This window comes from Nostoc sp. XA010 (assembly GCF_020829625.1).
GTDB lineage: Bacteria > Cyanobacteriota > Cyanobacteriia > Cyanobacteriales > Nostocaceae > Nostoc.
Genome location: NZ_JAIVFX010000005.1, coordinates 1 through 230,686, shown reverse-complemented (window position 1 = coordinate 230,686; position 230,686 = coordinate 1). Strand labels below are relative to the sequence as shown.

General features: G+C 41.8%; 207 protein-coding genes, 1 tRNA gene, 1 other RNA gene, 5 pseudogenes, 1 CRISPR repeat array and 2 riboswitches (1 of these 217 cut by a window edge). Of the genes and pseudogenes, 91 read left to right on the top strand and 123 right to left on the bottom strand.

The genetic code is table 11. The features are described from left to right. A protein-coding gene (locus LC608_RS10260; RefSeq protein WP_229553433.1) for an aldose epimerase crosses the window boundary here: on the bottom strand, positions 1-282 show its 5' portion. 588 nt of this gene lie to the left of the window's left edge; 282 of the gene's 870 nt are visible here — the first part of the coding sequence; it begins with the start codon at positions 280-282; the stop codon falls past the left edge of the window. Positions 283-391: 109 nt separating this feature from the next. Beyond that, on the bottom strand, positions 392-1,426 hold the full coding sequence (gene pdhA, locus LC608_RS10255) for a pyruvate dehydrogenase (acetyl-transferring) E1 component subunit alpha (protein ID WP_229553432.1): 1,035 nt from the start codon (positions 1,424-1,426) through the stop codon (positions 392-394). Between the two features lie 770 nt (positions 1,427-2,196). On the opposite strand from pdhA, the gene LC608_RS10250 reads away from it, so the two are divergent. Then, complete coding sequence (locus LC608_RS10250) at positions 2,197-4,503, top strand: IMS domain-containing protein (RefSeq protein ID WP_229553431.1); 2,307 nt, start codon at positions 2,197-2,199, stop codon at positions 4,501-4,503. A 186-nt stretch (positions 4,504-4,689) separates the two neighbouring features. Here the strand turns inward: LC608_RS10250 and dhaL are convergent, their stop codons facing one another. From dhaL to LC608_RS10235, 3 genes are all read right to left on the bottom strand, one after another. After that, positions 4,690-5,322, bottom strand: a complete 633-nt coding sequence (dhaL, locus tag LC608_RS10245) for a dihydroxyacetone kinase subunit DhaL (RefSeq protein WP_229553430.1) — start codon at positions 5,320-5,322, stop codon at positions 4,690-4,692. Between the two features lie 16 nt (positions 5,323-5,338). Then, a complete protein-coding gene (gene dhaK, locus LC608_RS10240; protein ID WP_229553429.1) occupies positions 5,339-6,412 on the bottom strand; it encodes a dihydroxyacetone kinase subunit DhaK in 1,074 nt (357 codons plus the stop codon). A gap of 635 nt (positions 6,413-7,047) precedes the next feature. After that, a complete protein-coding gene (locus LC608_RS10235) occupies positions 7,048-7,923 on the bottom strand; it encodes an MBL fold metallo-hydrolase (RefSeq protein ID WP_229553428.1) in 876 nt (291 codons plus the stop codon). A gap of 190 nt (positions 7,924-8,113) precedes the next feature. Between LC608_RS10235 and LC608_RS10230 the strand changes: the two genes are divergently transcribed. The 4 genes from LC608_RS10230 to LC608_RS10215 all read left to right on the top strand — a co-directional run bounded on the left by LC608_RS10230 (position 8,114) and on the right by LC608_RS10215 (position 10,566). Beyond that, on the top strand, positions 8,114-9,817 hold the full coding sequence (locus LC608_RS10230) for a serine/threonine-protein kinase (RefSeq protein WP_229553427.1): 1,704 nt from the start codon (positions 8,114-8,116) through the stop codon (positions 9,815-9,817). 27 nt (positions 9,818-9,844) lie between these two features. After that, the gene (locus LC608_RS10225) at positions 9,845-10,027 is read left to right on the top strand and encodes a 2-oxoisovalerate dehydrogenase E1 subunit beta (RefSeq protein WP_229553426.1); all 183 of its coding nucleotides are present in this window, start codon (positions 9,845-9,847) and stop codon (positions 10,025-10,027) included. 114 nt (positions 10,028-10,141) lie between these two features. Then, positions 10,142-10,345, top strand: coding sequence for a type II toxin-antitoxin system HicB family antitoxin (locus LC608_RS10220; protein ID WP_229485462.1), 204 nt, complete (start codon positions 10,142-10,144; stop codon positions 10,343-10,345). Then, complete coding sequence (locus LC608_RS10215; protein WP_229553425.1) at positions 10,342-10,566, top strand: type II toxin-antitoxin system HicA family toxin; 225 nt, start codon at positions 10,342-10,344, stop codon at positions 10,564-10,566. The genes LC608_RS10220 and LC608_RS10215 overlap by 4 nt, the downstream gene beginning before the upstream one ends. A gap of 49 nt (positions 10,567-10,615) precedes the next feature. Here LC608_RS10215 and LC608_RS10210 read toward each other — a convergent pair whose 3' ends face one another. Further along, positions 10,616-11,569: a heme o synthase gene (locus tag LC608_RS10210; protein ID WP_229553424.1), complete on the bottom strand. Its 954-nt coding sequence runs from the start codon at positions 11,567-11,569 to the stop codon at positions 10,616-10,618. A gap of 248 nt (positions 11,570-11,817) precedes the next feature. Further along, the gene (locus LC608_RS10205) at positions 11,818-12,738 is read right to left on the bottom strand and encodes a heme A synthase (RefSeq protein ID WP_229553423.1); all 921 of its coding nucleotides are present in this window, start codon (positions 12,736-12,738) and stop codon (positions 11,818-11,820) included. Positions 12,739-13,317: 579 nt separating this feature from the next. Between LC608_RS10205 and LC608_RS10200 the strand changes: the two genes are divergently transcribed. From LC608_RS10200 to LC608_RS10180, 5 genes are all read left to right on the top strand, one after another. After that, positions 13,318-14,403, top strand: coding sequence for a cytochrome c oxidase subunit II (locus tag LC608_RS10200; protein WP_229553422.1), 1,086 nt, complete (start codon positions 13,318-13,320; stop codon positions 14,401-14,403). Between the two features lie 67 nt (positions 14,404-14,470). Further along, positions 14,471-16,207 carry a cytochrome c oxidase subunit I gene (gene ctaD / locus LC608_RS10195; protein ID WP_229553421.1) on the top strand — a complete coding sequence of 579 codons (1,737 nt, stop codon included), beginning with the start codon at positions 14,471-14,473 and terminating at the stop codon, positions 16,205-16,207. A gap of 130 nt (positions 16,208-16,337) precedes the next feature. After that, the gene (locus LC608_RS10190; protein ID WP_229553420.1) at positions 16,338-16,964 is read left to right on the top strand and encodes a heme-copper oxidase subunit III; all 627 of its coding nucleotides are present in this window, start codon (positions 16,338-16,340) and stop codon (positions 16,962-16,964) included. A gap of 915 nt (positions 16,965-17,879) precedes the next feature. Next, positions 17,880-19,049, top strand: coding sequence for a serine/threonine-protein kinase (locus LC608_RS10185; RefSeq protein ID WP_229553419.1), 1,170 nt, complete (start codon positions 17,880-17,882; stop codon positions 19,047-19,049). Between the two features lie 228 nt (positions 19,050-19,277). Continuing rightward, positions 19,278-20,351, top strand: a complete 1,074-nt coding sequence (locus tag LC608_RS10180) for a PstS family phosphate ABC transporter substrate-binding protein (RefSeq protein WP_229553418.1) — start codon at positions 19,278-19,280, stop codon at positions 20,349-20,351. A 162-nt stretch (positions 20,352-20,513) separates the two neighbouring features. Here the strand turns inward: LC608_RS10180 and LC608_RS10175 are convergent, their stop codons facing one another. From LC608_RS10175 to ndhC, 10 genes are all read right to left on the bottom strand, one after another. Beyond that, positions 20,514-20,849 carry a XisI protein gene (locus LC608_RS10175; RefSeq protein ID WP_229553417.1) on the bottom strand — a complete coding sequence of 112 codons (336 nt, stop codon included), beginning with the start codon at positions 20,847-20,849 and terminating at the stop codon, positions 20,514-20,516. Beyond that, positions 20,837-21,253, bottom strand: coding sequence for a XisH family protein (locus tag LC608_RS10170; RefSeq protein ID WP_229553416.1), 417 nt, complete (start codon positions 21,251-21,253; stop codon positions 20,837-20,839). Before LC608_RS10170 ends, LC608_RS10175 begins: the two co-directional genes overlap by 13 nt. Before the next feature lie 50 nt (positions 21,254-21,303). Further along, complete coding sequence (locus tag LC608_RS10165) at positions 21,304-23,133, bottom strand: tetratricopeptide repeat protein (RefSeq protein ID WP_229553415.1); 1,830 nt, start codon at positions 23,131-23,133, stop codon at positions 21,304-21,306. After that, on the bottom strand, positions 23,123-24,415 hold the full coding sequence (locus LC608_RS10160) for an ATP-binding protein (RefSeq protein ID WP_229553414.1): 1,293 nt from the start codon (positions 24,413-24,415) through the stop codon (positions 23,123-23,125). Before LC608_RS10160 ends, LC608_RS10165 begins: the two co-directional genes overlap by 11 nt. A gap of 871 nt (positions 24,416-25,286) precedes the next feature. Continuing rightward, entirely contained in the window at positions 25,287-25,457 is a 171-nt protein-coding gene (locus LC608_RS10155; protein ID WP_229553413.1) for a hypothetical protein, read from the bottom strand. 72 nt (positions 25,458-25,529) lie between these two features. Beyond that, positions 25,530-25,664 (bottom strand): caspase family protein, encoded by a 135-nt coding sequence (locus tag LC608_RS10150; protein ID WP_308189854.1) that lies wholly within the window; start codon positions 25,662-25,664, stop codon positions 25,530-25,532. Position 25,665: 1 nt separating this feature from the next. Further along, complete coding sequence (locus LC608_RS10145) at positions 25,666-26,061, bottom strand: hypothetical protein (protein ID WP_229553412.1); 396 nt, start codon at positions 26,059-26,061, stop codon at positions 25,666-25,668. 599 nt (positions 26,062-26,660) lie between these two features. After that, complete coding sequence (locus LC608_RS10140; protein WP_308189853.1) at positions 26,661-27,191, bottom strand: NAD(P)H-quinone oxidoreductase subunit J; 531 nt, start codon at positions 27,189-27,191, stop codon at positions 26,661-26,663. After that, positions 27,184-27,921: a photosynthetic/respiratory NAD(P)H-quinone oxidoreductase subunit K gene (gene ndhK, locus LC608_RS10135; protein WP_190940287.1), complete on the bottom strand. Its 738-nt coding sequence runs from the start codon at positions 27,919-27,921 to the stop codon at positions 27,184-27,186. Before ndhK ends, LC608_RS10140 begins: the two co-directional genes overlap by 8 nt. Then, positions 27,912-28,274: a photosynthetic/respiratory NAD(P)H-quinone oxidoreductase subunit C gene (gene ndhC / locus LC608_RS10130; protein WP_100899269.1), complete on the bottom strand. Its 363-nt coding sequence runs from the start codon at positions 28,272-28,274 to the stop codon at positions 27,912-27,914. The genes ndhK and ndhC overlap by 10 nt, the downstream gene beginning before the upstream one ends. Before the next feature lie 336 nt (positions 28,275-28,610). Here ndhC and LC608_RS10125 point away from each other — a divergent pair, with 336 nt between their 5' ends. The 6 genes from LC608_RS10125 to LC608_RS10100 all read left to right on the top strand — a co-directional run bounded on the left by LC608_RS10125 (position 28,611) and on the right by LC608_RS10100 (position 31,313). Further along, positions 28,611-28,946, top strand: a complete 336-nt coding sequence (locus tag LC608_RS10125) for a rubredoxin (protein WP_229553411.1) — start codon at positions 28,611-28,613, stop codon at positions 28,944-28,946. A gap of 465 nt (positions 28,947-29,411) precedes the next feature. Continuing rightward, positions 29,412-30,431: a photosynthesis system II assembly factor Ycf48 gene (locus LC608_RS10120; protein WP_229553410.1), complete on the top strand. Its 1,020-nt coding sequence runs from the start codon at positions 29,412-29,414 to the stop codon at positions 30,429-30,431. A gap of 165 nt (positions 30,432-30,596) precedes the next feature. After that, positions 30,597-30,845 carry a cytochrome b559 subunit alpha gene (gene psbE / locus LC608_RS10115; RefSeq protein ID WP_229553409.1) on the top strand — a complete coding sequence of 83 codons (249 nt, stop codon included), beginning with the start codon at positions 30,597-30,599 and terminating at the stop codon, positions 30,843-30,845. A 9-nt stretch (positions 30,846-30,854) separates the two neighbouring features. After that, positions 30,855-30,992, top strand: coding sequence for a cytochrome b559 subunit beta (psbF, locus tag LC608_RS10110; protein ID WP_012411801.1), 138 nt, complete (start codon positions 30,855-30,857; stop codon positions 30,990-30,992). 8 nt (positions 30,993-31,000) lie between these two features. Beyond that, positions 31,001-31,123 (top strand): photosystem II reaction center protein L, encoded by a 123-nt coding sequence (locus tag LC608_RS10105; RefSeq protein ID WP_012411802.1) that lies wholly within the window; start codon positions 31,001-31,003, stop codon positions 31,121-31,123. A 70-nt stretch (positions 31,124-31,193) separates the two neighbouring features. Then, positions 31,194-31,313, top strand: a complete 120-nt coding sequence (locus tag LC608_RS10100; RefSeq protein WP_152589562.1) for a photosystem II reaction center protein J — start codon at positions 31,194-31,196, stop codon at positions 31,311-31,313. 378 nt (positions 31,314-31,691) lie between these two features. Here the strand turns inward: LC608_RS10100 and psaI are convergent, their stop codons facing one another. Next, positions 31,692-31,802: a photosystem I reaction center subunit VIII gene (gene psaI / locus LC608_RS10095; RefSeq protein WP_229553408.1), complete on the bottom strand. Its 111-nt coding sequence runs from the start codon at positions 31,800-31,802 to the stop codon at positions 31,692-31,694. Positions 31,803-31,982: 180 nt separating this feature from the next. Then, on the bottom strand, positions 31,983-34,967 hold the full coding sequence (locus LC608_RS10090; RefSeq protein ID WP_229553407.1) for a hypothetical protein: 2,985 nt from the start codon (positions 34,965-34,967) through the stop codon (positions 31,983-31,985). 603 nt (positions 34,968-35,570) lie between these two features. On the opposite strand from LC608_RS10090, the gene LC608_RS10085 reads away from it, so the two are divergent. Continuing rightward, complete coding sequence (locus LC608_RS10085; protein ID WP_109010096.1) at positions 35,571-35,768, top strand: hypothetical protein; 198 nt, start codon at positions 35,571-35,573, stop codon at positions 35,766-35,768. An 81-nt stretch (positions 35,769-35,849) separates the two neighbouring features. Further along, positions 35,850-36,326: a Tic20 family protein gene (locus tag LC608_RS10080; RefSeq protein WP_229553406.1), complete on the top strand. Its 477-nt coding sequence runs from the start codon at positions 35,850-35,852 to the stop codon at positions 36,324-36,326. Positions 36,327-36,329: 3 nt separating this feature from the next. Here the strand turns inward: LC608_RS10080 and LC608_RS10075 are convergent, their stop codons facing one another. Continuing rightward, entirely contained in the window at positions 36,330-37,103 is a 774-nt protein-coding gene (locus LC608_RS10075) for a fumarylacetoacetate hydrolase family protein (RefSeq protein ID WP_229553405.1), read from the bottom strand. Between the two features lie 379 nt (positions 37,104-37,482). Between LC608_RS10075 and rpsF the strand changes: the two genes are divergently transcribed. Together rpsF and LC608_RS10065 are read left to right on the top strand one after the other, a co-directional pair. Next, positions 37,483-37,833 (top strand): 30S ribosomal protein S6, encoded by a 351-nt coding sequence (gene rpsF / locus LC608_RS10070; protein ID WP_229553404.1) that lies wholly within the window; start codon positions 37,483-37,485, stop codon positions 37,831-37,833. Positions 37,834-38,147: 314 nt separating this feature from the next. Next, the gene (locus LC608_RS10065) at positions 38,148-38,708 is read left to right on the top strand and encodes an Npun_F5560 family protein (protein ID WP_229553403.1); all 561 of its coding nucleotides are present in this window, start codon (positions 38,148-38,150) and stop codon (positions 38,706-38,708) included. An 860-nt stretch (positions 38,709-39,568) separates the two neighbouring features. Here the strand turns inward: LC608_RS10065 and LC608_RS10060 are convergent. After that, positions 39,569-39,922 carry an STAS domain-containing protein gene (locus tag LC608_RS10060; RefSeq protein ID WP_229553402.1) on the bottom strand — a complete coding sequence of 118 codons (354 nt, stop codon included), beginning with the start codon at positions 39,920-39,922 and terminating at the stop codon, positions 39,569-39,571. A 482-nt stretch (positions 39,923-40,404) separates the two neighbouring features. Between LC608_RS10060 and LC608_RS10055 the strand changes: the two genes are divergently transcribed. Next, positions 40,405-41,037 (top strand): DedA family protein, encoded by a 633-nt coding sequence (locus tag LC608_RS10055; RefSeq protein ID WP_229553401.1) that lies wholly within the window; start codon positions 40,405-40,407, stop codon positions 41,035-41,037. An 81-nt stretch (positions 41,038-41,118) separates the two neighbouring features. Here LC608_RS10055 and LC608_RS10050 read toward each other — a convergent pair whose 3' ends face one another. From LC608_RS10050 to LC608_RS10030, 5 genes are all read right to left on the bottom strand, one after another. After that, positions 41,119-42,321: an argininosuccinate synthase gene (locus tag LC608_RS10050; protein WP_229553400.1), complete on the bottom strand. Its 1,203-nt coding sequence runs from the start codon at positions 42,319-42,321 to the stop codon at positions 41,119-41,121. 285 nt (positions 42,322-42,606) lie between these two features. Next, positions 42,607-43,113, bottom strand: a complete 507-nt coding sequence (locus tag LC608_RS10045; RefSeq protein WP_229553399.1) for a PEP-CTERM sorting domain-containing protein — start codon at positions 43,111-43,113, stop codon at positions 42,607-42,609. 127 nt (positions 43,114-43,240) lie between these two features. After that, a complete protein-coding gene (locus tag LC608_RS10040; RefSeq protein ID WP_229553398.1) occupies positions 43,241-45,247 on the bottom strand; it encodes an alkaline phosphatase in 2,007 nt (668 codons plus the stop codon). 39 nt (positions 45,248-45,286) lie between these two features. Then, positions 45,287-45,499, bottom strand: coding sequence for a hypothetical protein (locus LC608_RS10035; protein WP_229553397.1), 213 nt, complete (start codon positions 45,497-45,499; stop codon positions 45,287-45,289). 210 nt (positions 45,500-45,709) lie between these two features. Next, complete coding sequence (locus LC608_RS10030) at positions 45,710-46,702, bottom strand: cation diffusion facilitator family transporter (RefSeq protein WP_229553396.1); 993 nt, start codon at positions 46,700-46,702, stop codon at positions 45,710-45,712. Positions 46,703-47,551: 849 nt separating this feature from the next. On the opposite strand from LC608_RS10030, the gene LC608_RS10025 reads away from it, so the two are divergent. Next, positions 47,552-48,100 (top strand): PEP-CTERM sorting domain-containing protein, encoded by a 549-nt coding sequence (locus LC608_RS10025; RefSeq protein ID WP_229553395.1) that lies wholly within the window; start codon positions 47,552-47,554, stop codon positions 48,098-48,100. 124 nt (positions 48,101-48,224) lie between these two features. Here LC608_RS10025 and LC608_RS10020 read toward each other — a convergent pair whose 3' ends face one another. Next, a complete protein-coding gene (locus LC608_RS10020) occupies positions 48,225-50,387 on the bottom strand; it encodes a PhoX family phosphatase (protein ID WP_229553394.1) in 2,163 nt (720 codons plus the stop codon). 478 nt (positions 50,388-50,865) lie between these two features. On the opposite strand from LC608_RS10020, the gene LC608_RS10015 reads away from it, so the two are divergent. The 4 genes from LC608_RS10015 (at position 50,866) to LC608_RS10000 (ending at position 56,649) form a co-directional block, all read left to right on the top strand. After that, positions 50,866-51,819, top strand: coding sequence for a glycosyltransferase family 2 protein (locus LC608_RS10015; RefSeq protein WP_229553393.1), 954 nt, complete (start codon positions 50,866-50,868; stop codon positions 51,817-51,819). Positions 51,820-52,193: 374 nt separating this feature from the next. Continuing rightward, positions 52,194-52,688 carry a hypothetical protein gene (locus LC608_RS10010; RefSeq protein WP_229553392.1) on the top strand — a complete coding sequence of 165 codons (495 nt, stop codon included), beginning with the start codon at positions 52,194-52,196 and terminating at the stop codon, positions 52,686-52,688. Positions 52,689-52,716: 28 nt separating this feature from the next. Then, on the top strand, positions 52,717-52,992 hold the full coding sequence (locus LC608_RS10005; protein WP_229553391.1) for a hypothetical protein: 276 nt from the start codon (positions 52,717-52,719) through the stop codon (positions 52,990-52,992). A gap of 252 nt (positions 52,993-53,244) precedes the next feature. Further along, a complete protein-coding gene (locus tag LC608_RS10000) occupies positions 53,245-56,649 on the top strand; it encodes a leucine-rich repeat domain-containing protein (RefSeq protein WP_229553390.1) in 3,405 nt (1,134 codons plus the stop codon). Positions 56,650-56,763: 114 nt separating this feature from the next. Here the strand turns inward: LC608_RS10000 and recG are convergent, their stop codons facing one another. From recG to LC608_RS09975, 5 genes are all read right to left on the bottom strand, one after another. Then, complete coding sequence (gene recG, locus LC608_RS09995; protein ID WP_229553389.1) at positions 56,764-59,274, bottom strand: ATP-dependent DNA helicase RecG; 2,511 nt, start codon at positions 59,272-59,274, stop codon at positions 56,764-56,766. 116 nt (positions 59,275-59,390) lie between these two features. After that, complete coding sequence (locus LC608_RS09990) at positions 59,391-60,248, bottom strand: hypothetical protein (RefSeq protein ID WP_229553388.1); 858 nt, start codon at positions 60,246-60,248, stop codon at positions 59,391-59,393. Positions 60,249-60,481: 233 nt separating this feature from the next. Next, complete coding sequence (gene tsf, locus LC608_RS09985; RefSeq protein WP_229553387.1) at positions 60,482-61,426, bottom strand: translation elongation factor Ts; 945 nt, start codon at positions 61,424-61,426, stop codon at positions 60,482-60,484. Between the two features lie 213 nt (positions 61,427-61,639). Continuing rightward, complete coding sequence (gene rpsB, locus LC608_RS09980) at positions 61,640-62,437, bottom strand: 30S ribosomal protein S2 (RefSeq protein WP_229553386.1); 798 nt, start codon at positions 62,435-62,437, stop codon at positions 61,640-61,642. 218 nt (positions 62,438-62,655) lie between these two features. Further along, positions 62,656-63,570, bottom strand: a complete 915-nt coding sequence (locus tag LC608_RS09975) for a helix-turn-helix domain-containing protein (protein WP_229553385.1) — start codon at positions 63,568-63,570, stop codon at positions 62,656-62,658. Positions 63,571-63,664: 94 nt separating this feature from the next. Here LC608_RS09975 and LC608_RS09970 point away from each other — a divergent pair, with 94 nt between their 5' ends. The 3 genes from LC608_RS09970 to LC608_RS09960 are packed head-to-tail and all read left to right on the top strand — an operon-like array spanning position 63,665 to position 65,303. Next, a complete protein-coding gene (locus LC608_RS09970; protein ID WP_229553384.1) occupies positions 63,665-64,171 on the top strand; it encodes an MAPEG family protein in 507 nt (168 codons plus the stop codon). 30 nt (positions 64,172-64,201) lie between these two features. Continuing rightward, positions 64,202-64,648 carry a DUF4336 domain-containing protein gene (locus LC608_RS09965; protein ID WP_229553383.1) on the top strand — a complete coding sequence of 149 codons (447 nt, stop codon included), beginning with the start codon at positions 64,202-64,204 and terminating at the stop codon, positions 64,646-64,648. A 55-nt stretch (positions 64,649-64,703) separates the two neighbouring features. Continuing rightward, a complete protein-coding gene (locus LC608_RS09960; RefSeq protein WP_229553382.1) occupies positions 64,704-65,303 on the top strand; it encodes a DUF4336 domain-containing protein in 600 nt (199 codons plus the stop codon). Positions 65,304-65,375: 72 nt separating this feature from the next. Here the strand turns inward: LC608_RS09960 and LC608_RS09955 are convergent, their stop codons facing one another. After that, entirely contained in the window at positions 65,376-66,167 is a 792-nt protein-coding gene (locus tag LC608_RS09955; protein ID WP_229553381.1) for an HAD family hydrolase, read from the bottom strand. Between the two features lie 104 nt (positions 66,168-66,271). Here LC608_RS09955 and LC608_RS09950 point away from each other — a divergent pair, with 104 nt between their 5' ends. After that, entirely contained in the window at positions 66,272-67,090 is an 819-nt protein-coding gene (locus LC608_RS09950; protein ID WP_229553380.1) for a hypothetical protein, read from the top strand. Between the two features lie 75 nt (positions 67,091-67,165). On the opposite strand, the gene LC608_RS09945 is transcribed toward LC608_RS09950, so the two are convergent. From LC608_RS09945 to LC608_RS09930, 4 genes are all read right to left on the bottom strand, one after another. Further along, the gene (locus LC608_RS09945) at positions 67,166-67,876 is read right to left on the bottom strand and encodes a DevA family ABC transporter ATP-binding protein (protein ID WP_229553379.1); all 711 of its coding nucleotides are present in this window, start codon (positions 67,874-67,876) and stop codon (positions 67,166-67,168) included. Between the two features lie 126 nt (positions 67,877-68,002). Beyond that, positions 68,003-69,157 (bottom strand): ABC transporter permease DevC, encoded by a 1,155-nt coding sequence (gene devC, locus LC608_RS09940; RefSeq protein WP_229553378.1) that lies wholly within the window; start codon positions 69,155-69,157, stop codon positions 68,003-68,005. Positions 69,158-69,328: 171 nt separating this feature from the next. Continuing rightward, entirely contained in the window at positions 69,329-70,753 is a 1,425-nt protein-coding gene (locus LC608_RS09935) for an HlyD family efflux transporter periplasmic adaptor subunit (protein ID WP_229553377.1), read from the bottom strand. An 846-nt stretch (positions 70,754-71,599) separates the two neighbouring features. Beyond that, a complete protein-coding gene (locus LC608_RS09930; protein ID WP_229553376.1) occupies positions 71,600-72,337 on the bottom strand; it encodes a phycocyanobilin:ferredoxin oxidoreductase in 738 nt (245 codons plus the stop codon). Positions 72,338-72,538: 201 nt separating this feature from the next. Here LC608_RS09930 and LC608_RS09925 point away from each other — a divergent pair, with 201 nt between their 5' ends. After that, positions 72,539-72,766 (top strand): hypothetical protein, encoded by a 228-nt coding sequence (locus LC608_RS09925; RefSeq protein ID WP_229553375.1) that lies wholly within the window; start codon positions 72,539-72,541, stop codon positions 72,764-72,766. Between the two features lie 28 nt (positions 72,767-72,794). Here LC608_RS09925 and LC608_RS09920 read toward each other — a convergent pair whose 3' ends face one another. Continuing rightward, complete coding sequence (locus tag LC608_RS09920; protein ID WP_229553374.1) at positions 72,795-73,388, bottom strand: nucleoside triphosphate pyrophosphatase; 594 nt, start codon at positions 73,386-73,388, stop codon at positions 72,795-72,797. Positions 73,389-73,528: 140 nt separating this feature from the next. Then, a complete protein-coding gene (gene psbP / locus LC608_RS09915; protein ID WP_229553373.1) occupies positions 73,529-74,074 on the bottom strand; it encodes a photosystem II reaction center PsbP in 546 nt (181 codons plus the stop codon). Positions 74,075-74,803: 729 nt separating this feature from the next. On the opposite strand from psbP, the gene dapB reads away from it, so the two are divergent. Together dapB and LC608_RS09905 are read left to right on the top strand one after the other, a co-directional pair. Then, positions 74,804-75,640, top strand: coding sequence for a 4-hydroxy-tetrahydrodipicolinate reductase (dapB, locus tag LC608_RS09910; protein WP_229553372.1), 837 nt, complete (start codon positions 74,804-74,806; stop codon positions 75,638-75,640). A gap of 32 nt (positions 75,641-75,672) precedes the next feature. Then, the gene (locus LC608_RS09905; protein ID WP_229553371.1) at positions 75,673-76,359 is read left to right on the top strand and encodes a phosphate ABC transporter permease; all 687 of its coding nucleotides are present in this window, start codon (positions 75,673-75,675) and stop codon (positions 76,357-76,359) included. A 254-nt stretch (positions 76,360-76,613) separates the two neighbouring features. On the opposite strand, the gene LC608_RS09900 is transcribed toward LC608_RS09905, so the two are convergent. Both LC608_RS09900 and LC608_RS09895 read right to left on the bottom strand, forming a co-directional pair. Further along, on the bottom strand, positions 76,614-77,243 hold the full coding sequence (locus LC608_RS09900; protein ID WP_229553370.1) for a precorrin-8X methylmutase: 630 nt from the start codon (positions 77,241-77,243) through the stop codon (positions 76,614-76,616). Positions 77,244-77,340: 97 nt separating this feature from the next. Next, the gene (locus LC608_RS09895) at positions 77,341-78,150 is read right to left on the bottom strand and encodes a TPM domain-containing protein (RefSeq protein WP_229553369.1); all 810 of its coding nucleotides are present in this window, start codon (positions 78,148-78,150) and stop codon (positions 77,341-77,343) included. 374 nt (positions 78,151-78,524) lie between these two features. Here LC608_RS09895 and LC608_RS09890 point away from each other — a divergent pair, with 374 nt between their 5' ends. Both LC608_RS09890 and LC608_RS09885 read left to right on the top strand, forming a co-directional pair. Beyond that, positions 78,525-78,863, top strand: a complete 339-nt coding sequence (locus LC608_RS09890; RefSeq protein ID WP_229553368.1) for a hypothetical protein — start codon at positions 78,525-78,527, stop codon at positions 78,861-78,863. After that, positions 78,860-79,219 carry a type II toxin-antitoxin system VapC family toxin gene (locus LC608_RS09885; RefSeq protein ID WP_229553367.1) on the top strand — a complete coding sequence of 120 codons (360 nt, stop codon included), beginning with the start codon at positions 78,860-78,862 and terminating at the stop codon, positions 79,217-79,219. The genes LC608_RS09890 and LC608_RS09885 overlap by 4 nt, the downstream gene beginning before the upstream one ends. A gap of 120 nt (positions 79,220-79,339) precedes the next feature. Here the strand turns inward: LC608_RS09885 and LC608_RS09880 are convergent, their stop codons facing one another. The 3 genes from LC608_RS09880 to LC608_RS09870 all read right to left on the bottom strand — a co-directional run bounded on the left by LC608_RS09880 (position 79,340) and on the right by LC608_RS09870 (position 80,814). After that, positions 79,340-79,876, bottom strand: coding sequence for a DUF948 domain-containing protein (locus tag LC608_RS09880; RefSeq protein ID WP_229553366.1), 537 nt, complete (start codon positions 79,874-79,876; stop codon positions 79,340-79,342). A gap of 11 nt (positions 79,877-79,887) precedes the next feature. After that, complete coding sequence (locus LC608_RS09875; RefSeq protein WP_229553365.1) at positions 79,888-80,238, bottom strand: YtxH domain-containing protein; 351 nt, start codon at positions 80,236-80,238, stop codon at positions 79,888-79,890. A gap of 240 nt (positions 80,239-80,478) precedes the next feature. Further along, the gene (locus LC608_RS09870; RefSeq protein WP_229553364.1) at positions 80,479-80,814 is read right to left on the bottom strand and encodes a hypothetical protein; all 336 of its coding nucleotides are present in this window, start codon (positions 80,812-80,814) and stop codon (positions 80,479-80,481) included. A 903-nt stretch (positions 80,815-81,717) separates the two neighbouring features. Between LC608_RS09870 and LC608_RS09865 the strand changes: the two genes are divergently transcribed. Continuing rightward, on the top strand, positions 81,718-82,710 hold the full coding sequence (locus tag LC608_RS09865; protein ID WP_229553363.1) for a metal ABC transporter solute-binding protein, Zn/Mn family: 993 nt from the start codon (positions 81,718-81,720) through the stop codon (positions 82,708-82,710). A gap of 96 nt (positions 82,711-82,806) precedes the next feature. Here LC608_RS09865 and LC608_RS09860 read toward each other — a convergent pair whose 3' ends face one another. Next, entirely contained in the window at positions 82,807-83,340 is a 534-nt protein-coding gene (locus LC608_RS09860; RefSeq protein ID WP_229553362.1) for a DUF4330 domain-containing protein, read from the bottom strand. Positions 83,341-83,733: 393 nt separating this feature from the next. Here LC608_RS09860 and LC608_RS09855 point away from each other — a divergent pair, with 393 nt between their 5' ends. Next, a complete protein-coding gene (locus LC608_RS09855; protein WP_229553361.1) occupies positions 83,734-84,597 on the top strand; it encodes a M48 family metallopeptidase in 864 nt (287 codons plus the stop codon). Between the two features lie 66 nt (positions 84,598-84,663). On the opposite strand, the gene LC608_RS09850 is transcribed toward LC608_RS09855, so the two are convergent. Beyond that, positions 84,664-85,419: a metallophosphoesterase family protein gene (locus LC608_RS09850; protein ID WP_229553360.1), complete on the bottom strand. Its 756-nt coding sequence runs from the start codon at positions 85,417-85,419 to the stop codon at positions 84,664-84,666. A 253-nt stretch (positions 85,420-85,672) separates the two neighbouring features. On the opposite strand from LC608_RS09850, the gene LC608_RS09845 reads away from it, so the two are divergent. Further along, complete coding sequence (locus tag LC608_RS09845) at positions 85,673-85,957, top strand: DUF2470 domain-containing protein (protein WP_229553565.1); 285 nt, start codon at positions 85,673-85,675, stop codon at positions 85,955-85,957. Between the two features lie 62 nt (positions 85,958-86,019). On the opposite strand, the gene LC608_RS09840 is transcribed toward LC608_RS09845, so the two are convergent. The 17 genes from LC608_RS09840 to LC608_RS09760 all read right to left on the bottom strand — a co-directional run bounded on the left by LC608_RS09840 (position 86,020) and on the right by LC608_RS09760 (position 102,767). After that, the gene (locus LC608_RS09840; RefSeq protein ID WP_229553564.1) at positions 86,020-89,166 is read right to left on the bottom strand and encodes a plasmid replication protein, CyRepA1 family; all 3,147 of its coding nucleotides are present in this window, start codon (positions 89,164-89,166) and stop codon (positions 86,020-86,022) included. A gap of 520 nt (positions 89,167-89,686) precedes the next feature. Further along, a complete protein-coding gene (locus tag LC608_RS09835; RefSeq protein WP_229553359.1) occupies positions 89,687-90,157 on the bottom strand; it encodes a hypothetical protein in 471 nt (156 codons plus the stop codon). Positions 90,158-90,173: 16 nt separating this feature from the next. Then, positions 90,174-90,335, bottom strand: a complete 162-nt coding sequence (locus LC608_RS09830; protein ID WP_229553358.1) for a hypothetical protein — start codon at positions 90,333-90,335, stop codon at positions 90,174-90,176. A gap of 51 nt (positions 90,336-90,386) precedes the next feature. Then, a complete protein-coding gene (locus LC608_RS09825) occupies positions 90,387-90,560 on the bottom strand; it encodes a hypothetical protein (protein WP_229553357.1) in 174 nt (57 codons plus the stop codon). Positions 90,561-90,719: 159 nt separating this feature from the next. Further along, a complete protein-coding gene (gene bchB / locus LC608_RS09820) occupies positions 90,720-92,246 on the bottom strand; it encodes a ferredoxin:protochlorophyllide reductase (ATP-dependent) subunit B (protein ID WP_229553356.1) in 1,527 nt (508 codons plus the stop codon). Positions 92,247-92,721: 475 nt separating this feature from the next. Continuing rightward, complete coding sequence (locus LC608_RS09815; protein ID WP_229553355.1) at positions 92,722-93,291, bottom strand: peptidylprolyl isomerase; 570 nt, start codon at positions 93,289-93,291, stop codon at positions 92,722-92,724. 120 nt (positions 93,292-93,411) lie between these two features. Continuing rightward, a complete protein-coding gene (locus tag LC608_RS09810) occupies positions 93,412-95,418 on the bottom strand; it encodes a primary-amine oxidase (protein WP_229553354.1) in 2,007 nt (668 codons plus the stop codon). Between the two features lie 139 nt (positions 95,419-95,557). Continuing rightward, positions 95,558-96,082 (bottom strand): tetratricopeptide repeat protein, encoded by a 525-nt coding sequence (locus tag LC608_RS09805; protein ID WP_229553353.1) that lies wholly within the window; start codon positions 96,080-96,082, stop codon positions 95,558-95,560. Between the two features lie 133 nt (positions 96,083-96,215). Continuing rightward, complete coding sequence (locus LC608_RS09800; protein ID WP_229553352.1) at positions 96,216-97,031, bottom strand: transporter substrate-binding domain-containing protein; 816 nt, start codon at positions 97,029-97,031, stop codon at positions 96,216-96,218. Between the two features lie 12 nt (positions 97,032-97,043). Beyond that, positions 97,044-97,400 (bottom strand): 50S ribosomal protein L20, encoded by a 357-nt coding sequence (gene rplT / locus LC608_RS09795; protein ID WP_069069781.1) that lies wholly within the window; start codon positions 97,398-97,400, stop codon positions 97,044-97,046. A gap of 19 nt (positions 97,401-97,419) precedes the next feature. Continuing rightward, positions 97,420-97,617: a 50S ribosomal protein L35 gene (rpmI, locus tag LC608_RS09790; RefSeq protein WP_190729144.1), complete on the bottom strand. Its 198-nt coding sequence runs from the start codon at positions 97,615-97,617 to the stop codon at positions 97,420-97,422. A 532-nt stretch (positions 97,618-98,149) separates the two neighbouring features. Next, entirely contained in the window at positions 98,150-98,974 is an 825-nt protein-coding gene (locus LC608_RS09785) for a pentapeptide repeat-containing protein (protein ID WP_229553351.1), read from the bottom strand. 177 nt (positions 98,975-99,151) lie between these two features. After that, complete coding sequence (locus LC608_RS09780) at positions 99,152-99,457, bottom strand: type II toxin-antitoxin system ParD family antitoxin (RefSeq protein ID WP_229553350.1); 306 nt, start codon at positions 99,455-99,457, stop codon at positions 99,152-99,154. Between the two features lie 123 nt (positions 99,458-99,580). Continuing rightward, positions 99,581-101,641, bottom strand: a complete 2,061-nt coding sequence (locus LC608_RS09775) for a ribonuclease catalytic domain-containing protein (RefSeq protein WP_229553349.1) — start codon at positions 101,639-101,641, stop codon at positions 99,581-99,583. Positions 101,642-101,753: 112 nt separating this feature from the next. Beyond that, the gene (rpsR, locus tag LC608_RS09770; protein ID WP_012411240.1) at positions 101,754-101,969 is read right to left on the bottom strand and encodes a 30S ribosomal protein S18; all 216 of its coding nucleotides are present in this window, start codon (positions 101,967-101,969) and stop codon (positions 101,754-101,756) included. A gap of 2 nt (positions 101,970-101,971) precedes the next feature. Further along, positions 101,972-102,166: a 50S ribosomal protein L33 gene (gene rpmG, locus LC608_RS09765; protein WP_012411241.1), complete on the bottom strand. Its 195-nt coding sequence runs from the start codon at positions 102,164-102,166 to the stop codon at positions 101,972-101,974. A gap of 43 nt (positions 102,167-102,209) precedes the next feature. Further along, positions 102,210-102,767, bottom strand: coding sequence for an RDD family protein (locus LC608_RS09760; RefSeq protein WP_229553348.1), 558 nt, complete (start codon positions 102,765-102,767; stop codon positions 102,210-102,212). An 840-nt stretch (positions 102,768-103,607) separates the two neighbouring features. Here LC608_RS09760 and LC608_RS09755 point away from each other — a divergent pair. Next, a complete protein-coding gene (locus LC608_RS09755) occupies positions 103,608-105,275 on the top strand; it encodes an MBL fold metallo-hydrolase (RefSeq protein ID WP_229553347.1) in 1,668 nt (555 codons plus the stop codon). A 195-nt stretch (positions 105,276-105,470) separates the two neighbouring features. On the opposite strand, the gene LC608_RS09750 is transcribed toward LC608_RS09755, so the two are convergent. The 7 genes from LC608_RS09750 to LC608_RS09720 form a co-directional block, all read right to left on the bottom strand. Beyond that, positions 105,471-105,782, bottom strand: coding sequence for a DUF6679 family protein (locus LC608_RS09750; RefSeq protein ID WP_012408115.1), 312 nt, complete (start codon positions 105,780-105,782; stop codon positions 105,471-105,473). Between the two features lie 769 nt (positions 105,783-106,551). After that, positions 106,552-106,770: a hypothetical protein gene (locus tag LC608_RS09745; protein WP_229553346.1), complete on the bottom strand. Its 219-nt coding sequence runs from the start codon at positions 106,768-106,770 to the stop codon at positions 106,552-106,554. A 291-nt stretch (positions 106,771-107,061) separates the two neighbouring features. Next, a complete protein-coding gene (locus LC608_RS09740) occupies positions 107,062-107,850 on the bottom strand; it encodes a Nif3-like dinuclear metal center hexameric protein (protein ID WP_229553345.1) in 789 nt (262 codons plus the stop codon). A gap of 45 nt (positions 107,851-107,895) precedes the next feature. Then, entirely contained in the window at positions 107,896-108,645 is a 750-nt protein-coding gene (locus LC608_RS09735; RefSeq protein WP_229553344.1) for a hypothetical protein, read from the bottom strand. 277 nt (positions 108,646-108,922) lie between these two features. After that, entirely contained in the window at positions 108,923-109,336 is a 414-nt protein-coding gene (locus tag LC608_RS09730; RefSeq protein WP_229553343.1) for a secondary thiamine-phosphate synthase enzyme YjbQ, read from the bottom strand. A gap of 74 nt (positions 109,337-109,410) precedes the next feature. After that, a complete protein-coding gene (locus LC608_RS09725) occupies positions 109,411-110,517 on the bottom strand; it encodes a glycosyl transferase (RefSeq protein ID WP_229553342.1) in 1,107 nt (368 codons plus the stop codon). A gap of 93 nt (positions 110,518-110,610) precedes the next feature. Continuing rightward, the gene (locus tag LC608_RS09720) at positions 110,611-111,804 is read right to left on the bottom strand and encodes an aminotransferase class V-fold PLP-dependent enzyme (RefSeq protein ID WP_229553341.1); all 1,194 of its coding nucleotides are present in this window, start codon (positions 111,802-111,804) and stop codon (positions 110,611-110,613) included. Between the two features lie 273 nt (positions 111,805-112,077). On the opposite strand from LC608_RS09720, the gene LC608_RS09715 reads away from it, so the two are divergent. The 10 genes from LC608_RS09715 to LC608_RS09670 all read left to right on the top strand — a co-directional run bounded on the left by LC608_RS09715 (position 112,078) and on the right by LC608_RS09670 (position 124,587). Then, positions 112,078-113,538 carry a TM0106 family RecB-like putative nuclease gene (locus tag LC608_RS09715; protein ID WP_229553340.1) on the top strand — a complete coding sequence of 487 codons (1,461 nt, stop codon included), beginning with the start codon at positions 112,078-112,080 and terminating at the stop codon, positions 113,536-113,538. A 129-nt stretch (positions 113,539-113,667) separates the two neighbouring features. Continuing rightward, positions 113,668-114,852: an esterase-like activity of phytase family protein gene (locus LC608_RS09710; protein ID WP_229553339.1), complete on the top strand. Its 1,185-nt coding sequence runs from the start codon at positions 113,668-113,670 to the stop codon at positions 114,850-114,852. Between the two features lie 286 nt (positions 114,853-115,138). Further along, positions 115,139-116,791, top strand: a complete 1,653-nt coding sequence (locus LC608_RS09705; protein ID WP_229553338.1) for a serine/threonine-protein kinase — start codon at positions 115,139-115,141, stop codon at positions 116,789-116,791. A gap of 183 nt (positions 116,792-116,974) precedes the next feature. Continuing rightward, a complete protein-coding gene (locus tag LC608_RS09700; RefSeq protein WP_229553337.1) occupies positions 116,975-118,504 on the top strand; it encodes a serine/threonine-protein kinase in 1,530 nt (509 codons plus the stop codon). Between the two features lie 110 nt (positions 118,505-118,614). Further along, a tRNA-Asp gene (locus tag LC608_RS09695) sits at positions 118,615-118,688 on the top strand. A 137-nt stretch (positions 118,689-118,825) separates the two neighbouring features. Further along, positions 118,826-120,271, top strand: a complete 1,446-nt coding sequence (gene gltX, locus LC608_RS09690) for a glutamate--tRNA ligase (RefSeq protein ID WP_229553336.1) — start codon at positions 118,826-118,828, stop codon at positions 120,269-120,271. Between the two features lie 192 nt (positions 120,272-120,463). Continuing rightward, positions 120,464-120,958, top strand: a complete 495-nt coding sequence (locus LC608_RS09685) for a hypothetical protein (protein WP_229553335.1) — start codon at positions 120,464-120,466, stop codon at positions 120,956-120,958. Between the two features lie 581 nt (positions 120,959-121,539). Further along, positions 121,540-123,426: an ATP-dependent zinc metalloprotease FtsH2 gene (gene ftsH2, locus LC608_RS09680; protein WP_229553334.1), complete on the top strand. Its 1,887-nt coding sequence runs from the start codon at positions 121,540-121,542 to the stop codon at positions 123,424-123,426. Between the two features lie 44 nt (positions 123,427-123,470). Then, on the top strand, positions 123,471-123,896 hold the full coding sequence (locus LC608_RS09675; protein WP_229553333.1) for an ADP-ribosylglycohydrolase family protein: 426 nt from the start codon (positions 123,471-123,473) through the stop codon (positions 123,894-123,896). Positions 123,897-124,047: 151 nt separating this feature from the next. Further along, entirely contained in the window at positions 124,048-124,587 is a 540-nt protein-coding gene (locus LC608_RS09670; protein ID WP_229553332.1) for a hypothetical protein, read from the top strand. 24 nt (positions 124,588-124,611) lie between these two features. Here LC608_RS09670 and LC608_RS36830 read toward each other — a convergent pair whose 3' ends face one another. The 5 genes and pseudogenes from LC608_RS36830 to LC608_RS09655 all read right to left on the bottom strand — a co-directional run. Then, complete coding sequence (locus LC608_RS36830) at positions 124,612-124,740, bottom strand: hypothetical protein (RefSeq protein ID WP_267871033.1); 129 nt, start codon at positions 124,738-124,740, stop codon at positions 124,612-124,614. Positions 124,741-124,744: 4 nt separating this feature from the next. Further along, on the bottom strand, positions 124,745-124,990 hold the full coding sequence (locus LC608_RS09665) for a hypothetical protein (protein ID WP_229553331.1): 246 nt from the start codon (positions 124,988-124,990) through the stop codon (positions 124,745-124,747). 301 nt (positions 124,991-125,291) lie between these two features. Further along, on the bottom strand, positions 125,292-125,834 hold the full coding sequence (locus tag LC608_RS09660; RefSeq protein ID WP_229553330.1) for a universal stress protein: 543 nt from the start codon (positions 125,832-125,834) through the stop codon (positions 125,292-125,294). A gap of 58 nt (positions 125,835-125,892) precedes the next feature. Beyond that, positions 125,893-126,027, bottom strand: a complete 135-nt coding sequence (locus LC608_RS36825; RefSeq protein ID WP_267871032.1) for a hypothetical protein — start codon at positions 126,025-126,027, stop codon at positions 125,893-125,895. A gap of 138 nt (positions 126,028-126,165) precedes the next feature. Continuing rightward, a pseudogene (locus LC608_RS09655) lies at positions 126,166-126,508 on the bottom strand (transposase); the annotation flags it as partial. Between the two features lie 192 nt (positions 126,509-126,700). Between LC608_RS09655 and LC608_RS09650 the strand changes: the two are divergent. Continuing rightward, positions 126,701-128,146, top strand: coding sequence for an MFS transporter (locus LC608_RS09650; protein WP_229553329.1), 1,446 nt, complete (start codon positions 126,701-126,703; stop codon positions 128,144-128,146). A 124-nt stretch (positions 128,147-128,270) separates the two neighbouring features. Here LC608_RS09650 and LC608_RS09645 read toward each other — a convergent pair whose 3' ends face one another. Beyond that, entirely contained in the window at positions 128,271-129,581 is a 1,311-nt protein-coding gene (locus LC608_RS09645; protein WP_229553328.1) for an aminopeptidase P N-terminal domain-containing protein, read from the bottom strand. A 567-nt stretch (positions 129,582-130,148) separates the two neighbouring features. Between LC608_RS09645 and LC608_RS09640 the strand changes: the two genes are divergently transcribed. Continuing rightward, on the top strand, positions 130,149-131,390 hold the full coding sequence (locus tag LC608_RS09640; RefSeq protein ID WP_229553327.1) for a VCBS repeat-containing protein: 1,242 nt from the start codon (positions 130,149-130,151) through the stop codon (positions 131,388-131,390). A 127-nt stretch (positions 131,391-131,517) separates the two neighbouring features. Here LC608_RS09640 and LC608_RS09635 read toward each other — a convergent pair whose 3' ends face one another. From LC608_RS09635 to LC608_RS09580, 12 genes are all read right to left on the bottom strand, one after another. After that, a complete protein-coding gene (locus tag LC608_RS09635; protein ID WP_229553326.1) occupies positions 131,518-132,285 on the bottom strand; it encodes an MBL fold metallo-hydrolase in 768 nt (255 codons plus the stop codon). A gap of 3 nt (positions 132,286-132,288) precedes the next feature. Continuing rightward, on the bottom strand, positions 132,289-132,888 hold the full coding sequence (locus LC608_RS09630; RefSeq protein WP_229553325.1) for an aminodeoxychorismate/anthranilate synthase component II: 600 nt from the start codon (positions 132,886-132,888) through the stop codon (positions 132,289-132,291). 276 nt (positions 132,889-133,164) lie between these two features. Beyond that, entirely contained in the window at positions 133,165-133,626 is a 462-nt protein-coding gene (locus LC608_RS09625; protein ID WP_229553324.1) for a diacylglycerol kinase family protein, read from the bottom strand. Between the two features lie 153 nt (positions 133,627-133,779). Further along, a complete protein-coding gene (gene ybeY / locus LC608_RS09620) occupies positions 133,780-134,307 on the bottom strand; it encodes an rRNA maturation RNase YbeY (protein ID WP_229553563.1) in 528 nt (175 codons plus the stop codon). A 39-nt stretch (positions 134,308-134,346) separates the two neighbouring features. Further along, positions 134,347-134,502, bottom strand: a complete 156-nt coding sequence (locus LC608_RS09615) for a DUF3285 domain-containing protein (RefSeq protein WP_100899181.1) — start codon at positions 134,500-134,502, stop codon at positions 134,347-134,349. Positions 134,503-134,704: 202 nt separating this feature from the next. Next, positions 134,705-135,827, bottom strand: a protein-coding gene (prfB, locus tag LC608_RS09610; protein ID WP_229553323.1) for a peptide chain release factor 2 whose coding sequence is annotated in 2 segments (ribosomal slippage) — positions 134,705-135,754 and positions 135,756-135,827 — 1,122 coding nt in all. Because the reading frame shifts where the segments join, the coding sequence is not laid out codon by codon here. Positions 135,828-135,952: 125 nt separating this feature from the next. Then, positions 135,953-137,105, bottom strand: a protein-coding gene (locus LC608_RS09605) for a PCRF domain-containing protein (protein WP_229553322.1) whose coding sequence is annotated in 2 segments (ribosomal slippage) — positions 135,953-137,029 and positions 137,031-137,105 — 1,152 coding nt in all. Because the reading frame shifts where the segments join, the coding sequence is not laid out codon by codon here. 131 nt (positions 137,106-137,236) lie between these two features. Continuing rightward, on the bottom strand, positions 137,237-137,965 hold the full coding sequence (locus LC608_RS09600) for a Bax inhibitor-1 family protein (protein ID WP_229553321.1): 729 nt from the start codon (positions 137,963-137,965) through the stop codon (positions 137,237-137,239). Between the two features lie 113 nt (positions 137,966-138,078). Further along, a complete protein-coding gene (locus LC608_RS09595) occupies positions 138,079-140,838 on the bottom strand; it encodes a pPIWI_RE module domain-containing protein (protein ID WP_229553320.1) in 2,760 nt (919 codons plus the stop codon). Beyond that, complete coding sequence (locus LC608_RS09590) at positions 140,831-143,446, bottom strand: hypothetical protein (protein ID WP_229553319.1); 2,616 nt, start codon at positions 143,444-143,446, stop codon at positions 140,831-140,833. Before LC608_RS09590 ends, LC608_RS09595 begins: the two co-directional genes overlap by 8 nt. Then, positions 143,434-144,309, bottom strand: a complete 876-nt coding sequence (locus LC608_RS09585) for a hypothetical protein (protein WP_229553318.1) — start codon at positions 144,307-144,309, stop codon at positions 143,434-143,436. Before LC608_RS09585 ends, LC608_RS09590 begins: the two co-directional genes overlap by 13 nt. Further along, entirely contained in the window at positions 144,309-145,616 is a 1,308-nt protein-coding gene (locus LC608_RS09580; RefSeq protein WP_229553317.1) for a Fis family transcriptional regulator, read from the bottom strand. Before LC608_RS09580 ends, LC608_RS09585 begins: the two co-directional genes overlap by 1 nt. A 604-nt stretch (positions 145,617-146,220) precedes the next feature. Here LC608_RS09580 and LC608_RS09575 point away from each other — a divergent pair. Further along, a complete protein-coding gene (locus LC608_RS09575; RefSeq protein ID WP_229553316.1) occupies positions 146,221-147,006 on the top strand; it encodes an RNA polymerase sigma factor SigF in 786 nt (261 codons plus the stop codon). Between the two features lie 50 nt (positions 147,007-147,056). On the opposite strand, the gene bchD is transcribed toward LC608_RS09575, so the two are convergent. Continuing rightward, the gene (gene bchD, locus LC608_RS09570; RefSeq protein ID WP_229553315.1) at positions 147,057-149,090 is read right to left on the bottom strand and encodes a magnesium chelatase ATPase subunit D; all 2,034 of its coding nucleotides are present in this window, start codon (positions 149,088-149,090) and stop codon (positions 147,057-147,059) included. 98 nt (positions 149,091-149,188) lie between these two features. On the opposite strand from bchD, the gene LC608_RS09565 reads away from it, so the two are divergent. From LC608_RS09565 to rnc (LC608_RS09550), 4 genes are all read left to right on the top strand, one after another. Further along, the gene (locus LC608_RS09565; RefSeq protein WP_229553314.1) at positions 149,189-149,776 is read left to right on the top strand and encodes a Uma2 family endonuclease; all 588 of its coding nucleotides are present in this window, start codon (positions 149,189-149,191) and stop codon (positions 149,774-149,776) included. 43 nt (positions 149,777-149,819) lie between these two features. Next, complete coding sequence (locus tag LC608_RS09560; protein ID WP_229553313.1) at positions 149,820-150,428, top strand: hypothetical protein; 609 nt, start codon at positions 149,820-149,822, stop codon at positions 150,426-150,428. 523 nt (positions 150,429-150,951) lie between these two features. After that, on the top strand, positions 150,952-151,467 hold the full coding sequence (locus LC608_RS09555) for an NYN domain-containing protein (RefSeq protein ID WP_229553312.1): 516 nt from the start codon (positions 150,952-150,954) through the stop codon (positions 151,465-151,467). A gap of 152 nt (positions 151,468-151,619) precedes the next feature. Beyond that, positions 151,620-152,306, top strand: coding sequence for a ribonuclease III (gene rnc, locus LC608_RS09550; RefSeq protein ID WP_229553311.1), 687 nt, complete (start codon positions 151,620-151,622; stop codon positions 152,304-152,306). Positions 152,307-152,364: 58 nt separating this feature from the next. On the opposite strand, the gene LC608_RS09545 is transcribed toward rnc (LC608_RS09550), so the two are convergent. Beyond that, positions 152,365-153,555 carry a HAMP domain-containing sensor histidine kinase gene (locus LC608_RS09545; protein WP_229553310.1) on the bottom strand — a complete coding sequence of 397 codons (1,191 nt, stop codon included), beginning with the start codon at positions 153,553-153,555 and terminating at the stop codon, positions 152,365-152,367. A 413-nt stretch (positions 153,556-153,968) separates the two neighbouring features. Next, positions 153,969-154,191, top strand: a riboswitch (cyclic di-AMP (ydaO/yuaA leader). A gap of 97 nt (positions 154,192-154,288) precedes the next feature. On the opposite strand from LC608_RS09545, the gene ntrB reads away from it, so the two are divergent. The 4 genes from ntrB to LC608_RS09525 all read left to right on the top strand — a co-directional run bounded on the left by ntrB (position 154,289) and on the right by LC608_RS09525 (position 158,611). Then, positions 154,289-155,140, top strand: coding sequence for a nitrate ABC transporter permease (gene ntrB / locus LC608_RS09540; protein ID WP_229553309.1), 852 nt, complete (start codon positions 154,289-154,291; stop codon positions 155,138-155,140). 87 nt (positions 155,141-155,227) lie between these two features. Continuing rightward, positions 155,228-156,670: an ABC transporter substrate-binding protein gene (locus tag LC608_RS09535; protein WP_229553562.1), complete on the top strand. Its 1,443-nt coding sequence runs from the start codon at positions 155,228-155,230 to the stop codon at positions 156,668-156,670. Positions 156,671-156,825: 155 nt separating this feature from the next. Further along, positions 156,826-157,662 (top strand): ABC transporter ATP-binding protein, encoded by an 837-nt coding sequence (locus LC608_RS09530; protein ID WP_229553561.1) that lies wholly within the window; start codon positions 156,826-156,828, stop codon positions 157,660-157,662. Positions 157,663-157,700: 38 nt separating this feature from the next. Beyond that, positions 157,701-157,812, top strand: a riboswitch (cyclic di-AMP (ydaO/yuaA leader). 178 nt (positions 157,813-157,990) lie between these two features. Then, positions 157,991-158,611: a universal stress protein gene (locus LC608_RS09525; RefSeq protein ID WP_229553560.1), complete on the top strand. Its 621-nt coding sequence runs from the start codon at positions 157,991-157,993 to the stop codon at positions 158,609-158,611. Between the two features lie 335 nt (positions 158,612-158,946). Here the strand turns inward: LC608_RS09525 and LC608_RS09520 are convergent, their stop codons facing one another. From LC608_RS09520 to LC608_RS09500, 5 genes are all read right to left on the bottom strand, one after another. Continuing rightward, on the bottom strand, positions 158,947-159,156 hold the full coding sequence (locus LC608_RS09520; protein WP_229553308.1) for a high light inducible protein: 210 nt from the start codon (positions 159,154-159,156) through the stop codon (positions 158,947-158,949). Between the two features lie 142 nt (positions 159,157-159,298). After that, positions 159,299-159,511 carry a high light inducible protein gene (locus LC608_RS09515; protein ID WP_229553307.1) on the bottom strand — a complete coding sequence of 71 codons (213 nt, stop codon included), beginning with the start codon at positions 159,509-159,511 and terminating at the stop codon, positions 159,299-159,301. Between the two features lie 42 nt (positions 159,512-159,553). Beyond that, positions 159,554-159,766, bottom strand: a complete 213-nt coding sequence (locus LC608_RS09510; RefSeq protein ID WP_229553306.1) for a high light inducible protein — start codon at positions 159,764-159,766, stop codon at positions 159,554-159,556. A gap of 42 nt (positions 159,767-159,808) precedes the next feature. Further along, the gene (locus LC608_RS09505) at positions 159,809-160,021 is read right to left on the bottom strand and encodes a high light inducible protein (RefSeq protein ID WP_229553305.1); all 213 of its coding nucleotides are present in this window, start codon (positions 160,019-160,021) and stop codon (positions 159,809-159,811) included. Positions 160,022-160,064: 43 nt separating this feature from the next. After that, a complete protein-coding gene (locus tag LC608_RS09500) occupies positions 160,065-160,277 on the bottom strand; it encodes a high light inducible protein (protein WP_229553304.1) in 213 nt (70 codons plus the stop codon). Positions 160,278-161,015: 738 nt separating this feature from the next. Between LC608_RS09500 and LC608_RS09490 the strand changes: the two genes are divergently transcribed. Next, positions 161,016-164,159, top strand: coding sequence for an MFS transporter (locus LC608_RS09490; RefSeq protein ID WP_229553303.1), 3,144 nt, complete (start codon positions 161,016-161,018; stop codon positions 164,157-164,159). 207 nt (positions 164,160-164,366) lie between these two features. Here the strand turns inward: LC608_RS09490 and LC608_RS09485 are convergent, their stop codons facing one another. From LC608_RS09485 to LC608_RS09475, 3 genes and pseudogenes are all read right to left on the bottom strand, one after another. Next, the gene (locus tag LC608_RS09485) at positions 164,367-165,197 is read right to left on the bottom strand and encodes a dienelactone hydrolase family protein (protein WP_229553559.1); all 831 of its coding nucleotides are present in this window, start codon (positions 165,195-165,197) and stop codon (positions 164,367-164,369) included. A gap of 488 nt (positions 165,198-165,685) precedes the next feature. Further along, a CRISPR array of direct repeats spans positions 165,686-167,090; the repeat unit is 37 nt; unit sequence ATTGCAATTCATCAAAATCCCTATTAGGGATTGAAAG. 39 nt (positions 167,091-167,129) lie between these two features. Continuing rightward, positions 167,130-167,651, bottom strand: a pseudogene (locus LC608_RS09480) (DUF29 family protein). A 95-nt stretch (positions 167,652-167,746) separates the two neighbouring features. Then, positions 167,747-168,370, bottom strand: a complete 624-nt coding sequence (locus LC608_RS09475) for a class I SAM-dependent methyltransferase (protein WP_229553302.1) — start codon at positions 168,368-168,370, stop codon at positions 167,747-167,749. 94 nt (positions 168,371-168,464) lie between these two features. On the opposite strand from LC608_RS09475, the gene hemH reads away from it, so the two are divergent. Then, positions 168,465-169,631: a ferrochelatase gene (gene hemH / locus LC608_RS09470; RefSeq protein ID WP_229553301.1), complete on the top strand. Its 1,167-nt coding sequence runs from the start codon at positions 168,465-168,467 to the stop codon at positions 169,629-169,631. 134 nt (positions 169,632-169,765) lie between these two features. Here the strand turns inward: hemH and LC608_RS09465 are convergent, their stop codons facing one another. From LC608_RS09465 to LC608_RS09425, 9 genes are all read right to left on the bottom strand, one after another. Continuing rightward, on the bottom strand, positions 169,766-170,305 hold the full coding sequence (locus LC608_RS09465; protein WP_229553300.1) for a DUF4126 domain-containing protein: 540 nt from the start codon (positions 170,303-170,305) through the stop codon (positions 169,766-169,768). Between the two features lie 211 nt (positions 170,306-170,516). Further along, complete coding sequence (gene purB / locus LC608_RS09460; protein WP_229553299.1) at positions 170,517-171,812, bottom strand: adenylosuccinate lyase; 1,296 nt, start codon at positions 171,810-171,812, stop codon at positions 170,517-170,519. Positions 171,813-171,852: 40 nt separating this feature from the next. Then, positions 171,853-172,404, bottom strand: a complete 552-nt coding sequence (locus LC608_RS09455; RefSeq protein WP_229553298.1) for a DUF421 domain-containing protein — start codon at positions 172,402-172,404, stop codon at positions 171,853-171,855. 156 nt (positions 172,405-172,560) lie between these two features. Then, entirely contained in the window at positions 172,561-173,577 is a 1,017-nt protein-coding gene (locus LC608_RS09450) for a YihY/virulence factor BrkB family protein (RefSeq protein WP_229553297.1), read from the bottom strand. A 286-nt stretch (positions 173,578-173,863) separates the two neighbouring features. Next, the gene (locus LC608_RS09445) at positions 173,864-174,565 is read right to left on the bottom strand and encodes a bacteriorhodopsin (RefSeq protein ID WP_229452218.1); all 702 of its coding nucleotides are present in this window, start codon (positions 174,563-174,565) and stop codon (positions 173,864-173,866) included. 597 nt (positions 174,566-175,162) lie between these two features. Next, a complete protein-coding gene (locus LC608_RS09440) occupies positions 175,163-176,692 on the bottom strand; it encodes a YifB family Mg chelatase-like AAA ATPase (RefSeq protein ID WP_229553296.1) in 1,530 nt (509 codons plus the stop codon). 150 nt (positions 176,693-176,842) lie between these two features. Then, entirely contained in the window at positions 176,843-177,547 is a 705-nt protein-coding gene (locus LC608_RS09435; RefSeq protein ID WP_229553295.1) for a DevA family ABC transporter ATP-binding protein, read from the bottom strand. A 60-nt stretch (positions 177,548-177,607) separates the two neighbouring features. Continuing rightward, positions 177,608-178,783, bottom strand: a complete 1,176-nt coding sequence (devC, locus tag LC608_RS09430) for an ABC transporter permease DevC (RefSeq protein WP_229553294.1) — start codon at positions 178,781-178,783, stop codon at positions 177,608-177,610. Continuing rightward, on the bottom strand, positions 178,780-180,090 hold the full coding sequence (locus tag LC608_RS09425; RefSeq protein ID WP_229553293.1) for an HlyD family efflux transporter periplasmic adaptor subunit: 1,311 nt from the start codon (positions 180,088-180,090) through the stop codon (positions 178,780-178,782). The genes devC (LC608_RS09430) and LC608_RS09425 overlap by 4 nt, the downstream gene beginning before the upstream one ends. A gap of 250 nt (positions 180,091-180,340) precedes the next feature. On the opposite strand from LC608_RS09425, the gene LC608_RS09420 reads away from it, so the two are divergent. After that, positions 180,341-180,955 carry a TetR/AcrR family transcriptional regulator gene (locus tag LC608_RS09420; protein WP_229553292.1) on the top strand — a complete coding sequence of 205 codons (615 nt, stop codon included), beginning with the start codon at positions 180,341-180,343 and terminating at the stop codon, positions 180,953-180,955. 774 nt (positions 180,956-181,729) lie between these two features. Here LC608_RS09420 and infC read toward each other — a convergent pair. After that, positions 181,730-182,197 carry a translation initiation factor IF-3 gene (gene infC, locus LC608_RS09415; RefSeq protein WP_225892454.1) on the bottom strand — a complete coding sequence of 156 codons (468 nt, stop codon included), beginning with the start codon at positions 182,195-182,197 and terminating at the stop codon, positions 181,730-181,732. 257 nt (positions 182,198-182,454) lie between these two features. Here infC and LC608_RS09410 point away from each other — a divergent pair, with 257 nt between their 5' ends. Further along, complete coding sequence (locus LC608_RS09410; RefSeq protein WP_229553291.1) at positions 182,455-183,798, top strand: DEAD/DEAH box helicase; 1,344 nt, start codon at positions 182,455-182,457, stop codon at positions 183,796-183,798. Between the two features lie 139 nt (positions 183,799-183,937). On the opposite strand, the gene dnaG is transcribed toward LC608_RS09410, so the two are convergent. Further along, positions 183,938-185,893 carry a DNA primase gene (gene dnaG, locus LC608_RS09405; protein WP_229553290.1) on the bottom strand — a complete coding sequence of 652 codons (1,956 nt, stop codon included), beginning with the start codon at positions 185,891-185,893 and terminating at the stop codon, positions 183,938-183,940. Between the two features lie 141 nt (positions 185,894-186,034). Between dnaG and LC608_RS09400 the strand changes: the two genes are divergently transcribed. The 3 genes and pseudogenes from LC608_RS09400 to LC608_RS09390 all read left to right on the top strand — a co-directional run bounded on the left by LC608_RS09400 (position 186,035) and on the right by LC608_RS09390 (position 188,856). Beyond that, positions 186,035-187,387, top strand: coding sequence for an N-acetylmuramoyl-L-alanine amidase (locus LC608_RS09400; protein ID WP_229553289.1), 1,353 nt, complete (start codon positions 186,035-186,037; stop codon positions 187,385-187,387). A 266-nt stretch (positions 187,388-187,653) separates the two neighbouring features. Next, a pseudogene (locus LC608_RS09395) lies at positions 187,654-188,112 on the top strand (BsuBI/PstI family type II restriction endonuclease). A 297-nt stretch (positions 188,113-188,409) separates the two neighbouring features. After that, positions 188,410-188,856, top strand: coding sequence for a hypothetical protein (locus tag LC608_RS09390; RefSeq protein ID WP_229553288.1), 447 nt, complete (start codon positions 188,410-188,412; stop codon positions 188,854-188,856). Positions 188,857-189,075: 219 nt separating this feature from the next. Here LC608_RS09390 and LC608_RS09385 read toward each other — a convergent pair whose 3' ends face one another. Then, positions 189,076-190,920, bottom strand: a complete 1,845-nt coding sequence (locus LC608_RS09385; protein WP_229553287.1) for a tetratricopeptide repeat protein — start codon at positions 190,918-190,920, stop codon at positions 189,076-189,078. Between the two features lie 333 nt (positions 190,921-191,253). On the opposite strand from LC608_RS09385, the gene LC608_RS09380 reads away from it, so the two are divergent. From LC608_RS09380 to LC608_RS09365, 4 genes are all read left to right on the top strand, one after another. Then, a complete protein-coding gene (locus LC608_RS09380; protein ID WP_229553286.1) occupies positions 191,254-191,994 on the top strand; it encodes an RNA methyltransferase in 741 nt (246 codons plus the stop codon). A gap of 177 nt (positions 191,995-192,171) precedes the next feature. After that, positions 192,172-193,737 carry a serine hydrolase gene (locus LC608_RS09375; RefSeq protein ID WP_229553285.1) on the top strand — a complete coding sequence of 522 codons (1,566 nt, stop codon included), beginning with the start codon at positions 192,172-192,174 and terminating at the stop codon, positions 193,735-193,737. Between the two features lie 85 nt (positions 193,738-193,822). Next, positions 193,823-194,332, top strand: a complete 510-nt coding sequence (locus tag LC608_RS09370) for a MarR family winged helix-turn-helix transcriptional regulator (protein WP_229553284.1) — start codon at positions 193,823-193,825, stop codon at positions 194,330-194,332. 113 nt (positions 194,333-194,445) lie between these two features. Then, a complete protein-coding gene (locus tag LC608_RS09365) occupies positions 194,446-194,979 on the top strand; it encodes a hypothetical protein (protein WP_229553283.1) in 534 nt (177 codons plus the stop codon). A gap of 71 nt (positions 194,980-195,050) precedes the next feature. Here the strand turns inward: LC608_RS09365 and dprA are convergent, their stop codons facing one another. Next, positions 195,051-196,166: a DNA-processing protein DprA gene (gene dprA, locus LC608_RS09360; RefSeq protein WP_229553282.1), complete on the bottom strand. Its 1,116-nt coding sequence runs from the start codon at positions 196,164-196,166 to the stop codon at positions 195,051-195,053. 144 nt (positions 196,167-196,310) lie between these two features. On the opposite strand from dprA, the gene LC608_RS09355 reads away from it, so the two are divergent. Next, positions 196,311-197,471, top strand: coding sequence for an alpha/beta hydrolase (locus LC608_RS09355; protein ID WP_229553281.1), 1,161 nt, complete (start codon positions 196,311-196,313; stop codon positions 197,469-197,471). A 217-nt stretch (positions 197,472-197,688) separates the two neighbouring features. On the opposite strand, the gene LC608_RS09350 is transcribed toward LC608_RS09355, so the two are convergent. From LC608_RS09350 to LC608_RS09340, 3 genes and pseudogenes are all read right to left on the bottom strand, one after another. Next, the gene (locus LC608_RS09350) at positions 197,689-198,219 is read right to left on the bottom strand and encodes an ElyC/SanA/YdcF family protein (protein ID WP_229553280.1); all 531 of its coding nucleotides are present in this window, start codon (positions 198,217-198,219) and stop codon (positions 197,689-197,691) included. A 158-nt stretch (positions 198,220-198,377) separates the two neighbouring features. Beyond that, a complete protein-coding gene (locus LC608_RS09345) occupies positions 198,378-199,034 on the bottom strand; it encodes a DUF2301 domain-containing membrane protein (RefSeq protein WP_229553279.1) in 657 nt (218 codons plus the stop codon). 852 nt (positions 199,035-199,886) lie between these two features. Beyond that, a pseudogene (locus tag LC608_RS09340) lies at positions 199,887-200,186 on the bottom strand (NB-ARC domain-containing protein); the annotation flags it as partial. A 101-nt stretch (positions 200,187-200,287) separates the two neighbouring features. Here LC608_RS09340 and LC608_RS09335 point away from each other — a divergent pair. From LC608_RS09335 to LC608_RS09320, 3 genes and pseudogenes are all read left to right on the top strand, one after another. Further along, positions 200,288-201,290 (top strand): annotated as a pseudogene (locus LC608_RS09335) (ferritin-like domain-containing protein). 23 nt (positions 201,291-201,313) lie between these two features. Further along, the gene (locus tag LC608_RS09325; RefSeq protein WP_229553276.1) at positions 201,314-202,072 is read left to right on the top strand and encodes an isoprenyl transferase; all 759 of its coding nucleotides are present in this window, start codon (positions 201,314-201,316) and stop codon (positions 202,070-202,072) included. 822 nt (positions 202,073-202,894) lie between these two features. After that, complete coding sequence (locus LC608_RS09320; RefSeq protein ID WP_229553558.1) at positions 202,895-204,820, top strand: iron uptake porin; 1,926 nt, start codon at positions 202,895-202,897, stop codon at positions 204,818-204,820. 96 nt (positions 204,821-204,916) lie between these two features. Here the strand turns inward: LC608_RS09320 and LC608_RS37505 are convergent, their stop codons facing one another. From LC608_RS37505 to trxA, 3 genes are all read right to left on the bottom strand, one after another. After that, positions 204,917-205,261, bottom strand: coding sequence for a GUN4 domain-containing protein (locus LC608_RS37505; protein WP_374108390.1), 345 nt, complete (start codon positions 205,259-205,261; stop codon positions 204,917-204,919). A gap of 195 nt (positions 205,262-205,456) precedes the next feature. Next, complete coding sequence (locus tag LC608_RS09315; RefSeq protein WP_229553275.1) at positions 205,457-205,621, bottom strand: hypothetical protein; 165 nt, start codon at positions 205,619-205,621, stop codon at positions 205,457-205,459. A gap of 214 nt (positions 205,622-205,835) precedes the next feature. Then, positions 205,836-206,153 carry a thioredoxin gene (gene trxA, locus LC608_RS09310; protein WP_229553274.1) on the bottom strand — a complete coding sequence of 106 codons (318 nt, stop codon included), beginning with the start codon at positions 206,151-206,153 and terminating at the stop codon, positions 205,836-205,838. Positions 206,154-206,736: 583 nt separating this feature from the next. Here trxA and fabG point away from each other — a divergent pair. Beyond that, positions 206,737-207,483 (top strand): 3-oxoacyl-[acyl-carrier-protein] reductase, encoded by a 747-nt coding sequence (gene fabG, locus LC608_RS09305; protein ID WP_229553273.1) that lies wholly within the window; start codon positions 206,737-206,739, stop codon positions 207,481-207,483. Between the two features lie 256 nt (positions 207,484-207,739). Here the strand turns inward: fabG and LC608_RS09300 are convergent, their stop codons facing one another. Then, the gene (locus tag LC608_RS09300; protein ID WP_229553272.1) at positions 207,740-208,102 is read right to left on the bottom strand and encodes a hypothetical protein; all 363 of its coding nucleotides are present in this window, start codon (positions 208,100-208,102) and stop codon (positions 207,740-207,742) included. A gap of 692 nt (positions 208,103-208,794) precedes the next feature. After that, positions 208,795-209,877: an MraY family glycosyltransferase gene (locus LC608_RS09295; protein ID WP_229553271.1), complete on the bottom strand. Its 1,083-nt coding sequence runs from the start codon at positions 209,875-209,877 to the stop codon at positions 208,795-208,797. A gap of 158 nt (positions 209,878-210,035) precedes the next feature. Here LC608_RS09295 and groL point away from each other — a divergent pair, with 158 nt between their 5' ends. The 7 genes from groL to LC608_RS09260 all read left to right on the top strand — a co-directional run bounded on the left by groL (position 210,036) and on the right by LC608_RS09260 (position 218,122). Further along, positions 210,036-211,736, top strand: coding sequence for a chaperonin GroEL (gene groL / locus LC608_RS09290; RefSeq protein WP_229553270.1), 1,701 nt, complete (start codon positions 210,036-210,038; stop codon positions 211,734-211,736). A gap of 602 nt (positions 211,737-212,338) precedes the next feature. Then, positions 212,339-213,481 (top strand): magnesium/cobalt transporter CorA, encoded by a 1,143-nt coding sequence (gene corA / locus LC608_RS09285; protein ID WP_229553269.1) that lies wholly within the window; start codon positions 212,339-212,341, stop codon positions 213,479-213,481. Positions 213,482-213,545: 64 nt separating this feature from the next. Continuing rightward, complete coding sequence (locus LC608_RS09280; protein WP_229553268.1) at positions 213,546-214,232, top strand: hypothetical protein; 687 nt, start codon at positions 213,546-213,548, stop codon at positions 214,230-214,232. 50 nt (positions 214,233-214,282) lie between these two features. Next, an RNA gene (gene rnpB / locus LC608_RS09275) (RNase P RNA component class A) lies at positions 214,283-214,707 on the top strand. Positions 214,708-214,778: 71 nt separating this feature from the next. Then, positions 214,779-216,137 (top strand): tyrosine-type recombinase/integrase, encoded by a 1,359-nt coding sequence (locus LC608_RS09270; protein ID WP_229553267.1) that lies wholly within the window; start codon positions 214,779-214,781, stop codon positions 216,135-216,137. A 53-nt stretch (positions 216,138-216,190) separates the two neighbouring features. Further along, entirely contained in the window at positions 216,191-216,910 is a 720-nt protein-coding gene (gene rnc / locus LC608_RS09265) for a ribonuclease III (RefSeq protein WP_229553266.1), read from the top strand. A gap of 117 nt (positions 216,911-217,027) precedes the next feature. Next, positions 217,028-218,122 (top strand): Gfo/Idh/MocA family protein, encoded by a 1,095-nt coding sequence (locus tag LC608_RS09260; protein WP_229553265.1) that lies wholly within the window; start codon positions 217,028-217,030, stop codon positions 218,120-218,122. A 108-nt stretch (positions 218,123-218,230) separates the two neighbouring features. On the opposite strand, the gene LC608_RS09255 is transcribed toward LC608_RS09260, so the two are convergent. Further along, a complete protein-coding gene (locus LC608_RS09255) occupies positions 218,231-220,360 on the bottom strand; it encodes an ATP-binding protein (RefSeq protein WP_229553264.1) in 2,130 nt (709 codons plus the stop codon). 295 nt (positions 220,361-220,655) lie between these two features. Here LC608_RS09255 and LC608_RS09250 point away from each other — a divergent pair, with 295 nt between their 5' ends. The 3 genes from LC608_RS09250 (at position 220,656) to LC608_RS09240 (ending at position 223,176) form a co-directional block, all read left to right on the top strand. Further along, positions 220,656-221,396, top strand: coding sequence for a RibD family protein (locus LC608_RS09250; RefSeq protein ID WP_229553263.1), 741 nt, complete (start codon positions 220,656-220,658; stop codon positions 221,394-221,396). A gap of 125 nt (positions 221,397-221,521) precedes the next feature. Beyond that, positions 221,522-222,703, top strand: coding sequence for a GNAT family N-acetyltransferase (locus LC608_RS09245; protein WP_229553262.1), 1,182 nt, complete (start codon positions 221,522-221,524; stop codon positions 222,701-222,703). 89 nt (positions 222,704-222,792) lie between these two features. Continuing rightward, positions 222,793-223,176, top strand: coding sequence for a DUF4346 domain-containing protein (locus LC608_RS09240; RefSeq protein ID WP_229553261.1), 384 nt, complete (start codon positions 222,793-222,795; stop codon positions 223,174-223,176). A 66-nt stretch (positions 223,177-223,242) separates the two neighbouring features. On the opposite strand, the gene psb32 is transcribed toward LC608_RS09240, so the two are convergent. Further along, positions 223,243-223,980 carry a photosystem II repair protein Psb32 gene (psb32, locus tag LC608_RS09235; protein WP_229553260.1) on the bottom strand — a complete coding sequence of 246 codons (738 nt, stop codon included), beginning with the start codon at positions 223,978-223,980 and terminating at the stop codon, positions 223,243-223,245. Positions 223,981-224,362: 382 nt separating this feature from the next. Between psb32 and surE the strand changes: the two genes are divergently transcribed. The 4 genes from surE (at position 224,363) to LC608_RS09215 (ending at position 227,337) form a co-directional block, all read left to right on the top strand. After that, a complete protein-coding gene (gene surE, locus LC608_RS09230; RefSeq protein WP_229553259.1) occupies positions 224,363-225,043 on the top strand; it encodes a 5'/3'-nucleotidase SurE in 681 nt (226 codons plus the stop codon). A gap of 128 nt (positions 225,044-225,171) precedes the next feature. Beyond that, positions 225,172-225,795, top strand: coding sequence for a hypothetical protein (locus LC608_RS09225; RefSeq protein WP_229553258.1), 624 nt, complete (start codon positions 225,172-225,174; stop codon positions 225,793-225,795). Positions 225,796-225,882: 87 nt separating this feature from the next. Further along, positions 225,883-226,530 carry a PAP/fibrillin family protein gene (locus LC608_RS09220; RefSeq protein ID WP_229553257.1) on the top strand — a complete coding sequence of 216 codons (648 nt, stop codon included), beginning with the start codon at positions 225,883-225,885 and terminating at the stop codon, positions 226,528-226,530. A gap of 30 nt (positions 226,531-226,560) precedes the next feature. Continuing rightward, positions 226,561-227,337 (top strand): MGMT family protein, encoded by a 777-nt coding sequence (locus LC608_RS09215; protein ID WP_229553256.1) that lies wholly within the window; start codon positions 226,561-226,563, stop codon positions 227,335-227,337. A 56-nt stretch (positions 227,338-227,393) separates the two neighbouring features. Here the strand turns inward: LC608_RS09215 and LC608_RS09210 are convergent, their stop codons facing one another. Together LC608_RS09210 and LC608_RS09205 are read right to left on the bottom strand one after the other, a co-directional pair. Then, the gene (locus LC608_RS09210) at positions 227,394-228,122 is read right to left on the bottom strand and encodes a hypothetical protein (protein ID WP_229553255.1); all 729 of its coding nucleotides are present in this window, start codon (positions 228,120-228,122) and stop codon (positions 227,394-227,396) included. Between the two features lie 541 nt (positions 228,123-228,663). Beyond that, positions 228,664-229,059 carry a hypothetical protein gene (locus LC608_RS09205; protein ID WP_229553254.1) on the bottom strand — a complete coding sequence of 132 codons (396 nt, stop codon included), beginning with the start codon at positions 229,057-229,059 and terminating at the stop codon, positions 228,664-228,666. Between the two features lie 585 nt (positions 229,060-229,644). Here LC608_RS09205 and LC608_RS09200 point away from each other — a divergent pair. Then, positions 229,645-230,097 carry an Hsp20/alpha crystallin family protein gene (locus LC608_RS09200; protein ID WP_229553253.1) on the top strand — a complete coding sequence of 151 codons (453 nt, stop codon included), beginning with the start codon at positions 229,645-229,647 and terminating at the stop codon, positions 230,095-230,097. Positions 230,098-230,686: the final 589 nt, after the last annotated feature.

Below are 230,686 nucleotides of genomic sequence, written 5' to 3'. Positions count from 1 at the left end.
GGCAAAACCGTGTTGTTTGAGAGTATATTGTTGCCCGTTGTGAGTGTAAGTATTATCTGGTAGATTGCCACAAATAGGAAACAAAATTGGATTCCCACCTCTGACACTCAACTCAGGATGAGTAAAGCGTTCAGTGTCCAGGTAGAAAATTTCTTGCCCTTGAATGCGCCAACGAGTGATGATCCCACCGCGTTCTGGTACCACTTCCAACTGAGAACCAGCAGTCTCATCTGAAAGAATATAAGTCTTGTACTGTTGCTGTTGAACTGCAATACTAAACACAAATTTTAGTCCTGGGTATAAGGATAGTTAGGAGTTAGGAGTTGTGAGTTATGAGTTAAAAATTCCTAACTCCTAACTCCTAACTCCTAACTTTTAACTCCTAACTTTGTTACTCGTCTTCTGCAAACACGAAACGATATAACTCGCTGGGGTCTGGTTCGGGGCTGCTTTCGGCGAACTTAACGGCTTCGTCGATTACATCCTGAATTTTAAGGTCAACGGCTTTGATTTCTCCCGCATCTGCGAGATTTTGCTCCAGCAAATAAGCTGCCAACTTCTTAATTGGGTCACGGGCAAACCAAAATTCTTTCTCCGCCTTGCTTCGCATTTCATCAGGGTCAGCCAAGGAGTGACCCCGGAAGCGGTAGGTAAGCGCCTCAATTAATGTTGGCCCCTCACCTGCGCGGGCACGGGCTACAGCTTCTTGAGCCACGGCTCTGACTGCTAGTACATCCATGCCATCTACTTCCACGCCCACCATGTTAAACGCACTGGCTTTTTTATAAATCTCTGGCTGAGAAGTGGCTCGTTCGTGAGACATCCCAATGGCCCACTTATTATTTTCGACTACAAAAAGAATTGGCAGTTTCCATAAAGCTGCCATATTTAGCGTCTCAAAAAACTGACCGTTGTTAGCTGCACCGTCGCCAAAAAAGCAAGCTGTCACTTGGTCAGCATTTTTATCTCCCAGCACTTCGCGGCGGTATTTGCTTTGAAAAGCCGCTCCAGCTGCTACAGGAATTCCCTCAGCCACAAAAGCGTAGCCACCCAACAAGCGATGTTCGGCAGAAAACATGTGCATGGAACCACCGCGCCCTTTGCTGCAACCTGTGGCTTTGCCAAATAATTCTGCCATTACCTCTCTTGCTGGTACTCCCGCACTGAGAGCATGAACGTGGTCGCGGTAAGTACTACAAACGTAATCTTCACCCGGTCGCATTGACTGCACAACACCACTGCAAACGGCTTCTTGACCGTTGTACAAATGGACAAAACCAAACATTTTGCCCCTGTAGTACATTTCAGCGCATTTGTCTTCAAACAAGCGCCCTAACACCATATCCTCATACAACCGTAACCCTTCTTCTTTAGTAATGTGCGTAGTAGCAGGATTAAAAGTGGGTAAAGTACGCTCTTGAACCATTATTTTTGAGTATCCCTGTTGTACAACTTAAACTTACGGTCTTAAATAAGTTGGTCTGATAACACCTCAGCTTTTAACAGGCTAGCGTTTGCATGACTCAACAATCAAACTTTATTTATGCACCAAAAAAGGGTCTTAGGGAATAGCTGAATTTTTAATTTTTTGATTTTTAACTTTTCAGCCCATGTCCTATGAGGATTTAACTCTAAGGGCAACATCTGCCGCTTTGGGTTTTTATCTCTCACTATTCCCCTTCATAGACTAGCAATCAAGATAGACTGCTTTCTGCATATCCATTAACAATTTAAAAAAAAGGGGGCAAAAATCTATATACCCAAATAGGTAATTGTAATTAAAGGTAAATTATGATATTATTTGCTTCTCTAGTTATCAGGGTCAGACCTCCAATAGTGGTATTTTTGTTACCTCGTAGTGGGGAAAGTCCCAAAAAAAATCAATCATCAATAGATTCTTGCAACCACAACAATTATGCCGTGATTAAAAGCGGTAGTTGTGGTTTGTGCTATCGAAGGCTGATAATAGTTGTGTTAAACAAAAATACTAAGAATTAAGACAAACGATTGAGGCTTTCTAGGCGAAAGCAAAAAATTAGTACTACAATGTGACTCAAAATTTCGGGGAGGTACAAAACAAGTTGTTGCAATATACACTTGTAGAGTAAATTCTATACGGCATTGTTATGGCACGGTTTTACAGGCCTGGAAAGCTCTAGGTGAATTATGTTGATCACGGTGCAGGGGAAGTAGGCTGTGCGAATTCCGCTAGATTACTACCGAATTTTAGGACTACCGTTGGCGGCAAGTGATGAACAATTGCGGCAGGCATACAGCGATCGCATTGTACAATTGCCTCGACGTGAGTATTCTCAGGCAGCAATTTCTTCTCGTAAACAACTCATAGAAGAAGCTTACGTGGTTTTATCAGATCCAAAACAACGCAGTACCTACGATCATCTCTATCTTGCCCACGCCTATGACCCTGATAACCTTGCTGCTGCCGCAGTAGCAAAGGAAAATCGTCCAGAAAGCACCAAAAGGGGTAGCGATACCCAGAGTCTGGGTATCGAAATTAGCCAAGACGAATTAGTTGGCGCTTTGCTAATTTTGCAAGAGTTGGGCGAATACGAGCTTGTATTGAAACTAGGTCGTCCTTACCTGGTAAATAAAAATGGTGCTAAAAGTTTAATAAAAAGTAATAATTTAGCAGACGAAGAAATATACGAAAGCGCTGAACATCCAGATGTTGTTCTCACTGTTGCCCTTGCTTGTCTTGAATTAGGTCGTGAACAGTGGCAGCAAGGTCATTACGAAAATGCCGCCATATCCCTAGAAACTGGTCAAGAACTCCTAGTACGTGAAGGGTTGTTCACTAGTGTACAGGCAGAAATTCAGGCGGATCTTTACAAATTGCGACCATATCGAATTTTGGAGTTGTTGGCACTACCTCAAGAAAAAACTGCCGAACGACGCCAAGGCTTGGAATTATTGCAAAACCTTTTAGAAGATCGTGGTGGCATTGATGGCACGAACAGCGATGAATCGGGTTTAAATATAGATGACTTTCTGCGATTTATCCAGCAGTTACGCAACCACTTAACAGTTGCAGAACAGCACAAGTTATTTGAAGCCCAAAGCAAACGTCCTTCTGCTGTTGCCACTTACTTAGCTGTTTATGCCTTGATAGCACGGGGATTTGCTCAACGGCAACCTGCTTTAATTCGTCAAGCCAGGCAAATGCTCATGCGTCTGGGCAAACGCCAAGATGTACATTTAGAACAGTCGCTATGTGCATTACTTTTGGGACAAACTGAAGAAGCAACTCGTGTTTTAGAACTTAGTCAGGAGTACGAAGCTTTAGCTTTTATTCGGGAAAAATCTCAAGACTCTCCAGATTTATTACCGGGGCTGTGTCTATATGCAGAACAGTGGTTGCAACACGAAGTATTTCCCCATTTTAGAGATTTAGCAAACCAGCAAGCTTTCCTAAAAGATTACTTTGCTAACCAACAGGTACAAGCTTATTTAGAAGCACTGCCAACTGATGCAGAAACAACTAATGAATGGGCTGTAATTAATCCTCAATATTTTCCTCAGCCCAAGACAAATAATTCTCCTTTCCACAACAATTCAACTAGGACTTCAGGGCAATTTAATCACAGCAGAATACCTGACCCAGATTTGCCAAAAACACCAATAAAAGAAACATCCGAACATCTAAACTTCTCACCACCTATGTGGAATTCATCTGAAAGTGTAAAATCAGAGATTCCTGCTGCTGAACGGATGAGCAGAGGCACTAATCAGCATTTAAACGGTTCAGCTAAAAGTGCTGCACCCGTTCATAATCAAAAGCGTAGGCGGAGAAAACCTACTCAATCTACTATCCGAGAGCGTATACCAGATAATCGTCCTCATTCTCGTCGTCCCCGGCGGCGGCGAACTTTTGCTAACACCATAGAAGGGAAAACACGGCTGGTATGGAGAGTGTTTATTTCTTTGGTGAGCTTATTAGTTCTCTGGGTGGTAGCGACAACAACTTTTGGATGGTTAAAAAATCTGTTTTTCCCTACACCACCTATACGTGGTTCAGAGTTGTTTGTCGAGATAAATCAACCACCAATATCTATTCCTGATCCAATTAGTAAACCAGAATTAGCAGAAGGCCCTCTAACAAATGCAACAGCAGAGGAAGTGATTCGGGCTTGGTTATTAACCAAAGCTGAAGCTTTCGGGCCGAATCATGAAATTAATAATTTAGAGCAGATTTTAACTGGTTCAGTTTTGTCTCAATCGCGGCAGACTGCTCAAAAGTATAAATTAGAAAACCAATACTACAAGTACGACCATAGTCTGAAGATAGACTCTGTAGAGGAAAGTGATTTACTTGCAGATCGTGCCGTAGTGAAAGCTACGGTTAAGGAAGCAAAGCAGTTATATGAAAATGGTCAGTTTCAAAATTCTTCTAACGAGGATTTGCGAGTTCAATATGATTTAATTCGAGAACGAGGTAAATGGCGCATCCAGAGTATATCTGCTGTCAATCAGATAATTAGATAAGTTTGAATAAAGTTTACTATACTCTTCCTCGAAATCAATTGCAGCTTTTAGATGACCTTTTCCATAGTCTGGAAAATGGTTCTGCTTTGATGACTAACCTTAAACAAGGAGATTTAACTATTGAAACTTCAGTAGCTTTGAGTTGGAATAATTTCAAGCTTCAAAATCTGCTTCAACTTCTGAATCTCAAATAGTTTCCAATACACCTAACAAACTCTTCAACATCAAATAAGCAGAAGTCCCTCCTGGATCTGGATGTCCGATACTCCGTTCCCCCAGGTAGCTAGCCCGTCCCTTTTTCGCCTGCATTGGTATAGTTTCCTGCAACCCCGTTTGGGCTGCTGCTACAGCCTGTTGCATAGCTTCCAACGTCCCTTTACTTTCTCCTACAGCTTGCCCAAAAGCGGCTACAGCCGGAGATAGCACATCAACCATTGTTTTATCTCCTAGTTGCGCTTTGCCACGTTGCAGCACGCCATCTAAGCCTGCTTGGAGTAGCCCTAACACATCTTGTTCTGTTAATTCTTGCTTACCAACTACTGCTGTACTGGCTCGTAAAAACCAGGTGCCATAAAGAGGGCCACTCGCACCGCCAATAGAAGAAATCAAGGTCATACTGACGGTTTTGAGAATATTGCTGATGTCTTTGTCTGTAAGAGTTGGTAACTGAGCGCTTACCTTTTTGAAGCCGCGATCCATATTGACCCCATGATCTGCATCTCCGATCGCAGCGTCTAATTCTGTTAAATATGTTTTATTCTGCTCTATATCAGTTGCATAAGCCTGCAACCATTGTAATATCTGCGCTTGAGTCACCATATTAATTCGTAATTAGTTAAATTCCCCAGCGCCAACTTGGTGTTTTGACTGGTGCATCCCATAGGCGGATCATCTCGTCATCTAATTTCAGCAAGGTAATGGAGCAACCTTGCATTTCTAGAGATGTGATGTAAGGGCCTATCAAGTTTCGCACAATTTGCAATCCTTGCTGTTCGCAGATTTGGGCGAGTTTGCGGTAAACAATATACAGTTCGGAAATCGGAGTTCCACCCATACTATTGACAAAAGCTAACAGGCGATCGCCTTTGGCAAATGGGAGATTTGTTAGTTCTACATCTACCCATTCTCCTTTGTCTTCATCCCACTCGCGCAGTGTGCGGCTGTATGCTGCATCTTCAAGGAGCGATCGCGTCAAAATTTCGGTAATCTCGTCTACTGATTTGATAGCTGTACGTTCTGTTCCTGGCTCACCGTGAATACCGATGCCTAATTCAATTTCGCGATCGCTCAATTCAAATGTCGGCGTTCCATTAGCGGGCACTGTACAAGATGTTAGAGCAATTCCCATACTCCGCCCATTCAGATTTACCCGACGACATAAATTTTCTATTTGTAGCAAATCATACCCAGCTTCAGCCGCCGCGCCACAAATTTTCTCCGCTAGTATTGTTGTTCCCACACCCCGGCGTCCTTGGGTATAGAGACTATCTTTCACTGCTACATCGTCATCAATCAAAATATTTAGCGATCGAATGCCCTCACTACGGGCTAACTCCGTTGCCATTTCAAAGTTCATCACATCGCCACTGTAATTTTTGACGATATAAAGGATACCTGATCCTCCATCTACTTGTTTGGCTGCTTCTAGCATTTGGTCTGGAGTAGGTGAAGTGAAAACCTCACCAGGACAAGCTGCATCGAGCATTCCTCTGCCCACGAAGCCAGCGTGCATTGGTTCATGTCCACTGCCACCACCAGAAATAATTGCTACTTTACCCTGTATAGGTGCATCGGCTCGATAGACAAAAGCAGGATCATAATTCAGTTTAATTAAATCGGAATGAGCCGCCGCCATACCTTCTAGACTTTCCCGCACAAAGTCTTCCGGCTTGTTGATCAGCTTTTTCATAATCCGTGTTTGGTTAAAAGGGTGCTAAAACCCAGGTTATAGCGCTTCTGGTTTGTATGCAATAAAATCTGACCTCTCTCTAAATCTCTCTCCTTAAAAGCTACCGTGTACACACAAGTCTTTTAAAGTGGAGTGGCTGCACAGACTTTTAATCTCCCCAACCCCTCTTGAAAAGCAAAGCTGTTTCATTCCCTCAAAGGCTCAAAAAAGACTTGTGTTCTGAACGAAAGTCCTTATGTTCTGAACGAAAGCCCTCGTGTTCTGAACAAAAGCCCTCGTGTTCTGAACAAAAGCCCTCGTGTTCTGAACGAAAGCCCTCGTATTCTGAACGAAAGCCCTCGTGTTCTGAACGAAAGCCCTCATGTTCTGAACGAAAGCCCTCATGTTCTGAACGAAAGCCCTCATGTTCTGAACGAAAGCCCTCATGTTCTGAACGAAAGCCCTTGTGTTCTGAATGAAAGCCCTCGTGTTCTGAACGAAAGCCCTTGTGTTCTGAACGAAAGCACTTGTGTGTACACCGTAGCCTTAAAGGAGAGAGACTTTAAATTTTTCCCCTTCCGGCATTGGGAAAGGGATTAGGGGGTTAGGTTTTTCTTAAGTTTTGCCATATAACCGAATAATTATGAATTATTTGGTCAATTCAAAGATTCCATCAATTCAATACACTTGTGCATCTGCTGGCGTATGGTTTCCTTATCAGCATGAAACCTTCGCCCATGACCTGGTAGCACCCACTCAAAAGAGTAATTAGCCAAGTTACGCATTGATTTAGTCTGTTCTGACCAAGAATACCAGCAGGCATTGTGGAATGCAGCCAGTTGATGTAAGCTTTCTGACCAAGCGAGATGGTCGCCAGTAAACAGAAACTTATTTTTGTAGAGTAAAACAGTTTGTCCTTTGGTGTGACCGGGAACTGGGATGATTAATAAATATGGAGTCAAGGCAAATGGTTCGGAACCAGTTAGCTGTATTTCTACATTGCGAGTATCCGCAGTAATATCATCAACGTGGAGGATGCGATCGCACTGAAAATGCTCGGCAAACTTTTGATGATCTGCCACATCATCTTTATGAGTTAGGTACATATAACGAATTGACCCCACTTCTTCTAAACGCTTGACTAAAGGCGGCGTAAACCGGGGAGAATCCACCAAAAGATTACCTTCTGGAAGCTGAATTAAATAGCTAGCAGCACCGTAAGATTTTTCAGAATGATAGCCGCAGTGGTAAATATTTTCTGTTACTAATAGTGGAAAACTTTGTTGAACAGCTTTGATATCTTTTGGCTTTTCAACTGTGCCAATGGAACTGGTAGGACAAGCTAAAAGTGCTTGCAGTGCGGCTAATCTTTCCGCCTCATTCGATGGTTGATGATAAACAGCCGATTGATCATCTACATCATAAAATACTTCAGGAGCCATCCAGCGACAGGTATCACAATCAATACAGGTAGTATCTACATAAAAATCGCCGTTGACATTTTGGGGACGACGCTGATTTAAATGAGCCATATTAATCCTTTTGCTTCCAGGCGCTTACTGGGGAGCGATAAACCTTATATCCCTACGCTAGCAAAAGTAACTTGAGACTGTAGCCGTCACTAGAAAAAAATCTGCTCAAAAATATTAAGACTCGTGAAACTCAGTAAGCAGAAATTGGGAAAACTGAACATAGACACTATCTGTTGATATATTCCCAAATATGCTTTACTGTTCTAATTCCAGTTGTTCAAATCCCTTTAACCCTGATGACAATAAGTTTTGCATTAAGTGTGGACAAACACTCACACCATTATTCAGAAATCGTTTCCGGGTAATACGACTTTTGGGTGAGGGTGGATTTAGCAGAACTTATGAAGCCAGGGATGTAGATAAGAGAGACGAACCTTGCGTAATTAAGCAATTTGTTCCTCAATTTGAAGGAACGGCTGCACTTGAGAAAGCAACAGAGTTATTTAAGCAAGAGGCGAAGCGTCTGTATGATTTGGGAGAACATCCACAAATTCCCCGTTTGATTGCTTATTTTGAACAGGATAAGCGGCTTTATTTGGTCCAAGAGTTGATTCAGGGGCAGAATTTATTACAAGAATTACAGCAGCAGGGAGCCTTTAGCGAAGAAAAGATAAAACAGCTTTTAACTGATTTATTACCTATCCTGAAGTTTATCCATGAACGCGGTGTAATTCATCGAGACATTAAGCCAGAAAATATCATGCGTCGTCTGGATGGCAAGCTAATATTAATTGATTTTGGTGTTTCTAAACAAATTACAAAAACTTTTGTAGGTGTTGGCACAACAGTAGGAACGCCTGGATATACACCATTAGAACAAATGCGTGGTCAAGTTTTCCCTGCAAGCGACCTTTATAGTTTGGGTGTCACTTGTATTCGGCTATTAACCCAATGTTTACCACAAATAGATACTTGTGATGAACTTTATGATGCACTCAAAGGTTCCTGGGTTTGGAGAGAACGCTTGCCCCAAGGTCAAAGTGTTACTCCTCAATTGGGACAAGTTTTAGATAAGTTGATTCAGAATTATGTGAAAGAACGCTATCAATCTATAGATGAGATATTAAAAGATTATTGTAATGATTTGCCACCCGAATCGAATATAGAATTAAAACTTTTACCTTTTTCAATAGTTGGTACTTGGTCTGGCAAATCCAGAAGTCGAAACCATATATTTGTTACTCTCTGTATTGCTAAACAGGATGGGAACTCATTTGATGGAAATTTAAATGTTAGAGATGTAGGTTTAGGCTGGACTTATCGCATTAAAATCAAGGGAACAATTAATCCTAAAACAAGTGAGGTCATTATTCAAGAAGATGACGTTTACTCAGAGCATTGGTGGTGGAAATGGGAAAAGGGAATAAGTGAAGCAAAAATTTCTGCCGATGGTAACGGAATTTTTGGCAAACGGAAGACTTCAGCACAGTCAGATGATTTTTTTCTTCTACGAATAGATCACGAACAGATGTTAATTAGTTTGCTAGAAGCAGGTAAGTGGAAAGATGCTGATCGAGTAACTGGCACACTGATGTTGAAAATATCTTGTCAAGAACAAGATGGCTGGCTTAACTCAGAGAGTATCAAAAGATTCCCCTGCCAAGATATTATTAAGATTAATGAACTTTGGCTAAAGTATAGCAACGGGCGTTTTGGCTTTAGTGTTCAAAGAGAAATTTGGTTAAAATTAGATTGTGATTGGATTAAAGTAGGCGATCGCTTAGGTTGGCGTGTCAATAATTGCTGGAAAGAATATTCTGAACTTACTTTTAGTATTGATGCACCAGAAGGAGCATTTCCTACTTTTTGGGGTGGAGAGGGAAGAAAGTTGATATTTGGTTATTCAGGCGCTTGGGAAGATTTTTTGGCTCTTATCAGGAGTTGTAAATTGTAAAATTTAGTAGTTAAGGAAAGATTCACTATGACTGAAATTGTATTTATCGTTGAAGATGATCCTAATGGTGGTTATACAGCAGTAGCTCTAACCGAGTCAATTTTTACTCAGGCTGACGATATAGAAACACTACGCGAAATGATTCGTGATGCGGTTCACTGTCATTTTCCTAATGAAGAAAATCGTCCCCGAAGAATCTTACTTAAATAATAAGATATTAAAAATTTTCAGTTTTGGATTTTAAGTTTTAGAGATATGTAGGCGTAGCCCGTCGTAGACATCGCTGTTCTCAATTTACAATAATTACATCCCAGAGGATTAGCTATGAAATGGCGCGTGATTCTTGAATCAGACCTAGAAACAGGCGATTGGGCTGTATGGTGTCCAGAGTTACCTGGCTGTACTTCAGCAGGAGAAACTGAAGAAGAAGCTTTAGAAAATATTAAAGAAGCAATTCAATTGTATTTACAACCAGAATCAATTGAGTTAGCCCCTGGTGCGATCGCACGAGAGATTATTGTCTCATGAGCGACCGTATTCGGCGCATGACATCTAGAGAAGTTGAAACTATCCTGAGACAATATGGATTTCAATTAATTTCTCAAAAAGGTAGCCACCGCAAATGGAGAAGTGAAGACCTGGGACTACAAGTAATTGTCCCTGAACATCGAGGGCGCACTTTACCTATCGGTACATTACGGAGTATCTTTCAAGGGGCGAAAATTCCTGAATCTGACTGGAAATGTTGATATGCGATCGCGCCCCTTTACCAAACGCGATCGCTAAATTTTGCATCCCCTATCCAATAAAATGCAGATGATTACTCACCGCACTAATTAAATTATGGGTAACGGGAAGACTATCAACTACCATCCCCAGACACAACAGCATCATGTAAGAGATGGAAAAGAGAAACAACTCTTTAGCTACAGCGCGATCCTCTGGATTGTGCAACAACCGCCAAGATTTGTGGATAAATAATCCTCCCAGAATTAGGGCGATCGCAGCATAAAGAATTCCACTCGCGCCCAAGGGATAAACCAATAACACGGTTGCAAATACTGTTACCAGCGTATAGTACCAAATCTGCTTTACAGTTGCCGTAGTACCTTCAATCACAGGTAACATTGGTATCCCAACTTTTGCGTAGTCATCTTTAATCATCAGAGCTAGCGCCCAGAAATGGGGTGGTGTCCACAAAAAGACGATGGCAAAAATTAACCATGCTGACCAGCTTAATGTCCCCGTGACAGCAGCCCAACCCACTAAAGCCGGAATTGCCCCAGCCGCACCACCAACAACGATATTCTGAGGGGTGTGGCGTTTTAGCCAGTGGGTATAAACCAAAATATAAAAGACGATGCCAGAGAAGGCTAGCAGGGCAGCTAGCAAGTTGGCAAATACTGCTAGGAGTGTAAAAGAAATCGTTGCTAGTGCGATCGCAAAAATTAGAGCATCGCGCGGTTGAACCTTACCGGATGGCATCGGACGATGGCGCGTCCGCTCCATGTCATAATCAATATCCCGGTCATAGACACAGTTAATCGTCTGGGCGCTTGCAGCAGCCAAAGTGCCACCAGTGAGAGTTACTAGCAACAGCAATGGATCTACTTCACCCTTAGCAGCAATCCACATACTCCCAGCCGTAGTAATCAAAAGCAACGGAATAATCCGAGGCTTGGTTAGCTGGTAGTAACTTTGAATTACCTGTAAAAATGTTCCGTGGTGGCGAGAGACATTAGTCTCGATCATTTTGGCTCTGGTTCCTTATTTTTCAACAACTTATATGCAGCCCCCGCTCAAGCTGGCTCTTTTAGGCAAACGAAAACACAGATTTTCTGCACCTGCATGGGTCGCAATACTCGCCGTTGCGGCTTTCGTCGTTTAGTGGAGAGTGGGGAGCAGGGGGAGATTAAGGAGAAGAACCAATGCTCAATGCCCAATGCCCAATGCCCCATTCCCTACCCAGCACTTAACACGGGCTAAACGCCCCGCTACCGCTAACGTGAATCAGCACTTACTGAGTCACGCAGTGCAAGAACTGTGAAAACCACCAAAGTACCCAGCAAAGTAGCTCCTATAGCTTGGTGAGAGACGGTGAGAGGCTCAACTTGGAGATGTAATTTGAAAGTGGCGAATCCCAACAAGATTTGTAAGGTTAACAACCCACCAGCTATATTTGCCAGTCGCCGTAAGGCTGGATGTAGTGCTGGTGTCCGCCAACAGATAAATACCATTGCCAAGGTTGCCACTGTTGGCGGCACCAAACCAGCAATATGGCTGTACATTACAGTACAAAGTTGAGAACCGCCGAGGCATTGGTGTAGCGCCCAGCGAGAGCCTACCAAAGCACCTAGCAGACTTTGCAGGTAAACCAGAATAGCGGCAGTTAAACCGACCCAAGGCAACTTACCAACGGTTCCATTTCCCTGATAGGGCGTGAGCGCCGTGCCGATAATCAGCAGGGTGCAAAAAAATAACAGCGCCGTTCCTAAATGAGCGGTAACGATATCAAACCGCAACAGTTCGGTAACGGTGAGTCCCCCCAAGATGCCTTGGAAGACGATTAAAAACAGGGCGAATGTTGATGCCCAAGGTAGCCATTTGGGTAAGAAACGACGATGCCACCAGGACAAACCAAAGAGTGCGATCGCGCTTACACCAATTAAAGCTGCATCCAATCTGTGAAACCACTCCAAAAACACTTGGAGATTCATTTGCTTGGCTGGCACTAGTTCGCCATAGCATAAAGGCCAGTCTGGGCAAGCAAGTCCAGCATTCATTACGCGGGTGGCGCTGCCTATTGCCATCAAAATTAAGGTGGCTATGCATATTTTCCACACCAAGCGACGAATCATTTCCTTGGGTTTTTGCTGCTGAAGCGCCGCTTCATTTTGTTGTTGTAGGACAAATTCGCTCATGAAGGATACCTTCTGCCCGCTCTTGGTGGATCTCTTAAAATTTTCAATTTTCTTTTAGTGTCCCATCTCCACCCTAGCGTATAGGCTAAGGGTTTATAGATTAGCACTCACTTATACTTTGAATCACTCCAGAAAAGTTTTGCCTGAAGCTTTAGGTATTTTTCAAGATGTGAAAAATTGATTAATCACAATTAATTTAAACATTCTAAATTTTTCCTTAAGTTTTTCTACTGATTTTCGGCGAAGGCACAAGGAAATAATTATGAATCAAAACTTTAATTTTGGGTATAAAACCCAGCCGTTAAATCCCATGCTTTTAAATACATCTGGGTTACTCCTACCTCCTGCCTTCTCCCTTCTCTACGAGACGCTCCGCGAAGACGCTAGCCTCTCCCTTTGGGAGAAGGGGAGACGCTAAAAGCGATCTGCCTCCTGATAGTCACCTTGTACCCAAAATTAGTAAAATAGTTAAAAAAATTAATAAAATTTTCAGACCTTTGTACTCTATGCCTTCCAGCCTAGACTACCTTAGTAAGGGAGCAGCTTTAAGATAACGTAGTAAATTCAATTAAGTAAGCCGTGAAGATTCCAAGTTCAATCTGGACATTACTCATTGGCATCGTGCTAACGCTCGCCAGCTTTTGGTACGGTCAAAATCACGGGCTGTTGCCAGCAGCAGCAACGGATGAAGCCGAATTAGTTGATGGTCTGTTCAACGCGATGATGATCATTTCTACAGGTATATTCCTACTCGTAGAAGGTATTTTAATTTACTCTGCATTTAAATACCGTCGGCGTGCAGGTGACAATGAAGACGGCCCACCAGTTGAGGGCAATGTACCTCTAGAAATTCTCTGGACGGCGATCCCAGCAATTATCGTTATCGGTATTTCTGTTTATAGCTTTGATGTCTACAACGAAATCGGTGGCTTTGATCCCCATGCTATCCATCAAGCGCCGATGATGAATCAGGAGTCAATGGCAATGCCTGGAAGTGCTATGGCGGCAACTTTAAGTGATACTCCTCCTAGCACCGAACCCAACCTCAATCAAGAAAAATCTGATGAGGCAATGCAAGACCCAGCTACGGCAGCAGTTCGTAATGCTGACCAGATTCCCCAACTGCGGAATGCTCCAGGTGTCGGTAGTGTTGCCCCGACAATTGGGGGAACTCCTGATAAAGCAGGCAAACCAGCAGGATTACAGGTCAATGTCACAGGTCTACAATATGCTTGGATTTTCACTTATCCTGAAACTGGTATAACTACAGGTGAAATGCACGTCCCCATCGGGCGTGAAGTGGAAATAAATATGACAGCCAACGATGTCATCCATGCTTTTTGGGTGCCAGAGTTCCGCCTGAAACAAGATGCGATTCCCGGTAGGCAAAGCGAGATTCGCTTCACCCCCAAAAAAGCAGGAGATTATGTCCTAGTCTGTGCTGAACTTTGTGGCCCCTACCACGGTGCGATGAGAGCAACAGTAGTCGTTGAGCCAGAAGAAGCCTTTGACAAATGGATGCAAGAACAGCTAGTTGCTAGCAAAGAAACACTAAATCAAGCCGTTGCTATTAACCCTGCGAATCTATCCCCAAATGAATTTCTCGCTCCTTACACCAAGGACATGGGAATTAAACCAGAAATCCTCCATCAAGTTCACCATTAGTCAATATGTTATTTAGTCAAAATCCAATGACTAACGACTAATGACTAATGACTAATGACTAACGACTATGACACAAGCTCAGTTGCAAGAAACTGCCAATATCCCCGCCCTTAGTGAGGAACCAGGGGTCAGAAAATGGCAAGACTTCTTTGGCTTTCAAACCGACCATAAGGTGATTGGGATTCAATACCTAGTCACTTCGTTTATTTTCTACTGCATTGGCGGCGTAATGGCTGACTTGGTTCGCACAGAACTGCGAACTCCAGAGGTAGATTTTGTTACCCCCGAAGTCTACAACAGTCTGTTTACACTGCACGCCACGATCATGATTTTCTTGTGGATCGTGCCAACCGGGGCAGGGTTTGCTAACTATCTAATTCCCCTGATGATTGGGGCAAAAGATATGGCATTTCCTCGCCTGAATGCTGTTGCCTTTTGGATGATCCCCCCTGCGGGTATATTGCTGATCGCCAGTTTAGCGGTAGGCGATGCACCGGATGCAGGTTGGACTTCCTACCCTCCCCTGAGTTTGGTAACAGGACAAGTGGGGCAAGGCATTTGGATTATGAGTGTCTTGCTGCTGGGTACATCATCTATTTTGGGGGCGATAAATTTCCTGGTAACATTGCTGAAGATGCGTATCCCCGGCATGGGCGTTCATCAAATGCCCTTGTTCTGCTGGGCAATGTTCGCCACTTCGGCGCTAGTTTTGGTATCAACCCCAGTCCTCGCAGCAGGTCTAATTCTCCTTGCCTTTGACTTAATTGCTGGGACAACATTTTTTAACCCAACTGGCGGTGGCGACCCAGTAGTATACCAGCACATGTTCTGGTTTTACTCCCACCCTGCGGTTTACATCATGATTTTGCCCTTCTTTGGCGCAATTTCAGAAATTATCCCCGTGCATTCCCGCAAGCCGATTTTTGGCTATAAAGCGATCGCTTATTCATCTCTTGCAATCAGCTTTTTGGGGCTAATTGTTTGGGCGCACCACATGTTTACCAGTGGTATCCCCGGTTGGTTGCGGATGTTCTTCATGATCACTACCATGATCATTGCCGTACCCACGGGAATTAAAATTTTCAGTTGGTTAGCAACAATGTGGGGTGGAAAAATCCAGCTTAACAGCGCCATGCTGTTCGCCATCGGCTTTGTTGGCACTTTTGTAATCGGCGGGATCAGTGGCGTGATGTTGGCAGCAGTGCCTTTTGATATTCACGTTCACGATACTTATTTTGTGGTGGCTCACTTGCACTACGTCCTATTTGGCGGTAGTGTGCTGGGGATTTTTGCAGGCATTTACCACTGGTTCCCGAAAATGACGGGCCGGATGATAAATGAATTTTGGGGTAAGGTTCACTTTGCCTTGACCATTGTGGGTTTAAACATGACCTTCTTACCCATGCACAAGCTGGGTCTAATGGGCATGAATCGCCGTATTGCCCAATATGACCCCAAATTCACCACGCTGAACGAAATTTGCACGTATGGTTCTTATATACTCGCAATTTCGACATTCCCCTTCATCATCAATGCCATTTGGAGTTGGTTATACGGCGAGAAAGCTGGTAATAATCCTTGGAGAGCATTGACCTTAGAGTGGATGACGACATCACCACCTGCGATCGAGAATTTTGATCAAACTCCAGTACTGGCTACAGGCCCCTACGACTACGGCTTGGAAAGGGCTAACGAAGATGTACCTTTGTCTGATCCCAATCCAGTCTTGTCTGGTGGCCCGAACTCAGTATTAAGAGCAAAACCCGATCCAGCAGTTGCTGCTAATCCCGAAGACCGGAAATAGAGTTAGGAATGATGAGTTTAATAAAGTTATTAGTTAAAAATTTTTAACTAATAACTTTTAACTTCTAACTTCTAACTCCTAACTCCTAACTCCTAACTTTTAACTCCCCATTCCCCACTTATCAAAATTCATGCAAAGTCAAACTATTGACCCAGCTAAAACCGAACTAAATCATCACCACGCGGCGGAAGCCTCCGTCGGTCATCACGAAGAACATCCAGATCATCGCCTGTTTGGGCTAATTGTCTTCCTGATTGCTGAAGGGATGATTTTTATGGGGTTGTTCGGAGCCTACTTAGCTTTCCGTGCTACCTTACCTGCGTGGCCACCAGCAGGGACTCCAGAATTAGAACTATTGTTACCCGGAGTGAACACCATCAATCTGATTTCTAGTAGTTTTGTCATGCACAATGCTGACACTGCTATCAAAAAGAACGATACGCGGGGGGCACAAATCTGGTTAGCAATTACGGCGGCGATGGGTGCTATTTTCTTGGTGGGTCAAGTATATGAATATACCCATTTGGAATTTGGTTTAACTACCAATTTATTTGCCAGTGCATTTTATGTTTTGACTGGTTTCCACGGATTGCACGTTACCATCGGCGTTTTAGCAATTGTTGCCGTGTTGTGGCGATCGCGCGTTCCGGGTCACTACAGTAACGAAAAGCACTTTGGCATTGAAGCAGCCGAAATCTACTGGCACTTCGTTGATGTAATTTGGATTATTCTGTTCGGATTACTGTATCTACTGTGAGTATTAATTATTAGTTGTTCATTCCACGCGGACAACTTAATAGGCCCCCATTAGGGGGCTTTTTTGATTAATAGAATACTACCGTTGCAGCTAACTAACTACCCTAAAATCACATTATTTTATCTATTGGCTGGCAGCAAAATCTAAATTAGGACTGTTTCTAAAAGGCTAGATATCTAAGAAGTTATCTAAAACATTTTTTTATAAAACAGTTTTCTCCTTGACCTAGCAAGAGCTACAAAAAATATATTAAAATCAGCGTAGACTTTTCCTACTATGAGTTTTGCTAAATGCAACTGAGTTATTGCAAGTCATAGAGCCGCGAATAAAAGGTGAGAAAGGTCGGAAAAGTTGCATGTTTTGTAGAAACTATTGAATAAACCTAAAAAATTGACAAGTTACACCTATTTTACGTAAAAACTCATCATTCGATATTTACCTTAAAAGCTTACTTGTTCTTGCTCTTTTTTAGTTTTGTCGAACTTGTGTTGATATTACAACGCGATCGCAGTTAATAATGGCTAAAATCTGGTAACAAAATTTTGGTAGACACTGTAAAGATACTTGTGCCTTTAAATGCCACTGTCCCCGATTTTGTCAGCAATCAGACCCAATTTAAAATTAATCTCTTGACTCTTGAATATTGTCATCTGCCGATAGTTATAACTCCTGTGGACTAGTATTAAATTTACATAAATGATAAAATTATAGAACTATTACAGAAATAAATTTTTATATTAAGATACCCATATAGGGTATGAAATCAACCAATCATGGGGTTAAGCATAAAACTGCTCAAAAGCATAAGTCGCCTGAGAAGCTGACTGGCTCAAATAGCAACAAATTTAGCGGCAGGTGTTCATAACCTCACCCAAGCTCTAAATGGTCAGTAAATTCACAAGTAGTATACGCCACATGAGCCAGAACCCTTTAGTTAGAAAAAAACTCCGGAGTCGCTTTGAGACAGTCAAACTGCTAGAAAGCGGAGGATCTGGTAATACTTACTTGTTATCAGGTGGTAGACGTAAAAAACATCAATACTCTCTGGCTAGAAAAACACTTCGGAATCGCTTTGAGATTGTCAAACACTTAGGAAGTGGTGGTTCTGGTGATACCTACTTAGCTTTAGACCTAGATTTACCAGGACAACCCCATTGTGTCGTCAAACATTTCCACCCAAAAGATACCAATCCTGCTGTTCTACCCATCGCTAAAAGCCTATTTGATCGGGAAGCGGAAGTTTTATACCAGCTAGGCAACGATCACGACCAGATTCCTAGACTATTTGCCCATTTTAATGAAGATGGGGATTTCTATTTAGTTCAGGAGTTTATTGATGGTCATGCATTGACTCAAGAAATTTTACCGGGTCAGCGTCTCAGCGAAAATGTAGTCTTAAATTTATTAAAAGACATCTTAGAAGTCTTGTCTTTCGTCCACCAAAATGACATTATTCACCGGGATATTAAGCCCCAAAATTTAATGCGGCGGCACTCCGATCAGAAAATTGTGCTAATTGACTTTGGGAGTATTAAGAAAATTGGTGCTTTAGGAGCAGGCTTAACAATTTCTGTTGGGACTCCTGGCTATATGCCAAGCGAACAGGCTAAAGGAAAGCCAAAACTTTGCAGCGATATTTATGCAGTAGGAATGATTGGCATTCAAGCTTTGACAGGTTTAATACCTGAGCAACTACAAGAAGATCCCAATACCGGAGAACTTCTCTGGCGCGATCAGGCACAGGTAAGCGACGCTCTGGCAAATATTTTAGATACAATGGTTTGCGATCGCTATAGCCAGCGTTACCAATCCGCCGCAGAAGCTTTGCAAGCGCTTAATTCTGATGTGGCATTGTCAGAGTCCTTACAATCTACTGCCATAAACCAAGATACTGATGATAGCCATTTTCTAAGTTATAAAAATTTTATTTTGCTATTGGGAATAGGGCTTGGTGCTATCACTAGTTTGATAGTAGTAGTTTTAATGTATACATTTATTAATACAGGTACATCACCTCCAAACCAACCTACTCAATTAAATAATTTTAGACAAAAATTGCTTGAGCCACGGTTCACTAATTATTAAGGTCAATCGCCAAGTAGCTAAATCACTAGCTAACAGAGGAGTCTATAAAAGCAATTCTACCATTGCAAAGACTACCAAAGAGGAAATTGAGCCTTACTACATCAGAAAGACTTAATCATTTCCCCGCAATCATAAAATTCCCTATTAACTGGCTTATTGCAGATTTGTTCTTAACCTAAATACTTATAGATTCCTGTAGGATAAATAGAATAAACAACATTTAAAGATATGGACAATACAAATCAAAGAAAAGCTTTAATTAACGGTGAACTTGGCCTCTTTCTTAGAGGTTTGATTATTGGGAAAGTGCTGACACTTATGGTTATTGGCGGACTGCTTTGGTGGTTACTGAAGCCGAATTTATTGTCCCGCAATAGCGCTAATTCCTCTAATCAAAATTTAAACAGCCTCTCTAGTACTGCATCAACTTTTCAGACAGTTACTGATGTCCCCAATGCCTCATTTAACTACGGAGGCAGTACAGCTTGGGCATCTATCCGGCAATTGGTAGATTCTCAGATCCAGAGCGATCGCCCGGAATTACAATTACGCTATGTAAACCCTGTTAGTGGTAGCCCTGGTTCTAGCTCAGGTATTCGGATGTTACTTGATGGGAAACTAGACTTTGCTCAATCCTCCCGTCCCCTGACAGATGAAGAACAAGCGATCGCAAAAGAGCGAGGCTTCACCCTTGAGCAACGTCAAGTGGGTATGGATGGAGTAGCAGTAGTAGTCAACCCATCACTCAATGTGCCTGGTTTAACTGTTGACCAGTTACAGCAGATTTATTTGGGGAAAATTACTAACTGGAATCAAGTAGGTGGGCCAAATCTACCCATTACACCTTTGTCTCAACGGCCAGAGGACGCAGATACAGTAATATTTCCTAGCAACAGCAACTTGAAGGGGCAAGCATTTGGCTCTAATGTGCAGTATGTCTACTCTAGTACAGAGGCAGTGCGCCAACTCAGTAAAACTCCTGGTAGTGTCTATTACGCTTCTGCCCGTTCAGTATTACCTCAATGTAGTGTGAAGGCTTTGCCATTGGGTAACACTTCTGGTCAGCTAATTGCCCCCTACCGCGAACCTCTGGTATCACCTGAGCAATGTCTACGTCAGCGCAACCAGCTAAATACTCAGGCTATAAAAGATGGTAGCTATCCCTTGATCGCTAACTTGTATGTGATTATTAAGCAGAATAAAAATCGGGAACAGCAGATTGGAGATGCTTATGCCAAGCTTTTATTAACTGATGAGGGACAAAGGGCAATTGAGCAAGCTGGTTTCGTCGCAGTTCGCTAGTACAGCGATGTCTACGACGGGCTACGCCTACGCATTTTCCACTACAGATTATTCAGATCCCCGACTTCTTTAAGAAGTCGGGGATCTTGGGGAAGCGATGCCTACGGCGGTAAACTACGCACCATTCACATGTATTTATCATCAAGTTAAAAATATTTACATTCATTCGACAGCATAAGAAGTAAATTGGCGTTTAAAAGGAGAATGGAACCCAATGACGATATCAGAAGGGGGTACACCTAATTCAACCAATCGTTCAGCAACAGACTCTTCTGTACCGTTATACTGAATCCATATTTTTCCATTTTGAATATCAAAATGCATGACCGGGCCAAATACCCGCTTATCTCCTTGCCAGCCAACGTAAGCTAATTGATAATGGTCGTTTTCGCTATCAATAATTAGTTGTGAATTGACTGTATCCGTGTTATTTATAATTTCTGCATGTTTTGTCAATATTTGTTTTATTAGTTGTCGATAATGTTTTATCTTATCCATTGCCGAATCTCCTCCTGTCTGGGATCATAGACTATTAATTTAACTTGGTAACGTTGAAGACCACGTTGGACGAAGGGGAGTTGAAAAAAATTTTGATAGGTTTCGCTAGGGACAGCTAAATATAGGATTCTGTCAGCTTCTTGTTCTTCGAGAGCTTGGCAATAATTGAGATATTGTCCGAGTGCAGTATGAAATTCACTGATGTCTGAATCTGCAATAAAACTTTTAATTTCGACAGCTATTTTCTCTGTATTACGTTCTGCGGCAATGGCATTTTCAGCCGCTAAATCTATTTGTAGTTTAATTGCTTCACTAATACGAATTGTGAAAGGATCGTGAGTAATTATCCACCCATCTTTAATTAGTGCTTTTTTTACCTGTTGATGGAAAACGTCTTTAGCCATTTTGCTATCTCTAGATTGGAGTCAGCTTAACCCAAAATAATGTTTTTGCTCTATGTAATGCGTTCCCCGAAGGGGTTGTCGTTCGCCCAGCGTGTCGTAGACAAGACATCGCACTCTCCATTATTCTGCATGACTGCGGCGAGCTTTTCTAGATTTTGGCGAACTGTCACACTACGGAGATGATTTACACCCCAGACTCGTTCACAAATATCTAAAGCTTGCAAATAAAGCGGTTCTGCTTCGCTGTAACGTCCAGTTTCACGATAAATTTCTGCCAGATTATTGAGACTTTCAGCAACATTGGGATGATTTTCTCCCAATAGATGCTTATCAAGTTCTAAGGCTTTTATACATAAAGGTTCCGCTTCATTGTAACGCCCTTGCTCCCTGTACATAAAACCAAGAGCATAAATAGTATCTGCTAAAAGCGGATGCGCCTTTTGCAATAGACGTTGCTTGAGTTCCAACGATTCCAAAAACAAAGATTCGGCTTGATCGTAGCGTCCTTGAGCGCGGTATATCAATCCTAAATTATGCAAATCTGTTGCAACATCGGGATTCTCTTCTCCCAAAAATCGCTTATCTAGTTCTATTGCTTGTTGCGACAACGGTTCAGCTTCAGTGTAACGCCCTTGATGATAATAAAGTAGTGCTAAATTATTCAGTATAAGAGCCAAAGAAAGATTGTTTTCGCCAACTAAACGTTTTTCGAGTTCTAATGATTGCAGATACAGAGGTTCGGCTTCGTCATAACGTTTTTGTTCATCATATAGTAATGCCAAATTGTTGAGACTGATGGCGACATCAGGATGGTTTTCTCCCCACAGGTGTTTCCTCAGTTCCAAAGCTTGTTGATATAAGATTTCCGCTTTAGTATATTGTCCAGTAGATTTGTAGAGTCCTGCCAAATTATTCAGGCTAGTAGCAAAAGAAGGATGGTTCTCTCCTAGCAGGCGTTTCCTCAGTTCTAAAGCTTGTTGATATAATGGTTCGGCTTCGCTGTAGTGTCCTGTTGCACGATATATTCCTGCTAAATTGTTGAGGCTATTAGCTAAATCTATCTGCAAACCTGATTCATTTTGTATCTCAATCGCCTGACGCCAATACTTTATTGCTAGTTCTTGTTCTTCTTGATAATTCTGAGACTCACCCCGCTCTAATCTGCTGCGGTAAATATCACCTAAACTTGAGTATAAAGTAGCCAAACTAGGGTCTTTAGTTCCCCCTTCTTGTTCTACTTTCTCGATTAACCCTTGTAAATCTTGGATGGGCAAGAAAAAAGAGTTATCTTCATTAGTATCTGTGCTGGCTAATTCTGTGTCTCTAAAAACAAAACGGATATTTTCTAGTTCTTTACCAGGAATAGCATTCGTCTTTTTAGATTCAAACCGAAATACACCGTTGCGCCAACTCCAAAAATCAGGGGCTTTTTTAATCAGATTAACTAAAATTTGGTTAGTTACCCAAAGCACAATAGCAAACGGAAACTCGCGCAATCCTTCCCTTGTCCATTGTAAGTAACCAAAAAATTTCTCCTGTTCCGATTGCTCTTTTCCCAATCTGAGAAAATAAAGTTGTTCAGCACCCGTCACAGTAATCACCGCCGGGTTTTGCTGACGAAGATATTCTTCTTGTTGTAACAGTTGGTTAAGAGCAGCTTTTAGGCTTGGTTCCTGACGCGCTAAAGTCTCTCGATATGCACGGAAGGCGGGTTGTAGTTCGGCTTCATACTGGGCAATAATCTCATCACGAAAGCTAGCATCATCGCAAACTGCAATCAGTAAATTTAATCCCCGTTTTTGAGCTTCAATAGAAACAATTAAATCATCATACGCATCTAGATTTTCTCCTTCATCATCTAAGAATTGCTCATTTAACATTAATAGCTCCCTGTCTTCTCAAGCTTTCTATAATAATTGGATGAACATCGTACCAAGTTTCATCAGTGCGATATTCTAGAACATATAAACCATGTAACAAATCTAAAAACTCTGCTTGTTTGGGGTCATTGGGCATAAATTGTTCATAAACACTCTGTAAAATATCTATATCAACCTTTCCTAAACGTATAGAAAAATCATTGCGGATTTTATTGATTGCCTGAAGGAGAATTTTATCATCAATGATAACCTCGGCAGTGGGATTTCGCCGGATCATTCGCAAACAAATACGGCAACATTCCTTAGAAATCCGAATTAACTCTCGCAATACGCCACCACTGTAAATTACAATTTTTTCAGCAGTTTCAGCCGTGATTAATTCACTGGAAATTCGCTTTTGTAAAACTTCACCGAGAATCTTTGTTGCTTCCGGGCGAGGTTGGGCATTAGGGAAGCGATTTTTACCTTTATCAAATATTTTTAACACAGGCATTGCCACAACTTGATCATTGGTTTCAGTGGCAATTATTGTGCTGATAAATGTTTCCCGAAGAACTGCGATCGGGATAGTGTAGATAATTTGAAAGTTAGGTTGACAAAGAGCTTTAATATTATCTCTATAAATTTCGTTAACTCTTCCTAAGTCAAGTTTATCTAAATCATCAATAATTACTAAAACGTTTTGCTTAGTTGCAACTTGAATAAGAGCAGCAATTTCATTAATTCTGGCAATTAAATCTGATAACTTGCGTTCAAATTCTTGTTTAATTTCATCCCGAACGCTAGCATCAGCTTTTAATTTAGAGCTAATCAATTTTAAAAGATCAAAACCTACACTAATTTCTGCTTGCAAATTTGATTCTTCAGTGCGAGTGCGGGTAGCAAACCACTTATAAAGAGCTTCTTTAGTAGATTGCGGAATATCTACTCTGCGTGCCTCTGCCTCTGTCATTAAATTAACTGCGATCGCAAACAGTATATTAATATGATTAACAGCCGACATTTCAATTTTGTCAGCAATAGAAAACAGAACTACAAAATATTTATCTTGAATTTGTCGGCTAAATTCAGCTAACAAGGTAGACTTACCACATCCCCGATGTCCTGTAAAGACAATTTTGCCATCTCCATTAGGACTATCTTCCACTAATTGGTTCAGGTCTGCAATCAAATCATCACCATATTCAACTCGAAATCTTTCCATTTCATTCCGTTCCATCAACGGAAACAGTTCGAGATTACTGTATGCTTCTTGAAAGGAGTTTAATAAATCTTCAGACATTGGATAGTGCCGTAAACGTGCTAACTATTCATATAATGGCTCATGATTTTTGAAGCACAAGTTCAGGCAATGTCTAGGATAGAGTATGCCAACATAACTTCTCAAATTCCGTTAATAAATAACGACTAGGTGAGTGGTATGTTATGTCTTAAAAAGAGATGTCCCAATACCCAAGTTTCAACCGCTCAATAAGTAACAGAGGTCAATAATCAATAAGACTGAATGATAGATTATACATTCGATAATTCAGACTGAATGATAGATTATACAAATAAAATAGTGAAAGCTACTTAACATATAAATAAAATAAAATTTTTAGTTATAAAAATAAATTTTTAGCGTGCTTTGTCTCATTCCGCTCTAGCCGATGCAATGGGTAGCTGTTGTTACTATTAATTTACTAGGCGGGTATCTCACTTTTGCAAATATACTTAGTACCGCAAGGCGGAAGTCAAAAGTCAAAAAGCTTAGAAGACAGGCTTTTGAACGATTTGAAATAGTTGCTTTATTTACGCCGTGCTGTTTTACCCCACCCTAACCCTCCCCTTGCAAAGGGGAGGGAACTGGATTTCTTGTTTCCTCATCACTGGAAACGACACCCACAAACCGCCTGCGATCGCCTTGCAAAGGGGAGGGAACTGGATTTTTTGTTTCCCCCCTTTCTAAGGGGGGTAATTCGACTTGTGTGTACACCGTAGCCCCCGAAAATTCTTGCTCCCCTTCCCTGCAAGGGAAGGGGCTGGGGGTTAGGTTTGAAAGAAAGTTACACACGGTGCTAAAAAGTATTATTTTAATTTTTAATTCTGCCTTGCGGTAATAGTCGCAACCCCACGGATTTATCGTGGGGTTGTTCTGTTGAGCTAATTAAGGGTTATGGAATTATTTGAACAACTTTCATCAAACCAGCTTTTGCGACTTCAAAACCAGCTTTTGCGACTTCAAAACTAGCTTTTGTGACTTCTAAACTTGCTTTTGCAACTTCAAAACCAGCTTTTGCAACTTCTAAACTTGCTTTTGCGACTTCAAAACCAGCTTTTATCAACGAATTTCAGCAAATATACCCGCATCTATCTAGTTGCCTAATACCATCCAATGCTCTTAAAATTCTGTAACTTCACTGTATTCGCTCAAATCCAGCTTCATTGGCCAGAAACTCTTGCATTAACAATGCATCCCGCTTGGCATAGTTTAGCGGTTGCAGATAATCATACTGGTTAATTCCGATCGCGATCGCCCAATTTTTTGCCATCTCACCCTGGTTCTTGGCGCTTAAACTTCAGCTTAATCGCTCCTTTACTTCCAGCTTTAGCACCATTACCAATTAATTTAACTTCCCCTTCTGCACTAATTTCTACCGATAGCTCAATTTCATCTAGCTGCATCCGGGAGTTGACTTTTGCTTGCTGTTCAGCTTGACTAAATAAACTTCCCACTACTTTGAGAAAGTGAGTCATATTTTGCTCTAATGTTTGAGCGCTAACCTTAACGGCATCTCCTACCCCTTTGCTACCAGTATTATCCCTGATAGTTTCCTCTCCCCAACCCCGTGTATTAGTACTCCCGCCTTTAGCACCATCAGGAATCGATATTTGCGGCACTTCATCCGTCACAATCCAAATGCCGTCGTCTTGGGGTGTTTCTGACATATTACTTTAAATATTTACATTAAATCTTCCCACAAATATAGATACAACGCTAGAGATAGCGATTCCGATTACCAGGAAATCTCACTGAGCATCTTAGCGATCGCACCAATTATGATACAGATCCTGAAAGCGATCACATAGTCTCAAATTATCTCAGATTGGGTACGATGATTTTCTCTAAATAGTCCAATCAAAAATCTGAATATCTCTAATCCAGTCTTAGAGGATGTTTGAAAAGCCATGATTGATGCATCAAATATTTTTTTACCTCACCCTAACCCTCCCCTTATAAAGGGGAGGGAACCGGATTTTCTTGTTTCCCCCCTTTATAAGGGGGGATTAAGGAGGGTAATAATTTGATTAAATATCACAGCATACTACTTTTCAAACATCCTATTAAGTACAATTATTTGATAACTTTAAGTGCATTTACAACCCCATGATCAAACCCGCCGATGTCAGCACCAAACGCTTAATCAGCCTTGCAACAGTCAATGAATTACAGCAAGTTTTGTCAACCGACTTGACATGAAACACCAAAAACATAACCCCTCTCCGCCACCGGAAAGGGGTTAATTACTGCCGAAACTCAGCAATCTCTAATAAGCGTCTTGCAACTCGTAGAAATCAGGCGAGATATAATCCTTCCGCAAAGGCCAACCTACCCAATCTTCCGGCATCAAAATCCGCTTGAGATTTGGGTGTCCTTCGTAGATAATGCCCAACATATCGTAAGACTCGCGCTCTTGCCAATCTGCGGTTTTCCAAATCCAGTACACAGAAGGGACTACGGGGTTTTCCCGTGGTAAGAACACCTTAACTCGAACTTCTTCAGGGCGATCGCTATTATCACCCACTTTAATCAAGTGATACACACTCACTAATTCCTGTCCTGGCCCAAGGTCAACACCACCTTGAAACTGGAGATAATTAAACCCGTAGGCATAAAGGGCAGTAGCAGTAGGAAGCAAGAAATCTGCCCCCACCTTAATTATCTCTACACCATTCTTGTCTGGTGCTAAAAACTCATGGTCAAAGCCGTTTTCCGTTAACCACTGGGAAATTTTACCCGCTTGTACCAATGCCTCTTCTTTGGCTGCTGGTACTGGTTTAGATTCTTCTTCAGCCACGGGTTTGTTCCTCCTTTTGCGCCTTTTCTGTCAGCAGTGCAGGTGGTATTGGCATACCAATCGCTTCCGCCAATTCCTTCGGTGGTGCATAGCGAGTTTCTGACTGCAAATACTTACCAGTTAAGATTTCATCTACTGGCTTCAAATTATGAGTCGTGCTGTAGTAGCGGTGGGTTTGCTTAATTTTATCCCGCTCTTGCATCGATTCATTGGAGATTTTCTTCCGCAGCTTAATGATTGCGTCGATAATTGCTTCTGGACGGGGAGGACAACCAGGCAAGTACACATCCACAGGAATCAGTTTATCAACTCCGCGCACTGCCGTGGGCGAATCAACACTGAACATCCCGCCAGTAATTGTGCAAGCACCCATCGCAATTACATACTTCGGCTCTGGCATTTGTTCATAAAGACGCACCAGTTGCGGAGCCATCTTCATCGTAATAGTCCCTGCCGTAATAATTAAATCGGCTTGGCGGGGGCTAGAACGGGGAATTAGCCCAAAACGGTCAAAGTCAAATCGGGAACCAATTAAAGCTGCAAACTCAATAAAGCAGCAAGCAGTACCAAACAACAACGGCCACAGACTAGAAAGCCGTGCCCAGTCGTAGAGGTCATCAACCGTCGTCAAAATGACGTTTTCTGAAAGGTCTTGAGTGATTGTAGTCCGCTCAATGGGGTTGATGATTCGTTCTTTGCCCTGGGTTGTTAAGTTAGAATTCAAGACCATTCCAAAGCTCCTTTACGCCATGCGTAAACTAAAGCGACTACAAGAATTGCAATAAAGACTAGCGCTTCAATAAATGCCAGTAGCCCCAAACGGTGGAAAGCTACCGCCCAAGGATACAAGAATACAGTCTCCACATCAAAGACGACGAAGACCAGAGCAAACATGTAGTAGCGGATATTGAACTGAATCCAGGCTCCCCCGATGGGTTCCATGCCAGATTCATAGGTGGTGTGCCGTTCTGGGCTGTAACCACTGGGTCGTAAGAGCTTGGAAGCTGAGAGCGCTAAGGCAGGAACTAGGCTACAGACTATGAAGAAGCCTAGAAGGTACTCGTAACCGCTGAGGACAAACACAATGAGTATCTACCGCTTATGGAGTATTTTAAGTTGGGAGTGGGGGGTGGGGAGATGAAGGAGCAGGGGAAGCAGGGGAAGCAGGGGAAGCAGGGGGAGAATAACTATTGATTTTTAACCAATGCCCAATGCCCAATGCGCCATGCCCAATGCCCCATGCCCCATCCCCTAACTGCGTAACTTTCTTTTACATTATATCTGTTTGGTTTTTCTGAAATCTGGGAAACAGATACACTTCAAGTATTTAATTAGCTTTTGATAGTGATAGAAAAGCCTAACAATTATGTCATAATTTGTAACGTATATTTCAGATTTCTCCTTTGCGAGGCCCTAGCCATGAGCGAACCAGCTGTTGAGACTACGGTGTTAGACCGCTACGAGTGTCGCGCCTGCGGTTATGTTTACGAACCTGAGAAGGGAGACGACACGCATGATATACCTTCAGGGACATCTTTTGCAGAACTGCCCATAAATTGGCGCTGTCCAGTTTGTGCTGCTAAGACAACCGCTTTTGCCAACATCGGCCCTGCGGGTACTGCATCCGGCTTCAAAGAAAATCTCGGTTACGGTTTGGGTGTTAACAACCTAACGCCAACTCAAAAGAATATCCTAATTTTCGGTGCTTTGGCTCTTGGCTTCTTGTTTTTTATCAGTCTTTACGGCTTACAATGACAGCCGTTATCTCAGAAACAGGGAATAGTGAGTAGGGAAAGAGATTTTCATTATTGGTTTTGTGATTATAATCACACAACTATGCTGTTTTACTTATTCCCTAGAGCCTTGAATTAAGCTAAAAATGCTCACTTTTGCTTACATTGATTAACAGTGTATTCTCTGATAAAATATCAGAGATTTAGGTGAGAATCCGTAATGTCAAGCAACCTCTATACTTACTGATAAGTTGCCTCTGAGTTGTTACAGCAAGTAATTGCAAATATGTTGCTTCTCAAAGCAAGAATCACGCTAGAAGCAAACAAGTAAGAGTGCATAGAACTTGTTTTTATGCATCTATTGATACAATTTGGTTGAGATTGAACTGCTCAACTTATGTATTTGTTAGCAAATGTTAGCAAAAAAGTATCAGCAAACCTTTTAGAGAACAGCTACAGAAATTTAGAAACAACTTAAGAAATACTAATGCATTCAATTGTGAAAGGTTGGCAACGAATAGCTACCTTGTTGATAGTAGTCCTCATGTGTATAGGTTGTAGCAAAGTCCCCTCTGTTAGCTACAACCCTTGGAAAGTCATTTCTGTGCCAACAGACTCGAATCTCCTGGATATTGCTTTTACTAATAACCCTGAGCATGGCTACTTAGTAGGTAGCAATGCCACCCTATTGGAAACCAATGACGGTGGTAATAACTGGAAACCAATAATACTGCAACTGGATGAGCAAAAGTATCGTTTTGACTCAGTAAGTTTTGCAGGAAAAGAAGGCTGGATTGCCGGAGAGCCTGGACTGTTGCTACACACTACTGATGAAGGTGCTTCTTGGTCGCGTATTCCCCTGAGTGAAAAGCTACCAGGTAGCCCGATCGCAGTTAAGGCAGTAGCAAAAAACACAGCTGAAATGGCTACTGATGTAGGAGCCATATATAAAACCACAGACGGCGGCAAAAACTGGAAAGCTCAAGTGGAATCAGCAGTCGGTGTGGTGCGTAACTTAGAACGTTCTCCTGATGGCAAATATGTTGCCGTTTCCGCCAAGGGTAGTTTCTACTCGACTTGGGAACCGGGACAAGATGCTTGGGTACCTCATAACCGCATTAGTTCTCGGCGCGTAGAAAACATGGGTTTTGCTGACAATGGGCAATTGTGGTTACTAGCTAGGGGAGGTCAAATTCAGTTTAGTGACCCAACTAAACCTGAAGAATGGCAAGAGGCAAAATATCCAGAGTTATCCACTAGTTGGGGTTTACTGGATTTGGCATATCGCACACCCGATGAAATTTGGATAGGTGGCGGTAGCGGTAATTTACTACGAAGTCCCGATGGTGGCAAAACCTGGGAAAAAGACCGTGAAGTGGAAGAAGTTGCTGCTAATTTGTATAAGATTGTGTTCTTAGAGCCAGAACGGGGATTTATAATTGGCGATCGCGGCGTATTGCTCAAATATCTACCAAACCCTGAAACAACTTCTCCAGAAGCGGCTTAATCGGGACTGGGGACTAGGTAAGAGTTTTCCCAGTACCCAATCCCCAATCCCCAGTACCCAATCCCCATACCTAATTTCTGAGAAGAACGTTGCAACTTGTAACTCTTTCTTAACTTTGTAGGATAATAAACTCAATAACACTCTATGTATAAGGTAGGGATCTAAATGTCAGGTACCACTGGAGAACGTCCGTTTTCGGACATCATTACTAGCGTTCGTTACTGGGTAATTCACAGCATCACCATCCCAGCATTGTTTATTGCTGGTTGGCTATTTGTGCAAACTGGGCTGGCTTATGATGCCTTTGGCACACCTCGTCCCGACGAGTATTTCACAGCAGCGCGGCAAGAAGTGCCCATTGTGAAGAACCGTTTTGAAGCTAAAAAACAAGTTGACCAATTTATCGGAAAGTAGTTTGAGATCATGACTAGCGGCAATAACATCAATCAACCAGTTACCTATCCAATTTTTACCGTTAGATGGCTGGCAGTTCACACATTAGGTGTACCAACTGTATTCTTTTTAGGCGCGATCGCCGCAATGCAATTTATTCACCGTTAGGAGCAATTATGGTAGAAAGATCGCCCAATCCCAATAATCAACCGGTTGAACTAAACCGGACTTCGCTATACCTGGGACTACTACTAGTTTTCGTTCTGGGAATTCTGTTTTCCAGTTACTTCTTTAACTAAGTAGAAGTCCTGTTGTTAATTTTTGTTTATTGAATCTGTGTTGATTAGTTGTTAAGGGAGGAGAGAAGCTGTGTCTGAAAGTGGGAGAATTCCCCTGTGGGTCGTCGCTACGATCGCAGGTTTAGGTATAATTACAGTCTTGGGCATTTTCTTTTATGGTGCCTACGCCGGGCTCGGTTCTTCGATTTAACATGAGTTAGTTTGAACCGAACACTATAAGTTAGAATTTTCTAGCATTTGTTGAGAAATCAACCTTAAAAAAACCGCCTGTCTCTATGAGATAGGCGGTATTGATTTTGGTCAATAGTCTAGAAACATATCCGACAGAATTGATAGGACTACGGTTCCGATAAGATCCCCCCGCCTGTGGCAATCCCTGATCAACTGGGGCTAAAGGAGGAAAATAGCCTCCCAATTGATCGGGAGTCACTGCAATCTTGGAGTCTTCCCAAGTGGAGTATCTGGCCTGGTTTTGGAGGATCTTCGCAGGGTAAACAACCTAACTGAACTGTATTGGAATTGATAGCACTCGCTTGTCCGAAAACTTGACTAATGACTAATGACTAGATTAGCCAATATCGTCTCTTTCAATGTATAAAAAGAAAAACGCGAAGGTCACAGCTGGTAAAACCAAACCAGTGAGCGGAACTAAGATAGAAGGCAAAAAGGAAGCTGCCATAGTAAAGGTTCCTGTTAAATAACACTACAATTCAAAATGAGCTTACTGCAAATTCTGCCAATATTTTTGAAATTCTAAAGATTTTTAACACAGCTAATGTGGGGAGTGGGGAGCGGGGAGGCAGGGGAGGCAGGGGAGAATATTTAATTAATCAATGCCCAATGCCCCTCATACCTGAAGTTACATACCCAGGAGTTCATCTAGCTGCAAGTTTGGCAAGTCTGGAGGAATCACAGTTCGCACTATTGTGACTTTGTGACTTTCCTGTTGGGTTATCAGATCAAGTGCGATCGCTTCTAAGCGAATTTCCAAACACCCAAAGGGAATATTTAATTGCGTCATCACTTCTAATCCTCCCAAGGCGTTAGGTAGCAAATTTGTCAGTAAATGGGGCCCCTCTAGTAACCAGCGAGTTTGATAATCTTCAAGCCATAACTTGACAACAACCTGGGGAGGTACTTCAGGCAGTACTACGCGCACTATGATAAATTTGCCAGCGATTAGTTCGCCGTCTGGTACATGCAGTTCTGGAATTGGCAAAGGCTCAATGGCAGCCGAAGTTATGGGTGGGGAAGAGGATAAACCTAATAGTGGTTGCTTCTCTTTTTCAAACGAGTAATTCTTCGTCCCATTGGCTTCCAGTTCACTATGTTCACTATATGTATCATCGACAACGATTTCTTGGGCCAACCAAGCTGACGCTATATTCATTTTTATTGGAGGAGGGGGGGGCGGTAGTTGTGTTACCACCATTGAGAGTGTTGGCTCAGATACTTCTACTACCGTATCTTCCCCTGTTTCTAGATCAGCTTCCTTTGCTGTGTCTGCATCTTCCCCAAAGTTCTCAAGATCAGAAACCGACTTTTGAACTTCTTCCGATGTCTCTGTGTCAGCATCCACGTTTAACGGCAAGTTGTCATCAATATTGGGAGTTTCAGCACTAAGAGAAAGCTGGGTCTGCTGGGCTGGAACATACCTATTCTGGTCTTCGGGTTCTAGTTCATCGATGAATTCAGGCAAAGAGTATCCTTGGCTGTGCATCCACTTTCTGAGCAGGGGAGATGAGTAAAGGTTCCCTGTTGTAATGAATTGTGCATTTGGCTGGGCTTCTACTTCAGCAACAGATTCTTCTTGAAATTCTACATTTGGCTGGGCTTCTACTTCAGCAACACATTCTTCTTGAAATTCTACATTTGGCTGGGCTTCTCCCTCAGCAACAGACTCTTCTTGAAATTGGGCATCATCTACTACTAATTCCGGTGTATTTTCATCAGCTACACTTGTATCCAACTGCGGTAAGTCTTCATCTGCTGGAACTTTCGCATCTGGAGCATTGTTTTTTACTTCTTCTGTATCATCTGGCAAAGCTTGTAGCCGTTTCAAGTATGGCAAAGCACTATCGAGTATTGGCATTCGACGTTGCTTGATGATCAACTGCTCCAAGTTGATGGCAACCATAGTAGTATCCTTTTCCAGAACTTCCTCTTTTGTAGAGGGTTCTGCAACAACGTCTGTGGGAGTGTTGGCATGGGTTTGAATAGGGGGCAGTTTCGGCAATTGAGGCGAAGTGCCTGAATTCTTTAAGTTAGATGTTCGCAGGATGGCTTCTCGCAGAACTTGTAAGTTAATTTGTGGTGGTAAAGCTGTATTTGGGGATGGATTAAGTATCTGAAACTGGTCTGTTTTCGAAATTTTGACCAGATTGAATAGTTTCAAATCTATCTTTACAGCAGCCTCTGGCTCCGTGACAGCAGCAGACGAGTCCGATGGTGCTGTGGTGTCATTTAAAGATGTACTAGGTGTTGCTGCGGCTGTGATTGCCAGTAATTGTGTTACATCTGCTGTAATGGTGAAAGACTGGCTGGCTAACCTGATGACTTCACCAACATCGGCGAATCGACCATACAAAGTGATATCTGCCAAAATTAACTTGGATTCAAAGTCAGCAGGAATATCAATTGAGGTATTGATGGTGAAGGGCAACTCTTGATCCGGTAAGGGTTGCCGTACCTGGGTCAAGATTTTTGAGTTTTTGGGCGATCGCAGTTCAATTTGTAGTTCAAGCGCCTGCAAGCTTTTGGGGAATAATGTTTCAGCCTGATCTAGATTGATCTTTTCTTTGAGTTCTACGTGTCCATTGATTGTAAGAGGTTGTCCCCAAGGAGCAATGTAAGTATCGTGAGCTAAAGTTAGCAGTAATGGAGGCGGTGGTTGTGTTGCTAGAGAATCTGCAACCTTTTCATCATTGAGCAGGGCTTCAGAATTGGGTAAAGCTAAATCTATTAAATTTTGTAAAATCTGCTCTGCCGTCTCACCTTTGAGCCATACAGAACTCACAGGCTCATCAATATCTTTTTCCGTTTCATCTAGCAGAACAGTGGTATTAGGATTGCTGTCTGTAGTAACCATCTGTTCTGTAGCGATCGCTTTATCTAAGTTAATTTCGGGTTCTTCTGGGGCAGTGTATTCTAAGTTGCCTTCATCTGGCACAACAATTGTAACGGGGTTGTCATCTGTAGCAATTAGCAGTTCTGCAAAGGCTGCGATCGCTTTATCTAAGTTAATTTCGGGTTCTTCTGGGGCAGTGTATTCTAAGTTGCCTTCATCTGGCACAACAATTGTAACGGGGTTGTCGTCTGTAGCAATTCCCAATTCTGGGGAGAGTGCGATCGCTTTATCTAGCGCAATTGGGGGTTGTGTTGGGAAAGTGAATTCCCAGTTTTCAGAAACAGCATCTGGGCGATCGGATGAATTTGATTCTACATTCTCCCCCTGCTCTCCCTGCTTCCTCTGTCTGCTCTGCTCCCCCTTTACTCCTTGGCACAATACTTGAAGTTGGATAGTGTATTGCCAAGATTTACCGAGTAGCTCCGACATCAAATCGCCCATACAGCGCAACTCCCAAACTCCTGGCTCGAAGTAGGTAAAAGGAATTAGCGCCATTAAGCCTTCTGAATTAGTGCGACCCGATCGCTTGAAAATTCGCCGCTTTGGTAGAACTTCCTGGGTTGAAGAATGAGTTACCCGTACTTCCACGTCTGTATTAGGAAGGTTAGAACGAGCCAAAACTCTATACTCCCCTTCCAAAATTTCCAAATTTGGCGATTCTAGGATATGCCACGAGCGATCGCCTTGTTTCTGTATCAGAAATTGCCAATGTTCCATTGTGAGTGATGCCCAGACCGACGAGCCGCCCAATTATATTGTGTATCAACTTGCTTGCAAGTTTACCCCAGTATTTTGTAAATGCATCTCTTAAATGGCTATCTAGTTAACTCAGTTTTACTTACTTGCCTTCTGGCACTTTAACTAGTCCCATCAAGGGAACTTCAATGGATTGTTATGTTGCTTGTGCGTAAAGCTTTTGTTGTTTCCTCAATATTAAGTTTGACACTCTCCAGTGTTAAGTTAACAGGGATGCAATAAAATTGTTCGCTGTATATTTTCAACTTAGCGCCAACTTTTTTTGTATGATTTTTTACCAGAACGTCCATTTGCCATAGACACAACATACAATAAATGTAAGATTCACTTGACAATTTTTATTAAATTTTGATTCCCCACATTTTTGCTACAAAGAGTTAGGATGTGGCTCTTAAGTGTCCTCTGCGATCGCCCACGGTGGGCGCAAAGCACGATCGCAAATCACAACACTTAACCGCGCAGCAAGCGCCCAACCTACAAAGCAGCGTTTCTTTGAACCTCTACAAAGCGTATCCTCACCTGAGTAGAATGTGGGTGACAATGAGGATTTACAGGAGGGATTCGATGCTAGTCATTTTAATGGACGAGCAAATCCTTGCCCCTGAGCAAGTTTGCCAGTCTTGTTTACTCGCTGACAGGAGCGGTCAACCCCGTTGGCGTGGGGGTCAACTGCGTTGTGGTCAAGCCATTCGCAAACTTACTCAACAGCAGCCAGACCAGTATGAGTGTGTTATGGGTTTTCGCATCGCCCATATAGAATAGTTGAATTTGCTAGCAAGACGAAGCAACTGCGTTATCCTAAGCTCAAGTAACTATTAAAATTTAACCACAGGAGAACGCATAATGTCTTGGCGCGGATCTATAACGGTTTCAGATCGGATTTTTGCTTCCTTGCCTTATTTGCTTCCTCTAATTGAGGTTTTTGTATTTGGTAGATATTTGCTCTCAGAGTTTCCACCGCTACAGCTGCTGTTTCTGCCGCTTTTGCCATTGTTGAGAATTTACTACGGCGTGCGTTATGCAGGAATGATTATTTTCTTTGGTTTATTTTTGCTGGTAGTGAGAAACGAAAAAATTAGTCACTTTATTCGTTTCAACACTATGCAAGCAATCCTTTTGGACATCATTATCTTTTTGTTTAGCATCCTGACTGATGTTGTGGGACTAGTTCCCGTTGGTGGTTTTGCAATCCAAACCCTATCCACAACCATTTTTATTGGCATAGTAGGAGCAGCCGCATATTCAGTCATCCAGTCTGTAAGCGGACGTTATGCGGAAATTCCGGCAATTTCCGATGCAGTGTACATGCAAGTGCGTTAGAAATTAACGGGGCGCTACGGTGTTTTCCAAGCGACCAATACCTTCAATTTCAACCCGGACGCGATCGCCTGGATGCAATGGGCTTACACCCTCCGGCGTACCTGTAAGCACCAAATCACCAGGTAGTAACGTCATAACCTGACTAATATAAGAAACTAGAACATCGGGAGAAAACACCATCTGATCGATACAGGCAGATTGGACTGGATTGGCGTTGTCATTCACAAAAGTCTGCAATCTCGCTCCTGGATTTAATTCCCGCACGATCCAAGGACCCAAGGGACAGAAAGTATCAAAACCTTTGGCTCGCGTCCATTGACCATCCCGTTTTTGTAAATCCCGCGCTGTTACGTCATTAGCAATGGTGTAGCCCCAAATTTTAGTTTGGGCTACCTTTGGTGTACATTCAAAGGCGTAATCGCCAATCACTAACGCTAACTCTCCTTCGTAGTCAACTCTTTGTGACTGGGGAGGATACCTAATTTCCCTCTCAGATGGAATAATCGACGTGGGTGGCTTGAGAAAGATTAGTGGCTCAGAAGGGACTGGAGTTCCCATTTCGGCTGCATGATCTGCATAATTCTTACCCACCGCCACAATTTTTGAGGGAGCGCAGGGAGCCAGAATTTGGTAATTTTCTGGTTTCAAAGTTAAATCAGTGGGTTGTCCTTGTAACCAGGGCGGAGCATCTAGCACCTGCACATTCAGGGATAGTTGTAGTAACCCATAGTAAACCTGTCCTTCTTGATTTTGAATTCGCACATAGCGTTGCGCCATAACCTTGATGAATATCCTTTTATCTGCTTTTTTGTTGCTGTGAGCGGGTAGCAATCATCAGTTAGCTTTTTAGCGAACCGATTGAGCCTTGAGCCTGAAAGCGATCGCTCGCTATAAGATATGTCCCAATACGTTTCGGTTAAGTGAGAGGTTATTTTGGAATAAGCTAAAGAAATCTGGGGGCCGGGAAGCGACCTATTTTTCATTAAGGACATCCAAAAAATTCAAATTTCGGCGATTTGGCTAATGATTCAAATTTAAAACTGGTAAGATTATAGTTCCTTGTTGCTTCAGATGTTGATTAATACCGACATTTTGAATTAAAATAGGTATAAATTAGCACCAGCAGCCATTTCTGTCCATAAGGAGACTGAAAAATATGACTACTAGTTACGAAACAATGTACATTCTGCGCCCTGACCTGGGAGACGAACAGGTAGAGCAAGCAGTGACTAAATATCAGAACTTGCTTCGCGACCAAGGCGCTGAAGATATGCAAATTCAAAATCGTGGTAAGCGTCGTCTTGCTTATGAAATCAAAAAACACCGCGATGGCATCTACATCCAGTTAAACTACACTGCGCCTGCAACTGCGATCGCCCCCTTTGAACGCGCCATGCGTTTGAGTGAAGAAGTGATTCGCTATTTGACAGTTAAGCAGGAAGCCGAAGAGGAAAAACCCCCTAAAGAAGAAAAAGAAAAACCCACTAAAGTGGCAGCACCGGTCTAAGGAGTATGGAGTAGGGAATAGGGAGCTGAGGAAGAAGCAGGGAGCAAGGGAGCAGGAAGCAGGGGGACATGAAGAAGAACTTCTTGCTGGGGGCAAAGGAGAGAAGAAATTATCTCTTTGTCTCTCTCCTTTGCTCCCTGCCCCCTGCCCCTCTGCCTCTTTCCACTCCCTAATACTTCATTCAATAAAATTTTGTTTTTTCTTTTTTCATGACTTGCTTGGGAATGCTACATTAACAAATACTTGCCAAAGGTAGTACTCCCGCAGTTATACCTAAGAGTGGACAAGATTCTGAATGGGAGCTGTAAGCTACTGTGAGCCAATCTGATACACCCAATATTCAAGTTCTCTCTACGGAAGTATCGCAACTACGCCAAGAGTTGCAACTTCGTGATTCCTTAGTACAACAACTATCTCAAGAACTATTCCGGCTGGTAAAGGGTAACACTAGTTTTATGCCTCAGCAGCCGGATATTGAGCGCGACACGACCCAGTTACAGGCTTTACAAGAACAACTTCAAGCTGTAGAGCAGCAAGTGGCGTTCTACCAAGAGCAAATTACAACTCGTGACTCCGAAATTTACCAATTGCGACAGTCAGTTCAAGAACTCACCGATCGCACTCGGATGTTGGAGCAAGTAGTACAAGAGTTACCTCAAATTTATCGGCGGAAGTTTGAAGAACGGATGACGCCAGTGAGAGAAAAGGTAGCAATGCTACAACGGGAAAACCGCCAACTACAAGCAGAACTACAAAGTGTGAGTTACCGTTTAGCACTCAAAACTCGCAATGCTAGTCACAGTGGCATTGATTTGCCAAATTTTCCCCGCCCAGCATCGGAAGAAACTAACATTTCGACTCCCCAGAACGCCTAAAGTTTATCATTATACTGGAATCTAACAGGTAAAAAATTGCCAAAAAAAGTGTCTTGGATACATCCAACTAGTAGACCAAGGCATTAACAATTCAAAATTAAAGACATTTCAGACTGGAATTTAAACCCTGACTGAAACCTATGCTAAGTAGGTAGGCACAATTAAACCGAATTGTATAAACTTATGTAAAACGCCAGAAACGCTTTGAATATAAGCTTTTAAGCGATTTACATTTCTTAATCTAGTTGTATTTTTTAGCGTCCACCTACTTATATGTAAATGTAACGTTCTTAAAGCCTTTGATTTACGATAAATAAAAACTATGGAGTTATAAATAACGCAAAGGCTGATAGTATAATCTTTCTTACCTTATGCTTTTTTGCACTAGTGTAAGTTGGTTATAGAACAATTAGCTCAGAGTAATTTCAAAAGCTGGGGAGTCTCACAAATAATTGCATTGTTTTGACCGATTTTGGTTAATTCTTACTTCACTACTTTAGGTCATACAATGTCTAAGATAGTTTTGACGGTTTGTAGTAAACACAAAGCGTCCTTAGAACATCAGGACTAAAGTTCTTAGCCAACGGGAAAGTTAGTCGCTCATGGGAGAGGCTAGCGCCTTCTCTACAAATTTGCTTATCCATCAATTTAAACTTGACGCACTAGTAGATGGTTTTCAACAAGCAGGTTCATTCATCTGCTTATTAATATTAACTACGTCGAAGCCATGAGTTTCCCTCAACATTCTTCTCTAGAAAAAAAGAAAATTAGCCTGCTAGCACCAGACTGTTCTCTTGGAGAATATGAAAAAACGCAAATATTGCTTGACTCCACCATCCACCTATAGGTAGATTTATTATTTAGGCTGCTAGCACCAGACTTTTATCTTTAACGGTAGTAAAAATGTCTTCGTAAGTGGGAAAAATTTCAAACACTGAATCTAGTTGGGTAAGTTCCAAAATTAACCGTACAGGAGCTTGCACGTTGCATAGAACCAAGCGACAGCCACTCTGACGTGCAGCTTTCAACCCTTTTACTAAGGGGACTAATCCAGAACTGTCCATGAAATTAACTTCTGCTAGGTCGATAACCCAGAGTTGATGAGCTTGGGGCACTACTCTAGCCATCTGTTCACTCAAAGTCTTACCGCCTTCCAAATCTATGCTTGATTGGGGTTTAAACAAAATAACTTGAAGTTCTTGTGTGAGAATCATAAATTTAACAGGGTAGTTGGAATACTTGACAAAAAATTGAAAAAATACATCAATACCTTTTCTCTTTCACCAGCAAAACTAGTGTTTTACCCTGGTATTTGGGTAAATACAGCCGTGTAGTTGAGAAAGATTATTTCAGTATTCATGCCGTATAATTTGTGATAACTTTTATCAATATAGGCATAAACGCCTAACAATTTCGGTATCAACCGTATCTTTTACGAGATTTTCATCATTTAACTGGATATTTATAATTTTTTTATAAATATTTTATTTTTTTTGTAATAAATTATGAACTTGTGGTATTAACCCCTAAAAATGCATATTTAATAGTCAAAAATTAATAGTTGCCATAAATTCTAATTTATGGATTATCAAGAATTAAACTAATGGTTCAATTAGCGGTTTAATTGACACCACGCGGATAAACAAGCAAAGAAAGATATAATAAAAGTAAAAATTTGTAAAGACGGTGGTGCGGAATGTCTTTAGAGCTGATTTCACTAGAAAATATCCAGGAAGTCGCCCACACTTACGGGTATTGGGCAATTTTTTTAGGAATTTTGCTAGAAAATTTAGGCATTCCCCTTCCTGGTGAAACCGTGACCTTAGTAGGCGGGTTTCTAGCTGGCAGTGATGAACTGAATTTCTGGCTGGTTCTCGGTGATGCAATTATGGGTGCTGTAATTGGCGGCACTTGTGGCTACTGGATTGGTAGAGCTAGCGGTTGGCCTTTTCTGGTAAAAGTTGCTAGCATATTTCGGATTTCTGAAGTGCGGCTGGTGACTATTAAAGATCAATTTAGTCAAAATTCTGCTAAAGCAGTATTTTTTGGACGTTTTTTGGCATTGTTACGAGTTTTTGCTGCACCACTAGCTGGGATAGCTGAAATGCCCTTTGGAAAATTCTTTTTATACAACTTTTTAGGAGCAGTTGCTTGGGCTAGTTTGATGGTGACATTGGCTTTCTTTGCTGGCAAAATTGTCTCTTTAGAGCAATTGGTTGCTTGGGTGGGTCAATTTGCGATCGCAGCCTTACTGATATTGGCTGCCTTAATTATTGTGCCCCTGTGGTTAGAGTCTCGCCAAGTAAAAGAAGCGAGTAGTGAGGAGTAAAAAGTGAGGAGTTAGGAGTAAAGTAAAAAGTTATTTTTTTACTTTTTGTATTTTGCTTTCTTAACTCCTAACTCCTAAATCTTAACTTTTAATTTTCTGCGACCAAATGCGAGTCGGTAGTCCCCAAACGTAAATAAAGCCTTCAGCAGCTTTGTGATCAAATTGATCTTCGGCTCCGTAGGTTGCCAAATCGGGAGTATAGAGAGAATTATCACTCGAACGCCCAACTATCGTAGAGTTGCCTTTGAACAACTTCACTCGCACAGTTCCAGAAACTTGCTCTTGTGTCTTTTGAATAAAGGCATCTAGGGCAACTTTGAGTGGACTGTACCACAAACCGTTGTAAACGATTTGGCTATAAGTTTCTTCAATCCCACGCTTGTAATGGGTGACATCTGCCGTCAAAGTCAAGCTTTCTAAATCCCTATGTGCCTGAATTAACACTAACATCGCAGGTGATTCATAGATTTCCCGCGATTTGATGCCCACCAGACGGTTTTCGATCATGTCGATCCGTCCGATACCGTGATTTCCTACCGCCTGATTGAGTTCGTCAATTAGTTCAACTGGCTTTTTAGCTATACCGTTGAGGGTTGTCGGAATACCACCGTGGAAGCCAATTTCGATGTACTCTGGCTCGTTGGGAGTATCCACGATCGCTTTGGTCATTTCATAAATTTCTTCTGGTGGCTCAAATGACGGATCTTCGAGTAAACCAGCTTCAACACTACGACCAAGCAAATTCTTATCAATGCTGTAGGGAGAAGATTTTTTGACTGGTGAGGGGATACCAAACTTTTCACCATAAGCGATGGTTTCCTCGCGGCTCATACCCCATTCTCTGGCTGGTGCGAGGATTTTTAAGTTGGGGTTTAAGGCGGTTACAGAGACATCAAAGCGAACCTGATCGTTACCTTTGCCAGTGCAACCGTGAGCGATCGCATCAGCACCATATTTTTCAGCCGTTTCGACTAATACCTTAGCAATCAGTGGACGAGCAAGGGCAGTTCCGAGAGGATAACGATTTTCATAAAGGGCGTTAGCTTGAATCGCTCCAAAGGCGTAATCTTTAACAAAGCTGTCTTTGACATCCGCCACGAGGGATTCACTTGCACCCGATTTCAGAGCTTTTTCTCGAACTGGCTCTAATTCATCTCCCTGGCCTAAATCTGCTGCTAGGGTAATCACCTCTTCTACACCCCACTCCTGTTTGAGGTAAGGGATGCAAACGGAGGTATCTACTCCACCAGAATATGCCAGGACAACCTTTTTGGCGCGACCCATTAATTTCTCCAGTTAGGAAAACAAACAATGAGTCATTATTATATCTAAACTAATCCATGTATATTTTATTCATGCAACAAGTAATAGGTTAATCAACTGCAAACCCAGACATTACGGTTAACTCTTGTCTGATGCTAATAAAACGATGTAGCAATTCTAAATTATTATGTGAATAACAAGATTCCCTAACTTTTTAGAAAAATTGGGAATCTGAGCTTTGAGACTTTATAATTTTAAAAATTTGCGGGGTGGATAATCCCACCCCGTTATTCGTGATAATTTGATTTAAGCTTTTGTGCTTGATGGTTTAGGAGATGTTATTTTTTTACTCAAGAACAAACTCAACCCGAATGCAGACAATCCAAGCATTAAACTTGGCTCTGGAACACTGGTATAAGTGACAGTCTGAACACCTGCACTAATGGAATCGTTTAGATTGATAAAATTTTCCCGGTAGACATTAAAAGCGCTAGGTGTAAAATATAACCCTAACCCCGCTTGGTTAAAAATTGTTCCCGAAAAGTCGGTGAAAACTGACGCTAAAGGATCATCGGCTTCAGTGTATGACTGGCCACCATAGCTAGCAGAAATCTTTAAACCTTCTGCGATCGTTACTTCTTGATCTTCTGCTGCTGCTTGATCAAATGAAAAAGTGCCTGTGAGAGTTTTATCGTCATTAGAAAAATTATAAGTTAGGGCTGCTGCAAGAGCCGGCATAGTTTCCCCTAACGAAAAAATCAAAGCAGTTCCTACCGTTGCAGCTGCTAACTTCTTGAAGATGGAGTCAGTCATTTTTTCCCTTGATAAAAGAACAGGTGCAATAATACCGCAATAGTTTTTTGAGACAGAGACGTGTGTTAGCACGTCTCTGCAACAGAAAGCTTTTCAGTTAGTGTCTTAGTGAAGCGGCGTATTCAATTCACGGACTTGTGATCGCCGAAGGCGGGGCTTCTCTCCGAGAGGCTTCGCCAACGCCCATCGCAGTTTTCATGGCTTGGAAGATATGACTTTGGTCAACCACGCCCCGAACACCAGGCACAGTATAAGTACCAGAGCTATCTGTAATCTGGAAGCCTTGTCCTAGCGATCGCGTCAGAGTTGATGCGTAAGCACCCTGGTAGTAAACAGGTACAACCCGGCGGCTATGGCTACCCCAGAGATATTTGTAATTTGGATCAGACCCCCAGAAATGACCAGCATCAGTAGGATTGTGCTTGACAAAGGTGATGTCCTTGGCGTTATAGTTCAAGCCTTTAGCCTGATTTGGGTTAGGATTGGGAGTCAATTTAGAGGTGAAGTCATTATTTAGAGTTAGATAGTGGTCATGGTCAGCAGTAACCAGTAGCAAGTTCTTACTCCAACCACCATGATTATCTACCCAACTAATGACCTGCTCGACTGCCTTATCAAAATCATTCATGGTACCAATCAGGTTATCCATGTTGTTGTCATGAGCAGCCCAGTCGATATCGCCTCCCTCAACCATCAACCAGAAGCCATCTTTGTCTTTCCCTAAAACGGTTAAAGCTGCTTTGGTTAAATCAGCCAAAGTCGGATTTTCGTTAATCTCTTTAGCAATAAAGCTGGCATCAGTTTCACCGGGAGCCAGAGGACGGACAGTATCGGGTGCAGGAGCATTAGGAGCAATGGGATTACCAGCTGCATCAATAACAGGAACACAATCCCCAGCAGTACCGGTTATTATCTGACCTGATGGACAGGTATCCGGCGTTCCAGGCTTGACAACAGAGGTATACAGAGAAAAGTTATCCAGACCTGTCAAACTATAGTCTCCCTTAGAGGAACTAACAGGAATGTTGCCATTTTGCCCACGCGCACCATATAGACCAAATAATCTGCCTCCCTTGTTGGGGTCGATTTTAGCAGCCGTTTTTAGCAGTGTTTTAGCTGCATTAGGGCCGCGTTCCAAAAAGGTATAGCCGTAACGATTGGACGTAGGATTATTCTTCAGATGCTGGTAAGTGTCTTCTGTAATATACGTATACTTAAAGACACCTTCTGCTGTACTTGTGCTTTCTCTATTTTCAAAATCTTTGGGATGACCGCCACCCAACAAAATATTGGGTTTAAAGTTCAGCAATGTCTGTTGCAAAATGCTGTCTTGGTTGGTCTTGCTGGGGTCGTAAACACTGTCATACTTACTACGACGATTTACAAAAGAAGCCGCAGCACCAGGCGTTGCATGGCTAATAGGTACGGAAGTTACCAAGCCTGTAGACTTACCTTTTTCTTTGGCAATTTCTAGGATGGTTTTCAACTTCTTCTCGTAAATGTCTACCCCCATCGCATTGTTAAAGCTCTTTACTCCTGTATACAGAGTTGTAGCTGTGTTAGCAGAGTCGGGATAACTGTACTTGATGTAATCTTTGTCATAAGTACCAGCATTAGCAGGGGTCAAAGGAACCCAAGGAACAGGGCCGCCCTTACTGATGTCATAACCCGCAAGATTACCATCCTCTAGGCTATTACCATCAGCTCGATTGCCAGGGTTAAAAGGAGTAGGCTGGAACGAGAAGTTGGGACGAATAGGACTTGCACCGGTAAGTGTATCAGACCCATCCAGAGCAGAGTTACCTGTTAGATGGGGCTGGTCTGTGGGATTGGCTGGTGTATTTCCCTGAATAGTTGTGCCGTAAGTAGTCACTAATCCATATCCACTTAGCTTTTGGAAGCTCAGACCTGAGCCTTTACCACTGGTGTAAAAAGGAGCGCCTTTGGCAACGGCTGCGGCCCGTGCCATATTCCAACCCATACCATCGCCAATCATGATAATTACGTTAACTCCATTACCAGCCGCCATAGTCGGCTGAAAAACAGAATTACCAAATACGAGTAGAACGGTACAAAAGAAGCTAGCCATAGTAAAGGCTAGAAATCGCTTGTACTTTTGCAAAAATGAAATCATTGAAGTGTGCCTTAAAGTTAATTGAGCAAGTGTTAGCCGTTAATACTGATAAAAATTTGGTTCTAGATGAGTAGCACCAAAATCTGAGTATGTATGAGTCACATCTGGCACAGTTGAGGCTGTGACTTGACTTTGCTCAGAGGCAGTTGCTGGTTGTTGATTTGATGTTCCTAAAAACAACAAAGCTGCCATAACCAGACCAGATATAAACCAAGCCAAGGCGCGTTTGTACTGTTTCAGGAATGAAATCATTTTGGATTTTTGAATGAGAGTCATGATCAGGAAACCTTTTAGTAAATAACCGAGTTGCAATCAACGTAGGCGTAGCCCGTCGTAGACATCGCTATGCTTTGACAATTGGAAAAAATGCCAATAAGCATTATGTTTAAAAACTCTTTAAAAACTCAATACAGACAAACATTTGGAGGATTGATTATAGTAGTAATTAGCATAATTATCGATTTACGTATGTTCCATGTTTGAATTATTTTTACTTGCAGACAACATGAAAACTAAATCTTGGTTAAATAAAGGATGAATTGGTAACGCTGAAGGTTTTATACAGCTAGTTAGCTGCAAAGTTATCTCAGCAATATTAAAAGTTTTTCGGATGTGAGTTTCCAACTTAGTAAGTAAGCGATCGCGTTCCTGAATAGTTGTACATTCAACTGTCAAATTGGCACAAAGCATTACCTTATTTAAGCTAATTGTCCAGATGCGAAGTTTTTCTACTTGCACAACACCAGGAAAAGATTGGAGAGATATTTCCACCTCAACAGGGTCAATTGATTCCGGTGCATACTCCAAAAAAATCTTTAAACTTTCTTGCACTAAAGGTAAAGCACTCAAACCCGTAAAAGTTGCAACGACTATACTAATAGCGACATCTGCCCACCACCAATCCCAGAGATGAACTGCTAAAGCAGCTATAATTACACCAACAGAACTAGCAGTATCGGCGATGACATGAAGCAAAGCTCCTCGCAGGTTTAAATCGTTGTGAGTGTGGGGATGAAGCAAATTAATATTGAGTAGATTGACGATTAAACCTAATACTGCAATTGCTAACATTGGTAAGCCTAAAATTGCTGCTGGATGTTGCCAGCGCTGAATAGCTTCCAATATGATAAAAGTAGCGATCGCCAGCAAACCTAATCCATTCAGCAAAGCTGCTAAAACTTCGATCCGGTGATGTCCAAATGTTGCCTTTTTTTTAGCTGGTTTTTGTGCTACAAAACTGGCAATTAGCGATATTGCTAAAGCTGCAATATCAGATAAAATGTGTCCTGCATCCGCCTGTAGAGATAAACTTTGGCTCCATAAACCCACACTCCACTCAGCAACAAAAAAAACAGCAAGTAAACCTACTGTTATCCACAAAGTTTTTGCTTTCTGATAATTATTAACTACTTTTACCTGATTATCTGCACATCCACACCATTGAAGTGAAACCATTACTCAAAAGCCTTTTTGCAGTACAGTATTAGCTTCAAACATTCTTACCATCTGTATCTGTGGTGAGTATGCTCTCAACTTTGAATGTATATCTTCAAATATTGTCTTTTAACAGCCTATGTTTAAAGACTTTTTTCATGCCTTTTTTATAATATTACTCACCAATCTTTTTTTAAAATCTATTTTGTTAGATTCAGAAGTATATGAATACTACACAAAATATATGCCCATAAAAAATCTATCTTACTTAATTTAAGAAATGGTAATGATTTTGTTAAAATCAAAAATTAAAGCATATTAATATTTACAATTTACAGTAATCATCATATTAATCACTAGTTACTAATTACACATAATTTTATTGGTAACTAAAACTTGGAATCGACCTATTATCCTCATTGAGAGGATGATAACCATTATCTTTTAAGCTCCTACTGATATAGACAATAAACGCCTTTGGGGCAGGCGATATACCTCAATAAATACATATTGAGAATAAGAATCTTTTTTACCGATTTTTCTAACTTTTGAATAAAATTTTAAAGATTATGAGCTTCCAATTTGGATATTCACTTACTACTAATACGGTTCAGTGAATTATTTTCACCTGATTTCATGACAATTTGACAGTAACAATACAAGGACTAAAGTCAGAGGCTTGAAACCTTTTGATACTGTGTAGATGGGTGAAATTGCTATTTTACAGAAAAGTTATATACACGTGAGAAGCTTAAAGATTTTATAATGATAATCTTTTGTTTGATATTTCTTAACCTGTACGCAGTGGTTAAAAGCTTATTTAAGTGGAATTACAGGACTATTAATTTTTTTCCTTTGGAGTATTTTCTGATGAAATTAGCTACGAATCTTGGTATTGCTACCGTTGCAGCTGCCATCTCCGTTGCTGCTGTTGGTACTAAATCGGTGCAAGCTGCCTTGGTTAATTACGGTTTCACTGTAAATGCCACATCTGGCGATAATCCCGGTCAGTATTTCGGTTCTTTTCAATACGATGACTCGACCTTAACCAATACAGGTCTTGAGACATTAGGAGTTGAGAATGGATTAGCAGTTGCATTCAACTATTTAGGTACTAATTATACACAAGTAGATGATAGTGATTTCGACAGTTTTCCTATAGCCAGCTTTAATAATGGCGAAATTTTGGGACTAAGCTATTTTGTTGCAGACCAGTTTGCGATCGCAAGTGATCCAAATACTCCAAATGTAGGAGGAAACAACTTTTATCTGATTGATCAATCAGTAAATACAACACAAGTAGGTACTGTAAGCTACGCTAAAGTACCCGAACCGTTAGCTGTTGGTGGTACAGCTATTGCTGCTGTTATGGGATTGTGGATGCAACGTAAGAAGAGAGCAACAAAAGTTGTGGGTTAATAGCTACAAGTAAATCACCTTACCCTTACCCATGTTTAGGGTTAAGGATTAAGGTGATTTAAAACTATTTAAGATACTGTAGTGACAAAAGAGCGATCGCTAAATGAATCTGTTCCTATCGTCTTTAAAGACCACCAACAACGCCACCGTCATTTCGGGTAATTACTACCACTGATGAACGTGGACGACCTGATGGTCCATAACCTTGACTGTTAGGCCAATTGCTAGCGATCGTGGGATTCGAGGCATCTCCACGATCGCCTGGGTGCTGGATGTTGATAAACATCGCTTTGCCATCGGGTGTGCTGGTAATACCAGTTACCTCACAATCCGTAGGGCTGGTCAAGAAGCGCCTAACTTGTTTGGTGTTGGGGTCAGCACACGACATGGTGTTGCTACCGATGTTTACTAAATCACCGATACCATCGCCTGAGTGGTCGGTCTGAATCCAAAGGCGACCAAAGTTGTCGAACCACAGACCATCTGGTGAACTTAAGTCGTCACCTTTAATGTTGCCCTGAAGATTTGGTTCGGGTTTAGTTTTGTCCCCAGCTTCAAAGAAAATATCCCACTTGAAGGTAGTTGCTGTAACACTGCGTCCATCTTCGCGCCAGCGAATGATGTGACCGTAACGGTTGTCAGGACGTGGGTTGGGAGGATTTACGGGAGGACGCGCACCGTTTGCTGCTGTTGTGCCGTCTGGCTGATTGGAGGAAACTGGAGTTGTGCCCCGACGATTATTGTTGGTCAATGTGCAGTAGACTTCAATCTCTTTATATCCGCCGATGCGAGGACGTACAGCTACCCACTCTGGGCGATCCATCATGGTTGCGCCAACTCGATCACCGACTTGTCTTGTCTTAACGAGTACTTCAGCTTGGCTTCTGAAACCATTCTCTGGTGTCAAACCATTCTGACCGTAGACCAAAGGAATCCACTTGCCAGTACCGTTGTCATTGAATTTGGCAACGTACAGAACACCGTTGTCGAGCAAATCTCGGTTAGCATCACGATTGCCGGGATTTAAAGGTTGGGCACAAACGAATTTGTAGATATACTCGTTGCGCTCGTCGTCACCCTGATAGAAAGCAACACGGTTATTGTCATCAACAACAACCTGAGCGCTCTCGTGCTTAAACCGACCAAGGGCAGTGCGTTTGACTGGTTTGCTTTGTGGATTGTAGGGATCAATCTCAACCACCCAGCCGAATAAATGGGGTTCGAGTGGGTTGGTGCTGGCATCGAATCGTGGATCAACTTCTGGCCAGCGATAGCTAGACTGTTTGAGTACACCGTATCGATTCTGCCCTGCTAAGATGTCAGACTTTTCGATGCCTGGAATTGCAGCTACATCTCCTGTAGAGTTAGCAAAGTAGCCGTTCCAGTTCTCTTCGCAGGTCAAGTAAGTACCCCAAGGAGTGTAGCCATTGGCGCAGTTGTTGAGCGTACCATAAGCGGTATAGCCGTCGTTGAGTGTCCCAGTGTCAACAGATCCAGTTGGCTGAATTGAAAACTTTTTTGACTTTAAAAGTGCATTGCCAGCCGCAGGCCCCGAAACTCGCATCTCCGTGTTGCCCGTAATGCGCCGACCATAAGATGAATTGCGATTGAAACTCCACTCATTGCCCTTTTTGGAAATTTCCACAACAGACACGCCATGAGCAGCCTGAGACTTACGTACTTTGGCAATAGTGACTACATCCAGACCATCGGGATGCAAAATTGATTCTTGGGTATACTCATGGTTGACGCACAGTAGACCAGTATTGATGGGCTGGTTTAAAAAGCCTCTTAACGATCTTGCTTGTGAACTTACTGTCCGACCAACAACATTCCCTGGTTGTAAAGGGAAGTAGTACATGCCGTCATTGTGCATACCAAACTGCTTTTCTTGAGCAGCTGCATCTTGGGAGGCATCTGGTAGCCAAGTTGGGCCACCAGGTGCGATCGGATCTCCCCAAGCAACCAGTACTTTTGCTGTGTAACCTTCAGGAACACTGACAAGATCCTTTTCCAGAAGTCCTGTAGCTGGGTTGAGTAGATTCGGTGGGATGCTCTTAAAGCCTATGCCAGCAAATCCCGTTCCTTTGGGAATCGGAGCTGCATCAACACTTTGGAGAAAGCCACCGATAGAAACATCGCCCAGAACAGTTAGCACCGACGTACCCACAGCCGTCATGATGAACCGCCGCCGACTCAAACTAACGCGGTCAATCACATCACGAATTGACTCGTTACCGGATGGGTTGAGGGTCAAATTGTTTTTAGGGTGAAAGCGTCCTTTCATTCTTTGTTCTCCATTTAAGGCTTACGAGGTTGTTATTCAGTTCATCTCTCAATAAGATGAGGAATTTGGTAAAGAAAAACTTTAAATATTTACATAAATTACTTCGATGTTTATTGAAATTTGACACATTTTTAACAGCCAATAAATAGCAGTGAATAACAAATTAAGACTGGCTGATGCTGCTTACGCAGGCAAAATAGTCAAGTTTTTATTAATTTAACTACTCAGTATTAACATCAGGTTATATATTGATTAATTTGAATTTATCAACTGTTATTATTTACGAAAAAATAAGCTTTAATACACATACAAAAATGCATATTTTCAGATTTTAAACGTGGTAAACTTATATACCTATTTTTAAATGCCCAGCAAATATTGCATCATTCAGTAGATTGACCATTTCCGTAACCAGAATCAGACAAGGAACAGTGTCAGCGTCGCATCTGTCCTATCCTGGAGATGGATAAATAGTGTTGTGGGTGAGACTGTGTTTTTCAGCGTTGTGATACCGACTTATAATCGCCAACCGATTTTAGAAAAGTGCCTCCGCGCCTTGGAGGTACAGGAATTAAGTCAGCCAAGTTCGGTTACTGATTACGAAATTGTCTTAGTGGATGATGGTTCTACTGATGGCACATTGGAGTGGTTAGCAGGACACAAAGAAGATTTTCCCCATGTGCGCTGGTTTCAGCAAGATCATGCTGGCCCAGCTGCGGCTCGGAATTTGGGGGTAGAACGGGCGCTGGGAGATACAATTATCTTTATTGATAGCGATTTAGTGGTGCTGAAGAATTTCTTGCAAGCTCACGCAGACGCGCTAGTGCAGGGAAAGGAGAAATTGGGGAGCGATCGCTTTTTCACTTACGGTGCAGTTATTAATACTTGTAATTTCAACAACCCAACTGCTGAACCCTACAAAGTCACAGATTTTTCAGCAGCTTTTTTTGCTACGGGAAATGTAGCAATCCCTAAACATTGGCTAGAGAAAGCCGGACTTTTTGACACCAGCTTTCAACTCTATGGCTGGGAAGATTTAGAACTAGGTGTACGGCTGAAAAAACTAGGTTTGACACTAATTAAATGTCCCGAAGCTGTCGGCTATCATTGGCATCCAGCATTTAAATTAGAGCAAATTCCTCGATTGATTGACCAAGAAATTCAACGCGGACGTATGGGAGTTTTGTTTTATCAGAAGCATCCCACATGGGAAGTGCGAATGATGATTCAAATGACTTGGCTGCATCGCTTACTATGGGGCATTTTATCACTCAATGGTGCGCTAAATGAACGAACAATGGCTCCATTGTTGCAATGGCTAATTAACTTAGGTAAACCTCAATTAGCTTTAGAAATCGCCCGAATTTTTCTCAACTGGTACAACGTGAAGGGTGTCTATGAAGCTTATGCTCAAATGCAGCAAGTATTGTGATTGAAAATTAGGTGTTAAATTAACTATTAACAATTGTATTGATTCGTGCTTATAGAAGGATTGCGAGATTGCGATCGCTCTACCTTTAGGCAAATCTCTACACAGCAATCGAGTCTGGAATGATCACTAGCTAGATTGTATAAGGTAATCGCGATCACCTAAGCATTAACTACAGTAAGAGAAATTCGTAGCAGGATAGATCGTAACAGATTTCTCTATCCAATTTATTCAATTACTCTAGGTTCAGGCTTTCTGGCTTTCGCTCGCCGTCGAACTCACGTTAAATCTTACTGTAACAGAACAATATAGATTTATATTTTTGAGCTTTTTCAAGTAATATGTTATGAGTAATAAGTGTTATTACTGTAAGGCTGATGTCTGATTCCCAACCTTCTACCTCTTCTAGGGATAATGCCTTAGATAATTTTGAGGTGGAGTTATTGAAGCAGGAATATTTCTTCCTGCAAACCACCATTGAAGACTACAATAAGCAGATTTGGGCAATTAAAGCTCTTGGTATCACTGGAACTGGTGCTGTAATTGTATTAGCACTGCAACAGAATAAGAGCGTTCTTGCTTTGGTTGGCTCCACCATTCCAATCTTTTTTTGGGTTTTAGAGAGCCAGTGGAAGCACTTTCAACGTGGTTTTTATCCCCGTGTAGGCGAAATTGAAACCACCTTCTTGGAAACTTGCCAATTGCGAGGGCCTGCCATATTTAATAGCTGGAATTATGCATTGAAACGGGCTACATCTCCCAAACGTAAAGGTTATGTCTGGGATGGTTTGCTAAATCCCACCGTCTTTATCAGTTACATTCTAGAAATCGTTTTTCTCCTAATTGCTTGGAAGGCAATTCCCTTAATTTGAGGCTGGTTATTAATAAGGAATTCTCTCAATGGCTCAAACACTGACTTGGCTGCATCTTTCAGATATCCATGCTTGTAAACCACTAACTGGTTGGGATGCTAAACGAGTTACTGATACTCTCTGCAAGGATCTTAAAAAAATGCAGGAGCGGTATGGGTTAAGACCGGATCTGATTTTTTTTACGGGTGATGCCGCATTTGGTAACATTGGGAGTGGTGCAGGAAAATCAATAGCCGAACAATTTCGTGAAGCCCATGATTTCTTAACAACAGTCCGAGAATCTTTTCAGCCAGCCATTGAGTAACGGAACCTTTTCCTTGTACCGGGTAATCATGACGTTAATCGAAATAAAATCTCAAGGTTCGAGAAACAAGCATTAGAGAGTATTAGCTCACTCGATGAAATTACCAGTTTTATTAAAGATGCTGGTATAGATTGGCAACGAATTATTGGTCGTTTAGACGATTATGCTCACTTCCTACAAACTTATGGTTATGACCATTTACTTACAGGACGAGAGCATTTAATTTATGCAGATGCTCGTGAAGTTGCCGATTTGCGTGTTGGCATTGCTGGTTTTAACTCTGCGTGGTCATCATCAGGAGCAGGTCGCTTAGAATTAGGTAGATTATGGATGGCAGGTCGCTTTCAGTTGGAAACTCTGCTACAAAAACTTCCAAAGAATGATTTTGCTATTGCGCTTTTACATCATCCTACAAATTGGTTGGTTCCTGAAGAAAACCCAAGCTTTGGTAGGCAGTTAGAAAGAGATTTTCCTTTTATTCTACATGGTCATGAGCATCAGGATTTTGTTCGATCTGATGCTTCAACCGGGCATACAGTTATTTCAGCAGGGGCTTGTCATGAATGGTCTGAAAGCAAAAACAATGGCTATAACTTTGTGCAGCTTGACTTTGCAAAAGCAACTGGTGAAGTTTGGTTGCGCCAATACGATTCTACAGGCGGAGGTTGGATTCCTCGCATTATTCACGGTCGAACAGATGATCGAGGATGTTGGGCTTTAGAACATTTAAAGCCTTGGATAGAAAACCTATGTAGTTCTATAGCTGCAAAAAAAAATTCTAACCCTGCTGTAGAAGTATCAATAGATAATATTCCGATTGAGATTACTTCTGAGAGTAAAGTTGATCGAGCAGAAGATTATGAAGTTCGTTATCGTAAAGCTGTCGCTGATAAGTTAGATTATGTGCAGCTTTTTGGCATTGATGTACCCAGAGAATCGAAGGAATATTCATTGACTGTTGCCTATGTATCCTTAAATTTGTCCGATGAAGATAAGGAGACTACAGAAGCGGAAGAATTAGAAGGTGACATTAACGAAATAACAGCTAAAGATCAAATTACATTTCCGGCAGAGCAGGTCTTTGATAATCTTTCTGATAAAGAGCATTTGCTGATACGTGGAGTCGCTGGTAGTGGAAAAACAACCCTTTTGCGTTGGGCTGCTGTTCAATCTGCCAGAAATGAACCTGTTTCTAGAGACACAGCAAGACAAAGGCTAGCAGTGATTAAGCCTTCCTTGAGTAAGCTTGATGGAGAACCTGATATTCAATTTTCAGATAATTCTAGTGACTGGCGACAAAAAATTCCCTTTATTATTCGCTTGCGAGATTGTTCTAATGGTCAGTTACCCCGACCAGGCAAATTTCCTCTTTTACTTGCAAAAGAGCTACCTGATCCTCCCGCCAATTGGATTGATGATATCTTAAACAGTGGTCGTGCCCTGGTAATGTTTGACGGTGTAGATGAAGTTCCGCAGCAAGCGCGGGATGAAACAATGCGGGAAATTCGTCAGTTAGTTAAAACTTACCCAGGTAATTACTATGTGGTGACAACACGCCCTGAAGCAGTTGAACGAGTTGAGTTTATTGAACTTGGGTTTGTATCTGCGCGGGTTGAACCGATGACCCCTCCTGACCGGGACACCTTCATTGATCGCTGGCATGATGCGATGGAGGTTCGTTTACGAAATTGGAACGAACCTACCGATTTACGACCTTTGGCAAAACGCTTAAAGCAGCGACTTGAGGCGACCCCTGCTGTAGCTCGACTGACCAGTAATCCTTTGCTTTGTGCAGTAGTTTGTGCGCTTCATCGGGCACGAAATGAGAACCTTCCAGAAACACCTGTTGAGCTATGCGAAAAGCTATGCGAAATGCTGCTCGATCGCCGCGATAAAGAACGTTTAAGCTTTGAAGCCCAAAAATGGATTGATGAAGCCTATGGAAGATTAGAATTTCGGATTCGTAAAGGATTGCTGTCTCAACTTGCTTTCCACATGGTTAGTTCAGGTGTATCTGCAATTAGTGAAGCCGAAGCCGATCGGCAAATTACTGAAGCGTTAGAAAGTTACAAGCTTTCTCACATCAACGCCATTGCTATTCGTCAAGCACTTGTTGAGCGCAGTGGGATACTCCAAGAATCAAGTGAGCAAAGAATTGAATTTCTGCACAACACTTTAAAAGAGTTTCTCGCCGCTGAACGTTTTGTTAATATCGGTGATGTTCAAATATTAGCAAATAACACTGACGAAGCTTCCTGGCAACCTGTTATTTTGTTTGCTGTTGCACTGCCACGAGATGGTTCTAGGTTTGCTACTGAGCTTGTAAGAGCGGTTCTTGAAAAAACTCCTTTAAATGCTCCATCCAAAGCACGGTCGAAACAAGACCAATTAGAAGCTGCAAAACTCAGGTCAAAGCAGTTCTTTTTCCTTCGGTGTTACACAAATGCCTACCAGCTAAATGATCCAGAAATTAGCCAAGCCTTTACTCAGTTATCAGAACAGCTTTTGCCACCTCAAAATTTGACAGATGCAACAGTCTTAGCATCCTGTGGTGAAGCGATCATACCTTATCTGAAAAAACAAACAGGCTGGAAAGCAGCAGAACGTGCAGCCTGTGTGCGAACACTGGGATTAATCGGTGATCAAAGAGCAAGGGATCTTCTGAAAGAGTTTTTGGATGATTCGACTGTCAAAGTTGCTCAAGAACTAGTGAACTTTGTTGATGATTGGAGCCAAATATCAGTCATTAGACAACACGTTGAAGAAGATGGGCTTCTTCCAATTTCAATTCCAAGAAAATTGCATGACTTAAATTCGTTATCCAAACTGACCAACCTCACATCCCTATATCTTTCAGGAACGCAGGTGAGCGATGTTTCCGCTCTGGCTAACCTGACCAACCTCACAGAGCTAAATCTTTCCAGAACGCAGGTGAGCGATATTTCAGTTCTGGCTGAATTGACCAACCTCGCACAGCTAGATATTTCAAACACGCAGGTGAGCAATATTTCAGTTCTGGCTGAATTGACCAACCTCGCACAGCTAGATATTTCATTCACGCGGGTGAGCGATATTTCAGTTCTGGCTGAATTGACCAACCTCGCACAGCTACATATTTCATTAACACAAGTGAGCGATATTTCAGTTCTGGCTAACCTGACCAACCTCACAGAGCTAAGTCTTTCATTTTTACAGGTGAGCGATATTTCAGTTCTGGCTGACTTGACCAACCTCACACTGCTAAGTCTTTTCTTAACGAAAGTGAGCGATGTTTCAGTTCTGGCTAACCTGACCAACCTCACAGAACTATATCTTTGCAGAACGCAGGTGAGGGATGTTTCAGCTTTAACTAAACTGACCAACCTCAAAGAGCTAGATATTTCACAAACGCAAGTGAGTGATATTTCATCTCTAGCCAATCTGACCAACCTCACATTGCTAAATCTTTCAAACACGCAGGTGAGCGATATTTCCCCTCTGGCTAACCTGATCAACCTCACAGGGCTAAATCTTTCAAACACGCAGGTGAGCGATGTTTCCCCTCTGGCTAACCTGACCAACCTTAAAGAGCTAAATCTTCGAGGCACGCAAGTAAGCGATGTTTCCGCTCTGGCTAACCTGACCAACCTCACACAGCTATATAGCAATCCTAAATGAATCGTGAAAATCTCTGATTTCTCTCTCTGCGTTCTCTGCGCCTCTGCGGTTAATTTATTTTTATAAATGATTTAGGATTGCTATAGTAGCTGTTCATCATCAAGACAAGATAAATTAAGTCAAAATCGCCCCACCCATCAATCGCTCATACCTATACTTCAACTCTTCTTTCATCAAATACCAACGCTCTAAAGTTGCATCCATCTCTATTATTTTCTCTGCTGCTTGCCGCGCTAAAAGTAAAACTTCTTCATCTTCAACCAAACTCGCTAATGTAAAATCTGGCACTCCTGATTGACGAGTTCCTAGTACTTGTCCTGGGCCACGAAAACGCATATCCATCTCAGAGATGAAAAAACCATCCTGAGATTGTTCCAACACCTTCAATCGTTGTTGAGCATCAGGACTTCTGGAACTGCTCATCAACAAACAATAAGACTGAGCCGCGCCACGACCGACACGCCCCCGCAGTTGGTGGAGTTGCGATAAACCAAATCGCTCCGCATTTTCAATGAGCATCACCGTAGCATTAGGTACATCTACACCAACCTCGACAACGGTAGTAGAAACCAAAACCTGCGTTTGGTTATCACGGAATTTGGTAATAGATTCGTCCTTTTCGGCTGAACTCATGCGACCGTGTAGCAGCCCCACTTGAAAGTCTGGAAAAACACTTTCTTGTAGCTTTTGATGCTCGTCAACAGCTGATCGCAGATCCAGTTTTTCTGATTCTTCTACTAAAGGCAAAACCACATAAACTTGCCTACCTTGGGCAATTTCTCGCCGGATGAGATCGTAAGCATGGTTGCGTTGCTGACCTGACAATACTGTTGTCTGAATCTTTTGTCGTCCTGGTGGTAACTCATCAATCTGGCTCACATCCAAATCCCCGTGTATCGTCAGTGCTAACGTTCTGGGAATCGGGGTAGCTGTCATAGTCAACACATGGGGTTGCTCACCTTTTTGCTGCAAACGCGCCCGTTGTTCTACCCCAAAGCGATGCTGCTCATCTATGACTACTAAGCCAAGTTGATGGAAGTTTACGGGGTCTTGAATTAAGGCATGGGTTCCCACTAACAGAGGTAATTCACCAGTTCCTAACTGAGAATGTATTTGTCTTCGTTTAGCAGTTTTAGTAGAACCTGTCAGTAATTCTACTGGTAAATGCAAGAGGTTAAACCAGCTAACTAACTTCCGATAATGTTGTTCTGCCAAAACTTCTGTGGGAGCCATCAGCGCCGCTTGATAGCCAGATTGAATTGCTGCGAGGATAGCTAGTACGGCGACGACTGTTTTACCAGAACCGACATCACCTTGTACCAAACGATTCATTGGTACAGGTTTTTGTAAATCGTTGAGGATATCGTTGAGAACTCGTTGCTGTGCGCCAGTGAGTTGAAAGGGAAGTATTTCGTGGAATTTCTCTACAAGTTGACCGCGTGGAACTAGGATGGCGCTGGTTTGAATCGCCCTTGCTTGCTGCTGACGTTGCAGTAACCCAAGTTGTAGATAGAAAAATTCATCAAAGACTAGGCGACGACGGGCAACTTGTAAGGCGGCGCTATCACTAGGAAAATGGATGTTAGCGATCGCATCTTTCAATTCCATCAAACCATACTTTTGTCGCAAACCACTTGGCAAAGGGTCTTTCAGGCTAGCCGCAGCAGGTAAAGCAGCAATTACCGCCTGTCGTACTGTATTCGCCACCACTCCTTCTGTCAGTCCATAAATTGGCACTACCCGCCCAATATTTAGCGACTCAATCGAATCTCCTGGATTTGCTAAAACCTCTAGTTCTGGATTATCCAGTGTCAAGCCATATTTACTTTCTTTCACCAACCCACACGCCGCCAGAATACTACCTACTGGATAACGGCGTTTTAAACTTTCTTGCCAAGCGCGACTGCTAAAACGTGTACCTGCGTAAAAACGACCAATTTTGATTTGACCACTGTTATCTTTTACTACCAATTCTAAAATTGATAATTTCTGATTTTTAGGGCTAGTAAAGCAGTTACAACGCTTCACTGTAGCCACTATTGTCACCGTCTCACCGGCTTGTAACTCGCGGATATTCACCTGACGCGCATAATCAATGTGGTCACGGGGATAGTAGAAAAGCAAGTCGCGAACGGTGTGTAAACCAAGCCGTGCCAAATTATCAGCTTTTTTTAAGCCTATTTCTGGTAAATCGCTGAGTTTTTGCTCAATATTTGGTGCAAGCCTCCGACTCACCTCAGGGATAATTTTAGATTTTGGGTCGCGCCTTTGGATTTTGGATTGATAAATTCTCCCTTGCTCCCCTGCTCCTCTGCTCCTCTGCTCCCCCTGCTCTCCCTGCTTTCCCTGCTCCTGTTTCTGTAGTTGAGAGAGATATCTACGAGTTTCTGCTACTAAATTTTGTCTTTCTTCCAGTGCTAGATGTGGATAACTAGCAAATTGCACCGCTAGTCCTTGCCAACGGCGGCGTTCAGTTTGGGGTAAGCCTGTTGGAAATTTGCCCAAAGTTAGGCTAAGAAATTCACTAAAGCGGTATTCTCTGCCCATCAAGTCTGTAAAGCCGCGTTCAGCTTCTATTGCCAAGGCTTTGTGCAATCGTATCCAATCTGGTTTTTCATTAGTCATTGGTCAGCAGAGTTAAAAGTAATGAGTAGAAACGCGATTAATCGCGTCTGTACAGGAGTGAGGAGTTAAGAGTTAGGAATAAATAACTCATAACTCATAATTCATAACTCATAACTTTATTCAAACCAACTAGCACGCCATGCAGCTTCGGCTTCAGCGATCGCTCTTTCTCTATGTTTCTTTTGATACTCTCGTCCTAGCTTGTTTAGCTGAACTAAAATACTGCGGATTTGCCTGCGCTCAGAGGAGAGCGCCACATCAGCAAATTCAATTTCTCCTAACCGCAGGTTAATAGCCATGATTTGCGTCAGTCCAGGATCTTCTGACTGCTGCTCATTTTCAATTTCAATTACTAAGTTTAATAAGTTGGGTGGCCCTGGCATTACCTCACCAGACGCTTCTGATGCCGCCGCAGCAGCTGCTGCTAAAATCGGTTCTGGTAATTTTTTAGGCAATACCCCAGATTTTTGTATTAAAACATTAGCATCATGCGACAGTTTTTTCAGTATCTCTTGCGTAACCTCTTCTAAGTTCTGTTGCCATTTTACTAGTTCTATAGGATTAGAGGTGTCGGCAGTGAAAGACTGAGAATTAGAGGTATCCAGAAGTTCAGAAGATAAAGAGGATGTTACTTCTTCATCTCCCACCCTGCGGGAAGCTAAAGCTACATCGCCCTCATCTACCCCAACTTCCTCACTTTGAATACAAGCAAGCAATTTCTCCCCTGCCACTTGCCCCAAGTTGCGGATGGCTTGTTGCAATTGCTGGCGCTGATTCAATGACAAATTCAGAAAGTTTTCAGGATACCCCTGAGTACAAAGGTGGTAACTCGCCAGAATCAACTGTTTTCGTACAGCTAGCCCCAAAGTGGTTAGATAACTAGCATAAGCATTTTGTAATTCTACTGCGATCGCCCGAATCGCTTCTTTTATTCCTGCAATATCCCGTTCAATTCGCTCGATTGCTCTTGCCATATCTTTTCGTTCTTGCCCATGTGAACTATTACATAGTACAAATGTACGAATTTATTTTAGGATAACTTCCCAGAGGATTTTATATTTTAAATTAAATGCGATATTTCGCGTCTCTACTAAAAAAATACAGGCCAGGCTATTTGCTTGACCTGTTTAATAAAGAGTCATTAGTCATTTGTCCTTTATCCTTTGTTCTTGCTAAAGACTAATGACTAATGACCAATGACTAAGTATTACTTAGTACCCATTTGTGCAGCGACTTCATCAGCAAAGCTAATTTCTTGCTTTTCAATGCCTTCGCCAAGTATATAGCGGACAAAGCGGGTAACTTGAATCTCTTCGCCTAATTGCGCCTTTGCTTGCTTCACCAAGTCTTCCACGGAAATACTTTGATCGCGAATGTAAGGTTGATCGAGCAAAGTCAATTCTTTCAGGCGTTTTTCAATTCGTCCCTGAACAATTTTTTCTTTGATGTTATCTGGCTTGTTCGCCAAATCATCCTTGCCCATTTCAATATCTTTTTCCTTTTGGGCAACTTCGGCGGGGATTTGGTCTACGCTCACATACTCAACATTTGGACAAGCCGCAACTTGCATTGCAGTATTCCGTGCCAAGCCTTGGAACTCTTGATTGGTAGCCACTGACTCAGTTTGAGCACCCAGCTCTACCAATACACCAACTCGACCGCCAGTGTGAATGTAGCTGTCTACTACACCTTGTGTGCCTTCTGCTAGTGCAAAATTGATAAAGCGACGCACTTGAATGTTTTCACCGAGCGTAGCAATAGTTTGCTTGATGAATTCTTCTACAGTTGCACTTTCATGTTCAATATAGTGTTGAGCCAACAAAGACTCAACACTATCAGCAGTCGCTGCTTGCTTTGCTAGGTTCTTAACTAAAGCTTTAAAAGCCTCGTTACGAGCAACAAAATCAGTTTGGCAGTTGACTTCTATGAGTACACCCACCCGACCACCGGGCTGAATGTAAGTGTCTACTAGACCTTCTGCCGCAACGCGATCGCTTTTCGCGCCCGCCTTAGAAATGCCCTTTTTCCGTAGCCAGTCTATAGCTTCTTCTATGTTGCCATCAGTCTCTATCAGCGCCTTTTTGCAGTCCATCATGCCGGCACCAGTTTTTTGGCGTAGCTCTTGGACGAGTTTTGCAGATATTTCCGCCATGTTGCCTCAATTCCTAACTTGACCTCGAGTTGTAATCGCTCACGGGTGTTGAGTATTTCTATCTTACTCAGGGCTGGGGTAGAAAAAATAATGAAGTTATGAGGTATGAGTTTTTTCGTCTCTACCTTAGCCTACGATTTGCCGCAGGCTAGGGCGGCTTGCTGCTACTCTGCCAGCCACCGCCCTCCTTCGGACAATTCACCCCTGCTTTACTTATTCGTCTGTTGCTTCCTCGTCGGGAATTACGGCGTCAGTATATTCGGTTTCTTCGTAGTCATCGTCATACTCACTGCCGTCGTAATCTTCGTAATCATCTTCAGCCTCAAGCTGACCGTGACGACCTTCATAAATGGCATCCGCCAATTTTCCAACTATCAGCTTAATTGACCTGATAGCATCGTCGTTTGCTGGGATGGGGATATCTACTACATCTGGGTCACAGTTTGTATCCAGCATGGACACAATAGGAATACTTAGCTTTTGACATTCTTGAACTGCGTTATATTCCCGGCGTTGGTCTACAATCACCACGATATCGGGTACTTTCCGCATTGTTTTAATGCCGCCCAAGTATTTTTGGAGCTTCGTCATTTCCCGACGTAGCATTGATGCTTCTTTTTTCGGTAATAAATCTAGTGCGCCAGTTTCTTCACGGCGTTCTAAATCTTTCAGACGGTCTACCCGTGTTTTGATGGTCGCCCAGTTGGTCAACATTCCGCCCAACCAGCGTTGGTTAATATAGTGGGAACCGCAACGGGTGGCTTCTTGGGCAATAATTCCAGCTGCTTGGCGCTTGGTGCCGACAAAAAGAAATTTTTTCCCTTGTTCTGCGTGCGATCGCATGTAATTGTAAGCATTATCCATCAACTGGGCAGTTTGCACCAAGTCGATAATATGCACACCATTGCGGGAAGTATAAATGTAAGGAGACATTTTTGGGTTCCAACGCCGGGTCTGATGCCCAAAGTGAACCCCTGACTCCATCATTTGAGCCAATGAAACTACTGGCATATTTCTAACTCCTATTCGGGTTAAACCTCCATCCAAGTTGCATCCCCCAAGTGGGAAACACCCGAATTCTCAGATGTGCGAGATTAGTTAACCCTACTAGGTTAACACAGACTGTTGACCCACACTGTTAACCCAATAGAAAAGTTATAAATTGATTGGCAGAGTGAGGGCGAGATAATAGGGCTGCCCACTCAACAATCGGGCACGCCATAACGTTTTCATGTATGGTCTAAAATACTACTCATTTCTTGCTGATAACGCTTGGGAGTTGTGTGTAGCATTCGTTGAAATACAGATGTCATGTGACTCTGGTTGCCAAATCCGGCTTCTGCGGCTACCTGTGCCAGCGATCGCCTTTGGTTTTGTAACAGTTGTTGAGCAAGTTCCAGCCGACACCGGAGGACATATTGATAAGGCGACAGTCCAGTTGTGACTTTAAATGCTCGTGCAAAATGGTAGGGACTGAATCCTACCGTGCCAGCTATGTGGTTCAGGTTAAGTTCTTGGGATAGATGCGCTCTGATGTATTCCAAGACAAACTTTAACGAATTTGGGTCTAAAAACTCTGGCGGACGTTTAAGCCGTTTAGATAGGTTTGAACGTCGGTGAATAATCTGTGCCAACACCGTCGTTGCAACTGATTCTAAATAAAATGCACCACCAATTTGTCCATTATAAAAAAATTCTTGGATAGCGATCGCAGCACTTAAGCCCCAATGAGTCTTGGGAATTTGCCCTGGCTGTAATTCAATTCTTTGTCCCTCTGCTTCCACTTTGACTATTCGCTCTAGAAAAAATTGGGAATATCCAAACACCACAAAACAAGAAGCATCTTCCACCGAACTATAAGTACTGCCTTGAGGCACAATATCAAAACCTCCTGGTAGCGCTTGGTAAGGTTGCAGTCGATCAGTATTGAAAGCAGCAATCCCACGAGTTTCCCCAAAGCTGGTTACCACAAGGTTAAGTGGTGAGCGAATATTGACTTCTAAATGTCCTGGCGGAATGATTGCTACCATCAACTCTGGTGTTTCTAACCAGTGTCCCCACTGGGGTAGAGCTTCTAATGGGGGCTGATCTAGGGGAATTTTCCGTTCTGGGGGATTGAACAAAAACTCTTTTAGCAGATTCATAAAGCAGATTTCGATATTCCGCAAGAATTGAAAAGACAGTAACAATTGCAGCCAGGTATTTTCAAAGTTAGAATTTTGATTCGAGTGATTGCTAATGCCTGTTCTGATTCCTATTTCAACCTTCTTTATCGGCTGTCATGGGCTACTTGCTGTGGGTTTGTCCTATCGAGTGGCAATGGAACGCACCCGTACTCGGATTTGGCATGGTGCATCTTCATCTGAGGTAGCTTCACAGCCCAATTACCTAGATCATCCGAATGCTTGGGCAGAGTTTGTGGAAAATATAACACAACAATCTATTTTCACGAAAAACATAGAAGATGGGGCGTTGCAGCGTACTATCCGAGCGCATGGTAACTTTACAGAATACGTACCCCTTAGCCTCATGTTCCTAATTGCCCTAGAGTGGATGCAGGCTGGGAGGGGACTGTTGTGGATGCTAGGTACTCTACTGACACTAGCTCGGATTGCCCATGCCTGGGGATTAATACAGACTTATGGCCCATCACCGGGCAGGGCGATCGGTTTTTTCGGAACTTGGTTAGTTTATATCGTCGGCAGTCTGGCTTGTCTTTACTACAGCGTCCAGCAATTTTTATAGTCCAGCGACGACCCTAACTGCAAAATTATCATGCTTAAAGCAATTGATACCGACCTTTGGGTTGCTGAACAACCCCTAAAATATTTTGGCTTGGAAGTAGGGACGAGAATGACTGTGATTCGTCTGACCAGTGGTAAATTAATGGTTATCTCACCTATTGCCATGGATGACGCAACTATCAATGAGCTAAATCAATTGGGAGAATTGACACTCTGCGGTCTAAAGACACGCAGATTCTCTAAGACTTGCTTAAAAGGGATAGTCAAATATCCCCCTAGACGCTCAAAACAACTACCAGTACCAGAGGTATTGCAATTGCGCTTACTTAGGATTCAATTAATGCTTTGGGAGTTCATCACAAGCCAGTTCGGTACGCTCCATGTTTTCCCATTACTTGTTTACCCAGGGCTACAACTTGTGCAGGTACGAGGTAAATCAGGGGTCGCTCCTTACAAAACACTTCGAGTGCGTAGATGATTATTCCTACTCACATCACTAATTCTATCATTTTTCACGGTGGTTAAAACCACCCGTGGCGTGTTTCCTCCACGCACCTTTTGTCAAGTGGCGTATCCTCTCGACCCGCGATGTTTTTGTGATTTTCATTGTCGTCCCCAACTTGTATCATCATTTATTTGTTGCTGACTTCAAGCTGTATTACCCTCGTGCCAAACTATGGGCAGTGTCTGGTCTAGAGCGCAAACGACCAGATTTGCAAATCGACCAAATTATTAGCGATCGCAGCATTCACCTGATTGATGGGGTTGAGTATTTATTAGTACAAGGATTCAACACATTGGATACTAGCGGATGTTCACCGCTCAATGAATGGGTCTTTTTTCATATCAAAAGCAGAACTTTAATTGTCACCGATACAGTTTTTCATTTTGATAATCAATGTTCACCAAGCACAAGATTAATAGCCAAACTTATAGGTGGTTACAACCAACTTCGTCCATCGTTATTGGAAAAATTTGCAACTCAGGATAAAGTCAAAGTCAAATGGTCAATTCAACAGCTTCTCACTTGGGATTTTGAACGAGTAATTATGGCGCATGGCAGCATAATCGAACAAGATGGTAAATCTCAGTTTAAAGCAGGTTATGAGTGGTTTTTAGAAATGTCCTTGTAGCGATACTTCTAATAAATACAGTAGCCGTGATGATTGTAAAATCAGTGCTACGAGATTATGTTTTCCCTAACTTTAGATGTGCAAGCTTTTCAAAATATAACTAGATAACTCACAAAATCCTTCCCCTTCGGCAGCGTTAGTAATATAAGTAGGGAGATATTTCAACTGATTCACGTATTCCAGTACGTTTGCCACGCCTACAGAAATAGGAAAATAACGCTGATCAAATAAACTTTCATCATTGGGGCTATCGCCAACAGTGACAATTTGTTCTGGTGAGTACTGGGGCAAATATTCGCGCAATACTTGCAACAATCCCACAGCTTTATCTTGCCCTTGGGGTTTAATGTGACACTGCACGTTGCTATAGGTAAATCCCCAACCCATTTGTTGACAGAGATTCTCTAAGGTTTGTAGTTCGTCTTGATGCAAACCAGCTACATCAAAAGTCCAATCGGTGATGCGAAAGCGATTATCAGCAGATTCTTGGATTTGAGGAAATTTGGTTTGTAAATTCTCAAAAGTTGTAGCCAAGTGCTGGCGATGTTTAGCTAAATCGAGAATGGGTGTTAAGACTACTGGTTTCTGGTTTCCAGGTGGAAAGTACAAACCGCCATTTTCTGCCATAGCACCTGCCACTGGCATAATCGCACTCAATCCGCTTACCCACCCAGCAGAACGTCCTGTGACAATCAGCACCTTAATATCAGCTGCCGCTAAATCCTCTAAAGCTTGCAGCAGCGCTGAAGTAAATTTTCCTTGTCTAGTCAGAGTGCCATCCATATCTGTAGCTATAAGACGAATATTGCTCAAGCTTGTAGATGAAAACTCAGACAGGGCAAGGATGCTCTGATGTCTAGACATAGGTGGTTTGTAAAAGGCTGTAAAAAATATTAATCATACAGCAAGATGGCATTGAAGATTTGGGCATCCTAAACATCAGGAGTCAAGTTTTTCAGTTTCCAACCATGTCCACTTCGATGTTTCTTGCCCAATCCTCCGGGATAAAGACTAAAAAGGCATCCCAGGAAGTGCCAGCAAGTAATCCTCAAATACCACCATTATTGTTGGTAACTTCAGGAGGGCTGGCTTTAGTGGTGATTGCTTTGATTGTATATAGTAAGCTCCAGAAGGATAAGCTGGAGAAAAAACTTAAGTTTGAACAATTCCGTGCGCGAGAATTAGAGAAAAAATTTAAACTGGCGCTGGAAACGATTCGCAAAATGGAAACTAATCCTGATTTGGTCAACTCACGAGACTTTAACCTGGATTATCTGCGAATGCGGATGGCGGAGGAGGTGTTTCATTTTGCAATCCTTAATCAAGTGAAGATTCAGATCAAAGAAAAAGTTACTCAAGCCCTGCGTCCAAATCAAGCACAACTTGGATCAGTCGGAATTGCTAATAGCGCTGGACGGCAAGTAGATGAAATTTTTGATGTAGAGTATGAAACTGGTAGTCTAGGGAACTCTGCAAAAAAAGTACTATTTCGGATTCAAATCCGGTTAATGAAGTTACCAACGCAAGCGACTTCTGCAACTATTAGTCAAATTATTGACTGTATAGAAACTTACCTAAGCCCCATAGAAAACGAGGATAGTTGGCAACCAACAATTCAAGGTCGGATTGCTAGTATGCATTGGGATCAAAAGGCTAAACCTACGCCTCTACTGGTGCTGGAGCAATCAAATGAAGGCGTGAATGTGACTTTTCGTACTAGTCGCCAACCAAATGCTCCAACTTCGCCAAACCAACCTGGAATGAAAAAATCAGGTTCGGCTAGATAATAAATTATGGTTGTTATTAGTCATTGGTCATTAGTCATTAGGTATTCACAAAGGACAAATGACTAATGACTAAAATCATGGCTGAATAACTGCATTTGGGGAATTACGGGTTAAAAGACCATCTTCCATTTCTACGATGCGATCGGCTATATCTAAAATGCGGTTGTCGTGTGTCACTAATAAGATAGTAGTTCCCTGATTTTTGGCTAAACTCTGCATTATTTCTACGACATCGCGCCCTGATTGTTTGTCTAATGCTGCTGTTGGTTCGTCTGCTAGCACTAGTGGGGGACGATTCACTAAGGCGCGAGCGATCGCAATTCTTTGTTTCTGTCCACCAGAAAGATTATCTGGGTAGTAATCAACTCGTTCTTCTAGACCCACAGACCCCAGCATAGCTTTTGATTTAGCTACTGCTTCTGTTTTAGAAATATTATCATTCAATTCTACAGCCATTTGCACATTTTGCTTTGCTGTCAAGAACCCTAGCAAATTGTGAGCTTGGAAAATATAACCAATATTGCGTCGCATCTGCACCAGTTTATTTTGACTGACGCCAACGAGTTCTTCGCCTAAAAATTTTAAACTTCCCTCTTGTACAGACCGCAAACCACCAATTAAGCTCAGTAATGTTGTTTTGCCTGAACCCGATGGCCCGGTCATAATTACAATTTCACCTGAATAAATTTCTAGGTTGATGTCAAATAATATCTGTTTTCTCAGTGGCCCTTTGCCATAGTAATGGTTGAGATTTTTAATGGAAATTACAGGCTCTTTTTCTATCATATTCTTATTAGTTACAAGTTAACAGTTTTGAAGCTTAACTGTAGCGCCTATCAATAATTAAGCTTTCTTAATTATTGATTATGAACTAGAGTTCTCAATAATTTATTTTAATTAATATTGACTTAATTAAAATATATCTGCTGGATCGGCAGAACGTAATTTGCGGACTGCGATCGCACCAGAAATAATGCACATTAGCATAGTTAAAATCAACACCATTACCGCCCGATCAAAACTCATAAAAACTGGTAAAAGTGTTGCATCTCTGGCACTTTTATACATAAATAAAGAAAAAACTATTCCAGGGAAATATCCTAAAACTGCTAACAACAAAGCCTCTTGAAGAATGACGGTTAATAAATAATTCTGTGTATAACCTATTGCTTTAAGAGTAGCGTACTCAGCTAAGTGATCTGCAACTTCTGTATAAAGAATTTGATAAACAATCACAGTTCCCACGATGAAACCCATGACAGTCCCTAATGTAAAGATAAACCCAATAGCTGTACTATTTGCCCAATAATTTCGCTCAAAATCAATAAATTCTTGCTTAGTTAAAACATTTACTTCATTAGGTAAATATTTTCGCAATTCTTGGGCAACAACGTTAGCATCCGCTCCCGGCTTTAATCTAATTAGCCCAATATCAATTAATCCTTTTTGACGATTATTGAATATCCGCAAAAAGTTAATATCACTCGTAATTAAATTACCATCTGCACCAAATGATGCACCTAATGTAAATAGTCCTTCGACTTTAATTCGCCGCCTTCGCACTTCTGCTGTTACAGTCTTTCCTTGGTCATAATTAGCAGTAATTGGGCCATATTCCACTCTAGAAGAACGATCAAATAGAACTACATCAGGCAGTTTAAGTTTATCTAAATTTTCCTGAACTCCAGGTAAGTTAACTATGTTAGTTTCTGGGTTCATTCCAAATATCAGGATACTACGAGGGCGGCCTGTTACAGGATTTTTCCAGATTGTAAAGTCCAAATATATCGGATGTACCGATTGTACTGCGGGTAACTCTAAAGCTTTATATAACCGTCTTTGAGAAAAACTTCTCATGGCCAGAACAGCACTGGATTGGCTATTGATTAAAACAATATCGCCCTGTAAGCTGTTATGAAATCTAACGTTACTATAATATAAGGCATCTCGGAAACCGAGTTGCATAAACATTAAAATATCAGCAAAGGAAATTCCTGCTAAAGCCACAGCTAGGCGAGTTTTTTCTCTTGTCAGTTGTAGCCACGACAGAGGGATTTTTTGACTCATTTTATAGGCATCCAAGCACAGCTAGCAATTTTAGATTTGTCATTGAATTCATTCGGATGACTTGGCTCGAATTTATAAAATGCTTAAAATTGATTAGGCAACTTAATTCAGAACATTTGTAATCCAAAATATCAAATCATAAATTGGTATTACTGCTCGCCAAGAACTTGATTAGTTATTAATATCGACAACAACTTTGGCGTAAGTTAAACCAGAAACTTTCTGGCTATCTTCTGGAGACAGAGCAATTTTCACTTCTACGACTCTGGCATCCACATCTGCTGCTGGATCTGTATTCAGGACATCTTTTTTACCAATTTTTCTGCCAATTTCAGTGACAGTTCCCTTTAATTCGCCGCTAAATGCTCCATTATCGCTGCTGATAGTGGCGTTTTGACCAATACGCACTTTACCAATACTGTCTTCAGCGACTTCAGCAATGACAAACATTTGGCTAGTTTGTCCAATTTCAGCAATGCCGTTTGCACCGATCGCTTCGCCTGATTTGGTGTAAACTTTTAAAATCTCTCCAGCAATTGGTGCTTGAACGTAGCTTAACTTTAGTTCTGCTTCGGCTCTTCTGATATTTGCGATCGCATTACTAACTTGGGCTTGCGCTATTTGCACACCGGTAGGACTAACGTCTAAGATTCTACTCAGTTTGGCCTTTTCTTCATCGATTTGTCTTTGCAAAGTTGCTACGGTTTTATCACGGTTAACTTTGGCTTCGATTAGCTGCTGTTGCAAAGTTGCTAAATTTTGTATTTGAGTAGCTCTGGCTTCGGCAATTTGCTGTCGCAGGGTTGCCAATGTCTGCCTTAGCGTAGCTTGGCTTTCAGCAACCTGTTGATTAGAAGTTACTGCACTCAAGCGTCTTCTGTCCCGCTCTTGCTGAGAAATAGCACCTTCTCTGTATAAATAATCATACCGTCCGGCATCGACTTGAGCATTGCGCTGTTCGGCTCGAATACGTGCAACTGTTGCTCTTAGCGCATCTCTTTGCCCACTGAGTTCAGCTTCTAAGCGATTCACGGTTGCTTGTTGGACAAGTTTATCACCACTTAACTGGGCTGCAATCCGCGCGATCGTTGCTTGCCCTGCATTCCTTTCCCCAATTAACTGCGCTTGTAGGCGAGCAATAACTGCTCTTTGGGCTTGAATATCTCTTGGAGATCCGGCTCTAATTTGCGCTAAATTCGCACGGGCTTCTTGCACTTTGGCTTTTGCCTCTTGTAGTCCGGCTATTTGGGTATCGCGGTTATCCAAAATTGCGATAATTTGGCCTTGCTTTACCTGTTCACCCTCTCTCACCAGAAGTTGCTGAATTCGTGACGATGGTGCTAATCCTGATGATGGCGCAGATAATTTAACAACTTCGCCTCGCGGTTCCAAACGCCCTACAGCACTAATGCTATTGCTAGATGGCATTACGGGGGCAGATGTAGTTAATTTTCTTAACTGCTCGATTTTAGCTGTACCTAGTATCCCAGCAGCGATTACTATTGGCACGGCTACAGCGATGCCCCACCAAATTTTAGGTTGTTCTTGATTAAATGCCTGCTCACTTGGCTTTGGTTTTTCAGTCACCCTTGACATAGTATGTTGCCCATTTACCTGAATTGTGCTGATGGAAGTAAAAATAAAAGGGTTTTTAATCAACAGCCAGCCGCTTAGGACAAACAACAGTGGTTTAAAGCTGGGTATCGCTTAAAATTCATTGCGTGATGAACGTCAACACTATGGCTTTATAAAATGATGTTTTCTATAGTGCTTCTTGTTTGTATGCAATACATTTTGACCTCACTTCCATTCCTCTCTCCTAAAAGGAGAGAGGCTTTGAATATTACCCCCCTTCTCTTGTAGGGAAGGGGCTGGGGTTAGGTCTGTATTGAAACCTAGAAACGCTATATTAGCTGGCTATTCAATAACTCTGAGTATTATTGAGACAGGAGTGCAATGGACGTTAGCAAAATTCATAAGCAGTATGAATTTAGATATATAGACACGATGTATCGTATCTCTACACAAAATCCCAAATTGGTATGATGCGGTACTTTACTGCTACATTCACTACGACTATAGTTAATCACAAAATTGAAAAGAAATGTCAAAAATAGACTGTTGCCTTTGGTGGATACAATCTTGGTACAAAAGTTAGTCTTCCTTAAGTGAATCAAGGATTAATTAACTAAAAAATATCTGTCAACTTGAGCATTTTTAACATTAGAGTTTCCTTAAGTTTCTGGTCAATGACTTAGCAAGGCTAGTTGCTTGCACCATCTATCAAGACAACAAACCATTTTGTGATATTTGCTTCAAAGACCTTACTATTCTCCCTGTTGCTGTTTTGGGACTCCATTAAACTCTCGTTGAATGAATTCTACATTTATCCGTTACGCGAAAACGTAACAGAGCCTACAGATGGGGGAGATGAGGGGATGATTAAGTTGGGAGGTCGAATAGAACTGTGGTCATGTAATTTTCTGCCCAAGCTGGGCCAAAGGCTTTTTCTAGTACGCGGCGAGTTTTATCGTTTTGCTGCTGTTTGGTGCAGTAGTTGTGTTGTCCGGCGAGATTTTGTGTAACTTGTTCAGATGAAACTGGATGTGAGGCGATCGCTTGGGTGCAATGAATGTCTAAAAATTCTCGCACACGCGAGAGAAACATTGTTTCTTCTTCAGGGGAACCGGGGCGCACAAAGATACAAAAATTTGAAAAAATATCTCCCCATTCTGGTAATTCACGGGGTTGGGAAAAGTTAAGCACTGTTAGTTGTGTCAGTGCAGAAGTATAAGATTCTGGTAAGGTGCGCTCTAATTGAATAGGAGAAAGGTCTGCGATCGCAGCACTAATTTGCCCTCTACCTCCAACTAAATCGCAACCAAACATCGGCAGGTTGTATTCTGGACGGGGAAACATCACGCAGTGCAAAATATCCAGCATATTTCCGATTTTTGCCAGTTCCAAATGCATTTTTCGGAACTGTGGCGTTTGATAGCAACGGTTTTCAATTGTCAGTTTTTCCCCTTCTAGTCTACCTTCCACATACCCCAACTCATCAGGCAAATGGTAGGGCGATAAATCCAGGTGCTGATGCCAAGCTGCCTCAATACAATCAGCTAGCTGACGAATTAGGGGATGTTGTTGCTCACGCAGCGAGGGTATAGAAGTAAATGACATATTCTAGTTGGGAATGCGATCTAGTGGCCAGTCTACAACCTGTTGTGTCATAGCTGTTGTGGTCTGCAATATAAGCAAACACTTACACCCAGCCAACGTAAATTTATAAGACAGATCCTTTTCAGAAGGATTATTTATTTTGTAGTCTAGGTTACAGAATTAATTTGAGATTAGCCCATTCGTAAAGGCTAATAGAAAGCTATGAAACTAGATTCTCGTAGACCAGATTTCCCTGTGCAACCAAGAAGGCACAATCTGGAAGGTTTGCAGCAGTTAAAAGCTTCTACTTGGGTGAAGCTTTTGCAACTTCCCAATCCCTTTAGTTTTGACGAAGCACTTTTATTGTGTCAGGTTTCAACAGATGAGTGGCTAGCCTGGGTTCCAGATCATGGGGAGGCAATACTCAATATCAGGCAATTTAGTTATTAGTCATTGGTCAATAACTTTGGACAAAAGACTATTGCCAGAAATCAGTGGCATCGTATCCTAGTTCCCCTAGCATGTGCCGCAGCAGGGGTAAGCTGAGTCCAATTACATTGGTGTGACAGCCTTCAATTTTTTCGACAAAGAAACTACCAAAACCTTCAATTGCAAAGGCTCCAGCACACTTAAGGGGTTCACCAGTGGCAACATAAGCAAGAATTGCGCGATCGCTCATTTGGGCAAAGTAAACTCTTGTAACTTGAGACTTGACTATAGTACGGTTTTGGGATAAATCCATTAAGGCATGACCCGTGTACAAATCGCCAAAGTTACCTTGCATTATCTGCCAACGTGCGATCGCTTCAGAAGTGTCTGGTGGTTTGCCGTAAATTTCACCATTCATGGACAAAACCGAATCACAACCCATAATCAAAGCCGATTCAAACTGTGGGGCTACAGTTTCCGCTTTGTATTGGGCAAGAGTTTTGACCAATTCTGCTGGTTCACTTAATTCAATTTGCGACTCATCAAAATCACTTGCTCGCACTATCGGTTCAATACCAACAGTTTGCAACAAGCGGCGTCGGGCTGGGGAAGCTGAGGCAAGTACAAAAGGTGGAATTTTCATGATATTTCTGACAAACTTCGTAATTGGAAATAGGCATGAGACATTAAAGAGGCAAAGGGGCGGGGAGCAGGGGGCAGAGGGGAAAATTATTCTCCCTTGCTCCCTGCTCCCCTGCTTCTTCCCCATTCCCCACTCCCCAATTAATAAATAGTAAAAGAATTGACAACCTCATCAATCATTCGTTTAACTCTCGGCCAGCGTTTTTCAGGAATTGAGGCGTTGAGGGTAAAAACTTTACCACGGCTAACAGCGACGCTGGCGATGTTGTGTCGTTGCTGTTGATTGGGGAGTTTAACCTCATACTCTAAAAGGTAGTATATTTTACCGTCTACTTCTCGCTGTGCAGCATTGACTAATTCAGCTGAACGACCAGAGCCAGGAGGTGCAAGAGCTGCTTTTCCCAACTTATATCCCACTTCTGTTGGGGTTCCCAATTCTGACAAAGTTTTGCCTTCTGGCACTGGGCTAATCACAACAGAAACATTTTCAGACACCTCAATCAAATCGTGGAAAACTACATCTGGCCCGTTAGCAACTTTAACTTGCAGCCAGCCGTTAGGATATAAAAACTGATAGCCATCATTAGTGTCTACAAAGCTTTTGAGTCCAGATGCTGCCGCTACATCAGAATTACTCAGGCTGAAGCTCAATACCAATAGCAAAATTAATATAATTCGTTTCCACATTTTTACAGATTCCTTTGGGCTGGAGATAACACCAAGCTTGTATCATTTCTCGTTATTATTCTCCCACCAACCGACACGCTTCGGATGAGGCATTATATGGTGAAGCAGGAGGCAAGCAAATCATGCCTTAATTTGAAGAGAGGATGATTTGGAGTTACTGAACTCTTGTAAAGTTGTAACCCTACCCGCCTCGGAATGAATTCCAAGGCTAATAGCTCAAGCCATCTCAAAGATGACTAAAGAAAAGTTAAAGAAATTAAAGGCTAATTGAAAACACAAAAAACCCCGACTTCATAGCCGAGGTAGATGGGAGAATTCCAAATGTCGATGGGATATACCGATGCCGAAATCTTTTTTTCTTAGCTAACACCAGTTAGATAGTTAAGTTTGGTTTTTGCTAAGTTATGTAAATAAATTTAACAATAATATTACAAATTGTCAACTATACTTGACAAAAAAAGACTGACAACTCTCATAAGAAGTACTTATCAGGGACAGTATGGGATTCTTTTTGAAGGTGTGGTGGGTGAAGTAGCGAAAACACAATAGTTACTGGCTAAGATAGTGAGATGAAAATGAGAACCCATTTACTGTAGAGAGTAGAAAAACTGAGCGATTAACTGGATAAATCAGGGTAGTTGGAATTAAGCCAGAGATTTGAGAAGCTAGCTACTAGATCACTAAAGTCTTTACAATTCCTTTGTTACCTCAAAAAATATTTCTCGACCTATGACGAATCAAGCTCCTATCCCGGTTATTGTCAACGGTGCTGCTGGTAAAATGGGCCGTGAGGTGATTAAGGCGGTGGCACAAGCGCCAGACTTAAACCTAGTGGGTGCAATTGACCACAGTTTAGAACATCAAGATAAAGACGCTGGAGAGTTGGCGGGTTTAAGCGAACCCCTGGAAGTACCAATTACCAATCAATTAGAACCGATGTTAGGGTATGTGGCTGGCGACAGACACTCTCCTCCAGGAGTGATTGTAGACTTTACCCATCCCGATTCAGTTTATGACAATATTCGTAGTGCGATCGCCTACGGTATTCGTCCAGTAGTCGGCACTACTGGGTTAAGTCCAGAACAAATTCAAGACTTGGCAGACTTTGCCGACAAAGCTAGCACTGGTTGTCTAATTATTCCTAATTTTTCCATTGGCATGGTGCTATTGCAACAAGCCGCGATCGCAGCCTCTAAATATTTTGACCATGTGGAAATTATCGAACTGCATCACAACCAAAAAGCTGATGCTCCCAGTGGTACTGCCATTCAAACGGCGCAGTTATTAGGAGAATTGGGTAAAACTTTTAACCCTGCTCTTGTAGAAGAAACGGAGAAAATACCAGGAGCAAGGGGTAGTATAGCAGATGAAGGAATTAGAATTCATAGCGTCCGCTTGCCAGGATTGATTGCTCATCAAGAAGTTATTTTTGGCGCAGCAGGACAGATTTATACTTTACGACATGATACGAGCGATCGCGCTTGTTATATGCCAGGAGTGCTACTAGCGATTCGCAAAGTCTTAGCGCTAAAGTCGTTAGTATATGGATTAGAAAAAATACTTTAAACACACTATTGCTCATTCATTACTCAGCACTCATGTTAGTACCACTGACTCGCCAGAAATTTGAACAAGTTGTCCCCCTAATTGCAACTGGTTTGCAGTACAAGTACTACTGGGGGAAGTTCTCAAATTTTTTGCAACGGCTGTTAATTTCTGTAGTTGCCGTAGTTGTTATATTGCTTGTAACAGTCATTTTTAAGCTTGAGTTTGCTTCAATAGTATTTGTGCTGGGAGTAATTAGCGCTTTTTTTTGGCTGTGGTATCCAGTGTTTCAAGCAAGTATGCGGAATTTGCAATGCCGCCGTTATAAGTATGGCGGCTTTTTCCGTGGTCGAGTGCTAGATTGGTGGATTACAGACCAGTTGATGGGTAAAACCGAAACAGTCAACAGCAAAGGCGAATTGGTAATTATAGAAAATCGAGAAAAACAGATTAACCTAGAGGTGGGTGATGAAACAGGATTTAGCATTGAGTTTGTAGCACCATTACGTTCTGCCCACAAAGTTATTACTCGCGGTCAAATTGCAGAAATGGTAGTAATGTCAAATCGCCCAGATTTGAGCAGTATTGAAGAATTCAGCGATATATACTTTCCTAGCCGTGACTTGTGGGTTAGCGATTATCCTTATTTACGGCGAGATTTCTTTAACGAAGTTGGTCGCCGCTTGCGTGAAGACCAACAACAAAAGCCACGTCGCCGGCGGCGTAGCACAGAAGAGTAAACTAGTTAGTAATCAAAAGATTTACGAACGAGAGAATCCAGGCTCCTGGCTCGGCACTAATTAGGGACTTCCAAATAAAAAAATAATCAATCGTGATTGGTAAGCAGGGGGAGCAGGGGAAGAAGAAATCGGATAGTCGTATTGGATACAGGAATTGAGTAATTTAATTTTTGGAAATCCCTTAACAAAAATATCTGAATCTTCAATATTTTAAAATAGTATTTGCCATAGAGAGTCCGATAGAGTCAACATTCCTAACTCCCGCGATTTCCATCTTGTCCATAGGCTTGCCAAGCCAAGTCTACCAATCCATCAACGATCGCAGCTGCTACAACTGCATTACCTTTGCGGCTGTCAATTGTAATGTGAGGCACTAAGGAGTCTTGTAAACGCCCCTTCGCTTCATCAACATCTATAAATCCCACTGGAGTTGCAATTATCAAAGCAGGTCTAATTTCCTCAGCTTCAATTAAATCAACCAGTGCTGTTAGTGCTGTTTGCGCTTGTCCCACCACAAAAATGCCCTCTGGATAACGCCTTGCTAAGGTTTCTATTCCCCATGCTGCCCGAGTTTTTTCTTTTTGAGGACGTGTCAGAGCTTCCATGCTGCAATATAGGGGATTAGCAAAGGTGTTTTGAATCTCGTAGGCAATACCTACTTGCACCATTGGAACATCTACCACAATTGTAGTACGCGCGGCTAGTGCTGCTGCTCCTGCTTGCAAGGCACGCTCAGAGAAACGAATCAAAGACTTATACTCAAAGTCAGCTGTAGAGTATATTACCCGACGTACAATCTCATACTCTGCGGGTGAGAAAACATGATTTTCAATTTCACTATCAATGATTGCTAAACTTTGAGCATCAGTTACGTGCCATTCCATTTTTGTTGAGCTTCTCAAATATTAGCTTTCAGCTTATCAGCTTCAGAGAGTGAGTAGTTAGGAGTTATAAGTTAATTAAAAACTCCTAACTACTCACTCATAATTCATTACTGGAAGAAGGCCGGCTGAAAACAGGAGATAAGTAGGCAACCAAGACGCCAATAAGAAACCCAGAGATATTGCGAACTAAAGGTAACCAGTCGCTTGTGCGTGTCACTACTGGGCCAATGCCAAAGGCAAGAAACAAGATTCCCCACAAAGGTGAGAAAATTAAAGCCCATTGCCAAGCGAAAATTTGTCCTTTCTCGCGGGGTTGAGCTGCAAATCCACAAATCACCCCACCAATAATTGAGGTAATTAAGGTGAGAATCCACTGCTCTCGTGGCAGTCCGGGGACAACATTGCAACCACCCTTGAGTAAACAGCCTTTAACGGATTCTAAAGCTTGCAGAATGGCCTGATCTTCGCCTTCTTCACGGACAAAGTACAAATTACCGAAGCGGGTTTGTAGTTCTATCCAGAACGTCCGGGGTAAAAGTTCATAAACAGCATCGCCGACGCTAAAACTGAGGATGTTACCGCCACGAGAATCGGCAACGAGTAGAATGCTTTTGTCATCCAAACCCCAATATTTTATAACTGCCCTACCTGGGGTGCGGTCATATTGGGTTAATACTCGCAGTTTCCAGCCCGTATCAGTTTCAAACTGCTCTAAATCTTTGACAAGCTTTTCTTCTTGCAGGACAGGAAGAGATTTTGCTAAGTCTACAACTGGGGTAAAAGTGCTAGGGAGTAACTCAGGATTGTCATAAGCCAGTGCTGGGGGAGAATGCATGACCCAAATTGACCCAGCCAGAAAAAATACTGCAATAGATACCAGAATTCGTCGCCAAAAACAAGATTGCATGAACGTTTTTATACAAATATCAACGGTAAAAGCGAACAAGTTGTTTTAAAACAGTAGTGGAAAAGTGATAGTTCTTTACACTTGTTTACTTTACTCTAATCTAAGGGATCAAAGCAAAGCGTTTTTGGGGAGTGGGGATTGGGAGCGGCATTCGGGATAAATAAAGATAAAGTGCATTTTGTCAATCAGTTAAAATACTCAAAATACTTTTAATGACAATGATAATCGTGGATGGATAGAGGATTATGAGTTATCATTTCATGCCTATGGTAGCTTTTTGATTATCATTATCATTAAAAAAATAATAACTCAAAATTGACTAAGCCATAGCGGAGTTCCCCATACAATAAAAAATGAATGATTAAAGGTGAGAGATGACTAACAAAGAATTATTAATTCAAGAAATAGAAAATTTACCACCGAAGTTGCTAACAGAAGCACTCGATTTGATATGTTCTATTAAGGTTAACTATACAAAAAACGAGTTAGAGCCAGGTAAGCTTGAACCTATCTCTTTAAGCGATTCTAGAGAAACTTTTAGTGAAAAAGATAAAGAGCAACTTACATACCGTCCTGCTTCCAAGCGCTCCATCCTTCGACACCTGGCACTTGGAAAAATGACGACTTTGAAGAATGCCTTCAAGCAGTATATGGTACTCGTGGTAAAGCTAAATTTGATGACGAAAACCTATTTGAATAATGTATTTACTTGATACGAAATCATTGTAGTGGCATTATTTTAGGTGAGCCAAATGTTATCTGTCGCGTGAATGAAGTTGGAGAAAATAACATTGCCACTTGCGTAATTGTCCAGGATGAACTGACATTCATGATGGAAAAATCCCAACGCAAGCAAAATAATATGGCTCGCTTGACAGAATTTTTAAAAGATATTCGTATATACCATATAACAGAAGAAACAGCAACAATTTACGGTCAAATGAAGGCAGCTTTATTCAATCAATTTGCACCCAAAGATAAAAACAAGTTGCGAAAAACTAAAATTGTTGATTTGGGTTTTGATGAAAATGACATTTGGATGGATAGCTGCTATTGCACTACAAAATAATTTAACTATCGTTTCCAGTGATAGTGACTTTTTGCGAATTCAACAGGTGAGAACTTTTCGCTGGAATCTTGAGTTTGATTTGCAGCATACAGCTATAGCTGCTTAATGCCCTTTTTTTAATCAATCTTCATCATCGAAATTGTTTTCCCAGCTAGCGGCATCGTTATAACCGTCATTAACGCGGTACACTTCTGCTTTGCTCCGGCGATTTTCTTGCTTGAGTACTTCTCGTTCTCGCAACGTTAGTGGTGGTTTTTCATTGCTTGGCAAGCGATCTGTTCGCCTTGTGGGTTTTTGGCGCGTGAAGTTTCTCCAAGCAGCTTTCGCGCCAACAAAGATGCTGCGTGTACTTACTTGCAGATTTTGAGCCTGAATTCTTGCACTATCAAGGCTTTGATCGACTTGTTTCACGACTTGATTAGCACTTTTTACACCTTCACTGACATCATCGGTTAAGTCAGTGATTTCCAAACCAGTCACACGGATAGCTTCTAGAGTGGGCGGTAACTCCCGCGAGAGTGTATCAAATAGCTTCTCTGCACTACGAGCAGCGCGTGCTAACTCCTGCAAAGCCGGTATTGCCGCCACTAAAACCGCAGTTAAACTTGTGGCGACTAAGAGTAAAGAAAGTCCCAACCAAAACAGGGGATCAATCACGGTTATGTAATTTATGAGCGTTCTAATTGCTGGGGAAGAGAATCTGAGTCTTCAACAGATGTTTGCCGCTTCAAGACTTGGGTTTCTCGTTGACTGGCATCTACACCTGCTGCGATCGCTTCCCGTAGTCTATCTAAAGTTTCATCCCAGTTTCGTAGTGCGCTAGCAGATAGACGATCTGCCTGGATTTGCACACTCGTTGATAAATCCTCTGCCAAGTCTGGGATAGCATTGGCAGATTTTTTCAAAATTTTACGCGTTTCGCGCCCTGTGCGTGGAGCCACTAGCAAACCGGTCAAAGCACCGATAGTAGCTCCCAGCATCAAACCGCCAAAAAATACTCCAGAACGGTTATTAGACATCTTGTTGTTTCTCTCCTTACACCCATTTTAGGTGGGTTTTCTTTCCTTGTAAGACTTGACCGATTTTATTCAGTTAATCTATCGTGACAACATATCAGCCAAAAATGTTGCTTTTATTCATTAAAATATCAAAACCGCTAATTACTTAATAATTCAAAATTCACGGCATCCCCGTCTTATAGTGTCACCGCGTTCCTGTGTCAGCACTAATTATAAATGTTCATGTGAACTTGGCATAACTCATTTTTCAACAGTTCTTTTCGCTGGTGTTAATTCTAGCCTACGAAAATAACGCTGCCAGATTTTTTGTCCTAGCAAAAGTAGACTGATAATCTGCCGCACTTGTTGGAGTTGCATTTGTAGTACTTGATTTTTCTGCCGTAAGTTATAAATACTCTCCTGACTGAGATAAATATTTTCCGGTGCTTTATTAAGTGCTGCATGGGTACAACTTTCATAGGCGGTTAACCTATCTGCTATGTATGCTAACTTCTGCTTGAGTTGCCACACTCGCCAAGCCACATATAGTAGTATCAGCGAAATGAGGGTGTTAATGAGGATAACTAAAATTACCATTCTTTCTCTTCACCAATATCAGCTTTGAGGAATTTTTCTATATACTTGACTTGGTTCTTATTTAATGGCTAAGAAACTAAAAAATAAAAATTATGCCATAAAGTACAGCTAGGATTATGCAATAAAAAGCAGTTAGATGATGCTCCGAGCGTTATTGAAAGGCTTTACTAGGTGAAATTTAGTCTAACAAAGGCTGATGGCTAAAAATTACCAATTCGCCAATTTTGTAACCACCAGATGCCCACAGTTGGCAAAACCACAGTTACAATTGCCTTAGATTCACGACTCGGTTTGCGAAATCAACCCGTATGCTCAATAAGCCCCAGCATTACTACGTTCCACTTCTTAACCTGATAATCCTAAATCATTTGCGACCTTTGTGGAATGTAAGCACAATTGTATAGCCCCTTCAACAGACGGTGAGAGAACTACACTACACTCTTTACCGGAGGCTCCCCAGCATCACCTTTATTATTGTGCTTTTACCTCTACCAGTTCTCCTGTTTGACAATTCAGATCATGTGGAAAAGTTAACGATTGACCTCTAACCCCCTAGCTGCCTTACCGTGTCGGTAACGGGGAAAATTCAAATCTCTCCTTGTAGGAGAGAGGTTTTCCAGTCTGTCGTGTAAACTTAACTAACATTTTGCCTGCAAAAATCTCACTTGAGGTTCACCAAGCAAAAATTGCCGGGGTGCGATGGGGAAAGGAGAGAGTCTATTAATTCCTCTTCCCTTAAAAAGGCTTGCTCTAATTCCCTCTTTGTTAAAAAGTGTTAAAGAGGATCAAGCCTTAACCCAAGCGTATTGCCTTTAACCTCTTCTTTGTTGAAGGTCCCCACCTGGTATTTAACTAATCTGTTACTGATAATGATTATTTCTATACATCCAGTAGGAGTTTAGGATGTCAAAAAAATTACCATCAACTAATTCCTTCCGAGCTATTCTTGTTGCCTTGACGATTGGATTTGTTGGGTGTGGAAATCAAACTGCAAGAACTGCATTCACTCAGACTACCACTCAGGTAAATGAGAATCTTCCTAGAGTCGTTGCAACTACAAGTGTATTATGTGACTTAACCAGACAAGTTGCCGGAAATACAGTTAACCTCACTTGCTTAATTGACCCTAGTGCCAACCCCCAATTTTATAAACCAAAGCAGGAAGATCGTAGAGCCATTGAGCAAGCTAATCTTATTCTCTATAGTGGCTATAATTTAGAACCAAATCTGATCAAATTAATTAAAGTGACTAAAAACACTGCACCGAAAATAGCTGTTGGTCAACTTGCGGTGTCTAAGCCACAAAAATTTCAGAAAGGCGACAAGAATGTAACTAATGCTCATCTTTGGCACAATACCAAGAATACTATCAGGATGGTGGGGGTAATTAATAGTAATCTGAAAAAATTAGAATCTAGCGATGCGGAGGCTTATACCAGCAATACCAAAAGAATCACAAATGAACTCACTCAACTAGATAGCTGGATTAAGTCAAGAATTGCCAGTATTCCTGCCAAACAACGCAAGTTAGTTACAACCTCTAATGCACTGAGTTATTACGCCAAAGCATACGGTATTCCATTAGCAGGGGGATTACAAGGTATTAGTACTAACGAAAACCTGACAGATGCAAGAGTCAAAAATTTGGTTACAAATATTAAACGGGCTAAAGTATCAACAATTTTTCCAGAGGCGGCAACTAACCCTAATTTGCTTCAATCTGTAGCAAGACTTGCTGAAGTTAAAATTTCTGACAGGAAGTTGTATGCTGAGGGACTTGGTGAACCAGGAAGCGAGGCGGACACTTATCAGAAAATGATGATTGCCAATACACGCACAATTGTAGAAGGGTTAGGAGGGACGTATTTAATGTTTCAACCGAAAGCTGCAAAGTAGTTATAACATCCATTGATAAATCTGATAAACCGAGTTTTTGTAGATTATCTAAAATTCGATTTATCAGTTTATTCTTTAAAGACGAAAATGTGAATTCTATTTGTCTTTTAATCGGATATCAATAACAGTTGCATTAAAGTTGTAGTTAAAGCCTTCCAACTCAAATGGCATTCCAATTTTAACTTTACTGTTACCGATAACGGGGCCAGTATCAGTGAGTTGAGCTTTGCCACCTAAAGTCAAAAGCAAATCTGTACTAAAATTGTTGGTCTTTGGATCTGGTAATTCTTTAACAGTGCCATCAGGTTGGGAAACATTGATTGTTCGAGGTAGCTGTTGAATGGATTTAATCTCAATTGCCCCGTGGGGCTGATTGCGGATAATCACATTTGTTTTACCGCCTTTTTTTAATCCTTTATCGAATAATTGTTCAGGGTCACGGACATTCAAACCACGAACTACTAAGTCTACTTCTATGGGTACTGTTTTCGCACCGACTTGGGCAACCGAACCAGAGGTGCCAGGAAAGATAAAGATGCCAAATATAACTAGCAGAATTACTAGCGCAGCAGCTAAATCTAGGAGGTTGATTTTGCCGAACAAACGGCCTTTTGAATCTAAAATAGCCATAAAAACTTTTCCGAGGTAATAGCGAAGGAATTGATTGTAGCAAGAAGGTTTTCAATGGGAATAGTAATTTTCCCTATTTGCTAATAACTCAAAGCGACTGGGCGTTACGGTTATGCGACAGTTTATCACGAGTTCGTAAGTTTGCAGGGGTAGCAGCTAACGCTCAAATTTTTGTCCGTTAAGACTGACGCACCGAGAAAGTAATATCTAGTGTTTAAGCCTATCTTTAGAGAGAATCTTTAACCCCCTGTAATTCAGTAGATTTGCCTAAATATTAGCTGGATCACAACTCCTTTGACCTTGAGTTAAGAATGCAACTTAGAATACTCTAAATCCGTCTCATAATTTGTCCCATAATTTTATGTTCTCCCGAAATAATCTTTAGAGCGTATTATGTTCAATTGGAAAGGTTTTGTTGCAAGTTACCGTGTGTGGCGGCGTCGCTGGTTTTATCCCCTAATTTCGGTGGTAGTCGCCCTGAGTCTGTGCCTGAGTACACCCTTGCCTGGAAGAACTTTAGACTTCTTGCCTCTTATATTGCAGGGAGTCCAGGTACTTCAGCTTTCTAATATATCCGATCGCCAGGAAACTGATATTGGCAAGCAGATTAATCAGCAAATTCTGGGGAGTCAAGTCAAACTTTACCGGAATTCTGAAGTTAATCGCTATGTAGAACAAATTGGTCGGCGTTTAGTAGCTAGTAGCGATCGCCGCAACCTTCCTTTTACCTTCCAAGTAGTTGATGATGATGCTATTAATGCCTTTGCAACTTTAGGAGGCTATGTATATGTCCACACAGGTTTACTGAAAGCCGCAGATAATGAAGCAGAACTTGCAAGTGTTATTGCCCATGAAATTGGTCACATTGGCGGGAAACACCTGGTTAAACAGATGCGGCAAAAAGCGATCGCTAGTGGTTTAGCAACAGCAACTGGTTTAGATCGCAATACGGCTGTAGGGATTGGTGTAGAACTTGCTTTGAATCGTCCCCGCAGTCGTCAAGATGAATTTGATGCCGATCAAAGAGGGCTGCGAACTTTAACACGCGCTGGTTATGCCCAGTCTGGGATGGTTACTTTTATGCAAAAGCTGCTGAAAAAGGGTGGTTCTGTCCCGACATTTTTGAGTACGCACCCCGGAACGAGCGATCGCATTAATGGCCTCAGACGTGCAATTAACTCTCAACCTAGTAAGGAAAATTATGGCTTGGATAAGGCTAGTTATAAAGCTAATATTCGACCATTAGTGAGGTCTTGAGGGTATTAAGCATTGGGCATTGGTTATTCCCCTTGTCTCCCTCATCCCCCTCATATCGAATATTGCTCAATTCTTATTCCGGCGATCGACTTTGATTTTAGCTGGATCAACTCTGATCACTACATCTTCTAAGGGCAGGGTACGGAGATAGTTTCTAAAAATGTTAACTTGATAAACTAGGTTATTTGTGACATCTAGTCCAGTCAACCAGCCACTCTTAGGATGATAAGCGCCAGTATCTATGTCTAGCCATCCCTGTCCTTGTGCCAGTTTGCCAGGAGAAACACCCGGCAGAGTAAAGGTAATGGTGTGACCGATGATAATGAGCTTATCTGGAAAGTAGGGTTTTTCAATGCTGTGAAATTCTTCTCGTATCCAGCACAGTTCATCGGCAGTTTGTTCTGTTACAGACTTGGAAGGATCAACACCAGCATGAGTTAACCAAATATCCCCTAAGTCTAGATATGTAGGCAAACTCTTGAACCAATCCAGATGGTCATCAGGGATTGAAGCCTCGTGGTAACTGGCTACGGTAGCTTGCCCCCCACTGTACAGCCATGCTTGCATCGTTGGGGAGGAGGTTCTTTCATTGGTCAGAATGTTTAATAACATCTGCTCATGATTTCCCAACAAACATGAATAGTTATGTCGCTTGACAAAATTCACCACTTGTGAACTATGAGGACCACGATCAATTAAGTCTCCCAGGAAATAGATTTGATCGTCTGACGTGGGGGCGATCGCCTCCAATAATGTCATCAAACCTTCATAGTGACCATGCACATCCCCAATTACAATTCGTCTGGGGCTAGTTTCGCTCATTGTCTTTTAGCTTCAATAGTTTGGCTAATACTTCTGCTACAGTTTAAGCTGTCTGATTTCCATAATAGAAGGTAAAAATACTGAATAAGTTTTATTTTAATTTAATTATTACCCCATAAATAAAATATATTTATGATGGCAATCGGGTAAAATGCAAAATCTTGAGCGCCAAGAAAGAAAATCAGCAAATTTCCTTCGCGTTGTTAGCTTAAAATTTAAGCTGTTGCTGTATTGCTCACTTTCTATCTCAACAATGTCTAAGGATTTTTCTGCTGATATTAGTTCGCGCATCTGCAAGCACATGAATGATGATCATGCTGATGCCATAGTTCTTTATGCTAAGGCTTTTGGTGGTATAACAGATGCGAATGCAGCACAAATGCTGTCACTTGATTCACAAGGTATGGATTTAACAGCGCAAGTGAATGGGGAAGCTGTGCCAGTTCGCATTCAGTTTGATCATGTTTTAGCAGATGCGGAAGATGCCCATCAAACTCTAATTGCGATGGTGAAGCAGGCGCGGGTGAAGGGAAATTAGAAATTGGGCTAATTGGTATAACTAATGCTTAGGTGTCTTTAGACACGCCGTTTCGCTTTATCTTAGCTGTCAAGGATATTAGCTACTGTGGCATAAGCCTTAGTTTGGATGATTTCAAGCTTCCAGTCTGAAGAATAATCAGGCAACTCATAGCCAACACTCTTAACATGAGCCAACATCAACTCATCCCGTTGATGCCAAACTGCAAATATTCTCTCCCTGCCATCATAAAGTGTTTCTAGGTCGATTTGATAAACTTCATTTACCCGCTTTAGTTTCAAGCCCAACAAATTTAACAGTCGGCTGAGTATTTTTATTGCTGAAACCTGCTCTTTATCCCCGACTAAGTTAATACCAAGCGCTCTTTTAATATGCTTACTATGCTGAAAAACAATATTTTTCAGCAATATTAAATCTGGATTACTCTCAGTAAACTCTCTTTCTGATTCGAGAAACTGAAGCATTCCCAAAGCTCTCATCGCCTCAATTTTGAGCGTGTAAGTTTTTAAATCTGGCAGAAAAACTTTCCCTTCACCCCAAGACAATTGCTGATGCCATTCTTGCTGATCTCTGACATGAAAATACTCGCTTTCGTGAGTTAAATAATAATGAATTAACAATTGACGATAATATGCGTGGTCATCCTGCAATTTCAGCCAAGGAGTAACTTCTACACCATATCTTTGCCTGAGAACATATTTATTAATTTGGTTGCGTTCTCCATCAGTCAGAGAATGCTTTACTAATAGCTGCTCATATTCTACATAATCGATATCTTTAGCATTAACTACAGCAGTTGCTAGCGATAGTTGATTTTGTTGCTTAATATCTTTAATTTTGCGTTTAATTTCTTTAGCTTTTTGACGGCTTTGAGCCCAATCTTTTTGAACTTTGACAATTTCCAAAACTAATCTCCTGCGGGTAGCTAAATCATCCGCGTCAGTTGCCAAAAACGCAAGGCGTAAATCTCGAATAATATTATTGTGAACAGCATTACTCCGCATCTGAATTTGATGTCCATCAGCAATTAAACCATCTTGCATCGATTGACGGTAGAGGCGGATAGAGGCATTTACGCGTGCAGATAACTTGGCCCAAGTTCGCAAATGAATCGGGTCATGAACTAAAGGTAAATCCACATCTATTTTATGTAGTGGACTAAGTAAAGCTAAGTTTTCTTTTTGATTTTCTTGATACCAATCAGATAGCAAGCGATAATTTGTACTACCACTACCAATTAAGCCAATACCTCGTTTAGCGCACCAGACAACACGCGGCACATCATCCCGCACTCTTGCTAATGCTTGTCTTGCTTCCGAGTCAGGAATTACGCCTTGAAAAATGCCATAAACTCGGTCGAAATGTTGGACATCAATACTAATTCCCGTACCAAGGCTAGGGGTAACAAAAACGCCGTCATATTCAGAGATTTTTTGATTGATAGCTGCGATAAAATCAACCGCTTCGTGGCCAGGTGTGTTTGTAGTGTGGCTACTAACTACCAAAGTTTTAGGAAATTGCCTTCGTAATTTTTGTAACCGCTCTTTCAGATAACGTTCAATTGTTTCGCAACTGTAACGTCCAGCGCGACTATCGGTAGTAACATAACATTTACGTCCAGCAAGTAAATCCAATTCCAGTTGATGAATTAGCGGTGTTGGGTTCGGCGAATCATAAAAAGTTACATCCCAACCATGCTGAGGTTTCCACTGGTTGAGAACTACCCAAGGTGTTAATTTAATTCCTGCCAATCCTTGTAAATATTCAAGTGACACATCTGATAAATCAGCATCTTGAGCAATTACTAACCCCCCCGTTGTTAAAACTGTGGAAATTAGTTGCTGGAATAATTTTAATATTTTTACACGTTTGTGTTTACAAGTATTACTATTTAATAGATGCCACAAAGACTGCTCTACTTCATCCAGAATTACTATTGCTCCTCGCCAATTTTCCGGGTTAAGTTTCCAAATAGAATCAACGCACAATCCAAGAGATTGCTGAGGTGAGAGTGAGCGGAGAATGGGAGGTGCGGGGGTAAGTGTTTTATCAATCCTTTTATCCCCATCTTCTTTATGTCTTCCCCATTGAATACCAATTTTCTCACACAAGAATCTTCCTAATAGGATTCTGTGAGTAATTAACAAAACAGGTTGATTTCTAATTTTTGCTTGCTGAACAACGGCTTGCAGGGCTGTAGTTTTACCTGTTCCTTTTGCTGATTTGACTCCTACTAATCCAGAAGTGGGGAAAGGTAGTTCACCTATATAAGGGCGATTTAAGGTGAATGCAGCAGGAATAGTTAACTCAGTGTGGGGTTTGGTTTGAGCAAGATAAATTTCTAAGTCAACGCTTTGCCGATAAACTTTATCAAAACTAGTTGCACCTTTCGCAAGGATAAACTCATCAACTCCTTTTTCGATTCCTGGAAGTTCGATGACTTTAACAGTGCAATTTTTTTGCTGGAATAAACAACCAAGTTGAGAAATAGCATTATTTACAGCAGCAATTGTTTTAGGTTGAGTTTCAAAATCAAAGCAAATATAAAAGCTACGCTTTGTCATTGCAAACGCAGCTAAGTCAGGAATTAGCTGACGACGGGTAACTTTGCCAAATTCATCTTTAACAACCCGATAACCACTGGTAATTCCGGGAATGGCAATAGCTACATATCCTTGCGTCAACAGTGTGGCTGCTTTCTTCACACCCTCGCAGAGAATCAGGGGAATATTCTGTTGCATCACCCATTGCCAAAAGCCTTCAGCTTCACCATCAGCAGTAATGGTGATATTGTCAGGCATGACCAGATTGTAACGTCCAGCGACTTGCTGCCAGACTTGCAGCGTTACCCGCAAACAAAACACCCGCGTTGGTGTGCTAGGGGGATGCTCGTATTTGATGGACTTACCATTGTGATTCTGTCGGGGTTGGTTTGGCTTAAAGCATCCCCATTCCATCATTTGCCAATTATTCAAAGGGTCTAGCCCGGAACACCACCAACCACCTTCAGTGATATGAGCATAACGTTGCAACCATCCACTTTTCACCATTCCGGTATTGGTGCGAGGGAGTAGCTCAGAAATCAATAGGTACTCATAAGCAGTTACGCCTTGGAGCGACCTAAAATTGAGCTGCACTAGGTGTAAGTCTATACCACTACTCTTGACTAATTCTTCAAGGTGTTGGGGGTGTAAATAGTGCAGATGCATAGGAAAAGGCACGAAGGGAAAGTCAATGAGATTAAAACACTAACATGCATCTGCTTTTTTTCTATAAGAGAGATTGCGAGGGTTTAATGATGCTTTTTTTACTTCGTTACGGGAGACACATCGGTTAAGGCTTTAGTAGGTTATTCTGCCTATTAGATCCCCGAAGTAATAATTTTGTATTGTGATATTTGTTCGCTATTAATTTTTATTTATCAGTAAATTTCTGCATTAAGGAATGCGATCGCTTGAGGGGTTGTAGCAGCGATCGCTATAGGGTAACATCTTTCTAGTCCTACCTCTTCCGTCATAATTCCGTTTTTAACCAGGAGAGGAAAGAATTGGCATTGAGGCTTGGGTACGATTGCCCAAATTCAGCCGCGTTAATATATGAGACATATGGTTTCTCACGTCCCATCAGAAATTTTAATTTTTAACAAATTTATTATTTTTAATTTAGCAGCCAAAAATATAAAATCATAAAAACAGGGAGTCAAGATTGCTCTTAACTCCCCAATAAATTTTATTTATTGGCTGAAAAACTACGCTCCGACAGCTTCCTTCGCGGCGTATAATACCTCAGGCTTGATTTCCTTAAAGCCGCGCTCGCAATTAATCTTCTTGGTGCTGTACTAGCTTGTTGCTGAATAGGACGTAAAACTTCTAATTCACTAGGATGAGTTAAAACCTTGCCTAATGGCTCACTGAAATAAACAACTTGATAATTAGGCGCAAGTTCCGTTTGCAGTTGCTTCCACAGACTAATTCCTTCATCTTCAAAAGCCGCTTCAGCCTCTGCACTCAAATCTGGTGAGTTAGCAGGATCTTGCCAATTTAATATTTCATTGTAAGTAGATGCCCATTTTCTCAGATGGCTAATGGTTTCTTGACTGAGGGGCAATCTTGCTGGATCAATATTACCAACTTTCTCAGCATCTGCCCACCATAGGGGGTCACACCCATAATCAGCCATTAGTTTTATCTTTACTGCCATAGCTATTCAGGTGAAATTATGGTAATGAGGCGAGATTAGCTCCGACTATATAACCATTATCGCCCACAGTCAGTGCTATATAATGTGTTTCTCCATTAAAAATTAATTCATAGATTTCCCGGCGAGGTTCTATGGTTCCTTGATAACCACGAAAGATTCCTTTTGTCACAGCAGCCATAACAGCATCCGAGATTTCATTCTCGGATATTCCACGTTTGGCAAAGTCCTCTTAATGTTTATTTAAGATGTGTGCTAGTCCACTTCCTCTTATACCAGCTTTTCCTTGCTCTAAAAATACGATTTTGTCATCGGCTAGCTTGGCAATCTGCACAATCTTTTCCGGACTGTGATTAATACCAGCCTGACATAATGCCGCAAACAATGCCGCTTTGCCATCGTTCATATTTAATTTAGTTATTTTAAATAGTTGTTGATAGAAATATAAAAATTAATATTAAATCTATGATATATCATCAATTTAATTTTTATTACTAAAGCAAAAAAAAGGGGTAAAGAGTATGTATAACTCCTCACCCCTCAATCTTCTCGATTAACCGCTAATCTAAGCCCCGACAGCTTCCTTCGCGGCGTACAACACCTCAGCATTGATTTCTTTGAAACCGCGATCGCGGGCAAATTTTTCAGTATTTCGCTTCACTTTACCGCGAACAAATCCAGGAATCTTATTCAATTCTGCTTGACCATCTTTTGTCCAATTCAAATCAGAATCAGCAGAAATTCCCCTAGTAATAACTTCTTTAGTATCATGACCACCGAAGATTTCTAATAAGTGATCTTCCATTCCTAAAGTGAAGGAATTGTAGATCAAATCTGTAATCTGATTTGTGCCTTCGTAACCCATAAATGGTTTGTAACCAATGGGAAAGTTTTGGACGTGGATTGGTGCTGCAATTACACCGCAGGGAATATCCAAGCGTTTACCAACGTGGCGTTCCATTTGGGTGCCGAAAATCGCAGAGGGTTCGACACGAGCGATCGCATCCCCAATTTCACCATGATCTTCGGAAATTAGCACTTCATCGCAATACTCGCTAACCTGTTCGCGGAACCAATCTGCATCATATTTGCAGTAGGTTCCAGCCCAAACAACATGAATCCCCATTTCTCGCGCCAGAATCTTGGTAATGGCGGCGGCGTGAGTATTATCACCAAAGACGACAGCTTTTTTGCCAGTCAAGTTTTGACAGTCAATTGAACGGGAGAACCAAGCAGCCTGAGATACATGCAGGGTTTGCTCATTGATGAAGTTTTCGTAGTCAACTTCTGCACCTTGAGCGTTAATAACCTGCTGAATCTTGCGAATACAACGGGCAGTTTCCACTACACCCATTGGAGTAATGTCTATATAAGGTGTGCCAAATTGTTCTTCCAGGTAACGAGCTGTGGTCAAACCAAGTTCACGGTAAGGCACCAGGTTAAACCAGGCTTGGGACATCTTCTTCAAGTCTTTCACCGAAGCACCTTCGGGAATTAAGGTATTTACCTCAATTCCTAAGTCAGCCATCAGCCGTTTCAGTTCGGTGCAGTCGTGATTGTTGTGGAAACCAAGGGTAGTAGTACCGATAATGTTCACCGAGGGTTTCGCAGTTTTGCCCTCTGCCAATTCGCCCCGCTTCCGGGCTTTTTCAATGTAGTATTGGACGATTTGATCCAAAGTGCGATCGGCGGCTTGCAGTTCGTTGTAGCGGTAGTGGTTCACATCCGCTAGCATTACATCTCCTTTGGCTTCCAACTGCGCCCGTTCGACAAAGTTGTGCAGGTCTTCTTGCAAAATGCTGGAGGTGCAGGTGGGAGTTAACACAATCAAATCTGGGTGTTCCTCCGCATCCTTGCGGATGATGTTATCTACCACCTTCTCTTGAGAACCGCGTGCCAAAACGTTGCGATCGACGACACTGGTTGTTACCGGAGTGAAATCCCTCTCCCGCGATAGCATGGAGCGCATGACGTTAAAGTAGTCGTCGCCAATGGGGGCGTGCATGATCGCATGGACATTTTTAAAAGAGCTAGCGATTCGCAGAGTGCCGATGTGGGCTGGGCCTGCATACATCCAGTAAGCCAATTTCATGTTTGTGTTCTCCCTTTTCAATAGAAATAACACGGAGTCCGATAAGAGTGGACTATAAGTGCTTGATTATTATTAAATCGTTTCTGATTGTCTCAAAAGTTGTATCCCTGATGAAGTGAAGACTTGTAAGGATTTTAGCTGCGCTGTGTAGGCGTAGGCATCGCTCAAACCTTGTTCCTGATTAGAATCCAGCTTCTGAATTTAACAATATTACTGTTGCTTTTTTAAAATAAATCTTAATTTTTCGGCAAATTTGTTTTCAATTTTGGGCGGTGTGTTAACTATCACCAATAAATTTAGAAAATTTATGTACAACTTCTCCAAAATTACAAACATCCTTTAAAAGGATGTTTGTAAAGAATCAGGTTGTATTAATATTCCCACTAACCCTCCTTAAACAAGGAAAAAATGCGGGAATAACACTAGTGCTATTTCTTCATTCAAGGGAATAGAAATTAACCTAGAGAGGTATTAATTACTGCCGAAAAATTTCTACTTTTTCTAACACTACGTCTTGATTCGGACGATCTCTAGTTGTAGGCACATTGGCGATACGGTTGACTATATCCATACCTTCGACAACTTTACCAAAAACACTGTGTTTGCGGTCAAGATGAGGCGTTGGCCCTTCTGTAATGAACCATTGCGAACCATTAGTACCGCGTCCTGCATTTGCCATTGAGAGAATACCGGCACTAGAGTGTTTCAATTCAGGATGAAATTCATCTTCAAATTGATATCCCGGGCCACCAGTACCCCATCGGTTGGCCATATCTGGATAACGAGCCAGGGGATCGCCACACTGAATCATGAAATCAGGGATGACTCGGTGAAAGCGAACTCCATCGTAGGCAGGAGTCCCTTTTTGAGATTGACCTGTCTTAGGGTCTTTCCAGTCGATTGTCCCGGTTGCTAAACCTACAAAATTTTTGACGGTGTTGGGGGTTTTGTCTTCCTCCAAAAGAACTATAATTTCACCCAAGGAAGTAACTAAACGAGCGTGCAGTGTGCCTTCACCGGGAATATTAATTTCTGGAAAATCCATGAGCTATCCTATGAATGAAAACTTCTAGTATTTGACCTACGATAAGCTTATCAGCATTCAAGTTACAGGTTTACAGATTACGAAAAGACTAAACTAAGGAAACTTTAGAAAACGAATATTTTACTCTGGTAAATTAATTGCTGGATTACGGCTAAAGAATCCTCTAGGTACTAGCTTAAAGCCAACTTGGTGAACAGGCATCACAGGCCAATCTTCCGATCGCGGAACATGAGTTACGCCCATTGTGTACCACAGCACTATATCTTCACCCATCAAGGATTCATCGTCTGCAATATATTTAGGTAAACCCTGTCCTGGTTGAGTCTGGTTTGGATAATCGCCGCCAGCATAGAGTTCAGCAGGTTTATATTTTGTTACCCAGACGTGGTGAGTCGCAAATTCTGCCTTTTGACGGATGTTTGAGCCTTCCACAGGGAAAAATATGGAATTTCCACCAGGCATCAGCATATATCCAGGTGCAGCCCCTAGCGTATTTCTCTTATCTGCACTAACAATCATCCATTCTCGACTACTTTTCATATCCAAATCGCGGACAGCAACCGTTTCATTTGTGAGTGGGGTTTCTGTAATTGCGATCGCATTTCCTAAAGGATTTTTCTCATCCATTGACGAAGCTTTCACATTCATTTCCATCACAGAATTAGCCTGACCATCGACATCGAAATCTAGGCGATAGTTGAAAAAGTGCTGGTGATTTACTCCGAAGATATTCTTAGCAATTAGCCGACCATAGGAATCATCCTTAGATTGCTTTTGGGCAGCCGTTCCCTGCGCCAGTACGATACCCGTTAATTCATTTTGGACTTCCAAAGTCCCATCCTGGTGAAAGATCCAATTGATGCTGTAATCATAGTTGTCAATGGCCGCAGTCATCGTCATGACTAATTCTCGACTGCGACGCACATCATTACGCTGAGTGCCATACTCATAGTGCTTCCAGAGCATACCGTTATTTCGCTCATATATGCCGATAACCCCTGGCATGACATAAGGTTCTCCGTCACCATTAGCAAACACAGCATCCAGCAAAAGACCGTTTTCAGAAATTTCCTTACCTAACTCCATCGTGGTTGCTAGGGAACCAAAATTGTATTCCCCAACATCAAAGGCATTTCTGAATGACCAAGTGGGATCTGGATCTCCGTAAGGCACTACCGTCTCTGATAAGCTAGCGCGGTATAAAACTGGTCGGACATTTTCCCCGTCGGTGTGTGTCACTTGGTATAGCACCAATCCACTGCGGGGATGCATTACATAGCAAAACTTCCAACCTTGCCAGCTAATTTCATTGCCTTTAATCTGGAAACTTGCACCATTTGGTTGGAGAATCTTTAATGCTTTAAGTGGTGAAAGTAATTTCCCTAAGGACTTTATATCATAATTCCAGTTTTTCTTGGAAAAAGGAACTATCCCTCTATCCACGAAACTGGAAATTTTACCTGTGTTCAAATTAACGGTTCCCAATATTCCTTCAATTGGACTGCCGTAATAATTCCAGCGTTCCCTTCCAGCACGCCGTAGGTGTTCGCCCTTATAGTAAAATAAACCCCGACAAAGACGGTTTCCTGCTGCTTCTTCCTGTTTACTTAAGATTCCTGGGGCCCAACAACTGATTTTGACTTGATTTAAATCTGTAATTCCCCGCTTTCGCATCGCTGTTTGCCATCGGGGATCGGATTTAAAAGCTTGAGTTGCTAGTTCATATTCTGAAGCGACGATCGCAGGTTGAACAGAGGATATTTCTTTCCACGAACTTAAGGTTTTGCCTGTTAGGTTAACAATACCCTCATAGGTTTTATTTAGCGATCGCTCATAGATAATCAAAAAAGCTTTTCGCCCAAAAGCTTTACCAGGTGTAAATTTGAGAACTTCTTCTTTATCTGGTTCTTGTAAAGCAATAAGTGGAAAAGCTACCATTTCGCTCAAAGTTTTTTCTCTTTTGATGATCGAAACGGCTGTACTAATTTCTGCCTCTGTTAGCGAAGTGAGAGGATGGGAAATTGAAGGCTGTTGAGCCGTCAATCTCCCCATTAATCCGAGTGATATAGAAATGGCGACAATGATGGCAATAAATAGCCACAAAAAACGCTTTAGCCGCTTAATCATCTTTTACATTTTTAAAAAAGACTTATAGTTATCTATTTCCAAGCCTAAGCATGAAAACCGATAAATTAAGAGGCTAAAGCCAAATTAATTTGTTAATAGTTGGGCAGTAGGGAGAAATAAACAATGCCCAATGCCTAATTTACGCAGAAACTAAACGACGTAAAGATTCAGCACGGCGTTTAGCAATTTGGTTATTTGGAGCCAATTTTAGTGCTTCTTCGTAACTTTGTAACGCCTGAGTAGTTAACTTTTTTTTCTCGTAAGCGTGACCGAGATTATTCAACCCTGTTACGTAGTCTGGTTTAGCTTTTAGGGCTTCTTTATACTGACGAATTGCTAGGTCATATTGCTCTTGGATAAAATAAATATAACCTAGCCCGTTGTAAATAGGGGCAATATTTTCTTCTCCCTCTTCTTGGGCCGCTTTGATAGCTTTTTGAAACAGCAGTATTGCTTGGGAATACATTTTTTTGTCTGAATAAATACTGCCTAACTCATAATATTCTTGAGTCGTACCCTTTTCTTTCTCTAACTTCTTCCGCAATTTTCCAAAGGAACCTTCAATCTTGCGAGTTTTTAAAATCTGGCGGAAAACACTCACGGCTGCAATTGTGAGTATAACCACTAAAACTGAGAGATAAACAACGGCTAGACTGTTATCCATTGCTGCAAATACAAATATTAAAAGTTAGTTCTGTAATCTATTATCAGCTTATTAGGCATGATGGAGATAAGGATAATTATCTTAACTCCTGTACAGACGCGATTAATCGCGTCTCTCCTAACTCCTAACTTACTTACGGTAAGCCCCAATATTGAACACGTTGCTGGAGCCAACCTGATGCTAAGTAACGAGCGATCGCTTCATTCACATTTCGTCTTAACTTATCGTACTGCAATCCCTTGGGCATGACTACAGACAAGGGTTCAGTTGATAGCTTAATTGGCAGTAGCCGATATTGGGGATATTGTTGCACCCAACCACTCAGAACGCTAGCATCTGCGGCAAAGGCAAAGGCTGCATTAGTTTCTATTTTATCTCGCGCTTCTTGATATGAATTCACTCCTACCAACTTGGCGTTTGGCACATAGTACCGCACTTGGGCAATGGTGCTGGAGTTATTGAGTACAGCAATTTTTTGTTTTGCAAAATCACTCAATTTCTGTACAGAGGGATCTTTTGTAACTAATACAGTGCTATCCAAATAGTAGGGAACACTGAAACTAACTATGCGGCTGCGAGATTCAGTTGCTGTTACCCTAGCGATCGCAAAATCAACTTTCTTGTCTAAGACTACAGACAAGCGATCGCGATTCGCTACGGGTTTCAATTTTACAGCCTCGGCTTTACCAACCAAGTCAAGTGCCAATCGCTGCGCCAAGTCAATTTCTAAGCCTTGCAAATTGCCGTTAGCATCTCTAAATCCTAAGGGACGCAAGTTATCTTTGACGGCGACAGTTAGATAGCCTCTTTGCTGAATTTCTGGCATTTCGGCAGCAGACGCAGTTAATCCTGTCCCCACTATGGAAAAGCAAGATATCCAAAAAATAGTGGCGGATAATACCAGATGTAAACGGCTAATTACTTCCCATCTGTTACATCCGTTATACATCCGTTGCCACCTTTATCCTTTAGCTTGATTTGCTAGTTCAGCAACTTTGCCAAAGCTAGCTGGATCGAGGACTGCTAATTGTGCCAACATCTTGCGATTTAGTTGGATATCAGCTTTTTTCAAGTTACCGATCAACTGGCTGTAGCTCAAGCCGTGTTGCCTTGAAGCAGCGTTGATGCGGGTGATCCAGAGGCGACGAAAATCGCGCTTTTTCTTTTTGCGATCGCGGTAGGCACTCCGTAGCGCCTTCATCACTTGTTGGTTGGCAGTTCTAAACAGAGTTGAGTGAGAACCGCGAAAACCTTTTGCTAGTTTGAGAATTTTATTGCGGCGCTTCCGAGCTACATTACCGCGTTTTACCCGAGTCATAACTTATTTCCTAAAATACTTACAAATATGGGAGCATCAAGTGCACGTTAAGTTCATCGCGTTCATGTACAAGCGCACTCTGGCGCATACTACGCTTTTTGTCAGAAGATTTATGTTCTAAAAGGTGGCTTTTGCCAGCTTTACGACGGACGATTTTGCCGGTGCCGGTGGCACGGAATCGCTTCGCTGCGGCTTTACGAGTCTTTAGTTTAGGCATTGTTTAGCTTTAATTCGACACGATCCATTATTATACTAATAAAATTGCTGGAATGGAAATTAAATAAAGGATTTAACCAACTAAGCTAAAACACATCTAAATTTGCATATCAAAATTTTATCAATATCTTGTGGGGTGGGCATCTTGCCCGCCCTGATTATGCAACTTAAATGCCGATTAGCTTACCACTGTTATAGACAAAATTAATTTCACCTATGGATGAAGTAAATATAGTCGAATATGACCCAAGTTGGTAGACACTAACATACCAAGGCATAAATCCATCGACCCAATTACCCAAACAAAAGACTTGAGTCCCTTGTTAAAGCTTTAAAACGCAATTAATTTTGCGGCAAGTTTTCGGAGCGATAGCTAGGCTTATATTAGTGCTAAAAATCACTATAACCGTGGTTTTATGGCAAAAGTACAGTTCAGTAAACTGATAAAAATCAAAGCCAGTAATAATTTAACTTTTACCAGTGGCGCTAATTTTAGGATCTATCTAAAGGAATTTGCAAATAAATTTTCTGGTCTATTTTCGAATTGTACCATCGGGCATTATTGTTTCTTTCAACTGTGCTTGTGCCAAAGCATTGGGATACATTTTGGCACTCTTCAAATTAGCTTTGTTTAAGTTAGCACCAGTGAAAATTACATCCATTAGATTGGCACCACTTAAATTAGCACCACTTAGATTAGCACCACTTAGATTATTACCCTGACCTTGATATACGCCACTTAGGTCAGTATCACTTAAGTCAGCGCCACTTAGATCAGCTTTAGAAAAGTTACCGGAAAGTCTAGTCCCACTCAATTTGGCATCTTTTAAATTCGCACCTATTAAAGATATATAATTTAGCTGGGCTTTGTTGAGAATAACACTATTCAAGTTGGCATCACTCAAATTTGCTTGGTTCAAAATAGTACCATTCAAGCTGGCATTACTCAAATTAGCGCCTTTTAGCGTTGCACGGCTGAGATTTGCTCTGTCTAGGTTGGCATTACTCAAGTTGACACGACTTAAATCTATACCCTCAAGCTCGGCATCAGCTAAATTTGCTCCACTTAAATCACATGCTGGGCAAGCTTTATTTCGCTGTAAACGTTCAAGGTCTTTAGATACTAACGAAGGCGTGGCGGCTGTCTCTGGCGTTTGAGATGCAGCCTCAGTTGTTTCTGTAGGAGTTGCGACTGCTGTCTCCGGTGTTGGGGATGCAGCCTCAGTTGTTTCTGTGGGAGTTGCGACTGCTGTCTCTGGCGTTGGAGATGAGTTATTAGCTTTAATTTCCTGACTTGAACATCCTGTGATAAGTGTCAAGGTAGTTATAGACAGGGCAAGAGATAAATTTTTTAGCATTTGTTTGAAGTCCACTCTGGTATACAAGAACTTCTCTCAAACTTACCGATTTAGACATTAGTAAATTTACTCAAATTGTCTGATTAAACAGTTGTAATTCAGTATTTTTACTTATAAAATAGTGATTAATGTCCTTGATGTCTTCCTTGGCTGAAGGCGCTAAAATACACTTACTCATTATTTAGCAGCCTCAGCTTGTTGCATTTGGGCTTGGGCGCGTCGAATGTCTTCTTCTATTTCTGCAAATAGCTCTTCACCATCAATCCCTTCACCACGTTCGAGTTCTTCAATACCAACTTGGATTTTAGCTTTCAATTCTGCTAGACGCTGATCTCGAATGCGTTGGCGTAGCCCGCCGCAGGCATCGCGTTCTTCTAGCAATCTCAATGCTTCACCCATCACTTCATTAACTGAGTGATATTTCCCACTACTAACTTTATCCTTAACCAACTGCTCCAGTTTTGGGGTCAAAGATATATTCACAACTATTACCTCATTCCATTTACCCTATATCTTAACCAACAGGGGTTAGAGCAAGATTAAAATAATTCGTAATTGATAATACTCGCCAGTGGCTAGTATTACAAATGACAAATGACAAATTAGTTAATTCGCTGCTGTTTGGGCTTCTTGATAAACTATTTCTTGAAACTGGATCATATCTTTTTGCGGATCGGCATGGCTAACTTTCACCAATATCTGTTCGCCCAACTTCACAGAACGTTTGAAAACCATTGGTAACTGCAAGCCCAAATCTTCTAACAAAATTAGGGCTAAGTTGCTGTCTTCTCGCAGCCACATTAACACTGTTACCTCCCAAGTTTCCTCTGGATGACGGCGTAAATACTCTAGAGCATAATATCTATTAGTTTGCCGTTCCACCATCGTCACTTCTTGGGTGATGCTGGTGACAGTCATCATCACTTCTTTAAGTTGATCTGCGGTAAATGGTAAAACTTCACCCCGCAAATGGGCTTTAAGTTGGAAGTGGGTAAGCAAATCACTGTAACGACGGATGGGAGAGGTTGCTTGGGTGTAGGTATCCAAACCCAAACCAGCATGGCGCAGAGGCGTAATGCTCATTTCGCTCTTGGGCATACAACGACGCATAGCGCAAGCGCGAACGAATCCGGCGGGAAGTAGCAGCAATTCTTCTTCTGAGGGTAATTCCGGTTGCGGCTGACCGCGAAAGGGCAAAGGTATGTTATGAGCTTTACCATAACGAGCCGCAACTTCACCGGCAACAATCATCATTTCTGCGACTACTTGCCGCGATGGAGAATCGTCCAAAATATCAATATTGATCTCATCATCTTTGACTTTGATCATCGCTTCCGGCATGGTGATGCTAATTGCCCCTTGAGCATAACGCCAAGCTTTGCGCTTCTGCGCCCAAGTAGCGATCGCAGCAATTTCCGGTTCTGCCTGTACCCGTAATTGCAGCATTTCATCTACATCTTCGTAGGTGAGACGATAAGTCGGCTTAATCGAACTGGTATGAATGCTGTAATCTTCTACTCCCCCAGTTGTATCTAAAATAATCCCGAAACTGAGGGCGCAACAAACCCGCCCCTGGAGCAGACTCATTGGCCCAGTCGCTAATACCTCTGGGAACATGGGAATCATCCCCGTAGGTAAATAGACTGTACTACCCCGCTTTCTGGCTTCCAAATCTAATTCATCTTCCGGTACTAACCATCGAGTCGGATCGGCGATATGCACCCACAGACGTTCTCGCCCATCGGCTAGTACTTCCCAACTCAGACCATCGTCGATCTCTGTGGTAGTTTCATCATCAATGGTGTAGACCTTCAGGTGAGTCAGATCAAGGCGGTTTGTATCTGAGTCAATTGGCGGGAAATCCCAACGCTGTTGCGCCACTTCTAATACCTTATTAGGAAATTGGATCGGAATTGAAGAACGACGCAGGAACAAGTTTTCATAAGGACTCCAGCAACCCAAATCCACTAACAGCTGAAAGGCTCCTTGGGGTGTTGTGGGCCGTCCCAGCATGGTCATAGTTTCTAATACTGGAGCGCTTGGCGGATAAGCGCGAGCCAAGGAGTCATAATTGACCCCTGTCCGCACGGTGTCAGCAAGCAACGCGGCGTATTTTTCGAGTCCTTCTAAGCGTTGGCGATCATGGCGCTGCCACTCTACTGCTTCACCTTTGAGCGCCTGCTCTACACGAGTTAAAAATTCCTGCTGTCCCTTGGCTTTTAGTGCCTCTACTTCCATCTGGTGCTTGCGTTCTGCCACCTGAGCAGCAGTTCGCGGCTCGTAAGCGTCTCCTTTTTGCTTGAAATAAAGTTTGTCGTCTGATAACAAGCAATGGGCGGCATAACAAGGAGGCGCGTCTGATTCTGAAAATAGCAGATTCGCCATTTGGTCGGGGGTGACTGTTTCCCCATCCTCAACCAATAATTCCCAAGCTACTTCTAAGCTAGATGGGTCTAAATAAGGCTTGATCTGCTCCAAAAAGCTGGCAATCTCAGAAGGCTTGTAGGTCTGCCCGGTAACTGTATAAGTTATTTGTCTAGGCGCGAGGCTGTGGGATTGACCACGTTCGTCTACCACAAACCAGCGGGTTTTACCGTCTGGGCGTTCTACGATGCCCAGACGGCGATCGCCTTGAACCCTAAATTCAACTAGCGTCCCCTTCTCCACAACTCTCGCACTTTAATTTGGTGAACAGTTTAAATAGTTTGAAGTTAGGAGTTAGGAGTTAGGAGTTTTGATTCTTAACTCATCACTCATCACTCATAACTCATCACTCTTTTTAGCCTTCCGCATTGATAAATGGCAACAAAGCCACAATCCGCGAACGTTTAATTGCTAATGTCAACTCTCGCTGTTGCTGAGATGTAAGCCCAGTAATCCGACGTGGCAATATTTTACCCCGCTCGGTGACAAACTTACGCAGTAAATCAACATCTTTATAATCGATTGGTTCTCCTGGCTTGATCGGAGAAAGGCGACGACGGAAATAACTCATCTCTACTTAATTTCCTTGTGAACGGTATGTTTGTTGCAGTGGGTGCAGAACTTTTTCAGTTCTAGCCTGTTAGTGGTGTTGCGGCGATTCTTGGTGCTGGTATAACGGGAAACACCAGCAGAACGCTTGTCTGAATTTGTCCGGCACTCAGTACACTCTAGTGTGATAATAATGCGGGCACCTTTACTCTTAGCCATAATCTTACAAACAGTGAAGCCTGAAGAGAATTAACACAAATGACTATCTTCTCACATTCCGCCGCATATTATCAACTAATCTTTTAATTTTTATGTCAAGCGAGTAGCCACGACGCGACGAAACTATGAAAGTTCCACAATAGCGATCGTGTAAAGCCTGCCGCATCTGAGTATCAGAGAAGGCAGTTCCACAATCAATTGCTAGGGGAAGTACTAGCAGTATAGCAGTGGGATTGGCTCTAATATTGCTTAGGGCAATTGACACTAAAAGGGCACCCAAGCCGATGATCGCCTCTCGCTTTAATAGTGAGAGCAAATCTGGAATTCTGCCCACTACTTCCCCATCTTCAACTTCCAACACCTTTAAATCGAACGCCCAACGCCCTAAACTTTGTCCTTGATTGTTGTATACCACTAGCACCCGCAAAATCAGCCAAAATATCACAAAAACTAGGATTTGCACAAATTGAATCCCGATATCGCCGCCTCCCAGTAGGGAACTGACTAACCAGACACCGAGAAAATCAAGCCCCAATGCCATAACTCGCCGCCCAATTTCAGCCTTGGGATAGTGTTTTTGGGGAAGTCGTTCGATAGTCATACAACACAGGTATTTTTATTTAGGGGTTGGGAAATAATTGCTCCTGTTTTTAATATTAAGGTGATGACTTGAGTTTGGCGTTGAGACTAGTTTTGGATGAATGGAGCGTTTTTGGTAAAGTTTAGTAAATTATTAAACGTTTGTATCTAAAGAGCTTCAAAAGCTTATTTGAACAGTGGGCCGATCATAACTACTAAGGATTTTTAGAGGTTTTAGAGGATTGCTCTTGGTGCCATATTGGTTTACATGTAGATCAATAGACAGGTGAACCGAAAGGTTCTACAATCTGACTGATTGCGGTAAATTTACCTATTGCCCAATCCACATAAGCATAGTAAAGATTTTCTAGTGATTACGTTTGATTGCGAAAGCACTAAATTAATATAGGAAAGTCTTTAAGTAAGGGGCAGCAAAAAAATGGATGTAAAGCTGATTCTAGCTGGCTTGACAGTTATCTTTACGCTTTCGTGCTTATTTTTTGGCACGAAAAATGGATTCTATGATTCAGATAACTATCACGGCAATGGCTCTGCACATTGAGATAAATCTGTAAACGCTTGGGCGACTTCCCGTAGGGTGAGTTGGCTAAGATAGCTCAGAACTTGCAAAGGGAAAAGAAACAAGAGGCATCCTTGAGCTAGTAGTTTGATGGCTTCTCGTTAGTCCACCTTTCTGAACCAGTGCGGGTTCAGTGGAGGCGTCCTCCCCAATCAAAAATCTGTATTCTCAGGGTGTAGGGGCGCACGATAAAACTTACCCCCTAAGTCACAAAACCAAAATTTGTGTAATTTTTGGCTTTTGGGATATGTCCATGATGATGAGGTTTGAGGGGAGGAGAGCATGAGGGATAATCTGTCGGCATCCTCTCGCGTAGATGCTGCGGAAGGGGGTACTGAATTAGAATGTTTCCCCTATAGTGTCCAGCATTACGATGAGGGTGTGTGTTTATTGGTGAAGATGGGCCCACACCGCATCCTATTGGATTGTGGTTTGGAAGATATTTCATCGCTGGCGAAGGGGCTTACTAAGTCGGTACGTGGAACTGGTTCGCCCCCACCAGCAGATTTTGTTTTGATTAGTCACGCCCACCCAGATCACGCCAGAGGCTTACTGGCACTTCATAAAGCTTTTCCAAAGTTACCTATTTATGGTAGCGAAGTAACCAGCAAGTTACTGCCGTTGAATTGGCTAGACCAAGATCCTGAGAAAATTTCCGAATTTTGTCATGCCTTGCCGTTGCGATCGCCTGTGGAATTCCAAGATGGTTTGGTGGCAGAATTATTTCCCGCAGGGCATCTACCGGGGGCTGTGGCAATTCTTCTTACCTACACCACTAAGCAGCGTACTTATAAGCTACTGTATACAGGAGATTTTTTCCTGTCAAACTCCCGGTTGGTAGAAGGTTTGCGTTTAGAGGAACTGCGAGGATTAGACTTGGATGTGCTAATCATTGAAGGCAGTTATGGCACATCCCGTCATCCTCACCGCCGCAACCAAGAAAATCAACTAGCAGAACGAATTAATCGCGCGATCGCTGACCATTGTTCTGTGATTTTTCCCACTCCGGCTTTAGGATTGGGTCAAGAATTATTAATGCTCTTACGCTCTCATCACCACTTCACCGGACGAGATATAGATATCTGGGTAGATGGTGCTGTCGCAACTGGGTGTGATGCCTACTTAGAACTGCTACCCCACCTTCCCGCATCTGTACAGAACTTTGCCCGCCATCAACCCTTATTTTGGGATGAACGGGTGCGTCCCCGCGTGCGTCGTTTACAAGCAGAACATCGTCCCACTGTGGGTAAGTCACCTTGTATAGTCCTCACCGACTCTACAGATGATTTGAGTAAGCACTGCCAATTAGACACTGGCCCTTGGCTAATTCTCCTACCAGAAAAAATTGATATAAAAGTTAATAAAGAATATTTAGCACCAACCACTGTTGAAACTTATCTCTTGGCTCAACATAGTGATGGTCCTGGTACTACGCAGCTAATTCATAATTTGCGACCCCAGCACGTCATTTTTGTTCACGGTTCACCTGCCTACTTGGCAGACCTGACTAGCTTAGAGGAGTTGCAAAACCGCTACCATATCCATTCCCCGGCGGCTGACATTTTAGTAGAATTGCCTATCGGCGATACATTTTTACAACCGGCAGCACCAGAAACTAATTACGAAGGCGAACTGACAGAGTTGGGAACAGTAATCACAATCACTCTAGCCGATGTGATTACGACTGATCCTCGTTGGCGGCAATTTGCTGATACTGGTTTGATCGAAGCTCGTTGGCAAGGCGAAGAACTAGTATTGAGGGGATTGTCTCAACGAGAATTGCTGAATCAAAATAGCGATCGCTATACATGGACAGATGTAGACTGTTGCGGTACTTGCCGACATCAAAGGGGGCAGCGATGTTGGAATCCAGCTTCCCCGTTGTATAACTTTAAGGTAACTCTAGAAGGTTACTGTCCTGCTTTTGAAGGTTTGAATGATAGCCAATAGTCATTAATCCGGTGTCTTTTGCCATTTTTAATTAATGACTAATGACCCTTACGGGTGACGCTCGTGCCTCGCTAGCGCTGCGCTAACGCCAGTCGCTCATGGGGGAAACCCCCTTGGCGCTAGCCTCTCCCTTTGGGAGAAGACCGCGCTGGCTCACTAATGACTAATGACTAATGACTACTGACTAATTACTAATTATTCTGGATTCGAGTCAGTGTAACGGTTGTGGATGCGTTCGGCTTCGGGACAGTCTTCAGTCATCAAAGGTTCCACATTACCGCGTGGTACTGAAGCCAGTTTTTGCGTTACAGCACCAATGCTCTCGAGGCGAACCATTTCTTCCCAAGAACAAACTTCGTCCTCTTCTTCTGTTTCATAACGTAGAGTCACTAAATCTCCCTCTATGTCGATGATGCGGGCGCGTTCAATCCAGCGTTGCTGGTCCCGCAAGAAAACACATACCTCGCGCCCATCGCAACAGAGTTGATAAATCTTGCGGTGTAGCATCTACTGTTTCTGCCTTTTTAAACAACGTAGTTAAACCTGTCAAAATCTGGGTTCTACCCAATTACATTACACCTTTAAGAGGTTAATTTCACTGTTCAGAACAAGTACGCTTCATTACCCAATCCAAATACTTGCATGTAGTTGTCAAATATTGGAAAATTTTGGGTCAGAAATCAATGCTTGCAGCAATGAACTCAATCTCCCTCCGGCTCATTCTACAAAATTTCTGCTTCATCGAAGTCAAACAATTGGGAACCTGTCCTAACCAGGTTCATATTTGCTGGTGAGTCCTTGTTACTATTCTGTAATAAAGAATACTCAAAACCAATCGTTGATTGCAGTTGTTTAACTTGCCTACTTATAATCATTGGCATTGCTGGGAAGTCCGGGGACTTGCTTTTACTTTTACCCATGTATATATGATCTTAACTCATTCTCTTGCTGACCTTGATGTTTTTCAACAACAACACCTAAATAGTTTTAAGTTTTGCAGGTTTTTGCCTGATGATGGCTAAGTAAAAGGCAGCGGAGTACAGGGAAGAAGCTTCAGGGGCAAAGGAAATGGGGGGATAAGGGACTTCTAAATAAAAAAATATACCATCCCTGCGGGACGCTATAGAGGCAGGGGGCAGGGGGCAGGGGGCAGGGGGCAGGGGGCAGGGAGCAGGGGGAGGGAAAGTCGTAGTGAAGTCCAGAAATTGGATAATTTATTTTTTGGAGTTCCCTAAGGGGAAACATGGGAAAATTACCCTCTGCTTATTTTGGAGTATCAGTAAGATTTATATGGTAGCGGAAATTCCATAAGTATGTTCGATGGGGAGGCTTCTCGTTTAATTTTACCTGTCCGAACTGCATCGTATAGGGCTGCGAGGGCTGACAAATCCTCTTCTTTCCAGCATTTAGTGACAAGCACTTGATGGAGTAAACCCTCAGATTCAACACTAAGATATCCAGTTTGGAAAGCAGATTCAACGAGTGTGCGAATCATCTTGGTTAGGACAGAGTAAACAGATTGTTATGTCAAGTGTGGAACATTTATCTCTGATATTAATTGATATGGAACATGAATATCATGTGATTATCATTACACCTAGTTAGTGATTTAGATCACATCAATGGGTTGCAATATGAAATTTGGGTGCATTTATCTATTCATGTACGCAGATGATGGTTACAAAAAACTTTAGTTCCACTACTGAGGTGGCTTATAATTTGACAATATTAAAAGATAGGAAAATTTTTAAGCAAGTTTCACAAAAATATAGTGAAACATAAGCAATCAAGCAAAAAACTGGCGGAAATCTTCATCCTTTTGGCTTAATTGCACCCAGTCTAAATTTAAGGACTGGAATTTTTGCACTAAGCGATCGCAAGCTGGACGTTCGGTAGCGTAATGTCCGGCATCGATTAAAATGAGATTGCCATCGCGGCTTTCTTGAAACTGATGAAACTTACAGTCAGAAGTTAGATAAGCTTGAGCACCAGTTTTGGCGACGGCTGAAATGTAACTAGCCCCCGAACCACCCAAAACAGCAACTCGTGAAATTGTTTGCTGTAAATCAGCACTTGGTGAAAAAATCAAATTAGGGGGAGCAAGTCGGGTTTGAATGGCTGCGAGTAATTCCTGTAATGTTAGAAATGGCTCTAGCAAACCAACACGACCATATCCTAATCCTCCTTGTGTCGGTACTATGGGAGTAACTTCTTTTAGTTCTAAAATTTGAGCCAAAACGTCAGCAGTACCATCCTGCACTTGATCGAAATTTGTGTGGGCAGTGTAAATACCAATATTGTGGGTAAAGGACAACCGTACCATTTCTGCGATCGCTTCACCAGTGCGTAAAGATTTGGGAGGAGTAAAAATTAAGGGATGATGGGCAAATATCAGATTAGCATTCAGAGCGATCGCTTCCTGCATTACTACCAAAGTCGGTGTTAAACATACCAAAACCCGTGCTTTTTCCTGCAATACTCCTGGTTCAATCTGCCAGCCGCAATTATCCCAGCTTTCACACCAAGCGGGATTTGCCCATGCTTCAAACCAAGTAATTAAGTCAGCAATTTTCATAAATATTTTCTATTTTCTTCAGCAATTTTTAATTTTAATTGCTAATCAGTGTTTCTGTGGTTGAATGTTTAATTTTAATGCTAATTGCTGGCGTATTTCTTGGAAAGGTTTGTTCCAGACAGGGCTAGCATTCCAGTTCCACACTGCTACTGGGATAAGTTCTTCTTCAGCAAGACAAGTTAACAGACGATATTCATCTTCTGGTTCACGAGAAAAAGTGAAGGGATTACGGTAGCCTGTGTCACATAGTTTATAAGATGTAACCTGACCGTGATTAATCCGTTGTAAAAGTTCTTTACCTTTGACAAGCAAATGATCTAAAAAAACTGGACTAAAAGGTTCTATATGTGCGCGTTTTTGTGGCTCTTTTTGTACCCACCTTGCCCACTCAAACCCATACATAAAATCGTGAACATAACGAAAGCGGATTTCTGTTTTACTTCCGAACATCTCTGTCAGTAAAACCATCTTTTCACCAAAAATATTTAAAAAAGGAACAGCACCCTCATCTGCTATAAGAGCCTGTCTTAGCATACTACTTACCAAAAAATCAAAATCCCAGAATATATTTTCTGGAAAGTTTTGCAATTGAGTACGGACTATAGATTCGATAGTTTCTTGAAGGGTTATTAGGAATTGAATTTCGCTGTTTTCTTCAGTAATTAAATTCCCCAATTCTGCGAAACTGGTAATTAATGTTTTTTTGGGATTAAGTGATAATAGATTAATAAACTGTTGGGCAAGGATTTCATCAATCAATTGGAAAGTATGAGTTGGTGTCAATTCTTGCTTCATAGTAATTGAAATAGCCCAAACAGCTTACACTAAATATTAGTTTATATCGAAACAAGTAGGTTTTTAAATAACCACAAATAAACTTTACTTTTGAATTTACAAATTGACACAAATTATTTGGCGTGTATCTGATTAATTTTCATTACAAAGCGATCGCGGCGAAATTTACTTCATATATATCACCGCGAGTTTATGAGATTATAGCCAAAAGGTAAGCGGGATAACCAGAGTGTTTAAACTCTACAGAACTCCACCTTAAATAAAACTTGAGAATCGGTTATCCAGAAATATGGACAACCAATTCTCTTAAATGACTGCGCTGGCGATGTTCCCAAATATAAATTCCTTGCCAAGTTCCCAGTACTAAATGACCACGATTAATAGGGATATGTTCAGAAGTGTGGGTGAGTGCAGTACGAATGTGTGCCGGCATATCATCGGGGCCTTCTGCATCATGAATGTATTTTCCCGATTCTGGCACGAGTTTTGCAATAAAGTTAGCTAAATCCACAAGGACATCGGGATCAGCATTTTCTTGGATGACTAAACTGGCTGAAGTGTGGCGTAAAAATAGAGTACAAAGACCAGTTTCAACTCCCGATTCTGCAACTGTTGCTTCAATTTTTGCAGTGATATTGTAAAAAGATTTACCAGTGGTGGAAATTTTTAGTAGCTTTTGGTAGTGAGTCATCTAGAACACTGTTATTGATGTTGGTAAGAGCTAATTAGCGGTTGAATCTGCTGGATGTTGCCATTGTTATACTATTAATTTATGTTGTTTTGAAGAACTTTATTCGACTCGAAATAATTAATTACAGCATGAGCGATCGCTTCATTACCATTCTTAGCAATTGGTTCAGATTGCTTTGGTAATTGGGGTAACTTATGCAGAAAATCCCAAGTCCCTTGAAAAAACTCAGATGGTGTGATGATTTGATGCTGGTTATAATTTGTAATGCCTTCTATTAGAAAAGTTGCTTCGGCAAAGTCCTCACGGGGAATGGTAACAATAGGTACTCCTAAGACTGCGGCTTCAGCAAAAGTACTGTAACCAGGTTTAGAAACGACTCGTCCACAAATAGACATAAAATCTACAGGGCGGTATTTGCGGTCATCAATTTTAACTAAATTAGGTAAATCAGGAGCAGATTGATCAAAGACGATAAATTGCCAATCTGGGAATCGCCGCAGGTTATCGTAGGGAATTTGCTGTAAACCCAAGCCGCCAAAGGTTAATAAAATAGTTTTTTCTACTGGTGCAGTTATTCCCCAAAGAGAACGTAAATTATCAGCAGAGTGACGGGGGGAACCGCCTGTTAAACCGACATCTGTGATATTGTTAAAAGCTTGCATCGGTTCGTGGAAGGGTAGACGAAACAGGCGATCGCATTTTGAGTACCAATCACTAATCCAATCTGCAACTGCGGTAAATTCGCCTCCCCAATCTCGGTAGATAAAGTCCCAGCCAAAGTTACTCATCATCCAGCAGGGAATATTTGCACCTTTAGCAAACCCAGGAGCGAGGAAGGGAATATCTGCCAAAATGAGATTAACTCGATTTTGGCGGATAAAATTCACTTCTGAGGCAATGAGGGAATTTTGATGCTTCTTAATATCCAGCAACTTTTCTAAAGTCGCTACTTTATCCATTGTCAAACTATCGGTTTGCACCACACCCAAATCAAATGCACGGGGACGATAGATAAAATCGCCTTCTATATAACACTCTAGCAACCAGCGCGGGGCAGTAGTTACTAGAATTAGCAGAACTTCTGGACATAATTTTTGAATTGTCGCAGCTACAGAAGCAATGCGGGTAGCATGACCAAATCCGTGGTTAGTTATGGCTAAGTATAAAATTGGGCGTTCCATTTTCAAGTTAGGAGTTAGGAGTTAGGAGTTGGGAGTTGGGAGTTGGGAGTTAAAATCATTATTCCCAGACTGGTAACTTATAACTCCTAACTTTTAATTAGTTTTGCTAAAACTTTGAATCGCTTCAATCAATTGGTCGATTTCCGATTCTAAAGTAAAGTAATGGACGGTGACGCGTATACAGCTAGGATCGGCAATTGTCCGAGTTAATATTCTTTGTGAGTCTAAAAACTGCACCAACTTGAGATTAGGCTGGGGCTGATTATTTATGAGTTGAAACGAGACGATACCGCTTTCGGGTGGGGAAGTTCGCAGACACTTGACATCAGGTAACGCCACTAAGCGCCGCCAGAGGTAGTCACTGTTTTGGCAAATTTGCTCGTAACGTTCCTGTGACGTTCCCCATTGCTGATGGATTGCGATCGCCTCCCGTAATCCAACATACAACGGATAAGCTAATGTAGAAACTTCATATCGTCGCCCATCTGGAAGCCAGTCTACAGGCTGAGATTGACTATCTACAACAATGCCATTCAAACCAATAAATGTAGGTTTCAGGCTTTCTCGTGCTTCTGGACGGACATACAAGCCACCAGCACCCGCAGGGCCACATAGCCATTTATGACCAGTGAAAGCATAAAAATCTACACCCAACTCTGTCAAGTTTAAAGGCAACAAACCAGCAGATTGGGCAGCATCTATCAGTAAAAAAGAATGATTATTCCTGCATACTTCGGCAATTTTATCAAGAGGTAAAACTTGACCAGTATTCCAGAAAACATGGCTTAATATTACAAGACGGGTATTCGGGCGTAAGTGCTGGGCAATAACTTTTACAGGGTCGCCCTCATTTAAAGTCCCCTTGAGAGGACAGGTGGTAACTTCCACTGCAAATCTTCGCGCGATTTCCTGTGTTGTGGCAATTACGCCTGGATGTTCGCAGTCTGAAAGCAGTATATGGTCGCCAGCACGCCACTCGATGCCCCACATGGCGATATTACAACCAACGGTAACATTCTGGGTAAGAGTAATTGTTTCGCTTGGTGCATTTAACTCAGAAGCGATCGCAACTCTTGCAGCTTGAGTTTGGGGCGCTATCCAGCGATATGCCTCATTACCAAAGGGGCCTATTTGCTGAACATAAGCTTGAGTTTGGGCGATCGCATCCATTGCCCTTTGGGGCATCGGCCCTTGTCCCCCATAATTGAAATAAGTCTTATTCCCCAAAGCCGGAAATTGCTCTCGATGGCTATGCAACCTGGTTTGTGTGGCAGAAGTACTGGTCATACCAATTTTAGATTTTAGATTGTAGATTTTGGATTAGTCAAAAGTAATTAGACCTTTTGCAAAAGTCCCTAACACCCCACCCCCAAGTGCTTGCGGGGCAGGGAGACAAAGCGTAGCTTTGGCGGGGTGGGGTTCTTATTTTTGATTTATGCAAGAGGTCTATTGATCGTTAGTTATTTTTTACTCATCTCCCTCATCTCCTCCATTCTCCCACTCCATCATTAATTGTCTGAGTTACTCCCAGACTGTACTAATTCTTGTTAACTTAAAAGAATGCTAATTAATGCTGAACTCCTACTGCAATACCAACGCTGTAAACGTCGGACTTTTCTAGATATCCACGGTGACAAAAGTCAGCGTGATGCTCCCAATGAGTTGCTGCGAAAACTACAACAGGATAAAATCGCTCATCAACTGAGTGCTTTGGCAAAGGTGACTTATCACCAACCAGATTATTCTTATGGAGACTGGGAAACGGCAGAGGCAGCAACTTTAGAATTGATGCAGCGTGGGGTTGAGTATATCTATAAGGGAGTATTGTTAGTAACTTATTCTGAAGGATACACTCTGCTAAGTCGTCCAGATTTACTCGTCAAACGGCCAGGAAAATCTTGCTTTGGAGATTGGATGTACGTTCCGGCTAGTATTGAACTGGGTAAGCGCCCTAAGCAAGAATATCAAGTTGTTGCCGCATTTCACGCCCAGGTATTGGCAACAATACAGGACTTAGCACCAGAAACAGCTTGGCTGATATTGCGTACCAAAGAGAGAAATTATCCTGTGGATTTGCTCAAATGGACACCACGGATGCAGCAGATTCTGGAGGAGTTGATTCAAGTTTTAGAATTACAAAATCCGCCAGAGGTGTTTATTTCTCGGCAAAAGTGCAATCTTTGCCATTGGTATACTCAATGTTATGCGATCGCTCAATCTGAAAAACATCTCTCATTATTACCAGGTGTAACACCTCTTCGCTACACTCAACTCCAAGACGTAGCCATTACCACATTAGAATCTCTCGCTAACACCAGTCCCAGTACCTTAGAAAACCTAGTTGGTTTTGACAGGGAAGTAGCGCCAAAACTCATAGTGCAAGCTCAATCTTCACTGGAAAAACGACCTTTAATATTACCCTACCCGCTACCAATAAAAGATATTACATTTACAGCACCTATAGAGCTTTACTTTGATATTGAGGCACAGCCAGACTTAGATTTAAATTATCTTTTAGGGGTTTTGGTCGTTGATAGACTTGCCAATACAGAAAAGTTTTATTCGTTTTTAGCAGATAAACCAGAAGACGAAGAATTAGTTTGGCAGCAATTTTTGGATTTGGTTTGGCAATATCCCGAAGCGCCAATTTACCATTTTTGTGTCTACGAGTTTGATACAGTTAAACGGTTGGCAAGGCTTTACAAGACTCCTTCCTCCTTAGTGCGTCCTGTACTGAGTCGATTTGTGGATGTATATGAACAATTAACCCAAAGTGTAGCATTGCCTGTAGAAAGCTATGCCCTGAAAGCGATCGCCCGTTGGTTAGGATTCGAGTGGCGGGAAAAAGAAGCTAGTGGTGCTAAATGTATTTACTGGTATGATCAGTGGCTAGAAACAGGCGATCGCACCTTACTAGAAATTATCCAAAGCTACAACGAAGATGACTGTCGCGCTACCCTCAAAGTGAAAAACTGGCTGGTAAACTTTTTTCAGGATGAATATGGTTTGCGCCTAGCTTAAGTAATTTCGGATTTTTTAAAGCTTTTCAATTGCTTAGAATACATGTTATTTGTAGCAGGGTACAGATGTGAACCCCGCTTGCTTTAGCGTGATATCTTATTTATAATTTTCCCACTTCAACAAAAATATATGCAGCTAATTAAAAATATCTTCAAACTTCCACGAATTATTTACTTCTTTATCCCAATTATAATTATCATCATTTTATTCAAGTTTTTACCCATAAATGCTGTTGAAATCAGTAGCATAGAGTTTATCGGGGAAGCTACTTTAGCAAAAGGTTTAAATTTACAAAAAACTCCAATTGGAGGTTTATCTGGAATTACATATAATGCCAAAAAAAACCTTTATTATGCTATTTCCGATGACCGTGGACAAAAAGCTAATGCTCGTTTATACACCTTGACAATCGACTTAAGCAAGGGTTCTCTACAAAAGGGTAAAGTTGTTCCTGTCAGCGTTACCACATTATTAAATGAAAATGGTCAAACATTTCGCCCTGGTGAAACTGATACAGAAGGTATTACCTTAACTAATAAAGCAACTGTATTTATTTCTTCTGAAGGCGATGCTGCAAAATTAATAAATCCTTTTATTAAAGAGTTCTCATTATCTTCTGGCAAAGAAATTACCACACTTCCCATCCCAAACAAATTTTTGCCCGACAAAAGTGGTAAACAAGGTATCCGCAACAATTTGGCTTTTGAAAGCCTTACCATCACACCCGATAAAAGGCATCTATTCACAGCTACCGAAAATGCTCTAATTCAAGATGGTGTCGCAGCGAAAGCTAACATCAATACTCCTTGTCGGATTTTGCAATACAACTTGCTCAACAACCAGCCAGAAAAGGAATTTCTTTACCAAACAGAACCAGTTTCTCCCTTTTTGAATGTGACTGGCAAATTCGCTAGTGGATTACCTGATTTACTTGCTCTGGATAATCAAGGACACTTCCTAAGTTTAGAACGGTCTTTTACTGGTTTAGGATTTGCTATTTCCCTGTTTCAGGTTTCTTTAGAAGGATCTGATGATATGCATCAAATAAATAGCCTTTTAGCAGTTGACTCCAAGAATATTAAACCAGTTCAGAAAAAACTTCTGTTAGATTTGAGAACCCTAGATGTGCTGCTAGATAACATTGAAGGCTTAACTCTTGGCCCTAAACTACCCGATGGTCAGCAATCATTAATTCTCATCAGTGATAACAATTTTAACTCCCTACAACGCACCCAGATACTAGCCTTTAAAATTAAAATTGAAACACCAATAATCAGATTATTACGCCGTTTCCTCCCGAATCTCAACCTTTAACTGTACAGAGGTATCAGGGTTTTACAATAATTTATTTTTACCTGTGTATTCACGGAATCTACTAGCGAGCTTTATCTAGCTTATTTGTAGTTTCCGTGTAATTTCTCAACCCTATTGCTTAATAGATATGTTACATAATGTTTAGAAGATTTTTCCGAGAGATTAACCATGATTATAGGATATGATTAATTTCCTACAAATTTTGATACTTTCTAAATTTAAATTTCATAATTAGCTAAGACTTATTAAAGTATTTTGCCAAAAATATTTTTCATAAATGATTTTTATGTTACTAAATAAAATTGAGAATATGGTAGGGCAAAAAGCAGAATTAGACAATTATATTGGAAAGTTTTTAAATAATCGCTATTTAATAAAAGATTTGATTGGCAAAGGTGGCATGGGTAGAGTTTATTTAGCAGAAGATACTGCTAAAGGTGGTATGGCGATCGCAGTCAAAATTTTATCACTCAGTTTGGCGAACCAGCACATGTCCCAACGCTTTGCTAGAGAGATTTTTATCGGCGCTCAATTGGGGCGCAAAAGTAAACATATTGTTCGCATATTAAGCTATGGCATTACTGAAGATAAAACTCCGTTTTATGTAATGGAATACCTGCAAGGAAAAAATCTCAAACAAATTCTTAAAATTCAGCCCTTAACAATATCAAAGTTTTTAGAGATTTGTAATCAAATTTGTTTAGGTTTACAATGTGCCCACCAAGGTATCAGCCTCAAAGGAGAGATTTTTCCTATTGTTCATAGAGATATTAAACCGGAAAATATATTCATTACTGAAGATAGTAAACAAGAAGAAAATGTTAAAATACTAGATTTTGGTATTGCCAAATTTTTAACAGAGCGAAGTGGGATGACGCTAACAGATTCTTTTATTGGCAGTTTACCTTACTGTTCTCCCGAACACATGGAAGGGCGAAAATTCCTAGATGTTCGCTCTGATATTTATAGTTTGGGAGTACTAATGTTTGAGATGCTGACAGGAAAGCATCCATTCCAGATTCAGACAAAAAGTAACTCCTTTGGTACTTGGTATCAAGCGCATCGCTTTCAAATTCCACCTACCCTTGAGGAAGTAAATCCGCAAGTCAAAATCCCGCAGGTGTTAGAAAAAATAGTGATGAGGTGTTTAGCTAAAGATGTAAGCGATCGCCCTCAAAATATCAACCAAATATTAGAAGCTTTAGAAAAAGTCAATATTCAGATTAATCACCCTATTTCTAGTAACAGTAGTGACATTACAAAACTTTCATTCCCGGTTCAATTAATCCCTTCAACTTTATTATCGGAAAAAGAATGTTTGCAGAAGAATTGGCCTAAAAATAAACCAATTGCGCCAATAGGTTTTCCCGATTTACTACAAACAACTGAAAGAGCTATACCAACTTTTTGGGCAATGTTACCCAAACAAGAGATTACAAAGTTTTTCGATAAAATACATGCTACTGAATTTATTAGTAAAATAAATGTTTACCCGATGCTAATGTGGGTAACCGTACTATATGATACCCAACCTTCTATGCCTAAGTGGTTACCTTATTTTCTGGATTTGAAAGATAACAAAGCCCAGAATATAGCACGTACTTTAGCGGAAGTAGGTTACTATCATCTACTATTTTTTGCCATAGAAGATCCAACTCGTTGCTCTCATGTAACAACTTTAAGCCTTACGGGTAACCAGCGCCAGCAACTTATAGATTGTTTAGACATGAGTCAACATTCAAATGAATTAATTCTGTCTAATCAAGCCAAAAATCTTCTAAAAGCAGATTATGAAAAGCTGAAGTTAGACATCTTACACAAGTTAACCGCAGATCAAAAAGCTGAGACAGAAGGTTTAAAAAGTTGGATGGATAAATTTTTGGAAATGTTTTTAACGAACTTTGGCGAGTTTAAGTCCCCGGCTTCTAACAAGCCGTAAGTTTTGTGGCGGGGTCTAAATCCCCGTTACAAAACTGTACTTTCGACTTCCGGCTTATTTAAACCTTTTATCACGTCCTTGAAAGTCTGATACCAGAATAAAAATGCTTGTTCCCATTACCTAATGATATTTTTATGTGTGTATTGCTAACTTTAAATAGACTCAGCAACAGAGGTGAATAAAGTGAATAAGAGCTTAATTACATCTCCAACTAGTACGGGCTTGCTTGCCAATCGTTATCAACTTAAGCAATTAATTGGTAGCGGTGGCATGGGTGAAGTTTTTTTAGCAAATGATATTTTGTTAGGAGGCACACCAGTTGCTATCAAGTTTTTGACTAAAACTGTTGTCGATAACAAAATGCAACAAGACTTTGCTCGTGAAGCTTTAATGAGTGCAGCTTTGAGCCAAAATAGTTTACATATAGTCCGGGCGTATGATTATGGTGTAAATGAGAAAGGAAAACCATATTACGTTATGGAATATCTATGTGGTAAGAGTTTAAAGGATTTAATTCCGCTACCACTACCCATGTTTTTGACTCTCTCCCGCCAAATTTGTTTGGGCTTACAGTGCGCCCATCAAGGCATTAACATTGATGGCAAAATCTATCCGTTAGTTCATAGAGATATCAAACCTGCCAATATATTAGTTATTCCCGATCCGATATTGGGACAGTTAGTTAAAATTCTCGATTTTGGTATTGCTAGATTTTTGAATTATGCATCATCAACAGCTAGTACAAGCAAAGGATTTAATGGCACTTTACCCTACTGTTCACCAGAACACCTAGATGGAGAAAAATTAGATAGTCGCTCTGATATTTATAGCCTGGGTGTGATGATGTTTGAAATGCTCACAGGCAAAAAACCTTGGCAACCAGAAACTGATTACTTTGGTGCTTGGTATAAAGCACATAACTTTGAGCAACCAAAAGCGATCGCAGATGTTCAACCTACTCTTAAAATACCTCAAAAACTAAATAATTTAATCATGTCTTGTCTTGCGAAAAAATCTTGCGATCGCCCCCAAAATATCGCTCAAGTTTTGCAAGTCTTAAACAATTTAGAAGAGTTTAATTATCCCAGTATACCTACAACTTTACGTCCTAGTTCCATCCTTAGCCGTCCTTTAGATTCAGGTTTACCAATCACAGTAGAACAAAGCTGTCATAAACTTTTGTGGCCTCAAAATAAACCGATTCAAGAAATTGTTTTTCCCCAGCTTATAGACACTGCACAGGGAGCTATGACAGCACTATGGTTGATGTTGCCTAAACAAGAAATCAAAAACTATGCCCTTTCTACCCGTTATAACCAGTTTATCTTCATGACATCCCCTCACCCAATGCTGTTGTGGGTCACTGTACTCTACAATCGGCAATTGGCTCCTAAGTGGCTACCTAGCTACTTAGATATGCAAAATCCCCAAAATCTTAGGCTGGTAAGTTTGCTGGCTGAAAATGAACACTATCCTTTGATTTTCTTTACTCTGGAAGCACCACATTCTTGCACCAACGTTCTCAGTAGTCGCATCGAGCCAACTCAGCGACAAATGTTGAAAAACTGGTCGCAACAAATTCATAGTCTACCACCCGCTTCTCAACCCCAGTTGAGCAAACAGCTATTAAAGCAGCAGTATAAACAAATGCAATCTCGCATATTGCAGCATCTGGAATCACAGCCACAGGTTGTATTATCCTGCTCTATTTGAGGAAAAATCTGCACCTTGGAAAGACGGGACAAAAAGAATTCCTAATTTCTAACTCCAAAACGCTTGACAAGTAGAAAAAAAATAGTGATAATAGCAAAGTTGCCAAACAAGGGACTGTAGTTCAATTGGTTAGAGCACCGCCCTGTCACGGCGGAAGTTGCGGGTTCGAGCCCCGTCAGTCCCGTTCTAAATTTATGAGTAGTCAATCACTGAAATGAACTTCGGTGATTTTAAATTTTGAATTCCCCAAGTGATTGACCCAGAATTCAGGGTTTGAATATAAGCTACATTTATCATGCTTTGCGAAAGAGAGAATTAACTGTGACTGTCAGAGTCCGTATTGCGCCAAGTCCAACCGGAAATTTACATATTGGTACAGCTAGAACGGCTGTATTTAACTGGTTATTTGCCCGCCACCACGGCGGGAAATTTATCCTGCGAATAGAAGACACAGATTTAGAGCGATCGCGTCCAGAATATACCGACAATATTCTTGAAGGATTGAGTTGGCTAGGGCTTAACTGGGATGAAGGGCCATTTTTCCAATCTCAACGCCTTGATTTTTATAAGGAAGCAGTGCAAAAACTGCTAGACCAAGGATTAGCTTATCGCTGCTACACAACTTCTGAAGAACTAGAAACTCTAAGAGAAGCTCAGAAAGCTAGAGGCGAAGCTCCTCGCTATGACAACCGTCACCGCAACCTCACCCCAGAACAACGCAGCGCATTTGAAGCAGAAGGTCGCTCCTCTGTGATTCGTTTCAAAATCGAAGATGGGCGGGAAATTGTCTGGAACGACCTAGTAAGGGGAAAAATGTCTTGGCGAGGTAGCGATTTAGGTGGTGATATGGTCATCGCCCGCGCCTCAGAAGAAGGAAGCGGTCAACCTTTATATAACTTTGTAGTTGTAGTAGATGACATCGATATGCAAATTACCCATGTCATCCGGGGAGAAGACCATATTGCCAACACCGCCAAGCAGATTCTGCTGTATGAAGCAATGGGTGCAAAAATTCCAGAGTTTGCCCACACGCCGCTAATTTTGAACATGGAAGGGCGCAAGCTTTCAAAGCGGGATGGCGTTACTTCCATTTCGGACTTTCAGCAAATGGGCTTTACTTCTGAAGGCTTAGTAAATTACATGACATTGTTGGGTTGGTCGCCACCAGATTCGACGCAAGAAATATTTATTTTAGAAGAAGCAGCCAAAGAATTTGGTTTTGAGCGTGTAAATAAAGCAGGTGCAAAGTTTGACTGGGACAAGCTGGATTGGTTAAACAGTCAGTATATCCACAAAACGCCAGTAGATAAACTCACAGATTTACTCATCCCCTATTGGCAAGCGGCTGGGTATAAATTTGATGGTGGACGCGATCGCGCCTGGTTAGAACAGCTAGTAACTTTAATTAGCCAGAGTTTGACTCGTTTAGTAGATGCAGTACCTCAAAGCCAACTATTTTTTACTGACACAGTTGAATTTAGCGACGAAGGTAGTACACAACTGAAGCAAGAAGGTTCTACTGCTGTCCTTGAGGGGATTGTCACAGCTTTAGAAAATCAGCCGCAGCTGTCAGAAGCCACCGCCCAAGACATTATCAAACAAGTGGTGAAAGAGCAAAAAGTCAAAAAAGGCTTAGTAATGCGATCGCTCAGAGCAGCCTTAACTGGGGATGTTCATGGTCCCGACCTTATACAATCTTGGTTACTACTAAATCATATTGGTTTAGATAAGTCACGCTTGAGTAAGGCAATAACAGAAGCTAATTAGCGATTACAACAAATTTTAAATGGATCTCGAAGTGGGGAGTAGGGAGTGGTGAGTGAGGAATTATAAGAATTCTTCCCCCATTCCTCATTCCCCAATTTCAAATCTAAAATAGGTAGTCAATTATCCTCAGGTTGGGAACTTGGTGTGTAAAATTCATGTCTTCAAAAACACTTAGAAGCGAACGTAATTACAATGCCAACAAAAGCGCTCAATAGTGGGATGAAATTATCGTTCATGATAGTTATGCTGTTCATCACATCAACAGTAAATGCTACCGTTGATGCTGAGGAAACGCCAACGATATTTGGAGATGTCACCATTAGCCCTCAGTTTTCTCCAGACCCCCTGACAGTTCGCGGGATGAGTGGTGGTTCAATATCTGGGAGTCAAGTAGGTGGGAGAAGTGAAACAGCCACTGGCCCTTGCACCGGCTTTGTTGATGAAACACCAGACCACACATTAGCGCTAACAAGTAAATTTGACTACCTAAAGCTGCAAGTACAAAGTCCTGAAGACACCACCATCATTATTAAGGGGCCTGGTGGTACTTGGTGCAATGACGATTTTGATGGCAAAAATGCTGGCATGATTGGTGAATGGCTGCCTGGAAATTACGAAGTTTGGATTGGTTCCTACGAAAAAGACAAGTATCTTCCTTACACTCTAAAAATTACAGAAGTTAAGTAGGGAATGGGGCATTGGGCATTGGGCATTGGTTATTTCTCTCTCCGTTGTGCCCTACTCCCTACCATTGGTGTCAACTTAAGCTAAAAGTAGCTTAACTGTTAGCTGACTCACCCGCCTCGAACTAAAGTTCTTTGGCTTTTAGCTAAAGTCTACTGAAGTAGACTAAAGATTTTTTGCTATATTTAGTCATCTTCAGATGACTTCCGCTATTAGCAAGGAACTGAAGTTCCTTGCGGGACATAGCTTTTACGTAAAGTTAACACCTATGACTCCCTACTCCCCTAATGATGATTGAGAGAGCCTGGAACGACACGAAGAACATTCTGGAGAAATTATCCGTGTCTTTGCATCCCGTTGCGCTCCCTTTTCTCGTGCGATTTTGTATTAAAATTAAGTTAACTTTGATTAAGATTCTTGTTGGCATCGCCAAAATGCGCCAATCGCTGTATGGCAGTGCATATAAGAGATCAAATTACACAAAATGGATTTATAAACATCCGTTAACAGCTTAAGGTGACAGAGTGATGAACATTTGGTTACTAAGGCTGATGAATTGTATAGGCATCTAGAGGCAAATTAAGATGAAATTCTCTTGGAAAGTCGTAGTACTCTGGACATTGCCTGCTTTGGTAATTGGTTTTTTCTTCTGGCAAGGGGCCTTTGCAGGCGCTCCTACTGACATGAGTAAGAATGCAGCCAATACGCGCATGACCTATGGTCGCTTTCTAGAATACTTGGATGGCGATCGCGTCAACAGTGTGGATCTGTACGAAGGCGGTAGGACGGCAATTATAGAAGCCCGCGATCCAGACATCGAAAATCGTGTCCAAAGGTGGCGTGTGGATTTGCCTGTTAACGCTCCTGAGTTAATTAGCAAGCTCAAAGAAAAAGACATCAGTTTTGATGCTCACCCGATGCGGAATGATGGCGCAATTTGGGGATTGTTGGGCAATCTGATATTCCCAGTTTTATTGATTACTGGGCTGTTCTTTTTGTTCCGGCGTTCTAGCAACCTCCCCGGCGGCCCAGGTCAAGCGATGAACTTCGGCAAATCCAAGGCGCGTTTCCAAATGGAAGCGAAAACCGGGGTCAAATTTGACGATGTAGCCGGGATTGAAGAAGCTAAGGAAGAATTGCAAGAAGTTGTCACCTTCCTGAAGCAGCCAGAAAGATTTACCGCAGTAGGCGCACGGATTCCCAAGGGAGTGCTGTTAGTTGGGCCTCCTGGAACTGGTAAAACTTTACTAGCAAAAGCGATCGCTGGTGAAGCAGGCGTACCTTTCTTCAGTATTTCCGGTTCGGAATTTGTGGAAATGTTCGTTGGTGTGGGTGCATCTCGCGTCCGCGATTTGTTCAAGAAAGCCAAAGACAACGCCCCCTGTATCATCTTCATCGATGAAATCGACGCAGTAGGACGCCAACGCGGCGCTGGTATCGGTGGCGGTAACGACGAGAGAGAGCAAACCCTCAACCAGTTGCTCACCGAAATGGACGGGTTTGAAGGTAACACTGGCATCATTATTATTGCTGCCACCAACCGTCCCGATGTACTAGATTCAGCATTGTTGCGTCCTGGTCGCTTTGACAGACAAGTAACTGTCGATGCACCCGATATCAAAGGACGTTTGGAAATCTTACAAGTCCATTCACGCAATAAGAAACTAGACCCTAGTGTATCTTTGGATGCGATCGCTCGCCGTACTCCTGGATTTACTGGTGCTGATTTAGCCAACTTACTTAACGAAGCAGCAATTCTGACTGCGAGAAGACGCAAAGAAGCTATCACCCTCCGCGAAATTGATGACGCGGTGGATCGGGTAGTCGCTGGGATGGAAGGCACTCCTTTGGTAGACAGCAAGAGCAAGCGCTTAATTGCATACCACGAAATTGGACATGCCTTAGTGGGAACTTTGTTAAAAGACCATGATCCAGTACAGAAAGTCACCTTGATTCCAAGAGGACAAGCACAGGGTTTAACTTGGTTTACTCCCAACGAAGAACAAGGGTTAATTTCTCGTTCTCAGTTGAAAGCCAGGATTACTGGTGCTTTGGGCGGTCGCGCTGCTGAGGAAGTAATTTTTGGGGCTGCGGAAGTCACAACTGGCGCTGGTGGAGACTTGCAACAGTTATCAGGAATGGCGCGGCAGATGGTGACTCGTTTCGGGATGTCCGACTTAGGGCCATTGTCGTTGGAAAGCCAACAGGGTGAAGTATTCTTGGGTCGTGACTGGACAACCCGATCTGAGTATTCCGAATCTATCGCCTCTCGCATTGATGGACAAGTGCGAGCGATCGTGGAAGAATGCTACGACAACGCCAAGAAAATTGTGCGTGACCATCGCACTGTCACCGATCGCTTAGTCGATTTGCTTATCGAAAAAGAAACCATTGACGGCGATGAATTCCGCCAGATTGTGGCTGAGTACGCTGAAGTTCCTGAGAAACAGCAGTACGTACCGCAACTGTAAGCTCTTAAAGAAAAATCTTGAGCTACTGGTCAATTTAAATGGGGATGGTGTTAACTATCCCCATTATTTTTTGTGGCTTGGGAGATAGAGATACTACTTGTGCGATCGCGGGTGGTATTGTGGCAATATCTATAGGTGTAGAAGGTATTCCTACAGCATGGCTGCAAGCACGAGAACCTTTGCCCAACGGCTATCGAGAAACAATCACACTTTTTCGTCCTACTGGGCCAAAAAAACTGGCTTTGATTAAAGAAAGTGGCGATCGCCACTTTCCTCCTCGACTACTTGAACAGCCTATTTTCTACCCAGTACTTAACGAAGAATACGCCGCACAAATTGCCCGTAGCTGGAATGCGGCAAGTACTGACACAGGATATATCGGCTATGTAACACGTTTTCAGGTGTGTGCAAAGTTTTTAAGCCGCTACTCCATAAAAACTGTAGGCGGTTCTATACATCAGGAATATTGAATACCTGCGGAAGATTTACCTGAATTCAACCGCAATATCGTTGGTTTGATCGAAGTAATATTAAAATTTCGCCAATCACCAACCTGAAAATCCAAAATTGACAGCACAGAAGCTGTATACAAAAGTCTACCCACTTTTATTTGCACAATTTATGAATACTAAATTATTGACTCTTGCTTCCTTAACGTTGGCGGTTTCTTCTCTAACTGTCGGTACAGTTGTAGCAAAAGCGAAACTGACAAATCAGGCAAAACTGTTTATCAATGGAATCGGCACAGTACGGGTTGGGATGACTCTTTCCCAAGCGGCAAAGGCTGCTGGTACTCAGCTAGTAGGTGATCCACCCAATAACAATTGCTACTATGTTAAGCCACAAAATGAACCCAAAAATCTTTCGTTTATGGTGACAGGAGGTCGCATTTCTAGAGTAGATGTGCGGCTAAATGCCCAAATTACCACCCTCAAAGGTGCAAAAATTGGCGACACAGAAGCGCAAATCAAGTCTCTTTACCCAGGACAAATTAAAGTCACACCTCATAAATATGTTCAAGGCGGACACTACTTGACATTTATCCCGAAAGACCGTGCTGACCAAAACTATCGCGTTGTCTTCGAGACTGATGGTAAGCTTGTTACTCAGTTTCGCTCAGGTAAACTACCAGAAGTTGAATTTGTTGAAGGCTGTTCTTGATTTAAGAACTTTCTGCTACTGCTCCTAGTGCCAGTCACTACTAAACACAATAGAACGTACCCAACCTGCGTGTGCTTCCCAGGTTATGCGTTGCTGTCCATCTGTTGTTTGCCACAAAGAATCATGCGATGCCTGCGGTGTTCTCGTTGCCATTGCCTTAAGCTTGCGATGTAATCGAGCAAGATTTTGTCTTAAACGGCTGTTTTCTCACATCACTCTCATCCCGCAACCGTTCATTTTCTGACTCCAAGTTTTTAACCTTTGAGTTTAATTCCTCTACGAGGTTCAATAATATCTCTACGGTGCAACGCATTGATTCATCTGCAATACCTGAAGGGTCGATGGTTTGCAGTAACTCTGATACTGATTTGTCACTCGAAATAAGCTTTTGCTTTTGCGTCATGTGTCATATTTTATGACACTGTGTCTACCTCGCTCACATTATTTTCCTCCGCATACCCCTAATTATTGAGCCGATACGTTTGACGTACTATGGTGTTTTCTTGTCACCAGTTACCTACTTGTAGTTTGGCTTGTCAAGGTTAAAAAAACCAAAATATCTTTTTCCCTCCACTTCCAAGACTTTTTAGGCTGCGTTTGTTCGGCATATCAGAGCGCTTTGATAAATATGCAATGGTTTCACTCCCTGAATATCTCGCTGACTACTCCAACTCTATAGTAGTTTCAGTTTCGCTTTAATTATATCAATCCGATGCACTAACTCTGCTTGATTCGTCTTGAGCAGATTCAGTATTCATTTTTGATATGTGTTGCATAGTCAGGACTGAGCAGGGAGCATTGTGGAGTACGTAATTGCTGACACTGCCCAAGGCTAACTCACTCAAACCAGATAGACCCTGACGTGCAACTACGATTAGGTCAGCACCCCAAGTGGAGGCTAAGTTACAGATGGTTTGACCAGGATTACCAGGGGATTGGATGAATTCTGTACTCACGCCTGCTACAGCTGCTTCATCCGTACACGATTGTAGTAGCTCTAGACCTTGCTTTTCCAAAACCTCCCACTGCTGTTGATTGAACTCCAAAGTTTTTTTACTCATCACAGGATATGGATAGTAATCCTGCCTGGGAAGTATAGGTATATTTACTCTGCCCTGTTCTTCACCCGATAGAACATGCAACAGCATAAGGCTCCCCTTGCTCGCTTTTGCTAAGAACAAGGCTTTATCAAAGACATCCTTGGCGGATGCAGAGGTATCGATTGCAACTAGAATCTTGTGAAACATATAGACTTCCTCCAAACTGTTGTGACTCCATATAAGAGCTGATTTATAAAGGTTCTCTTTAGGCAGCAAGGCGCTTCAACATCAAGCGCACCATTGCCGTTTCGCTGATCAACTCGCTCACGCCTAGCAATAGTTCATAGTCCGTGGCTTGTGCGATGCAACCAGCGAAACCACCCAAATGTACACTCGACAACCCAGCTTTTGGCAATACCTGAAATTATGCTTCGGTTCGCTTGATAATTTCAACTTTGGCACCACAAACCTGGAAAAAGGCTTGGGCGAACTTCCCCTTACTGTAGCCCTAGTCTACCCAAATCACAACTAACAATAGATCAATCTTAGTTCCTTTCTTTCTATCTCCTGTCTCATCAATAATTAAAATGATTGGTCTACCTTTTAGTATCTGTAAAATTAATTAATTCTAAACACAAATATCTTAACTTCTCTATATCCCAAGATGATGTTGTTAAGAAATGACGTAGCCCTTGATACTTATTTAATCCAACAATCTTTACTATTTCTGGGAGACTTTTCCGTTTTAAATCAGAAATACATCCTATATGTAGATACTTAAATACTTGAAAAAGCCTACTATCTAAAAACAGCTTTTTATACAACAGACAATATTCGTCCACAAAGTTGATGGTTTGTACGGGTGAGCGAGGCTCTACCATACTCTGTATCATCGTCCTGAAGTTCGTATATTATTATACTAAAAACGAGGTGACACAACAGGGCTAATAACCCTTCATTCCCTAACGTATCTTTCAAAAAGATTGTCCCAGTAGGCTGATGCACGCCTACTGTTCTCTATTAAACCAGCAATTGAGGCCACGTTAACTCTTTTTAAATTTTAGCTATTCAGTATGTTCAAGGAAGTAGAAGACGAAAGCTTACTAATAAAGCTCCCTCTCCCCATTCAGGAAATACCAGAGGATAGGGAATTAACAGAAACGGTAATTCTTCCCACAAATCTGCCTATTAAACTTTCCAAACCCCAAATTCGCACAAGTCTCAGGGCATTAACTCTTGAGAGTCTTTTCGCTGGGGTTTTTTACAGTATTATCGGTTCAGCGTTGCTCAGTAATTTCTTGCTAGAGCTGGGTGCCGGTCCAGTAGAAATTGGTCTGCTCGCCTCTATTCCTCAGCTGGTGAATCTGCTCCAACCGTTGGGAGCTTATTTGGTAGAACGAAGTACCAGCTTCAACTGGTATTGCATGAGCATCTTCATCCCGGCTCGGCTACTGTGGATAATTCTCGTGCCAGCGATTTGGTTGGTCAGCTCATCTAACCATATCACTAAGCACCAAGTGGTGCTGTTGACATTGGGAATTATGTTAGTGGCTAATATCATTGAAGCTTTCGCCCGTGCTCCCTGGATGACCTGGACGGCTGTGTTAGTACCTGGGCGGTTGCGGGGGAGGTATTTTGGCTTTCGCAATAGTGTTCTCAGTTTGATGAATCTCATCGGTGTGCCGTTGCTGGGCCTAGGAGTATCGATCTGGCCGAGTGGAACACTCCAAGGCTACGGTGCAATCTTGATCCTAGGAATTGTGCTTGGGCTGCTTAGTCAGGGCTGTCAGTTCTGGATGAGCGATGTGAACCCGCAGCTTTTAAAAGTTGTGGGGTCAGATATACCCCAACCATACCGCAGTGGGATACATCTTCGCTTCCTCAATGATGCCAATTTTTTGAAGTTACTGCTTTACCTTGCCATCTGGTGCTTTGCTGTTAACGTCAGCGCTCCCTTCTTTAACCTCTACATGCTAGATAACCTAGATATAGATGTCAGCTTAGTAACAATCTATAACGGTTTAGGAGCTGGTGCTAATATGCTGCTGCTGGTTTTCTGGGGTAAACTGTCTGACCGGATTGGGAATCGTCCCATCATGTTATTAGTAGGAATCTTGGTGGCGGTGACACCTCTATTATGGCTAGTAGCTGGCAATGATTCAATTTCCCTTTGGATATGGTTACCTTTTTTACACGTGTTGGGATCTGGGACGTGGGCAGCCATAGACCTGTGTACCAACAATCTGATGATGGGAGTGGCACCGGTAACAAATCAGTCCACTTACTTTGCGATCGCCGGAGCGGTAGCTGGTGTTACTGGAGCAATGGGAATCATAGCTGGTAGCTTTCTCGCGACTCTGCCTGGTGCCGGTGGCTTACTGGGACTATTTGTTCTTTCAGCCGTCCTACGGACGGCTGCTCTCTTGCCCTTGGTTTTTGTTCAGGAGCAAGGCTCTGTATCTCTGGGTCAGCTTTGGCGAGTCCTATTCTCAGTCAAGCAGCAAAGAGTACCGATTTAACAATATTGAAGGGGTCAAATGAGCATCCGTGCAGAAACTTACACACTTGGGTGTAACCCAAGTGTGTAAGGATTCTGTCCATCAATATTTCTGGCAATTCTTAAAGTATCAATTAACCTATAAGTTATCTTTCTACTTCATCTACTGCTTTGGGAACTCCCGCAGTTAACACCTCATGTCCATCAGATGTAACTAACACATCATCCTCAATCCGAATACCAATGCCAATCCATCGAGGATCGGTCTCTGGTTGGTCTTCTGCTAGTTTGGTGTCAGGCACAATATATAGTCCCGGTTCCACTGTCAAAATTTGGCCTGGTTGTAAAATCTGTGGTTTATCTTCACCGTGCTGGTAAACACCTACATCATGGACATCTAAACCTAACCAATGACTGGTGCGGTGCATATAATATGGCTTATATTTCTCTTCTTCAATTAACTTATCAATTTCACCTTTGAGGATGCCAAGTTCAACTAAACCTTCCGTGAGAACGCGCACTGCTGTATCATGAACTAATTTGAAGGGATTACCTGGTTTTACTTGAGCGATCGCTTGTTTTTGCGCCTCCAATACAATCTCATACAGCGTCTTTTGTTCTGGCGTAAATTTACCCCCAACAGGAAATGTCCGCGTAATATCCGAGTTGTAATAACCGTAAGCACAACCGGCATCAATTAGCAGTAATTCTCCATCTTGCATTTGACGATTATTTTCAATGTAATGCAGTACGCAAGCATTCACACCGGAAGCCACAATCGAAGGATAAGCTGGCCCCATTCCACCCCGCACTCGAAAGATGCGTTCCATCTCCGCTTGAATTTCATACTCATAACGTCCGGGTGCGGCGATTTCTTGGGCGTAATTGTGCGCTTCAGTTGCGATCGCTACTGCTTGACGCATCAACCCCAACTCAGCTTCACTTTTGATTAGTCTCATGCTGTTGAGGACAGGGCCAGTATCTTCAATGGCGATCGGCCCAGTACCGCGTTTAGGATAAGTTCGCAGTAAACTTTGGTAATGTTTCAATATTTGATCGTTGAAAGCGCGATCGCGTCCTAAGTGATAGTAAATCCGGCTAGCTTTTTCCAAATACTGCGGCAACTTTTCATCTAACTCGCTAATGGGGTAAGCTTCATCAGCACCATAAATTTCCTTGGCTGCATCTACTCCTGAAAGATAACCAGTCCATACTTCCTTTTCGCGATCCTTTGGTTGGACAAACAGCACAAACCGATGTTCTGAATGATGCGGCGCTAACACTGCTACTGCCTGTGGTTCATTAAAACCAGTCAAGTAAAAAAAATCACTATCTTGGCGATAAACATACTCGACATCGTTGTGCATCACTGCCATTGGCGCACTGCGAAAAATGGCTGTGCCATCACCAATTTTTGCCATTAACTGCTCACGACGTTGCCGATATTCTGCTTGCATAGCTGATGTATTTATAAAAGTATTGTGTTATTTTACACTTTTTACAACTAGAGAATGCACAAATCATGCCTCTTAATAGTTGCCAATCTAAGTTATTCTAACCAATATTTGTTTCAACTCAAGTCGTAAATTCTTGGAGAATAATCAATTTTATTCAAAAGTTAAGATACCCTACCTTTCAAAGAATCAAGGTATCTCATTATTCATCAATAATTTAGGCTTGCTATACAAACTACTATGTATTCACATTAGGGCTACATAGTGTAAATGGTTTCATGTAATCAAGTAATAATTACATGAATAATGTTTTAATCAAGAGTTTAAAATGTCAAATAAAACAGATAAACTAACAAACTTTATCTATAAATCATTATATATAAGACATAAAATAATATTCGGCAATTGTTTATATAGAGCTTGAATTTTTCACAATTATCGTTTAATAACATTCACAAATAAAACATAGTTTTAAAGAAATATCGAAAATCTAGTAAATGTTATTTGGTTACAGAAATAGGGTTCAAAAAAACGTTAAAAAAATATGACAACCAATCATAAAAACACACCATGTTTGGAAAGGCAAATTCCTCATCCTTATCTTTGAATACATCTGCATTGGCAGAAGAATCTCTCAAAAAATCAGCAATTTTGACATCTTCTTTCGAGAATTTTAATTCTGGTTTTAGATTTGGGGGTAAAAGTTCCTCACTAACACTACAAAATGAACCGTTAACCCGGACTGTCAAAACGTCAGTAAATCCCAATCCTAATCCTTACTTAACCAGTGCCGCGATTGTTCCTGACTTCAATGCTGATGGCAAAACGGACAAACTTTGGGTTAATACCCAAACCGGTGAAATTATCGTTCGCTTGATGGATGGGACAAGAGTTATTGAACAAGGCTCTCTGGGTCAATTTGACCTAGCCGCCTATGATTACAAAATTGGCGAGTTCAACAATGATGGCAAAACCGACTTCTTATTACGCAATAAGACAACCGGCGAGAATAGCATTGTCCTCATGGATGGTACAAGAGTTGCTAATGCGGCTTCTCTAACTAGCGTTGACCCAGCCTGGACTTCTCAGATTGGCGATTTCAACGGCGATCGCAAAACCGATATCTTCTGGCATAATGCTACAACCGGTGAGAACGCTATTTGGGAGATGGATGGCACCACAGTTGTGACTGCAACTGTTCTAGACACTACAGACACAGCACTAAATCCTACCATTGTTGATTTCGACGGCAATGGCAAGAGTGACATCTTCTGGCGCAATCAGACAACAGGCGATAACCTTGCTTGGTTTATGGATGGTACGCAAAAGACTGAATTTGCGCTGCAATCACAAGACGCAGCCTGGACTTATACCGTTGGCGATTTCAACGGCGATTTAAGCACTGACTTGCTGTGGAGAAACGCTACAACAGGTGAGAACAAGATTTGGACGATGAATGGTATCTTAGTCACAGAAGGTGCTTTGGGTACACTTGACTCATCTTGGACTTCAAGCATTGGTGATTTCAACGGTGATGGCAAGACTGATATCTTCTGGCGCAATGGAACCACAGGTGCGAACACTGCTTGGTTGATGGATGGTACAACAGTTGCTACTGAAGCTTTCTTACCGGCTAATAACGCGGCTCTGACAGCATCCCTTGGCGATTACAACGGCGATGGCAAGACCGATATCTACTGGCGCGATCAGACAGCAAGTGCAGACAACATTTGGACTATAAATGAGACAACAGCTGTTGAAACTCCTATCAGCGAAGCAGATAAGCTTGGCCCAGAATGGTATACATTCTAAAAGCTAGGGGCATGGGGCATGGGGCATGGGTAAAAGATAAGGAAGAGGGGGGAGACAAGGAAGAAATTTGTTCAATAATTCTTCCTTGTCCCCCTCGTCCCCCTCGCCCCCCTGCCTCCCCCGCTCCTCAAAACTTGTAACTCAAAACCTGAATTTCGCTATTTTCCGGTAATTTACCAGGGTTAATGGAAATACTATCTCCATTACTACGCCGCACTGTCATACCTTGCATCAAGGTCAGAAAATCATCCAGTGGCGAAATATCGCACGCAGCAGCATCAGCCGCCTGTGTCCGGTAATGAGTCGGAATCACCAGCTTGGGATTTAAGACTTGAACAGCCTGCTTTGCTTCCTGAGCATTGTAGGCTTTTGCACTGCCTCCCACTGGAATCAATGCTACATCTGGCCGCCCCATCAAGATTTTTTGCTCAATGGAAATGGGTGCAGCAGCTCCACCTAAGTGTAGGATATTAATTCCGCCTTGCTGCCAACTCCAAGCGGTGTTTGAACCAAACTGCTTACCACCTTTGCGATCGTGGTCTATGGCAATTCCTTGCAACTTAATGCCTTTAAACTCATAAACTCCTGGTTCGTAGATGAGCTTTGCCTTTCCTGGTAATACGTCCACAGCACCTTCATCCAGCAATTGACTGCTAATCAGTACTAAATCTGCTGCAACTTTTGGTTGACGATACCCAGCAGTACAACCGACCGTCCGAAATGGATTGACAAGAATTTTCGCACCGCCACCAGTAAAAAGAAAGCAAGTATGACCCAACCACTGTACTGATAAACCGCTAGATTGTGCGTCAGCTTGAGATTCAGAACCCAAGTTAGTAACCAAAGCTGTGACTAACCCCGCCCCAGCATAGCCCATCAACTGTCGTCGTTTCATTAATTATGTTCTCGACTGTAACTGTTCCAAAAAATTTCGCAATAACTGTTTTCCTGAAGATGTCAGGACACTCTCTGGGTGAAACTGGACGCCCTGAATATGAGGATACTTCCGGTGTCGCACTCCCATAATGGTGTTATCTTCAACCCAAGCGGTGATTTCTAACACATCTGGGCAAGTCTCACGTTCTATCACCAAACTATGATACCTGGTGGCGGTTAAAGGATTTTCTAATCCTTGAAAAACCCCCACCCCAGTATGAGACACCTGAGAGGTTTTGCCATGCATCAACTCTGGAGCAGGGATTATTTTACCACCGAACACTTGACCAATGCTTTGATGTCCTAAACAAACACCCAAAATTGGCAACTCTTGTCCTAACTGTTCAATCAATTCTAAAGAAATACCGGCATCTTCTGGGCGACCAGGCCCAGGAGAAATAACCACGGCTTCGGGCTTTAATGCCCGAATCTCATCTATGGATATTTTATCGTTACGAAAAACTTTAATATCATCTGCCACTGGGAATTCTGCTGCCAATTCTCCCAAATACTGCACTAAGTTATATGTAAAACTGTCGTAATTATCGATAACTATAATCAAAGCTCATAACTCCTGGTTTTTACCACTCATCAGTTACAAAAAGCATAGACAAATATCTCATGCAATTTGTTCGCTAGGTGTAAAAATAACGCTGACGTGGGCGGCTAAAAATTACCAAGTAACCCTTTATCTAGGATGCTTGGCATCTAGGCGTAGCCCGTCGTAGACATCGCCTCACTTTTGAATTGCTTATAATCTGTTTTCTAGGTGATCAGACAGAGTGTGATCCTCATCAGCTCACTTGGCGATGCCTGGGTTGGGCTACGCCGGAGCAAATCACGTATACAAAGCCGATATAATTAACTTTACCAGAGGAGGGAGCAGGAGCGTACCAGCTACCAGCACAGCTACCAAAGCAGAAACAAGCACTGCACCAGCCGCACAATCTTTAGCAATTTTTGCCAAATCATGGTATGTCTGCTTAACGGTTAAGTCTACAAGAGACTCGATCGCTGTATTTAGTAACTCTAATGCCAAAACTAAACCACTAGTTATACCAATTACCGCTATTTCTACCGCTTGCAGATGTAGAAAAACGCTTAAACCGATAGCCAAAGCGCAAACACTTACGTGGATGCGAAAATTACGTTGAGTTTGAAAACTATAGCTGATTCCAGCCCAGGCATATTTAAAACTAACAAATAAATTAGAGGCTACTTTCCAGGAGAATTCCCGTTCGTTAGACACCAGTGTTTGTAACGAGGTAGGCGTTGGTGATGGAGAAATTTTTTGGGACATAGACTTAAAAACACAAAAACAGAGTTGCTACGTGGGAATATTCGCCGATTTTAATGGCGGAATTAACTTTGAGGCAATCTTTAAGCAATTTTCCACAGAAGTATTATAAAAGTATTACCCAAAATTAACACTATAGAAATACACCAACTACTACTATTCCATGTCAATAGGAATACCTATTGCATTCAGCAATCTCACTTGCTGTTCTAACATTCGCCCCAAACTTTCTTCATCAGGATGATCCCAGCCTAAGAGATGTAACAAACCGTGACTAGCTAACCAGGCTAGCTCAGTGGGTAAGCTATGTTCCTGCTGTTGAGCTTGACGTTGTGCTGTATCTACAGACACGATAATATCACCTAAGTATAATGGTACAGAAGCAAGCATCTCTTTGCTTTGAGGAAAATCCACCTCCAAAGCAGCAAAGGCTAAAACGTCTGTGGGCTTATTTTGTTGACGATATTGGGCATTCAGTTCTTGAATTTGCAAGTCATCTGTCAAACGCAGCCCGATTTCATAGCTTGGCGCTGGTGGAATATGAGGGTGAAGGATTTCCAACCAGTGATTAAACCAATTTTCCCAAGTTTCAGGAGTAATTCGGGGATCAGTATGATCAATTTTTACAGATGTTGTCGGGGACAACTCGTAAAAATCATCTTCTACGTATAGTTCAACGCTCAGGGGCACATAGTCTCCTAATCTGAGGTTTACGGTTTTTTGCTAGTGAGTTAGGTAAGCAAGACCAACAAGGAGAGATAAAAGCCCTACGGCAGTCAACGCAAAATGCTTTAGGGAAGTTCCACCCTTCCGCACCATGTTTCGCATGGCGAGTTTTACGTAGCTAGGTTGAGGTTCTGTTGAAGGAGTGTTGCTCATAGTTATTTGTCCACAGACTCTTTTATAACTGTAACAGTTGGTCTGAGATAGAATGGCGATCGCCTGTATATTGCTAAGGAATTTATCTGAAAACGCCCCAATAAGAAGGAATGCTATGCAATCGCGCCAATCTTAGAAAAATAAATAACAAGTGCTAAGTAATATTAAAATTAATTACTTAGCACTTGCAAACAATCCCAAATTATGCAGAAGTATTTTCTACTAATTTATTTTCTTGGCGCAGATAAGCTTGAATGAATGGATCAAGTTCGCCATTCATCACGTCGCCAATCGCCGTCGTTTCTGTATTTGTACGCAAATCCTTCACCATCTGGTAAGGGTGAAACACATAGTTACGGATTTGGTTTCCCCAGGAGGCTTCCACCATATCGCCACGAATTTCGGCAATTTCTTGGGCGCGTTGCTCCTTGGCGATGACCAACAGCTTTGCTTTAAGACGATTTAGAGCTTTTTCTTTATTTTGCAACTGCGATCGCTCTTCTGTACAGCGCACGGCAAGACCTGTGGGAAGGTGAACAATCCGCACCGCAGTTTCTACTTTGTTGACGTTTTGCCCACCTTTACCACCAGAACGAGTTGTAGTGATTTCCAAATCTTTGTCTGGAATATCCAATTGCACAGAGTTATCAATCTGCGGCATCACTTCCACCCCTGCAAAACTGGTTTGTCGCTTGCCGTTGGCATTAAAAGGTGAAATCCGCACTAAGCGATGTGTACCCATTTCCGATCGCAAGTAACCATAAGCATAGCGACCGGTAATTTCTAGGGTTGCCGATTTAATTCCGGCTTCATCACCCTCTGACTCTTCAGCTAAAGTTACCTTATAGCCGTGAGCTTCGCCCCAACGGGTGTACATCCGCATCAGCATAAATCCCCAGTCTTGAGCATCTGTGCCACCAGCGCCAGCACTAATTGTCAGTACAGCACCTTCCGCATCATAGGGGCCAGAAAGTAACTGTTGTAACTCCCACTGATCCAGGTCACGATTCAGTTTAGTAATGGTAGATTCTGCTTCTTGGAGTAGTGCCTCATCAGTTTCTAACTCCAACAACTCAACAACTGCCTTAGTATCTTCGAGGTTGGCGTGCCACTGATCATATTGCTGGAGGTGGGCTTTCAGGTCATTGAGTTCTTGCAGAGTTTGTTGGGCCTGGGTTTGGTCATTCCAAAATTCTGGCTGTGCTGATATTTTTTCGAGGTCTTGAATTTTGGCTGTCAGTGCAGGTACGTCAAAGATAGTCCTGGGTTTTACCCAGGCGGCCAGACAACGTTTCGATTTCGCGTTTGAGTTCTAAAACTTCCATAGTGCTTGCTGTAATGAGAGATAGAGCGCTAGTAGTGGAAAATTGCTCTTTATTCTACTTATGTTTCTTGATTTTAGCTGTAGTTGGGCAGGTTTTTTCTGCACTACTTGTATAAGTTACAAAATTTACTTGGAATTATCAAGCGCTTCTTGGGTCATTGAAGTAGTGTGATTTAGCTGTTGCAGATAGGCTTTAATAAAAAAATCAATTTTACCGTCTAATACCTCTGTCGCAGCAGGTGTTTCTACATTGGTATGTAAATCTTTCACCTTGGTGTAAGGATGCAAGATATATTCACGGATGAGCTTATTAGATAGAGGTTTTATCTGTCGAGGTTGAATTTTGTCAATTTGGACACCTTGGGGTAGTGCGTAGGCGTAGCCAGTCGTAGGCATCGTAAACAGTTTACTCTTGAGAATAGCTAAGGCTTTCTCTTTGTTTTGCATCAGACTACGCTCTTGATCGCAAAATACACTAATTCCGGTACGAATGTGAACCATATTTACCCATGTTTCTACATGGTTGACATTCCCCCGATAGCGAGGCCAAGTAATTTCCAAATCCTTCTCTGGAATCTCCCACTCAACAGACTCACCCAATATTGGGATAACTTCTACACTAGCGAAACTCGTCCGCAAGCTATTAATAATATCGAAGGGCGATATCTGTTGTAGTTGATGTGTGCCTGTTTCTGATTTGAGGTAGCCGTATACATAACGTGTTGTAATTTCTAAGGTTGCATACTTAATTCCGGCTTCATTTCCCTCAGAAATCTCTACTATATCTAATGGATAATTGTGGCTTTTTCCCCAACGACAGTACATTTGCAGCAACATATAAGCCCAGTATTGACTGTCTGCATTATCAACCTCAGCAGTAATAGTCAGAAATGCACCTTTTTTGTCGTGGGGGTCAGACAATAATTGTCGTATTTCTGCTGTTTCGAGTTCTTGTTGGAGTTGGGTAAGGTTGCTTTGCACCTCTTGCCACAATTGCTCATCGGCTGATAATTCCAACAATTCCAACGCAGCTTTGATATCTTCTAGAATCGAACACCAGCGCTGATATTTCTGATGCTTATAGAATATGGAGTATTCAATTTCTTGAAGTACTTCATAAGCACGAGTTGGATTATTCCAAAAGTCCGGTTGAGCAATTACTTGATTTAAATATTGAATTCTTGCAGTCAAATATTGGAGGTCAAAGACAATCCTCAGCCTTACCCAAGATATTAGACAACTTTTCTACTTCAATTTTAATATTTAAGAGTTCAAGCATAGTTTTGCTCACTTGAGGCTTAACTTATCTACATATCCTACTGTTAAACAGATGAAAAAACCGTGGTTGCTAAAAATTCAACCACGGTTTTTACTTTATAAAACTTTACTTGTATTAGTGTCTACAGACGATTAATCGCGGCCATTGATGGCAATTAGCAACCGCAAGATAAAGACGAACAAGTTGATGTAAGTAAGGTACATCGATAAAGCAGCAGGCAGATATTGGTCATCGCTGTAAGTGCGGGGCAAGATGTAGAAATCGACAACAGAAACCCCAACAAACAGGAATACTCCTAAACCGGAGATGGCAATTTCTAACCAATTTGGCGTATAAACACCAAACATGGCAAATCCGAATTGGGCTAGGCACACAACCACCAAGGCGATAACGCCGAGATTGATGGTTTTCGTCAAAGCCATCCCATCTTGTTCAGAAAGATTTGAACCAATTTGACGGGCAGCAATAAAGGTAACGCCACAACCAAGGGCAGCTAAACCAATGCCTTGAATGCCAACACCTTGGGATCTCAAGGCAACATACACCAAGCCACTGAGGGTATATCCAGACAAGAGGCTGTAGGTTGCCAACAGGGGTAGTGCAAGCCCCTTATTACCTTTTTGGGCAACATTTTGGGCAACAAAGAACAAAATTAACTCCAAAATCACCGCACCAATGAAGGTGGGAAAGAATATGCCGGGGTTAGTACGGATAACTCCCAAACCGCCGTAGGTTCCTAATGCCGTTAGCACCAAACCACCACCGACGTAGGGGAGGGCGTTGGCAATTACGTTTGGGCCAACGAGGGCGTGAGATTTAGCCTCACGGATTGCTTCACGAAAATTACTGGTATTGCTCATATTGAAAAACTGTTTTTTAGGAAAACGTTGTGCTTATTCCTATTGTTACCAATCTTTGCGGTTAACAGCCAACGATTTAATATTGTTGCAAAATCTGAAAGGTAGTTTCGTTGTTAAAAATTGGAATCGTCAGTCTCTGAGGGTTCTATAGGATCTTTAGCGCTGACAGCATACTCTTTAGCCTTGATTGCAAAGGGAAAAGGCAAAGGCAAGGAAACGTCATTTGCAAAATAAGGCCAGCGACTTCGGAGAGAGTGGACAAAGTGAGCTAGCCTGTCGCCCTTGATTTCTGGGTGATGAATCAAGGCTATTTCTAAGATTCTGGCTCTTCCAGCTTGCTTGCTGCCATTATCAAGCCGAGACTGATTTTTTTGTAATATTGTTGTGCCTCGTTCAGTATACAACGCCTTTCTAACGCTCAGGTAGAGCGATCGCTCCCCATAATCACACACACCCTGCCATCGGTAAACTCCACTAGTTCGGCTCCCAGGAGAATCTTTAACAATAGCGACTGGTACTTCACCACTATCTGCAATTCGTAAGCGCACAACCCATAGACGATTGATTTGTTCTTGTGAAAGGTACTGTTTTAGTGCTTGCAGTGGGTCATTAGTTAGTAAATTTTGGTTTTGTAGCCAGTTCAGCATTTTGCGGGCATTTAGTGCCTCTGTCATGAACAGTACACGCGGGGGTTTATTATCAGTAATTGGAGTATTTAAACACTCTTGCAAACATTCAGAAACGAATTTATTGATTAGCTTTTGTTCTTTCGTTTGCTCTTTACGCTTTTGTTCATCATCAAGCTCTTCATTACTTTCATCATAAGAGTTAGAATCCCAGTCTTCATCAAGAAGATGCGCGAGTCCGAGAGGATATGATATCCAGCCTTGTTCTTTAAATAAATCAGGAGTTGTTAACTCTACTTTAGCTGTTATTGGATTTACTCTGATCATCAAAACAACAGTTTTGGGAATGTTTTCGGCATTGGTTTTGCGGGTGCGGCGTAGGACATAAAAGCACATTAACCAAACATCAGGATCAGTGCCATCTTTTTTGCGATTAATTAAAGGAGTATCGGGTAAAATCCCAAATTGCCTTAGTAAGTCTGATACTGCTCGTTTTACTGGTTCCAAACCAGATTTTTTCAGTTTTTCTGCATCATTTACGGTGGTTATTCGGTGAATGTGTTGATTGAGATAGCCTGCTTTCATTGCCCCAATTCGCCACGCCAACTTGGGATCGGCCTCGGATATACGAGGTTTCGGTCTAATTTCGATTAATGCCCCACTTAGTTCTTTACTTTGGGGTAGGAACGCGGTAATTTGATTAATGCGCTCTACTAATAAATTAGGGCGTTGCTGTTGATAAGTTTTCCTTGCTTCAGAGAAATGTTGAATTTCCAGGTCTTGTGTGAGGTCGCCAACATGTTGAGTCTTGATACACAGAGAACCGCAGGAACCTTGATAAATATTTTCTACTTTTGTGGGTGATAAATACAGTAACTGGCAAATTTCAGCAACTAGTGCATCACGACACTGTGGAGTTTCCCACACAATAAGTATGGTACGGAGGGGATTTTCAGCTTCACGAAATACTGCTGGCGCTGCTAATTTTGGTCGCAGCATTGGTGTATGTGAATGATTGGGGTTATCAGATTTCTTGGCTTTTTTAGGCTGGGGAGATTGGATATCATCGTCAGCAAGGAGAGGAATAATTTTCTGTTTGGGTTTCTCCAAAGGCCAGAAAATAAAAACGTTACCTGTCACCCTTTCAGCCTCACCCACTCTCTGAACAGGGAGATGTGCTTCAATAGCTTGATCTAAACTAGCCAAATCTTGTGGACTGACACCAGGGAAACAGGGTGGTTCTCCTAATTTAGAAGTGTAGGCGATCGCAGCTTGAATCCCACTAGGAATTGTATTGACGCCTGACCAGTTTTGATTTGGGTTAGAAACGAAATTATTTGCCTCAGGAAGTTGAGAGTCATTGAGAGAAAAAAGATTGCTGATGGCTTGAGGCCATTTCACTTCCTTTCCATAACGGTTCATCGTCAGTGGAATAAAGCAAAAGGGTTGGCGTTGTCCATCTAACCATCGGCGGTTATCACCAATATGAGCTTTTACACCTGGATAAGGTACATAATTCAAAGGTTTAGTTAGCCACCGTCGAATTGATAAATGATGATAAACAATAGGTTTTTCGCGCCAGGGAACTGTTTGCAAAACAAACTCAACAACAAATGAGATATAGGCTGTTTCTGTTGTTTCCTTGCCTTTAGTTACCGTAACTTCGCTGGGAGGCCATGACATCAACTCAGCGCCTTGGAGGCTGACTACCCGATAAAATGTCAGTTCATACTGCTCATTGGCACCAAAGTAAACTCTTGGGTTTTTGAGAAACTCCTCAGCAAGGTAATCTGGAATTGCTTGGTAAAGGTTGCTTGTTTCGACTTTGTTTTGAGGATGCAGTAATTCATAGATTTGTGAATCTTCCCATTGCCAATCATCATTATTCAGATTTGTAAGCTGTGACTCGACATCCTGCAAGGAACTGAATTCTTCTATCAACCAATCTTTGATCAAATTACCCAAGTCAGAAAGGTCTGTAGTTTCTGTTGCTAATAACCAAGGTATATTGTCTTTTTGCCAGCCATTACGCAAAGTCTTGATAATTTGGGGAAAACTACCAGATATTAAAGGGTCGAGGGAATAAACTGGTACAGCCCGATAACTTTTACCTTGGAGTCTGGCACGCTGTTGAGCAAGGTTGTTGGCGACTTGTCGCCAAGCAGTAGGAACATACATTGCAGAGAGTTTGCATGTTGGATTCGTTGCAGTAAGTTCCCAAGCACCAGGAAGAATAATTTTAGTCATAGTTTAAGTTTCTTTCTCTCATTTGTTTCAACGCATTTAAAAAAGTTCCATAGAGCGATCGCGCCAGCACATCCTCACCTTCTACATAGGGTTCCAGTACCTTGATGATGGCAACCAAAAGTGAAGTACTTTCGCTGTCTTGTTCGTCAATGGCTGAATTTGGCGCGAATTTCACATCTATAAAATGGACTACTGCTGGTACTCCACCACGCACCAAACGCCCGATGATTTGCCAGATACTTACTAACTGAGTCCAGCAAAGTACCGATCGCTCTCCTTGTGTTAGTTGCTTAAAAGCCCATGCTGTATAGTTCAAGTTGACCATCTCGGCAACGGCATTCTGGTAGAAGATATCTGCAACCTGAGTTAGGGTTAGGTTCCCCGATATTGATTGAGCTTCTTCATAAAGAGTGGAGTCTTTTTCGTGTTTCAGCGCCCAAGCGTTGAGTTGCTGAACAGTAGATTGCCAATTATCAGGTACTGGCATAGGTCTGTTGAGGAACAGCACTGCACCAAATGCAGCTTTGCCTTGAGCATTCAAGATGTTATGACCCCGCTCTAGAGCCATCAAAGGAGCAACTACAATTTGGGTGGGTAAATGTTGTAAATTCCTGATTTCGCTTCGCAGAATCCCATGAAGATGAGTAGGAGCATTGTCACGCCGGAGGGTAGCAATACCGTCATCGTTGATGTTTACATCGAAACGGTAGCGCGATTGTAAGATAGACGTGACCCACTCCGATTCGTCATAGCTACCCACGACAATCAAGATGCGATCGCGATCGCTCCACCATTCAGGTTGCTGTTGTTTTCGCTGTGCTAAATCCTGAAATACCCCATCTAGAAAACTCTCTCCACCTCTTACCGAGTAGCACATAGCCTCCACCATTTCTTTAGCAGCAAGTTTGCGTGTTGCAGGTGGCAATCCTGATAAAGCAATATAGTTTGCTTGCGGATTCTGTTTGGGACTAAAGAAAAATTGACTCTCAGCTATACCTGCCTCGCCAGTTCTAGGTTGCAGCAATACTTTAGGTTTTACGCTGATATGATAGGCTGGCGAACCAGGAGCATAGCTAGTACCTGATATCAGAACAGTATGTGGGCCGTCCCAATCGTCAACTGCAAAGAGTTTTGGGAAATTTAACAGTAACGCACGACCTACACCCACATAACGGAAATAGTCCAACTTGCCAGCTTTTTTAGCACTACGTTCTTGCTTATACAAAAAACCTAAAATATTTCCCACTGGCGATTCTGGTAAAACTGGGAGGAAGTCATCCGGTGGACGATGTAAAAGGTCTTGGCTTGAGTCGTGCAAGTTAATTACCCGACCGAGGTCGCTCAGATTATCAACTATAAAACCCAGCCGATTGTCGAGTATGGTGACTAAAATCGCAAACTGGAGATTTCGGGTTAGTTCCTCAAATTGAGTCTCATCTGGTAGGGAAAGATTATGGATTTCTATCCATCTTTTGCACCAAGGAGCAATTTCAGCTAAGGCTTGACGGTCATCTTCCGCAGTTAGTATTGTCAGCGCCAAACCTGAAAGCTCACCACCAAGACCGCGGTTGAGCGGATGTTGTAAAAATCCATCTAGTTGATCCATCATTTGTTTGCGGCGGCGACGTTGCTCTGTGGGAGCCAAATCTGCTTCAATGATGCGTTTACGCCGTTCTTCCATGATTTGTTGGCGAGTTAGTTTCGGTTTCGCTAAGACAGGAATCTCAGGCGGATCAACCAAGTCACGGATAATCCGAGCAAATAGAGAACGACCTGTAAAAGGAAGTGGCCCCAACCACGCAACCAATTTAGAGTGGGTGAGGAGTAGGTGATAGATGCGGTTAGTAGTATTTTGGGTATGGTAATGTGCGCTTGTCCAAGCAACAAAGCGATCGCCTGCCATATCACCGCGATCGGAATTGTAAATTGTCGCCAGGTTAAGTCCGAGTTTATTTAAAAATGAGTTTCCAGAAGCATCGACTAAGACTTCATCAGGGGCAAACTCTTCGTCAAACTGAATCTGCACGCGATCTGCTTCGTCAACAAATAGATATTTACATTCTCGATAAACAGCCTCAGCAAAGGTCAAGTCTTGTTCAAATCCCTGGCGGGGTACACGAGTATGAATGAAACTAGCAGGGGTGAAAATCCAGACTAAGGCTGTAGCAATATCGTGTTCTAAATGGTGACGTGGACATTTGTAATATAAGGGACAAGTGTATTTTTTATCACTTTCCTGCCAGTCTTCATCATCAGAATCATCATCATTATCAGCTACAAGAACTTTTTGATAAAGCTTGTGACAAGGTTCATTGCCAAATTCCCACTTATCTTCTGATTGCACTAGAGGTAAAAGTGGACAGATTTGACTAAACCAACGCCATGCAGGATGCATTCCTCCTTTAGTAACTTCCTTACCCTCATTTTTGAGAATAGGTTCGTAGACTTTTACCAGTTGCTCTTGGCGTTTACTACCCAACACTGGTGCAGCAGGAATTCCTAATTTGTGGCAGAACAAGGAAGCGAGGCGCACTGCTGTAGCAACATCATTCACCATCAACCCACAGCGATCTCCCTGTTTAGCGAAGAAGTAAATCAGAATTTCCAACAGGTAGACTTGCCCACATTCAAAAGCCCAACAATGTGGATAAGACCCTCTAAAGTTAGCTGATCACCGTGCTGGAAATTATCTGATTCAGCATCGTATAGCTGGAAGAGGATATTTTCCAAGCGGTTACGATAATTTTCTTGTTGCCCAAACTGGGACAATTTATCGTCCATTTCTTGGGCAGCTAGTATTAATTCTTCACGGGTAACGCTACACTGTGGATTCTGCTTAGTCCGTGTGCGATGAAGGGATACTACAGACGAAGGTGCTATATTAGCAACTTCCTTGGGAATATCAATAGGAACCTCAACTGGAGAGTTACCTTTTTGGGAAATTTTGGCATACCATCGCCCCTCATCTGCTAATTTGATTTTTCGTTGTCTATGCTGTGGGGTTTTTAATAAAGTTGGAAGATATATCTTCTCTAAACGAGTTGGGTAGGTACTGGATGGAATAGATTGGGGAACATTCCTTGCCTCCTCTAGGCTGTAGATTCTAATAATTTCAGGTAAGTTGATGTACTCCTGAAGAACTCGCAGCCATTGTCTGCCTTTACGCTTAATCAAATAGAAACGAGCATTTTGTATAAGTTGCCAGTTGCGATCGCTTTGTAGTTGTTCAACTGGAAAGCGATATCCTTTGAGCAAAGCTTCCACAGAAGTTGCAGGTTCTTCAGGTGCTACTTCCTTAAGTAGGGTTAATCCCAATTCCACATCAGCAATGAGTTGGGCAAGACGCTTAAGTTCTCGCTGTTGTACCTTAGTATCTGCATTAACTAAACTAGATACTATATGCTGTTGTAATTCATCCGATCTGCGGAGTTTTTTACACAGATCCTTGCGCCAGCTAATGGTGTCACGCATTATTTTTTCTTCCCTAAAATTGTTTGAGCCTGAGTGAGGATTTCGCTAAATAAGCGCAAGCGCACCCCTTCAAGTTCAGGTTCTAGTTGTTCGCGCACTACCTTTATCCGCAAATAGTCTTCGCGTTCATCTGGAAAAACTACAAAGGTTTCCGTTGCATCACGCCGATACTGCACCTTTCGCAAACGTTCTTCATCTACGGATGACCAATCTTTAAAATCAATTGCCCAGCGAACTTTGCGCGGGAACTCTACGAGTAAGTCAAATTCATCGACAAAAGGCCAGAGAGTAACGCGCAAGCCCAATTTTGAAAGTTCTTCTTGAAGTTGAATTTCCCAAATTCCTGGAAGCGTACCGTACAAATGCACACCAGGGGTAACAGCTTTCCAGTCTGCTGCTTTTTCTTTAGAAATAGGTGGTAATGGTTGAAAGTTACTGGTTGCACAAAGTCGTTCACACCAAGGGGTACGGCAGGTATATGTACCATCAGGGCGTTGGCGTTGCAAATACTTGCAGCGCGGACACAGATGATAGACTCTATCCTCTGCCAACTTATCCATATCGACATAGATTTCTAACCGTGACAATAACTCCCGCAGTGGTCTGAGTTCGGGTAAACGTAGCTGTTGGCGATATTCTGAGTAATGAAGAGTGGGTTTAGTAATAATTAGTTGTCGAAAAGCGCGATAAGCATCTTCTAGCTGATTTCCCCGACAGTATTCCAGTACATCTTTCAGTACTGACTCTTGTACCTGCGCCACCACATCATTACCCGAAACTTGCCATTCTCTTGCAAAATCGGAAACTACTCCGTCTTCTATAACGCTGACATCTGGCGAAAGATATTTAATCTCTTGGGCTGGTTTCCAAGAAGTAATTGATGTTTCCGCCCAATCAAAAAATTGGGGTAGGTTCTCTGGCGCTTGTTCTCCCCGTAGCAAGGAAGTTAAGTACATACGAGACATACCAATGCGAAGGGCTTCTGGTACTTGACTTCGCTTTTCTAGCTCAAGTTTTTCCCACTGCACCACGCCAGTAGCCAGATACCGCAGAGTATCGGTAACAGATAGCTGTAAGGAAGATTTTTCCGGTTCAGATGTGAGGAGGCGATAACTGCGGGCGCTGTGGTCATCCCATTCCACATCGATACCACGCATAGTTTGTAACCAGCGCTGAACTGTTGCTTTCTGACGTGGTTGCATTCCTAGTTCTTGACACAACTCTTCTAGAGTTGGCCCTTGTTTATGGATACTAAACCATTGCTGAAGTGCATCGAGAATTTTTTGTCGGTGTTTGGTGATTTTCATTGTTCACCCTCCTGTTTAGCAGAAGTGTGACACCCACCAAACTTGCGTGTCAACAAACTGTTTCTATGTTTCCACTAAGTTTCCGAAGTTTCAATTTTACTATAAATGGAAATGTCCCTCAGCACCCAACTAAGTACAAATTCCCGTAAAAATGAGTCGGGATTCTGTTTTTTGTAGCTTGGATTTTGTTTTCCAACCCAACTGCCAATTTTGATTTCCGAACTTTATTAATAACAGTGCGTACTCAGAGATAAAATTGCCCAGTCTCTTTTGCAATTAATTCAGTGCCGATCCACGTTGCTCTCAGTATGACAGATGGCTATTAATCCAGTTATGCATTGTTCAGCATAAATAGCTAGTTTTTGTTGCAAAAGCTAAAGATTATGTGTCATTGAAGAGTTATGTAAAAAATAGAAACAACCTGCAACAGAGATGTTATCAAAATCATGCGTATAAATACTGAATTGTAGAGTTAGACTCCTCACAAGTTCAGTGAAACGACGATAGCTTATTCTTCCCTGACTAAGCAAAATAATAACAGCTTAGAAGAAAATATACGCAACTCCATTATCTCAGGAATAGGAGTTACAACAAGGGAATGTATATGGCAACAAGTGAGTCCTCTTTACGAACTGATGGTATAGAATTATTACACTTGTACCACCAGAATCCTTCTATTAAACTTCGTAATAAACTTGTACAGTTACATACCGGCTTAGTGCGGAAGATGGCTCATAAATTCAGCCATCAATGTAATGAACCTTATGAAGATTTAGAACAAATCGGTTATTTTGGTTTGATTAGGGCAATTGAGCGTTTCGACCCTAGCCAAGGATATGCTTTTAGTTCCTTTGCTGTGCCATACATTCGCGGTGAGATGCTGCACTTTTTGCGCGATCGCAGTACTCTATTAAAAATTCCCCGTCGTTGGCAAGAATTATATAATGAAGGGCAAAAGATTCGCAAGGACTTGGTAATGTCTTTAGGTCGCCAGCCCAAGGATACTGAAATTGCCAGCCACCTGCGGGTATCTGTGCAAGAATGGCAAGAAACCAAGTTAGCTGCTCAAAATCGGATGCCTTTGAGTTTAGATGCAACCGCAGTTAACTATGTTGATTGCCAAATAACCTTGGGTGAAGCACTTCCTTGTCCTCGTTCTCATGTTCTTCTGCAACAAGAAGAAGAACGCCAACAACTCCAAGGCGCAATAAATATGCTGGAAGAAAAGCCTCGGATGGCAGTTGAAATGGTATTTTTGAAAGAACTTTCTCGCAAGGATGCTGCTAAGAATATTGGCACTAGTCCAATGACGGTAACGCGGTATCTGCAAAAGGGAATCCAAGATTTGATTTGCTATTTGCAACCACAGGTAATGCCCACTGGATCGTAGTCGTGCTGAGTCAAAAATCCAATGACTAATGACCAATGACAAATGACTAATTATCGAGATTTTAAATCAGCGATCGCACCTTTGGTCATGGCAGCAATAGCTTGATCTGTCGCTTTTGGCAAATGATAATATTTACCGCCTGCTGTTTGCGATAATTCTTTAGCAAAGCCAGTAGACACAAATTTACTTTCTGTATCAATTACTAATAGTTGCATCCCCAGAGAACGAATTCTAGCAGCAATTTCTAATAATTCTCCTTTGATATCTGGCTTTTCTCCTGGTTCTAGCTGTTCACCCAAAGAACGCGCTAAGGGAATATTACCCCGCCCATCGGTGATTGCTACAAGGACAACTTGCCCAATATCGCCACTCATCTGAGCATTTAAGCCGACGCGCACAGCTTGAGTTAAACCATGCGCTAAGGGCGAACCCCCACCACAGGGCAACCTTTCCAAACGGTTACGCGCCAAAGCAATAGAACGTGTTGGAGGCAATAATACCTCCGCTTGTTCTCCCCGGAAGGGAATTAATGCTATTTGGTCGCGGTTTTGATAAGCTTCTGTCAAGAGTTGCATCACCGCACCTTTAGCCGATTGCATTCGATTCAGGGCCATTGAGCCAGAAGCATCTACTACAAATACTACCAACGCCCCCGCTTTCCGTACCAGGCGTTTCGAGCGAATATCAGGCTGTTCGACAATAACTTTTCTATCTGGTTGTCTTTCTCTTCGTGCTTTTTGATAAGGAGCAGCTGCTCTCAAGGTAGCATCTACTGCAATGCGTCGCGCTTTCCCTTTGGGCAACATCGGCTTAATGTAGCGTCCCCTGTCATCGGAAAAGATGACGCTGCGACTACCTGATTTACCTTGCCGCTTCGCCATTTGAGTAAAATACAGCACGTTGTCATCAAGAATTACCCCTTCTGGATCAAAGATAAATTCTTCCGGGATGCTGGGGGGTTCTTGCTCTTGATTCTCTTCCTGTTCTTCTTCTTCTTCTTGTTCCTCTTCTGATTCGTCTTGGGGTTCTTCTTGATTCTGTTGCGGTGGCGGTGGCGGAGGTGGTGGTGATTGTTCGGGTGGCGGTGTCTGCACAACTGTGGCGCGTGGTACAATCACCAATTCCACAGCACGGCGCAAATCTTCGGCATTAACTGTTGTTCGTCCCTCCAAAGCCGCAGCAGCTTTAGCAACCCGGGCGGCGAATAACTCGGCGCGATGTCCTTGAACTCCACCGCGAAGGGCCTCATCTACCAAGTAGGCTATTTGTTCATGGGTGATGATGACTTCTTTCAACCATTCCCGTGCCAAGATGATTTGGGTTTTGAGGGAGTCTAAATCTTCGTTGTACTGTTTGAGGAAGTCTTGGGGAGATTTAGAATAAGCGATCGCTTGCTCTACTGCTTCTACTCTTTGATCTAAGCCGAGTACACCGTCAGCAGAGAGTGCGATCGCAATTCTATCTAGCAAATGCTCCCGTAATCCGCCTTCTTCTGGATTGTAGGTGGCAATAAATAGGGATTTGCACGGATGCTGAAAACTAATCCCTTCCCGTTCAATCTGGTTGCGTCCATCAGATAATACTGTTAGAAGCTGATTTGATATTTGGTCATCTAATAAATTAATTTCATCTACGTACAGTACACCCCGGTTTGCTGTAGCGAGTAATCCAGGCTGAAAAATGGTATCACCTTGTTTTACCGACTTTTCAACATCTACTGAACCTAATAGTCGGTCTTCTGTAATACCTAGAGGAATTTGTAAAAAAGGCGCGGGAATAATTTCGACGGGCACATCTTGAATATCTTTGTCTGCGTACTCCGCCAAAAGTTGATCATCCCATTCTTCGGGGTGGTTGGGGTCACAATTGCTTATTGAACCTTTGACAACTTCAATTGGCGGTAGTAGAGCGTGGATAGCACGAGCCATCACAGATTTTGCCGTACCGCGACGACCTGCGATCGCTACTCCTCCCAAACCAGGATCAACGGCTGCTAACAGCAAGGCTAATTTAATTGCTTCTTGACCGACTACAGCTGTCAAGGGAAAGGCAGTGATCGTGGGGTTGATACTAGGCGCAGGCATTGTTTGCTTTCATAGCGAGTCTCGGCCTTTAGCATACCAATTTCTGACGCATTTAGAATAAGTATTATGGATTATGGCAATGAGAGAAAGGTAAGGTTATGAGTATTGCTCAGGCTAAACGCTTCACACTGGATGAATATCACAGGCTTGGAGAATTGGGCTTTTTCCATGAAGATGACCACATTGAATTAATCAACGGGGAAATTATTGAAATGGCATCCAAAGGTAAAGCTCATGAAACTTGTTTAAGGAATTTGTGGAAGCAACTCCCAAAAGTTGTAGGAGATAGGGCAACTTTGCAATCTCAAGCTCCGATTACTTTGCCACCTAAGAGCGAACCTGAACCGGATTTTGCGATTGTTCAAAACCGAGATGATAATTATCTATCATCTCACCCTAAACCGACTGATGTGTTATTGGTGATAGAGGTTGCAGATTCTTCTTTAGCTTATGACCAAGATGTGAAAATCCCTCTCTATGCTAAAGCGGGTATTACTGATTATTGGATATTCAATTTATTCGATAATTATTTGGAAGCTTACAGGGAACCATATCAGGATAATCAAGGCAGATATGGTTATTCAAATAAGCGAATTTCATTGTCAAATGAGATAATAGCTTTTCCCTGCTTCCCTGATTTATCTCTTGATTTAGCTAGAGTATTTCCGCCAAAGCTGAATTTTTAAACTTTGTTATAGGATTCAGTCATAAGACAAAGGAGTAAGTTTTATGGCTTATAGTGATTTTAAACTTATTGAAGTTATTGATTCTTTTGGGTTAGCTATCCACGAATCATCTGGACTATTCGCAAATGTGCAGGAGCAAGAATGTAGTGATTTATTATCTACTATTCTTAAAGAAAATGTTGATTTAGCAGTAGCGATAAGTTCAGAAAAAGCTCGAAGTGAAATGATAATAAGTCCAATTTTATTAGAAATTAGACGCAAATTTAATTATGAAATCAGCTTTTTTTCGGGAGTTGATTTTACTGTTGATAGCCAGCGAGGATTAAACGGCTTTTGTGATTTTATTTTGAGTCTTTCTTCGGAGCAGTTGCTTGTACGCAGTCCAGTGATTGTCTTAGTAGAAAGTAAAAATGAGAATTTGAGGTCTGGTTTAGCCCAATGTATTGCCGAAATGGTAGCTGCTCAGTTATTTAACGAGAGAGGTGGAAATCAAATCAAAGCTATATATGGTGCTGTTACTATCGGTACTATCTGGCAATTTCTAAAACTTGAAGGGAATATAGTTTCGATTGATTTGAGTGAATATTATATAAAGGATATTAAGAGAATTTTAGGTATTTTGTATGGTGCGATCGCACAAAGTAAACCGTAAATTATTTATTAACTAAAAAAATAGTAGTTGTGAAAGAATACCATAGAAGACGATGTTTTACGACAAGCCGCTACGCGTCTACGCTTTTACGAAATCTTCATAAGTAACTTTATTGACATCCAGCATCAGCTATGACAATGTGTACTTAAGGCAGCAAAATAACCGCACTCTAAAGCGCAGGTTTTTGGTGTTGTCTCAGCAGCAGAATTCCTAGTTTCCTGCCGAGCTTCGTGTCATCCCTTCGGCTGATTATTTAGCAAAATGTCAAGTCAACTGATTGATTAGACTTTCAACGGGAAAACAAGATGTTTGGATGAATGTTCAGGGGAAAGGATAACGCGAAACTTGGTAGGAAGCCAGGAGTTCTACGGCTGAGACTTAAACCAAACGAAAGCGACGGTAGAAAGCTTTATTGCAGGGAAGTACTTTTTGAGTATAAATTCCTTGTATCAAGCTCTGCTACTTCTAGATGTGTGATTTGTTGAAGCTGTCCAGTCCATCAAAGAATACTGGATATACTACAATGCCACACGCTAATCAACATTCTAAAAAACAAACAAGCCAACAGCTACCTCTAATTTCCATTTATTGGGATTATCAAAATGCTAAATTAAGTCCATTTAAGGCTAAATCATTGCTAGATTTAGCAAAATCCAAAGGGTATGTAACTAGCACAAATGTCTACTACAATTCACAGCTACAAGAACAAGCTGCTGTAAAAAATGATTTAGGCAATCTTGGTTTTAACTGTCTTGATGTTCCGTGTCCTTTAAAAAATAGTGCAGATAACCAATTGATAGCAGACTGTTTAGAGGAGATTCACAGTAATAAATCTCCAGATATAATTATGCTCGTATCAGGAGATGGAGACTTTGTAAAACTGGTTCATAATCTGCAAAAATTGGGGAAACAAGCTATCATCCTTGCTCAAATAGGTAATGTAAAACAAAAGCTTAAAGAATTGGCTAATGAATTTTACTTTTTAGATGATTTACCACAGTTACCAAAATCCAGAATTATTTTGAATGAAGTTAGATAGACTGATAGATTAAAATAACTTAGAAAAACCCAGTTTCATCATCAAATGCGTTTTTCTAATAAACCGCAATTTGCGGTTTTTCCATGTTTGATTAAAAGTATGATTGTAAAGCTTTGTAACATTCAATTTATCCAACAAAACACAAGATAAAAATGCACAAGATTCTAATATTTCATAATGAAAAACTTCTACGCCATGCACTTACTCACCGTTCTTATGTCCATGAAAATCCCGGAGAAGGTGAACATAATGAACGCCTAGAATTCCTCGGTGATGCTTTGCTGAATTTCTTAAGTGGCGAATATCTATACAAGTGTCACCCAGAAATGGGAGAAGATGAATTAACCCGGCGGCGTTCGGCCCTGGTAGATGAAAAACAATTAGCAAAGTTCGCCGAGGAGGTAGGTTTGGACTTTAGGATGCGGTTAGGAAAAGGCGCAATTCGAGACGGAGGCTTCCAAAATCCTAATTTGCTTAGTAGCACCTTTGAAGCTGTACTTGGTGCTTACTATTTAGATAATGATTCCAATATTGAAACAGTTCGCGCAATTATAGAACCGTTATTTGATTCTGTAGATCCTAAGCATATAGTTGTGTCTCGTTCTAATGTAGACTCAAAAAATCGCTTTCAAGAATGGGTGCAACGCAACGTTACTCCAAATCCCCCCAAATATTTTACAGAGCAAATAGGAGGCCCTTCTCACGCGCCAGAATTCATCGCAAAAGTATTGGTAAATGAAAAATTTTACGGCGAAGGTAAAGGACGGAATAAAAAAGATGCTGAAAAAGCTGCTGCTGAGGATGCGCTAGATAAGTTGAAAAAACAAGGATTGTTGTAATAATGTTTTTTGATTTCACGCAAAGGCGCAAAGAAGAATTTTACGTCTTGGCGCGAAATCAACTTTCTATTTGTAAGGGCAAAATTACGGTGAAAGTAGAACCAACGCCTACTTCAGAGACTAGCTTAATTTCACCTTCGAGTAGTTTTACTAAGCGGGAGACGATCGCTAATCCCAATCCTGTACTATCAGGGAGATAGGGGCGATCGCTAAAACTTACGCGAAAGTAAGCTTCAAATATCTGGGCTTGGTTCTCTGGTGCAATGCCAATTCCAGTGTCAGAAACCGTGATCGCCCATTTTTGATTCTCCAACACCTGACTCATTATAATAATAGTCCCCGACTCTGTATAGCGAATTGCATTACTAATAAGATTTGTAACAATCTGTTGGCATTGAAAAGGATCTGTGATTATTTCTTTGGGAGCGCGATCGCAATCTACTAGGACTTTTAAATTTTTCCCACCAGCTAAAGGTTCCAACATTTCACATACATTATTAATTAATTCACGCACATCGGTGGGTGCTAGTTGGAGTTTTATCTGCCCTGCATCATGCCGCGAAAGTTCTAATACATCGTTGATCAGATGGAGTAACTGTCTACCGTTGCGTAACACGCGCTCAATATGTTCTAGATTGGTATAGTTGTCTTTTATCTCAGTCTTGCGCCGTTGTTGGCGCAAAAACAGATCCGAGTAACCAATAATGGAAGTTAAAGGATGTTTCAATTCGTGGGCTAGTTGCGAAAGATACTCTTGATTTGCACTAATCAAGCGTGTGAGTTCATCATTATGAAGTGTTAGTGATAACTGCAACTGGTGTAATTCTCGCAACCGCTCCTCAACATAACTCTTGAAACACCGAGCGATCGCTTCGTCCATGATAGCGTCAATCAAACGCATGGAACGAATTATCTGTACAGGTGTTCCCTCCATTAAATCTGGTTGTAGAGCATCAAATATTACTGTTCGCAGCAAATGATATTCTCTGGCAATTTCTGCTGGATCAAAGCCTTGTTCGGCTCGAATAGCTCCATGCTCAAAACTGGCAGTAACTATTGACTGAATATCATTATCCTGAGATTTTGAAAGTACTGTCACCATTGCTCTCAAAACATCAGGGATATGATCCTTTACTGCTGTGTAAGATAGGTCATCAGCACTTTCAATCCGTCTATCCTTGCGAACTGCTGCAATCCATTTGTCGAGGATGGTATCCGTTTTTTCAGCCAGTACTTGACTAAAATCCATTATGTTAAATTCAGCTAGGAGATAGATGAGTAAAGTTCCATATCCAATTAGTTTAGCGAGTGCAGGGAGTTTGTACCATATTTACTAATTTTATTCACCTACCAAAAGGAGTACATCGCCCATGTTCTTTTGTTTGCTGATTAACTAACTGTATCTAAAATTTTTCAGTATCATCTATTTTGTATTAAAAATATTAATCAAGCACGTAACATTCTTGATGCTTGGCTCAACTATATTATTTAGCAGTCCGTGTAAGGAGTTCACCACAACACGACTAAATTTACAGGTTTTATTTATTACAAAAACTTGCAAGCTAACACTTAATTATAGTATTAAAGTTAACAACATTTATCATAATACCAATGGCTTTTACTGAGCATTGATGTTATATTGTGCATAATTTAGTATCCATTAGAGTAAGTCAGCCTAATTCAGCGTGTCACAGTGCATAACGCTGGAGCGGAGGAACCAAATTGTGGGGCGTATCTCATAGAAAGTGACGAGTTCAGAGTGAGGATTTAGAAGTTAATAATACTTAACTCATAACTCATAACTCATAACTCATAACTTTCTTCAGAAGGGCATCTCTCAGCCCTAGCCCGTCAGCTAACTTCGTAGGCATTGAGAGGAGACTGAAGAGACGGCATTTTTATAATGTTCCGATCTCATCGGTGTCCAAGGCTGGTACTGCTCGGATTTTTTGTACCTGCACTTAAATCTGTTGAGGTCATAAATGATATTTCAATTAAATTTAGCAGCGATCGTAGCGATCGCTGGACAAGCTGCTTGGAAAAAGGCAAAACCTGTCGTCGTTAGAGACGTCTTCTTTCTACCTGTGTTGGGGTTCTTGGGAATAATTGTGCTGTGGTGGATTATTGCACTTGCCAACCATGAATTAATGCCCACCCCGCCAGAAGCGTTAATCGCTAATCTAGACTACATCTTAAATCCCTTCTACCAGCGAGGCCCGGGCAACTTAGGAATTGGTTGGCTGTTGATTGCAAGTCTGCGCCGGGTATTAATAGGCTTTTTGTTAGGTGCGGTAGTAGCGATTCCTTTGGGGTTTCTAATTGGTATGTCCAGACCGGCAATGCTAGCGCTCAATCCGATCATTCAAATTTTTAAACCTGTATCGCCCCTAGCTTGGCTGCCCATCGCCTTAGCAATTTTCAATTTAGCAGAACCTTCAGCAATTTTTGTCATCTTTATTACTTCCTTATGGCCGACAATTATTAATACCGCTTTAGGCGTTTCTAGCGTTCCCAAAGATTATTTAGATGTGGCACGAGTGCTAGAAATGCCCCGTTGGCGACGGATTACAAAAATCATTTGGCCTGCAAGTTTGCCGTATATTTTTACAGGTTTACGAATTAGTTTAGGCATAGCTTGGCTGGTAATAGTCGCCGTAGAAATGCTTACAGGCGGTATTGGTATCGGCTTTTTCGTCTGGGATGAATGGAGTCGCTTAAACCTGAGTTCAGTCTTTTTAGCTGTGTTGATAATTGGTGTAACTGGGTTAATCCTGGATTACGCCGTGGACAAAATCCAAGAATTAGTAACCCATCGCCCTAAAACTTCCAACTAACAAAATTCGGCTGCTATCAAAACAGCAAGATGTAACGTGACTCTGCGCCTGAAGCGTGAGCAATTAATCACCAATGGAGCTACAAAAATGGGTGATATTAACTGGACTCGGCGAGATATTATCAAGGGAATAGGAGCAACAACGGCAGGAATGGCGCTGTCTTCCTGTGGGATTTCAGGAGATAGATCAGCTAAAGGATTGACAGAAGAAGCTTTAGCTGTGCAACCAGTAGTTAAAAGCGGCGACCTAGAAAAAGCTGATATTACAGTTGGTTATGTTCCTGTTAATGATTGTGCGCCATTTGCGATCGCCTGGAAAAAAGGCTTCTTCCGCAAGTATGGTTTGAACGTTACACTCAACCGCGAAGCCAGTTGGGCCACCTCCCGCGATGGTTTAATTTTTGGTCGCCTGGATGCTTCACCTGTAGTATCTGGTGCAGTTACTAATGCGAGAATTGGTGCTGAAGGCGCACGCCACGCCCCCTTGTGTGCAGCCATGACCATACACCGCCACGGTAACGCCATGACAATGAACAAAGCCATGTGGGATTTTGGGCTACGTCCGTGGTACGAGTATCAAGAAAAATATGGCGATGGTGCTTTAGAAGCCTTTGGGCGCGATTTTCGAGGCTATTTTGACAAGCAACCGCCAGAAAACAGAGTTTGGGCGGTAGTATTAAGTTCCTCCATTTACGAATACTTTATCCGTTACTTATCCGCCGCCGCAGGTGTTGATCCCCTTAAAGAGTTTCGCGTCATCATCGTTCCGCCGCCCCAAATGGTAACAAACGTGCGGATTGGTGCAATGCAAGCTTACATGGTTGCAGAACCCTGGAATACACGGGCAATAACAGGTAATGAAAACATCGGCTTTACTTTCGCACAAGGTAAAGAAGTCTGGTTGGGACACCCAGATCGGCTTTTGGGAGTGATGCAATCTTTCATTGACCAATATCCCAAAACCTATCGTTCCCTAGTCAAGGCGATGATTGAAGCCTGTCAGTATTGCAGCAAAGCAGAAAACCGCCAAGAAGTAGCCGAACTGATAACAGACCGTTCCTTTACAGGTGCTAGACCTAAAAAGAAAAATGCCCCAATTGCGAAGTTTACAAGTCCGGGAATTCTCGGCAATTACAACTATGGCGGCTTTGACGGCAAAGACCGCACCATCAAAGCCGCCGACACCACGATTTTCTTCGATATTCCTGACAACCTTCCCAAACAGCCAGGAGAACACTCAACATTCTTATGGAGATCAAGAAGTATCTGGTTGATGACACAAGCCGCACGGTGGGGACAAATTAAGCAATTCCCCAAAAATGCTGATAAACTAGCCGAACTTGGTTGGAGAACAGATTTATATCGGGAGATAGCATCTGAAATGGGCATTCAGTGCCCCAAGGATGATTACAAGGTCGAGCCACCAGAAGTATTTATAGATAAGAAAGGCTTCGACCCCAGCGATCCTGTGGGTTATCTGAATAGTTTTGCCATCAGGGCTAACGCTCCCACTAACTTTTTCATGTCTTAAATCCCTGCCAATTTTGGATTTTAGATTTTGGATTTTGGTTCCTTGGTTTATGCTCTGCCTCAGCAGCCCTGCATTCTTTTGATCAGGAACAATCTAAAATTGCAAATCTAAAATTCAAAATTGATTGACTAAATTATTTCTGGAGCATTTCGATGATGGAATATACCTCATTACCTATTAATACCCAGACCGAAGTTATGTCCCGAACTGGGTTTTTAGAAATTGAAAATTTAGTCAAGTCTTATCCGACACCTGATAAAGATAACTTTGTCGTTTTAGATGGGGTTAATCTGACCATTGGTGAAGATGAATATATTTCTGTAATTGGTCACTCTGGTTGTGGAAAATCAACTCTACTAAAGATAGTAGCTGGTTTAGAAAAAGCCACTTCCGGCTCAGTACGGCTAGATGGAAAAGAAATTCATAAGCCAGGAGCCGAACGGATGATGGTATTTCAGAATTATTCGCTGTTACCTTGGTTAACTGTGCGAGAAAATATCCGTTTAGCTGTGGATGAAGTGCTAAAAAATGCTAATCGGGCTGAGAAAATTAGCATTGTAAATCAACACTTGGCAATGGTAAACTTGACGGCGGCGGCTGACAAATATCCTGATGAAATCTCTGGAGGGATGAAACAACGAGTAGGTATTGCCAGAGCTTTAGCAATTCGTCCTAAAATGTTGCTGATGGATGAACCTTTTGGGGCGCTAGATGCACTAACTCGTGGCAAATTACAGCGCCAGGTATTGGATATTTGGGAAAATAATCGTCAGGCAGTAATGATGATTACCCACGATGTTGATGAAGCAATTTATATGTCCGATCGCATCGTCTTGATGACCAATGGCCCAGCTGCTAGTATAGGAGAGATATTAGAAGTTCCTTTTGAGCATCCACGCGATCGCGCGGCCATGCGAAACTCAAAAGAATATTTTGATCTCCGCAATCACGCTCTGAATTTCCTTGATCGATATTTTGCCCAAGACGAGTAAATTAGATTATCATTTTTTTTAGTGGGTAGCCTAATTCAAATTCATGAAAGCTGAATTTGGAACGGAGGAACCAATGTTTGGGGCTAATCTTACGAGAGACACCTTCCAGTCTTAGCCCGTCAGCTAACTCCGTAGGCAATGGAAGGAACCCCCAACAGTTTGGCTGTAATACAGTTATTATTGGGGTTTCCTTGATTGATTTAAGATTTTAAATTTTGGTTATCGTCACTCAATCTAAAATCCAAAATCCAAAATCTCAAATTGATCGCCCTGCTTCTCATTGTAAATTCATTTCATTGGGAGAAGTAAAGCTGTGCAAATTAAGCCAATGTTAGCACGTCTGCAAAGTGCCACAGGCCGAGATGACTTAATTGAACAAATGGTACTATTGCCAGAACCAAAAAAACCTTTTTCTAAAAAACCTCAACAAGCAAAAGCAGTTAATTTAATTGTTGCTTATGACGCATCTCCTAACAGTCATACGGCGCTAGATATTGCCTTTTGGATTGCCCATCAAACGCGTTTAGCTACTAATGCAGAAGTCACAGTTCAAGCCGTTTATGTGCTAGAAAACAATTCAAAAAGCCAGTATTCAAATGTCTTGAGCTTACCAACACAACAGCCTCAATTTGAGTGCCAAATCAATGAAATATCACAGTCTACCACACAGGTATTAACTCAACCCCAATTGCAGGCAGTGGTAACTCCCCTGCAAAAAGCAGATATAATTCTCTGGCAAGCTCGAAGTCTGGCTGAAGAATGGCAAGGTTGTTTCAAATCTCATTTACGGTTTGGCTGCATTTCTACAGAACTGAACAAAGTTGTTGAATCAGAAGGTGCTGATATTCTGTTTCTCGGTTGCAATTCTGTCAATCATCCGATGATTGAGGCACTAGGTTCTAATTTCCCCTGCGCTGTTTTGGGTATTCCTAGTTGTATTGATGAATAATCACTGTTAAGAATTTCAGTAATTTTTATCTAATTGTAATTATAAAAAAGTCACCTATAACTAGGTGACTTTTTTCGCTACGATCAACATGGACACCGGATATCGTTTAAAATTTTTTACACTATGTTATGGCAACTTGCAGCTTCAGCTTTATATATATTTGCTCGGTTTTTCCTCTAAATAAAGAAAAGCATGAATAGACAATTCATGCTTGGAAAATAAACTTTTTATAGTTCTAAATTCAGTTTCAGTGAGGAGTTAATAATTATCAGCTTTGAGTTATAAATTAATAGTTGATTTAAAACTCATCACTACTAACTCCTCACTTATCGTTACTAACTAACGATGTGTAGTACGTCACGAACAACGCTATAGCCAGCTAAATCCCAAAGTAAATAGGCAAGAAAGCCAATTGCTGCCAAGCGACCATTCCAAATTTCGGTTTGGGGAGTCAAGCCAAACAAAAATGCATTGCGATCTACGCCGTTGTATTCTGCTGCAACAGGTGGTAAATCAGTAGAAGGACGAGTCTCTTTAGTTGCCATTTTTTTCTCCAATATTTAGTAATTTTTCAAATGTCTAATGTTCTAGTACAGGTCGGCGGAAATAAACCTACCATTTAAAATAGCCAGAAAGGCTAAAATTAAAGCTTTTTGACTTTTGACTTTTGACTTCCGCTTTGCGGTACTAGTAGCTAACTAAGTGCAATACATCACGAAGAACGCTATAGCCTGCTAAATCCCACAATAGATAAGCTAGAAAACCAATTGCTGCAAAGCGACCATTCCAAATTTCGGCTTGAGGTGTCCAGCCAAACAGAAATGCATTTCGATCTACACCGTTGTATTCGGCTGCAACAGGTGGTAAATCAGTAGAGGGACGAGTTCCTTGAGTTGCCATTTTTTTCTCCGATATCTAGTAATGTTTCAGGTGTTAAATGTTCTAGTAGCCAACTATGTGTAGAACGTCACGAAGAACGCTATAGCCTGCTAAATCCCACAATAGATAAGCTAGAAAACCAATTGCTGCAAAGCGACCATTCCAAATTTCGGCTTGAGGTGTCCAGCCAAACAGAAATGCATTTCGATCTACACCGTTGTATTCTGCTGCAACAGGTGGTAAATCAGTAGAGGGACGAGTTCCTTGAGTTGCCATTTTTTTCTCCGATATCTAGTAATGTTTCAGGTGTTAAATGTTCTAGTAGCCAACTATGCGTAAAACGTCACGAACAACGCTATAGCCTGCTAAATCCCACAATAAATAAGCTAGAAAACCAATTGCTGCAAAGCGACCATTCCAAATTTCGGCTTGAGGTGTCCAGCCAAACAGAAATGCATTTCGATCTACACCGTTGTATTCTGTTGCAACAGGTGGTAAATCTGTAGAAGGACGAGTTCCTTGAGTTGCCATTTTTTTTCTCCGATATCTAGTAATGTTTCAGGTGTTAAATGTTCTAGTAGCCAACTATGCGTAAAACGTCACGAACAACGCTATAGCCTGCTAAATCCCACAATAGATAAGCTAGAAAGCCAATTGCTGCAAAGCGACCATTCCAAATTTCGGCTTGAGGTGTCCAGCCAAACAGAAATGCATTTCGATCTACACCGTTGTATTCTGTTGCAACAGGTGGTAAATCTGTAGAAGGACGAGTCTCTTGAGTTGCCATTTTTTTCTCCGATATCTAGTAATGTTTCAGGTGTTAAATGTTCTAGTAACTAACTAAGCGTAAAACGTCACGAACAACGCTATAGCCTGCTAAATACCAAAATAAATAGGCAAAAAAGCCAATTATTGCAAAATGACCGTTCCGAATTTCGGCTTGAGGAATCTAGTCAAACAGAATTTAATTGCGATATTTGCCATTCCATTCTGTTGGAAATAGTGGCAAATTTCTGGAATAACGAGTTGCCATTATTTTTTTATCCTCAACGATTCATTTGTTAACTTTAATGTAGCTGTTTATAACTAGACTTATTTCTGTCTCTGGGTACAAACCGCAGACACTTCTTCTGGACGATTATCAGAAACGTATTTTTTTAGACAAATCCACCTTGAGGGGGTGACTAAAAGCAAATATGTAACAGAATGTAAAGACGCTATAAAAAAACTATAATTCAAAAAGAATCAATCGCTACAAATAAGCAATTCAAAAGTAAAAATTAGCTATACATAATTAAGAGCAGATGGTAATTTGATTAAGATTCTCACCGAAGGAGAATAAAAGTTATATCTTTCGCTGGATACATTTTTCAATCTTTAGAGAGATGCTTTAAATAGCCAAATTCCACGATTCTGAGCTAATGAGTTAGGTATTGCCATAGGTACAAACATACATAAATACTAAGAGTTGCTTCTCAAGAAAATCTTAATTCCCCAAATTTAAACCTTTGAAGAAGGAAATACAATGTTCCAAAGTACGGAAATCATGATGGGACTCTACAAACCACTATTGTGGGTAGCACAGACTCGATCACCATCATTAGATACCTCAAACGTCACGCCAGCACAGGCATCGGCTCTCATTTCCGGGCCGCACTTTTTTGTGGCCTTAATCTCCGGCGTGATCCTAGCCTTTGCTTTCCAATTAGTTCTAACTAATTTATCCCTTGCAGCCGGTATTTCCTATCTGGGGCACTCATCTGACTCGGATTCAGATACTTCAGATACTGGGGAAGCCGGAAGTATGGGCGGTAACATTCGCAAAATTGGCACCGCAGTGGGGTTGTGGACATTAGTCACTGTGAGCGTCGCCTTATTAATTGCTTGTTTTCTCGCGGTTAAATTGAGCCAGGAAATCTTTAGCCCAGGATTGGGAGCGATTCTCGGTTTGGTAATTTGGGGTGCTTACTTTTTGCTCCTCGTCTGGGTAAGTTCCACCACCGTAGGTTCCTTAATTGGTTCAGTTGTCAATACGGCAACTTCCGGTTTTCAGGCAATTATGGGCACAGCCACCGCCGCACTGGGCGCAAAGGCTGTCAATAACCAAGTTGTAGCGACAGCTGAGGCCGCCGCCGCCGCCGTCCGCCGGGAACTAGGAAGCGCTATCGACCCTGGAAGTATCCGCGAGAATATAGAGGATTACTTAGAAAAGATCCGTCCTCCAGAGCTAGATTTGTCAAAAATTCGGAGTGACTTTGAAAATTTACTCAACGATCCGCAATTAAAAGCGATCGCAGGGACTTCAGATATTCGCAACATCGACCGCCAGAAGTTTATCGAGTTAGTCAGCAGCCGCACCGACCTTTCCAAAAAAGATGTTAGCCGGATTGCTGATACGTTGTATAAAGTTTGGCAGCAAGTCGTGAGTCAGCAATCACCCACCGAAGACCGTCTGGGTGAGTTGATGGATTATCTGAAATCACTTCCAGCAGGACAAAACAAAACAGATGAACTCAACGCCAAACTGGATCGGTTATTAGCAGAACAGGGTGGTTCCAAAGAGGCTGACCAAAACCAAAAGCCAGCCCCTGGCCCAATGCAAAGTACAATCCAGCAAGCACTATCCGCTTTAACCGCCACTGTGATGGGACGAGCAGATTTGCCTGATTTGGATGTGGAAAAAATCTTGCGTAGTCTCACCACCGCCAAAGATAAAGTCACCCAACAAGCAGATAAGCTAGGGTTGCCAACACCATCACAACCCTATAGCCCAATTCGGGCTGATATTGAAAACTATCTGCACAACACTTATGCTTGGCAACTGAGCCAAGAAAAAATTGCCCAAGAATTTCGTGATGTCCTCTACGACCCAGCAGCTGACCCTGGAATAGTCCGCAGGGAACTAGAACGACTATCCCGTAACGATTTCGTCAATATCTTGCAACAACGCGGACTCCTTACCCAAGCCCAAATTCAGCGCATTGCAGATCAGTTAGATATTGTCCGCAAAGATGTACTAGTGATAGTTACAGGTATTGAAGAAAGAGAGATAGTCCAAGATTTGCAACGGGCAGTGGAAAGTTATCTGCTGGTTACTCCGAAAGCCGATTTGACAGCAGAAGGTATTGAGCAAACTTTCAAACCACTGTTGCAAGACCCAGATGCAGATTATGAAGCCCTGACATTGCGACTAGCCCACCTTGATCGTCAGGAAATACGGGCGGTATTGCTGCAACGTAATGATGTGCAACTATATGAAGTAGACAGCATTCTCGATGAGTTGGAAAAACAACGCGATCGCGTCCTGGTAGAATCCAAAGGGCTAGCAGAACAGGCGCAATATCAAGCAGAAACCCTGTGGCTGAATGTAGAATCATATCTGCGTAATACAGGAAAATCGGAACTGAATCCTGATGCCATCCGCGCGGAGTTTAAAAAGCTACTAGAAGATCCCCAAGCTGGAATTAGCTCAATTCGGGCGCGTTTGTCTCGCTTTGACCGCGATACCTTGGTACAATTGTTGAGTCAACGGCAAGATTTGAGTGAAGATCAAGTTAATCAAACCATCAATGCTGCTGAGGAGTCGTGGCATAGTATTCGCCACACACCCCAAGCTGTAGTGGATAAAGCTAAAGAGCAATACGACTCTGTTACTACCACGATCGCAGATTATCTGCGGAATACTGGTAAACAAGAATTGAACCCAGAAGGTATTGGGCGAGATTTGACCAGATTGTTTGAAAATCCCAAAGAGGGAGCCGTAGCACTGCGCCGTCGGTTGTCGCAGGTAGACCGAGATACACTGGTGAAGTTACTCAGTCAACGTAAAGACTTGAGTGAAGGACAAGTCAATGAAATCATTGATTCCATGCAAACTTCGATTCGCAACTTTGTACGTGCGCCTCGTCGTTTAGCTACCCGCACACAGCAAAGAGCGGAAACATTCAAAGCTTATGTAGAAGAGTATTTGCGTCAAACAGGCAAGGAAGAACTTAATCCTGAAGGTATTAAACGCGACTTGCAATTATTGTTGCACGATCCGCGAGCTGGGGTAGAAACTTTTAGCGATCGCCTTTCCCATTTTGACCGTTCTACCATCATCGCCCTGCTGAAAATTCGGGAAGATATTTCCGATGAAGAAGCGACGCGGATTGCCGATAATATTGTGTCCGTAAGGGAGCAATTTGTAGAACAAGTGCGGAATATCCAACGAGGCATTCAAGATGCAATTGATGGGGTTTTTGCCCGCATTCGTAACTATCTAAACTCGTTGGATCGCCCGGAACTTAACTACGATAATATCAAGCGCGATGTTCGCACATTTTTTGACGATCCCCAAGCAGGGTTTGATGCTCTGCGCGATCGCCTGTCTGCTTTTGACCGTGATACCCTGGTAGCAATAATGAGTTCTCGTGAGGACATCTCTGAGGAAGATGCCAACCGGATCATTGACCAAATTGAACGGGCCCGCAATACAGTATTGCAACGTGCAGAACGCATACAGCATGAAGCCCAACGCCGCCTAGAACAGGTGAAGCATCAAGCACAACGGCAAGCGGAGGAAACCCGCAAAGCCGCAGCTTCAGCAGCTTGGTGGCTGTTTGCCACAGCAACCGTCTCCGCAGTTTTCTCTGCATTAGGAGGAGTGATTGCTGTAGCTACCCAATAAATTGATAAGTTTTCTCCGCTAATTTTAAGCCTCCCATCGCGGGAGGCTTTTTTTTGTTTTGCAGACTTACCAAAGAGGCAGGGGAGCAGGGGGAAGGGGGCAGGGAGAAAGATACTGGAATTAGCCTGCCACAAGGGTTAGAGAGCAACTACATTCATGTATGGGGATTCCCCCCTGCTCCCTGCCCCCTGCCCCTTTTCCTGTTTTTTACACGCCATTTTCCTTAAACCATGCCAAAAGCCGTTTCCAACCGTCCTTAGCATCTTTCTCGCGGTAAGAGGGGCGATAATCGGCAAAAAAAGCGTGGGGTGCATCGGGGTAGACGATGATTTCAGATTTACTGCTGCTAGACTTTAAGCGATCGCGCATCTGCTCTACTGTATCAACGGGAATACCTGTATCCTTCCCACCATAGAGTCCGAGAATGGGGACTGTCAGTTTTGATGCAATATCGACGGGATACTTGGGCTGAAGTTCGGTAGCATCGCCCACAAGTCGGCCATACCACGCCACACCAGCCTTCACCTTGGGATTGTGTGCTGCGTATAACCAGGTAATGCGGCCGCCCCAGCAAAAGCCTGTAATCCCCAATTTATCGGCATTACCTTTAGCTGATTTCACAGCCCAGTTTACCGTCGCATCAAGATCGGATAACACTTGGGCATCTGGCACTTTGGCGACAATTGGGCGAATTTCGTCTATGTTGCTTAACTTAGTGACATCGCCTTGACGGATAAATAATTCGGGTGCGATCGCTAAATACCCCAACTGGGCAAAGCGACGAGTGACATCCTGAATATGCTCATGTACACCAAATATTTCCTGAATTACCAGAACAATTGGGAAATTTTTACCAGTCGCAGGTACTGCTCTATAGGCAGGAATTTCGCCATCTTTGACGGGAATTTTCACCGCACCAGCTATCAACCCCTTAGCATCGGTGCTGATGACTTGAGCAGAAATGGGTTGCACTGCCAGGGCAAAACCCGTCGCCACGGTGGCTGTTGCGATAAATTTGCGGCGTGTTATTTCTTTCATCATCTCTACCTTGAATTGGCGAAAACTTATATTCTTTGTTATACGTACAGTAATACGATAACAAATACTACTATTTATGAATCAGTATACCGTCATATTAGCTTCGTTTGCTGTCCAAGGGTTCTTTCTCTGTGGCTGTTGTCAGGGAAAAGTCGGACGTATTGGCAAAGAAAAGCTATAGGACTAAACAATTTTCTGTGCTAAGTTCCCTTATAGTTAGGTTTCTGTATGGTCAAATGCGCGGTAGGGTAGGTGTACAAATTCCACAGCCGAAAAAAAGTGCTTCTATCTCAACCCCAGCAAGCATTTCACCGCACTAACGCCCAATTTTCACTCGCGCAAGCTCTAAAATCCTTACAATAAGTAGGTTTCAGCCTTCAACCTTTCCCGATACTCTTTCCAAACGAATTCTCTAATGCTATGATTGCTCTTGAATCGCGCAACCGCACCTTGAAAACTAAATATAGCTTGGGTTTCAGGCTCGCGCTATTGCAATTCATCAAAATCCCTATTAGGGATTGAAAGAAGTTGGTACTGAATCAACTTTACTTGACAATGAAATTGCAATTCATCAAAATCCCTATTAGGGATTGAAAGGTTTCATAGCATTAAGAAACTCACGGGAATAACGATTGCAATTCATCAAAATCCCTATTAGGGATTGAAAGATAACGCGACTTGCTAAGGTGAGATTGCGGCTTGCATTGCAATTCATCAAAATCCCTATTAGGGATTGAAAGGACATAACTTGCATAATAACGCCCAATCCTATAAAATTGCAATTCATCAAAATCCCTATTAGGGATTGAAAGAAAGGATAGATAAATTGAGAATATCAATGTGGAAGTATTGCAATTCATCAAAATCCCTATTAGGGATTGAAAGAACCGCAAACTTACCCAGTCGGACATAGCGAAAATATTGCAATTCATCAAAATCCCTATTAGGGATTGAAAGATTATAAGGCACTGCGTCTACTCCATTTCTTCCGATTGCAATTCATCAAAATCCCTATTAGGGATTGAAAGTGTCTCCGGCGTAAATCTATTTGAGAGACACATTAAAATTGCAATTCATCAAAATCCCTATTAGGGATTGAAAGGATTATCCCACTCCTGCCAGCTTAGAAGATAGAGATTGCAATTCATCAAAATCCCTATTAGGGATTGAAAGATTCAACCACGCTCACAGGCGAATCCAGGTAACTATTGCAATTCATCAAAATCCCTATTAGGGATTGAAAGATCCCTATTTTAATAAGCCCATTAAACTCTGACTTAAATTGCAATTCATCAAAATCCCTATTAGGGATTGAAAGGCAAGTTTATGTCTAGCGGACAAAAGTATTGCTCTGATTGCAATTCATCAAAATCCCTATTAGGGATTGAAAGGCTTTAACACCCAAAGAGCAGGAGGCGATCGCGATTGCAATTCATCAAAATCCCTATTAGGGATTGAAAGAAGAGTAGGATAATCAGACTCAATATTCATTATAATTGCAATTCATCAAAATCCCTATTAGGGATTGAAAGTTGGGATTTCTTGCGCGAAAAATAACTTGCGGGAATTGCAATTCATCAAAATCCCTATTAGGGATTGAAAGTATTTTTTGGATCGTCCCGGTAAGATTTTGATTTTATTGCAATTCATCAAAATCCCTATTAGGGATTGAAAGTTTACGAGTTCCGCCGCCAACTGGACTATAAAACCAAATTGCAATTCATCAAAATCCCTATTAGGGATTGAAAGTGCATTACTCCGCCTGAAGCACGCCTATGGTTTTATTGCAATTCATCAAAATCCCTATTAGGGATTGAAAGTCTAAGGCTTTTACTATTGCCAGAGGGAATAAGTGGATTGCAATTCATCAAAATCCCTATTAGGGATTGAAACATTTTACAAAGAAAAGGTTTATTACTTTTGGGTCATTTTTTACCTCCTACCTGCTTTCCAATCTTCTCCACCGATTAGCTGAGTTAAAATTTCAGCCACAACTGCGGGTAACTCCTTAGCTGAATAGGAATAAGTTAGCGCCAAAAACTTCAACGCAGTGTGAATAATTTAGTTACTATCGACTATTTCAGCTAGTTGGAATTGATTATATGCTCCATTCATTACTTCCTCGCTAGCATAAGCGATCGCATCTTCAATCACTTCCTCTTCTATCAAAATTTTCCACTCATCTAAATTAATATAGTAAGATTTTTTATTATCTTTAATATTAAGTTTTTTAATTTCTCGGATTGAATTACGAATAGAATTTGCCCATGAACCAGTTAATCTTTGTTCTACTTGGTTCTTAATCAAATGAATCAGCAGAATCCTTAAATAAGCTTGAATATTCCGCAGAATAGCTTGTTTACTCATGCCTTCTAATTCATCTACAATTGCCAAGGCATCTGCATAACGTCCTTCCAAAATACTTTTTTTGAGGTCTATTAGTTCCTGGGTCATTTTTTCCCTTCCTACTGGCTTAAGTGCTGTATAACAATCACCCATACTTTATTAATAGCAGAGTCTCTTACCTGCCATTAATAAAGCAGTATTGCTCACTTCGTCGCCTGTATCACTTGCAAACTACCACCTGCATATAAAGTTGGCTCATCCACATTAAACCCAGTCTGAGTTAACAATCTAGGCAAATCAGTTTTCAACAATTGCCAAGCTGTTTCCGTTTCAAACAGCAACAAAAACACTGATACCCCAGGCCAAAATATCGGATTTGTAGGAGCATGAAAATCTACCAGTGTAAATATCCCTCCTGGCTTCAACACCCGATAAACTTCACTAATAATTTTTTGCAATTGCTCAGGCTGCATCTCGTGTAATGCAACGCTGGTATGCACCACATCAAATAGATTATCTGCAAAGGGCATCTTCTCGGCAAAAGCTTCGAGATAGACTGCTAATGGCACATTTTGCCGCGCCCGTTGCAAAGATTTGGGTGAGGCGTCCAATCCTGTTACATTTTGTGATAATTTCACCAAAAATTGGGTTGTTTGACCACTGCCGCAACATAAATCTAAAACCTGAGTATCTGAGCGAATTGTTAAGCCTTGCAAAGCAAGTTGCCGAAAACGGGCTTCACCACCTACACTTAAGGCTGCTAAACGAGAGATACCATCATACAGCCACTGATAACGGTAACTCCAATCCCTTAAAATTGTTGCCATTGCATATTTCCTTGCTATTAAGCTTTATTATTTAATAAAGATATATTGTTAACATTAGTAAAAAACCTGAAAAGATTGGGGGAAAGTAACTGCTATGGGTCGTGTAGGCGTCTTATTACTCAATCTCGGTGGCCCCGATAAGCTAGAGGATGTCGGGCCGTTTTTGTACAACCTATTTTCCGATCCGGAAATTATTCGCCTACCATTTCGCTGGTTGCAAAAGCCCCTAGCCTGGTTTATTGCCTCGCGGCGAACCAGAACATCTCAAGAGAATTATAAGCAAATCGGTGGTGGTTCTCCACTGCGGCGGATCACAGAAGCGCAAGGGCAAGCTTTAAAAGAACAGTTGAGTTATTTAGGGCAAGAAGCCAAGATTTATGTAGGGATGCGTTATTGGAATCCCTATACAGAAGAGGCGATCGCACAGATCACCCAAGATAATATAGAACACCTGGTAATATTACCATTATATCCCCAGTTTTCTATTAGTACGAGTGGTTCTAGCTTCCGGCTTTTAGAAAAACTTTGGCAAGAAGATCCAAAGCTTCAACCCATTGATTACACCGTTATTCCTTCCTGGTACAAAGAACCAGGCTACCTCCAAGCAATGGCGGAACTCATAGCCCAAGAACTAAAACAGTTTTCTAACCCAGATGAGGTTCATATATTCTTCAGCGCTCACGGCGTTCCTAAAAGCTACGTTGAAGAGGCTGGCGACCCTTATCAACAAGAAATTGAGGAATGTACTGCCCTGATTATGCAGACCCTCAATCGACCCAATGCCCACACCTTAGCTTACCAAAGTCGCGTTGGTCCAGTAGAATGGCTCCAACCTTATACTGAGGATGCCCTCAAAGAACTAGGTGCAAAAGGCGTGAAAGATTTGGTTGTTGTGCCAATCAGTTTTGTCTCAGAACACATCGAGACTCTGCAAGAAATTGATATTGAGTATCGGGAAGTAGCAGAAGAAGCAGGAATTGACAACTTCCGTCGTGTTCCTGCTCCCAATACCCATCCAGTATTTATTAATGCACTTGCAGACTTAGTGATTAATGCGCTGAAAAACCCCAGTTTCAAGCTTTCGCAAGCTGCCCAAATGAAAAAAAGGGTGAAAATGTACCCACAAGAGCGCTGGGAATGGGGTCTGACTACTAGCGCTGAAGTATGGAATGGGCGGATTGCTATGCTGGGCTTCATCGCCTTAATCATCGAGTTGATTACCGGTCATGGCTTCTTGCACATGATTGGACTTTTGCAGTAGATGAAAAGAGTTAGGAGCTAGGAGTAGAGACGCGATTAATCGCGTCTCTACATGAGTTAGAAGTTTTAAATTTTTGTTCGTAATTCTTCAACTCTTAACTTCTATTTTCATTCCTCACTTCTGACTTTTTACTCCTAACTTTTCTGCCAATACCAGTCATACCAATGCTTCGCGCTACGAACTGCAAACCAGAGCAGTATTAAAGCAATTAATCCTCCTTGCCAGGGAGCATCAAAGGCAAAAAGTACTAGAGCAATACACAAGGTATCTTGAAGAAAGACTGCCCACAAGGGTAAACCACGTAACCGATAGAACCAACCAACTTGAACTAGTTGGAGTACTAAAGCTAAAGAACCCCCAATACAGGCAATCAGCCAGCTTGGTGTTGCTGTTGCACTAGCTACTGCTAACCCCATAATTGCCCCCACGATGGGAGACATGAATAATTGAACTAGTTGTAGCAATCTTTGCCCCCATAGCTTTTTTGAGGCTAGTAATTCAACTAAAGACCAACAGCTAAGGCAAGCTAACAATATTGGTGGAGAAATATGAGATAAAATCGGAACTTGTGACCACAAGCTACTACCCTGCAACAATCCAATGATTAGCAAAGGTGTACCTATTCTCATTCCTGCTGCCGCAGAGGCTGAAAGTGTGGCTAGGATTTCAATCATTTAGGCACTCGAAGCACTAATAAATAAGTAAACATCTGTTATTTATACTACCCAGTGCTGGCAAAAATTCCAGCACCAAGCTAATAGTCTTCAGCAATGAAATACTAAAGATTTTTGGTATTTTTATATATCTTCTTTGAAAAAGTTTGTGTATTTTTTGAGTAACAAGTTAGTAGTAAGCGCTTAAGCGCTCACTACAAGCAAATTAATCCTAAATTCCCAACCTTTGATAAACCTCTTCTAAATGGCTCAGATGCTGCTGGGGGTCAAAACAGACTTCTAGTTCTGCTGGGGACAACTTTTCGGTAACGCGAGGATCTTTGCTAATCAAGCCCTGGAAATTACCTTCTGGCTTGTTCCAAGCGGCGTGAGCGCTTTCTTGAACGATCGCATAAGCATCTTCTCGGCTACTTCCCTTGTCTATCAAGGCTAGCAGGACTTTTTGGCTGAACACAACGCCACCGTAGCAGTTGAGATTCCGTTCCATGTTTTCAGGATAAACCAACAGGTTTTTCACCAAGTCGGTTATTTCTGACAACATAAAGTGCGTCAAAGTGCAAGCATCTGGCAAAATTACCCGTTCTACAGAACTATGGGAAATATCCCTTTCATGCCAAAGAGCGACGTTTTCCAAAGCTGCACCGGCATGGCTTCTGACGAGTCGCGCCATTCCCGTCAGCCGTTCCGAACGGATGGGATTGCGCTTGTGTGGCATTGCCGAGGAACCTTTTTGACCTTTGGAGAAGAATTCTTCAACTTCCAGAACGTCTGTTTTTTGCAGATTGCGAATTTCTACAGCAAAACGTTCGATGGATGCTGCTACCAAAGCTAATTGTTGCACATAGTCGGCGTGGCGATCGCGGGAAATAACTTGCGTTGAGGCCGTATCGGGTTTGAGTCCGAGTTTTTGGCAAGCGATCGCTTCTACACGCGGTTCAACATTCGCATAAGTTCCCACTGCACCAGAAATCTTACCCACAGCGATCGTTTTGTGGAGAATTTTCAGGCGCTCTTGGTGTCGCAACACTTCAGCTAACCAGCCAGCTAGCTTGAAACCAAAAGTGATCGGTTCAGCATGAATACCATGCGATCGACCAGCCATCACTGTATGACGATGTTCCCGTGCTTTTTCGCGAATTACCTGAATTAAATCTTCCAGACGTTGCAATAATATATCCAGGCTGGCAACCAATTGCAGTGCTAAAGCTGTATCCAAAACATCCGAACTAGTTAAACCCAGGTGAATGTACCGTCCTGCATCGCCAACATATTCGTTGACATTTGTCAAGAAAGCAATAACATCGTGGCGGACTACAGCCTCAATTTCCAACACTCGCTTTGGATCAAAATCTGCCTTGGCTTTAATTTCCTCAACCGCCTGAGATGGAATGTAACCTAGTTCAGCTTGAGCCTCGCAAACAGCAATTTCGACTTGCAGCCAAGTTTTTAGTTTATAGGCTTCACTCCACAGATTAGCCATTTCGGGTAAAGTATAACGCTCAATCACAGTTCGGCACAGAATACAACCGTCATATTTTACAGTTTAATTAATGTAGATCGCTTTTTAGTACTGCTTTTTGCTCAGGGACGGTACTAGTTTTGGAGTCGAAGGTGATGATACTAATGCTGCCGTCAGCCTCCATATATGCAAACTTCACATCTGCTAAAAATTCCACACCTTGCTGGCGTAACTTGCTCATCAACTCATCGTCTGTAATTAACTCTCGTTGCAAATGACGCTCAATCATCCGACCATTTTTTACCAGTAGCAGTGGTGGCTGATTCAGAAAACGTTGAAACTGGGGGATTCTGTAACCTAACCAGTTCAATAAGTAACTCCAAAAAATCACAGTTCCTACCAGGATAGCGCCTTCAGTAATTGATGTATAATTACTCGCCATAGCGTTTTGGGCAGCTTCAGCAAATAGCACAACTACGAGTAAATCAGTAATTCCTAGTGTTCCTAGTTGTCGGCTAGGAAGAAAACGTAGCACTGAGAATAGCGCTAAATAAACCAGCGAACCACGGATAATTAACTCAAAGATGCTGATGCTAGGAATAAAGATTGCCTGCCAATCGATAAAAAACCATTTTTCCATTAGCACTGATTTTCTTCCTTTCTCAATAGACTTCTGGAAAAAATCCAGTATCAGGTTATTTATCTGTGGTCTTATTTCATAAGACTAACTTTTATTAGAAGTTAAATACTTCAACATCTATCATTTTTACAAACCTAAATTCCTAACAATCAGGAATTAAAATCGCTGATTTTTTCTTCTCTGTTTTAAACGCTTGGGCTTCTTGAAAGACTGTAACAAGCGATTAATAAAGTTAGAAGAGGGCTTTTTATTAGCGGACGATTGCCCTGTTGGAGCCTTGCCATTATTTTCCGTGTTATCAGATAAAGGTATAGCATGTTTAGATGGGGTTATGCCACTACCGCACCTTCTGGCATACACTTGGGTAAACTCCGCACCGAAGAAAAGAATCTGTGCGGCATAGTTAACCCAAGCTAAGATTACCACCAGTGAACCAGCTGCACCATAGGCTGAACCAAAACTGCCATTACCTAAATATTGCCCTAACAAAAATCTACCGATAGAAAACAGAAAGGAGGTGAGCATAGCTCCAATTAAAACATCACTCCAACCAATTTCGACATCTGGTAGGACTTTAAAAATGAGTCCGAACAGGAACGTAGTGATGGCAAAAGAGACAATTAAATTGAGAATCTGCCAGAGAAAATCTACACCTGGCACCAAGTTACTAAAGTATGTTGCTAATGCTGCCAATGCCGTACTAATTACCAGAGAAACTAAAAGTAAAAAGCCAATACCGATCACCATTGCAAAGGACAAAACGCGTAAGCGAATCATGTGAGTTACGCCGCGTCCGGGTTTCGGTTTCACTTCCCAAATCGTGTTGAGGGAATCTTGCAACTCGGTAAATAAGCCAGTAGCACCCAATAGTAGAACTGCGACACTAATGATAGAAGCGATCGCTCCTGTTTTGGGTTTATTAGCATTCTGAATGGCTGTTTGGATAAATTCTGCGCCATCTGGGCCGACTAAACCTTGAATTTGTCCAACGATTTGACCCCTTGCCGCTTCTTCTCCAAATACTGCCCCTGCGATCGCAATTACAATAATTAGCAATGGTGCAATGGAAAAAATCGTGTAATAAGCTAGCGCCGCCGCTAACCGTGAGGCTTTATCCTCACTCCATTCTTTGAATGTCTCTTGTAATAACTTCCAAATAGCCTGCAAATTCATTCAATCAGTCTCCTTAAGGATGTCGCTTACTTCCTGATATATTGGATACTGATTTCATAAGTAGAGGCATCCCCCCAAGGGAGTTTGTGCAGCGTCCTGGGGGAGGAATTTAGCAGAGTCGGTAATTTCCTTGACGGGAATATCTATAAATAATTTGCTTTTTGGTAGGCAATAGGTACTGCGGTCGCTTTAGCATATAAAATGCAATGGCAGCGATCGCATAATCCCTTATTGATTCCCCTAATTCGGTTAGCTATTCTATTGCCTCTGACTGAAAATTTATTACCTACTCATATAACGCTTCCGATTCAGTAACCGATTCTCCCGCCTGTTCTAAATTACGTAGGGTGTTTAACGATAGAAAACCAAACCCGACTTTAGAGGCAATATCTAGTAGCGTATAACCCATTGTTTCCCCACCTTGACCAAAAGCGTTAAACCATTCTGGACTAAGAATCCACACAATTGGATAAAGTGTCCACAGCACCAAATGTACAGTTACCAGCTTGCGGAATGCTTGCTTGGATCTGGGATGTTTGCGTTCTGCCTCGATTCGGTAGGGTTTCACTAATAAGTAGAAAACCGCCGCGTAAGCACCACAACTCACAATATACCAGATGTAGCTGATCGGCTTGGGTGTAATTGTGGCAAGGAAGCCAGTGGCAAGCATATAAGCGTTTGCTCCTAACAAGCTACCTGTAATCAGCAGACTGGTTTTTCCCAAGAAAGTCAGATCTAACAACAACAGTGGCGTTGAGCAAAACCAAGTGACAAATCGCACCCAATAAGTTGGACGATCATTGATGATGTTAACTCCTTGACCGAATGCCATTGCTAAGTACAGCCCACTAGCAATTAAGCAAATGAAAAAATTAAGTGTATACAGTATTTTCCAGCGTTCATTTTTACCGTTGTGTGCGCCTACGCCGAAAAAAGCACAACCCAGCGCCATACTGATGACACCAATCCACAGCCAAGTTTGAACCATAAATATTTTCCTGTTTGTTGGTAACTATTAATGATAAATTGCTAAAGATAACTTTTACTAGTTACCCTTATTTTTTTTTGCTTGCATAAAAACCATTATTTTAATTTCTTATTGTACTAGTTTTAATCATTAATAAATACATTTTAAGGGAGATTTTAGATGAGTAAAAAATTAGTAAAAATCTGATTGAAATACAATCAAAAGTTAGACTTTAGTAGCTTGCATTTTAGTTCAGCATAAGCAGTCTCCTCTAGAGCAACACTTTATTGCTAAATCTGCAATAGTCTGTGCTAGTTTGAGAATGCGATATCTACGACGGGCTGCGCCTACCAATTGGCGATAATTAAAGATCCGCCAATGTTGATAATATAACAAAGCAACTGTTACCTAAAAGCAATGACACAAACGGCAGCATTTCCACCAAAATATTGACTTTTAAATTTGCGATCTTTGATTCTGCTAAAGTATTGATTTCCATAAAGGTTGGACTCTCGCTCATTTATTAGAATCATAGCTTTAGCCTTGCTGTTCTAGCTGCTGGTAACACAAAGTATCTGCATCAACCCTTAACAAACTTAAGGCATTATCACAAGATTTCTACTGCATTCTATCAATTGTGCGATATTGAATTGCTTCCGCTACATGATTGGTTTTTAGCTCATCTTCTCCTGCTAAATCTGCAATAGTCCGCCCTACTTTGAGAATGCGATCGCTTGCTCTTGCTGATAAACCTAATTTTCTAATTGCTACTTCTAATAAATTGCGGCTAGCATCATCTAGCTTGCACCATTTCTGGAGATGGCGACTTTGCATGTGGGCATTGCAACGCAGATTTGCTTCTCCTTGGAAGCGGGTAACTGCACGATCGCTTGCTTGTTGCACTCGTTGTAGCACTGTTATTGATGCTTCTCCCGTAGGTTGTTGGGTAATCTCCTCTGGTTTCAACCGATTCACCGCAACTTGTAAATCAATTCGATCCATCAATGGCCCAGAAAGTTTTGCCCAATATTGCTCGCGTTGACGGGGAGAACAAGTACATTGTTGGATGGTATCGCCATAGTAACCGCAAGGACAGGGATTGGTACTCGCCACCAAAGTAAACTGCGCGGGAAACGTTACTGATAGTTTGGTGCGGGAAATCGTGACGTAGCCATCTTCTAAAGGTTGACGCAGAAATTCTAAAACATCTCGTTTAAATTCCGTGAGTTCATCCAAGAAAAGTACACCTCTGTGAGATAATGATATTTCTCCAGGACGAGGGAAGCTACCACCACCCACAAGAGAAGGCCCGGATGCTGAGTGGTGGGGGCTGCGAAAAGGGCGATCGCGTACCAACGAACCGCGATTTTTCAATAAACCAGCCACTGAATGGATGCGAGTCACTTCTAAAGATTCGGCAAAACTTAGGGGCGGCAAAATCCCTGGTAAGCGCCGTGCTAACATGGTTTTCCCACTACCAGGCGGCCCGACAAAAATTAAATTGTGTCCACCAGCAGCAGCAATTTCTAAAGCACGACGCGCATGAGCTTGTCCTTTCACATCATGCAAATCTGCGCCAGGGTAAGATACTGTTGCTATCTCCGTTGTATGATCAACTTGCACAGGTTTGTAACGTCCGGGATTATTTAAAAAATCCACCACATCAGAGAGATGTTTGCAGCCGTAAACAGCCAAGTCTTGAACTACTGCTGCTTCTTGGGCATTATCAGCAGGAATAACTAAACCTGCAATTCCCATCTTTTGAGCTGCTGCTGCGATCGGCAAAACACCAGCCACCGGACGCAAACTGCCATCCAGAGAGACTTCGCCTAAGAATAGATAATCCCCCAACAAATCAGCGCTAACTTGCTCAGAAGCCGCCAAAATTCCCACACTAATAGGCAAATCGAAACAGGGGCCTTCTTTCCGTAAATCTGCGGGAGTTAAATTGATCACAATTTTTCGCATGGGAAAGGCGAAACCTGCATTCTTCAACGTTGCTTTGACTCTTTCTCGTGATTCTTGAATCGCTGAATCTGGCAGTCCTAAGACAACAATTCCCGGTAATCCCCCTGACACATCGACTTCTACGCCAACTTTGACGGCATCGATGCCCACAATTGATGCACTCCAAACTCTGGCAAGCATTTCTTATATAACAGTAAACCTTTCAAATCTCTAGCAGATGAGTCGCTACATTGGCATTAGTGAAATTACAGAGACGATTTTTGAGCGAAATAATTAAATACCACTTTCTGGCTGTTTTCTTGTTAATAAAAAATCTTGAGGAGAACCAATCTAACCGGCTGCAACAACAGCACCGTCATTTATTAACTTGCCATCTTCCATGTAGACGATGCGATCGGCAATATCTAGAATGCGATTGTCATGAGTAACTAAAAGAATAGTACAATGCTGTTCTTTAGCTAGGGTTTGCATGAGGTTGACTACATCTCGTCCCGATTTACTGTCAAGGGCGGCGGTAGGTTCATCCGCTAAGACAATTTTTGGACGACCGACCAACGCCCGAGCGATCGCAACTCTTTGTTTTTGTCCCCCAGATAAATCATCAGGATAATAATTCAGACGATGCCCTAATCCCACCTCCTCTAACATTTGGGCTGAACGGGTTTTCATTTCTGCCGGGGAAATATTATTATGTACTTCCAAGCCCATTCTGACGTTCTGGAGTACTGTCAGGCTACCGTGCAAGTTATGCGCTTGGAAAATATAACCATTACTGCGTCGCGCTTGGGTAAGTTGTCTTTTGTTAGCGCCACACAGTTCTTGTTCCAATATTTGCAAACTGCCGGATTGAGCAGAACGCAAGCCGCCGACTAAAGTGAGAAGTGTAGTTTTCCCAGAACCAGAAGGCCCAGTCATAATAATAATTTCGCCAGCGTTAATATCGAGGTTGATATCAAAAAGAACTTGCTTGCGAAGTTGACCATGACCAAAATAATGGTCGAGATTTTTAACAGATATTACAGGTTGACTACTCATAAATAGCTTGATTACTCGTGATGCTTGTCATTTGTCATTTGCAAATGACAAATGACAAATTTAAAACATATCTGCGGGATCGGCGGACTGTAATTTACGGGTGGCGATGGCACCAGAAATTACACACATAATCATTGTCAGGGTTAATACTGTTAAGGCTCGCGCTACGGTCATATAAAGTGGTAAATTGGTAGCATTACGAGTTAAATGATAAAGTCCTAAAGGTGCGATCGCTCCTGGGATAAAGCCTAAAACTGCCAAAATTATCGCCTCTTCAAAGACCACACCTAATAAGTAGAGATTGTTATATCCCATTGCTTTGAAAGTTGCGTATTCTTTGATATGAGAATTCACATCTGTAGAAAGAACTTGATAGACGATAATCACACCTACCATAAAACCCATTGCTACACCCAGGCTGAAGATAAACCCGATAGCAGTATTTGTTTTCCAGTAATTTATTTCAAATTCGATAAATTCTGCTTTGGTTAAAACTTTAACATCATCATCTAAATAAGTTTCTAAAGCTGTTTTCATCTGCTTTGGGTCGTAGCCTGGTTGTAGCTGCACTAAACCTAGACTGACACCACTGGCTTCTCGCCTGGGAAAGAGTCGCAAAAAGTTCTGGTCGTTGGTGATTAAAGTACCATCGGCTATGAAGGAAGCCCCGACTGAAAATAAGCCGCTAATAGTAATTGTCCGGCGTTCTATTTCGGTTGTGACAGTTTTACCTTGGTCAATTTGGGCGATCGCATTATTATAATCTCCTCTAGAGGCGCGATCAAACAAAACGGTATCTGGTAGCTTAACAGCGTCTATCTGGCGATTCACATCCGCTAAGTTAAACACTTGCTGATCGGGATTGAACCCCATAACTAATATTGTAGTTTTTTGATGTGTTTGGGGATTTTTCCAATCGACAATGTTGATATACATTCCTTCTGCTGACTTTACACCTGGTATATCCATTGCTTGATACAGCCGTCGCCGCGTAAAGCTGGACATATTTGCTAGGTTGCGTGCTTGGGGACTGATGACAAACATATCAGCCTGCATACTCCGATGCAGGATTGTATTACTTTCAAACAGGGCAGTCTGAAACCCTAGCTGCATAAACATCAGAACATCGGCAAAGGCAATGCCTGACAATGCTACCAAAAGACGGCCTTTTTCATGACTCAGTTGCAGCCATCCTAAAGGCGTTCGCCGCCGCAGTTGCTGGATAAATCCAATCACAGTACAATTACCGCCTTAACTTGCAAATTAGTGAAGCTAGAAGCATTTTGGCTAGATAGTTTATCCAGTTGCACATGCACTTCCACTACTCTGGCATCAATATTGCTAGAGGGATCAGCGTTGATCAGATTTTGCCGCTTTACCTGCATACCAATCCAATCCACTCTTCCCTCTAATTCATTGCGTAGGGAATCACTACTTACCCGCACATCCTGTCCCGGACGCACTTTCTTGATATCACTTTGGTAGACTTCTACTACTGCATACATCTGGTCAGTTTGGCCTAGAGCTACAATTCCTTCATTGCCAACAGTTTCTCCGGCTCGTGTATTAATCTCCAAAATTCGACCGGCTTTAGGAGCCACAACATAAGCCTGCGCCAGTTGTACTTTAATTTTATCCGCCGTGGCTTGAGCGCTGTCTACCTCTGCTTGTGCGTTTGCTATATCTGTTGGACGGACTTCAGCAGTTTGATTGAAGTTAGCTTTTGCTTCGTTAATCTGCTGTTGCAAGCTGGCGAGGGTTTGATTCTGGTTGGCTTTTGCTTCGTTAAGCTGCTGTTGTAGAGTTGCGACAGTTCTTGTCTGGGTGGCTTGGCTTTCAATTAACGCTTGAGTGGAAGTTTCGGCGTTTAAGCGTCTGTTATCAACTTCTTGGCTGGAAATTGCTCCTGCTTTATATAAAGTCTCGTAGCGCTGCACGTCAGCTTGAGCATTACGTCTCTCGGCTGCTACGCGAGCCACTGTTGCTTGCAAGCTTTGTTGTTGCCCAAGGATTTCTGCTTCTATACGATTAATTGTGGCTTGCTGAGTTTTAATGTTTCCTTCTAGTTCTACTTGCAAACGATTCACAGTAGCTTGACGCGCTCCAATTTCTCCCTGTTTTGCTCCAACTTTTACCTGGTTAACGCGGGTTTTGGCAACTTGAACTTGTTTTTGTGCTTCAATCAAACTAGCTTGTAGGCGATCGCGGTTGTCCATAATCGCAATTACCTGTCCAGCTTTTACGCGATCGCCTTCTTTCACCAATAGTTGCTCTACCCGATTTCCTTCACCAGTTGAAGAAGGCGCTGACAGTTTTATTATTTCTCCCTTTGGTTCTAACCGCCCTAATGCTGTTACTGTTTTTACCACAGGCTGAACTGCTACTGGTGTTTTTTGTTTTTCATTAGCTGTAGCCTGAAGCTTCATCACCGCATAAACACTGATTCCGCCTATTGCTAGAGATGTAATTATTGCAAGTAGAACAGGCGATCGCACAAGATTATGAGAAGACCTTAAGCCTTCTGAATTCCTGTTTTGCTCCATACTATTTTCCCTTACCACCAGTAGCAACTTGTACTAAACTGTCCAGTTCAATTCATGCTAAACTAAACGGACTAGTTTAGTCAATATGATACAACTAAACTTGTCAATCAATTTACAAAGGCATTATGCAGCGAAATGCTATTCCTGCCCCCTGCCTCCTTCAACGAAGGGTATATTTATTTTCGCCATTTTGTACTGGGGCATTTTGCAGCATCTATTAATATTGTTTATAAGAAAGGATAATTAATAAATGGTACGCATCAAAGCTGGCGAAGTTGATCGAGACAATTCCGTTGATAAAGTGGAGCAAATTTTGCAAGGGGCAATGCAAGAATTCCTCCAACATGGCTATGCTGGCACAAGTATGGATCGGGTAGCAGTAGCAGCAGGCGTTTCTAAAGCGACAGTCTACAGCCACTTTCAAGATAAAGAAGGACTTTTTAAAGTACTGTTAGAGCAACTGGCAAGCAAAAAGAACAGCTCCATTTTTGGCACAGAACCTATTGAGGGAGAACCAGCCGCCATACTGCACCAGGTAGCAACCAAAGCATTAGAGCAGATGCTTAACGACAAAGAACATAGTGCATTTATGCGAGTACTAATCGGGGAATCTGGGCGTTTTCCTGAGTTAGCTCAAATTTGTGTTCGGGCGATGATTAAGCCAGTAGCGGAAACTCTGACTCAGTACTTAGCGGCTCCTGAACTAAAGATACCTGACCCAGAGGCAACAGCGAGAATTCTCATAGGAGCATTGGTGCATTTTCATATTACTCAAAATGTGATGCATGGACAGGACATCATACCAATGGAAAGCGATCGCCTGATTGATGCCTTGACACACCTAATCAATAAATGCGCCGATTAATTGGCTATTTCCCAGCGCTTGTTCGGTCAGAAGATCAAATATCACCTTGATTGCGATCGCACTTATTTTGCAAATTCATGCGCTTTATACATAAACCCCATCCATTTTGAAACCTGGAGTTTTTAAGGAGAGTGTATTAGCCCTCTTTTGTCACTCTCGGAAAACAATAATCGAAGCAAGATTCTGAAACTTTGATTTAGTCGAGCTTTGAGCCTTATTTTCTAACAGTAACTAAAGTTTGTAGCTAAAACCTGAAAATTAAAGCTCCGAAAGGCTTACAGTGATTGGCTTCTCCCAAAGGGTTAGGGAACTCCAAAAAACAAATTATCCGATTTCTGGACTTCACTATGACTTTCCCTCCCCCTGCTTCCTGCTCCCTGCCCCCTGCCCCCTGCCTCTATAGCGTACCCCTTTGGGGAAGCAAGCTACGCGTAGCGTCCCGCAGGGATGGTATATTTTTTTATTTGGAAGTCCCTTATTCGGTTGTAGCTTGAGTTCTGAGCTTTACTCTAATTCCAAAAAACTATGGTTTTCAAGGTAGACGTGGTTTAAAACAAAACCCTGTACAAAGTTTTACCTTCTCGTACAGGGTTGTTTGCTATTCTATATGCTTAGAACAAGCTCATCTCCACTATTCAACAGCGAAAAATCCCCTAGCTATTTTCAGTGGGGATAATCTCAATGTTTTTTCCATAGAAGCTACAATGTTGGCTCCAGCTTTTTTCGTTCCTTACAAGCTGTTACAAATATATCCTCTAGCGATCGCAAGATTAACTAGGCAGGAATCACTTGAACAACTAGTGCGCGTTTATCCAGCGATTGGATTTTACCTACTTGACTGAGATCATTTGCAATTCGGTCTAGCAGTTCTCCCGCTTTGTCACGATATTGATGTTCTCGGCCTCGTAAACGGATGGCAAACTTGACTGAATCGCCTTTACTCAACCATTCACCTGCTTGTTGGATGCGTAAATTGTAATCAGCCACACCCACGTTTAGACCAAATCGAACTTCTTTGACCGTGGGTCTAGCACTCTGGCTCTGACGTTTTTTCTTTTGATACTGAAGCTTGCCATAGTTGAGAATCTTGGCGATTGGAGCCTCTTTACCTTGCGAGACTACAACTAAGTCAAGCTCTAAGCTCTCGGCTAGCTGTAGCGCCTCATTGGTGTCGATCAGACCACGATTGTTATTCTCATGGTCAATCAAGAAGACACTAGGTGACTTGATTTGTGAATTAATCAGTTGCTTTTGGATTGCGATAACGAATTTCTCCTAATTGTTCAACATTTTACATTCCAAGTAATGCTAATTTAACACAACGCTGAATTAGAGCAACTTTAACGACACAATCGACTACAATCTGTTAAGATGGGGTATTGCGGCACTCGCTCTTCAGTCTTTGCGCTATTGCCCATCAGCCTTTCAACGCTTTTTTATCCGTCCGCCTAAGACTGACGCCGCCATTGGCGACAGGCCGATGTTATTTTTGGAGTTTTATGTCTTTTTCTAATCTCGGCTTGTCCAATGAAATTATTCGTGCGGTTACCGAACGTGGGTACACCGAACCCACACCAATTCAAATACAGGCGATTCCTGCTGTATTGTCGGGTAGCGATTTGCTAGCTGGGGCACAAACTGGTACCGGAAAGACCGCCAGTTTTACCCTACCGCTTCTGCATCGTTTGTCGTCTGACAAGAGCATCAAAGGTACATATAAGGGATACCCGCCGATCCGGGCGCTGATTCTCACCCCAACTCGTGAACTTGCCGCACAGGTAGAAGAAAGCGTGCGTGAGTACGGTAAGTACTTGCAGCTAAACTCAATGGTGATGTTCGGCGGAGTCGGTATTAATCTGCAAAAGCAGCGTTTGAAGAACCGAGTGGATATTCTAGTCGCTACTCCAGGGCGACTGTTAGACCATGTACAGCAGGGGACGCTGAACCTGTCGCATATTGAGGTTTTGGTGCTAGATGAAGCAGATCGGATGCTGGACATGGGCTTTATTCATGATATCCGTCGCATCCTCTCACTATTGCCCAAAAAACGACAAAATTTGCTATTCTTCGCTACTTTCTCAGACAAAATTAAGACACTCGCCGCCGGGCTGCTGAATAACCCGACGATGATTGAGGTAGCACGCCGCAACGTTACCGCCGAGACGATCGCACAAAAAATTTACCAGGTAGATCGTGACAAGAAACGCCAATTACTTGCTCACCTGATTCGCCGAGATAATTGGTATCAGGTGCTAGTGTTCACCCGCACTAAGTATGGTGCTGACCGTTTGGTTAAGCAATTGGGCGAAGACCGCATTCAAGCACTAGCAATCCACGGAAATAAAAGCCAGCCAGTGCGTACTAATGCTCTGGCAAAGTTCAAAAATGGCAGCTTACAGGTATTGGTGGCAACAGATATTGCTGCTAGAGGTCTTGATATCAGCGAATTGCCTCATGTAGTTAACTTCGATCTACCCAATGTACCGGAGGATTATGTTCATCGCATTGGGCGCACTGGCCGCGCTGGCGCGTCAGGTGAAGCGGTATCGCTGGTATCCGTTGATGAATACCCTCTATTGAAAGATATTGAAAAACTGATTGAGCAGCGCTTGCCAAGGGAAGTGGTAGCTGGTTTTGCCTCCAACCCCGATATCAACCCCGAACCAATCCCAAATGGACGGCAACACAGAGCCAAACCCGAACGTGATAAGCGTCCGGCTCGTATTGCTAACCCGTTACCACAGACATCAGCTAGACGTAAGGCAGCGCCACCGGCCACAAATGGCGATAAGCCTGGTGCGCGTTCGTCGGCATCGCGCCGTTCTGCTAAACGCGATCGCTGATCTCTGTTAGGTGTTCAAGTATCTGAAAAACCTCACTTCCATTCCTCTCCCCTTCAAGGGGAGAGGAATGGAATTTTTCTAGGGGGTTAGGTTTGACCTTCTTCTTTTCCAAATAACGTGAAAAGTCAGGAGTCCGAGGCTATAACAACTCTGTGATGGAAAATAACCGTTGTCGGTCTATTTGTTGCAGCTTGATTTTTTCAGCGTAGAAAGCCTGATAATAAGATTCATAACGCTCTGGTTCAGCTTCTGGATCAGTTTGTTGCCATAGTTCCAAAAAGTGGCGATAACGTTTTTCAAGCATCACTAAATCCATGCAAGCGATCGCAGCTTGAACTACTTGTGGAGTCCGAAGTATTTCTTTCTGGTTTTTTTCATCCACATGAAACAAATGAGAAATTAACCCCATCTCACTACCAAATTCTAAAAACTGGTCTTGCAGGCGGGAAATTAAATCTGGTGGAGACGCAAAATTCTTTGTCTCTCCATCAACGGATGAAATTTCTAAAATCTGTTGCCATAAAAATCGGTGGTGGGAAAGGCTAAATTGTAAATCTCGCTCCTCTAGTTCGTCAATAATCACTTGACGCTGTTCGGGACAATGCAAGTAAATTCGCAGTAATAACGCCTCTGCATGTTCTAAAAGGCTCCGTTCTGTAGGGAGTGGGGAGTGGAGAGCGGGGAGTGGAGATTTGCTACTTCCCCATGCTTTTCTGGCTGACACAGGTTTAGAGTATGTAGCCGGAGGGGGAGCAATTTGAGTTAACAGATTTTCAACTCGTAGGGCTATAAGTCTGGTATCTCCTAAGCTGAGTATTTCTGCACAGTAGGAAACGTAATAGTTGCGTGTATCGCTGTTAGCTATATTTTTAAGTAATTTGACTATCTGCTGAGTTACTTGCTGAAAATCAGTAGCCTGTTTCAAATCACGGTCTTGAATAATTTGCTGAATTTGCCAGTCTAACCAAAGTGGTGCATTTTTTAGCAGTTCTCCATAATCTTCTGGGGTGTGGCTATGCAAGTATTCATCAGCATCTTTACCATCGGGTAAATTGAGAATCTTTAGCTGAACTTCGCCTTTGTATGCTAATTCAGCAATTTCACCAATCGCCCGTTCTGCGGCATTGGTTCCGGCTTTATCAGCATCAAAGTTGAGTACTAATTGTTTCGACTCAGTGTAGCGTAATATTAACCGGACTTGTTCTAAGCTTAAAGCTGTACCGAGTGAGGCGACGGCGTTATTAATACCAGCAGCATGGAGAGCGATCGCATCAAAATATCCCTCTACCACCACGGCTTGATCGACTTGAGAAATCCCACCTTTGGCTTGATCGAGGGCAAATAGTGTTTTACCTTTACTAAAAAGCTCGGTTTCTGGTGAATTCAGATATTTAGGCTGCTCATCAGTTAGGGTTCTGCCACCAAAGGCAATGACGCGCCCTTGGACATCACGGATGGGAATCATCAAGCGATCGCGGAATACATCATAATAACCGCCTCCTTCCCGCCGTGGCTTAATCAATCCTGCTTTTTCTAGTATCTGCGCTGGGTAATGTTTATCTTCCACTAGATAACGGTAGAGAGTTTCCCAGCCTGCGGGGGCGTAACCTAGACCAAATTGCTGTATTGTTTCTTCTTTGAATTGGCGGTTAGATTGCAAATATTGAAGTGCCTGTTGCCCCTGTGATTGTCTGAGGGCGTGTTGATAAAATTGTGCTGAAGAAGCCAGAACTTCATATAACTGCTCACGCAAAGATAGCTGACGCTGTAATTCTTGGCGTTGTTCAGGTTCTAGAGTTTGTACAGGTACTTGGTAACGCCGTGCTAAATCCAAGACTACATCAGCAAAAGAACGCTTCCCCAATTCCATGACAAACTTAATGGCATTTCCTCCGGCTTGACAGCCGAAGCAATAGTACATTTGTTTAGTCTGGCTGACGGTGAAACTGGGAGATTTTTCATCGTGAAAGGGGCACAAACCGACGAAATCTTTCCCGCGTTTGCGTAAAACTACGTATTCCGAGACGACATCTACAATATCAGCTCGTAGTTTAACTTCCTCAATTGTGTCTGGGTGCAAGCGGGGTATTTGCATTCTAGTTTATCTGTGAAATCATAGGTTGGTAGTTAACACTGGGGTGCATTTCCCAACTGATAGCTATTATATTCTTGTTGCTAGGCCAAGAATGATTTATATAAATGCTTACACTTAATTTTATCAGAGGAATTACTTAAAATGGGACGTATTTTTATTTCAGCAGCTCACGGAGGTAAAGAAGCTAGAGGAGTCGATCCAGGTGCGATCGCAGGTGGTACAACTGAAGCTAGAGAAATGATTCTGCTGCGAGATTTGATTGTCACCGAACTGAGGGCGCGGAATGTGGAAATTTTGGCAGTCCCTGATGACTTGAGTGCCGCCCAAACTATCACCTGGATCAATTCTCGTGGCCGCCGGGGTGATGTCGCCCTAGAGATTGAATCTAATGCCACTAATAGCCCTTCTGTGCGTGGGGCTGGCGTTTTCTATATTGCTAATAATAGCGATCGCAAGAGTAATGCTGAACAATTGCTAGTGGGGTTGTTGCGCCGTGTACCCCAATTGCCAAATCGGGGAGCCAAGGCAGATACAAATAGTGGCTTAGGTAGTTTAGCATTCTGTCGCCAGACAACGCTTCCAGCTTTGGTGATGCAAGTGGCGTTTCTCAGCAATCCAGAGGATCGGGCTTTGTTGCAAAGTCGTCGCCGCGATTTTGCTTTGGGAATTGTCGATGGATTAGTAATTTGGAGTCGGATAATTGACCCTACTCCTGGAACTCCGATCGAAGCAAATTATCCGCCAATTAATATTAATATTAATGGACAAAAATATTCAGAGCAAGGAGTTTTAGTTAATGGTAATGCTTACATTCCCATTGATTTAGTAGACCGTTTGCGGATTGACCTTTCAAAAACGGCTAATGTCAATCGGATTACCTATCGCAAAGTAGTTTATGTTAAAGCGATCGAACTGCGAGATTTTAATATTGCTGTAAGTTGGGATGCTGCAACGCGTACTGTTAGCTTGCGATCGAATTTGGCGGTTTGCCCTGGTCAATTTTCGCGGGTGATGTCGAACGGGAATACTTCCGAAGTACAGTTACAATTATTCCTAAGAAACAATAATGAAAATGCTTTAGTAAGCTTTCCTGACATCCCAAAACTTTATCGAGAAGAATCAGGTATAGAGGGAGTGAACTATGACATTGCCTTTTGCCAAATGTGTGTAGAAACTGGATTTTTACGGTTTGGTGGCGATATTAAACCTGAGCAAAATAACTTTGCAGGCTTAGGTGCGATCGGTGGTGGTTCAGAGGCTGCATCTTTTCCAAGTGCCAGAATTGGAGTGAGGGCGCACATCCAACATTTGAAAGCTTACGCTAGTTTAGAACCTTTGGTACAAGAAGTAGTAGATCCCAGGTTTCGCTTTGTCACGCGGGGAATTGCGCCATTAATTGATCAGCTATCAGGGCGGTGGTCAGCAGATTTGGATTATAGTACGAAGATTTCAGCAATGCTCAAACGATTATATGAATCAGCAGGACTTCTTTAAGTGTTGAGTAAATAAACTTGCACTAATTACTTAATCCCTTTCTTCCTTGTCTACGAGACGCTGTGCGTTGGCAAAGCCTCTCGCAGACAAGGCGTACTTGGCGGTTCGTTTGCATCCTCATAGTAAACCTGTACTAAGGTTTTGCACAGCGCGATCACCTACGGTGGGCGGAACGCCATCGCAAACGTGGTCTGCCTTAGCATAAAAATGTCGTAAAGTTGTAAACTTGATAGCAATGAAGAAGAAAATATGCTCAAGAACGTGAAATGTCTCGTATTTCCATAGTAATTAATGGAGAAATTAAAACTTTATCACCAGGTGGTCAAAATATTTTAATTGAAAAAATTATTAATGATTTTGCCCCTCGTTTTACTCCTAGTGGAAAGCTCATCTATGTTGGGGATGCAGATGAAAAATTTGCCCACTTTGATGAAACATCATTAGCAGATTTGGGCATTTAGATTGATTCTCACGGCAAAATGTCAGATGTGATTATTCGCTTCACAACAAATAACTGGTTGGTGTTAATTGAAGCTGTAACTTTACATGGCCCAATTAATCCTAAACGGAAGAATGAACTTGAAGTCTTATTCAGAGATGTCCAAATACCTCTGGTGATGGTAACAACATTTCTCAGCCGTAAGGCAATGGTGGCATATCTGGCAGAGATTGCTTGGGAAACAGATGTTTGGGTTGCTGAAGATTCACCTCACTTGATTCATTAGACCTCTTGCAAAAATAAATTATGGTATCATAGAGGGTTTTAAGAATTTGCTTTATATCTCTATCAGACATCCCAATGAGGTAACAAAATTTCTCTGTATAGATTCTGATATGGATTTTTTCTAAAACTCTTGATCATACCAGAAAATAATTATGCAAGAGGTCTATTTAAATGGTGATTAAATGGTGAATATCTATTCCAGGCTTACCAAAGAGATATGTATATTTATTAATAAATTATGTATGAAGTATATCTGGTCTATATACTTTCCGTGACATCACTAAAAATTAATTAAGATATGAAACTAATAGCATTAAGTAGTTCTTTGTTAGCTATTGTTGGAGCGGTAGTCGGTTTAACACCGCCTGCAACAGCAATTGATGCAGCATTCTTTAGCAAGACAACACCGACTCTTTTTTTGCCTAGTACTGGAGGTCAGGAACTCGGACTAACAGAAATTGCTCTTCCTGCTGGGAAGTGGATAGTTAATTATTCAGCGACAGCTGTAAACTTTGGAGCCAACGACTTCGTGCGATGCTATGTCCGCGCCAGAGAAACAGGTCTGGTTATTAGTAACCACGTAGCCTTCGTTGGAGCACAAGTGGGTGCATCTCAGGCATCTACAATCAGTGGGGTTACAGTCGTTAATTTAAATCAGCCAACCACAATGGTTCTTACCTGTGCCCACGATACCACTGGTAGGACACCTTACATTGATCCTGGTGCTGAGATAGCCGCCTACTAAGCAGTGAAAAAGAGATGTAGCACTGCTACGTCTCTACAAGATTAATAGAAAATTTAGCTAAATATTTACTTGAAGTGAAAAAGAGATGTAGCACTGCTACGTCTCTACAAGGGTTTTGGATAACGCATATTTAATTTCTGGACATGTCTAGAATTTAGGAGAAGTTCAAACAGTTTGTAGTGAAAAAGTTGCGTTCCAACCTGAATCAAATTACTATTCTTACATATTTTCCTTATATTCTTCTAACAATTGTGGAATGTGATCATATCCATCTACACCAATAACCGCAATGATTTTCGGGCGATGTTGCTGTAAGAACTTTTGGAAGGCTTCTGCCCCTATTTGTCCTTGTAAAATTGTCAGTAACCCTGCTGGTTGACGCCACTCACTAGAAGCAATTTGCTCCAAAAGATACATTCCCAAGCAGCCTGTGTAAACAGTTTTTTCCGAATTTTGTAGATGATAATAAGCTTCTGCTAAATAAGCTAAGTTACGCCCTTGGAGATACAAATCACCGGAAACTTGCGCTGTTTTAAAGCCATCTTCAAGATATTTAATTGCAGTTTGATGTTCTCCAATTACTAGATAGGCAATTCCTAAGCTACTGACACATAAGGCTTTACTTTGAAGATCGCCTAATTTTTCTGATAATTTTAAACCTTGTTCCAAATAGTTAATTGCAGCTTCATAGGTTTCTGGTTCTAAGTTTTCCAGTTCCTGAGCTTGCATGACTTCGCTGTAACCTAAATTTACCAGCGCGTTTGCTTCTCCTGTTCTATCGCCTGCTTGCCGACTCAGTATCAATGCTCGTTGACTGTTATTAATTGCCTCAGCATAATTTTGCTGTTGCACGTATGTGCGGCTAAGGTGGTTGAGATTGGCAATTTCACAGGTGCGATCGCCTGCATTTCTGGCTATCTCTAATGCCTGCTGATGAAAATCAATAGAACGCTGGTATTGTCCTAAAGCACGTTGAGAATAGCCTAAAAGTGTCAAAATCCGCGCCTTTTCTTGGGTTCCCTCGCCTCGCCGCAATGGTTCATCCAAATAATCTAGGGCATCTCGCAAATAAGTGCCTGTAAAAGAGGCAAAAATCCCGCCGTAAAAGGGAAAATACGGACGCTGGGCAAAGGTTCGCAATATCTGGAGCATGATTTGAGAACAGGCATCGCTGTATACTGTGCCAATGCTACTAAAACCACTTGCTAACTGACTCCAAATCACTGCAAAGGTCAAAAAGGTGGAAATGGACAACTTTGGCCCGGCCTTAATATCGTAAGCTTGTTGGTCAAACCAGTTAATTAGTCCCCGTTGCAAGTACTGTAAAATCAATGCCATTTCTACCCAATCTCTAAGGGTGATCCCCCGTTGTCGCTCGGCAAACTCTATTGCAGATTCTTCCATAGCTAAGGTGCGAAGCAGTGCTTGGGGTAACTCACTGTTGAGTTGTTTCGCCCAACTTGCCCAAGGGCCACGTTCTCCCGGTACGCCGCCAAATCCCAAAGATTCTTTTTGCTCGTACATCCAACTGAGCAAGTTGTCTTGCAATCGCTGCCAAGAAGCTAAACCACGGGTAATTCCTTCGGAAAATTGTTGTAAATCAGCATCTGCCTCGGCAAATTGCTGTAATGCTTTTGATAATTGCTGTAGCTGTTGCAAATTTAGCGGATATTTCTGATTGGGATCAGTAACCCGTAAAAATACTGCTAGGCGCTCGTCAGCAGGAGCTGTGGTAATTTCTGTAACTGCGGAGGCGATCGCTTCTGTGGTTTTGTTTTGCTCTTGCCAACGTTGCCATTGACTTTGAATAGTTTTAATGGCTCTCAAACTCCTAGTAGCCTTAGCTTTTTTGAGTTCGTCTTTTTCACTATCGACTTGATTTTGGAGAGCATTCAAGCGATCGCTTAAAACTAGCTCAAAGACTTCCCCTGTACCGGAAGTAATTCCTTTAAGCAGCATTTGATACACCATCTCAACAGAGCTAATTTTGCCCTTGAGGGTGGCTTCGACAATTTCATCGATTAAGGCAAGATAGCGATCGCGCAATGGCAAAGAGTCTGGCATAGCTACTAGAGAACGTCCATTCTAATTCTAGTCTGAGTTTGTCCGACTGGATTAGACGCTTGTAGAGCTTGGGAGCATTCAAGGGGTAGGCAATGTTTAACAGGTGCGAATCGTTTTAAGTTGTTGTTCATTTCGCAGTTTTTGACCTTTTTTATCTCTTTGTGAGATATCCGGGTTAGTTGTGATGATTAAAACAGGTAATTGTTCATCACACCTGCCGTAGGCATTTACCTGCAAAGTTTAGAATGATATCAAGGAAACTTTTTAGCAAAACATAATAATGCTGAGAATTAGCCTAAAAATATTATTTGGTGCGATCGCAGGAGGCAAAAAATGGGCTTGGCTGGATTAAGGATTGTGTTGGTAGAGCCAGCTGGGCCGATCAATATCGGAGCGATCGCCAGGGTAATGAAAAATTTCGGGCTATATAATTTAGTATTAGTGAATCCCCAATGCGATCCGCTATCGTCGGAAGCTTTGATGATGGCTGTTCATGGTCAGGAAATTATCGAATCTGCGGTATTGGTGCCGACCTTACCAGAAGCATTGCATGGATGTGTACGCGCGATCGCTACCACTGGTCGCGTTCGCAGTTGGGAAACACCCTTAGAAAACCCCCGCACTGCACTACCCTGGTTGCTGGAGGAACCAGAAAAACCCGCAGCACTAATTTTTGGCAGGGAAGACCGGGGATTAAGCAATGAAGAATTAAATTATGCACAAAGGTTTGTTGGCATTCCCACCAGTCCAGATTATGTAGCCCTCAATTTGGCTACCGCCGTAGCAATTTGCTGTTATGAATTGTCACAATGTACCCAGCAACCTGACGCTAAAACCTTAACCCAAACTGAACTCGCCTCCTTAGATGTTGTGGAAGGATACTATCAGCAATTAGAATCATTATTATTAAAAATTGGTTATGTATATCCCCACACGGCAGCTAGTCGGATGGAAAAATTCCGCCAAATATATAATCGCGCTCATCTGAAAACAGGGGAAGTATACATGCTGCGTGGGATTTTGCAGCAGGTAGAATGGGCCCTTAAAAACCAGAAGGATGGTGAAAACTTGTAATTATTTGTTTAATATATACGCAATCATCTCCCAAAATATTTAATATGGCTTAAACTAAACACAAAAATGCTACTTAGTGGCAAAGTGGAATTTGAGTATTAATATTATTTGCTTAAAAATTAAGTTTTGGGTTAGGAGTCTGCAAGAAAACAGCCAAGTGGGTCACAAGGAGTAACTGTGTCAGAGTCAGGTGACGAACTAACAGCTTTCTCGCGGCGTCAACCCTTAAATCGCCGTCAGCCGCCACAAAAAGTTCAAAAAGTGGTAAGGAAGAAAGTTAAAGCTAACAGCCAGCAGCAAGCTGCCAATGGGCGAGAAGCGGCGCAAACACGCCCAAAAAATCCGATCAGCCCTCCCCCAACCCCTGGTACTACACGTAGGGTAAAATCGGGATTAGTCATGCCAACGGCAGTAAAACCAATACCTAGTGTAAAGGGCAAAATTCCTCCCTTTCGACCAGGTGCTGTGATGGTGAAAACAGTACGGATGGAAAAGCCAAAAATCGGCAGGCGTTCATCGCCGAAGACGCGGTTAAAGCCAATGGCCAAAACCTTGTTGTATATTGTACGGTTATTGATTGTGGGTGTTGGCATGGGTGCAATTGTTGGCACAGCATTGTCAGTATTAGACCCCGCTAATCGCATCAGCACAACTTCTGCGCCGCAATCTAATAGTAATGTGGTGCGATCGCAGCCACAACCTACCCAAACTCCCCCAGCTGCAACTTCGAGCTTATACCTATCTCAGGAAATGGTCTCCTTAAAAAATTCCGTGCAAAATTTGGCGGCGACCAACCCAAATCTTACACCTGGAGTATTTTTAGTAGATTTAGATACTGGTAATTATGTAGATATCAATGGCTCTACCAGTTTTCCGGCGGCTAGCACAATTAAAGTACCGATTCTAATTGCTTTTTTCCAGGATGTAGACGCGGGTAAAATTCGCCTGGATGAAATGCTAACTATGCAACAGGATATGCTTGCTGGCGGTTCAGGAAATCTGCAATATAAACCTGCCGGAACCCAGTATGCTGCTCTGGAAGTCGCCAGTAAAATGATTACAATCAGCGACAACACTGCGACAAATATGCTGATTGCGCGACTAGGAGGAATGGAGGCGTTAAACCAGCGTTTCCGGGACTGGGGATTGACAACCACAACAATTCGTAATCAACTCCCAGATTTACAAGGGACAAATACCACTAGTCCCAAAGAATTAGGAAATTTGATGGCGATTGTGAGTCAGGGAAATTTAGTGAGTATGCCATCACGCGATTTAATGCTCGATATCTTGCGTCGCACTCAGAGAGACACTCTGCTACCATCCGGTTTGGGAACAGGCGCGAGAGTATACCACAAAACGGGCGATATTGGTACTATGCTGGCAGATGCAGGTTTAATTATTGTTCCAACTGGCAAACGCTACATAGCCTCTGTCATGGTACAACGCCCTAATAATGACCCTCGCGCCGAAAAATTGATTAGCTCAATTTCTAGTGTTACCTACCAAGAGTTTAGCCAAAATTCTGTTACACCCAACAGTACCACAAGCACTGTACCTGCAAATGGTTATCAGCCCCCTGCTGTGAGTCCTGCTTTGCCCAATGGTACGACAGGCACTGTACCCATGAGTGTTTATCAGCCTCCTGTTGTGAATCCTGTACCCAACAGTATGGGAAATACAGTACCCCCAAACGGTTATCAATCTCCAGTTATGAATCCGCAATATTATTCCCCAAGATAAATTAGGATTTTTAAATGTGGAATTGCCACAGCAAGATTTACTAAGGCAGCATATAGTAAGCTAGTCAACTAATGCTTGCAAATTTATGTTTGTTTCTCCTGAAGTTCCACCAAAGTATGAATTAGAGGAACTTGCTACACAGTTTCCTGAGTTAAATATTTCCGCAGTGGAGACTTGTTTAGCCTTTTTGAAAACTACAGCCCTTGTTTATGCAGCATTGGATGCCCATTTAGCTCGCCATCAGCTGTCTATGGGTAAATTTACAGTTCTTATGCAATTATTCCGAGCAAATGGTCAGCGCTTAACACCTTCAGAATGTGCTGAACGTTCTGGTGTAACCCGTGGAACTATAACTGGATTATTAGACGGTTTGGAACGGGATGGATGGCTGAAGCGACAACCACATCCAGAAGATAGACGCCGTTTAGTCGTGCAACTGACCGAGCAAGGGCAACAGAATTTGACAAATATCCTGCCAGATCATTTTTGTCGAACTACTGGACTGATAGCTCATCTGAGCCTTACTGAGCAGAAAACACTGATACAACTCTTGTCTAAGCTACAGGCAGGAGTACCAGCGATGCGAGATTTCTAGTTTAAATAGGTAAATACCTTTAAAGTTAAGAAATTTTATCCTATTATAATAAGGAGCCATATTATATGGGAGCTAATTAATTTTAGCGTTCGTGCATCAAATCTGGAGACTTTATGCCCAAACTCAACGTTAAACAGAAAAACTGGTTACTCTCTGCTCATGTCGCTTCTGGTAGCATTTGGTTTGGCTCTGCTCTGTGCATGGTTGCCATTGCGTTGAAGAATGCCAATATTACCAATGGTGACGAACTGTATGCGATTAACACAACTTTGAAATTGCTTGATGATTTTGTGGTTATTCCCTCTGCAAACCTATCTTTGTTAACAGGAGGACTTCTCTGTTGGCTAACCGTTTGGGGATTTTTTAAACATTACTGGGTAATTGTCAAATGGATTGCCACAGTTACTTTGATTGTGGTAGGAACTATATGGCTAGGGCCGTGGGTTAATGCGGTGACAAGTATTTCGGATGCCACACGGGAGCAAGCATTGAGCAATCCATTGTACATGTTTGACTTGAATGGAGTCCTGATAGGTGGTGCAACTCAAACTCTCTGTATACTTGCTATCATCGGCATTTCAGTTATCAAACCTTGGGGTAGAAGAGTAGTAAAATCTCCAGAGGCGTCTACCTCATCAAGCAGCTAGAAAAATCGAAAGTGCTATCGCCACTAGCTTTTTGTTTCTAAAAGCTAAACTGTATTTTTATCTTTTATTTCTTAACTTTTTTGATACCGCATTCCTGGTAATTGCGAAACGAAACCCATAAGTTCTAACTGTAACAACGCACCGGAAACTGAGCCAGCAGCCATGCCGGTTTGTTGGACAATAAAATCGAAGGGTAAAGCTTCACTTGCGATCGCATCCATTACTGTTTGCAATTCTGGCTCTAAAGTTGGCATTGACTGTTCTGGTGCTGTGGAAGCCTCGACTCCATCAATTTGTGGTATTGCTCCTAGCATTGTTAACAGTTCATCTAATTCTTTAAGGATGAAAGAAGCTCCTTGACTCAGTAACTTTAAACACCCTTGGGATGGGTAATCATCTACTCTACCAGGCAGCGCATAGACATCTCTACCAAATTCATTTGCGTAGGTAGCAGTAATTAAGGCACCAGATTTTATCGGCGCTTCCATTACGAGGATGGCGCGGCTTAAACCTGCAATAATTCGGTTGCGGCGGGGAAAGTGTTTGCGATCGGGTGGGGTTTTTGTGGGGTACTCACTCACGACTAACCCAGCCGTCAAAATCTGCTTGTACAAATCTCGATTTTTATGTGGATAAATAACATCTACACCAGTTCCCAAAACTGCGATCGTTCGTCCGCCTGCTTTCATGGCGGCGCTGTGGCTTTCTGTGTCAATTCCCTCTGCCATCCCAGAAACAACTGTAAAGCCATTTTTAGCCAAAGCTGTACTAATTTGGCGAGTCCAACGGATACCGTATTCTGAGGGTTGGCGGGTTCCGACAATTCCAACCATCGGTTTTTGTCCGAGATTTTCTTGGAGTTCGACTTCACCGCGATAGTACAAAATTGGCGGTGGACTCGGAGTTTCCAACAATAAGCGGGGATAATCTGCATCTGCTGGTGTCCAGAAATGTGAATTTTCCTGCTGGTGTTTGGTAAATAGTTGTTCTGGGTGTAAACGCGATCGCTGTTGTACTACTTTTTCTAGTGTTTGAAAACCAAAACCCTCTACTTCTGCCAACTGTACCTTGCTGGCGTTCCAAGCTGTTGCTAACGTGCCAAAATGCTGCTCCAGCCGCCGCAGTAATACCGGGCCAACTCCCGAAATTTGCGCCCAAGCTAGCCAATATGCGCCTTCTTCTATCACCGTTCCATCCTCACTACTGGATTAAGTATTCCCAAATTGGGGTTGGATGTTGAGGGGAATGTGAGAGCAGGCGAGGCAGTGGAAGAATTGATGACTAATGGCTAACCCCTTGACTTTTGACTCTTGACTCTTGAGTATTAACTATTGACTATCTTTTTATTTTGTGTGATGAAATATTTCTATCGTCTTTTAATAAGCCTATCTGGGTGCTTAATATTTTTACTGTTGCACAGTGGCCTTGGTTCGTTGCCTACTTTAGCTGCTGAGAAAGTTACTGTCAGATACGGATTGTTTGAGCAATCGATCCCTGTGGCAGATATACGCAACTATGGCGAAAACCAAAAGGCTTCTGCGGATCTGCAATCTTTTCTAGATTACCTCAGCCCTAAGGAGAAACAGAAGTTTCAAGATGCCCTTCAGGTAAAAATGTCTCTTGATATTGTGGCTTTAGATAAGCTGATAAATACAGGAATGGGCAAGCAAATTTTATCTTTTGCATCCCAAGCGATCGCCCGTCGCGATCAAGCCAGTATACAAGCCTTACGATCTGCTATTATCATAGGAGCAAAATCACCAGAAGGTCTAGGATTAGTCAGCTTTCTAGCAGCCTATCCCAGCAATCAACTAGTTGTTGATGTGTCAAAAATTTCTAAGCTAGTTGGGATGGCAAATTCCTCTTCTGGTTCTGCTGATGCACCTCCAAAGGACAATGTAAGTTCTTCACCCTTCGGAAAAATTGCACTGCAATATCAAATACTTGCTGCCCAAAATAAACAGTTTTCAGGTTGCTTATTTGGTGATTCTGTTTCGGCTGGGCTTGGTAATACCCTTGGGAATGGTACTTTTAATTTTGGGTTAAATGGCTTGAGTACAATCTCATTACTAGAACAATTAAAAAGTTTAATTCCTACCAAGGTTACATGCGAAAAAGCTATTATTGCCGTAGGTGGAAATGATGCTTGGTATGGAATTAGTAATGAGTTGTTTAGCAAAAATCTGCAAGAGGCGATCGCACTTGTCCGCACAATGGGAAATAAAGAGATTTTTCTCATTCCGGCTTTTTATTCAACAGTTGCAGCAAGCTCAGATCCAACTATATCAGCCCCAAATTCTAGAGTTGAACAAATTAATAGTTTGATTAATAAAGTTGGTGAAATAGAAAAAGTGCCAGTTGCAGCAGCAGAAGTAGCACCATTGTATGAGAATAATCTTCTTAAAGAGAATTTATCGAGCGATGGTGAGCATCTGAACGCAGAGGGCCTAAAAATTTACCGACAAGCATTATTACAAATTCTGAAAAAGTAATATGATGTTTGTCTAATTCCATATAGTAAAAGCACCCCACCCTAGCAAAGTTACGTTTTATATAGCGGTTCTCGGTTTTAAGTTGAGTAGGTACTGAACTCCATTCCGAATCCCCTAAGAACAAGCTCCTCACTTGCTTTTATATAGCTCATAGAAAAAGCTACATAACATAATTCGTAGTTTGTAACTCAAAATTACGAATTACGAATTATTACTTTTAGGATCTCCAATTCAAAAACCGCGCATAAATATAAGCTATGCCTTCATCAATAATTGTCCGTACACCTTGGCTATAATCCCACCATTTGTTTGGATCATAATCTTGTGTTTTGGCAGCGATCGCACCAACTTTGATGTTAGGGCTAAGTAGTTTTTTGAACAGCAACCAACTCCTACGGGTGTGAACGTCTAAAGAAAAAACATTAATTGATTGTAGCTTTAAATTGGAATCGGATAGCCAGCGATTAAATTCGGCAGCAGATGCATAACTACGATCCTTAATCACCACAGGTGTCGGCACAGCTACCACCTTCTCTGATTCTAAACCGAGTTTTTTGAAAGTGGCGGCTGACACTTCTGCAAAGTTTTTGTATTCGCTAAGATAAATTCCTTTTTCTATTGAGCCTCCCGTGGTAATTACTAGACTATAAGAACCGCTTTTAAATTCAGTCAAAGCTTGTTGTATGGCATAATCTGGTAGCCATCCTTCAACAACCAATACTTCTGCTGATTTGATCGGGGAAGTCACGGCGAGAAATGAGTGTACATGAGTAATAGTGAAGAATATTAAATAAGCAATCGAAGCGATTGCAATCGCCCACCCCTGAGCCGTAAGTGTCCACATTTCTTGGCGTTTTATTAGTTTTATTGTTGGAAATTTTCGACACCGACGATTTTTTCTCTGCATTAAGCCTTAGCTAAACGTTGTTCTTTCAAATAAGTAAACACAGACTTATCTCCGATATCAGCAGGAATTGCTTGCACTGTCTTTCGCAAGGCAAATACCAAAAACAACATTGCCCAAATTCCTAATAAAACACTTTCCCCCTGAATTGGTAAAATTCCCACCAAATGTCCTAACAATAGTAGCGGTACTATTAGGGTTAATACTTTGGTTTCCAGGCGATTGAAGCAAAAAGCCTCTTTAAAGTAAATACCTGTCAAAGCAACGAAGATAAAACCAACTCCAAATAAGGTAAGAGGGTGATTGTAAACGGTAAGAGCCAAAGGTTCACTACTAGAGATTGCCAGAATCACTGATGCTATACTACCGATCGCCCAAAAAATTTGCAATATTCGGTGCAGTGATGCCATATAGATATGAATGGTAAATAAACTTACACCAAGAGCGACACTAAAACAAGTATATAGAGGTGTAAGTGCGGTAAAAATAGTCGGGTTATTGTTGAGCAAAACCAAAGCACTGCCTATGGCAAAGCTCAGTGCTGCTACCATTAACCCAGCGCGGTAGATAATTACGCCAGTGCGATCGCTCTGAGTAATTGTAAATTCCCCAAACTGGCCTTGATAAACTTCTGGTGGATGTAGTGTTTGTGTAGTCATAGTTAAAAATATAGTTATGATTTACTAATAGAGTACAACAGTAAATTGCTGAAGGATTACTTTTATTATTATGGGCAATCAGACTAACTAAGTGTCACAATCCCTAAAGTATTAAGGCATTTTTGTAGTATTAGTTGACTTGACAGACGCACTAAAGTCGTGAATTATCTCTACCATTTGACCAGATTTCCTTCGAGAGCGAAAGACATAGCAACAGTAAAGCATGGCGTAAATCCAAGTACCATCTCAATTAATCAAACTAACAAGAGGATTTTGCCCCTTGTTAAAGGTAGGCAAACTTCCGCCATATTATACTAGTAATTAGCAATGGTTTGTATAGTATCTAGTTTAGCTGAAGACTTGATTCTAACATTAGACTTTAGCTATAAACAGTAAATATTGACAAATTTAAAGTTTAGTGCATATAAAAGGTTGGCAATCAGATAACCCCATAATTAGTTGATATAAGAAGATGAGGTGAGCGATGGCGCAAGCGCCCACCGTAGGTGATAGCATTTGTCTAAAGAATTGCAAAACTTGTAGACCCTTCCTCGGCTTGTCGTTAGATATTGCTCTTTGTCGAGGATGTGCGATGATCGCTTAAAATAGTTTCCACTCAAGTCTATAGCGAACGCCTACGGCACGCTACGCGAACGCAATTAGACATATTATGTGTGTTAGCAATATGCCTTAGTTTAGCGTCTACGGATAATTCAGCACCAGAAAGCAGGAATATCCACTCAACAATGTCAGGAATGGTTGACACAACCTTGAGCAGCGCAGTTGGAAATTTTTTCAACTTGCTTCGGAGCTTTTATTTCAGTGAATAGTTGAATGGCTCGATTAAAAACCTAACCCACGGTTGCTAAAAAACTTTTGCCATGCAGTTTGATCCAAACCAGGAAGCCGATAGTGACTCACATTTAGCCCCGGTTCACAAAGGCGATCGCGGCTAGTAATCAAGGTAACAGATTGCACCCTTGCATCAGCTAAAACCCGCAATAGTTCTACATAGTTGCGGTGAGAAGCAATCAACCCACCTTGTTGATCCAATGCAGGTTCGAGATTGTCAATTAACACCCCAATGCGCCGATTGTGGAGTTGGCGCTTGAGTCGTCCCAAAGTTACCCCAAATTCTACCCCAGGTCTTTTGCAACCCTATCATATAAAACTGCCGACTTTAGCCGACTGACAAAACGAAGTGCGATCGCTTAGGCTATTGGGCATAGAGATAAAAATTTAAGTATAAAAATATGCTTAACACCCTCAGCCCAATCACAAAAGACTTAGCAGGTCAAAGCTATCCCAGTCCTCATTACTTACAAACACAGCGCCGCATTCGTTTACTCATAGACAAATATATTGCAGTCGAAAAACTACATGAACGTCTGCAAGATTTATTGATACAGCTTGCCAATCCCCAACCGCGTCCCTGGAAATCCATTGATTGGCAGACGATTAACCGTAATCAAATTATCGGCTTAGACGCAGAGGTATTTTTATCTATATTGATAGGTGCGATGGATACAGAAGCTCCCATTCGCGGTTATACCCAAACCAGTCGCCAGTATTTAGAAAAATTGCATCCTCAGATGGCTCGGTTTGTTGGTGGAACAGTCGGTGAAAATGGCGAACTCCTGGAACCTGGTTTGTGGGAAAAGGAAGAACGTCAACATACACCTGCATTAATCAAAATCTACACCCAATTAACAGGCGAGAAAATTACCCCAAAACTTCGGACTGTTAGAAGCTATCTCCCCACAGATGATGCTCACGAAGACTTATATCGCCACGGTTTACACCGCATTGCCACAGAATACGGTGCTACCTGTCTTTATATTTGGTTGATGGCTCACACCACTGGCGCACTCCAGGATGTTTTAGAGGAACTAGCACAGGATGAAATCAACCACATGACCAAATTCTGGGGGTTTGGAGTCTGGACTTTCCCTGATACTGGGTTGATGCGAATTGGACGCACGCTAATTAAAACGCGATACCTTCTCTACGAGAGGCTACGCCAACGGTGAGCTTTCCTACGGAACGCTGCGCGAACGCTAACGCCAAACTATCAAGCGTAACAACCTCATGCGTACTCTCCACCGCATGATGGCTACCCTCAACTGGAATGCTTGGTCATTAACCAACAAAACAACTCTCCTTTTCACCTTCGCCTACACAATGCATCGTTTATGGAATTGGAACAACACCCTCACACCAGGCTATTTGCAAGATTTATTTAGAATTACTGATTAGTAAAAACAAAGGACAAATGACAAATGACAAATGACAAATCAAAATTACCCACCGATTTAAACCCTCAAAAAATCCCCCAACATATCGCCGTCATCATGGATGGTAACGGCCGATGGGCCACCAGTCGAGGATTACCGCGCATTGCTGGACATCGCCAAGGAGCAAAGATGCTCAAAGAACTATTGCGTTGCTGCAAAGATTGGGGAATCAAAGCGTTGACAGCCTATGCTTTCTCAACAGAAAATTGGCAGCGTCCAGTTGAAGAAGTAGATTTTCTAATGCATTTGTTTGAGCGATTACTACACCGCGAGTTGGCTCAGATGCATCAAGAAGGAGTACGGATCTCATTTATTGGAGATTTATCGGCTTTACCCAAGTCTCTACAGACGGAAATGGAGCGTTCAATGACAGAGACGTTGAACAATCAAGCAATCCACTTTACTATTGCAGTCAACTACAGTAGCCGCAACGAAATTACTAGAGTTTGCCGTCAAGTAGCTCAACTCGTGCAACAGGGCGAACTTAGCCCCCAGGAAGTCAATGAAAGTCTTGTAGAACAACATCTCTACACAGCAGATACTCCAGAACCAGATTTGCTGATTCGTACTAGTGGTGAGATGCGATTGAGTAATTTTCTCCTGTGGCAGATGGCGTATACAGAAATGTATTTCACCGATATTCTTTGGCCAGATTTTAATAGAGAAGCATTTCATCAGGCTTTGTTGAGCTACCAAAGACGCGATCGCCGTTTTGGTCAAGTTAAAGCTTCAGTGTCAGCTTAATGTACCAAACACCAGACATCGCCTAAAAATTAAACCAGATTTTTGCCATGAGCGATAAAGTAAAAGCACCCATATTACCACGATGGTATATGAGCGCTAACAAATAAAAACATTATTGAGGATAATCTATCTGCTATGACAGACCGAAGTAACTATAAGAATAGCAGGCGGTGGGTAAATAAACTGCAAGGGTAGTTACAAATGTTTTGTTAAAAATATTACTTACTGTAGGGTATTGTTTATTGGGCTAAAATGTGATTATACAAGACTACTATGAGGTCTACAGTAGGCTACAACCGCAAGAGAAATTATTTCCATTGTTTTCTTACTGATTTTACCTGCACCCAAATAGATCAGCGATCGCGGTTTCTTAATTTTTTTTGAGTAAATTATTCTTTGGTAGGTATTGAGCTGAGGATTTCGTCCCAATACCTATATTCGTTATCACAAAATTAGACTTATGTAATTATTATTTTGTCAATATAGCAATCTGATTTTATATTTGAACAGAGAAAAATTGTAAGGCTTATGAATCAGGCATCCTACGGAAAGTACTGTTCACAAACCATTTAGCATTTACCATAGTAACTATAGAAACTATCAATATATTTTATTGTTAATTCTTTGCAAAAATAGTATTTACTATAATTTAATACTTGCGATATAAGCTGATTTCCTGGTAAGCAGATTCAGAAAAAATCCTGAAATGCAAAATTTAAAGTTAACAAGGTTCTCTTGCTAAATATACTTTAAATTTACTTATCAATCCATTTTGAAATCGCAATCAATTTTTGCACTATTTTATAGGTGTTGGGAGTTATGATGGCAAAATATCTACTAGCTTCTGCTAGTGGGATGGGATTTTTATGTTTAATTGCCGGGTTATTACCTGTGCAAGCCCTTCCTAGTCTAGAAATTGCAGATAAAAACGTAGCTGTTAATCAAAATGATGGCAGCTATCAAAAAAATGATTCTCATAAAAGCAATTTAGCAAATAATATCTCTAGTCAATTGCTGATAGCTAATGAGAGGCAAAAAAACTTATCCCCAGTCAATCAACAGCAAAAAAATCAAGATTTAGGAGTAGATTCTGCTGTTAACTTTTGGCAGCCAATCATACCACAATCAGCAAGTTTATCTCCATCCTCATACAAACTTGCACAAGTAACATCTGTATCCCAATTGTCTGATGTACAGCCGACTGATTGGGCCTTTCAGGCACTCCAATCTTTAGTCGAACGCTACGGTTGTATCGCAGGTTATCCCAATCAAACCTATCGCGGTAATCGGGCGATGACTCGCTATGAATTCGCTGCTGGCTTAAATGCTTGTTTAGACCGAATAAATGAACTGATTGCGACTGCAACTGGTGATTTGGTCAAGAAGGAAGATTTAGCCACATTGCAGAAACTACAAGAACAATTTGCGGCAGAATTAGCAACATTGCGGGGTCGAGTAGATGCTGTAGAAGCTCGCACAGCAGAACTAGAAGCAAATCAGTTTTCCACTACGACCAAGCTCAATGGAGAGGTAATTATTGCTGGTGTTGGTGCTAGCGGTGGCGCTCCTAATAACAGCGACTCCAACATCATCCTAGTCAATAGAGTACGGTTAAATCTCACCACTAGCTTTACTGGTAAAGATTCATTAATTACTGGATTGCAAGCCTATAACTTTTTGGGTGGGGCTAATGGACAGGGTAGCCTGCAAGAAAGTTTAGGATTAGCTGCGCCGCTTTTAAGTGCAAGTAGCGCCCGTACCAGTTTTGAGCCGCAATTTCCGGGGTTAAATGTCAATACTTTGTCGAGTCTTGGCGCAAACAGTGTTCAGCTTTACAAATTGCTGTATATCTTTCCCGTCGCTAATAAATTAACCTTGTTTGCGGGAACTGCGGCAGAGACATCAGATGCTTTCCCAGCAATTACGCCTTTTTATGGTGAAGGACAAGAGTCAATTTCTCGTTTTGCTGGCTTGAATCCTGTGCTACGGATTTCTGGTGGGACTTCGGGTACTGGTTTAGCATCGGCGGCGGGATTGATTTTTAATATTTCGCCAAATTTGGATTTAAGAGCTTTATACGGCAATCCAAATGCCAATTTAACCCAAAAATCTGCAAGTGAGGTTGCGGGACTACCAGGAGTTTCTACTACACCTTTGGGAGCAGGTTTATTTAGTGGTAGTAGTGTTATTGCCACACAGTTAACCTTCAAGCCAAGTCCCGCTTTCGATATTGGTTTAAACTATGCCCACAGTTATCACGAAATCAATATTTTGGGTACAGGATTAGTTAGTAGTGATATCAATGCTTTAGCAGGGGTTGGACCTGAAACACCGGTCACACTCAACTCTGTTGGAGGTACGGTAACATGGCGATTGTCTCCCAAGATAGCTTTATCGGGATACGGTGCAGCACTATTTGTTGATGCTGCTTCAAATAGCGTGAATGCTTCCACCACCTTTACAAGTTGGATGGCGGGAGTTCACTTCAGAGATTTATTCAAGTCTGGGAACACCGCCGGGATTCTTTTTGGTCAGCCGCTTTTCCGTACTGATACTGGTGGTTCTGCTCAACTTACCCCCACAGGCGAGAATCGGGCCACTCCTTACCATTTAGAAGCCTATTACCGCCTTCAAGTTAGCGATAATATCAGCATTACCCCTGGTGCGTTTATTCTCTTTAACCCAGAAGGTAACAGCAATAATGACACTACGACTGTAGGTGTGCTTCGGACTACTTTTACCTTTTAAGAGGTTGGGATTAGGGAGTCAAAGTCCCCCAGTTTATTGGGGGATTTTGGGATTGGGTAACAAAGTTCACAGTCATAACAATATTGCCCTGTTTCACTAGTATCGTGACAAAAAAATCTTTACTCGATGCTGAAGCGCACTAATATTTCTAGAATCTAAACCCACTAACCGAGATATAGATGGAAAGTGCCCTTTAGGTGCGTCTAAGGTGAAAGTATATTCTTCATATTTAACCCATTCACTATTGGCAAGACTTGCTAGCCATCCAACTTTATAAGCAAAGCGCTTACAATCTTTCTTGGCTTGCCAAATACGTTGTTGGACGCTAAAACCAAATCTGCCTTCACTATATTGAACCCAGAGCTTATTAATAATATAAAGGTCATGACGAGGAAATCTTTTAATTTCTCCATCATCTAACCAGCCTTGAGTGTCGAGGATAAAATAATGACTAATAAATAAGTATAAATTCGGTGGAAAATTATCAAATAATAGTACTATTTAGTGTTTGACAAAATAGTTGCTTTGCCTAAAATCTGTTGTGCAAAACGGTGCCTACCTTGGGATACGCCTACGCTTGCACTAAAAATAACTTGTGCAGGTGTAGCTAATCGTAGACATCGCCCTACAGATAACCTAATTATTTATTTTGCTTGATTGACCAGTTTGATTTGAAATTTGGTGCTTTTCTATAACCCGCTCAATTTGGCAAGTCACCGCATCTATTCTATATTTAACCTTATCAAAATCAATATTCACCCAAATATAGGCTTTGTCAGGTCTTTGCTGCTTGTAATTCATATATTGCTTTACTTGTCAAGATATTTTGTTATATCTACACAATATAGCTATCTCAATTTCTAAAGTACTTCCTCTAGACGTATAAGTAGATATGCTTAATATTTACTTAAGATTTTACACAGTGATTTGTAGGGCTACAAGCTGTGCTAATCCACTAAAAAAGACGCGATATTCCGCGCCTCTGGCAGCTAAAATCCAAATTTTAAGTGTTAGCTTAAACCTTTGTTTGTAGATATTGCACTAACTGCGGTGCTTGCATCACTCCCTCTATCCGATCCACAGGCTGACCCTGCTTAAATAGTACTAAGGTTGGTAGAGCAGCAATTTTATACTGAGTAGCCAAATCTGTGTATTTCTCTGTGTCGATTTTGACAATTCGCAGGCGATCCTTAAGTTGGGCATTGACTTGTTCTAAAATTGGTACCATCATTTGGCATGGGCCACACCAGTCAGCGTAAAAATCTACTAATACAGGTACATCAGAAGCAGACAGCATCTCTTCAAAGCTGTTAAATTGCTTTTTATTTGCCATGTGATACACACCGATTTTCAATTGTTTGTTTCAATAGTAATTCTTAGAAAATAAAAGCGGTATAGGTTTATGAGTTTTTGTTGGGAAAGGATTAAATTAGTCAATATAGAATGATTTGCCAGTAAAAAATCTTAAATAATTATAATAAAATTCGTATATTATTCTTGTTTGTGTATATGGATTAAATATGTATTTAAACCTATCCTGACCAAGTACATCACTATAGCGGTTCTTAGTTGAGTAGGTACAGAACCCCACCCCTAACGCCCTAAGAGAAAGCTGCTTACTTGCTCTGATCTAACTCATTTGATTAGGAAAAGCTATAAACTATACAGGCATTCCCAAAAGTGATGCCTACAATGCTTGTAGCTACAACACTTTCTAGCGTATGCAATAGGGCGATGGCTACGATGGGTTATTGGGCGTCACAGCTATAAATTAAATTAACAATATGTTGCTTCAAGTTATTCATCAATTAAGAGAGAAATAACTATAGATATTTAATTATCGAGACAATATTCAGATGTTCCCTAAATCACCATAAGATAATTAGCGCAGTATTTCTAAGATTGAGGAACATTAAATGACACTATTACAAGATAAAGTCGCAATTGTCACAGGTGCATCACGAGGAATTGGACGAGCGATCGCAATTGAATTAGCTACACAGGGAGCGATCGCAGTTGTCAATTATGCCAGTTCTAGTGCAGCAGCTGAAGCAGTTGTTGCAGAAATTACAAGTGCGGGAGGTCAAGCGATCGCTATCCAAGCTGATGTTTCTAAAAGCGATCAAGTAGACGCACTAGTTAAGTCCGTCATCGAAAAGTTCAACCGTGTGGATATCTTAGTCAACAATGCAGGTATTACCCGCGACAATCTGCTTTTGCGTTTGAAGACAGAAGATTGGCAAGCTGTGATAGACCTTAATCTAACTGGTGTTTTCTTATGTACACGCGCCATCAGTAAAATTATGCTTAAGCAGCGATCGGGGCGGATTATCAACATTACCTCCGTAGCTGGGCTAATGGGCAACCCAGGACAATCAAACTACAGCGCTGCCAAAGCGGGTGTAATCGGCTTCACCAAAAGCGTTGCCAAAGAACTAGCTACTCGTGGGATCACTGTTAACGCCGTCGCCCCTGGATTCATCACCACCGATATGACCAGCGACCTCAACAACCCCGAAGATATTCTCAAATACATCCCCCTCGGCCGCTTCGGTCAACCCGAAGAAATCGCTGGGATGGTGCGCTTCCTCGCCGCCGATCCCGCCGCCAACTACATCACCGGACAAGTTTTTAATGTTGATGGCGGTATGGTGATGGCCTAAATAGTTGAGGGGTAGCGATTGTTCATAGTTGGTACTTTAGCGCTAAAGCGCCAACTACGAACTTATTAATCAACCTAGACGCCACCCGTGCAGCTATCTAGTAGGGTCGTTGCATTAATTTTTTCAGGCAAAGAAGCACTTGTGGGGGCGCTTGCCAATCGCTACTTTGAGCAGGAATATCAGATAACTCAAATAAGTCTGCTTACATTAGGATTTACGCATAAAGATTCTCTGGGAAAATTGGATGTAAATACTATTAACGCTGCCAATCATACATTAATCGTCCATGACGATCGCGCACAAGTTCCCATTCTCCATGACGATATGGTTGTCCGTGATAACGTACAGAGCGATAGCGTCGTCTATAATGTCGTCGATTCCTCTGGCGTTGATAATAATATCTTCCAGTCCGTTGCCGTCTATGATAACGTCTTCGAGTCCGTCGATGAGCTAACAAAAGCTCTTCACTTTGTCCTCCAACTAATTTTGTCTGTGCGTCAAGACTTTGTTCATTAAGAACATTGGTTAGAGTATTATCCTTGGCTTCAGCCAAAGCAGGTGGATAAATGAAGGCTAATAGCAAGAACACAATTGAGGATAGCTTTTGGAAACGGTTCACGTCTTTGCTTTTCCTAGACTATTGGTAATGATCTTATTTAATACTTAAGTTGAATAACTATATAGCTCATAATTCACAAACTTGAGGAGAGCAAAAGTAACACAAGTACTTAATATTAAATGTGAAAATATTTAACTATAACAAGCAACCAAATGATGTACATCTGTTATATAGCAAATAGACACAACAGCGTTCTTAAAAAGAATTCATTTATATTTTCAAGGATTTGGATTTGTAAAAATTGCAAGAAAATATGAGCGCCGATACCTAGATTGCGCCAATATTATCATTTATTGCCATTTTCTAATTGTTTAGCGTATGTTGCTTTTCAGCAAGTATAGCCTGTTAGATAAGTTTAAAAAATCCTTTCAAACAAAACTAATAAATAGATATATAGGACTAATGTTTTATTTCTAAAAAAGCTCGGTACAGATCGAAAAGCCTAATTCCCTATTCCCTATTCCCTACTCCCCACCCACGTAGATAATTTCAAAAATCAAATACGATTCCTATAGATAACTGATAAATAGTAGCTGGGCTATCATACAAATTGCTCCCGTAAAATTAGCAAGCCAAATTTAAAATTGCTGCTCTCTAAAGAGCGGAATATAGAATGTAACTCAAGCTTGAATTTTTGCTGGACTGAATAAACCATAGTAGGGCTAGCATTGCAATGCCTACCCTACAAGGAATTAGGGCTGTTGACGTATCCTTTGCCAGATAGTAAAGCCCAAAAGAATGATAATGCTACTGGCGGTAGTCAGCATCACAGCCAAACTCATGCCTTGTATTCTCATAGCCAGCAAGTTGAAAACTAAGGTAATTGACCAAAGTGTGAACGCAGCATGGCGTTGTGAGAGTCCCCAAGCAAGTAAGCGGTGGTGCAGGTGGTCTTTGCCTGGAGTACTCAGAGGGTTATTTCCTGCTAATAGCCGTCGCACAAATACTTGAGTGGTGTCTACTACTGGCAATAACAGAAATAAAACCGTGGGAATTAGCGCATAAACTGTGTTTTGTTGCAGCCTACCTAAAATACTGGTTGCTGCTAATACATAGCCGAAAAAGTATGCTCCGGCATCACCCATAATGATCCGCGAGGGGTGAAAGTTGTGACGTAAAAAGCCCAGTGCAGCACCTGCCAAGGCTGCTAATACCAAAATTGCTGCTGCACGATTGTTAAACTGGGCTGCAACGCCCAACAAACTCATGGCGGTAATAAAGCTGATTCCTCCCGCTAAACCATCCATACCATCCATCAAGTTGATGGCGTTGGTAATTCCTACTACCCAAAGTACTGTTAACGACATAGACAGGAGAGAGTCTATGGGAGTACCAAACATGACATGAATACTGATGCCATTAGCTACTAGTAACAGTGCCGTAAGAATTTGCGCCCACAAACGAACAGATGGCGGTAAGCCGAACTGATCGTCGATAAAGCCCACAAGGACTAATATCGAACCCCCCAACAGAATAGTGAGCACCTGAGCCAATACGTTTTGGAGTTCGATAGGTCGTAAAAGGCTAGCTAATACAAGTGCGGCAATTACACCCGCGTAGATAGCCAGCCCCCCTGCATTGGGTAAAGGTTCTCGGTTGAGCCGCCGTGCGTTGGGTTGGTCAGCCCAACCTACCCGCAAGGCGAATTTGCGTACTGTCGGAATTAAACGCCACGTTACAAGGCAAGCCAAGAGAAACGTAAATACTACCGCCAACCAGCCGGTGCCGCTAGGGTCGGCAATACCGAGGGACTTAAGGGAGTTGTCTAGATTCATCTCCCAATTCAAGCATTACTGCCTGTATGTAATATGAGCATCACCTGTATATTAATCAATTTTTTTTATTTCCATTTGTAACTTGAGCCGCTTGGAAGATTAGCACTCTGGCGCTGTGAGTGCTAAATTGTCTAATGGAAGCGCTAGAGAAATAAAACATGGCGAAAATTATTGCATTTGACGAGGAATCGCGGCGAGCTCTAGAAAGGGGTGTTAACGCCCTTGCCGATGCCGTAAAAATCACCTTGGGGCCCAAAGGTCGCAATGTCCTTTTAGAGAAAAAATTTGGCGCACCTCAAATTGTCAACGATGGTATCACTGTTGCCAAGGAAATTGAATTAGAAGATCCTTTGGAAAATACTGGTGCAAGACTCATCCAAGAAGTGGCCTCAAAAACTAAAGATGTCGCTGGGGATGGTACAACCACCGCCACAGTTTTAGCACAAGCCTTAATTCGGGAAGGTTTGAAGAACGTCGCGGCGGGTAGTAACCCAGTTAGCTTGAGACGGGGAATCGACAAAACTATTGAGGCATTGGTACTAGAAATCGCCAAGATAGCCAAGCCAGTAGAAGGAAGTGCGATCGCTCAAGTTGCTACTGTCTCTGCTGGTAACGATGAAGAAGTTGGCCAAATGTTAGCCCAAGCAATGGAAAAAGTCACCAAAGATGGTGTAATTACCGTTGAAGAATCTAAATCTCTCACAACTGAACTAGAAGTAGTTGAGGGGATGCAGATTGACAGGGGTTACATTTCACCCTACTTTGTCACCAACAACGAGCGGCAAATCGTGGAATTTGAAAACGCTCGGATTTTGGTTACTGACAAAAAAATCAGTAGCATTCAAGATTTAGTGCCGATTTTGGAAAAAGTCGCCCGTTCTGGTCAGCCCTTGCTGATTATTGCTGAAGATGTCGAAGGTGATGCTTTGGCAACTTTGGTAGTGAACAAAGCACGGGGTGTACTAGCCGTGGCTGCAATCAAAGCGCCTGGGTTTGGCGATCGCCGGAAAGCTTTGTTAGAAGATATTGCTATTCTCACCGATGGACAGTTGATTTCCGAAGAAATCGGCTTAAGTCTAGATACCGCTTCTATAGAAGCGCTGGGAACTGCCCGCAAAATCACTATTGACAAAGAAAGCACCACCATTGTAGCTGGCAGTGTCACCAAGCCAGAAGTACAAAAGCGGATTGCTCAAATTCGCAGACAGTTGGAAGAAACCGATTCTGAATACGATCAAGAAAAACTGCAAGAACGCATCGCCAAGCTTGCTGGCGGTGTGGCAGTGATTAAAGTGGGTGCGGCAACCGAAACCGAACTCAAAGACCGTAAACTGCGGATTGAAGACGCGCTGAACGCTACTAAAGCTGCTGTGGAAGAAGGTATTGTTCCTGGTGGTGGGACAACTCTAATTCATTTAGCTAAGAAGGTAGAAGAGATTAAAAAGACCCTACAAAATGAGGAAGAAAGAATTGGGGCTGATATTGTCGGACGAGCGCTAGAAGCCCCCTTGCGCCAAATAGCAGACAATGCTGGTGCTGAAGGTTCTGTGATCGTCTCGAAAGTCCGGGATAGCGACTTCAACATTGGCTACAACGCCGCTACTGGTGAATTTGAAGACTTGATTGCTGCTGGTATTATCGACCCTGCCAAAGTCGTGCGTTCAGCTTTGCAAAACGCTGGTTCCATTGCTGGTTTGGTCTTAACCACCGAAGCGATCGTTGTTGAAAAGCCGGAGAAGAAATCTGCTGCTGCTGCCCCTGATATGGGCGGCATGGGCGGCATGGGCGGCATGGGCGGCATGGGCGGCATGGGCGGCATGGGCGGCATGGGCGGCATGGGCGGCATGGGCATGTTCTAACTTCTGCTCACCGAAGAGACAGGGGGGAAGGGAGCTCTTAGCTGGGGGAGCAAGCCCTTCCAAGAACTACGTGGAGCGGAGCGAAACACGGGTGAAGCCCCGTCCTTCTTTGCCCGCTTTAACTGGGGCAAAGTACAAGCTCTGTCTCAGTTTTTCCCCCTGCCCCCTTGCCTCTTTTGACCCAGATAAATATTTTTTCAGCAGTTTGTCTTACCAAGGCAAACTGTTTTTTTATACTTACCATTGCTGATTCAGAAGCAATATGTTATCTGTATTGCTGGTAACTCACTGAACGAAATAAACTTACAGCAGTTTTCATCTATTAAAACCACACCTATCGTAGGGGCACAGCATTGCTGTGCCCTTATAACTAAAAATAGCTGTAATTATGAAACTTTTTTTTCAGTGGTTAGTTCTAAATACAACTCACTACCAACAAAATGCTGATGACCAAGTTAGTAACCTAAATAATTACTTAATCTAGAAATTGCCGTATTTGTATTAGTTTTTGTAAAATTACATTTAACCGATTATTAGCCACTAGTCAATTATTTTTACTAATGACTAATGACAAATGACTAATAACTATTAGGTAATATTGTATGGCACGAAAACTGAGTCGCCTTCCCAAAATCGTCGCTAAGTTATATGAAGATGAGTTCTATCACCAACCAGGTACTATACCTGGAACCATTTTTATTGATGCAGACGCTCCACCACCAATAATTTTCCTGATTGACTATAACGAAACCAATTTCATCCGTGAGCAAATAGCAACTCCAGAAGAATGTATTCCATATCTTGATAGCGAATCTATTTCTTGGGTAGATGTGCAAGGTTTAGGCAGTCAAGATATATTACAACGATTAGGTAACGTTTTTGAGTTACATCCTCTAGTTTTAGAAGATGTAGTAAATGTACCAGAACGCCCTAAAACAGAGGATTATGAAGACCAATTGCTATTCATTGCCCGCATGGTAGTACCAAAAAAGAGAACATGTGGTTTTCACAGTGAGCAAGTGAGTTTAATATTAGGTAAAAGTTATTTGCTGACAGTACAAGAAGAACCAGAACATGATTGCTTTGAAGCGGTGCGATCGCGAATTGAAAAAAACAAAGGGATCATTCGCAAACAGGGAGCCGATTATTTAGCTTATGCCGTGTTAGATGCAATTATTGATGGCTTTTTCCCAGTACTGGAGCTTTATGGGGAGCGAATCGAAGAGTTAGAAGAGGAAGTAATAATTAAACCTACTCCTCAAACATTACAAAATATTTATCAAATTAGGCGAGAATTACTGCAACTACGTCGTGCTATCTGGCCCCAGCGAGATGCAATTAATTCTTTAATTCGTGATGATCCCGATTTAATTAGTGAAGAAGTAAGAATTTACCTGCGAGATTGTTATGACCATACGGTGCAAGTGATGGACATGGTGGAAACTTACCGAGAACTAGCATCTGGATTAATGGATGTGTATCTTTCGGCGGTGAGTAATAAAATGAATGAAATCATGAAGGTACTAACAATAGTTTCAACAATTTTTATTCCACTGACTTTTGTTGCCGGAATATATGGTATGAATTTCAATACTGAAAAATCGCCATATAATATGCCTGAGTTGAATTGGTATTGGGGCTATCCACTTTGCTTGGCAGTGATGTTAGCGATCGCAGTTGGATTGCTATTATTTTTTTGGCGACGAGGCTGGCTGCAAAATTCTGTAACAATTAATCGTAATTAAAAATTGTGGATGGACAATGAGTCAGATATACATTCATTAGCATTGGGAGTAAATATTCTAAGTTATGAGGAGTAGCGACCAGAATTTAGTAGTTTTAACGATTTATATTATCGGTGTTTCATACGTTTTTAACCGCATGGTTGAATCCATCGATGACCAAGTTAAATTTGAGTTTAAAAAAGGAATCGTTGATGAGCAACTCAAAGAAAACAATCTCGACGATAAAATTGGGATTTCCTTTAAACTCAAATCCTCATACCCAATTGATGATTTGAAAGATTTATCGATTAGCATTGAAAATAAATCTGAAAATATTGCTGTATACGTTGACTGGGACAACAGTTCTTTAGTAGTTGAACATAGCAAACAATCGCGCCGCGTGATTCGGAAATCACCAGACTTAACTCGCGACTTAGCTGTGCCCCAAAGTCCTAGCCTGATTGCCCCCAAGAAAACACTTTCGGAAACGGTGACCGCAGAAGATGTTTTACAACGCGATCAAGTAGCTGGAACCTATTCAGCAAAAAAACCACTAATTAATATCAACGGGCTGCAAAAAAAATTGTACAACGATTTTATGAACAGAAGAAAGGAGTTGGACTTTTCCCTGCAACTGGTGCTACGGATATCTGAGGTGCGTTTAGGTCTAGCTCCAGGTCGTGATTTTCCTCCCATTAGCATTATCAATTGTCCTTTCACAGTCAGGAAACTACCTTGGACTTACGCTTTACCTTGGAATAAAAAAAAGTAATGCCATGTCAACATACTACGTCAACCAAAGATTACACTGGATCTAAGGAGAGAGTAGGCGCAGGCGGTTGCAGATCAGTCATAGTTACTGGTTTGAGGAAAGTCCGGACTCCCGAAAGACCAAACTTGCTGGATAACGTCCAGTGCGAGCGATCGTGAGGATAGTGCCACAGAAAGATACCGCCAAAACAGTTAGGAGTTAGAAGTTAGGAGTTAGGAATTATTAACTTTTAACTCATCACTCATAACTCTTAACTAAATTTGGTAAGGGTGCAAAGGTGCGGTAAGAGCGCACCAGCAGTATCGAGAGGTACTGGCTCGGTAAACCCCGGTTGGGAGCAAGGCGATAGGAACTACGGTTGGTCTTTTACCAGTTCCGCTCAATGAGAGCCGCTAGAGGCGTTTGGTAACAAGCGTCCCAGATAGATAACTGCCCTCGCAAGAGAACAGAACCCGGCTTATGCCCTGCTCTCTGATACAATGAGAATGCGTCGTTTCAGACACGCATTCTTTTCTTTTTTGTACGTTTTTTGTACGAAGTGGAGATATGGTTTCATCAGCAAGACAAGGTTATGAGTCAACTGTACGCATCGAAAAACTTAAAGCTGGTAATCTAAGGTTGGCTTTTTCAACCAAGCTTGCAACATTATTTAACAAACCAGAAGGTACTACACATCGAGTTAGTGCTGGTTTAATTGATTCATCTGGGAATTACGCAGCACTAGAATCAAAGTGTTGGTTAATGCATAATGACTATTTGTCAGGAGAATTTGATAATTCTTTAGAAAGATACGGAATTAAAAATACAAAGCAGAAGGTTACGTTTATTACAACTGCTCCTGTTCAAAATAAAACATTGTTGGAGATATGGGATTTATATGTTGAAAATTTAGAAAATAAACGTTCACTAAATACATTAAATAAATTGAAGAAACATTGGCGCAATACTTTACTAGAAACAATAAATAAAGTAGGCGAAAATCCACTTGCGATACGTAAATTTTTAATAGAAAATAAAACATTCGCCGTAGCATTGGAAGTATTGCGTAATTTAGAAAAATCAAATAACGAAGCTATCAAAAGAGGATTACGTGATTCTAATTTATTTGAAGGTATGTGTAGTGATTTTAATGCGGAACGTCGTTCTAACACTCTCAGTAATGACCACACAGTATCTGATGAAGATGTGAATAACATCGAATTAGCTTATTCATTAGATGAAATGAATTTGATTATAACTGAGTTTTATAATCAACTTCCTGGTACAACAGCCAATTTAATCAAGTTTATGTTTCTTACTGGAACAAGAATTTCTGAAGCTATAGCAGTTAAATGGAGCGATATTAAATGGGAAAGAGAATGTATTATTATTTGTCGGCAATGGATCGACCATGCTCAATGTTTTGCCCCACTAAAAGGTACTAAAAAATTACCACAAAGAAAACAATATCGGGTGTTTCCAATGCCAAAAGATGAGTCTTTGTGGAGATTGATGAAAACAATAGTTCCGATAGAGCACAAGCTTGATTTAGTTTTTCTTAACGATAAAGTTAAACCTTTTCGTAGAAATAAAGTATGGGAGGCTTGGGCAGATGATTCACACAATAAAAAACACGGAATAGTTAAGAGGCTTGTGCAAGAAAAAAGATTATCTAAATATTTATCTATCCATCACACCCGACATACCTTCAGTTGCATTCAACAAAATATCTATCATATTGATGCTAAAGTAGTATCGTCTTGGATTGGTCATCACCCCGAAGTCAACGAGAAACATTACTGGGAAGCAGATAAACAGATAAAACCACAATACGATAGTAGTGATAAATCTGAAATAGAATTACTGCGCGAACAATTAAAACAACAACAAGAACTAATTAATAAACTAATACAAGAAAAAACCTAGTATCGCCTGCCCCCTGCCCCCTGCCCCCCTGCCCCCTGCCTCCCCTGCCCCCAATGCCCCTTGCCTATCCACGCCGTCAACGGCAACTCGAAAGTTTAGTCCAAAAATTAGGTTTGTCGCTAGAAGCACCTATAAAGTGGGAATTGCTAGATTTAGCGCTAACTCATCCCACTGTCTCTGATTCGGCAAATTATGAACAGCTAGAGTTTGTTGGTGATGCAGTGGTGCGGTTGGTATCGGCTGTTGTGTTATGGGAAAATTATCCTGATTGTCCAGTAGGGGATTTTGCGGCAATTCGTTCGGTGTTGGTGAGCGATCGCATCCTCGCCCAATTGGCCAGAGTTTATGGTTTAGAGTTATACTTACTAGTCGCTGGTAGTGCTACCGCCGATAAAGTTGGTCAAGAGTCACGACTGGCAGATGCCTTTGAAGCAGTTCTGGGTGCGCTTTACTTAAGTACTCAAAATCTGGAACTGATCCGCTCTTGGCTAGACCCCCACTTCCAAGAACTAACAACAGAAATTCGCCTTGATCCTGCCAGACTTAATTACAAAGCTGCTCTCCAAGAATGGACTCAGGCGCAATTCAAAGTTTTACCAGAGTATCGGGTTGTAGAAGTCACTCAACCGCACCGGAATCAAGAACGTTTCGTGGCTGAAGTGTGGTTGCACGGGAACAAGCTAGGAGTTGGTAAAGGGCGCTCGATCAAAACTGCTGAACAAGCCGCAGCTAAAGTAGCCTTTTTAGCAATTCCTCAACCGGAAATACCCTAAATCGAAAATAGTGCTGATAAACTGATAACTCATTTGGTTGTCAGTGGTCATTTGTCCCTAGTCCCTTGCATACTAATGACTAATGACTAACGACTAATGACTAATGACTAATGACTAATGACAAACCAAATTAAAATTGCTGTCATCGGAGTTGGGCGTTGGGGAGTGCATTTGCTGCGGAATTTCTTAGCACATCCCCAAGTAGATGTAGTTGCTGTAGTAGACCCCCATCCAGAACGATTAGCGGCGATAAAACAGCAGTTTAATTTAGATGAGAATGTAGTCTTAACAACCCAGTGGGAGGATTTAAAGAAAGTTCCAGGGTTGACAGGGGTGGCGATCGCAACTCCAGCTACCACCCACTATGCTTTAATTAAAGATGCTCTCCAACAGGGATATCATGTTTTAGCTGAAAAGCCCCTAACTCTCGACCCAAGAGAATGTCGAGAACTTTGCTACTTAGCAGAGCAGCATCATTTAATACTTATGGTTGATCACACTTATTTATTTCACCCAGCAGTTAAGCAAGGAAAAACTGTAGTACAAGCGGGTAAATTAGGCGATTTATGCTATGGCTACGCGACGCGCACCCATTTGGGGCCTGTTCGGCAAGATGTTGATGCACTGTGGGACTTAGCTATTCACGATATTGCTATCTTTAACGCTTGGCTAGGTCAGACCCCTGTGAAAGTACAAGCAACGGGTACGGTGTGGCTACAGGGGGAGGGGAGTAGGGAGTGGGGAGTAGGGAGTAGGCAAATGACCCACTCCCCATCTCAAGGTTTGGCTGACCTAGTATGGCTAACACTGACATACCCAGATAACTTTCAAGCTTATATTCACTTGTGCTGGCTAAATCCCGATAAGCAGCGACGGCTGGGGATTGTGGGTAGCCTTGGTAGTTTGATTTTTGATGAAATGTCGCAATCATCACCTCTCACCCTACTACATGGTGAGTTTGAACAGCAGGGGAATCAATTTATTCCAGTAAATCAAAAGCAGGTGGTGCTGGAATTAGAGCCAGGGGAACCATTGGGGCAAGTTTGCTCCTGCTTTGTTGTCTCTGTTCTCAACAATACTCCCTCTGAGGTTTCGTCTGGCTGGGTAGGCACACAGTTAGTAGAAATTCTTGCTGCTTTAACAGTATCTCTTGAGCAAGGCGGCCAACCTGTTTTTCTGAATGATAGTCAAGGAGCAAAAAGTAACAAATGACAGATGACTCGACCATTGTTCACGCTGCATTCAAGCAGCTCGAGCGTGATAAATTCTCTCTCGTGGCGCAAAAATATGATGAAGCGATCGCTGAAGTAGTTGACAAAATTACCTCTTTAAAAGAATGTCCGCACAAACCCCCCCTTTTGGAAGACTTACTAAGAGAGTTTGCTGGGGCGAAAGACTAATCTCGTAAGTCTCGTTTCTAACTAATACCTGGAACTTTGAGGACTTCTGTTTGTTTCCACTTGCTTTTACAGATTTATTGCTCCCCAAAGAGGGATTTCTCCCAGACTCCTGTAGGCTAGGGTAGTGGCTTGCTTTTGCCGCATCATTCACAGAGGAAAATCCAAGATCCCCTACATTTTCTTCTTTCTTAGTAACAGGTAACAGCGAGCTATCAATCAAAGGTAAGGTAATCTTCAGTGTCGTACCTTGATGAAGTCCCGTACTTTCAAGAGTAATGCTGCCTCCCATAAGTTCGATTAAGTTTCGTGAAATTGCTAGTCCCAGTCCAGTCCCTTCAAACTGGCGGCTGGTTGTGCCATTCACCATCACAAAGGGGCGAAATAGTTTGTGCTGTTGAGTAGGATCAATTCCTATACCTGTATCTTTGACAGCAACTACCACCTGAGATTTACCATTACTATGTTGAATTTCTGTAGCAATGGTGATGCTTCCTGTGTCGGTGAACTTAGTGGCGTTGCCGATAACATTAATCAGTACTTGCTTCAGTTTTGCTGCGTCTGCCTTAATTGGTATTGCTTGAGGATCTAACTCGCATTTCAATTGCAAGCCCTTTTGTTGAACATTAACTGATTGTAAATTAATCACCTCTAACAATATTTCCCGGAGGTCAAGAGGTGTGGTGACTACAGAAAGCTTACCTGCTTCGATTTTAGAAATGTCGAGTAAATCATTAATAATATTTAGCAAATGAAGCGTTGTTTCATCAGCACGTTTGAGAAACTCCATTTCTTCTTCGCGGCTATCACATAAACCATCTTCAACCAGGCGAATGCAGTTAATAATAGTATGTAATGGGTTTCTCAATTCATGGGAAGTCGTAGCCAAAAACTGGCTTTTAATCTGGTTAGCGCTTTTTGCTTCTTTCCAAGCTATTTCTAGTTCTTCTGAGCCAGCTTTGAGCCGTTCTACCATTTGGTCTAATGCTTGGGCCAGTTGATTAAATTCCCGGATTTGAAAATTGTGCGGAACTGGTTGTGCGGCGTGGTGAGAATGAATATTTAAAGCGTAGTCTCGCAATTCTTCTACAGGACGTGCCAAGTAAGGAGCTAGATATAGGGATGCTAACAAACTTGCACCAATCAAACCAACTGTCAGAACGATGAGAATTAGTTTAATTTCCTCTAAACCAAAAAGCGCATTATCGACACTAGTAACAGCTAAGATTATCCATTTTTGCTGCTGCTGTTGGGTAAGTGGATTTGCAATAGCCGTATAACCAGCTATTAATTCGTTACCCTGTGTAAAAGAGAAATTTATCGAATTGTTTTGCCCCGCAATTGCATTTTTAATTATGCTCTTGAGTTGAGAAGCATTTGGGTGCTGATTAATATTAGTTCCCACCCAGTCTGTGAATGGGTGTGCCAAAATTGTGCCATCTTCAGCAATCACTACCATAGCGCCTGTAAGCGATCCGGGCGGATTTCTAGTTTGTTGGTACAATGCAGACTGAATACTTAAGCTGTAAACCAAATTTTTTCGGCTATCGGAGACTGGTGCAGATAACACTACTTGCAATTGATTTTGTGTGTTTCTTTTTCCAGTTATTCCTGCCTTTGGCGGAAAGATTGCTTTGACATCAATTCCGTCGCTAGGTAAAGGTAATGTTAACTCTTTTATTGGTTGATCTCCACAGCTACTAGCAACTATTTTCTGGCTTAACAGATTCGTTAATTGGATGCATTCAATACTGGCTGGAAGTTGTTGCTTTAACTGCGTGAGAATTTCTTGCTCTTGTATAGGCGAACCTGACGGAATCACCGTTGTTTTACTTACACTAAGCAAAGTAGCTCTTAAGATAGCGATCGCATCTCCAATTCTCTCCCCTTTACTGATAGCACTTTCTGTTAAATTTTGACGTGCAGTTCCCAATATACTAGAGCGTGCCTTATTCAAGGCAACAATCTCGCCTATAAGTAAAACTGGAACGAACAGAAGCAGTATTCTCGTTACTAAAATGCGACGAAAAGATGATTGGCGGTGATTAGTCATCGAGTGTCTCACTTTGCATCTGCAAACCACAACAGCAAAGATATGTAATTAGATGAGCTAGATGAGACATTTTATTAAATAATCAGAATTTTATTTCCAATGTTTAAAATTAACAAATTGCTATGATTCAAAAAGAAACGTGTTATACCAAAATTAAGATATGCTAGATTGAGAAGTGGTTTGTGTTGCATATAAATACAATAGTGAAGTTGTAAAAGAGTAGGTTGCAGGCATGGATTTTTTTTGGAAATCTACACACTAGCAAAGAAAATATTCAAATTATCAAATCAATTTAATGTTGCAACATCGTCCTCACACTACAGTTGTTTTAGCAATGAGTGCAGATGGTAAAATAGGAGATTTTAGGCGATCGCCTGCTCGCTTTGGCTCAAGGATTGATAAAGCACACTTAGAAAAACAAATCGCTGCCTGTGATGCGGTTTTATTCGGTGCTGGCACTCTCCGGGCTTACGGAACAACACTTACTATATCAGATCCAACTCTAGTGCAACTTCGAGCGCAAGAAGGGAAGCCTCCGCAGCCAGTTTATATAGTGACTACACACTCTGCAAACCTCAATCCGGAAATTAAATTTTTTAAGCAACCAGTTAGACGCTGGCTACTCACAACAACAACAGGAGCAGTTTCATGGAAAGGACGCTTACAGACGCTTGCCTCAACTGTGGGAAGTAGAGCGCAGGAATGTCCCCCACAATTTGAGCAAATTCTGGTTTTTGAAACACCGACGCGAGAAATAGATATTTCCGCAGCTTTAAAGTATCTAGCCACTTTACATATAACACGCTTGGCGATCTTGGGTGGAGGTGAATTAGTCGCTTCCTTGCTGGGATTAGATTTAATTGATGAATTATGGCTGACTGTCTGTCCGTTGATTTTAGGTGGTAATACCGCACCCACTCCTGTAGATGGGAAAGGATTTTTACCCGATTTAGCTCCCAAGCTGCAACTTCTAGAAGTTCATACAGTTGAGCAAGAAGTGTTTTTGCACTATCGCCTGCAACGATCAGCAGATTAGATTACGCTAAGTAAAGTTATTGGAATTGGACATTGGGCATTGCTTAAGAATCAATCGATAGTCTTCTTCCCCTACCCCCCCTGCCCCTTTCCCCCACTCCCTACTCCCCTAAAAAAACCCAGACAATGGTGGAACAACTTAAGCCTCGCTATTCTGTCGTTTGGACGAACAAAATTGCTGAAGTACCCCAAAATGCCTGGAATGCTTTGGCAATGCCACTCAAAACACCGTTTTTAGAATGGGAGTGGCTAAACAATATTGAAACCTCCCATAGTGCTACGGCTAAAACTGGTTGGTTGCCTAATCACTTAACATTGTGGCGAGATAGAACGCTGATTGCTGCTGCGCCACTTTATCTTAAAGGACATAGTTCTGGTGAATTTGTTTTCGATCACCAATGGGCAGAGTTAGCCGATCGCATCGGAGTTCAATATTACCCAAAATTACTGGGAATGACACCATTTACCCCAGCAGAAGGCTATCGGTTCTTAATTGCCCCAGGAGAAGATGAGGACGAAATTACCGCACTCATGGTGCATGAAATTGACACTTTTTGTGCCAAAAATCGAATTTCTGGGTGTCATTTTCTCTATGTCGATCCCCAATGGCGTCCGATGCTGGAACGGCATGGTTTTACAACTTGGCTACACCACAGCTACGTGTGGGAAAACGCTGGGTTTAAAACTTTTGATGACTACTTGAAGGTTTTCAACGCCAATCAACGCCGCAACATCAAGCGGGAACGCAAAGCTGTGGAAAAAGCCGGTTTACGATTACAACCTCTGAGTGGTGATCAAATTCCTCAGTCTTTGTTTCCCTTGATGTACCAGTTCTATGCTGACACCTGTGATAAGTTTGGCTGGTGGGGTAGCAAGTATCTCACACGGAGGTTTTTTGAGCAGCTACACGCCGATTATCGCCATCGAGTCTTGTTTATCGCTGCGTATAGCGAGCAAGATAACTCTCATCCTTTAGGGATGTCTTTTTGTTTATTTAAAGATGACAAACTCTATGGACGCTATTGGGGAAGTTTTCAAGAAATAGATTGCTTACATTTTGATGCTTGCTATTATGCGCCGATTGAGTGGGCGATCGCTAACAATATCCAACTTTTTGATCCTGGCGCGGGTGGACGCCACAAAAAACGCCGTGGTTTCCCCGCTATGCCCAATCACAGTCTGCACCGCTTTTACAATAATCGTTTAGGGCAAATTTTACGTCCCTATATAAAAGAAGTGAATCAACTCGAACAGCAGCAGATTGAGGCGATTAATGCAGAGTTGCCATTTAGTAACCGAGATTCTTAAAAGTTTGCTAAGGCAGAGGGTGAACGACGAATTACACTTGATATAGACTCAAAAAACCCTCAAGAAAGAAATTTCTTTTTAGAATGCTTATGGATTTGATGGTTGAAAATTTAGCTGCAATTGATGATAAACTTTCCCAGCGTCATATTAACCTTGATCCGGGTGGATATTTCATTATTTACTTGGATCGAGATGCCGGGTTAATTTATGCCAAGCATTTTACAAATGTGATTGACGATCGCGGTTTAGCTGTTGATCCCGAAACGGGGAAGGTAATTCCGGCGCGAGGAAAGATAGAACGAACTCATACGACGCTTTTTAGCGCGAGGACGGCGAAACAACTTTGCGTGAACATTTTTGAAGAAACTCAGCCCCCTCCTGTAACTCAATTAGATCATGCAGCTTATTTGGGTCGAGAATTTGTCAGGGCTGAGGTAGCTTTAGTTACAGGGCAAGAGTATGTTCAAGATTAAAGTTAAAAGTGAGGAGTTAAGAGTTAAAAATTCATAACTCCTAACTCCTAACTCCTAACTCTGCTATTACCCATTAGATGATGGCTGATTTATCTGATAGATATAGTAAGTCGCCATTGGGATAACGGTGGCGGCAATTAACAATCCGACTACCCAAGCAGTAGCGTTACCTTGGTCAGTTTCGCCTGCTTTCTTGAAAGTTCCTTCTACCTGTACATTCTCAGTTATTTTGGGTGGCCCTGGATCAGCTTTGCCAGAGAGGACAGCCACAAGGCGATCGCTTGCATCTAGAAATGCCTGATTGTATTTGTTACCATTGCGTAACGGCACGCTTACTGTTTCAGTAGCTACACTCTCAGCAATAGAGTCAGTAAGCATTGGCTTGACTTGATCCCCAGTAATAATGGCAGTACCATTAGTAACCGTATCAATAACCAATAAGGTTTCATTAGCTTGGGCTTCTTTTGTAGGAAACCATTTTTCAAACAGTTCTTTACTGAAGCTTTCCGGTGTTTCCCCGTAGTCTAGGCGGCGAACAGTAACAATTCTAACTTCCTTACCTGTTTGCTTTGCCAAATCCTCGAAAGCGCTGTTAATCTTACCTTCATTCAGACGGCTGATAACTTCACCTTGATCTAAAACCCAGGTGTTATTCCCTGTTGTGAGGTTGGGTATTTGATTCACACCTGTGGCAAAAGCAGGTGCGGCAAACAGCGAGGCTACTAAAATAACCGTCACCAAAGGGAGAATTAGCCGGATGAGGTGTTTTTGACTGTTAAATACTTGTTTGAGGAGCTGTTTCATCGTGTGATCCCTAAGACAGACTTGCACCAAAAATACTACAGAACCACTGCAAAAATCACCTAGTTCCCGCTTTTCTCCAGTATTAAATTTCTGCTACTGCCAGCAGATATGTATTTTACGGGGTTTTTTGATTGCACAAACTTGTTCTGAGGGTGGTTGCAAGAATTAAATTGACAAGAAATTCCGCCCATTTTGGGGATTAAACCAAAAACTCAGGGCGGAATTTGCAAACCATCTAGAAATGATATCGTATAATCAAGATTTTTGGCAGTAAGCATATTTTTTCATATCTGCAAGTAGCTTTTGCTGCTGTACCCATAGATGCGTTTATATCTGCATTTTTCGGATATTTTCGCTAAATTTATATCAATATAATATGTACATGACCATAATTTTAACTAACGACGACGGCATTGATGCCCCTGGTATCCGAGCGTTGCTCAAAGCTGTAAACAGCAAAAATACTATTATCGCTGCTCCTGCTGATCATCAGTCTGGCTGTGGACATCAAGTTACCACCACTCGTGCCATCAACCTCCAGCGACGTTCTGAGACTGAGTATGCGATCGCAGGCACTCCCGCCGATTGTGTGAGAATTGCATTAACACAAATTAACGCAGATGTCAAATTTGTGCTTTCAGGTATCAACGCTGGGGGCAACTTGGGAGTAGATTCCTACATTTCTGGCACAGTGGCTGCTGTGCGCGAAGCCGCAATGCACGGTATTCCTGGAATTGCCATTTCTCAATATCGCAAAGCCAAGCAGAATTTTGATTGGGATATGTCCGCCAAATTCACAGTTGAAGTTTTAGCTGACTTACTCCAGCGTCCCTTAGAACCGGGAAGCTTTTGGAATGTGAACTTGCCCCATCTACAACCAGGAGAACCAGATCCGAATATGGTTTTTTGCCAACCCTGTAGCAGACCTTTGCCTGTCAACTATCGAATTGAAGGCGATAATTTTTATTATGTAGGCGAATATGGTAAACGCGATCGCACTCCTGGTAGCGATGTGGATGTATGTTTTTCCGGCAATATCGCGGTAACTCAGTTAAAGGTTTGATCATTGAATCCAGAATTCAAAATTGGTATTAATCATCTAACGCTTGAATTAAGGACATATTTCAAAGTTTTGAAATCTGCTAAAGTTTCAGTAGCACTGAATACTAATTTCAAAAAAAGGAGAAAAATATGCACTTTCTCAAAATTGTTCTTGTCGTTCTCGTGTTGATGGTAAACCTGCTAATTGCTCAACCCTCTTGGGCAGGCAAGGATTTTACTAAGGGGGCTGACTATGCTGAGGTAACTCAGGCGCTCAATCAACTTCTAACTGTAAAAGATACGCCTGAGCAAGCTGGCTATACACCTGAGCAATTCCAAAAGCGACTGGCACAATTGCAGCTTCAGAAAAATGTCATAGAAACAGCTAGAAAGCGGGCGCAGTGCCGCAATGAAACAGGAAAAACGTTGGCTGTCTATGCCAATAAACCAAAAAAATCTCCAACCCAACTCTACTTCCTGGGCGCAGGAACAATCACAGATGATGATTGGGATTGCGATGGCATTTACTTACCCGCAGGTTCTCAAGTGGTTCTAGGTCCGAACGCTCAACCACAACAACTAGCCCAAGCAATCGCCGTTAAGTTTGTGGATGGTACACAGTCTATTGCAAGAACCAATCCAGTCACTGGTGCAATTGAATTGAATGTTGAACCTGCCAAAGTATTCAAGGCGGGTGAGAGCATCTGGTTACTTCCCAATTTCTCTCAAGCAGATATTGATACGCAAATTCCTACACCACAACTCATTGACTAATATCATCTAGATAATTCAACTTTTATGCAATTCCCGCCTAAAAGTTGAATTAAATGAATAGGATATCTAAAGGAAAATCCACAACCATTGAACAATCAACTTTTAATTAAGGAGAAATTACAAGCCACGCTTGAGAAGATTCAAACCAATAGCGATGGCTCTCCCATTACTGATTTGCAGCTAGACAAAACCTTAGTCGAAGAAATAGAACAATTGACGACAGAATTAGAGAGTGTCAATCCCAATCCCAATCCTCTTCTCTACGCTACTTATTTGTTGGAAGGAGCTTGGCAACTGCAATACTCTACTGCAAGAGAAATCCGTACTTTAACTTCTCTCCCATTAGGATTAAACCTAGATAAAGTTTATCAAGTGATTGATGTTGCAAATAAATTGTTTTTCAATCTAGCTAAAGTGAAACATTCTCTGGGGCTAGTATCAGGATATGTCAAAGTGACAGCTAGCTTTGAGCCAGCCAAAGAAGATTTAGAGCCTCTAGCGAACAAGCGTATCAACGTTTATTTTGACAAACGCTACCTATCGATTGAGAAAATTGTTGGCATTAATACCCCTAAACTCAACCCATTTAAGGTTGTCCCAGCGAATAATCCTACTAGCAGAACTGCGACACTAGATATTACTTACTTAGATGAAACCTTAAGAATTGGACGTGGAGGAGATGGAAGTTTATTCATTCTTAGTAAATCTTATGATTTACCTGACTTCAACTGCTAAACCTTAAATTGATCGCGCCGCCGAATAAATATGGCTCTCTCAATAACACATCTTTTCGCCAAGGCAAAACCAGGTTCTGCGATGGTAGAGCTTAAAACATTAAATTTAAAAGTAGGTCATGGTATAGAAGGTGATATTAATGCTGACCCTATAAGTCCAAGGCAAGTTTTAATTGTTAAGTATGAAGATATTTTAGATTTATCAATTAAACCAGGAGAATTACGAGAAAATATTGTGGTTACAGGTATAGAATTTAATAATTTTATCCCTGGGTCTCTGCTAACCTTTGAAAGTGGTGCGGCAATTCGCCTCACTTTTCACTGCGAATCGTGTAAGCAAATAGCCCACTTGGTAGAATCATTAAAGAGCATCCAAGGTAAAAGAGGAATTTTAGGCGTAGTTATTAAATCAGGTAAAATCCAGGTTGGTAGTAATTTTCAGGTTCAAGCTAATAAATTTCCAGCATTATCTGAAAATCCATATAATCGATTCCTAAATTTTATCATCAAAATCCCAATTGGCAAAGTAGTTACATATAAACAGATAATCAAAGGTATAGGGGTAGATAATAGCTATCTAAGAGCTATTCCTACATACCTGAAAAAAGCCTCGGCTGCTGATTATCCAGTACATAGAATATTAGATTCTAAAGGTAATTTGATAAATTATGTGAACCAACAAAAAAATAAGTTAGAAAACGAAGGAGTTAGAGTTTTAGCAGAAGCAAATTTATTAAGCAATTTAAACAAATTTTTTGTAGATATTAAAGATTATCAATGGACAGATGACACTATATATTTAGAATAGAGATTACTGGAATTTTCATAATATTTGTAATATTTTGTAGAAAACACTTCGTTTAATCAAGATAATCCCTGATTTTTGATTTGTTTAGAAGTAGCTTCCATAAAGTCGATAAAAACTTTTATCAGCTTATGAATTCCCTCACTACCTCCTGCAATTAAACCTCCTGTCAGCAATGCATCTAAACAACGGAAAATAACTACTTGTATTGAATTATCTAAATCAATAACTACAAGTGGCTCGATTGAACGAATACCTATTGCGCTCATTAAAAGACCAAATAAAAGGGATGTCCATAAAGCAATTATTCGTGTATCAGATTTATATGCTGTTTTCTGGCGCTCTTTTTCATTTATATCATCAATTTGTGGCTTGAATATTTTTAACGGTTCTTGTTGGTTTTGTGTAAAGTTTTGGATGATTTGCTGCTCTAAACTCATTCCTTCAGGTGGGAGTCCACTGATTTGATTAGATTCTAAAGAAGAGAATTGGTTCTGTTGTACTTCCAGAAGTCTTATCTTTTCCGACAGTAGAGCCTTTTTTTGCTGAATACTAATATCTAATTGTTCAACGAATGGGCCGCGCCAAGTAGTTATAAAAACTTCTAAAGAACGCTCTAATAGCAAAGAAATAAATAATTGTAAGGTAAGTAGCTGGATAATATCATTAAGCCCAAATGGTTTTAAAACGAATGGTTTAGATGATAACCAAGTTGACAAAGTTACTACTAGAAAACTAATAATAATTAATACAATAAATAGAGGAGATTCTGGAGAAAGCTTTAGCAACGTATCTATACTCCTGTTTAGCGTCACAATATCTAACACAGCCTGGAGGTGAAAACTACACCTGCTGAGTAACTTAACAACGTTAATTTGATAGAACAGTAAATAATTTATTACCCGACCATTTTTTTCAGCCGTGTGATATGGTATGCGACTGTAGAAGCGATGTTTTCAACGAGCTACGCCTACGCACAGGGCAATTTAATGGTTCGTGACAGCAAAGCCATTCTAGCTAAAAGTATTGCTATACAAGCATTCCAAAAGTAAACGCTAGGCTTGAACGCACTGTGCAAAGCGGGGCGAGGGGCGATCGCGTCAAATATGAAAAGGTGCGTTGGGGAAAGGGAGCAACGCTAGAGCAAGAGTAGCACCAACTAAAAACCCCTCCAAGGTTGAAGGGGTTAAAGTAATTTTTGGTAATAAGATGGCGATTAGGGGAAGACAGCAGCTTTTCCTCCTTTGTGTGTGAAGTATTTTCTTATCAAAGCAACGAGATGATAGTAAAGCATTTTATAAATCCCTTATGAACCTCTGCAATGCTGTATTAGTGAGATAAATTATTAGTGTTACCTAATGAGGTCAGCTGCGACTCGACGGCATTTAAGTAACCTGTATCATTTAAAGCTTGTGCTGGTAACTTTTTAGCGTTGACAGCAGCCTTAACCACATCTAGTGCAGTCAGGCTTCCTGTTCGGTATTGAGAAACCAAAGCACTACCACTAGGAATACCTTGTGCTTTCAAGTTACCTTGATAAGCTAGAAATGCAGCATCAAAGGGTTTGAGGTAGCTGACGTTCGTAAAATGAGTGAGTAAATTATTAGAGTTGATAGCTATAGGTTGGCCACTATTGTTAGTAGTTATTTGAGCGCCACCGATTCTAGGTAATAAAGCAATTGAACCAACAATGAGTATAGCATCAATCAAGGTGGAGAATTTCATAGGGTTATCCTTAGCTAGAGTAAAGTGCAATTAGTGTTATTGAGTAATAGAGTCTTATTTTTTATCAGTCTCAACTTCCTGCACTCAGGTCACCTGAGCGGTTGGTTTATTACTCACCCATTTGGGTGAGCTAATTGAGTACAACAACTAAAAAAATAAATCAAGAGCAAAGTTCAAGACAAACTTGAACAGATATATATTTAACTGAGGCAATCTAAAAATTTATGCAATTGCTGTTACTCAGTTGTAGGGGTAGCAAGGAAAGTAGGGCAGGTAGGGGAGTGGGAGTCTTTTGAGGAAAGAGGGTTAGCCCAACCCAGGCATTGCATTTCTGTACTATATCCTTCAATAGCAGATTTATTGGTTAACTATGATTCAATCTATTTGTATATTCGGATTTACCGAACATATAAATTAGAGTAAACCGTAACTTTTTTCATGTACTATTTTGGGTCGGTAATCATCAACTACTTAGTGTTAATAACCGAACTTACAGCAGATTTAACTTTACATAATATAAATATGTAAGCACCAATTGAAGTGCAAAGTTGATTAAATATAAGCTAATTGATGCGAGGAAGAGTTATGACACTAGTTCATTGGAATCCCTGGAGAGAAATTGACACTCTACAACGTCAACTCAATAATATATTTGAAGACACCAGAGTACCATCTGTATTTTTAAACGGGGGCTTGAGCAAAGTTCCTGCTGCTGAAATACAAGAAACTGAAAATGCTATTCATCTGAAGCTAGAACTACCAGGAATAGAAGCTAAAGACCTGGATGTGCAAGTCACAGAAAACGCTGTTTACGTTAGTGGTGAGCGGAAGTCTGAAACTAAAACTGAAGAAAAAGGTGTTACCAGAAGTGAGTTTCATTACGGAAAATTTCAACGCGTAATTCCTCTATCTGCTCGGATTCAAAATACTAACGTTACGGCAGATTATAAAGACGGCATCTTGAATCTGACACTGCCTAAAACGGAGCAAGAAAAAAACAAAGTTGTTAAAGTTAATTTGGAACAACCCATTAGTTAATAGGTTGTGATCAGACAACTCTACCTTCCTTGATTGATTGAGATAGCTAAGAGCTTGGTTACGCGAGTCACCAGGCTTTTTTGTAACAATTCTTTGGAATAAGCGCGTAAGTCCTGTGTGCATGAATTCTCTAAGAGAACTGGAGAGAGTAAGCGCAACTCGTCGTAGACATCGCCCTTGCTTTTAAAGTTTGTAAAGAAATTTTCCTATATATAGGAATCTTATTTGATTTTTGAAATTATCTACGTGGCCGGGGAATGGGGAGTAGGGAGTAGGGAATAAGGAATTTGGCTTTTCGATCTGTACCGAGCTTTTTCAGAAATCAAACAAATATTAGTCCTATATATATATGTAATATATGTAATGGTGTGCATGGGTAACAGAACCCAAGGGTGCTGGGCTACATCTACCTACTTCTTACCTTTAAATAAGTAAAGCTAATAACGCATATAAGCTTTACTGAAGTAATAAAACTTGATTAAATTTTGTAAAGCATTGTAAAGTACATTCACAGGCAAAAACAAACCAGCCTGATTATAAAATAACTAACCGCACTTATAAAACCATGACAGCAACCTTACAACAGCGC

Bases quoted from the DNA above. Each gene is read 5' to 3' on its own strand.
- LC608_RS09250 (WP_229553263.1), top strand. From the start codon at position 220,656: ATGTTGCAACATCGTCCTCACACTACAGTTGTTTTAGCAATGAGTGCA.
- LC608_RS09920 (WP_229553374.1), bottom strand. From the start codon at position 73,388: ATGAAAATTCCACCTTTTGTACTTGCCTCAGCTTCCCCAGCCCGACGC.
- LC608_RS09865 (WP_229553363.1), top strand. From the start codon at position 81,718: ATGTCAAAAAAATTACCATCAACTAATTCCTTCCGAGCTATTCTTGTT.
- LC608_RS09640 (WP_229553327.1), top strand. From the start codon at position 130,149: ATGTTTGGAAAGGCAAATTCCTCATCCTTATCTTTGAATACATCTGCA.
- LC608_RS09445 (WP_229452218.1), bottom strand. From the start codon at position 174,565: ATGGTTCAAACTTGGCTGTGGATTGGTGTCATCAGTATGGCGCTGGGT.
- LC608_RS09520 (WP_229553308.1), bottom strand. From the start codon at position 159,156: ATGGCAACTAAAGAGACTCGTCCTTCTACTGATTTACCACCTGTTGCA.
- LC608_RS10045 (WP_229553399.1), bottom strand. From the start codon at position 43,113: ATGACTGACTCCATCTTCAAGAAGTTAGCAGCTGCAACGGTAGGAACT.
- LC608_RS09755 (WP_229553347.1), top strand. From the start codon at position 103,608: ATGAGGGATAATCTGTCGGCATCCTCTCGCGTAGATGCTGCGGAAGGG.
- LC608_RS10145 (WP_229553412.1), bottom strand. From the start codon at position 26,061: ATGTCAGAAACACCCCAAGACGACGGCATTTGGATTGTGACGGATGAA.
- LC608_RS09720 (WP_229553341.1), bottom strand. From the start codon at position 111,804: ATGACCAGTACTTCTGCCACACAAACCAGGTTGCATAGCCATCGAGAG.
- LC608_RS09835 (WP_229553359.1), bottom strand. From the start codon at position 90,157: ATGGCAGTAAAGATAAAACTAATGGCTGATTATGGGTGTGACCCCCTA.
- LC608_RS09615 (WP_100899181.1), bottom strand. From the start codon at position 134,502: ATGAGCAACACTCCTTCAACAGAACCTCAACCTAGCTACGTAAAACTC.
- LC608_RS09905 (WP_229553371.1), top strand. From the start codon at position 75,673: ATGTTAGTACCACTGACTCGCCAGAAATTTGAACAAGTTGTCCCCCTA.
- LC608_RS09270 (WP_229553267.1), top strand. From the start codon at position 214,779: ATGGTTTCATCAGCAAGACAAGGTTATGAGTCAACTGTACGCATCGAA.
- LC608_RS09475 (WP_229553302.1), bottom strand. From the start codon at position 168,370: ATGGCAACAATTTTAAGGGATTGGAGTTACCGTTATCAGTGGCTGTAT.
- psaI (WP_229553408.1), bottom strand. From the start codon at position 31,802: ATGGCAGCTTCCTTTTTGCCTTCTATCTTAGTTCCGCTCACTGGTTTG.
- rpsB (WP_229553386.1), bottom strand. From the start codon at position 62,437: ATGCCAGTAGTTTCATTGGCTCAAATGATGGAGTCAGGGGTTCACTTT.
- LC608_RS09955 (WP_229553381.1), bottom strand. From the start codon at position 66,167: ATGTCTAGACATCAGAGCATCCTTGCCCTGTCTGAGTTTTCATCTACA.
- LC608_RS10235 (WP_229553428.1), bottom strand. From the start codon at position 7,923: ATGGCTCATTTAAATCAGCGTCGTCCCCAAAATGTCAACGGCGATTTT.
- LC608_RS10080 (WP_229553406.1), top strand. From the start codon at position 35,850: ATGTCTTGGCGCGGATCTATAACGGTTTCAGATCGGATTTTTGCTTCC.
- LC608_RS09370 (WP_229553284.1), top strand. From the start codon at position 193,823: ATGTTTGTTTCTCCTGAAGTTCCACCAAAGTATGAATTAGAGGAACTT.
- LC608_RS09735 (WP_229553344.1), bottom strand. From the start codon at position 108,645: ATGAAGCAAGAATTGACACCAACTCATACTTTCCAATTGATTGATGAA.
- corA (WP_229553269.1), top strand. From the start codon at position 212,339: ATGGCACGAAAACTGAGTCGCCTTCCCAAAATCGTCGCTAAGTTATAT.
- LC608_RS09825 (WP_229553357.1), bottom strand. From the start codon at position 90,560: ATGAACGATGGCAAAGCGGCATTGTTTGCGGCATTATGTCAGGCTGGT.
- LC608_RS09490 (WP_229553303.1), top strand. From the start codon at position 161,016: ATGTTCCAAAGTACGGAAATCATGATGGGACTCTACAAACCACTATTG.
- dnaG (WP_229553290.1), bottom strand. From the start codon at position 185,893: ATGCAAATACCCCGCTTGCACCCAGACACAATTGAGGAAGTTAAACTA.
- LC608_RS09255 (WP_229553264.1), bottom strand. From the start codon at position 220,360: ATGACTAATCACCGCCAATCATCTTTTCGTCGCATTTTAGTAACGAGA.
- LC608_RS10025 (WP_229553395.1), top strand. From the start codon at position 47,552: ATGAAATTAGCTACGAATCTTGGTATTGCTACCGTTGCAGCTGCCATC.
- LC608_RS09525 (WP_229553560.1), top strand. From the start codon at position 157,991: ATGTTAGCACGTCTGCAAAGTGCCACAGGCCGAGATGACTTAATTGAA.
- LC608_RS10170 (WP_229553416.1), bottom strand. From the start codon at position 21,253: ATGGCTAAAGACGTTTTCCATCAACAGGTAAAAAAAGCACTAATTAAA.
- LC608_RS10105 (WP_012411802.1), top strand. From the start codon at position 31,001: ATGGTAGAAAGATCGCCCAATCCCAATAATCAACCGGTTGAACTAAAC.
- rpsR (WP_012411240.1), bottom strand. From the start codon at position 101,969: ATGAGTTATTTCCGTCGTCGCCTTTCTCCGATCAAGCCAGGAGAACCA.
- LC608_RS09670 (WP_229553332.1), top strand. From the start codon at position 124,048: ATGAATACTAAATTATTGACTCTTGCTTCCTTAACGTTGGCGGTTTCT.
- LC608_RS10040 (WP_229553398.1), bottom strand. From the start codon at position 45,247: ATGATTTCATTTTTGCAAAAGTACAAGCGATTTCTAGCCTTTACTATG.
- LC608_RS09465 (WP_229553300.1), bottom strand. From the start codon at position 170,305: ATGATTGAAATCCTAGCCACACTTTCAGCCTCTGCGGCAGCAGGAATG.
- LC608_RS09685 (WP_229553335.1), top strand. From the start codon at position 120,464: ATGCCAACAAAAGCGCTCAATAGTGGGATGAAATTATCGTTCATGATA.
- LC608_RS09560 (WP_229553313.1), top strand. From the start codon at position 149,820: ATGGCTTATAGTGATTTTAAACTTATTGAAGTTATTGATTCTTTTGGG.
- LC608_RS09380 (WP_229553286.1), top strand. From the start codon at position 191,254: ATGGGCTTGGCTGGATTAAGGATTGTGTTGGTAGAGCCAGCTGGGCCG.
- LC608_RS09575 (WP_229553316.1), top strand. From the start codon at position 146,221: ATGGCAACAAGTGAGTCCTCTTTACGAACTGATGGTATAGAATTATTA.
- LC608_RS09510 (WP_229553306.1), bottom strand. From the start codon at position 159,766: ATGGCAACTCAAGGAACTCGTCCCTCTACTGATTTACCACCTGTTGCA.
- LC608_RS09385 (WP_229553287.1), bottom strand. From the start codon at position 190,920: ATGCCAGACTCTTTGCCATTGCGCGATCGCTATCTTGCCTTAATCGAT.
- LC608_RS09440 (WP_229553296.1), bottom strand. From the start codon at position 176,692: ATGCTTGCCAGAGTTTGGAGTGCATCAATTGTGGGCATCGATGCCGTC.
- hemH (WP_229553301.1), top strand. From the start codon at position 168,465: ATGGGTCGTGTAGGCGTCTTATTACTCAATCTCGGTGGCCCCGATAAG.
- LC608_RS09645 (WP_229553328.1), bottom strand. From the start codon at position 129,581: ATGCAAGCAGAATATCGGCAACGTCGTGAGCAGTTAATGGCAAAAATT.
- dhaK (WP_229553429.1), bottom strand. From the start codon at position 6,412: ATGAAAAAGCTGATCAACAAGCCGGAAGACTTTGTGCGGGAAAGTCTA.
- LC608_RS09400 (WP_229553289.1), top strand. From the start codon at position 186,035: ATGGGACGTATTTTTATTTCAGCAGCTCACGGAGGTAAAGAAGCTAGA.
- LC608_RS09665 (WP_229553331.1), bottom strand. From the start codon at position 124,990: ATGACGCAAAAGCAAAAGCTTATTTCGAGTGACAAATCAGTATCAGAG.
- LC608_RS10050 (WP_229553400.1), bottom strand. From the start codon at position 42,321: ATGGGTCGCGCCAAAAAGGTTGTCCTGGCATATTCTGGTGGAGTAGAT.
- ftsH2 (WP_229553334.1), top strand. From the start codon at position 121,540: ATGAAATTCTCTTGGAAAGTCGTAGTACTCTGGACATTGCCTGCTTTG.
- LC608_RS09725 (WP_229553342.1), bottom strand. From the start codon at position 110,517: ATGGAACGCCCAATTTTATACTTAGCCATAACTAACCACGGATTTGGT.
- LC608_RS09280 (WP_229553268.1), top strand. From the start codon at position 213,546: ATGAGGAGTAGCGACCAGAATTTAGTAGTTTTAACGATTTATATTATC.
- LC608_RS09215 (WP_229553256.1), top strand. From the start codon at position 226,561: ATGGCTCTCTCAATAACACATCTTTTCGCCAAGGCAAAACCAGGTTCT.
- LC608_RS09320 (WP_229553558.1), top strand. From the start codon at position 202,895: ATGGCAAAATATCTACTAGCTTCTGCTAGTGGGATGGGATTTTTATGT.
- LC608_RS09930 (WP_229553376.1), bottom strand. From the start codon at position 72,337: ATGTCATTTACTTCTATACCCTCGCTGCGTGAGCAACAACATCCCCTA.
- recG (WP_229553389.1), bottom strand. From the start codon at position 59,274: ATGACTAATGAAAAACCAGATTGGATACGATTGCACAAAGCCTTGGCA.
- LC608_RS09225 (WP_229553258.1), top strand. From the start codon at position 225,172: ATGCACTTTCTCAAAATTGTTCTTGTCGTTCTCGTGTTGATGGTAAAC.
- LC608_RS09455 (WP_229553298.1), bottom strand. From the start codon at position 172,404: ATGGAAAAATGGTTTTTTATCGATTGGCAGGCAATCTTTATTCCTAGC.
- LC608_RS09565 (WP_229553314.1), top strand. From the start codon at position 149,189: ATGAGTATTGCTCAGGCTAAACGCTTCACACTGGATGAATATCACAGG.
- LC608_RS09500 (WP_229553304.1), bottom strand. From the start codon at position 160,277: ATGGCAACTCAAGAGACTCGTCCTTCTACAGATTTACCACCTGTTGCA.
- LC608_RS09730 (WP_229553343.1), bottom strand. From the start codon at position 109,336: ATGACTCACTACCAAAAGCTACTAAAAATTTCCACCACTGGTAAATCT.
- LC608_RS09810 (WP_229553354.1), bottom strand. From the start codon at position 95,418: ATGATTAAGCGGCTAAAGCGTTTTTTGTGGCTATTTATTGCCATCATT.
- LC608_RS09245 (WP_229553262.1), top strand. From the start codon at position 221,522: ATGGTGGAACAACTTAAGCCTCGCTATTCTGTCGTTTGGACGAACAAA.
- LC608_RS09950 (WP_229553380.1), top strand. From the start codon at position 66,272: ATGTCCACTTCGATGTTTCTTGCCCAATCCTCCGGGATAAAGACTAAA.
- rpsF (WP_229553404.1), top strand. From the start codon at position 37,483: ATGACTACTAGTTACGAAACAATGTACATTCTGCGCCCTGACCTGGGA.
- LC608_RS09705 (WP_229553338.1), top strand. From the start codon at position 115,139: ATGTTACTAAATAAAATTGAGAATATGGTAGGGCAAAAAGCAGAATTA.
- LC608_RS10175 (WP_229553417.1), bottom strand. From the start codon at position 20,849: ATGGATAAGATAAAACATTATCGACAACTAATAAAACAAATATTGACA.
- fabG (WP_229553273.1), top strand. From the start codon at position 206,737: ATGACACTATTACAAGATAAAGTCGCAATTGTCACAGGTGCATCACGA.
- LC608_RS10220 (WP_229485462.1), top strand. From the start codon at position 10,142: ATGAAATGGCGCGTGATTCTTGAATCAGACCTAGAAACAGGCGATTGG.
- pdhA (WP_229553432.1), bottom strand. From the start codon at position 1,426: ATGGTTCAAGAGCGTACTTTACCCACTTTTAATCCTGCTACTACGCAC.
- LC608_RS09600 (WP_229553321.1), bottom strand. From the start codon at position 137,965: ATGAGCAATACCAGTAATTTTCGTGAAGCAATCCGTGAGGCTAAATCT.
- trxA (WP_229553274.1), bottom strand. From the start codon at position 206,153: ATGGCAAATAAAAAGCAATTTAACAGCTTTGAAGAGATGCTGTCTGCT.
- LC608_RS09450 (WP_229553297.1), bottom strand. From the start codon at position 173,577: ATGAATTTGCAGGCTATTTGGAAGTTATTACAAGAGACATTCAAAGAA.
- LC608_RS09505 (WP_229553305.1), bottom strand. From the start codon at position 160,021: ATGGCAACTCAAGGAACTCGTCCTTCTACAGATTTACCACCTGTTGCA.
- LC608_RS10125 (WP_229553411.1), top strand. From the start codon at position 28,611: ATGAGCGAACCAGCTGTTGAGACTACGGTGTTAGACCGCTACGAGTGT.
- LC608_RS09420 (WP_229553292.1), top strand. From the start codon at position 180,341: ATGGTACGCATCAAAGCTGGCGAAGTTGATCGAGACAATTCCGTTGAT.
- ntrB (WP_229553309.1), top strand. From the start codon at position 154,289: ATGATATTTCAATTAAATTTAGCAGCGATCGTAGCGATCGCTGGACAA.
- LC608_RS09855 (WP_229553361.1), top strand. From the start codon at position 83,734: ATGTTCAATTGGAAAGGTTTTGTTGCAAGTTACCGTGTGTGGCGGCGT.
- surE (WP_229553259.1), top strand. From the start codon at position 224,363: ATGACCATAATTTTAACTAACGACGACGGCATTGATGCCCCTGGTATC.
- LC608_RS09975 (WP_229553385.1), bottom strand. From the start codon at position 63,570: ATGAATCTGCTAAAAGAGTTTTTGTTCAATCCCCCAGAACGGAAAATT.
- groL (WP_229553270.1), top strand. From the start codon at position 210,036: ATGGCGAAAATTATTGCATTTGACGAGGAATCGCGGCGAGCTCTAGAA.
- LC608_RS09750 (WP_012408115.1), bottom strand. From the start codon at position 105,782: ATGCTACACCGCAAGATTTATCAACTCTGTTGCGATGGGCGCGAGGTA.
- LC608_RS09840 (WP_229553564.1), bottom strand. From the start codon at position 89,166: ATGCATCTGCACTATTTACACCCCCAACACCTTGAAGAATTAGTCAAG.
- LC608_RS09635 (WP_229553326.1), bottom strand. From the start codon at position 132,285: ATGAAACGACGACAGTTGATGGGCTATGCTGGGGCGGGGTTAGTCACA.
- LC608_RS10005 (WP_229553391.1), top strand. From the start codon at position 52,717: ATGGCTCAAACACTGACTTGGCTGCATCTTTCAGATATCCATGCTTGT.
- LC608_RS10090 (WP_229553407.1), bottom strand. From the start codon at position 34,967: ATGGAACATTGGCAATTTCTGATACAGAAACAAGGCGATCGCTCGTGG.
- dapB (WP_229553372.1), top strand. From the start codon at position 74,804: ATGACGAATCAAGCTCCTATCCCGGTTATTGTCAACGGTGCTGCTGGT.
- LC608_RS10165 (WP_229553415.1), bottom strand. From the start codon at position 23,133: ATGTTAAATGAGCAATTCTTAGATGATGAAGGAGAAAATCTAGATGCG.
- LC608_RS10180 (WP_229553418.1), top strand. From the start codon at position 19,278: ATGGACAATACAAATCAAAGAAAAGCTTTAATTAACGGTGAACTTGGC.
- LC608_RS09625 (WP_229553324.1), bottom strand. From the start codon at position 133,626: ATGTCCCAAAAAATTTCTCCATCACCAACGCCTACCTCGTTACAAACA.
- LC608_RS09875 (WP_229553365.1), bottom strand. From the start codon at position 80,238: ATGTCTAATAACCGTTCTGGAGTATTTTTTGGCGGTTTGATGCTGGGA.
- LC608_RS09895 (WP_229553369.1), bottom strand. From the start codon at position 78,150: ATGCAATCTTGTTTTTGGCGACGAATTCTGGTATCTATTGCAGTATTT.
- LC608_RS09650 (WP_229553329.1), top strand. From the start codon at position 126,701: ATGTTCAAGGAAGTAGAAGACGAAAGCTTACTAATAAAGCTCCCTCTC.
- bchD (WP_229553315.1), bottom strand. From the start codon at position 149,090: ATGCCTGCGCCTAGTATCAACCCCACGATCACTGCCTTTCCCTTGACA.
- LC608_RS09580 (WP_229553317.1), bottom strand. From the start codon at position 145,616: ATGAAAATCACCAAACACCGACAAAAAATTCTCGATGCACTTCAGCAA.
- LC608_RS09200 (WP_229553253.1), top strand. From the start codon at position 229,645: ATGACACTAGTTCATTGGAATCCCTGGAGAGAAATTGACACTCTACAA.
- bchB (WP_229553356.1), bottom strand. From the start codon at position 92,246: ATGAAATTGGCTTACTGGATGTATGCAGGCCCAGCCCACATCGGCACT.
- ndhK (WP_190940287.1), bottom strand. From the start codon at position 27,921: ATGGTCTTGAATTCTAACTTAACAACCCAGGGCAAAGAACGAATCATC.
- tsf (WP_229553387.1), bottom strand. From the start codon at position 61,426: ATGGCGGAAATATCTGCAAAACTCGTCCAAGAGCTACGCCAAAAAACT.
- psb32 (WP_229553260.1), bottom strand. From the start codon at position 223,980: ATGAAACAGCTCCTCAAACAAGTATTTAACAGTCAAAAACACCTCATC.
- LC608_RS10210 (WP_229553424.1), bottom strand. From the start codon at position 11,569: ATGATCGAGACTAATGTCTCTCGCCACCACGGAACATTTTTACAGGTA.
- LC608_RS09965 (WP_229553383.1), top strand. From the start codon at position 64,202: ATGCTTAAAGCAATTGATACCGACCTTTGGGTTGCTGAACAACCCCTA.
- LC608_RS09390 (WP_229553288.1), top strand. From the start codon at position 188,410: ATGAAACTAATAGCATTAAGTAGTTCTTTGTTAGCTATTGTTGGAGCG.
- LC608_RS09990 (WP_229553388.1), bottom strand. From the start codon at position 60,248: ATGGCAAGAGCAATCGAGCGAATTGAACGGGATATTGCAGGAATAAAA.
- LC608_RS09585 (WP_229553318.1), bottom strand. From the start codon at position 144,309: ATGCGTGACACCATTAGCTGGCGCAAGGATCTGTGTAAAAAACTCCGC.
- LC608_RS09425 (WP_229553293.1), bottom strand. From the start codon at position 180,090: ATGGAGCAAAACAGGAATTCAGAAGGCTTAAGGTCTTCTCATAATCTT.
- LC608_RS10215 (WP_229553425.1), top strand. From the start codon at position 10,342: ATGAGCGACCGTATTCGGCGCATGACATCTAGAGAAGTTGAAACTATC.
- LC608_RS09675 (WP_229553333.1), top strand. From the start codon at position 123,471: ATGGTGTTAACTATCCCCATTATTTTTTGTGGCTTGGGAGATAGAGAT.
- LC608_RS09715 (WP_229553340.1), top strand. From the start codon at position 112,078: ATGCTAATTAATGCTGAACTCCTACTGCAATACCAACGCTGTAAACGT.
- LC608_RS09365 (WP_229553283.1), top strand. From the start codon at position 194,446: ATGCCCAAACTCAACGTTAAACAGAAAAACTGGTTACTCTCTGCTCAT.
- LC608_RS10035 (WP_229553397.1), bottom strand. From the start codon at position 45,499: ATGATTTCATTCCTGAAACAGTACAAACGCGCCTTGGCTTGGTTTATA.
- LC608_RS09555 (WP_229553312.1), top strand. From the start codon at position 150,952: ATGCCACACGCTAATCAACATTCTAAAAAACAAACAAGCCAACAGCTA.
- rpmI (WP_190729144.1), bottom strand. From the start codon at position 97,617: ATGCCTAAACTAAAGACTCGTAAAGCCGCAGCGAAGCGATTCCGTGCC.
- psbE (WP_229553409.1), top strand. From the start codon at position 30,597: ATGTCAGGTACCACTGGAGAACGTCCGTTTTCGGACATCATTACTAGC.
- LC608_RS10120 (WP_229553410.1), top strand. From the start codon at position 29,412: ATGCATTCAATTGTGAAAGGTTGGCAACGAATAGCTACCTTGTTGATA.
- LC608_RS09435 (WP_229553295.1), bottom strand. From the start codon at position 177,547: ATGAGTAGTCAACCTGTAATATCTGTTAAAAATCTCGACCATTATTTT.
- LC608_RS10205 (WP_229553423.1), bottom strand. From the start codon at position 12,738: ATGAGCGAATTTGTCCTACAACAACAAAATGAAGCGGCGCTTCAGCAG.
- LC608_RS36830 (WP_267871033.1), bottom strand. From the start codon at position 124,740: ATGGCAACGAGAACACCGCAGGCATCGCATGATTCTTTGTGGCAAACA.
- LC608_RS09900 (WP_229553370.1), bottom strand. From the start codon at position 77,243: ATGGAATGGCACGTAACTGATGCTCAAAGTTTAGCAATCATTGATAGT.
- LC608_RS09325 (WP_229553276.1), top strand. From the start codon at position 201,314: ATGACAAATGACAAATCAAAATTACCCACCGATTTAAACCCTCAAAAA.
- rplT (WP_069069781.1), bottom strand. From the start codon at position 97,400: ATGACTCGGGTAAAACGCGGTAATGTAGCTCGGAAGCGCCGCAATAAA.
- LC608_RS10020 (WP_229553394.1), bottom strand. From the start codon at position 50,387: ATGAAAGGACGCTTTCACCCTAAAAACAATTTGACCCTCAACCCATCC.
- LC608_RS09660 (WP_229553330.1), bottom strand. From the start codon at position 125,834: ATGTTTCACAAGATTCTAGTTGCAATCGATACCTCTGCATCCGCCAAG.
- LC608_RS09260 (WP_229553265.1), top strand. From the start codon at position 217,028: ATGACAAACCAAATTAAAATTGCTGTCATCGGAGTTGGGCGTTGGGGA.
- LC608_RS10055 (WP_229553401.1), top strand. From the start codon at position 40,405: ATGTCTTTAGAGCTGATTTCACTAGAAAATATCCAGGAAGTCGCCCAC.
- LC608_RS09740 (WP_229553345.1), bottom strand. From the start codon at position 107,850: ATGAAAATTGCTGACTTAATTACTTGGTTTGAAGCATGGGCAAATCCC.
- LC608_RS09345 (WP_229553279.1), bottom strand. From the start codon at position 199,034: ATGACTACACAAACACTACATCCACCAGAAGTTTATCAAGGCCAGTTT.
- rpmG (WP_012411241.1), bottom strand. From the start codon at position 102,166: ATGGCTAAGAGTAAAGGTGCCCGCATTATTATCACACTAGAGTGTACT.
- LC608_RS09800 (WP_229553352.1), bottom strand. From the start codon at position 97,031: ATGTATAACGGATGTAACAGATGGGAAGTAATTAGCCGTTTACATCTG.
- LC608_RS10190 (WP_229553420.1), top strand. From the start codon at position 16,338: ATGCAAAGTCAAACTATTGACCCAGCTAAAACCGAACTAAATCATCAC.
- LC608_RS09595 (WP_229553320.1), bottom strand. From the start codon at position 140,838: ATGACTAAAATTATTCTTCCTGGTGCTTGGGAACTTACTGCAACGAAT.
- LC608_RS10225 (WP_229553426.1), top strand. From the start codon at position 9,845: ATGACTGAAATTGTATTTATCGTTGAAGATGATCCTAATGGTGGTTAT.
- LC608_RS09315 (WP_229553275.1), bottom strand. From the start codon at position 205,621: ATGAATTACAAGCAGCAAAGACCTGACAAAGCCTATATTTGGGTGAAT.
- LC608_RS10150 (WP_308189854.1), bottom strand. From the start codon at position 25,664: ATGGCAAAAAATTGGGCGATCGCGATCGGAATTAACCAGTATGATTAT.
- LC608_RS09830 (WP_229553358.1), bottom strand. From the start codon at position 90,335: ATGGCTGCTGTGACAAAAGGAATCTTTCGTGGTTATCAAGGAACCATA.
- LC608_RS10160 (WP_229553414.1), bottom strand. From the start codon at position 24,415: ATGTCTGAAGATTTATTAAACTCCTTTCAAGAAGCATACAGTAATCTC.
- LC608_RS09205 (WP_229553254.1), bottom strand. From the start codon at position 229,059: ATGAAATTCTCCACCTTGATTGATGCTATACTCATTGTTGGTTCAATT.
- LC608_RS09850 (WP_229553360.1), bottom strand. From the start codon at position 85,419: ATGAGCGAAACTAGCCCCAGACGAATTGTAATTGGGGATGTGCATGGT.
- rnc (WP_229553311.1), top strand. From the start codon at position 151,620: ATGCACAAGATTCTAATATTTCATAATGAAAAACTTCTACGCCATGCA.
- psbF (WP_012411801.1), top strand. From the start codon at position 30,855: ATGACTAGCGGCAATAACATCAATCAACCAGTTACCTATCCAATTTTT.
- LC608_RS10075 (WP_229553405.1), bottom strand. From the start codon at position 37,103: ATGGCGCAACGCTATGTGCGAATTCAAAATCAAGAAGGACAGGTTTAC.
- LC608_RS10230 (WP_229553427.1), top strand. From the start codon at position 8,114: ATGCTTTACTGTTCTAATTCCAGTTGTTCAAATCCCTTTAACCCTGAT.
- LC608_RS09925 (WP_229553375.1), top strand. From the start codon at position 72,539: ATGAAACTAGATTCTCGTAGACCAGATTTCCCTGTGCAACCAAGAAGG.
- LC608_RS09785 (WP_229553351.1), bottom strand. From the start codon at position 98,974: ATGCTAAAAAATTTATCTCTTGCCCTGTCTATAACTACCTTGACACTT.
- LC608_RS10030 (WP_229553396.1), bottom strand. From the start codon at position 46,702: ATGGTTTCACTTCAATGGTGTGGATGTGCAGATAATCAGGTAAAAGTA.
- LC608_RS09710 (WP_229553339.1), top strand. From the start codon at position 113,668: ATGCAGCTAATTAAAAATATCTTCAAACTTCCACGAATTATTTACTTC.
- LC608_RS09970 (WP_229553384.1), top strand. From the start codon at position 63,665: ATGCCTGTTCTGATTCCTATTTCAACCTTCTTTATCGGCTGTCATGGG.
- LC608_RS09845 (WP_229553565.1), top strand. From the start codon at position 85,673: ATGTCTAAGGATTTTTCTGCTGATATTAGTTCGCGCATCTGCAAGCAC.
- LC608_RS10185 (WP_229553419.1), top strand. From the start codon at position 17,880: ATGAGCCAGAACCCTTTAGTTAGAAAAAAACTCCGGAGTCGCTTTGAG.
- LC608_RS09240 (WP_229553261.1), top strand. From the start codon at position 222,793: ATGGATTTGATGGTTGAAAATTTAGCTGCAATTGATGATAAACTTTCC.
- rnc (WP_229553266.1), top strand. From the start codon at position 216,191: ATGCCCCTTGCCTATCCACGCCGTCAACGGCAACTCGAAAGTTTAGTC.
- LC608_RS09530 (WP_229553561.1), top strand. From the start codon at position 156,826: ATGGAATATACCTCATTACCTATTAATACCCAGACCGAAGTTATGTCC.
- LC608_RS09860 (WP_229553362.1), bottom strand. From the start codon at position 83,340: ATGGCTATTTTAGATTCAAAAGGCCGTTTGTTCGGCAAAATCAACCTC.
- psbP (WP_229553373.1), bottom strand. From the start codon at position 74,074: ATGTGGAAACGAATTATATTAATTTTGCTATTGGTATTGAGCTTCAGC.
- LC608_RS09545 (WP_229553310.1), bottom strand. From the start codon at position 153,555: ATGGATTTTAGTCAAGTACTGGCTGAAAAAACGGATACCATCCTCGAC.
- LC608_RS09760 (WP_229553348.1), bottom strand. From the start codon at position 102,767: ATGACTATCGAACGACTTCCCCAAAAACACTATCCCAAGGCTGAAATT.
- LC608_RS10060 (WP_229553402.1), bottom strand. From the start codon at position 39,922: ATGATTCTCACACAAGAACTTCAAGTTATTTTGTTTAAACCCCAATCA.
- LC608_RS09870 (WP_229553364.1), bottom strand. From the start codon at position 80,814: ATGGTAATTTTAGTTATCCTCATTAACACCCTCATTTCGCTGATACTA.
- LC608_RS09535 (WP_229553562.1), top strand. From the start codon at position 155,228: ATGGGTGATATTAACTGGACTCGGCGAGATATTATCAAGGGAATAGGA.
- LC608_RS09815 (WP_229553355.1), bottom strand. From the start codon at position 93,291: ATGGATTTTCCAGAAATTAATATTCCCGGTGAAGGCACACTGCACGCT.
- devC (WP_229553378.1), bottom strand. From the start codon at position 69,157: ATGAGTCAAAAAATCCCTCTGTCGTGGCTACAACTGACAAGAGAAAAA.
- LC608_RS09805 (WP_229553353.1), bottom strand. From the start codon at position 96,082: ATGGATAACAGTCTAGCCGTTGTTTATCTCTCAGTTTTAGTGGTTATA.
- dhaL (WP_229553430.1), bottom strand. From the start codon at position 5,322: ATGGTGACTCAAGCGCAGATATTACAATGGTTGCAGGCTTATGCAACT.
- LC608_RS09945 (WP_229553379.1), bottom strand. From the start codon at position 67,876: ATGATAGAAAAAGAGCCTGTAATTTCCATTAAAAATCTCAACCATTAC.
- LC608_RS09485 (WP_229553559.1), bottom strand. From the start codon at position 165,197: ATGAAAGAAATAACACGCCGCAAATTTATCGCAACAGCCACCGTGGCG.
- LC608_RS10010 (WP_229553392.1), top strand. From the start codon at position 52,194: ATGTCTGATTCCCAACCTTCTACCTCTTCTAGGGATAATGCCTTAGAT.
- LC608_RS09410 (WP_229553291.1), top strand. From the start codon at position 182,455: ATGTCTTTTTCTAATCTCGGCTTGTCCAATGAAATTATTCGTGCGGTT.
- LC608_RS09745 (WP_229553346.1), bottom strand. From the start codon at position 106,770: ATGATTCGCACACTCGTTGAATCTGCTTTCCAAACTGGATATCTTAGT.
- LC608_RS09515 (WP_229553307.1), bottom strand. From the start codon at position 159,511: ATGGCAACTCAAGGAACTCGTCCCTCTACTGATTTACCACCTGTTGCA.
- LC608_RS09295 (WP_229553271.1), bottom strand. From the start codon at position 209,877: ATGAATCTAGACAACTCCCTTAAGTCCCTCGGTATTGCCGACCCTAGC.
- LC608_RS09935 (WP_229553377.1), bottom strand. From the start codon at position 70,753: ATGTCAAGGGTGACTGAAAAACCAAAGCCAAGTGAGCAGGCATTTAAT.
- LC608_RS09890 (WP_229553368.1), top strand. From the start codon at position 78,525: ATGACTAACAAAGAATTATTAATTCAAGAAATAGAAAATTTACCACCG.
- ctaD (WP_229553421.1), top strand. From the start codon at position 14,471: ATGACACAAGCTCAGTTGCAAGAAACTGCCAATATCCCCGCCCTTAGT.
- LC608_RS10085 (WP_109010096.1), top strand. From the start codon at position 35,571: ATGCTAGTCATTTTAATGGACGAGCAAATCCTTGCCCCTGAGCAAGTT.